Genomic DNA, 209,257 nt, shown 5'->3' with positions numbered 1-209,257 from the left:
GAACAAGATGTTCCTCTGGAACCAACTGTTCGAGGGTAATCATCTCCATTTGATCACGATTCATTTGATTATTTTTAGACAGCATTTCAATCACCTCACTAGTTACTTCTTTCATTATACAAAAAAAACTGCCAACATCCTCCTCAAAATCGAGGAGTTTGTCGACAGTCTGAAAGCCTGCTCTGCAGGCTTTTTCCAAATATTTATGAATTAGAACTTTTTTCTTCATGTTTTGAACTTTTCATCTTATTCACCACAAAAGTAGCACCAAACATCACCACTAAAATGATGAAGAAAATAGTAGAAGGTATCTCAATGTGCACAACAGTCAAAGCCATTTTAATAGCAATAATGGCAATTAAAAGGTAAGCTGTTGTCTCAAGTTCAGGGACTTTTTCAATCAGCATCAGGAATACTCCTGCTACACCCCTCATCATCAGAACGCCAAGCATTCCTCCGATCAGCAGAACCCAAACTTCTTCACTAACTCCGAATGCTGCAAGTACACTGTCTACTGAAAAAGCAATATCCATCAACTCAACAGTTACAACGGTTGCCCAGAATTGACCGAGCATTTTGACGAGCAATCCCTTTTTTGTCATCTTGGCTGCTTCTTCTGGATCATCTTCCCCATTATCATTTCGTTTATCAATGAAATATTTAATGGAAAGCCAAGCAAGATAAGCTGCACCAAGAATTTTCACCCAAGAAAGCTGGATCAAATAAACTCCAATTCCGATTGCTACGAAACGGAATAAATAAGCGCCAATCAGCCCGTAAAAAAGCGCTTTTTTTCTTTTTTCAGGCGGAAGCGGTTTTACCATTACCGCAAGAACCAGGGCGTTATCCGCCGAAAGCAATCCTTCTAAAACGATCAGTGTCCCAATCAGCCCCCAGCTTACTGGGTCAGTTAATACTTTTCCCCACATTTCCCAGTCGAAAAACTGAGAATATGTGTGAAGTATTCCTTCAAAAAAGCCCAAAATATCATCCTCCTAAAACAACACTAAGTTCTATTATACTAGTTTGGCAGTTTCATGTTAAGTATTTGCAAGAGAAAATGGTATTTTCCTAGCAAACTTAAAAGCAGTCATTTTCTTTGTTCCAATTATTGTGCAGGATATTGGAGGAGCAGGCCGTCCCTCTACCCATATTCGCATTCTTCTTAATGCATGGCTCTTTTCTTAAACATTGTTGCTCATGACCTTATATTTATTCCTCGAAACCATTGGTATTGAAAAAACTTTAAGAAAAGATGCCCCGATGCTAGTCTAAATGCGTGATAAGAGCATGTACGAAAAACAACAATCTCTGCGAAAACAGCCTAATGCATAAATAATGATTTGTAAAAGCTATGAACATGGGATGAAATGAAGCATAAGCCTCATAAATAGGGACTAAAAAGCCAAAGCGGTGAAGTTAACCACACTAAAAATGCTTGAAGACCTCTGAAAAAGTCTTCAAGCATCTTGGTTTTTACAGCATCAATTTACATACTCTTTTTGAGTCATCCATCCAGGCGGGGTATTTTTATTCCAGTAGATGCTTCCTAGATCATGATGTTTCATATAAGAATCTTTATAGGTATGGTAGTGAAAATTAAACCAGTATCCCTCTTTTGGAGGCTGATCAATTCTGACATGAAAACGAATAAGATCTTCTCCTGTAACACTGCTGTAGATATGAAAGATTTTTTCGCTCTTTCCTTTGCCGGGTTTTTTAGAAACAGTAAAACTAGTACCATCTGTGGTCTGAAGGGTTTCAGCAATCGCTTCTTCCATTTTCGGAAGAATGAATGTTCTGAATTCACCCTCTATAACCGGCCCAATTTTGCTGCCGAATTTTATAAACGCCTGCTCATCAGCTTCTCTGTAGATCTGGTTAATATCTGGCGACTGCTGTTTCTCTTTTGGTGTATATTGTCCATCTCCAAGGAATCCAGCTGATGCCTGATCACTGTGATTTTCCTCCGCAAGGAGTACCTGTGGTGGAGCAATCATGCCAAATGTGACTATGGAAAAGAGGATGACAAGGGTTTTTTTCAGCCATTTATTCAATCGCAACACCCCAATGCCCTGCTTTTCATCTATTCTATCACAATGGCTGACAGGCTTGTGTGAACATTTTGTAATAATTGCCCAGCCTCTTTCAAAAAAAACCAATAATACATCGATCCCCCTTTCCTAATTTCTGTTAAGCGGTTACAATAAAACTATAATTGATTGAAAATTCCATTAAAAAGGAGCGCCCGCATGTACCATACTTTGCTTGCTGCTGCCAGCGTTATTACTTTGGCCTATTTTATTTATATGGAAATAACAGATTGACAAAAAAAGCGCAAGGCCGTAGCCTTAGGCGACAAGCATAAGTGAAGCTTGGCTTGAAGGTTGTTCTTTTACCTTCGGGACATTGCTTGTGAACTTGAGCCGATGGCGCCCCTGAGTTAGATTCTGTGCGCGAACTAAGTGAAGAAATGATAGTAATTCTGATATCAAATAGTAAAAAGGAAGACTGCTGTCTTCCTTTTTACTATTTGAACTTCTATTTTCTTTTTTGCTTATTTAGTGAGGAATCTCTTTTCATTCCTTTTTCAGAAGAAGATGTACCTTGTCCTTCTACGTTCGGAGAACCTAATTCTGATTTTGACGGATCACTTTTTCCTTTGGCCAATTTATCCACCTCCAGAAATAGTTTTTGCCCCCTCACTCATTTCTATTACGCCATAGTGGAATTTTGAAGATTTTCTTTTAATCTGCCGAAATCCTAATTCTTCAAACCGGCTGCTTTTCCAGTGATCTTTCAACACCACTTTTTCTTTTGCGGCCCTTTTCGCTTCATGAATAGCTTCCTTTGTAAGGGGAGAATATAGCGCCAGGGATTTTAGAGGAGAAAAATTGGATGCCTCTTCTATTTCTTCTTCAAACATTGGGTCAAAAAAGATCACATCAAATTCATTTGTGCGGCAGTTCTTTAAATAATCAAGATGGTCTGTATGAATGACTTTGATTCTTTTCATTGACTCATCAAGCTGTTTCAGGCCAGATTGGTAAGAAGCCAATCCAGTTTTAACTAAATAGGAGATCATAGCATCTCCTTCAAGGCCAATTACTTTTCCCTTATTTCCTACAATATAACTAGCTACAATGCTGTCTGATCCGAGTCCCATCGTGCAGTCGAGCACTGTTTTTCCTTCCATAAGACCAAGCGCCTCAGCAAAAGGATCCTTTTCATTTCTTAATAGGCGCTTCACTCTGAACATAGCACTGTTAGGATGAAAGAATAAAGGTTCCTCCTTATGAGGAAAGTGGCATTCCATTCTGTTTCTTCCTAGAACTACTATCTGCTCGCCGAATTTGAGCTTCATTACTGAAAGAGGCTGTTTTCTTCTTTCAACGAATGTCCCCCCAATCTCTTCCGCTATTCTTCTGGCTGATATGACTGTTGTGCTGTCGGTTCTTCCGCCTGTAGTAACAATCATGGCTTTCCTCCAATTTTCTATTCATGCTGTATAAATAAAAAGAAAGGATGCCCATAAGGACATCCTAGCAATGATTCTCAAAAGCATGAAGAAGATTCTCCATAATTTGTTCCATCATATATCCTTCTATCTCATGACGCGGAACAAAGTGGACAACCTTCTGACCCTTCAGGATAGCCATAGAAGGCGAGGAAGGTTCATATCCTTTAAAATACTCCCTCATTTTGGCTGTTGCTTCTTTATCTTGCCCCGCAAAAACAGTAACAAGGTTATCCGGTTTTTTTTCTGCATGAAGCACAGCTTGGGTTGCCGCCGGTCTCGCAAGACCTGCTGCACATCCGCAAACAGAATTCACAACAACAAATGTCGTTCCTTCTGTCTTTTCCATAAATTCTTCTACTGCTTCAGGTGTTGTTAATTCTTTAAAATCAGCATTTGTTAATTCAGCACGCATTGGTTTAACAATCTGTCTCATATATTCTTCATATGCCATCGACATAGTAATTCCCTCCTGTAAATCCCTTGTGTATAGAAAGAATACTACAGTTCCTGCTTAGTGGCAAATCATTTACCGCACGCTTGACGGTTCACTCTCCCGGCTGAAATCATCTGTTACCGCACCTTTTGATGCACATGAAACAGTACGGGCATATTTGCCAAGTACCCCTCTTGAAACCAATTTAGGAGCGGACCAGCTTTTTTTCCTCTCTTCAAGGACATGATCAGGCACATGCATATTCAGTGACCTGTTTTCGCTGTCTACTGTAACAAGGTCTCCCGTTTCAAGCAGAGCAATCGGTCCCCCAACCTGGGCTTCAGGTGCGATATGCCCTACAACAAGACCATGTGTTCCGCCGGAAAAACGTCCGTCTGTTAAGAGGGCCACTGTCTCTCCCAGCCCCTTTCCTACAAGAATGGCTGAAAGGGAAAGCATTTCCGGCATTCCCGGTCCTCCTTTTGGACCTTCGTATCTTATAACAATAACATCTCCGTCCGTCACTTTGCCGTTTAGAACGGCTTCTGTCGCTTCCGGTTCACTATCAAATACTTTTGCGGGACCAGTAAGGCTAGTTACTTTTAACCCGGATACTTTAGCAACCGCTCCGTCTGGTGCAAGGTTCCCTTTTAGTATAACAAGCGGCCCATCCTCTCTTAACGGCTTCTCAATCGGCATGATGACCTTTTGTCCTTCTTTTAATCCTTCTGCATTTCTTAAATTTTCTTCTAGTGTTTTACCCGTCACTGTTAAACAATCACCATGCAGATAACCATGCTCAAGAAGCAGTTTCATTACGCCCGGAATTCCTCCAGCTTCATGAAGATCCTGCATAACATACTTGCCGCTTGGTTTCAAATCGGCAATGTGAGGAACTCTTTTTTGAATAGCTTCAAAATCGGAAAGGGAAAGATCCACATCAATCGAATGGGCAATTGCCATAAGATGCAGAATAGCATTTGTAGAACCGCCAAGAGCCATTACAACAGTGATTGCATTTTCAAATGCTTTTTTCGTCATTATGTCTTTCGGATAAATCTCCTGTTCCAGCAAATGATAAACGGCCTCTCCTGCCTTGTAGCAATCCTCCATTTTAAAAGAAGACTCTGCAGGGTTTGACGAGCTTCCAGGGAGGCTCATCCCCATCGCTTCAATGGCAGATGCCATTGTGTTGGCAGTATACATCCCGCCGCATGAGCCTGCTCCCGGACAGGCATGACATTCAATTTGATGGAGCTCATCCCGCCCGATTGCTTCCTTATTGAATTTACCTACTCCTTCAAACGCTGAAACAATATCAATATCCTTACCGTCAAGCTTACCCGGTTTAATCGTTCCTCCGTATACAAAAAGGGAAGGAACCTCTGACCGTGCAATGGCAATCATGCAGCCCGGCATGTTTTTGTCGCAGCCGCCAATAGCAACATATCCATCTAAATTTTCTGCTCCGACAACCGTTTCAATTGAATCGGCGATGACCTCGCGGCTCGGCAGGGAATAGCGCATTCCTGGTGTCCCCATGGAAATGCCATCTGAAACAGTGATCGTATTAAAAATTAAACCTGCACCTCCTGCATTCAGTACACCGCTTTTTGCTTTTCTTGCCAGTTCATCAATATGTATATTGCATGGGGTTACTTCGCTCCAAGTACTTGCTACACCGATCATCGGCTTTTTAAAATCTTCATCTTCAAAGCCAATAGCTCTCAACATGGCTCTGTTCGGTACTCTTGTTGCTCCTTCACTGATTGCTTTACTGCGAATTCTTAGGTCCTTAACCAACATGATCCCTCCAAAAAGTATATTGTCTACTACTATAGAACTTTCAGCATCATTTTTCAATAATATTCTAAACATTTTGATTTTAAAATACAAAGAACTTACACTAAAATTTGCTTGAATCCTAAAGAAAGATGCCTATAGCTATTGAAAGTTTACTTGATCATTGCAGGGATAGCGTCAGCAGCGTATACAAAAAGGGACACTTATATAAAGTGTCCCTCAAGTTCAGCTGTGCAGCCCAGCATTTTAGCGGTAATTGTTCATGATTGGGTGACTGCCAGCCAAAATATCAGCGGTAATCATTCATTTATCAGCGGACGATACTAGATCAACAGCCATTTTTTTCTGCGGATGAGGCACTATATCGGCGGTAAAGCCAATTTTATCAGCGCCCATCGCTCTTTTATCGGCGGCAACAATGATTCTTTTTTTATCGTTATTTATCTCTTTGTCTGCTTTCTGTCATCTGCTTCCAGACAGAGCCCTTGGCTTCTTCTCCGATTTCAATTCTTTCGATGGCCATTTTAATTTGCAGGCTAACCTCAAATTCCGGATCATTTTCTGCTTCTTTTAAAGCAGGCAGATCTGTTTCGTCTCCCGCTTCATAAAGGAACATTGCCGCTCTCCATCTGACGAGCTTACTAGAATCCGCAAGCGCTGCCCTCATAGCAGGAGCAGCCTCTTTAAATCCAAGATCTGATAAGCAATCCCCTGCGGTTCTTCTGACGGTTACAGACTTGTCTGTCAGCGCACGATATAAATATGGCAAAACAATCGGATCTTCAATCATACCAAGATAAACAGCAGCAAGCCTTCTAATACTTGCTTTTTCATCACCCAGTGCTTTTTCTAGCACTGGAAGGTCTTCTCTCTCAGGTATTAACTGATCCATGTGGGCGTACCGCCTTCTCCAATCAGGATCTTCCAGCATTTCTTCTGTCACTTTATACGATTTGCGCGGAAGTGCTTTAGTGCTGCTTTCTTCTGCTGAAAGGCTTTCCATTATCCGATGAACCCTCTCAGGCGAATAAGCTGCAGAAATTTCTTCAGCAACTTCCTTTCCAACCTCATCAAATTCTCCGTATCTTACACCCTGTTCTTTCCACTCTCTGTTTAAAACCACATTCTCCGCATTTTTTTGCATTTCAAAAATGGCATTTTGAAAGCGATCTGGAAGCGGATACCTTTTTTCTACCGTCCCATCTGTCAATTTTATCTGCATGGGAATCCCATTGAAAAATTGCACGAATACGCGGATTTCTCCAAATGCTTCATCAGGAATAGATCTTTCACCTGATAGATCATCGCCTGTCTCTCCAAAACAGCTTCTCACCTGAGGGAGAATGTCTTTCCAATCAAACTTGGCATTTCTTTCAATGGCAAGAAAATCGGCTACATGATAGACTCCCTTAATTCCCTCAACTTTCAGGACTGCTTTTATTATTTCAGGAGCATGCTCCCTATCGTCTTTTTTGTAATTGTTGCTTTTTCCTGCAGGCATTGCTTCATTCAGCAGGATTTTCATCGTATTCGGGCTTGGTGTAGGCTCAATAGATACAATTTTCAACTTCGTCCACCTCCATGTACTTCTCCATTTATAGTAGCATAGGGAATACACAGCTTTCCATTAAAGGACTGACTTCGCCTAACAAAGCGGCTTTTCCCATTCTTTATAAAACTGATTTAAAAAGAATTCCATAAATTCATGCCGTTCTTTGGCCAGTTCCTTTCCAGTATTCGTATTCATCAAACTGGAAAGCTTTAAAAGCTTTTCGTAAAAATGATTAATAGCAGTGGAGGGGTTTTGACGATATTCCTGATCAGTCAAAGTCTCTCTCGGATTTTTTTTTGGAAGGTGAAGCAAATGGCCCTTTGAGCCTGCATATAAAAAAGCTCTTGCAATGCCAATTGCCCCTATTGCGTCTAGCCTGTCTGCATCCTGGACTGCCTTCCCCTCAATTGTAGAAGGGATTGTTTTGCCATTTCCTTTGAAGGAAATGGTTTCAATAATATGTATTGCTTGATCCGTTTCATGCCTTGTAAATCCAATCGAGGACAGCCAGCTGGTTATTTCAGACTGGCCCATTATATTCATTTTCTCGTCAGACAAATCATGCAGCAAAGAAGCGAGCTCAATGATTTCAATATGTCCCCCTTCTTTTACACCAATATAAACGGCCAAATTCCGAACCCGTTCAATATGAAGCCAATCATGTCCGCTGCCTTCTTCCTCAAGAAGAAGCTTTACTCTTTTTTCCACTGTATTCAGCTTGTCTCTCATCCTTTTCTTCCCTCCCATTTTTCACGCAGAAAAAGAAGCCTTCTAAATGGGCTTCTTTCCGTCTGATTCAAATTGTATTGATCAAAATGGATTAAACCGACTTTTCTAATAACAGCTGTTCAATTTTCGGTTCAATGTCAAGCGGATTTGTGTTTGGAGAATAACGGTCAATGACTTCTCCATCTTTGCTGATCAGAAACTTGGTAAAGTTCCACTTAATACCTTTAAGGCCAAGCATTCCAGGTATTTGTTCTATTAAGTATGCATAAAGAGGATGGGCATTTTCCCCATTTACATCAATCTTTGAAAACATTGGAAAGGTTACTCCATAGTTTCGTTCGCAAAAGCCTTGGATCTCTTCATTTTTTCCTGGATCCTGGTTCATAAATTGATTGCATGGAAAACCGAGAATTTCAAAATCCTCGCTTTCATGCTTATTATAAAGTTCCTGCAGCTGTTTGAACTGAGGAGTAAAACCGCACTTGCTTGCTGTATTGACAATCAAAAGAACTTTTCCTTTATAATCTGCTAGTGATTTGTTGGTACCGTCAATCAAATTTGCTTCGAGATCATATATTCCCATTAGAAAGCCTCCCTGTCTTTTATGGCCATATTTTAGATGGCAGGCAAGATCCTGATGGTTTCAAGCGCATAAGAAACCATGCTTTCAAGATCCAATGCATTGTCTTCGTTAATCATCCTGTCAAATTCCAGATATACTAAATATTGAACAACTGTTATACCCGAATGGGATGTTGTGCGCCTTGTTTCATGGGAGATCAGTACTTCCTCTCCCCAAATGCGCTTAATGCTGCTTTCCGTCCATTCTTTGCAGCCTGATAGATCCTTAGGCCAGGCAAAAATCATTTTTATATCACAGCCGGCTTCTTTAAAATCTTGTTTCCATTCACTGTACATTTGTTTATGAGACATGAATAATTGAAATTCGACAGAGGCAATCGCAGTTCCTTTTTTTTCAGCGAATTTGATTCGGTACATTCTAGACATATCTGATAGGTTTACGATATCTGTACGATCAAGGATGATAATTTCCTGGTCAAGGTCCCTGTCATATATTTCTCCTTCAAGCACAACTTTTAAATTATCGAAAATGGTTGGATCAAACATCAGTTAAAACAGCCCTTCTGCCTTTCCGGCATTATTCACATTCATCTTCAAGGCGGAAGGTTTTTTCGGAAGGCCTGGCATCGTTAATATGTCCCCTGTAAGCGCAACAATAAAACCTGCGCCAACAGATGGCCTGAATTCTCTGATTGTTATATAAAAATCTCTCGGACGCCCGAGTTTCCCAGCATCATCCGACAGGGAATACTGCGTTTTCGCCATGCAGACCGGGAAGCTTTCCCACCCGTTTTGTTTCATTTCTATAAGCTGTTTTTCAGCTTTTGGAGAATAGATGACCCCCGCTGCACCGTAAACCTTTTCAGCTATTGTACTAATCTTCTCTTTTATAGTATGGGATGCTTCATACAGCGGCTTAAACCGATTTTCTTCAGCATCAATAGTTTTTAACACAGTTTCAGCTAACTCCTGTCCCCCAGCACCGCCTTTTCCCCAAACTTCTGTCAAAGCTGCGGGGTATTGATTGTCCCGGCACCATTTCATAACGGTCTCAAGCTCATTTTCGGTATCTCCACTAAACCTGTTAACCGCTACCACAAAAGGAAGACCAAAAGCTTTAATTGTCTCAATATGCTTTTCCAGATTTTCAGACCCTTTTAATACTGCATCAGAATTTTCTTCACTCAAATATGCTTTTGAAACACCGCCATGCATCTTCAGTGCTCTTACTGTTGCTACTATAACAACAGCCGAAGGCTTAAATCCGCCTGCCTGCGCTTTAATGTTCAGGAATTTTTCCGCCCCAAGGTCTGCACCGAATCCAGCCTCAGTAACAGCAAAGTCACCAAGCTTTGCAGCCATTTTAGTTGCAAGAAGACTGTTGCATCCATGGGCAATATTGGCAAATGGCCCTCCATGAATGATAGCAGGTGTTTGTTCGATTGTCTGGACAAGATTTGGTTTCAAAGCATCCTTCAGCAGAAGAGCAAGCGCACCCTCGTACCCTAGATCCTTGACTGTTACAGGCTTTTTAGAGGTGTCATATGCTACCACAATCTTTGAGAGCTTATTCTTCAGATCCTGAAGGCTTTCTGAAAGGCATAAGATCGCCATCACCTCAGAGGCTACAGTTATGTCAAAACCATCCTCCCTCGGTATGCCATTTGCTGGTCCCCCAAGGCCGATAACAATCTTCCGCAAAGCGCGGTCGTTCAAATCCATTACCCTTTTCCAGACAATTCTGCGCTGATCAATATTCCGTTCATTACCTTGATGGATATGATTATCAATAAATGCGGAAAGTGCATTATTTGCGGTTGTAATCGCGTGAAGATCCCCTGTAAAATGAAGATTAATCTCTTCCATAGGCAAGACTTGGGAGTAGCCTCCACCTGCCGCTCCCCCTTTCATTCCCATTACGGGCCCTAGAGAAGGCTCCCTCATGGCAATGATCGCCTTTTTCCCTATTTTATTAAGGGCTTGCCCGAGACCGACAGTCACCGTTGACTTCCCTTCCCCTGCAGGTGTAGGATTAATCGATGTTACTAAAAGAATTTTACCGTCTTTTTTCGTTTGAAGCCGATCAAGCAGATCAAATGACAACTTGGCTTTGTATTTTCCATAAAGCTCAAGTTCATCTTCTTTTATATCAAGCTTTTCTGCAATTTTCTGAATTGGCTCAATTTCAGTTTGCATGGCTATTTCTATATCTGATAATTGTTCGTGCTTGTTTGTCATTTTTTCAGCTCCTAATTCAAATTACATGTCATATGTAAACTATGTATCACTATCTAAGTTAAGTAATCAAGGATTCATTTTATCATAAGGCTCTTTTCTTATACTTTGTTGCTCAGGACCCTATATTTAGTCCTCGAAACCATTTGGATGGCAAAAACTTTAAGAAAAAATGCCCCAATGCTAGTCTAAATGCGTGATAAAAGCATGTACGAAAAACAACAATCTCTGCGAAAACAGCCTATCATAAAGAGAAAACAGCTTATAACTTTCTAACTTCTGCTATAGTGGTAGTGGTTTACATTTAAAAGAACGGAGTGGTTAATTCATGCCAATTAATATTCCTTCAAATTTGCCTGCCAAGGCCATTCTTGAAGAAGAAAATATATTTGTAATGGATGAAGCACGGGCTGTGAGCCAGGACATACGGCCTCTTGATATTTTGATTTTTAATCTGATGCCAAAAAAAGAGAAAACTGAAACCCAGCTGCTCAGACTTCTTGGCAATACCCCTCTTCAAGTAAATATTACTTTGCTGAAAACAGAGTCGCACATATCCAAAAATACTGAACCGGAACATTTAAATGAATTTTATACAACATTTGATGAAATTAAGCAAAGAAAATTCGACGGAATGATTATAACTGGTGCACCGGTAGAACAGCTTCCTTTTACAGAAGTAACCTATTGGGAGGAACTAACGTCTATATTGAAGTGGACAAAAGAGTATGTAACGTCAACCCTGCATATTTGCTGGGGTGCTCAAGCAGCACTTTATTATCATTATGGCGTTAATAAGGTTCCCCTTTCTCAAAAATGCTTTGGTATTTTTAAGCACACTCTGAATCAGACATCTGAAAAGCTAGTAAGGGGTTTTGACGATGAATTCTATGTGCCCCATTCCAGGCATACAGATATAAAAAAGGAAGAGTTGTCCAAAGTTCCTGATATAAAGATCCTGTCTGAGTCTGAAGAAGCAGGAGTTTGTCTTTTAATGGCTCAAAACGGAAAGCAGATTTTTCTAACAGGACATCCTGAATATACTCCTTCAACTCTTTTGGATGAGTATCACAGAGACAGAGAAAGAGGTTTGGACATTGGCCTTCCTGTCAATTATAAATACAGCGATGAAATGGTTTTAAAACCAGCCGCTCAATGGCGGTCTCATGCTAATCTGCTGTTTTCAAACTGGCTTAATTATTACGTTTACCAAGAAACCCCTTTTTTATGGAAATAATTTTACAGCTAAAAAACACGTTATTTTGAAAAACTTCTTACATCCATGTGATAGTTTTGTTAAAATGTTTAATGAATTGCAGTTTACAAATCTTTAAAATTTGATTTTTAGTTTTCTAATAAAATCAGCAGCGGGCTTTTTAAAGGGGTACAGCCGGCAATTGAGCTCTTATCATTGCTGTATTTTTCAGCCCCTTTGCTTCTGATTAAATTGAGGTGAAAACGTTGAATTCCAATCCGAAAGTACTAATTTTAACCGCAAGCTACGGTAATGGACATGTCCAGGTTGCCAATACCATGTATGAACAATGTAAGAAGTCAGGAATCGATAATGTTGTTATATGCGATCTTTATTCCGAATCACATCCTGTTTTTTCGGAAATTACGCAATATCTCTATATAAAAAGTTTTTCCATAGGCAAGCAATTTTACCGATTGTTTTATTATGGCGTAGATAAAATGTACAATAAAAGAATGATGAATCTTTACTATAAAATCGGCCATAAAAAATTGCATGAAATCATCCTGGCAGAAAAGCCCGATATTATCATCAATACATTTCCTATGATTGTCGTTCCGGAGTATAGAAGAAAAACCGGTACCGTCATTCCGACATTCAATGTACTGACTGACTTTTGTCTCCATAAAATCTGGGTACATGAAAACATTGATAAGTACTATGTTGCAACCAATCATGTAAAAGAAAAGATTATTCAGCTTGGAATCCACCCTTCTTCTATTAAAGTTACCGGAATTCCAATCAGGCCTCAATTTGAAAAAGAAGCCGACAAAGATGAATTATATAAAAAATACGAACTTGATCCATCTAAAAAGACACTGCTGATTATGGCCGGGGCACACGGTGTGCTAAAGAACGTGAAAGAGTTATGCCAATCCTTTCTTTCCAATAAAAATCTGCAGATTATTGTTGTATGCGGAAAGAACCAGTCATTGAAGGAAACCCTTGCACCGCTTGCGAACGCTTATCCTGACCAATTGAAAGCACTGGGATATGTAGAAAAAGTTGACGAACTCTTCCGCATTACTTCTTGTATGATCACAAAGCCTGGTGGCATAACACTAAGCGAAGCTTCTGCTATCGGTGTGCCGGTTATCCTTTATAAACCTGTCCCTGGACAAGAAAAAGAAAATGCCATTTTCTTTGAAGAAACTGGGGCTGCAGTAGTTGTAAACAAATATGAAGATATTTATGATACCGTTCAAGAGGTTTTCAGCAATGATGAACTGCTTGGCAGCATGAAAGATAACATCCATAAACTGCATTTATCTGACTCGTCTTCAACGATTCTTGAAGACATTCTGAAAGAAGCAGCAGGCATGTACAGCAGGAAAGAAATGAAGGGCTCTGTCAACTATTATTAATGAAATAAATGATCTGAATATAATAGATAAAAAAGAGAGAAACAACAGTTCCTGGATGGAAGGGAATCACCATTATCTGGGGGTAAATTCATGGATACAAGCACACACATCGCTTTTGGGATAGGATTTGCAGGACTCGCCCATTTGGATCCGGCTGTTGCATCTAATCCAGCATTATCAGGAGCTATCTTAGCTGGCACAGTGCTCGGCTCGAATGCTCCTGACTTTGATTATGCTGTAAAGATTTTTAAAGGGAAAGCCATGTATATTGAACACCATCGGGGGATTTCCCATTCTATTCCAGCCCTTTTTATCTGGGCTCTCCTGCTTACTTTTGTGATTCAGCTTTTTTTCGTGCCGCTGCCGCTTCTTCATCTATTCGGATGGACATTGTTTGCAGTAGCATTTCATGTATTAATTGACATTTTTAACGTATTTGGCACCCAGGGCGGCAGACCTTTAACAAAAAAATGGCTAGCTTTAAATGCAGTGCCTCTCTTTGATCCTTTTATTATGATCCTTCATTTTGCAGGCTTCATTTTGTGGGTAGCAGCAGGAAATCCCGGTCTTATTTTTTCCTTCATTTATCTTATACTTGTCGTTCATGTAGCTGAGAGGTTTATCCGTTCACTAAGAATGAAAAAAAGGATTGGAAAAGAATTTGCAAATCAGCATGTGAACGTAATCATGATTCCAACGATGAGGCGAAGTCATTGGAAAACGGTAGCTGAGACAGAGGACGCTTTCCATTCCGGTGAATTGGTAAAAGGAAGAGTTAATTGGATTCATACGATCAAAAAAGAAAAGTATGATGATCAGTTAATACAAATCGCCAGTACAGCCAAAAATGCCCGCCATTTTTTGAAGAGTACGGATACAGTTTATTGTACTGTTTCTGATCTTGGAGAAGAATATGAAATCAAATGGATTGATTACAGGTTTAGAACAGGCCGCCATTATCCTTTCATGGCCATTGTCATTATGAGCAAAGATAAAACAATTTTATCTTCATGTACTGGCTGGATCTATCAAAAAAAAGATGCAGAAGAAAGAATGGAATATCATCATTCTTATGCCCATGGCAAAAACCATCTAGCTTAAGAAAAGATGTCAGACAGCTTTGCTGTTTGGCATCTTTTTTTTGCAAATACAGCCTTTTTATTGTTCTTTTTTCAGCATAAACAGCCACATGAAAGACAGAGCCTGCTTTAATTCAATTGAGAGGTTTTCGAGCATGATTCCCCCTACTCCTCTTTTGTATACGCCTTCTTGTCCTGCAACAGTAAAACCAGTATGTAAGGCCAGTTTTTCAAATTCCCAGGGCATCATTGTGTGACATACGGCAGGCTTATTATATAATCTTTCAAAGCTCTTTTCCCTGGGGTGGGCAGTAGGCCCCAAAATTGCAATGCATAAATATCCATTTGGTTTTAGTACTCTTTTTAGTTCGAGAAGTGCCTTTAATGGATTGGATACCCACTCAATGCAATTGATGACAAGCATCGCTTGAGCAAAATGGTCTTCAAAAGGGAGCTCCAATATATCTCCCTGGATGAAAGAGAGCTGATTCTCTATTTCATGCTTTCTAGCCATCTTGATCATTTCAGCAGAAAAGTCGATTCCGGTAACTTTGTATCCCTTTTTATGCAGCTTATAAGAGCCGTATCCATCACCGCAGCCAATATCAAGAATCTGCCCTTCTTTAGGAACAAATTTCTCAAAAAAAGGAGCAATCCCTTTCCTGCTGCCCTTATCCCACATATCTCGGCTGTTTTCGCTCCAATAGGCTGCTCTCTGATTCCATTCTTTTTCTGCCTCTTCAGCCCATTTATGTTCTTTTTCCACTTTACTCCCCCCCTTTTTCAGTAATATGATATCCGTAAAAACCTTAGCAAAATCGACTTATAAATCAAATCACCTTTTATCCTATCCATGACCAATTTATCATAAAATGAAAGGCCTTACAATTATATATTTTGTTTAATCAGAAATTTCCGTATTACCTTGCTTCATCAACTTGACGATCAATTATTTATTGTTGTATATTGAAAGCATCATTTAAGTGAATAATATAATTATTCTCTTTAGATGATTAAAAACTTTTTATAGCACCGCTTGTGCTACATGAAACAGGAGGATTATGTACTATGCAAAACGGTAAAGTAAAATGGTTTAATAATGAAAAAGGCTTTGGCTTCATCGAAGTTGAAGGCGGAGATGACGTATTCGTACATTTCACAGCTATTCAAGGCGATGGCTTTAAAAGTCTAGAAGAAGGCCAGGAAGTTTCCTTTGAAATCGTTGAAGGCAACCGCGGTCCTCAAGCTGCGAATGTTGTGAAATTATAATCCATTAAATTTATACTTTCACATATCCAAAAGGAGGCTGACATACGATCAGCCTCCTTTTTCGTTTTTAAGGATCTTTTCTTAAGGATGTTTTCGCAGAAATTGTTGCTTCCCGTACATGCTCTTATCACGTATTCAGATTAGCTTCGGGGCATCTTTTCTTAAAATTCGCATTTGTATTCTTGCTCTATATTCACTAAAATGCATGAAAAAACAACAAAGTTTATGAAAAGAGCCTTCAGAAAACAACCTTTTTAAAGAACACTGAAAGATTAAATTAAATAAGCTTTACTCTGGATGAGATATATTTTCGACAAACTTTATTTTCCAGTGACCATTAAGTATTCAAGCGCCTTAATATTTTGCTTAATTTTATTCTCAATTCTTTTTACCTCAAGATGATTGAACACGTTTGAATTATCAGCTATGTATACAAGCTTATCAATATCATGATATATTTCTGTAAATGCATCCCGGATGCTCTCTTCTAAGTGTTTATTCTTCATCCTGCACGTTCCCCTTTCTCTTTATGTTTCCCAATATTAGGACATAAAGTTTCACCAATCTCCTCTTTTTTTACATTATTTAAATCTTTATACCCAAATACCACTAATACAAAAATAACATTTTTTTCCGTTTTTTTCATCTTATAATTTGCAAATGTATAATTTCTTTTTATTTTCCAATTCTAAGGAGGGAGGTGTGTTAGAAAATGAACGATCAGAATAAAGCAGAAATTCATACTGGTTACAACGATCTAAAGCAGTTAGAGGTATCCGTGGAAGCGGCCCAAAAAATGACAGGCTCAGCTACAATGAGTCTTGATCCGGAATTATTGAATCATGCTCAGGAAGCTATTAACGATGCTAAAAATCATTTTGAAGGAGCTGGAATCAGTGGTATAGATCAGGATTTTCTTGCTAAGCAGCAGCTATTGCTTGAACAATGCCAGCATCAGCTAAATGAGGCAAAAAAATAATCCGCTGAGTATTTCAGCGGATTTTTTTTGCCTTTTCTTGAAACCGTTATAAGGAAGTCAGTTAAAAGGAACTATTCCAGCGAAAAACAGGTTAGAAAAACGATGGTGCTCTTCTGCCTTATTTTTCTTATGATAACTTTTTTCCCATTTGTTTCAATTTTTGTCCTACGGTACATTGATTTATACAAAAGTTATGGGCATATGCTTTGCCATTTTCTTTTCGAAAATGCTGTTTTAATAAACAATCTACGCAATAAGTATCAAGTATTGTTCCAATTTCATCCAAAACTTGTTTTCTTTCCATTATGTCAACTCCATTATCCTTTCAATTTCAATTGGCTTTTAACCGGAATATGGTTCATAGCCTGGCTGGCAAGCTGGTCTGCCTCTTCATTATCTTTCCTTGATAAAGGAAAAAAGGAAGCCTGAATATGTAAATCAGCCAGTTTGTTCTCAATCCTGTCCAGCCACTTAACAAATGATTCCTCATAGCAAGGCCACTCCCCTGCAAGCTGTTTTAAAACAACTTGGGAATCACCTCTGAATTCAACCTGCTGCCCCTTCACTCCAAGTTTTTCAAGCTCCTGCAAGAGGAACCAGAAGGCTGCATATTCAGCCTCATTATTGGAAGTCATTTCATCAAGTTCCTGGTTTGCTCTGATACGGTATTTCTGATTATTTTGGGTATAATAAATTGCCGCACCTGCTCCGGCTCTTAACGTTTCAAGGTCAAAACTGCCGTCAAAAAAAGCCGTCACATCATGGGGCTCTTCAGCAATTTCCTCAGTTAATCGAATAAATTCTTTTTTTGTCCAGGACAGCTCCTGCTCATCTACGAACACAATGTCTTTTGTTCTGCCTGTCTTTTCGAGATCAGCAGCAAGCAATATGGCTTGGTCTGCGTGGAGATATTCGGATGTAAATACAGTCCTGATTCCTTTAGAACTCTGATATGACCAGACAAGCATAACTTTCATTGTTTTCACTCCCGGTAAGTAGTCACTCTATATCAAGTAATGATATGATCAGATAGGTGAGAATAAAACTTCCTCTTCCTCATCGGTTCAGGGAAGCTGCATTCCTAAATTTTATCATTTTTCTGCTTTTTTAGAAACAAATACGAGTCTTCCCTTAGTTTACTTCATACAACATAATTAGAATTCCTATTTTATTTTGCCATTTGCTTAGAATTTTATTTCTTTTATAGAGATGCTCTGTTAAACTTGGCTGTTGATTGCAGCAAGCAGGCACTCAAGCTTTACCGGGCTTACCTTAGAGCCTCCTCGCTTTGCTCCTGCGGGGTCTCCCTTGACACGCTTTTCTAAGCAGGAGTCTCAGCAACCGCTCCAATCAACAAGGTGTAAAAATCAACTTTAAGCTAAGCTTTAACTGAGCCTATAGAGAAAATAAGAAAGACTTTATGAGAATGGCTGTTTTCGCAAAGTGAAATCAACTATATTGATGAAAAACACCAAAATTAGGATAATGAAATACAGGCAGAAAGGTTTGAAGATTGATGATAGAAGTATATATTGATGGTGCCAGTGCAGGCGATCCGGGACCATCAGGTGCAGGAATTTTTATAAGAGGCCATGGTCAAGGTGAGCACTACTCCTTTCCCCTCGGTCACATGTCTAACCATGAAGCAGAATATTGTGCCCTTCTAAAGGCACTTGAAATTTGTTTGTCAAAAAAGTATAAGACCGTTTCTTTCCGAACAGATTCACAGCTGATTGAAAGAGCTGTTGAGAAAAGATTCGCCAAAAATGATACATACAGTCCTTTTCTGGAAAAAGCATTAGAACATATAGATCAGTTTGATTTGTTTTTTATAAAATGGATTCCAAGTAAGCAGAATAATGTTGCAGATGAACTTGCAAAAAAGGGAATTCAATTAAACAGGAAGTGAACTTTGATAAATGAAGAAACGAGCTTTAATGGCAGATGCAGGTTTGCTGCTTGTAGCATTTATATGGGGAACAACATTCGTTATTGTACAAAAGGCAATTGATTTTGTTCCTCCTAATTTTTTTAATGGCTGCAGATTTTTATTGGCTTCACTCATACTCCTTATCTGGTGGTATGCTCAAATTAGTAAGAAATCTGGAATAATTTCTCTTAAAATAATTGGTGCAGGAGCCTTGCTTGGATTGTTTCTTTTTCTTGGCTATTCATTACAAACAGTTGGATTGTTATATACCACTACATCCAAGGCAGGCTTCATAACTGGGCTCAGTGTGATGATCGTACCTTTGTTTTCAGTTATGTTATTAAAAATCAAGTTAAAATGGAAAGCTGCAGCTGGTGCCATTATGGGTACGATCGGTTTATATCTACTTACAAATGGCGGTGTTGGAAGTTTTAATCACGGAGACCTGCTCATCCTATTTTGTGCGATTGCATTTGCATTGCACATTATAATTACAGGTATGTTCACAGAGAAATTTGATGCACTTTCGCTGACCATTGTTCAGCTTTTAACGGTTTCCTTTTTAAGCTTTACAGCCTCCTTGTTTTTTGAGAAATCGCCTGTAATAAAACAGCCGATTTTTGCGTTTTTCTCTTTTGAAGTCATAAGTGCGCTTATCATCACTTCATTATTTGCAACAGCCTTTGCTTTTTGGGCGCAAACGGCTTTTCAGAAATATACGTCTGCAGCAAGAGTTGCTCTCATATTTGCAATGGAGCCGGTTTTTGCAGCTCTAGCCGCTATTATTCTCATAGGTGAGAGACTTACATCAGAAGGATTAATCGGCTGCCTTTTGATCTTTTTGGCGATGATCATAGCGGAGCTTCCTGACAAAGCCTTTCACTTGCTGCAAAAAAAAGAAAGCACTAAAATGGCTGACAAATAACGATGAGAGAGCTTGTGACTCAATTTCAGGCTCTCTTTTCGTTCTATGATTTTTTTAAGGCTCTTTTCTTAAACATTGTTGCTTTTTCATCTATATTGGATAATCGCGGACCAATATAAAGCTCCGAATTTTAAGAAAGATGCCACGAAGTAAGTCTCAATGCGTGTTCTAAGATAGTACGAAAAGCAAACTCTATTCAAAAACAGCCTTTTTTAAAAATGTACTGTTTTAAAAAACTTCAGAATAAAATGCGGTATTTGAAAACGGACTTTAAATTAGCTGAAGCGTTTTAGCTGTTTGCATGGCTTCTTTCCGGTTTTGCACATTTTCCTTTACCAGCCGTTCCAGCAAAGAAATATAAAAGGATCCGTCGAATGCTTTTTGCGCCTTTAAGGTTATTTCAATTGCTGAAATAGCAAGCTCATCATCTGCACCGGAAAATTGTTTCCCAAATTCGATAAAACCTTCAGCTTCTTCTCCAAGCCTGAACCCCTTTAAAGATAATTGCGATAAATAATCTGAAATGGTTTGATTCACGAATTCATCCCGTCCCTATACCCATATTAAACAATATCCAAACTTGATTTTAATTGTTCTTTCGACAAATTTCCAGAAAATTTTCGGTTTTGACCGATAAAAAAGAGAGGCTTAAATCGCCTCTCCTATAGATGCCTTTTTCAGCAATCCTTCCATTCCCCTAATTTCAATGCTTTTTATCCATGCCAGAGCTTTGATTGGATCAATTTCAAGAAACGCTTCTTCTAGTAGGCATTCGAGCGGCACTTCGCAATGAATTTCAGCCAATTCACGGGAAAGCTTCAGCATTTCCAGGTCAGTCTCAATTTTAATTCTTTGAGAAGGTTTCAGCTTGTCCAGATTTTCTAGAATTCCCGCTACTGAATGGAACTCGGTAATGAGTTTATAGGCTGTTTTTTCGCCAATACCTTTTACACCAGGGTAATTATCGCTTGAATCCCCCATTAGCCCTTTTACATCAATTAAAGCTAGCGGAGAAATTCCTTTTTCCTCGTGAAAAGATTCTTCTGTATAAATTTTATATTGACCGATTCCTTTTTGCAGAAGGGCTACATCCACATTTTTGTGCAGAAGCTGCAGGAGATCTCTGTCTCCTGAAAGAATGGTAATATCAATTTCTTCCTGGAATTTTTTGGATATCGTACCAATGCAGTCATCTGCTTCATACCCTTCAAGTCCAATATTCGGAATATTCAAGGAAGCCGCTGATTCCTTGGCAAGATCGAATTGAGGCATCAATTCAACAGGCGCTTCATTGCGATTTGCTTTATAATCACTGAATACTTCTGATCGAAATGTTTTGCTGCCCATATCCCAGCAGCAAATAACATGGCTTGGTTTAAAAAAATCGATGGCTGTCAATGTATGTTTAAGAAAGCCATTTATGGCATTAGTAGGCAATCCTTTACTATTCATCATAAAGTTCCCATGAACAGAGGTTGCAAAAAAGGCTCTGAATAAAAGCGCCATTCCATCTATTAAAAGAAGATGCTGATCCTTTTTCATCACTTTCTCTCCTTTTTAAACATATCTCCTATCATACCATATTTATTGAATCTTTGCTTCCATATAGCAAAAGCATCGCTCAGGGAACGAAAAAGCCCCTTTTGCCAAAAAGGCAAAAGAGGCTGGAGATTGTTCCGTTATTTATCGGCTTTTTCTTCTTTTTTGCTGCTCGCAAGCTTTGCGGCCTCTGCTTGTGAGTAGGATGCAAACTCTGTATTGTAGCCATTTTTCTGTTTTTGGTTATTATTTCTCTGAGCATTTGCATTTCCTGGCTTCGTTTTTCCCATTGCTGTTCCTCCTCTAAACGATATTGGGGTACCCCCATAGTTTAGCCTGTACAAGGAACAAACATGATTGGCTATTATTTGAAGGCTCTTCTGTTTGCATATTCCTTAACCATTTCATCCGTTACATGCTTGCGTAAGGGCACAATCCCCTTTTTTGCCAGTTGATTGATTTCTTCTGTCACTTGGTTGATCCGGTTTACAGTAAAAGGCTTGCCTTCCTGACAAAGCCCCAGTGCTTCCTCAATGTATTGTTCTCTTTTTGCATCAAGAGCTGCAAACGTTTGGATGATGCGGTTCTGTTTTTTTGAATGCTCGCTAATTGCCTTATGTACTTCAGCCACTAATTTATTCCCCGTTTCTTCATCAGTTTTATGACATTCTCTTTAGGTGTAAAGCAGTCGAAAGAATACTCAGGCCGTGTTTCAAAACCAAGCCGGCTGCACATGTATTTCATACCTCCAGCCGGATTCTTATACGCCCGAAAATGGATGCAGGCGGCACAGCATTTAAAAGGTGATTCCTTGTTCATACTATAAGCTTCCTTGTTAAATGCTCTAATTTTCCTTCAGCCTCAATCATTTTGCTGAGCTCTGTGCCACTAGTGTAAATTGAATAAACAGCTTCAAAAAACTCATGAATTTCTTTTTCAATTGTCTGTGTTTGAAGAAGAAATTCAGCTTCAAACAGCTTAGCATAATACTCAGTAAAATGCTGCCCCTCTGAATCAAGACCAACCGCTAAATAGCCATCCAGCTTTTTCAAAAGCGCTTCGCTCATTATCGCTTTTTCATTTTTTTCAAAAAAGGATCTGGCATTTTTAAATAAATTCAATTCTTTTTGAAAAGCATCTGGCTGAACTCCTTCTAGAACTGGATGAATTGGCGGTGTTGCCATATCACTGAGATTTATTGACGAAAAAGCAAAAGAAGGATGAATTTCATACAGCGCTTCAATTAATGCGTTTCGTTCGTTTTCCATGACGGTGTTTGCCTTTTTTTCAATTCTTAAGCTTACTGCCTGAAGCTCTTGAATCAATCGGAATTCAAGTGATCGAATGAGTTCTTCTAAACAGGCAATCAGAATAGCACGGGAATTGCCTTTATTGTAAAAAGCCCCTGGATGGAAAGCTTCCTTGAAAAAATCAGAAAACTGAAATTCCACCCGCTGCTTCACGAAATAAAGCTGTTCCGTAATTTCCTGCTGAACGTTTTGGAAAGCTTGTTGAGGCACTCTGTTTTTAATCTCAATGATTGCTTTCTCTTCTGATATCTTTAATTTGGACAATTGCTCTGCTTTACTTTCTTCGTCTTGATTCATTTCATTTATAAAATTTGTCAGCTGTTTTTGAATGCTTTTCATTTCTTCAATTGAAGACCGAATGGTTGTCTGAAGCAGATCATGATCTATAAAGCGGTCTAAATCCTGTTTCAGTTTTCCAAAATCCATCGGAACAGGAGGAGCTGTACCTGTCATTTCACTTAATGAAGACACACCATACAGTCTTGGAAAACGGATTTGATGCTCAAGCAGCTGGCCTTCAATATATTTTTTAACAAGGGTTAATTCTTCTTCATTTTTAGCAAGATCAGCAGCATTTACAATGAAAAACATTTTGTCGAGAGAGAAAGCATCTTTAACCCTTCCGAGCTGCTTTAAAAACTCACGGTCCCCTTTTGAAAACGGATGATTATAATACGTAACAAAAAGAATAGCATCTGCCTCTTTTATAAATTTAAAGGCGACTTCTGTGTGTCTTTTATGAAGGGAATCTGCCCCAGGCGTATCAACAAGAGTGATGCCTTTTCTAGTGAGCGGGCAGTCATAATAAATCAGCACTTCTTCAACAAGACAAGCCTCTTCTTCAACAGCAACATAGGTTTTAAAATGTTCTGTATCCGATATTATAGTTTTTCCAATTGATTCAAGTTTAATTGGATTTCTCAGTACTCTTGTGTAAAGTGCAAGCTGGACTCTGATATGCTCTTCAAGCTGAGATTTGGCAAGCAGTGCTTCTGCTTTTATAAGGGCTTCTTCTAATGTGCTTCCTGAAGTATTCAAAGGAGCCATAATGCTATTTAAATCAGCCAGTAAACCTGTCTTGTTCTTCATAATAACTTCCACAAATCCGTGACTCTTTTCTTCTGTTACAGGCTTAATTTTATTAATGGCAGCTGTTGTTGGAGTCGGAGAAGAAGGAAGAAGTCTTTCCCCAAGCAGGGCATTGGCAAATGATGATTTTCCTGCACTGAATGCTCCAAATAATGCAATCGTGAATTCCCTGTTTTTTAGTCTGTTCGCTTTCTCATTAGCAGAATCAATAAAATGCCTGAACCCTTTTATTTCAGAAAGGGCCTCAGCTGTTTCAAAAAGAATCGCTGACACAGCCTCAGGACCTATTTCCTTTAGTTCAGCATCCTTTGCCGGGATGACTTCAGTAACGATTTCTTTTTCTCCCTTGACTGACTCTTTATTATCCAGTATTGAAGGATCATCTATTTTCTTTTTTTCAAGCAGACCTGACTTTAGAAGCCACTCATCAAACCCAGCTTCTGATTTTATTTCTTTATTGAGCAGTTCTTTTAAATCATCACTTTGATGCTTTACCCAGGAAATGGATGTCATTTTTCGTTCTGTTTGTTCGATTGTGCTATTTAATTCAGAAACCGATTGCTTCAATCCTTTCATTTTGGCTTCTCTTTTTTTTCTTTCATCTTCAGCAAGATCTTCTGCCATATTCAAAGCTTTATTTTGGGCATTTCGTTTAATCAGCTCTCCAAGCTCCCTTGAATAATTCATCACATATTCAGCATTGTAGGGTGCTCCTGATTTTATCGTTTCCGAGATGGCCTGCTCTGCGCTTGGACTGCTATACCCTTGTATTTCCTCAATCTTTCCTGGATGAACACTATGAAGAAGTTCTGCTGTCTTTTTAAACAAATCAATGAAATGCCAGTCTATTTGAGAGGTTATTCTTTCTGTCAATGATACAAGAAAGTCCGAATGTCTTTTTTGCCGTTCAGATGCTGTTTTTGCCTTAGAAAAAAGGAGTCCTGTTTTAAATCCATGCTGTACAGATTCCAGATAAGCTGAAGCTTTCTCCCTTATTTCAAAAGGCATAATATTGGCATTTTTCACAACGTCTCTAATTGAATCTCTTGCTGACTGGATCACGGCCTCCAGTTCATTTGACGTGTGATCATATTCTTTCATAAGGCTATTTCTTTTTTCAGCAAGGTTTTGAAGTACTGCTTTCATTTCTTCTTCTTCAGTTAACCAAACATCCTTTTCCTGCTCCAGACGGGAAATATGTTCTTCAATTAATGGAGCAAGCTGTTTTTTGAGTTTTTCCTGAGCTGGTACTCCATCATCTTCCATAGCTTTTTGAACCAAATATTTGACCTTAGGCAGTTGATTATAAATCATGGTTTCATTTAAAAGAGAAGTATAGTAGATCCTGTTTTCAGGAAGGCTTATTTCTGAAAAGGAAGCATTGATCCTTTTTTTAAATTCATCAAATGGAAGTTCTTCCTCTTTATGTTTATCAATCTGATTAACTAAAAGGTACACATCCATTTGCCTGTCAATTAATTTTTTAATAAAGGAAAGCGTAATTTCAGACTGTACATGATTGTAGTCCGTTACGTAAAAAATTAAATCAGCCGTATGTAAAGCCGATTCTGTTGATTCGAAATGAGCTTCATCAGTTGAATCAATACCTGGTGTGTCCATAACAATCACATGTTCAGGAAGCTGATACTGATCATCCCAAATATACACTTTTTCGATTGCTTCCCCCTGCCGGCAATAGTGCTGAACTTTATCCGATGAGTAATCGGTATCTTTGATTTCAAATATACTGCCATCCCGTAATGTGAGTTCTACTCGTTTCTTCCCTTTTTGCAAAAGGACGAGATTCGCACTTGTTGGAATAGGACTTGTCGGGAGTATGTTTTCACCCATTAGGACGTTAATCATGGAAGATTTCCCTGCCGAAAAGTGCCCTGTAAAGGCAATCTGCTTTTCTTCCTTGTATGTCTTTCTGATTAAGTCCCCTACTTTTACTGCAGTTTCATGATCATATTGATCGATGGCTTCATAAACAGCCATAAGTTTAGCTGAAATGGATTCCTTATTATTTATTGCTTGCATGCTGTATCCCCTTTGTTCTCTGCCTTACCTGTTATTTTACTCAAAATCTCCGCATTTTCCTATACTAAGAATATTTTCAAGAATAATTTTGTCCGTATCCATAAAAAACAAAAAACCGCCTCAAAAAATTGGGCGATTGATCTGTCAGCGTTTTAATTTGATGTTAAGCCGTTTTATTGGAATCCACTCTCTTTAGAATATAACCTGCAAGGATCCCATAAGTAATAACCGTTCCTGAAATCAGTAAAATACTCATCTGAAAACACCTTTCTGTGTGAGAGTGATTATCATTCCTAATATCCTCATCTTATCATCAATGATAATCATTTTCAATGATCATTCTGTCTTTTAGGCAGAAAACGTTCTGTAATAGCGTATTTTTCTTTATCCATGCTATTTTCTAATAAAGCTGCTTCTTCTTCAGGAATTCGGATGCCCATTAAGCAGGCATTTAGAATGGAGAATAAAATGGCAGTGAAGTAAGCCTGAAATAAAAGGGGCAATAACACGAATTCCATAGCAACAACAAGGTAATTCGGATGCCTGATGTATTTGTAAGGCCCCTTTGTAACAACTTTAAGATTTGGCAGCATTAAAATTTTTGTGTTCCAGCAGGTACCAAGTGAAGCAAGTGCCCAGTACCTCAACAGCTGAGCCATTAATATAAAGGGCAGGATCAAATACCAAACAGGTGAGAGATCCCTTTCTAAAAACAGGACTTCAGCTAAAAAAGAAAAGAAAAACAGGACATGCATACCAACAATGAATGGATAATGAACCTTTCCATACTCCTTTGCTCCCTGTTTCTTCATAATCTTTTCGTTATTTTTTGCTACTGCTGCTTCTGAGACTCTTTGCACGATCAATAGGGTGATGAAGATCCAAAATATCATGCAGGCTCCTCCCATTCTACAAGAAGCATTTCAGAACAGAATCCAGGTCCAAGAGCCCCAATCAGCCCTTTTTCTCCGCACTTCTGAGATTGCTTGTGCAGAAATTCCCTAATCACATAAAGGACAGTTACGGATGACATATTACCGTGATTGATCAGCACTTCCTTAGACGGCAACAGTGCTTTGGCTCCTAGTCCAAGGCTTTCTTCATAAGCATCAAGGATTTTTTTGCCGCCTGGGTGAGCCATAAAATGCGTAATCTCATTTAAAGATACATTATGCTCATTTAAAAATAACATTACATTTGGCTTCAGCCAGTCACTAATGATGCCAGGAATATCACGCGAAAAGATCACGTACAGCCCATTATCACGAATATCCCAGCCCATTACATCTTCCGATTGCTTCATAAATGAAGAGCGTGATGCTTCAATTTTAGGCAATGCTTTTAAACGCGTGGGAATAGATACTAAAGCCTCTTCTCCAGCAATGAGAGCACATGCTATTCCATCAGCAAATAACGAAGTGCCGATTAAATTGCTTTTTGAAACATCATCTTTTTGAAATGTGAGGCTGCAGAGTTCTACAGCAAGTACCAGCACTTTTGCCGTTTTGTATGCGCTGCAGTATTCAAATGCTCTGGAAAGACCTGCTGCGCCGCCTGCGCATCCAAGTCCCCAAATCGGTATTCGCTTTGTACTCTCTTTAAATGGAAGAATATTCATAATGCGCGCATCAATACTTGGAGTTGCTATTCCTGTACTCGAAATAAAAAAAATGGCATCAATAACTTCCACAGGCACTGCCTCGCTCAGAAACTCTTCATCAGAGAGACAATTTACCACGGCTTCGGCACCTTGTCTCACAGCATGGTAAATAAATTGTTCGTTTTTTTCTTGAAAAGTATGTGTTTCTTTATACCAGTCAAGTGACTCTGCAAATTGCCGTTTTTTTATTCCGCCATTTTTAAAAGATTTTAAAAGTCTGTTAATATCTTTAAATGAATCCTGAAACATTTCCTTCGCAAACTCCACCGTTTTTTCCTGATCCATTTCATTTTTAGGCAAGGATGTTCCTACTGACACAATATAAGCCATTTTCCTCACACCTTTTCCTAAGGACAATTTAAGGATACTATTTCCATTGAAAGAAGATTTATTCAATCTTAATGATTCGCTTTATAAGATTGCTCGCCCCTAATAATAGTGTCCCATTTGAATTAACTCAGTTAAAAAAATAACCCATATGAATTTCGTCCTCATATTGGCCGTTCAAAAGCGCTTGCTCTTTTTGAATGCCTTCTACTGTAAAACCTTTTTTTTCATAAAGCTTTATGGCAATTTCATTTGATGAAAAGACAGTCAGGCACAGTTTATGAAGCTTATGAAGCCTGCACCAGTCAAGTGTGTAAGATAAAATTTCTTTTCCTAACCCTTGTCCTTGTGCAGTACTTGACAGCCACGTTCTAAAAAGGCCTGTATGCTTCTTCATTTCCAGTTCTCCCCTCAGCACTCTTGCGATCCCAACAGCCTTTCCTTCTAATTCAACTGCCATATACATATTATCCTTTTCTTTCATTTCTCTGATGAAATGAATTTCCTCATCTAAAGTCTTCGGACGTTCCTTTTGTATGTACACACCAGATTCAATAACGCTTTTTACTGCAGCAAGTATGTCTTTAGCGTCTGATTCTTTAACAGGACGAAGAGTCGCAGAACGTCCATCTTTGGTCTTACAAATTTTTGTTGGCTGTTCCATAAGATATATAATCATCTCCTTATGGTTAGTATGTCAATTTAAAGGCAGAACATGACGAAGACAAGGAGCTTCATGCAGTGAAAATTTTACAAAAACTCATTAAAAAATAGAGAGCATATGTGTTATGATACAAATGAAAAATAGTCTGGAGGAACCATTTTATGAAGTCTGCTTATACCCTTGAAATTTTAATAAACAGTACTTTAGAATCAATAAAACACATTATTCCCTATTCATTCTCAGCAAAGCCCCTTCTTTCCAGTCCATCTTTGATCGCTCAACAAGTCCATATAGATATTTTAGGCGATTTTAAAGGGACACTGATTATTAATGAAAATGGAGAGGTATTCAGCAAGCTCGGTGAAAGCATGTTCGGTATGCTTCTTGAAGGTGAAATGCTGCAGTCTTTCATGGGGGAGTTTGGAAACATGGTAGCTGGACAGCTTGCCACAATCGTTTCGCAAAAAGGGTTAAACATGGATATCACGCCTCCATTGGTAGCTCAAATGGATGGATACCCCAATAAAACGCATTATTGCACAGTACCTGTCGAACTGGAAAACGGTGGAGAACTTCATTTTTCTTTTTTTCTTAATGAATTGGCTGAAGCCAACTGATTTGATCAGGTATCCATTTTACATCTATTAAAATCCATAAAAAAAAGCCTCAAAATGAGGCTCTAGGATAATCAGGAAATCTGTTCTTTATATGATGCTTGCTGCATCTTCAGCATTTTATTATTTGAACATAAAGACAGTGATTCAGCACTGTCTTCCTAGTTTTATAGATTGTATAATTTTCGATATTTTCCGTCAAGTTCATTAATCAAGTACCCTGCATTCAGTTCTTCTCCTGTCACATCCTGAAGAATTTCAAGTGGTTTTTTCATTTTTCCATATTGATGGATATTTTTAGTCAGCCAGCTGATGATCACATCAAATTTTCCTTCTTCGATCATTTGATCAAAGTCAGGAATCTCTTTCAGCATGGCTTGTTTAAATTGGGCAGCATACATGTAGCCAAGTGCGTATGAAGGGAAATAGCCAAAACTTCCCCCAGCCCAGTGAACATCCTGAAGAATGCCTTTTGCATCATCCGGAGGCGTAATCCCCAAATACTCTTCATATTTCTTATTCCATAGATTAGGCAATTCTTCTACTGTTACCTCATCATTGAACAGTGCTTTTTCAATCTCATATCGGATCATTATGTGAAGCGGATAGGTTAATTCATCAGCTTCAATGCGAATCAGGGATGGCTTTGACTCATTGATGGCAAAATAAAATTCCTCTAGAGAAACATGATCGAATTGGCCATCTGAATAAGATTTAAATGGTTCATAGTAACGTTTCCAGAAGCTTGAGCTGCGTGCAACAAAGTTTTCGAAAAACAGGGATTGTGATTCATGAATACCATACGAAGTTCCGTCACACAAAAGAGTCCCTTCTAATTCACTGGATATGTTTTGCTCATACAATGCATGCCCGCATTCATGAATGGTGCCGAAGATGGCCATGCGAAAATCCTTCTCATCATATCTGGTTGTAATCCGGACATCATTCCGATTAATGGCGATCGCAAAAGGATGAACGGTTTCGTTGAGACGTCCTGCAGCAAAGTCATATCCGATTTCTTTTAGAAAGAACGTGTTCAGCTCCTGCTGATTTTTGACAGGAAACGTTTCATATAAAAAATCGGTTTTAGGCATTTTGCCTGAGTCTGTGATTTCCTTCACGAGAGGAACAATATATTCTTTCAGCTGTCCGAACACTCTGTCCAGGATGTCTACCGTCATGCCTGGTTCATAATCGTTAAGCAGGGTATTATATTTATTGTCTTCATAGCCCCAGTACTCTACGAATTCCTTTGTAAAAGCAACAAGCTGCTTTAAATAGGGGCTAAATAGGCTGAAATCCGACTTTTCTCTCGCTTCTTCCCATACAGTTTCCGCTTTCGTTTGTAACATAACAAATTCTTTGTACTCATTTTCAGGAATCTTTTTGTATTTATCGTATTCTCTTCTTGCTTCCTGAACAGCTTTTATCGTTTTCTCACTTTTACCCTCTTCCTTCTCCAGTTCAATCAGCAATTCATTCATTAAAGAAGACGTTTTCATTTTAAATACTTCAGTTGAGAGGGTTCCGATCGCTTTCGAACGCTGATCAACTCCTTTTTTCGGAGCTCCGGTCCTCAAGTCCCAGTACATAACGTTTATCGCTTCATTATAACTGCTAATTTCCTGCAAAAGAACATAAAATTGTTCTTCAGCTGACGTTTTAATCATCTTTCATTCCCCCGTTTTAAATATTATGTAAAAATTTTCTTAATCTTTAGATTAAGTGATAGTGATTCAACCTGTCAACAACAATTAAAAACCTGCCCCTTTTTAAAAAGGACAGGTTTTTATCGCGTAACATGATTAAGAGTAAGATGGCTGTACCGGAAGAACTTTATAAATATGGTCCATTACTTCCCCTTTTTCATCAGGCTGAACAAAGAGATTAATCTCTCCCTTGTCTTCATTGTTCCGGATCAGCCTGCCTATTCCCTGGCGCAGTCTTAAAATCATATAAGGCAGCTCAACCTCATAAAAGAAATCAGCTGCGCTTGCCCGTTTTGCTTCAAAAACAGGATCGTTTGGAGGAAATGGCAAACTCCAAATAATCACATTAGATAAGGAAGCTCCTGGAATATCCAGCCCTTCCCACAGATGGACAGCACATAAGATAGAGGCTTCTTCATTTTGAAAATGAGAGACCATTTCACTAATTTCCTGATCTCCTTCAAAATAAACTGGATAGTCAATTGGTTCTTGGCTCAATTTGTCTTTAAATGCATTCAGTTCTTCAAATCCAGGAAATAATAGGAGCGTTTTCCCTTCATGTCTTTGAATAGAACGGATCGCACTCTCCCATTTTTCCTGAAAGCCTTGATGTTCGCCGACTATAATTTTCATTTGTTCATCATATTCAAATGGCGATGCAACGGACAGAGAGTCATAATTTGAGATTCCAAGCGTTTTTGCCAAATAATCAAATGAACCGGAGCTAGAAAGCGTTGCAGATGAAAAAATAATAGGAATTTTCTTGGAAAATACTTTTTCTCTTAATACCTCTTCCACTTTTCTTGGCATGATGACAAGAGAGTAATCTTCATCTTGAATTTCCATCCATGAGACCGCATTGTTTTCCGCATAAAATAAACCTAAGGAATATTCCATTTGATCAAGGTATTCCTCAACGATCGCTGTTTCATACGAATCGATCGTGTGCAGTTCACTTTCGAATACAAGCGCCTCAGAAATAGCGGCAAGTCTTTTCTTCAGCTCTGCTGCAGCCTGGACGATTTTTTTGCTGGAACTGATTTTTTTTCTGTGAGAGCCTTCAATCTCAACTAAAGAGTCTTCCAGCAGCTCGAAGAAAAACTGATTCGTATCAATTGTGTCTTCTACTAAAACGGCAAATTCTTCACGAATTTCGTTTTGTAATAGTTTTTCAAGCATGATTTCAAGTGTGCCTCTTTTTACCCTGTACGTTAAAGCTTTTTGAGCAGCAAACTCAAGAAGATGACCTTCGTCAAATACAATACAGCTATGCTCAGGCAATAGAGGAAGCTGTCCTTCTCTTTTTCTGGATTCAGAAGTCCACACATGCTCCATATAAAAGTCGTGGGAACAAATGATCAAATCAGCTGCTTTCCGATAATGGTCACGGGAAAGTGTTAGTCCGCAGCGGTTTCTAAGCTCACAGGACAGACAATCCTGAAAGGGGTCCCAAGCTACCTGCTTCCACTCCTGGTCGGTTAAAGACGGGTATTGCTTACGATCACCATAAGGGATGAATTTTTGCATGCCTGTATGATCATGAATAAAATCAGGCAGTTCATCATGCAGGTCATGAAATACATCCACATCTGTTTTCTCTACCAGAGTATTTAATTTTTTCAAACATAAATACTGTTCCTGCGATTTGCTTAATCTTACATCGACATTTATATCAAGGTGTTTTGCAATTTTTGCAATATCCCCTTCTTTTTTAACAAGCTGTTCTATCAGTGTTTCATCAGCACAGGCAATAATAGCCGGTTTTCCGACATATCTGGCATAACTGATTGCGTAGAGCAAATAAACGAGTGTTTTACCTGTTCCAACTCCAGCTTCTGCGAACATTGTGCTTTTATCTTTAAATGCTCTTTCAAGCTGAAAGGCCATAAAGATTTGTTCATCTCTTAAATCGAATCCCTTTTCTGGAAGAAGATCATAAAAAACATCTCCGATCCAGTTATTCAGTCCTTCATAAAAGGTTTCATCTTTTGATACGGCAAAAGGTAAGCGAGATGCCATTTTTACTGATTCCCCCATATAAGTGCATTTCAGATTTTATATCATACCATTCACAAGGCTAATTTTCAATTGTAAGTATTTATTAGGGTGTATTGAAGTGATGCCCTTACAGAGGCCCTTACAGAGAAAAAAGCCCTTGATAAGGGCTCTTTTTCACCGGTCATATAAGGTTTGAATCAGCATTTTGTGATCAACCGAAGAAGCATGTGCCAGAGCTTTAAGAAAATTATCATGGGCATCTCCCAGGGAATGGATCCCGCGGCAAGCTTCTTCTTCCCTTGATAGCGACTCGTAAGAACTCACAAGTGCCTTTGAAATAAGATGAAAGTCATGATCTTTCAGCATAAACAACCACCTTCTTTACGGACTATAAGTAAGAATGATTTAGTTTATGCCAATAGCCGGCTAATTATTCAGCTGTTTTTAGGGGGTCTCTTTCCCCAGTACTGATAATAATCTGTTTTAAGGAAACCATTAAATAATTTTCGTTTTTTTGTTGCCTGTTTTCCATACAATTTTTCAAAATCAGGGTGAGAGGTTAAAATGTACACAGACCATGTATCTAATCCGGCAAACGCCTGTCCCATTTCCCGGTACATCTGTTCAACCTCTTTTTTCTCTCCCAGTCTTTCTCCGTAAGGCGGGTTACCAACGATCACACCATATTGAGATTTTGCCGTAAAATCTCTAACCTGCATTTGTTTGTAGCTGATAATATCGCCAAGGCCTGCTTCTTCAGCATTATTACTCGCGATTTCTACCATTCTGTGATCAATATCAAATCCTTTTATATCAAGCGGCTGATCGTACTTTGCGAGGTCTTCTGCTTCCATTCTTGCTTCATTCCAAAGTGATTTCCCGATCCATTCCCAATCTTCAGAAACAAACTGGCGGTTAAAACCAGGAGCAATATTCTGACCTAGCAGAGCCGCTTCCATTGGAATGGTACCTGATCCACAAAAAGGATCTACAAAAGGTTTATCAGGGGTCCAGTTGGTCAATTTCACAAGTGCAGCGGCAAGGGTTTCTTTCAGGGGAGCCTCACCCTGGGCAACACGGAATCCCCGTTTATGCAGGCCGGCACCGCTCGCATCAATGGTTAATGTACACACATCTTTTAGCAATGCGACTTCAATTTTATAAACCGGACCTTCTTCTGTGTACCAATCCGTCTGTTTTTTATAATGCTTTTTTAACTTTTCCACCACTGCTTTTTTTACGATACTTTGACAGTCTGGAACTGAAAATAATTTGGACTTAACCGATTTTCCTGTTACAGGAAATTCCGCAAGCTCAGGAATATAATCTCCCCAGTTCAATGCTTTTGTTTTTTCAAATAATTCATCAAAGGTTTCCGCTTTAAATTCTCCAACTTTAATCTTAATCCTGTCAGCCGTTCTCAGCCATAGATTGGATCTGCAGATTGCTTTTAGATCTCCTGAATAGGTTACCTTCCCATTATCGACTTCTGCTTCATATCCAAGATCCCGGACTTCCTTGGCTACAAGCGCTTCGAGCCCCATGGCAGACGTTGCGATCAGCGTGATTTGTTGCTCCATCTTATGTAAAACCTTCTTTCTTCCTTCTTATATGTCAAATTAAATTTAGTAGTTGTAACAATAAAGACAGCCATTAAGTATTCTAAACAAAAAGCTCCCCTTATACAAGGAGAGCTTAGCTGAATGACAAGTAAAATACTGATATTAATAACGTTCTGTAAGCCATGTTTTGTTCCTTTGTACTGCAATCGGCCTGCGCCTCGTACTCAGGTGGTAATTATCTATCTACAAAGACAAAGGTCTTTGTCCTTCTTCTTGTTCATTTCCTCAAAGAAGGTGCCCCTACCAATATTTGGGTTTCTCGCTCGAGGGGTTTACCGCGTTCCACTCCTGCCATTTCTGGAAGGACTACGTCACTGTGGCACTTTCAGAGTAATAAAGCCATATCCGAAGACTTAGGCTCTTTCCCCGCCGTCAGCCTTATAAAGACTGCCCTGGCTTATTGATTGGCCAGGCACGAACACTACGGACATCTCAGTCCGTGCGAGCATGGACTTTCCTCTACAGCTCTAAAAGCTGCAGCAATTACCCGAACGTTATTAATTTAAACAGCATGACTGATTATACCTGATTATAGTTTAGATGTCAAGAATAGCACGCATGTTTATGTAATCAGTCGTACAGCTTGCTTCCGAATACGTGTTTTTCTAAATTCGATAGGCGTTTTAGAATATCGAAGTTCGTTGTATTCGTTTGAGCAGGCTGCTTTTTGTAAGCCTCTTCAAGCTGTTTTTTTAATCGCAGGTTTTCCTGCTGTATTTCTTCAATCTCCTGGTGGAACGTTTCATAATCTTTAATAATTAAATCAAGATATTTGTCCACATCTTCTTGTTTGTACCCTCTTACAGAAGTTTTAAATTCCTTTTCAAGAATTTCCTTAGCCGATAATTTAATTTTGTCTGAAAGCATATCTTTCACCTCAATCACGAAATGATCATTCTTTATTTTTTCAAAAATTCTTCAAAAAGTCAATTTTAGTTCCAGGAAAACCGGATATTTTTTAATTATATCCCTTCACCGAACTCTCCCTCTTCCTCTTGAAGTTCTTCCACGATAACTTGAAGATCCGAAAAGCTAATTTGCATAATGTGATATCCAGCTTCTTCTTTCCTGCTTTTTGCAGTTTCAAGCAAAAATTTTGGAGAACCTGGGTTTTCCTCATCATATACTAACAGAAGTCCATCTGTCTTTTGAACAAGAAATTGATTTTTCATTCGGAATTGCCATGGTTTTTCATATTCTCTTTTTGATATAGCATCTACAAAATCAGCTTGAGCCAGAATACCTTCATAGATTTCTTTATTTGCTTCATTCCAATTGCTTTCCTGATTTAAAAATGGCGTCAATACAGCAAGCTTCAATTCAGGATACTCCTCCTGAAGGCTGAAAACTTCTTCGGCTGCCCATAGCTCTACTCCTAACTGTCCGCTGATCACAACCCATTCGAGTCCTTCTTCAAGCATCTGCTGAAGTCTTTTTCTTAAAGCCTTTTTTATGTAATGAACGGCAGGATGATTTGTTTTGAATATTCCCAGTTCACTTGATTTATAACCCGATACCAGCAATGTTTTCATTCCAAATCTCCTTTAATGCTAACAGGAGCTGAAAAAATTCAGCTCCATGCCTTTTTCTTAGCCGTAAAACGGACCAGGTCCTGGACAGTTAAAGTGCTGGTGGGAAACTTGATTGCAGCAGGATTGTGATTGCGGATGATAGTGCAGATGCTTAACCATTTCATGATTAATATTTGATACATGCTGTGGATGGATGTGAGGGACAACTGTTGTAGAAAAAGTGTTATTAACAGCATTTTGTGTCGGGTGAACGACTGAAGGCATCATCTGCTGAGGTCCCATTGGTCCCATCATTGCTGGGCTCACCATTTGTGGATCCATCATTTGAGGTCCCATTTGGCCCATAGGTCCCATTTGGCCCATTTGGCCCATTTGGCCCATTTGAGATCCTGGTCCCATCATTGCCGGGCTCACCTGCGGAGCCATTTGGTTTGATTTGTTTCGCATTCTTCAGAACTCCTTTCCTTTTTCAGCTGACTTACAATTACAGCCTATGAAAGAAGCAGTGAAGTTGTACTAATGTAAAAACCTATTTTTAAAGAAAAGCGTAAAAGCTTTCTTTAAAATTTGTAAATACAAAAACAATAAGGACGACAACGACGAAAAACAAGTAAAAAATCCCTTTGTACATTAATCATTCTCCTAGCTGAAAAAGTCATTACAGTCCTTTATTTTACATGCTTCAGCAGGATTCTACAATGTATGTTTTCTTTTTTAAAAAATTTTCTTCAAAAAGTCAAAAAGTTGGCGAAAATGATCAGGTTCTGCGCTTCCCCGGGGAATAATCAGTCAAGGCGGGAATATTTCCTTTCCAGTCTCGTTCTTCTTTTCCTGAGCTCTATGAGCCATTTTTCTTTTTTTTCTTCCGTTAAAATCACTGATTCTTTCACCATCAAAATGGCACTCGCAGTATATTCGAGTGCATTTGAAATATTTCTCTTTGTATGTTCCTCAAATTTTGCCATTTCCACAGCTGCTTCGAGCCCCGCTTTTCCGTTGCCTTTTTTCACGATCTCTTTCCAAAGCTCCACAGCTTTTGAAATCTCTTTTTCCTTTTTCCATTTTTGGGCCATGGCTAACTTTGCATCAAATTGTTTGAAAGAAGATTTTTCCGAAACAGCCTGAAAGGTCTGAAATGCGGTCTCATCTTCCCCCGCAGCCTGAAACCATTTGGCCAGTTCAAATTGAATTTTTTCATCTTCTTCTGCTGCTGCATTTAAAAGCTTTAAGGAAAGTTCCTGATATAAAGTGATCAAAGTGAGAACATCCAGCTCATTATGCTTCATCACCCCAAAGATCAATTCAGGATCCTGTTTTTCAACAAAATGAAAGTAAATCATCGGGGCAAGATATCCAGGAATATCATCTGTTCTCTTGATATTAAGAATTTCTTCCTCAACTAAAGAAAGCTTAAGTGAAGGAAGATGACTTTTCCAGATTCTCTTGGCGGCATGAAGCAGATCAAAGTGGCCGAATTGCGGCAGTTCCGGTACAAGATCCCTGATTAGCGTATGTCTTGTTTTAACCTGCGGCCAATCGAAGGCCTTGCCGTTGTAAGTAACAAGAGTCTTAATATTTACCTCGCTTAAAAAGCTTTGATAAAGGGCAACTTCATTTCCCGGTTTTGGAAGAAGATGCTGCTTTACTGTTACTTTGTCTTCCATCACTCTTGCATGTCCGAGCAGAAAAATAGTGTTGCCTGCCCCTCCGCCAAGACCAGTTGTTTCGGTGTCGAAGAAAAAAAGATTCTTTGGAAGATGTCCTTTTGAAGACAGAGGGTGATCCAATGGGCTCTCATTCCACTTTTTTACCACAGAAGGAAAGTCACCAAATCTTGCAGTTCCATGTATAGTATCCAGCGGATAATGGACCTCCCTGACAAAGCAATATTCATCATCATATCTAAAAATGGACATTCCGAATTCTTCCCATTTATCTGAACCGGCAGGCTGCTCTACCTTTTTAGGAGGATCTGTCTGTGTTTCCTCTTTAACGATATGTGACTTCAGCCGGTTTAATTTATTTTTCAAGGACATTTAATCATCACTCAATTCATCCAGCAATTTCAATGTATCTTTTTTCCTGCTGTCAAGACCGCCCTCAGAGCCTACACATGATGGACAGCCTGAATGGCAGGGGCAGCCAAGAATAAGAGAAATACACTCCTTAACAATATCGCCTATCGTATCATAAACCTTCCGTGAAAGCCCGACGCCTCCGGGATACCGGTCATATAAAAAAATGGTCGGCAGATCGTTATGAGAGGCTTTTACTTGCGGAACAACATGAAGATCTGAAGGATCGCACATGACACTAAGAGGAGAAATATGCCTTAATACATTGGCTGTACCGACCAGGGCATCCTCAAGCCTTTCTTCGCTCCAATTATCTGTAAGAGCAGGACTTAAACTGATCCATGTGGCATTCGTATGCAATATTTCCTCGGGAAGATGAATCGGACCGAAGCCAATATTTTCATGCGTGTCAAATTTGATTTTCTTAAAAAAAGTTGCCATTGCCTGTACAGCAACATCCCCATAGCCCATAGAATAAGATGCGACCTCTTTTTTCAAGTCTTCCTCTAGCACTTTAAGATGAACAGCAAGATTTGCATCCGTAAAATAGTCTACTTCCACTTCTCTTACAAAGGCCTTCTTTTCCTCCCAATCCAGCTCCTCTACTTGAAACTGAACTCCTTGATGCAAATAGATAGCTTCATCATGAAGCAGGGTCATGGCGCTGAAACGGTCCATTTCTCCGATTACTTTATAATTACCGGAATAGGTCATGTCAATGATAATGACATTTTCCTGGGAAGCTGAACGTAAACTAACCTCATGAGCCGGGAATGAATCATTCATCCAGTGATAAGCTCCTCGATTCTGGTAAAGGACATGCTCTTCTGCTAAAAATTCTAAAATATCCTCAAGCTCTACCCCGTCAAATGTTTCTCCCTCTTTGAACGGAAGCTCGAATGCTGCACATTTCAAATGATCTACAAGCACAATAAGGTTGTCAGGATTAATGACAGCCGTTTCCGGATTTTGTTCAAAAAAATAATCCGGATGCTGGATAATATACTGGTCAAGCGGAGTTGAACTGGCAACCATGATGATGAGCGCTTCACCATGCCTTCTCCCTGCTCTTCCTGCCTGCTGCCATGCACTTGCGATCGTTCCTGGATACCCTGTCATTATACAAACCTGCAGCTGGCCAATGTCAACCCCAAGTTCAAGTGCATTCGTACTGACTACACCGAGTATATCACCGCTTCTCAGCCCTTTTTCAATCTCCCTGCGCTGTTTAGGAAGATATCCTCCCCTGTACCCCCTGATTGATTTGGGTCCAAGCTTTCTTTTAATCAGCTCCTGCAAATAGGTTAAGATAATTTCAACTCTCACTCTGCTGCGAGCAAAAACAATAGTCTGGATCTTGTTTTTCAAAAATTCACCAGCCAGATTTCTTACTTCTAATGTGGCGCTTCTTCTAATATTTAAGGGTTTGTTGACAACTGGTGGGTTGTAAAAAACAAAATGCTTCTTCCCTGACGGGGCCCCATTGTCATCTATCAGCTTCATAGAGGTACCCGTTAATTTTTCTCCAAGTTCCAAAGGGTTAGCTATTGTTGCGGAAGTACAGATAAATTGAGGGCTAGTCCCGTAAAAAGCACATATTCTTTTCAGTCTTCTTAGCACGTTTGCAACATGGCTTCCAAAGATGCCCCTATAAGTATGCAGTTCATCGATAATTATATATTTTAGATTTTCAAAAAGGGAAACCCACTTCGTATGGTGCGGAAGGATTGCCGAATGCAGCATATCAGGATTTGTCAGCACAATATGTCCTGCTTTCCGAATAACCTGCCTTACATTCGGAGCCGTATCTCCGTCATATGTGTATGAGTTAATGGATGCTCCTATTTCCTCTATTAGTTCAGTTAGCTCGCTTTTTTGATCCTGGGCAAGCGCTTTGGTAGGGAAAATATAGAGTGCTCTGCTTTTATCACTTTCCAGAATGCTTTGCAGAACCGGCAAATTATAGCAAAGTGTTTTTCCTGATGCTGTCGGAGTTACCGCAACAAAGCTTTCTTTGTTCACAGCCGACGCCAGGGCACTATTTTGATGAATATATAGCTCGTTAACCCCTCTATTGGACAGCGCTGTTCTTAATCGTTCATCTATCCAATCGGGAAAAGGAACTGTTTTAGCCTCTTTAGGCTCGATCGTTTTCCAGTGAACAATCTGGTCTCTGTAGGCGCTATCCTGCCTAATATGTTCAATTAATTCAGTCATAGATCTTTTTTTCAAGTCGTTTCACCTCTTATTGCTCTATTGTACCGAATAAATGTTCGTTTTGGAAGATAAAAGGTTTGAAATAGATTAAAAAAAAGCGGCTGAAGGCCCGCTTTTTAATAATCATTTCTTATTTCGCTATAACGTGAAAGATCGGGGAATATCCGTGTTTTACCTCACCTGCAGGTTCCTTCGAAACACTTTCAAGAATGTCTCCATTTGTGATCACAATCGGAGAAATGATGCTTGCCGCTTTTTTCTTAATCAATGCAAGATCACAAGTTAACAGCCTGTCTCCTGGCTTTACTTTATCTCCTTCTTTCACATGAGCTTCAAAACCTTCTCCGTTCATACCAACAGTCTCAAGTCCGATATGAATCAAAATTTCCATGCCTGTTTTTGAACGAATGCCAATAGCATGCTTCGTATGGAACAGCTGGATAATTTCGCCTTCCACAGGGGAAACGACAAGACCATCGGAAGGTTCGAGCGCCATTCCATCTCCCATCATTTTTTGGGAAAAAACCGGATCAGGCACTTCTTCGAGGCTAACCAATTTTCCTGTCAATGGGGAAAAAACCGTTTCCTCCATAACTTTTTCCTCTTTTTTGCCAAAAAGTTTTTTAAACATGAAATAACCCCTTTCGAGTCATCCTATATTCCTGTTACCCCTGAACTCTCAGTTCAAACGCATTCAGAAGCCGCAGCAAATAAATAATTAAAAATATGTATTCTTATATAAGATTATCATCTATTCTTCTTTTGGTATATATTCCATTTTCATAAGCATAAATAGGCGAATTGCATATTATGTAACGATGATTAGTAAAGGGGTGTGTTTACATGACAAACAATAAAAAGCCAAATTACAGTCTCTCCGATTTTATTAAAGATGAGACACCATTTCTGAACTTTGCTGACCAATTTTTCCGTTCAGAACCGCTAAAGCATTTTTTGAATGAGTTTAACTCCTTGATTCAGCAAAGCTGTACCTTTCCTCTATTGGATATAGAAACCGCAGTAAACGATCATCATGTTGTTGTTGAAGCAAAGATGGCTGGGCTGAAACAAGAATGTTTTGAAGCTGAAGTATTTGACCGCTGTCTTACTTTAACAGTAACTCATAAAGAAGAAAGCAAAACCATAATCGAGGATTCTTCTTACTATCAGCAAACGGCAAGCTTAAGCAATTTTTCCAGATCTATCCTCCTCCCTTACCCTGTGGAAGAAGATGACATGCAGATGATATTTAAAAAGGACGCTGTTGTTATCCTGCTTCCAAAAAAAGAGCTTATCTGAATTACAGACATAAAAAAAGCATGATAGTTTTCATGCTTTTTTTTTGAAATGATCTGGTTCAAGGACAACTTAAACTTTAAATATAGAAGATACACCTTTAACTAATGAACTCATCTGGTTAACGGCACTCATCATCTGGCCTGCGGTATCAACCATTTTGTTAAAATCCATTTGACCGTCGGCTTTTTTGAATTGAGAGACAACAGATTGCAATCCAGCAGAGTTTTGCTGTTTCGTATATGGAACTTGCTTCGGATATGGATTGGGGTAAGGATTATAAGGGTTTTGGCCAAGCGCCGGCTGCTGATATGCTCCTTGCTGCTGTCCCCCCTGCCCTTGGACCGGATAGGGATTGGCATAATGCTGATTGACTTCATGAAACGTATTTTGATACGTATTCCCATAAGAATTCTGATAAATACTTTGAGCTGGTGTTTTATTTTCATAAACATTTTGATACGTGTTCTGATAAACGTTTTGGTACGTATCGGTTAATGTACCTGTAAAATTGGGCTGCATTGCCGCATGCTGCAGAGACTTAAGATATGGCAAATCGGGCTGGTAGGGCTGATAACCAAATGGCAGCTGGGTGTGTCCGAACGGATGAGCCATCGAGTATCCTGGGTAAGCCTCATGCGGATAACCGAAACGCATATCAGGCTCCCTCGCCTCTCTCTGTTTTCGCAGCAGCTTTCTTTTTTTTCGAAGCGGCAGCTCCTCTTCTGTCTGATTTGTCGAACCAAACATGCTCTTCCTCCTTTTTGCAAACGCTGGGCTAATACATAGGCTATGCTTTTTGCAGTACGGCAGTGAAGAAAAAAATGTCAGGTTGTGTCGGAAGTCTAAATTTTTTTACAAATAGCATTTTCAGGAAGTCATGTTACCATAAGATTAACTCATTATAAGGGGATGAAGTAATGAATTTACAGCTTTTACAGGAAAAATTTTTCCATGTTAAACAATACCGTCCTTCAGATTTGAATGAGCTTTTGGATTTTTCAAAAACACTATATATTAACGGAGACCTGTCCATAACTGAATACAGATCAACAGTAAAGCATCTGGAATCACAAGGAGCTCATACACCTGATCAGCAGCATTAAGCAAAGACGATACGTCTTTGCTTTTCTTTTTGAATGAAACTTCTACTCTTTTCACATATTAATGATAGCTATGATTAGGAGGAGGAAATTTGATGGGAAGAGGAAAGCACTTTAATCACAAAAAAGAATCTCATGTGCCTACCCCTAAAGAATACGGCGGAGAGGTCAGCCCGAAACAAACGCAGAAAGCTGGATACGATATTGAACCTGTTGCAAGTGAAGGAGATCTTCCTGTTTCCATTAAACAGGAAGATCAGCTTGATTAAAAAGAGGAAGGCTCACATAATGAGCCTTCCTCATTTCAGCTAAATTGCTGATCTTTTATGATTAAATCCAAAATATAATCAACAGATTCCCTCATATTTTTGTGCCTCTTTTGTTTTGTATCTTTATAAAAAGATTGCAGAACAATCTGTTCGAAATTTTCAACAGTTGAATCAAGCTGGATTTTATGAAGATTTTTGGGTTTCTCTGCATTAATCCATTTTTCAGCTTCCAAGCTCCAAGCATTTGCCAGATCTGAGGCTTCTTCAAAAGCCGGCTTCACTTCTTCAAAAAATGAAGGTGCTGTTTCTCCTATTAAAACAGTTTGTAATCTTTCCTGACTTTTTTTATTTATTTTTTTCATTTGCAGACATAAATTTAAAAGATTTTCCTCCATATTGTCATTCACCTCTAGAAGATATCATACCAAATGGGGCAATACATAAGCTATTAGCAGTTCAGCTGACAGAAAAAGACTCCCTTTCCATATATCCAATTCTATAATTCGGGAGTTGCGGCAATTCCAAAACTGCTTCTAATGCATCCTGAATTTGAGTAATATGGGCATTAATTCGAATATTCTCGCTTTCAGCTGCATGAGACACCTTTTCGATTAACTTTTCTTCCAGCTTTTCCAGCTCTTCGTTAATTTCATTCAGTAATTCCTCAATGACATGCGGCTCCACAAGATATTTCAAATCTTTCTCCCCCTCCGGATGAATTGCTAAAAGAATTCGCTTAAAATAGGAAGTTCCCTTTATATAAGACAAAACTAGTTTTTATTCGCTAAACAAACCTTATTATCAAAAGAATATTCGATTTTCTGACAAGCTTTGCACCGGCAAATGGAATGAATTTTCCCTAAGTGCAAACAATATTTGTGCAGGAGGTGTTTTGCAATGAAAAAACAAGAGAAGAAAAATAATCTCAAACAGGAAAAAGGGCAGCGCCCTGCTGGCGTCGGCGATAAAAAAACCGAAGGACCAGACCGCCCTTCGACATGAAGCAATAGCAAGGACAGAGTCCTTGCTATTTTTTTATGCCTTTTTAAATTCTTTCAATAGAGATATTAATTTAAGCTGATTTTGTTTATGCTTGTACCAGCTGCTGACTTCAAACGGTTCATGTATATGAACTCGCTTAAAAAAATGATTCAGCCTCTGCCCATGAAACCAATCTGTTTGACCGTAGTCTATATAATGGGTAATAATCGGATATACTGCTCTTAAAAATGGTTTGTCCCTTACTCTCCTTTTTTGAAAAAACTGTTCATAATCATGACGGGAACCAGTGTGGAATGTTCTATTAGAAAATGCTTCAAATAAATGGTGGTATTCTGGATGAAACAATAAACCTGCCAGTTTTTTTCCGAGTTTGATTCTTTCTGTAAGTCTTGTAAAGTCATAGGCCGAGAAACCAAACAATCGACCGTCCAGAGTCGGAAAGACTACTGTGGAAAAATGCATCATATCTTGCATTCTAAAGATCATTGTACTGAAAACAGATCGCTTGAATTTGCTGTTTTTAATAACAGGTTTTTGAATAACATGCTGTTCATTAATGATGAGGGAAGTCATAAGTCTTTCCTGGTCACCGCTAATCCAGAATTTTTGCCATTCTTCAATCATAAAATCAGAAACGGAAAAGCATTTCAGCAAATGAAAAAGCGATTTTTTCTTTACTTTTGATGTTTCGTAGATAGCAAGCTGAGGCCATGCATCTGAAAAAATAAGCCAATTGGATGCTTCATAGGTCATAAAAAGCTTTTTCCTGGTTTTTTCCTTTATGAGTAAGCTAAAAGGAGGGACGGAAAGATCAACCATGCACCAGCCTGCATTCCTTGAGACCATCCCTGCCAAAAATGCCCACTTTATCTCGCTGTTTCGTTTGTAGTATGATTCATAATAATGCGTTCGTGAAATATTATCCATGTTCCCTTTTTCAGTTATTTTTTTAACCATTATTATGACTTGTTTCTCTTCATCCGTTATGGGAAAGGATATGGATTGTGACAAAATGGGATGCACCTCTTTTTTTTTTCGGAGTTAGAAATGGATAAAACAGGGTATAGAAAAATCATTACTTTTTTATCATTACATTGTCCTTTTTTCTGATATGATATGTATAGTCTTTGTACCAGGAGGGAAGGAATGATTTTTCGTTATCCTAACGGGAAAACCTATACACCCAAGCTCGATAAACCAATTAAAAACCAGGCAAATCAATCTTACAGCAACAGGGGGATGACCCTTGAAGATGATTTAAATGAAACGAATCAATTCTACTTGGAAAATGGAATTGCCGTCATTCATAAGAAGCCTACTCCAGTTCAAATAGTCAATGTGGACTACCCCAAAAGAAGTGCAGCCGTAATCAGGGAAGCGTATTTCAAACAATCTTCTACAACGGATTACAATGGCGTTTATAAAGGAAAGTACATTGATTTTGAAGCAAAGGAAACGAAAAGCAAAACCTCATTTCCGCTGCAGAACTTTCATGAACATCAAATTAAACATATGCAAAGTGTAATTTCCCAGCAAGGTATTTGTTTTGTTATTATCTCTGCTTTCGGAACTACATATTTTCTGGAAGCCCGGAAGCTGTTTGATTTTTGGGAAAGAAAAGAAAATGGGGGCCGTAAATCGATAACCCATGAAGAACTAGAGGAATCGTCTTTTAAGATCCCGCTTGGCTATCAGCCTAGGATTGATTATATTAAGATAGTAGAAACACTATTTTTCCAATGAAAGAAGGCCATATTCCATGACCTTCTCTCATGTTTTTTAATGAAAGGTTGAGATGAAATGTCTGAACAATATCGAAGTCGCGAAGAGCGCAAAAGAGCATCAAAGCCAAACACAAAGCAAGCTTCTAAAAAACCAAAAAGCGGTACCCCACTATGGAAGAAAATTATTTTAACTATACTTGCCATTGGTGTTTTCTTCTTGCTTGCAGGAGGTATTGCTTTCGGAGTAATGGTTGCCGGAACCCCGCCTCTGGACAAGAAAAAGTTAACTTCTGATTATTCATCAGCAGTATATGATAAAGACAACAAGAAAATTTTTGATATTGGCGCAGGTGGAGAGAAAAGGGAATATGTGCCTTATGATAACATCCCAAAAGTAGTGGAAAATGCTTTTCTAGCGACCGAGGATGCAAGGTTCTATCAGCATAACGGTGTCGATTTCATCCGCCTTGGCGGGGCTGCTCTTGCAAACTTTAAACAGGGATTTGGAGCAGAAGGCGGCAGTACCATTACGCAGCAGGTTGTTAAAAACTACCTTCTTACTCATGAAAAAACGCTAAAAAGAAAAGTGCAGGAATTATGGCTGTCCTTCCAGCTTGAACGCCAATATTCCAAACAGGAAATTCTTGAGCTTTATTTGAACAAAATCTATTTTACCGGAAACAATTATGGCATCGGAAAAGCAGCGGAATATTTCTACGGCAAAGAAGTGAAGCAATTGACGCTTCCTGAAGCTGCAATGCTTGCCGGAATGCCTAAAGCACCGAATACGTATAATCCCCGTACAAACCCTGATAAAGCGAAACAACGCAGGGATACGGTTTTAGGATTAATGGCCAAACATGGTTTTATTACACAGGCCCAGGCTGATGAGGCCATAAAGACAAAAATCGATGCAGGACTCGTAACACCAAAAGCTGATAAAAACCCTTACTTCTCTTTTGCCGATCAGATTGTTGAAGAGGTAAAAACGAAAACGGGTCTGGACCCTGCAAAAGCGGGACTAAAAATATACACAACCATTGATCCAAAAGCTCAGAAAAAAGTAAATGACGTGTTAAATGGAAATGAAATTGATTACCCATCAAGCAAATTCTTCCAAGCCGGTATAACGGTTACTGACACTCAAACTGGCGAAATTCGCGCTATTGGACCTGGTATAAACAGAAAAGCAAGCAACTTCAACTATGCTCTGCAATCCAAAAGACAGCCAGGTTCAACCGTCAAACCGATACTTGATTACGGTCCAGCTGTTGAAAATCTGAAATGGTCTACTTACCATCAAATTATTGATGAACCATACAAGTATTCAAGCGGACAGGAATTTGGAAACTACGACAAATCTTATAAAGGCAAAATATCTATAAGAGAAGCGCTTGCAGATTCCCGTAACGTTCCTGCTGTTAAAACGCTGCAGGAAGTCGGACTTGATAAAGCTAAAACATTTGCAAATGGGCTGGGTATGGGGCTTGACAATGTATATGAATCATCTGCACTTGGAACATTTGAATCCTCCCCTCTTAAAATGGCGGGAGCTTACAGTGCATTTGGAAACAACGGTATTTATATTGAACCGCACACCGTCAAGGAAATTGAGTATCAGGACGGTACAAAAGAAAATCTTAAACCAGAACCAAAAGTAGCAATGAGTGATTATACAGCATTTATGATTACTGACATGTTGAAATCAGTTGTAAAATACGGGACTGGTAAGACTGCAGCAGTTCCTGGTGTGAATATTGCCGGTAAAACAGGTACAACGAACTTCACCCAGCAGGAAAAGGATAAATACAACATACCTGCAGGATCATCCAGAGATGCATGGTTTGTCGGCTATTCGCCCAAATATACTACTGCAATCTGGACTGGATATGATGGGGATAAAACCCATCCGTATTTGACAAAATCGGAGCAAAAGATTGCTCGTAAAATGTTTAAAAGCATTATGACAGATTTATCAAACGGTGACAGTACTGACTTTAAGAAGCCGAAAAGTGTAGTAGGTGTTGGTGTTGAAAAAGGAAGTGACCCTCCTGTCAAGGCGAGTCAGTATACACCAAAAGATCAAATAGATTATGAATACTTTGTAAGAGGTACTGAACCAACTGGGGTTTCTCATGGCTATCAGCCTCCTCCTCAGCCGACACCATCACAATCGGCTGTCGAAAAACCGAGCGGCCTTCAGGTCAATTACGATCAGGCACAAAATGCCATTTCACTCGGTTGGAGTTATAATGATGCAGCTAAATCAGGTGTAACATTTGAAGTTAGCCAATCAGTTGATAATGGGCCATATCAGACAATAAGCAATTCCAAAGATACATCACTTATCATTCCAAACCCAACGCCTGGAAGCACTTATAAATTCCAGGTCACAGCGGTAAGTGATACCGATAGTTCGAATCGAAGCGGCCCTGCTACTGCTTATGTAACGATCCCTGGCGGTTCTGACAGTCAACAGCCAGGCACTCCAGGTCAAGGCGGCACCGGCGGTCAAGGCGGAACTGGCGGTCAAGGCGGAACTGGCGGTCAGGGCGGTACTGGCGGTCAAGGCAATACTGGCGGTCAAGGCGGCACTGGTGGTCAGGGCGATACTGGCGGTCAAGGCGGCACTGGTGGTCAAGGCGATACTGGCGGTCAAGGCGGTACTGGCGGTCAGGGCGGTACTGGGGGTGGCCAGGGTGGTGGTGATCAAGGCGGTACTGGCGGTCAGGGTGGCACTGGCGGCGGGACTGGTGGCACCGGCGGCGATACTGGTGGCACCGGAGGTACTGGTGGCACCGGAGGTACTGGTGGCACTGGCGGCGGGACTGGTGGCACCGGAGGTACTGGCGGTTCTGGCAATACTGGCGGCCAAACACCTCAAAACAATAATAAGATTAAAACCCAGCACTAAACTGGACAATAAAGCCTCCTATCAAAAAAGAACCCCTGAACATTCAGGGGTTCTTTTTATTGATTTTTTTTAATGCTTCTTTTTTTATAAAATGTTTGGCGAGCTCCTGAAATAATTGCTGAAGCTGAATAAACGAATGAAATTGAGTTGGATTTTCAATTATAAATCTCAGCCTCTCTTTTACATTCACAGGTTTTACTTTTTTTTGCTCGAGCCATGTTAAATGACTTTCTAATGTTTCAACAGGCTGGTCATTTGCCCAGCAAATAAAAATAATAAAGAAGGAAATAGAGGAAGTCATTAATTCTTCATTCCCCTTCCCCCTCCTTTCTTTGAAGCAAGCTGTGAGTACCTGTTCTTCTTTTTTCCATTCTTCAAGTAAGATAGGCACAAAGATCCCGCTATTTTGCCAGGGTTTTGCTGCATCATAACCATTATATAAAAGAATATCATAAATAAATGGCTCTCTTACAATCGAATCTTTAAAAGTCAAACTTAAATCGGCCTTTACGGATAGCTGATTCACTTTAAAAAAAGGAGGATACCGGAAACATTCAGGCAGGTTAATAACTGAACTACTGTTAGCTTTCACTGCTGACGGTTCCTTTTTTCATTCTCTTTTTACCCTCTCTGCATAAGTGAAGCAATGGACAGATCCTGCATTTTGGCGATTGGGCTTTACAGTGATATCTGCCAAAGAAAATAAGCCTGTGGTGAGTATTAGACCATTCTTCCTTCGATACTTTTCTCATAAGTGTTTTTTCTACATCTAAAACGGAATCCTTCCATTTGCATATCCCCAGTCGCTTTGAAACCCTCTCAACATGGGTATCAACTGCAATAGCAGGAAAATCAAAAGCAACGGAAACAACTACATTTGCTGTTTTTCTGCCCACTCCAGGAAGTTTAATAAGCTCGTCTCTGTCTCTTGGAACCTCGCCACCGTATTCCTGTAATAGAAGCTCACAGAGATTCCTAATATTTTTGGCTTTATTTCGGTACAGACCAATCGACCTTATATCATTTTGAAGTTCTTCAAGTGAAACAGACAAAAAATCTTCTGGTTTTTTATACTTCTCAAAAAGCCCTTTTGTCACTTTATTGACAAGCGCATCTGTACATTGAGCAGAGAGAGCCACTGCAATGACAAGTTCAAAAGGGTTGGAGTGAACCAGTTCACAATGGGCTTCTGGAAACATTTGCTTCATTGTATTAAAACATTCATTGATTTGAGAATTTGTCAGCATGTTTTCACCTTACTTTTCTATATGTGCCGCTGTTGGAATAAACGCTGCATTATTAAAATGCTGGAAATTTTTTTGTTATGGTTCCATTCGGATTTACTTGCCGTTTAACCTTTTCTGTTACTTTTCAAGCCAATTATAAAACGGAATCTTTCGTTGATAACCTTCTCCAGTATTCTGTTCATCATGTTTAGGGCGGATTTGATTCTGGCGGAATCTTTTGGAATAATTCATCGCTTGCTCCATTGTTTTAATGCCATTTTTCTTCCATTCAAACAGAATGCGGTCAATATATCTAAAATTGAGTTTCCCAGAGATAACGGCTTCTCTTAAAGCAGCTTTTATAATGAGAGGATCATGGTGATCCTGGTCCATCCAGATAACAAGCGTTTCACTTTCAAATGGTGAAAGCGGCCTTCCAAATTCCTTTTCAAAAACAGGATAAAGATTTTCCTCCTGTTTTTCCGTATTTGTTGAAGCAGGAGCTGAAAGAAAAGTATAAAGCTTTTCCCATAAAGGGCTAAGAGAATATTGTTCATATAGAATATCCTGCTGATCAAACTCCTGTATCTCAAGAATGCCTCTCTGAATGAGTCTTCTAAGCAACATGTTGCAATCTGATACGGATACAGTCATTCTTTCAGATAATTCATCAGGAGTTGGAAAATGAATGCCCTGCTGAATAAAATATTGTACTTGCAAAATCAAAACAAGCTCTTCTTCTTTTAAACCTAAATCCTTATAATGAATCAAAAGCTTCCCTGATACAGCCAAGCTGCCTTGCATTTGCATTTCGACAAACTGTTTTTTGCTCATTGCACACACCTCTTTTCATAGTATATCATGTTGTCCTTAGGACGAGGAATGAGTGATTGAAATCGGCCTGACTGTCCAAGAAGATCTCAAAATCCTTTGAAGGCTCTTTCTAAACCCTTTTCTGCTTCTTTATCCATATAAGTGAATTCAGAGCTTTGAAATGTAATTTCAAGAAAAAATTTCTATAAGCTTATCTGCAGTTATATGAAGCGACTGCGAGCAGGGACAATCTTTGCAAAAAGCCCGGAAAAAAATAAAAAAGGCTGCGACTTTTCGAGTCGCACCCTTTTCCGCATATTATGGATAAAGTCTGTTTAATAGACGAGGGAACGGGATTGTTTCGCGAACATGTTCCACTCCGCTGATCCAAGCCACTGTTCTTTCAAGACCAAGCCCGAAACCTGAATGCGGTACAGAACCGTATTTACGCAAATCAAGATACCATTTATAGGCTTCAAGATCAAGCTCATGCTCTTCAAGACGCTGTTTTAAGAATTCATAGTCGTGAGCTCTTTGAGAGCCTCCGATGATTTCTCCGTACCCTTCCGGTGCAATTAAATCTGCACATAGAACCACATCATCCCTGTCAGGAGCCGGCTGCATATAAAACGGCTTAAGGGAAGTCGGATAATGAGTAATAAATACTGGCTTGTCAAAGCTTTCTGCTATGGCCGTTTCATGAGGGGCACCAAAGTCGTCTCCCCACTCAATATCATTGAAGCCTTTTTCATGAAGAAGTTTAATGGCATCGTCATATGATATTCTTGGGAAAGGAGCCGTAATTTTCTCAAGGACAGATGTATCCCTGCCAAGAGTGTGAAGTTCCAATTTGCAGTTTTCAAGGACACTTTGAACAATATAGGATACATATTGTTCCTGAACAACCAGATTGTCTTCAAATTCATAAAAAGCCATTTCCGGTTCAATCATCCAGAATTCGATTAAGTGACGGCGGGTTTTAGATTTTTCAGCTCTGAATGTAGGACCGAATGAAAAAACTTTGCCAAGAGCAATAGCTGCAGCTTCCATATAAAGCTGTCCGCTTTGAGAAAGGTAAGCATCTTCATCAAAATATTTAGTATGAAAAAGCTCAGTCGTTCCTTCAGGAGCGCTTCCCGTCAAAATTGGAGGATCTACTTTAACAAAGCCTTCTTTGTTAAAAAACTCATACGTTGCACGGATGATTTCATTTCTTATTTTCATGACAGCATGCTGGCGTTTTGAACGAAGCCATAAGTGCCTGTGATCCATAAGAAACTCCGTGCCATGTTCTTTAGGTGTTATCGGATAATCAACAGCCTCATGGATAATCTCGATACCGGTAACACTCATTTCATACCCAAACGGAGATCTTTCATCTTCCTTGATCACTCCTGTTACATAAAGAGATGTTTCTTGAGTAGCTGATTTTGCCGTTTGGAAAGTTGCTTCATCCACTTCTGCCTTCACAACTACTCCTTGAATAAAACCAGTTCCGTCCCTCAGCTGCATAAATGCAATTTTTCCGCTTGAGCGCTTGTTTGAAATCCATGCGCCAATTGTTACTTCTTGTCCAATATAACTGCTAACATCAGAAATCGTTGTTTTCACTAGATAATTCCCTCCACAAACCCAAAAGGCTTGAATATGTATATTCCTTATTATAACGTTTGTATCAAAATGGTCAATTTAAAGAGAAAAGCGCAAGCGCCTTGTTCAGCCCCGACAAGCGCTGGAGGAAAATCACGAAAAGTCCGGTTTTGACTTTTTGGGATTTTTCGAAGCGACTCGAGGGGCTAGGCGCTGGAGCTGGAGCTGGACAATGAAAAGCGCAAGCGCCTTGTTCAGCCTAAGGCAAGCGCTGGAGGAAAATCACGAAAAGTCCGGTTTTGACTTTTTGGGATTTTCCGAAGCGACTCGAGGGGCTAGGCGCTGGAGCTGGACAATGAAAAGCGCAAGCGCCTTGTTCAGCCTAAGGCAGCTCCTTACAGGAAATCCCACAAAGTAACTAAAGAATCGGGCTAGGCTGCTTCCGCTTGAATCTTTTCTTATTTCCAAAAAAGGATCTTCAGCCTGATACTGTATCAAGCTGAAATATCCTTCATTAGCCGTTCAGCTGTACTCTGTTTTCAGCCATAAACCGTCTGATTCTTTCAAGTGCTTTTTCAAGCAATTCCATAGATGTTGCATAAGACAGCCTTACATTGTCAGGAGATCCGAAGCCGGATCCAGGCACAAGCGCCACTTTTTCTTTTTCAAGAAGGGCCTCAACAAAGCCATCCACTGTATCATACCCGGTCATTTCTGCCGCTTTTCTGGCATTAGGGAATAGATAGAAAGCACCTTGAGGCTTAATGCAGCTGAATCCAGGAATTTCATTCAGCATTTCGTACATTTTGTTTAATCTGTCTTCAAATGCTTTTTTCATTTCTTTTACTGCATCCTGAGGGCCATTATAAGCAGCAATAGCACCATACTGCGAGATAGAAGTCGGGTTTGAGGTGCTGTGGCTTGCAAGATTCGTCATTGCTTTAATAATGTCTTTATTTCCGGCTGCATATCCAATTCTCCAGCCAGTCATGGAATGTGATTTGGAAACACCGTTAATAATAATCGTCTGCTCTTTCAAATCGGAAGAAAGCTCAGCTATTGAAACATGTTTATATTCTCCATATACAAGCTTTTCATAAATTTCATCTGAAACAATCACTAATCCATGATTAAGGCAAACTTCCCCAATAGCCTTCAGTTCTACAGCAGAATAGATCATACCTGTTGGATTGCTTGGTGAATTGATGATTAGAGCTTTCGTTTTATCTGTGATGCTTGCCTCAAGCTGTTCTGGCGTTATTTTAAACTGATTTTCTTCTTTACCTTCTGCATAAACCGGAATACCGCCAGCAAGCTTCACTTGCTCAGGATAGCTCACCCAGTACGGGGTAGGAATAATGACTTCATCTCCGTCATTTAAAATGACCTGAAACAGGGTATAAAGAGCATGTTTAGCACCAGAGCAAACAATAATCTCCCCAGCCTCATAAGAAAGATTCTGATCCTGCTTGAATTTAGCACCAATCGAATCCTTTAGCTCTTTCAGCCCGCCGGACGGAGTGTATTTTGTATTTCCTTCATTCATTGCTTGAACGGCTGCATCAATAATGTGCTGCGGCGTATTAAAGTCAGGTTCGCCTGCTCCAAGGCCAATCACATCGTGTCCCGCCAGTTTTAATTCCTTAGCTTTCGCTGTAATGGCAAGTGTTGTTGAAGGTGTCAGTGAAGCCGCTCTTTTTGCTAGTTCCATATCTAAATCCCCCTATTTAATCGCAATTTGTTTAATAATATTTCCTTTAACGAAATCTACATATTCATATGTATAACGGTCGTATTGGTCAATATATTTGATCTCCCAGCAAGGAATATTCTCAGCTACACCTAATTGGGCAGAAATCAATTTTCTTGGTTTGCTCTGTTTTTCACTAACAGCTATAGCTTTATCTTTTGAAATTCCTTCTGTTTGTTTGCGGATGATCAGTTTTTCTTTTTTATCCGAATGCACCCAGACCAAAATAGGCTCATTTTTGGAATTAACACCTGATACTACTTGATATTGGGTTAAACCATTAAAGGTTTCAGCGAATTTAACTGTGCTCATACCGCCTTTTTCCTTAGCCACCGATATAGCTTCTGCCTGGCCGTGACTTTTTTCGCCCATCGCAGTCTGGTAAATATTCGTTATATACAATGTGCACAAACCGAGAATAATAACAATAATAAGTGTAATAGCATTTTTCTTTCCCATATTCACCACTACGTCCGGTAAATGGTAAAGATCGCTTTTTGTTTATCCTCATCATCAAGCGCAAGGCCAAACATCAGATTTTCCCGTTTAAGCGTCCGATTTAAACTATCGACGATTTTATACAGGTCATCTGAATGTTCAACTTTAACGGTTGAAATGATTTCAATTTTACTTTCCATACAGATTCCTCCTGTTCCAAACAAATATTGTAACTCATACGCTGAAGTGCTCTGGGGACAATACTATTATAACAGCAAGTCCTTGCTGTCTTATGTACCCATTATAACAGCTAAAAAGATATGCAGTGAAAATAAATTACTCTTAACCCGCGCCATTTGCCTGTGTGTACGCACAGGCTATTTTTTTGCATTTTACTCTGCATTTTCTTCATGATCGTGCTCAGTGCGAAAAAAAAAGTTTTGGGTAAGCTCGGCGATTTTAAGCAAAGGCTTTTCCATAACGGGTACCTCAGGAATGGATTCAATAAAATACTTGCCATATTTAGCAGCTGTCAGCCTTCTGTCCAGCACATAGACTATGCCCCTGTCTTCTGTGGACCTGATGAGCCTGCCGAACCCCTGTCTGAAGCGAATGACGGCCTCAGGCAGTGAATAGTGGTAAAAGGCGTTTTTCCCTTCACTCGCCAGTTTTTCGCATTTAGCCGATACAATCGGGTCATCTGGGGGTGAAAATGGAAGTCTTACGATCATCAGGCTTGTTAATTCACTGCCTGGAAAATCCACACCCTCCCAAAAGCTGCTAGTACCAAGAAGAATGGCTTTTTCAAACTGTCTGAATGATTTAGCCAGTTTATTCCTGCTCCCGCTTCCAGTCCCCTGCCCCATAATGGCATAGTCATTCAACTCAGCATTTTCCTTCAGCATCTGATATGTTTTTCTCAGCATATCAAATGAAGTAAACAGAACAAGCATTTTCCCGCTTGTTTTTTGTACAAGGAGTGAAATGGCTTTTGCAGCAGCTGCAGCGTATTCATCAGGGGTTACCTCCTGAATGGCCGGAAAATCGCTTGGAACAAGAAGCTGAGCCTGTTCCTTATATAAAAAAGGCGACCTGATAGCTAGTGTTTCAGGATAAAAATCCTTTAATCCCAGCTGATCGATGATAAATTGAAAAGACCCTTCAACTGACATCGTAGCAGATGTCAGAACAACACTGTTCTTTTCAGAGAAAAATCGATCTGCCAGCAATTCATTAACCGAAATCGGCTGTGCATATACAGACACAGCATTTTTTGCCCCTCTTGCTTCTATTTCAATCCATTTCACTTCCTCAATGTTATCAAAGAAAAACAAATTGCTGATGTTTTCATAACATTCTTTAAAAAAATCATGCTTCTCAAAATATTCCTTCAGCAGGAGATCCCTTTCAATAACGCTCTCACCCATCAGCTCTTTTTGTTTTTGCATTATCTGGATAAAATCAAATAAGTAAAACTTGATTCTGTCTGCTAATTCCAAGATGCTGTTCCAATGAGGGTTATTTTCCGTTCCATATCTGTATACCACTTTATTAAACCCGCGGGTTTTGGCTCTTTTTTGTACATAACTGTGAAGTCCTTGAAAGAACTCATTGCATTCCTCTGAAAAGTCTTTCAGCATTACATCCAGCTCAAGCATTAACTCGTATCCTTCAGGATGATTTTTTTCCATCCAGTTTGAGCAGGCGGATAGCAAATTATCTGAGTAGAGATGCCCAAGTCTGTCCAATGTACCATGAAGGGCAAGATAATCCAGTTTTTTGCCCATCTGCTCACTGGCAATCCGCTCAAAATGATGGGCTTCATCAATAATTACCTCATGATACTCGGGAAGAATATTCATCTTTGAAGCACAGTCTGCAAGCAATAAAGAGTGATTCGTTATCACAATTTCTGCTTTTTCGGCTTTTTGCCTGGCCCTTTGATAAAAACACCTCGTTTGCCAAGGGTTATTTTCAGAAGATGGTTGAGAGCATTGAATTCTTCGCCATAATACTGCCCCGCCGGATGGGAGATTAATCTGATCTCTGTCACCCGTCTCCGTTTCTGTCAGCCAAATTAAAATTTGTGACTTAGCTAGAATACTGTCATAATTATCATCTTCTTCAGCTAGCGTATGTTCAAACTTTTGCAGGCTAATGTAATGGCTTTGACCTTTCAGAAGAGCTGCATCAAAATAAGGATACTTGCTTTGAAGGGCAGGAATATCTTTTTGGAGCAGCTGCTGCTGCAAAGTAACGGTATGTGTACTCACCAAAATCCTCTTCTTTTCCCTTAACGCGTATAAAACAGAAGGCAAAAGGTAACCAAGCGTTTTCCCAGTTCCGGTTCCTGCTTCTAAAAGAAGATGCTGATGAGAGTTTAATGCATGGTAAATGGCTCTCATCATTTTTTCTTGATCCTTTCTGGCTGTATACCCTTCAGGCAATTCAAGATGTTCAGGCTTGCTTGAAAGCATCAATGAAGAAACTGATTCACTTGTTGAAGCTGAAAGAGGTGCCTGCTTTTTGATGGCAAGGTTTCTGAATAAATCAAGATCATCACGAGAATGATCAGTAAGTTTTAACTGTTTCAGCGAAATTAAATCGCTGATTAGTTCTTCAGCATCACTGATAAATGATTTTGAAAGTCGAAGAAGACTTTTTAGTGTGATAACAGGCAGAGATACAGCAACTTCGAAAATTTTCTGCAGCAAAGTTGCTGTAACTTGAGCATCGCTGTCTGCCCTGTGCGGATGGTCGTGCCTAATATCAAGCTCTTTGCAAAGCTCGCTTAACTTATAGCTGTCTGCTTGCGGAAAAGCAATTCTGGCTAATTCAACCGTGTCAAGGATTCCGCCGGAAAATTTGCTGCACCCGCTTTTGGCTAATTCTGCCTGAACAAACGAGAGATCAAAATAAACATTATGTGCAACAAAATAGGAATCCTTTAAAAGAGAAGATATTGCAGGAGCTATTTCTTCAAAAAGCGGCGCATCTTGTACCATTTCATCAGAAATACCGGTTAATTGCTCAATAAATAAAGGAATAGGCTGCAGAGGATTCACAAAGCTCATGAAGCGATCAACAATTTTTCCTCCTTCAAGGACAACTGCTGCAAATTGTATAATCCGGTCTCCCTTTTTAGGTGAATTCCCCGTTGTTTCCACATCCAGTACCACAAAACGTTTTTGTTTCATATGTACAACACCTCTGTTTCATGCAGCACATTTTTTCTATACAGGTTAAAAATGGACAGCTGCACTACTTAGATTCTTACGTCCCAGCTTCTATTATGTATGATTCTCTTCCCATATGCGAGTGATGTTGAAAGGTTAAAACAAAAGGCCTGGCTTTCGGGCATATAAACGCCTTAAGGCCAGACCGTTTGAAAATTTTTTCGAGTTAATAGTGCCTTATAAAATGGTTGAGGCCGGTTCATGGGCAATCATTTGAACAATTTCATTCTGTTCATTCAAAATTGCCACTTTAGGTGAATGATCTTTCACTTTTTCTTCCGCTACCATCACATAGGAAACGATTATAACAACATCCCCTTCTTCCACGAGTCTGGCCGCAGCACCGTTTAAACAAACCACACCTGTTCCTCTGGGTCCTGGGATAATATATGTTTCAAGGCGGGCACCGTTGTTATTATTAACGATCTGAACCTTTTCATTTGCCGCCATTCCGACAGCATCAATTAAATCTTCGTCTATAGTAATGCTTCCCACATAATTTAAATTGGCTTCTGTCACTCTAGCCCTGTGAAGCTTCGCATTCATCATCGTACGAAACATATGAGCTTCTCTCCTTAAATGAAATATCCAAATTTTTATAATTCCAAAGTAATATTATCTATAAGCCTTGCTTTTGTAAATTTGACTGCGGCTGCAATAATGATTTCGCCGCTCCAATTTTTTGGTTCTGTCAGCTCAGGATACTGATAGATTTCCAAATAATCTATTTCTGCATTAGTTCCTGCAGTTATTGTTTCCTCAACGGTCTTTTTAATCGTATGCAGATCCCGTTCGCCCTGTTCGATTAGTGCTTTCCCTTTTAGGAGAGCCTTATGCAAAACAGGAGCCTCCTGCCTCTCTCTTTCTGATAAATAGACGTTTCGCGAGCTTTTTGCCAGGCCATCGTTTTCTCTGACCGTTTGAACTGGGACAATTTCAATAGGAAACTGGAAATCATCGACAAGTCCCCTAACGACTGCTACCTGCTGTGCATCCTTCATCCCGAAATAGACCTTTTCCGGCTGCACTAGGTTAAAAAGTTTCGTTAGTACCGTTGCCACACCATCAAAGTGGCCAGGACGGGATTTCCCGCACAGTACGTCAACCCTTTTTGTAACCTTTATTGTGACAGAAGGTTCACCCTGGTACATTTCTGACACATCCGGGGCAAACACAAAATCAGCACCTTCCTGTTCGGCAAGCAGAAGATCTTTTTCCATATTTCTTGGATAAGCTTCAAAATCTTCGTTGGGTCCAAATTGAAGAGGATTGACAAATATGCTCATAACGACAATTTCATTATCTTTACGAGCATGCTTTAAAAGCTCTAAGTGGCCATTATGCAAAAAACCCATTGTCGGAACTAAGCCAATCGTCTTCCCTTCTTTTTTAACCTGAGAAATGATTTGGCGCAATTCCGTGATTTTTTCGATCTTCTTCATTTTACTGTTCCCCCATAAAGACCTGATAGCTCTTCTTCTTTCATGCTAAAGCTATGTTTCTCTGCAGGAAACTGCCTTCCTCTGACGTCTTCTGCATAGGCAGATAAAGCAGCCTCAGCCTGTTCACCGATTGAACCGTATTTCTCCACGAACTTAGGAACTCTGTCCACTCCGTAACCGACTAAATCGTGATAAACAAGGACCTGTCCATCTGTCTTGGGACCAGCCCCGATCCCTATAGTGGGTATTGAAAGCTTATTCGTTATTTGTTCAGCAAGCTGCTTTGGGACGCATTCCAAAACAAGAGCAATCGCTCCTGCTTCTTCACAAGCAAGCGCATCTTCCAGAAGTTTCTTTGCTGTTTTTGCATCTTTTCCCTGCACCTTATATCCCCCTAAGACCCCAACTGATTGAGGCGTCAGGCCTAAATGAGCAATAACAGGAATGCCTGCATTTGTTAATGCATCTATTTTTTCAGCAACGTTTCCAGCACCTTCAAGCTTTAAGGCATCCGCCCTTCCTTCTTGTACAAGGCGTGCAGCGTTTGATAAAGTTAAATCTTTAGAATAATGGTAAGTCATAAACGGCATATCAGCTACCACAAACGTATCAGCAGCTCCCCGTTTCACAGCTTTTGTATGATGAATCATATCTTCCATCGTTACCAGAACAGTTGAATCATAGCCAAGAACAACCATTCCAAGTGAATCACCGACTAAAATCATATCGACTCCAGCTTTTTCAGCTATTTTAGCAGATGGAAAGTCATAAGCAGTGACCATTACAATAGGCTCCCGGTCTTCCTTCATTTTTGTAAAATGCTGCCGTGTTTTCATTGTTTTCCTCCTCATTTTATAAAAGAGGCGATGAGAATCCCAAAGAATAGAAAAACCCTTCTTCAGGTTAGGGAAGAAGGGGGATTTGTTTATTATCCTGTTACGGTTCATCATCCCTCTGTCCCAGTCCTTTTTGGATCAAGGCAGAATATCGAGTTGCGCGGCTCAATGCTTTTGTAAACGGTGCAGTTCTATTCAAGATACTGCCCAAATGTTTGAAGCTCTGTTTTCACTGTGTATTATACACCACCAAAGAAGAGGTAGCCAGAGTTTTATTTGTTCTCAGGGGGATCAGCTGTTTATTTCAATATCAGCAGAATATATTTTTTCAATTTTGCCTTGTTCCGTCTGTAAAAGCAGAACGCCTTCATCGTCAATCCCGATCGCTTTTCCTTTTAAGGAGCCCTGCAGTGTACGGGCTGTTATATCTTTATTTAAGCTGATCGCATAGGATTCCCATAATAATTTAATCGGCTTGAAGCCATGGTTAATGTATTGGCCGTAAAGGTTTTCCATTTTCAAAAGAATAGCCTGGATGAGCTTGGCTCTGTCAAATTCTTTTCCGCTTTCAAGGAATAGAGAAGTCGCTATCGAATGCAGTTCCTCCGGGAAGTCAGTGAGTTTGTGGTTTATGTTTAGACCTGTTCCGATTATAACGGAATGTACCCTGTCTGCTTCAGCCTGAAGTTCTGTCAAAATGCCGACCACTTTTTTTCCATTTAACAGAATATCATTCGGCCATTTAATATCAGGTGAAAGATCCGTTACTTCCTCTATCGCCTGCACGATCGCTACTGCTGCCAGCAAAGTCAGCTGGGGAGTTTTATTGAGCGGTATCTCAGGTTTTAGGATCGTACTCATCCAGATTCCTTTTGCTTTTGGAGAAAACCATACTCTTGACAGCCTTCCCCGTCCTTCTGTCTGCTGATCGGCCACAACAATCGTCCCCTCTTCTGCACCGCTTGAAGCAAGTGTATGGGCAATTTTTTGTGTTGAGCCAACAACTTCTTCATAATGAATGTTTCTTCCGAGCTTGTTTGTTTTCAAGCCAAGCTGTATTTCATTGCTTGAAATTTTATCGGGTACTTTAATTATTTTATACCCTAATTTTCTGACAGCCTCGAGTTCATAGCCTTCACTTCGAAGATCTTCAATATGCTTCCATACCGCAGTTCTTGAGCATCCTAAAATATCACTCATTTTTTGGCCTGATACATAGTCACCTTCAGCTTCAGAAAATGCCTGGAGCAATTCTAGTCTAACTTTGGATTGATGCAAGTGAGAAACCACTCCTTCAATTCTATTTTCGTATTGGAAATCTCTTGTTCAAGAACCTTTTCTTCCGCACTCATAAGTATTTCTGACATCCACTTGCCCGGCTTTTTTTGAGACCATTCAATCAGATCGTGTCCTGTTATAGCAAGTTCTTCTCTATTATGTATAGCAAGATCAGCATATTGCTTCTCTAGATCTGAAAGCGGAACTGTGCCTGCTTTTCCATTAATGACCTGATTCACTTTTTCAGCCGTTTTTGCAGATTCAAGCCCAGCATGATATAAAAGAGAGTTTGTCCATATCCTGAGTTTTCTCCTCAATTTTAAAACGGAAAAGGTATGAAGCAGATGCTTGATCCGTTTAACAGGCATTTTCCAATTTCTTAAAAACTCTGATTCATTTTCTGGTGAGAGAAAATATAACAAAAGTGTCCAAATTTCATCGCTGCTTGTCAAAAGGTGTTTATCCTGTATGGTGAATTTTTTCAGAGCCTCCCGTTTACCATGTAAAGATGGAAGAAATTCTTCCATGCCTGTTTCTAGCAATAAGCTGAACGCCTTGTCTCTGTCTTCTCCGGCAAGCAGTTTATCAAACTCATTCAGTTTCCTCTCCACTGAAATGTTTTGGAGAAGCTGCCGCTTTTTCATAACCCCTTTTTTTGTATCTTCAGAAAGGGTAAAACCAAGCTGGCTTACAAACCGGCAGGCTCTCATCATTCTGAGCGCATCTTCTGAGAACCGTTCTTCAGGCCTGCCAACCGTTCGAATGATGCGATCATTTAAATCTTTTCTGCTATTAAAATAATCAATGATACGTCCGTCTTCCTCCATAGCCATCGCATTGATCGTAAAATCACGCCGTTTTAGATCCTCGCTGATGCTCTCAATGAAAGTAACCGTTTCCGGTCTTCTGAAATCTTTATAGCCTTGTTCTGAACGAAATGTCGTCACTTCGTATGGAACGCCGTTAAATAAAACGATGACTGTACCATGGGCTGATCCGACATCAACTGTTTTTGGGAATAATCTTTGAACTTCTCCAGGTTTAGCAGATGTGGCTATATCAATGTCTCCAATTTGACGTTTCAGCAGATGGTCTCTGACAGACCCTCCAACAAAGAAAGCTTGAAAACCTTCTTGCTTCAGCCTTTTTAATATAGGGAGAGCGATTTGAAAGACAGGTTCCACAGCTTACATCTCCTGTTCAAGAATTTCTTCATAGATTTTCTCATACTGCGCAACAATTTTATCTGAATGGAAGATTTCTCTCGTTCTTGCTAAACCAGAATCCACAAATCTTTGATGCAATTCACTGTCGGAAAGCAAACGTAGCGACTTTTCTGCCACTGCCTCAATATCGCCCACTTCACATAAATAGCCAGTTTCGCCGTCTAAAATCACTTCAGGAATGCCCCCAATACGTGTTCCGATTGATGGAACACCGCATGCGATCGCTTCCAGTAAAACCAGGCCAAAGCTTTCTTTTTCAGATAAAAGAAGCTGCAGATCACTGATCGAATAGAGTTCTTCCATATTTTCCTGTTTTCCAAGGAAAAGGACATTTTCCCTGATACCGAGCTCGTCCGCCAGCCCGCATACTTTTGTCATTTGAGGTCCGTCTCCAACAAGAAGAAGCTTGGCAGGCATTTTCTGCAATATTTTATGAAATGCCTTTAGTACATCAGGCACTCTCTTCACTTTACGGAAATTGGACACGTGAATAAGAACTTTTTCTTGATCCTCTATCCCGTATGCCTTTTTAAGGTGCTGGACTTCTTTTTTATGATAAATGGTTTCATCTATAAAATTATAGACTGTTTCAATCTTTTTATCTGGTTTTAAAAGATCATACGTCTGCTGGACAAGAGAATGCGAAACAGCTGTTACTTTGTCTGAAGATTCTATCCCAAATTTAATCAAGTCAGTTAGAGAAGGATCATTAGCCAGAACCGTAATATCCGTGCCATGAAGAGTTGTCACTACTTTTAAGTGGTCTCCAACCATTTGTTTGGCAATATGAGCGCAGATAGCATGCGGAATAGCATAATGGACATGGAGCAAATCAAGGCTTTCCCTTTTGGCGATTTCAGCCATCTTGCTTGCTAAAGCAAGGTCATACGGCGGGTATTTAAAAACCGAGTATTGATTCACTTCAACCTCATGAAAATAAATATTCCCGTATACTTTATTTAATCTGAAAGGGAGACTTGAGGTAATAAAATGGATCTCATGGCCTTTTTCAGCGAGCAATTTGCCAAGCTCTGTTGCAACGATACCTGATCCCCCTACGGATGGATAACACGTTATTCCGATTTTAAGTTTCTTCATTTTATCACCCTGGAAAAAGATTGATGTAGCTTTTCTTTCCACTCCTCATGAAATTGGCTCTGTATATTATGTATATCAATTTAGCTTGAAACTACGATTTTTTATTTACAATGGTTCTCCATTTAAGGTCTCCGCGTTCCAGCCCCTTGATGATAACTTCTGCTGTTCCCATATTTGTTGCAAGCGGCACAGCATATACATCGCACAAGCGCATCAGAGCAGAAACATCAGGCTCATGAGGCTGCGCTGTCAGCGGATCCCTGAAAAAAATAACAACATCCATTTTATTTTGGGCAATCAAAGCACCAATTTGCTGATCTCCGCCAAGCGGTCCTGACTGAAAACGATTGATTGATAAACCTGTGGCTTCCTGTATTCGAAGTCCTGTTGTGCCAGTGGCGTACAGCTCATTTTCCTCAAGAATTTTTTTATACGCGATGGAAAACTGTACCATATCATTCTTTTTCTTATCATGAGCAATCAGCGCGATTTTCATTATATGCCTCCTATTCGATAATATTTTCCAAACCGTATACGAGAACATCGATCTTCATAACTGTTTCAACACAGAGTTTGACACCTGACATAAAGGAAGCTCTATTATAAGAATCATGGCGGATTTTCAATGTCTGTCCATCCCCTCCGAAAAGAACCTCTTGATGGGCAACTAATCCTGGCAAACGAACACTATGCACTCTGATACCGTGATAATCTGCACCTCTTGCACCAGAAATCAGCTCTTTTTCTTCGGAGTGTCCCTGTCTTTTTTCTTCTCTCACTTCATGAATCATTTCAGCTGTCTTTAAACCAGTTCCAGAAGGAGCATCAAGTTTTTGATCATGATGCTGTTCGATAATTTCAACATCAGGGAAATATTTTGCAGCCATTTGGGAAAATTTCATCATTAATACTGCTCCAACAGCAAAGTTTGGTGCTATTATCGCGCCAATCCCCTGTTTTTCTGTAAGATTTGTCAGTTCCTCCAGATCCTGTTCTGAGAATCCTGTTGTGCCCACTACTGGACGCACACCATACTCAAGGGCTTTAATCGTATGTTCTTTTCCGATATCTGGGGTTGTCAGATCAATCAGTACATCTGGCTTTGTTTCCTGAAAACATTCAATAAGCTCTGTAAAAATCTTTGCTTTACTTGTGAAACCAGGCAAATCATTTAATAGCTGTCCGCCATTTATTCTGTCTACCACTCCTACTAGGGTAAAATGGTCTGTTTCATCAACCATTTTTACTGCCTCGCTGCCCATTCTGCCTCTTGGGCCTGCTATGACTACTTTAATGTTTTCCAAAGAAAACCCTCCTATTACTCTTCTTTTTTTGTCCACCGGTCTTTATCTCTTGTTTGGAATTTATTCATCACACCATTATGAGCACTCTCTAAATCGATATTAAGAGAATTTGCGAGACAGATGAGAACAAACAGCAAATCTCCTGCTTCCTCTTCAATTGCTTTTTCACCTTCTGACTTCTTTTTTGGTTTTTCTCCATATAGATGGTTTATTTCCCTTGCCAATTCTCCCAGTTCCTCTGTCAGCCTGGCAGTCATAGCTAAAGGACTGAAATAGCCTTCTTTAAACTGGTCTATGTATTGATCAACTTCCTCTTGAAGCTGTTTCATGGTCTTTCCTGAAGTATCAGACATTTTTTCATCACCTCTGCTCGTTCGTTTTCAGCTGCTTTTTCCTATTAGTAAAGTCCAAGTTTAGAAATCAGAAAAATAGAAGTATAAACAGCAAGTTTTTACCCGATTTTATGAAAAGAGCTCTTCATTCCAATGTTAGCTAATTGACTGTCATTTGACAATGTTTTAGCCGCATACTTCGTGATTTGCCACTTTACATTTCTTCATCTATAATATTATCGCCATGATACATACATAAAGGAGCTGATATGAGTGAATTTCTTCGGATTAAAACTGCGCAACATACTTTTCATTTTACTCGGATCAGCCATCTTTGCATTCGGGCTTGTACATTTTAATATGCAAAATCATCTGGCTGAAGGCGGCTTTACCGGTATTACTCTTTTATTATTTTTCAAATTTCATATTGACCCATCCATTTCGAATCTCATTCTGAACATCCCAGTATTTTTTATTGGATGGCGATTGCTTGGCCGTACCTCATTTCTCTATACCATTATTGGCACTGTGAGTCTTTCTGTATTCTTATCAATTTTTCAGGCTCATCAAATTCAAATGCCGCTTGAACATGACCTTTTTCTCGCTGCTCTTTTCGCTGGTGTGTTTATCGGTGTTGGCCTTGGCATTATTTTCAGATATGGGGGTACAACAGGCGGTGTTGATGTTATCGCAAGGCTTGTTTTCAAATATGGCAACTGGAGCATGGGCAGAACAATGTTTGTCTTCGATGCTTGTGTTATAACCCTTTCTCTAATCGTCTACCTATCCTACAAAGAAGCGATGTACACGCTTGTGGCAGTATTTGTCGCTGCACGGGTAATTGATTTTATCCAAGAAGGAGCGTACGCTGCAAAAGGTGCTACAATCATGTCTGTTCATAATAATGAGATTTCAAACAAAATCATGACAGAAATGGATAGGGGTGTAACCATATTAAAAGGACAGGGATCTTTTTCCAGAAAAGATATTGATGTCTTATATTGCGTAGTGGCTAAAAATGAACTCGTAAGGCTAAAACAAGTCATTACCTCAGTTGATCCCCATGCTTTTGTGGCTGTCAGCGATGTTCATGATGTTATCGGAGAAGGATTCACACATGATGCTGAAAAAAATCCAATTGAAAGATAGGATATTAATAAAGAGCCCGTGCTTTCGGGCTCTTTCTCAAATCTCTTCCTCTTTATTTATGGCTGTTTTCGCAAAGATTGTTGCTAATCGTATGGTCTTAAAACACATATAAAGATTAGCTTCGTGGCATCTTTTCTTAAAATACACAGGTGTATTCATGCTATAAATTCACTTAATTGCATGAAAAAACAACAAAGTTTAAGAAAAGAGTCTTATTTATTTGTATCCCGTTCGTTTTTTTGCTCCCGTTCTCCTTTGAATTTTCTCCATCCCGTATAAGAAAGTGATAAAAGAATAACACTTCCTGTTGAAATTATTACCCAAATTAGTGAAGGGTCTGCCTCATCATCTTTCACTCTCTCAAACAGCGCTTTTAAATCATTTTCCATTACAACAAGCCTTTTATTTCTCGTTTCTTCTGAATAGCTCTCAAATTGTGCGTTCTTGATAATTGAAATGTCTTTGTCGACATTTTTAACCTTTTGGGGGTCCAGATCGATCGTTATAGATGGATAAATGATGTCATATAAGGATAAAAATTTATTCCAGTCTTCTATAAAAGCCTTATGGCTTCCTTTTTCCAATTCTGCTTTTACTCCGGAAAAAGTGGTCATAATCGGACTTTCCATTGAACCCCAAAGCGGCTCGTTTTCTGAAAAAAGGGCGTCTGTCAGCAGTCTAAACTGAGTGACTGCTTTGATTTTTTCTTCGGGTGTGCTTTTGTTTTCCAGTTTTTCGACAGCTTTTTCATGAACAGCGGCAATGATCCGCAGCTGCTGATAGCTGATTTTTGCTGTATCCATATTAAGCTTCTTAAACTGTTTTCCGAAATAAGTAATTAACTGTAATGCTTCTTCAAAATGTTGTTCTTTAGCTAAATGAAATGCTTCATGAGAAATTTCATTTAAAGAGGTCCAATCCACCTTGCTTTCAGCCTCTGCCTTCATTCCTCCAGAAAGCATGATGACGATCAAAAAAACAGCCATCCATATTTTCATCCTTGTCCCTCCTGATTCTACTAATAAAACGTATGTTGAGATGGACAAGGATAGACCAAAAAAACAGTCCGGATTACCGGACTGTTTTTCGCAAAGGCTGTTTTCGCATAGAGTGTTGCTATTCGTACGATTTTAGAACACGCATAAAGACTAACTTCGCGGCATCTTTTCTTAAAATTTCCAGCTGTATATTGGTCCGCGATCATCTAATATACATGAGGAAGCAACAATGTTTAAGAAAAGAGCATTCACAAAAGCTCCATTTTCTGAGTTCGCGGCCTAATAACGAGCACATAGGCCAAAAATAGAGACAGGATGCTTAGCCAAAACGTAAAATAGCCAATTTGAGGCATGTAACTCATCAAAGAATAATATTTTGGCATCATTCCAAATACATAGTCGATAACATCATTATGTAAAGTCCATATTCCTGTAATAACAAGATGTCTCATTTTAAATTTGAAATAAGGAGAATATAAAATCCCTTGCAAAGCCATTCCAAAATGAGAACAAATCAGCATATAGCCTTCCCATGGAAGTTGGCCGTCAACCAATAGAACAAGCAGATTCATGACAACTGCCCAGATTCCATATTTAAATAGAGTAACAATGGCCAATGCCTCAAACAACGGGGTATTTTTACGGAAAAGAAAAAATGCCAGAACGATAGTAAAAAATAAACTTGCAGTTGGACTGTCTGGTACGAAAATCAGAAAAATAGAAGGTGTCTCTGCCAGCTGAGGCATGTACCAGTAATAGCCGTAGATCGTGCCAAGAAAATTAATCAAAAACAGAGCAGCGAGTACAGGTTTCTGCCCAAAACCATACAATAATGTCCTCATGACTTTAACCAACCCATTTCTTAAGATGAAAAAGGCTGACGATTCGCCAGCCTCACTTGGAACTAACTTTAGATACAAATTCGGATAACGTTTTTAATTCTTTATCAGTGCCCTTGAAAATTCCTGCAGGCATTTTTTGATACCCTTGCTTGGCAATTTTAGCTATTTCTTCAGGCTTTTTGCCATTGTCAACAAGGGAAGGCGCTGCAGCAGTACCCTGCATATTATCCCCATGGCAGGAAACACAAGTCTGGGCTTTAAAAATTTTATAGCCTTCTGCATTCGTATCGATTTTCACTTCCGCTCTAATTTTACCTTGTTCAGCTGCTTTTTTCCAGTCATGTGTAGAAACTGACTCCCAAGTTAAATAGAACATGGCACAAAAGGCAAGAAGCATCATTCCTACCGTAACAGGTCTTTTATAAGGCCTTCTTTCAGGCCCTCTGTCAAGAAACGGTGCAAGCATCAGGGCACCAACAGCGAGACCTGGTATAACAATAGCACCGAGTACAGTATATGGACCAGAAGCAAACGAGTATTTCAAAAGCTGATATAAAAATAGAAAATACCAGTCCGGCAATGGAATGTATCCGGTATCTGTCGGATCAGCTATTCTCTCAAGCGGAGATGCTTCTGAAATGGTCAGGCACAGATAGCCGACTAAAAAAACTGCTCCAACAAGCCATTCCTTTAAAAGAAAATTGGGCCAGAATGCTTCCGTTTTACCTGGGTATTCCGAATAATCTTTCGGAATATTCGGTTTTCTTATGGCCGGTACGCGTGAATCACCTACGAATTTCATCCCTTTTCCGCGGTGCATCGATTTCCCCTCCCTTATTAAACTGGCTGATCTATTAGATTGATGGGTGATCTTACAATGGACCTGATATTCCCTGTTTTCGAATCATCAGGAAATGCGCGCCCATCAGTCCGAATAATGCAGCAGGAAGGAAGAACACGTGAATAGCGAAGAAGCGGGTCAGCGTTTGGGCACCGACAATTTCATGATGGCCTGCAAGAAGTGTTTTCACCTGGGTCCCAATGAGCGGTGTAGCCTCTGCAATCTGTAGACCTACCTTTGTAGCAAAGAGCGCTTTCATATCCCATGGAAGCAGGTATCCTGTAAAGCCAAGCCCAAGCATAATGAAAAAGATCAGAACACCAACAATCCAGTTAAGCTCGCGCGGTTTTTTGTAGGCTCCCTGGAAAAACACCCTTAGGGTATGCAAAAACATCATTACGATAACAAGACTTGCTCCCCAGTGATGCATGCCACGAACGATTTGTCCGTATGCCACTTCGTTTTGGAGATAATAGACGGATTCCCAGGCATTTTTAATATCTGGAACATAATACATCGTTAGAAACATACCGGAGAGTACTTGAATGACTGTAACAAAGAATGTCAGTCCCCCAAAGCAATAAACAAATGCTGAAAAGTGATGAGCGGGATTTACATGTTCAGGAACTTCGTGGTCGGCTATATCACGCCATAAAGGCGTTACATCAAGCCGTTCGTCAACCCAGTCGTAAATTTTTGACAGCATGATTTAGGCTCCCCCTTTTGGTTTTGCTCCGCCCAGGTAAAGATAGCCGTTTTTCACCTGATGTTCATAGCGGTCAAGCGGCGCCTGCGGAGGGGTTCCGGGAACGTTTGTCCCGTCTTTTTCATACCTGCCTCCATGGCAAGGACAATAAAACCTGTTTGGCATGCTGGGGTCGCCTTTCCAGTTTACCGTGCATCCGAGATGCTTGCAGACGGGAGACAGCGCAATAATTTCGCCTTTTTTGTCCTTGTAAACCCAGGCGGATTTGGATACATCTGATTTGTACCAGGCATCCGTTTGTTTAATTTTGTAGTCAAATCGCTTTGGCTCTTCTGTTATTTCATCAACCTTTACAACTTGGACAAAACCCTGTGCTGCAGCTGGTTCCAGCACTGGATCCAGGGCAAAACGAATCAATGGCATGGATATTCCGGCAGCCATAAAACCGCCTACACCAGTAAGTGTGTAATTCAAAAATTGACGTCTTGAAACGTCAGGCTTTCTCTCGCTCATCTAATCCCCCCTAAGGTCCATTGCAGTTAATGGCAGAAAATACTAAAAAATCTATAAACTAGGACATTTTAATGATATATCAATCTATTAGCAAGGTCAATATCATCCTTTTTTAGAAAATACCATTAAATGCAAAGGCTTACATCATCCCCTCCACAACTGTAACAAAATGTTCATAATTTGGCCTGTTTGATCAGTGACGAGCTTTTGCAAATAGGATTCATCCATCTCTTCAAAAGGGATGTATGGTGTCCAAATAAGCCGGCTTTTAAAATCAAATTCTCCTTCTTTCCAACATTCGTCGTATGTAATATAAAAAATATACTTAAATCTAGCGGAAAGCTCACTTTCCCACATCGTAAGCCGTGCTGCTATATTTTCTTCTGCAGCAACATAAGTAAAAGGAGGAAGAAGCAAAACCCGGCCTGCCAAATTCCTTTCCAATTCACTGCAAATAATGGATGAAAATTCAGCTTTTGCTGCTGCTCTCTTCATTGACCCATCAAATGAAAGAGGTCTAAGGGGGACAAGCACTGTATCAAAATAACTTTCTTCCTGTAAATAAAGCTTCATATCTTTTGACGTCCAATTCATTTCCGCTGGCACCCGCTTTACAGAATATTTAAAATCTTCTATTCTTCTATTTTACCTCATCTCCTTTGAAATGTTTATCTTTTCCATCTCCTGTTTTCAGTAACTTTCTTTTATCAAAATGGTACTTTTTTCACAAATCTAATCAGGATTTATTCCACTAAAAAAGAAAGAGCTCATATCAGCTCTTTCTCATCATTTAAAATTATTATTTTAATCTAAACCAAATTTTTTAATTTGGCAGTCAGTTCTTGGAAGGCTGATTCATCATGTCTGTCCAATGCTGCATCAATGGCATTAAGGAGTTTTTCTTTTTGAAACGTTCTGATCGAGGTTTCAAGAACTTTCTCCGCTACAACGCGATCCTTGTCATTCATTGTATAATGCTTTGGCATGAATGGATTAGGCTCTAAAACAACGGCAAATTGCGGTGATTGATAACTAGAACGGAAATTCAGCTGAATAAACAGCTCTTCTTCACGGTTCAGCCGGATATCATGAAAAGATTTTTCCGCGTCTGTCGTCATAACGTTTTCTTTATAGAACCGGAAAGGAACTTCTTCAACACAATGGGTTGACATGATGATGCCTCTTGGACAATATTGGGCTTGCTCTACAAAATGCACTTTTTCCATCAGTGCGTCATGGCTCATCAGATAGTTTAGAATCCAAACACACTCTCTTCGCTTCAGCTGATAATGATTCAAAAACCACCTGATAAAATCCTTCTTCTCGTTGACAGATACAGGGGCCGTCATCATACATCCCTCCTCTGCATGACCGCGAAATCTTATTATGAGATTTCAACAAGTTAAAAACGAATTCCTGCTAATTAACTAATAAAATCATCTTCCAATTGCATCAAAATCGTTTGGATTTCGACATTTGCAGGGTCTAATTCAAGGGCTTTTTCAAATAATTTTTTAGCTCCCTTACGATCTCCCTCTTCGATAAGAAAATAACCATATTCTATCAGAAAATCCTGTTCATCGTTAAAAAATCTATATGCTTTCTTATAATTGTCTGATGCCTCTGAAAATTCTTCTATTTTGTTATAGGCTTTTCCAAGCTGCCAGAAGTATTGGGGATCCTCTTCTCCCAGTCTCATCACTTCACCGATCAATTCGATCACTTCTTCAAACCTCTCCTGCTGCATCAGAATGCTGGATAAGGTTAATACAGCTTCAGCATGACCTGGATCTATGGCTATGCCTGTCCTGAGAAAATTTTCGGCTTCTTCAGGAGAATGGTTTTTCAGTGCAATTTTTCCTCCGTAAATAAACAATTCCTTATTCAGCTCATCTACTTTTACGCCTTCTTTTACTGTTTCAAGACTTTCTTCAAGCATTCCATCCTGCTCATAGGCTTTAGCAAGAATTAAATAAAGAGAAGAAAAGTCTGGATCGAGTTCTTTCAGTTTAGTAAGCTGTTTAATGGCTGTTTCAGGAATACCTGCTTGAAGGGCTGTTACCCCATAGCTGAACAGGGAGTGCAAATCAAGCTGATCTTCCTGCACTTTTTCGTAGTAAGGAAGAGCGTCTTCAAATCGGCCCGCACTGCTTAGGGCTTCTGCAAGTCTTTCTTCAATATTGACACCTGCTACTTGCTTTCCTGACCTGAGCGCTTCCTCATAATATCTGATCGCTTTTAAATCATTGCCATTTTGAAAATAAAACTCTCCAAGTGCAAAATCAATTAATGACTCATCAGGAAGAAGCCTTTTTGCTTCTTTCAGTTTCTGTTCACTCACTTCATGAAGGCCCTGCATCTGATAAAGATCAGCCTGAAGAAGAAGAGACTGCGGATAGGCGTCATCGTCTGTTTTGATTTTTTCCAGAATTCCAACAGCTTCATCCTCACGTTCAAGATCAATATATACATCCGCAAGCAAAAGGGAAATATCGGCTTCCTCAGGATAAAGCAAGTTTAAATCGGTCAATATGGACAAAGAAAGCTCCGGGTTTCCCCATTCATAATACTTCTCCGCCAAAAGAAATTTATCTTCATCATGGAGCTGGCCTTCTATTTCGGAAAGAATATTCAAGCCTTCTTCCACTTGTCCTGTTTCAACTAATTCTATAGCTTCTTGTATTGTTTTAAGCTTCATATTGATTCCTTTCTATCATGCTTTATCCAAATCTTTTGATCATTGGTATAAAGCATTCTTCCCCGTACCCCGGTGGAAAAGTGATCTGGCTGCCGGCTTTTAATACTCGGTTTTTATGAACCGTTACTGCCGGAATAGTAATATCATAATCCAGAACAGGTTCAGTTTCAACCAAACCGCACCTTTCGCCCGATTCATACAAATTGTAGTCAACTGCACCTCCCGTCCGTATTTCTCCTTTGTCTGGATAGATGCCAAGCAACATTAGCATTTCCTTTGACAGCCTTTTATGTTCTAAAGGAGTAAAGGGTAGAGATGATATTCCATGATCCAACGAAATGATCTTCCATAAGCTCTTTGTCTTCCCGCTTCTCAGTCTGCTTCTTTTGCTTCCCTTTAAGCGCGGTATGAGAATGGAGGGAAAAGCAGACATGGCATCTTTTATCCAGCCCCACGGAACCGTATGCAATTCTTTTTCCTCAGTGATGTCCAAAAATATGATGGAGATTTTCAGTTTTTTGCATTTTCTCAATAAGGAAGGGCTGAGCCTTTTTACAGGAATTTCAGCAGCGAGGTAATAATCAATCGGAGAATTGATAAACAGCTGCCTCTGAGCAGCTGCTTTCTTCTCAAGCTCCCCTTCGAACTGTACTTTGGCTGCAGTAATCAAAGCGGTGCACCCGGAGTTAAGAATATTTTGGATAAAGTATTCCTTGAATTCAATGAAAGAAAACGAATCATTCAGCGTATAATCGAACATCACATGTCCCGGGGTCATCATATAAGTGCTTGCATTAAACCGGATAAATTGGTACTCATCAAGCGTTTTTTTCATTAGACAGATCCGACTGCTGTCAACAAGCAGGGAGGCAGAGTCTATTTTTCCGTTATGAAGAACATTTGCATTATCTATTATATATGGCATCCGTTCCCCCACCTTAAATTGTTCTTAAGACAGGCTATGAAGGAAGCTGAATACTTATGACAGCATGCAAAATTAAAGCGGAAATCCTATAAAGGGACTTCCGCTTTAATTTAATAGCTTACTCGCTTTAAATCGTTAAAGAAATCAGGGTACGATACTTGTACGGCTTTTTCTTCAATTAACTTTATTTCCTGCTCTGCTATACAGGAAGCGATGGAAAGCATCATTCCAATACGGTGATCGCCGTGGCTTGATACCTCCTCGCCACCCCTCAAGCTTGCTTTTCCGCGAATGATCATCCCATCCTCAGTTGGTTCAATTTCTGCTCCCAGCTTGTTGAGTTCGTTCACTACTGTGTCAATACGGTTCGTTTCTTTCACTTTCAATTCTTCCGCATCTTTAATAACAGTTGTTCCTTCAGCTTGAGTTGCCAAGAGGGCAATAATCGGTATTTCATCGATCAGCCTTGGAATAAGATCTCCCGAGATGGTTATCCCCTTGAGACTGGAAGTTCTGATCGTGATATCTGCCATAGGCTCAAATTCCATGGATGCCTCATCATATTTTATTTCCATATCAGCACCCATTTCTTTTAGAACGTCAATCATCCCAGTCCGGGTAGGATTCATCCCTACTCTCTTTAAAACCAGTTGACTTTCCGGAACTATAGCTCCTGCTGCCAGGAAAAAAGCAGCTGAAGAGATATCTCCGGGAACTTCAATGTCTGTAGCCTTTAGAACTTGGCCGCCTTTTATAGATACAGACAGCCCGCTCTCTTCTACATCTGCTCCGAAAACTTTCAGCATTCTTTCTGTATGATCCCTGGATTTATAGGGCTCCACAACAGTGGTTGTTTCTCCTATCGCGTTAAGCCCTGCCAGTAAAATGGCAGATTTCACCTGAGCACTTGCTACAGGTGAGGAATATTGGATTCCAGAAAGGCTTCCCCCTCTAATGGAAAGAGGTGTGTAATTTCCGCTTCCTCTGCCATCAATACTAGCTCCCATCAGACGAAGTGGCTCAGTTACCCTTGCCATAGGCCTTTTCGCGATTGATTCATCTCCGGCTAGGCAAAAATGGTAAGGCAATCCGGCAAGAATGCCCATGATGAGTCTCGTTGTTGTACCAGAGTTTCCAGTATCAAGCAGTTCAGAAGGCTCCTTGATTCCTGAAAGACCTTTTCCTTTAATTTTAACGGCGGAATCTGTTATTTCTATGTCTACGCCCATTTTCCTGAAACAGGAGACAGTACTCAGGCAATCTGCTCCCATTAAAAAATGGGTAATCGTTGTTTCTCCTTCTGCAATGGCTCCGAACATGACAGCACGATGTGAAATAGACTTGTCTCCCGGAACCGCTATTTCACCTTCCAGACGGTTTACTTTTTTCAGTATCATTTGCTTCACTCCACTTTAACTGATGGGGTTTTTTATTGTGTTTTTGTAACTTGATCATTGAATGGATGACTTGTATAAGCCTCATCCGAAGAATGTTTCGTAATCCGTATACTTTTCCAGACAAATTTTAGCCTTTTCCCGATCTTTTTCTGTCTGAAAGCTGATTCTTAAGACTCCATAAATTTCTTCTCTCGTTTCAATAATACGAATGTTTGTTATACTGATTTTTTCTTTGGCAAGATAGCCGGTAACTTCCGAAATGACACCAGGATAGTCAGGCACGTCGGCATATAAGTCATGAAAAGAAGGAATAGCCCCTTCCTTCTTCGCAGGCAGACCGTCGCGAAAAGCCTTCGCTTTTTCAAAATACGTGTAAATTTCATCTTCATTTTCATCTTCAACATATGATTTAATGCGGTTCATTTCAGCCATCCAGTCCTCAAACAGTTTCATCATGTACTCTCTGTTTTGAAGAAGAATATCTCTCCACATTGCAGGATTGCTTGACGCAATTCTTGTAATATCCCTGAACCCGCCTGCAGCCAAGGGTTTAATCAAAGGAAAATCATTTTCATAGTACTCCGCCTGATGGACAAGACTCGCTGCAACGATATGAGGGAAGTGACTAATCACTCCAGTCACTCTGTCATGTTCTTCCGGCTGCATTTCCACAAATTGCGCTTTCGTGCCTTCAAGAAGTTTTTTTAAAAGTTCAATGTTTTCCTGGTTTTCCCCAGATTCAGGCGTCAGTATGTAGAATGCATTTTCAAAGAGATGAGCTTTTGCAGCAGTGACACCTGATTTATGGCTTCCCGCCATAGGATGCCCGCCGATAAAAGTAGTTTCTTTCGGAAGGGTTTTTCGCGCATACTCCGTTATTTTCCGTTTTGTGCTGCCGGCATCTGTAATGATCACCTTTTCCAAAAGTGGAGCAGCCGCTAAACGATCGATAATCTTCAATGATTGCTCAACTGGAGCAGAAAGAAAGATAAAATCAGCGTCTTTGGCACCTTCCTCAATACTCGATGCGGTCTTATCCACTACCCCCAGCCTTTTGGCTGTTTCTGCCTGTTCAGGGAGAATGTCATAACCGATAATTAGGCAATCCTTATGTATTTTCTTAATAGCCAGTGCTATGGATCCGCCTATCAGTCCAAGTCCGGCAATAAAAATTCTCTTATGCATTTTCGTCACCTTGCTTATCCACTAGAAGTATGTAGCAGCCGCTCACAAAAGAGGCCTTTAATCTAAAGTTTACGGAATGAAAAGAAAGAGGTGAAATTTTTTCACCTCGAAAATTTATACTATTTGCCTGAAAGTAGATGTTTTCGCAAAGATTATTACTATAATTATCAGATGTACATTTTCTCTAAATTTATCTACTTGGATATATAAACAACAAAGTTTAAGAAAAGAGCCTTAATAGCTCAATAATCTCGTTATTTTGCTCTTCGCTGCCGATTGTTATGCGCAGAGATGTCGGAAAACCGAGGGCTGCTCCGGAACGGACGATGTACCCTTGTTCAAGAAGCTTTTGAAACATCTCATTGGCATCTCTTTTAAAATCGATCAAGATAAAATTACCTTCGGAAGGAAAATAGGAAATATTCATTTCTTCACAGAAACGATAGTATTGTTCACGGCCTTTTTTGTTTCTTTCCCTGCAATCAGTAATAAATGCCTGATCTTTCAGTGCTGCTAAAGCTGCTGCCTGTGCCAGCCTGCTCGTGTTAAACGGTTCTCTTGCAGGCTCCATGCCCTGAATCAGTTCCTCGCTTGCGATACCGTAGCCAATTCGAAGAGCAGCCAGTCCATAAGCTTTAGAAAATGTTCTAAGTATGATTAAATTCTGATACTGATCAAGCAAAGGAACGGTGTCAGGATAATCTTCAGCTGTTACATATTCTCTGTATGCTTCATCAGAAACCACAAGAACGTGTTTTGGTACTCTTTCCATAAACGATAAAAATGATTGCTCATTTATATATTTGCCAGTTGGATTATCTGGACTGCATAGCCAGACTACCTTTGTATTTTTGTCAATGTTTGCAATCATTTCGTCAAGGTTGTGCTCCCCGTTTACAACAGGCACTTCCCTGATTTCCGCTCCTTCAATAACTGCATTGTGGCGGTACTGGGGAAAAGTCGGTAATGCAATAACCGTATTTGACTCTTTATCAAGAAGGGACCTGCAAATGATTTGGACTATCTCGTCAGATCCGTTGCCAAAAATAAGCTGCTTTTCTTTAACACCAAGAAATTTGGAGAGCTCTTCTCTTAAAGCAGCACTGTAGCCATCTGGATAAAGGACCAGCTGCTTAATCTCTTCTTCAAGAGCAGGAGCCACTTTTTCAGAACAGCCATATGGATTTTCGTTTGATGCGAGTTTTACTACCCTGTCCAGGCCGTATTCCTTTTTAACTTCTTCGATTGGTTTGCCAGGCTGATATGGCTTCAGACTGCGCAGCTGTGTTTTGATTTCCATTTGTACAACCCCTCTCAAAATTAAGCGGACGTGACAAATGTTTGGGCATACTCCTTCAATTCGTCTACTGCCTCCTTGCGGGACCGCTCATCTAAAAGCCTTTCCTGAAGGGACTCGATTTTCTTGATTAGAGCGCTGCCTACAATGACACCATCACATACCTTATTCATTTTTTCTGCCTGTTCACCTGAAGAGATGCCAAATCCGACCGCAACAGGGATTGAGGCAATCGACTTGACTTCTTTAATAAAAGAAAATACGTTTTCGTTAAATTCCTTGCGCTCACCTGTTACTCCCAGGGATGACACGCAATAAAGAAAGCCATCTGCTTTACCGGCAATTCTTTCTAAACGGCCTGAAGAAGTTGGTGCAGCCATTGAAATAAAATAAATATTTTCTTCTTTGCACCGTTTTCGCATTTCATCGCTCTCTTCAAATGGCATATCAGGAATGAGCAGGCCATCCACTTCATTTTTGCGCATTAAAGCGAAGAAGCGTTCTTCTCCTAATTGTAACACAGGATTATAATACGTAAAGAGGATTATTGGAATGTTTACACCCCTTTCTCTCATTACTGGCACGAGCTCCATTGCTTTTACGATGTTCATGCCCTGTTTGAGAGCCCGCTTGGAGGCTCTTTGAATAACAGGTCCGTCTGCAAGCGGATCAGAATAAGGGATTCCAAGCTCTATCGCAGTTGCACCAGCTTCCTGTAAAGCAAGTGACAGGTCGATTGTGATTTCCGGCGATGGATCTCCTGCTGTTATAAATGGAATAAACATTTTTTTTCCGAGATTCGTCTGTTCTTGAAATACGTTCGTCATTCTCCCTGTCCTCCCTTACTATTCTCCATTAAGGTATGAACATCCTTGTCTCCTCTACCAGATAAGCAAACAAGAATGATGTCATCCTCATTCATTTCCTTAGCTGCATCAAAAGCTTTGGCAAGGGCATGGGCTGATTCAATGGCAGCAAGTATGCCTTCTTCTCTGGCTAAAAGCCCTAAGGCTTCAAGAGTCTCATCGTCTGTAGCATGCAAATAGGTAACACGCTTTGAATGGGCAAGGTAGGCATGCTCCGGCCCTACACCTGGATAATCAAGACCCGCTGAAATCGAATACGGCTCAATGATTTGCCCAAATTCATCCTGAATTAAATACGTCAGTGAACCATGAATCACACCGTTTGTGCCTTTCGTAATTGTCGCAGCATGCTGATCAGTATCAACGCCTTTTCCTGCCGCTTCAACTCCAATCAGTTCAACCTCATCATTAATAAAGCCATGAAACATCCCGATCGCATTGCTTCCTCCGCCAACGCAGGCAAATACTTTGTCCGGAAGTCTTCCAGCCATCTCAAGCATTTGTTTTTTTGATTCAATGCCAATGATTTTTTGAAATTCCCTAACCATTAAAGGATAAGGGTGAGGACCTACGACAGAACCTATCATATAGAAATGGTCTTCACAATGCTGCACCCAATAGCGGATTGCCTCATTTGTGGCATCTTTAAGCGTTCCATTTCCGCTTGAAACCGGAATGACCTCTGCTCCGAGGAGTTTCATTCTGAAAACATTCAGCTGCTGTCTTCTCACATCTTCTTCGCCCATGAAAACCTTACACTCCATGCCAAACTTGGCAGCAACTGTAGCAGAAGCTACACCATGCTGTCCTGCACCGGTTTCAGCGATAATTTTTGTTTTTCCCATTCTTTTTGCAAGCAATGCCTGTCCGATCGCATTATTGATTTTATGGGCGCCAGTATGGTTTAAATCTTCTCTTTTCAAATAGATTTTAGCTCCGCCCAGTTTTTTGGATATATTTTCAGCGTAAGTCATAGCAGTGGGTCTGCCTGTATATTCTTTGAAAAGCTGATGGTATTCTTCTAAAAACGATTCGTCGTTCATGCATTCTTCAAATGCTTTTTCTAGTTCTTCTAAAGGCTGCATAAGTGTTTCAGGAACAAATTTGCCCCCAAATTTTCCGAATCTCCCTTTTTTATCAGGCAGTAGTGTCATGATTCATCACCTTTTCTTCGAATAGTTTTATTTTGTCTTTCGATTTTCTTCCCTTATCTTCAATGCCGCTTGCTAAGTCTAATCCTTCAGGTCCCCTTTTCATCAATTCAGAAACGTTTTCAGGTGAAAGTCCTCCTGCAATGAAACACTTTTTATTGTTTTTTCCTGCATGATCTGTAACCTCTCTGACAATGCTCCAGTCAAAAGTTTTGCCAGTTCCCCCGTATGCTTCCTTTGTCTTCGAGTCAACAACAAAGCCATCTGCAGCACATTGAAACCGATCCATTTCTTTTAACACGTCTTCATGTGAGGAAATGGCTTTCCAAACTTCAAGGCCTGTTTCTTCTTTCAGTTTGACAAGAAAAGCAGGCTCCTCATCTCCATGACATTGAATGACACTGATCGGGAGCTTGGAAATGACCTCCTTTACCTCTGATAAAGCAGGATTAACAAAAACAGCTGCAAGCTTTTTTCTGCCTAATTCAATGTTTTCCAGCCACTTTTGAACATTTTCGGGTTCAACCCTTCGTTTGCTGTCGGCAAATATTAGTCCCAGGTAATCTGCGTTTGATGATACAGAAGCTTCTAAATCCTCCTGCGAGCTGTTGCCGCAATATTTAATAAGCGGCTTTTTCATTTTCATTTTCTCCAAACAAGCTTTCAATAGCCTTCGACTGATCATCTTTGCGCATCAGCGACTCCCCTACAAGTACGGCATTTGCCCCGTAACGTTCCACTTTTTTAATATCTTCAAACGTATAAATTCCGCTTTCGCTTACCACTACAGAATCCTTAGGCATTATTGCCGCTGAATGGGAAAGCTGTTCAATGTTTGTTTCAAATGTCGCTAAATTCCTGTTGTTCACTCCGATAACCGGTGGAGTGAAAACATTCAGAATGCCTTCAAGCACCTCTCTTGAATGAACCTCCACAAGCGCATCCATTCCTGATTCTTTTGCTTCCAGAAAAAGTTCATACAGTTTTTGTGCTTCCATTGCCTCCCCAATCAACAGAATGGCATCAGCACCGATCAGCTTGGATTCTTTCACCTGTACACTTGAGATGATAAAATCCTTCCTCATAACAGGGATATTGACCGCTCCTTTGACTTCAGTCAAAAACTCTCTTTTTCCTTGAAAAAAACGTTCATCAGTCAAAACGGAAATACAGTCAGCTCCCCCTTTTTCATATTGCCGTGCTATATCAGCCGGATGAAAATTCTCTTTGATCAGCCCTTTTGAAGGAGAAGCTTTTTTCACTTCTGCGATGAGTCCAAGCCGGCGGGTCGGCTTTTTTAGAGCTTCTTCAAACGAACGTGAAGCAAAATTTGCATTTTCCGGCATGACAAGCGTTTTTAATTCCTCTTTTTTATGATTCAGTATAGTTTCAAGCATATTTCTCCTCCTTTTTTTTCATCATTTTATTTAGGTGATATAAAGCTGTTCCGTCCTCTAAAGCTCTAAGACTATCAGCAACCCCCAATTCGATGCTTTCGGCTTGGCCAGCTGTATATAGACCCGCTCCTGCATTCAGTGCAATAATATTTCTTGCACTTTCATTCCCATTCCCTGAAAAAGCATTCAAAATAACATTTGCGCTTTCAGCAGGGTTTGAAACCTGAATGTCTTTTAATAAGCCGCGCTCAAGGCCAAATTGCTCAGGTGAAATGCTATAACGGCGAATGCTGCCATTTTTCACTTCCACTGCATCAGTAATTTCGGAGATGCTGCATTCATCAAGTCCATCTCTTCCAGTAAGAAGGAGAGCTTGTTCCGTTCCGAGCTCAAGAAGAGCCTCTGCCATTAGCGCTGCATAGTGGTTTGAGAATACGCCAATCATCTGCCTTTTTGCCCCTGCAGGATTTGCAAGAGGGCCAAGGAGATTAAAAATGGTTCTGAAACCAATATCTTTTCTCGGTTCAACAGCATGCTTCATCGACGCATGATAGATGGGTGCAAATAAAAAGCTCATATTGTATCGGTCCAGTGCCTCAATTGCTTCTTCAGGTGTTTTCTGAGGTGTAATTCCGAGATGCTCAAGAACATCCGCACTTCCGCTTTTTGAAGAAAAAGATCTGTTGCCGTGCTTTGCGACTTTAACTCCCAAAGATGCCATCACGATCGATGAAGCTGTTGATATGTTAAACGTGGATGCTCCATCGCCTCCAGTGCCACATGTATCCATTACTTCTTCCTTATGCTGAATGGAAAGCATTCTTCTTCTCATTGCTTTAGTAAATCCCACAATTTCTTCCACTGTTTCGCCTCTTAGGCGCATAATGGACAGCAGGCTTGCAATCTGGCTCGGGCTTGCTTCTCCACTCATCATTCTGTTCATAATATCCATTGATTCTTGTTCGTTAAATACGGCACCTTCAACGGCCTGCTTGAGTATGGATTTCACGAATCTCACCCTCTCCAAAATGTTTTTCTGCCAGTTCAATTGCTTTAAGCAATGCACTTGCTTTATTCTCTGTTTCTTCATATTCAAGTTCAGGCACGGAATCTGCTACAATTCCCGCTCCCGCCTGAACATGGGCATATCCATCGTTAACTACGGCGGTCCTGATCGTAATGCAGGAATCAATATTTCCATCAAATCCGATATATGCCACACACCCTGCATAGTGGTCCCTTGCACTATCTTCAAGCTCTTGAAGTATCTCCATAGCTCTAATCTTCGGGGCCCCTGAAACAGTACCAGCAGGAAATGCAGCCATCAAAGCTTTAGTTGGATGCACATCTTTTTTTAACTTTCCGGTTACTTTTGATAGAAGATGGATGACATGAGAAAAGTAAACAGGCTCCATAAATTCTTCTGTTTTCACAGAATGATATTCTGCTACTTTTCCAATATCATTCCTGGCCAAGTCAACCAGCATTAAATGTTCGGCTTTTTCCTTTTCATCCTGCAGAAGATCCCGAGATAGCCGAGTGTCTTCTTCAGGGCTGTCTCCTCTTCTTCTTGTTCCCGCAATAGGATGAATTTCAAGATGGCCTTCTTTTACATGAATTAAACGTTCAGGAGAGCTGCCAACCAATTCGGTTTCTCCAAGCTTTAAGTAAAATAAGTAAGGCGACGGATTAACGTTTCTTAAAATACGGTACAAATCAAAACCATCTACACTGACCGGGATCGAGAATCTTTGTGACAGGACAGCTTGAAAGATGTCGCCAGCATGAATGTATTCCTGAATTTTTTCTACCTTTTCAGTAAACTCTTCTTTTGTATAGTTGGACTTGACATTGGAAAAATCTACTTTCCCTTTATCAAGAGGCGGAAGAAACAAACTATCAAGTTCTCTCCCTTTTTTCAGCTCCTGCAAATATTGATCCAGTTTTTTTTCTGCAGCAGCATATTTCTGCCGAAGCTCAATTTCTGAATGGTCTTCTTTTAAATGGACGTAATGAATGAAAAACAATTCTTTTTCCAAATGATCATAGCTGGCGATCGTTTCGCATATCACAAGCTGGCATTTTGAAGCTCCTTCAGCCTCCTTGCTATCCAGCTGAATCTGTTCAAAAGCTGAAACGGCTTCATAACCTATATAGCCAACTGCACCGCCTGTAAACGGAATAGGGATCTCAGGAACGGAGACATTTAAATACTCCTCAATATCCTGAAAAATTTCAGGAAAAGTCTCTGACTGACAGATTGGCTCATTTTCTTTGTTATATAAGATAAATTGATCCTCATTCTCATTGATTGTGTATAAAGGATTCAGTCCAATGAATGAGTATCTGGACCAATTTGAGTTTCTGTCATTGCTTTCAAGCAAATAGACAGCATCTTTGCGCAATGATTGGAAAAGCTGGATTGGTGTAAAGGTGTCTACTTTGTATCTTTTAATGATCGGGATCATTTTGTTCGTTTTGGATTGGTTTAAAAAAGATGTAAAAGATGTGGATTTCAAAATGCTCACTCCTCGGTTTTAATGAGGAGAATGAGGAAAAAGAGGTATAGGAAATACGCTATGGATATCAAACGGCTAAAGGGCTTTAACCGTTCAATAAAAAAACCCAAAAACGTGAGCGTTCATGACGCTTTCTGTTTTTGGGTAGTTTAAATCCGCGCAATACAAGAAAGTATCCGCACCTCAAGCTCTGCTCATTCTCTGCTACCCTAAACTCTCTGCTATTCTCAACTAAACTATACTTTCTTGATCTTGTGTTTTATGGTAGTATACAATACGTTTTGTTGTCAACCTGTATGATTAATATTATTGTTTATTCATTGTTTTTTAGCTGCTAGATCCGGCCTGAGGCAGACAGCTTTATTTTGATAGATATGCTTAATTTCATCCTGTTTCAGCTCCGTTTCTGCCGTCAGCATAATTCTGATGCATTTCGGCAGGCTCCCATGTACATCTATTTCCTGCATGCACATGACAGGAACCATATCCCACCCTTTTAGCTTCCTTAATGCTTTAGCAGGAAAAGCCGCTTTTAGATCCGTTGTCATGGAAATAAAAACATTTACAACCATTTCAGGCTGCAGATTGTTTATATCTGCTATTTCTCTTATAAGCGCTTCAGCTGCACTCACAATTTCCTGTTCGCTATCGTTCTCAACTGTTGTGGCTCCCCGTATGCCTCTGTTCATCGGTGTACCTCCGCTCTCCATTCATTTAACAGCTCTAATAGCTGCTGTCTGGAAAAAGCATGCTTCTCTGCGCGGCCAAACTCTTTGAGCAGGATCATGTAGATGACGCCTGATTCAGCTTTTTTATCCTTTTCCATAGCGCTGATAAACTTTTCGCTGCTGATATCATCTGGGAGCGATACAGGAAAACCAAGCTCTTTAAACCATGAAACATTTTCCTGCAGCTTAAGATCAGCATGATTTGTTTTTTCACTTAGCCACAATGCAAAAATCATGCCAGCTGCTACAGCATCACCGTGAGAAATTCTTCCATACCCTAAGAGTTTCTCAAGAGCATGCCCTAGTGTATGGCCAAAATTCAAATAGCTTCTTACACCTTGCTCCCGTTCATCCTCAGAAACGATTGAGGCTTTGATTGAAATACCCATGCTGATTAATTCAACCAGAAGATTCTGCGATAAAAATTGAATATCCCTTACCTTTGAATGAAGCATTTCGTACATGTCCTTATCCTTTATAAAGGCATGTTTTATGACCTCTGCCAGTCCTGATCTTAATTCATCAAGTGGAAGAGTACGAAGAAACGCCGTATCATAAATAACCGCTAAAGGCTGGTAAAAGGCTCCGATCATGTTTTTGCCTTCAGGATGATTAATTCCTGTCTTTCCCCCAACTGCGCTGTCATGGGCAAGCAGGGTCGTAGGAATTTGAACGAATGGGATGCCCCTCATATAGGTTGCTGCAAAAAATCCGGCCAAATCCCCTATTACTCCTCCACCGAAAGCCAAAACAACCGATTTTCTGTCCAGCCCTTCACGAAGGGCGAAGGTTTGGATATCATAAAAAACTTCAAATGACTTTGCTGCTTCACCGCTTTTGGTGACATATTTGCACCAGCCAGCTATTTTTCCGGCAGCTGACTCTATTTGATTTCCATAGAATTGATTCACATTTTCATCAGTCACAATTAATAGTTTGGAAGGACTCATTCCGGAAGCTTCAAGAACCTCCTGAAGCTTTCCAAAGACCCCATCGCCAATCAGGACTGGATAGGAGGAACTTCCAGCATTTACTTGAATGTTTTTCATCAAAATCCCCTCGCGTAGTCTCTCATTTTCCGGATATTTTCCTGAATCAGATCCATACGGTCAACTCCAAATTGTTCGACAAGAGCTTTTGCCGTTTCCCATGCGACAACTGCTTCCGCAACAACACTTGCAGCAGGAACTGCACAGCTGTCAGAACGCTCAATACTCGCAGAAAACGTCTCTTTTGTTTCAATGTCAACACTTTGAAGCGGTTTGTATAAAGTCGGAATCGGCTTCATTACCCCCCTTATAATTAAAGGCATTCCTGTCGTCATTCCGCCTTCAAAGCCGCCAAGACGATTTGTCTTCCTGTAGTAGCCGAGCTCTTCACTCCAGGCAATTTCATCATGTACCTCACTGCCCGGTTTTTCTGCCGCCTCAAATCCAATGCCGAATTCTACTCCTTTAAAGGCATTAATGCTAACGATGGCAGCAGCAATTTTGGCGTCAAGCTTTCTATCGTAATGAACATAGCTTCCTACACCTGGCGGCATCCCTTCAACGATGACCTCTACAATTCCGCCAATCGAATCTCCGTTTTCCTTCGCTTCGTCGATGGCTTTCATCATCTTTAGAGAAGCCTCTTCATCTGCACAGCGTACTGGAGAATTCTCTGTTAGCTGATTCAGCTCTTCAATAGTTTCAAAGGAAGGATTAGCTTTTACACCGCCAATTTCCCGCACATGAGCCGTTACTTTTATGCCGCATTCTGAAAGTATTTTTCTTGCAACAGCACCTACTGCAACCCGCACAGTTGTTTCCCTTGCTGAAGATCTCTCCAGAACATTTCGCATATCTCTGTGGCCGTATTTAATAGCACCATTTAAATCAGCGTGGCCTGGTCTCGGTCTTGAGATTTGCCGTTTCATTTCTTTTTCTTCTTCTTCACTGATTGGGGCTGCCCCCATAATTTTTGTCCAATGAGTCCAGTCTTTATTTTCCACAACAAGAGCTAGAGGTGAGCCAAGCGTAACTCCATGGCGTATTCCGCTGAGAAGCTGAACCTGGTCCTTCTCAATCTGCATGCGCCTTCCTCTTCCATAACCCTTTTGTCTTCTTGCCAAATCTTCATTAATATCTTGATCCAATAATTTAAGGCCTGAAGGAACACCCTCTACAATGGCTGTAAGCTGGGGTCCATGCGATTCACCAGCAGTCAAATATCTCATCATCTTTTCTCCCTTCAACGCATTAACGCTTTTATGTATAAATAAACTTTTATGTAATACTATATCATACTAAGCGTGTAAAATGTAGGTGAATTGTTTAACTTTAACGGTTTCGCGTAAAAAGGCTGTGTGATTAGTTCGGATCGTTCTTTATCTTTTTTCATAAAAGAATGTATCAACTGAGTGAAGACCATATTTTTCAGGATGAAATATCTGTTCGGTGCTTCCCACAAATAAAATACCGCCTTTTTTTAAGGAATCGCTAAACTTTTTATAAAGCAATTCTTTTGCCTGTTCAGTAAAATAGATAAGGACGTTACGGCAAACAATCAGATCAAAATCCTTTTCAAATTCGGCTGATAATAAATTTTGCTGTTTGAAAACTGCCATATTTTTTATCTCCGGCTTAATGTGATAAAGATCATTTTTCCTTATAAAATAATTGGCTTTCATTTCTGCGGACACTTCCTGCAGCGATCTTTCCGGGTAAATGCCTATTTTCGCTCTAGCTATTGCATTCTTGTCTATATCGGTTGCCAGTAATTGAATCGATGCTGCTTTGAAGTAACTCAGCATCATCATTGCAAGCGTATATGGCTCCTCTCCTGTTGAACAGGCCGCACTCCAAAGCTTTATTTTTTTATCCTTAATTAAATCAGGCAAAATCATCCGTTCAAGAATTTCCCATCTTTTTCTGTTGCGGTAAAACTCTGATACATTAATAGTCATCCGATCAAGAAATTCTGCCAGAAGTTCTTCATTTTCCATCAGAGCTTTGTAAAACTCCTGAAAAGAGCTGAACCCCCTTTTTTGAAAAAGGGAAGTCAGTCTCCTTCTCATTTGAGCCTCTTTGTATAGCGCGAGGTCAATACCTGTTTTTTCATTCATCTTTTTTATAAAAAGTAAATAATCATCCATAACCATTTCTCCCAAATACGATAAACTTTAACAATTTAAGTATATCTTATGGAAATACCCGTGTCTTTAAGGAGCCATAGATTAATTTCTTTTCTTAAACTTTGTTGCTCATGACCCTATATTACGATCTCGAAACCAATTGGCAGGGCAAAAACTTTAAGAAAAGATGCCCCGATGCTAGTCTAAATGCGTGATAAAAGCATTTACGAACAACAACAATCTCTTTGGAGACAGCCTTGCGAAAACAGCAAAATAAAAAACCAGCCAAAGGCTGGTTTTACTCAATATACCCACTTGCTAATATTTTGCTCGTACTCATTTAATTCTTCTTGTTTGAAAAACAGGCCAATCTCACGTTCTGCGCTTTCAGAAGAATCGGAGCCATGAATAATATTTTTACCTACAATTATGCCAAAATCCCCTCTGATTGTTCCAGGCAGCGCTTCCTTCGGATTTGTTTTACCCATCATTTGGCGTGTTACTTCAATGACATTTTCCCCTTGCCAAACCATTGCGAAAACTGGTCCCGAAGTAATGAAATTAACAAGTTCTCCAAAGAAAGGTCTTTCCTTATGCTCGCCGTAATGCTCTTCAGCAAGTTCTCTGGAAATAGTCATCAGCTTAGCTCCAGATAACTGAAAGCCCTTTCTTTCAATCCTGCCCAAAATTTCCCCGATTAATTGACGCTGTACGCCATCAGGTTTCACCATAAGAAATGTCTTTTCCATATGTGTTTCCCACCCCATCAATATGTATAGGATTTCATAATCCCGTAGAAAATCGTACCATTAAACAACCGTTTCTGCAATGATGAGGTGGTACTGTTTTTTTAAAGGCCCTTTTCTTAAACTTTGTTGCTTTTCCATCTATACAAGAGAATTCCGGACTAATTACGAAGCCAATCTTCATATCAATAGCAACAATCTCTCTGAAAAAAGCCTTTTTAAAATTTTCGTTTTCCGATATACTTTGCAATCGAACCCAAGCTGGATCTTGCCTGCCCCCGCGGTAGTTCCCGTAAAATAGCCAGTGCTTTTTCAAGGTAACGGTTACTTATTTCAAATGCCTGATCAACAGCTCCGGAATTTTTAATTCCCTCTATGAGCGGCTTGATCGCATCCGCATTCGACTGGCTGCCAATTTTATAAACTTGTTCTTTTAGATCGGTATCATTCATGGCAAATAACACAGGAAGGGTAACATTTCCCTGAAGAAGATCGCTCCCTACCGGTTTTCCCAATTCTTCTTCTGAGGAAGTGAAATCAAGAATATCATCAATGATCTGGTAAGACATGCCAACAAAATAGCCAAACCAATACAGTTTTCGGTGGAGTTTTTCATCGGCACCGGAAGCAATGGCGCCAAGCTGGCAGCTTACCGCAATCAGTATTGCCGTTTTGCGCTTAATTCTTTTTAGGTATGTTCTTAAATTTTGATCAAAGCGATATTTATCTTTAATTTGTTCGATTTCGCCGAGGCAAACTTCTACTATTGTACTGGACAAGATTTTGTGAGCAAGACTATTGTCTATGTTGGTCATGTATTCGAGCGATCTTGCAAATAGGTAATCTCCCGTGTACATGGCAATCTTGTTATCCCATTTTGCTTTAATAGTAGGTTTTCCCCGCCTTAATTCAGCATCATCAATAACATCGTCATGGACTAATGATGCCATATGTATTAATTCCAATGAAACCGCAACGTATTTAATTTTGTGGATATTATAATCCCCAAACATGCCTGAAAGAAGAACAAATACCGGACGAATTCTTTTCCCTCCAGCCTGAAGCAAGTGGAGACCCGCTTGGCTGATCAGGTCGTATTCAGAATGCACGATATCTTCGAGGTCCTTTTCAATTAAGTCGAGGTCAGCATTCAAAAAAGAATACAAACTTTTAAATTTCATTCAATTCACCAACACTCTTCATTTCATTGTACTGGCTTATAGCCCAGATGCATTGCGGCAACCCCGCCTGTAAAGGGCTTTACTTCCACCTCAGCAAGTCCCGCTTCTTCAAACATTCGTGCAAGCTTTTTGCTGTCCGGAAAATCACGCGCTGATTCCTGAAGCCAGGAATATTCATTAAAGCTTTTAGCGAAAATTTTTCCAAATAAAGGCATAATATATCTGAAATAAAGCAAATAGGCCTGCCTGAAGCCAGGCATAGTTGGCTGGGAGGTTTCGAGGCAAACCACTTTTCCTCCTGGTTTCACAACTCTAGTCATTTCTTTTAAAACAGTCATATAATCCGGAACATTTCTCAGGCCAAAACCAATGGTGACAAAATCAAAGGTGTTATCTTCAAAAGGCAATTTCATTGCATTCCCTTGAATTAGTTCAATGTGGCTAAACTTGCTCTCAGCCACTTTTTTCTTTGCCACTGAGAGCATATTGCTGCTGAAATCGAGACCGATCACTCTGCCATTATCACCAGCCGCCTCGGCAAGTGCAAGCGTCCAGTCCCCAGTTCCGCAGCAAACATCAAGAGCTTTATCGCCTTTTTGTACCTTCATTCTTTTCATGGTTTCTTTTCTCCAGGCAATATGGCGCTTGAAACTGATGACAGAATTCATTTGGTCATATTGTCCGGAAATTTTTTCAAATACACCGTGCACTTTTTCTTCTTTGGATTGCTGCATATTATAAACCCTCTTCCGCTAACTTATGGTACGCAGGGTCCTCATTAAAGCGCAATGACTCGAGCCTTGTAATAAAAGCAGCTTTAAGGGAAGGAGAACATTTTAATCCTTTATCCATAAGGGAGACTGATTCTTCGAAATAACGGTTGCAGAATTCCTTCAGATAACTGCCCGTCACCTCTAGAGCATTAAAATTACGCTTTTTTCTATCTATTTTTCTCATTACAGTCGGCAGACCCATCTCATATCTTTTTTTCTCAACAGACATCCGTTTGTAAGAAAGGAATTTTTCAGAAAATACTTTCCACATATCCACTTTAAAATGCTCTGCAACTCTTTTAAAAAGAGCTGTTTCAACAGTTGTCATACTGCCGATCATATCTTCAATTCCATCCATTGAATTATCATATAACCGGATTTTGTGCTCGTTAATCTCTCTGATTGCCGTTGCCAGAGTGCGAATCATGCTGATGTCTTTCATATCAGAAAGCAAGGAATAATAAAGTCCGCTGAAATAATCTCCAGCCAGTACAGTCAGCTGCCTTTGTACAAATTCCTGCTGTTCAAGATTTGCAAGAGTTGTCACATCGTCATGGGTATCAAGGGCAATTTGAACAAGCATTGCTGTGAGCACATAATTGCATTTCTGCTCCTCCTCCAGAGGAACTTGATCCATTATGGCATAAAAAAGCAAAAGCTTGTCCTCATCGATAACAGGTGAAGGCAAAAATTTCACAAGGTATGGATGAGCCAGCTTAACTTGCAATTTTTGTTTCAGTTTTTCCAATGGTCCATAGATGTCTTGCAATGAAATCACCCTTGTTCCCAGATAGGATCCGATATTGTCGAAGCTTTTAAACAATTGACTTGCAGAAAAAAGCCTGAAATGATAAGCAAACTCTATTATATCACATATCAACTGTCATTTTATCATGACAGCTAAGAAGCAGGAAGTTTATCCCGCCTATTTTCTTGACTCGCTTTCGATTTCCCCAAAACTGGTTTGAATCTGGGATTTGCCGCGCACTTTAATAGCCGATGTATGCTCGGTAAACTGGGCGATCATAACTTCCCCTTTATCCAGCTTCTCCGAATGGTGAAACCTTGTATCAGATCCTCTGGTAAGGCCGATGACATGCACACCGTCTTCCTCTGCTTTTATAACAACAAAATCGCTGGATTCCTTTTTCATTTCAACACCTGCTTCTAGAATAAATTTACTTGCGAATTAAAGACATAACTTCCGCTCTTGCTGCTGCATCATCTGTGAAGACACCGCGAACAGCAGAAGTAACAGTTTTAGATCCGGGCTTCTTCACACCTCTCATTGTCATGCACATATGTTCCGCCTCGACAACGACCATGACTCCATGAGGATCCAGTGATTCAAGAAGGCTGTTTGCAACAGTAGAGGTGATCCGTTCTTGAAGCTGAGGTCTTTTAGCAACTGCTTCAAGTGCTCTGGCAATTTTGCTGAGCCCTGTTACTTTCCCGCCCCGGGGTATATAGGCAACATGCGCTTGTCCGAAGAAAGGGACAAGATGATGCTCGCACATAGAATAGAAAGGAATATCTTTTACTAGAACAAGTTCTTCATGGTCTTCACCGAATACTGTTTTAAAGTGTTCTGCAGGATTTTCACCGATTCCGGAGAATACCTCCTGATACATTTTAGCTACCCTTTTTGGAGTGTCTGCTAACCCCTCCCTGGACGGGTCTTCTCCGATTGCCTCCAGGATATTTCTAACTGCTTCCTCTATTTGCTGTATGTTAACCTCTTTCATTCCTTAAGCCTCCCGTTACAGTTACATTTGATACAGATTCTAGCACAATTTGGAGGGCAAAAGCAAAAGCTCTGTATGCTCCAATATTATTATTAAGAAAAGCGACAAGCGCCTTGAACAGCCTAAGGCAAGCGACTTGCAGAAAATCCCATAAAGTCCGATTTTCACTTTTTGGGATTTCTGAAGTGACCCAGGGCGGGCTAGGCTCTGGAGCTGGACAAATCAACTTTTACAGCCTGAGCTTATATATGTACAAAAGAAAAGCCCCTCAAAAAGGGGCTTTCTGTGAAGAAATGTGTATGTAAGTTTCTTGCATCATACACTGAAAGAAGTGCTCTTTCGATTTAATTACTTTCCAGCTACAGCGTCTTTAAGAGCTTTACCTGGTTTGAATGCAGGCACCTTGCTTGCAGGGATTTCGATTTCATCACCAGTTTGAGGATTACGTCCTTTACGAGCCGCACGTTCGCGAACTTCGAAGTTACCGAAACCGATCAATTGGATTTTATCGCCGCTTTTCAAAGCGTCTAAAATTGTATCGAAAACTGCATCTACAGCTTTAGTAGCGTCTTTTTTGGAAAGTTCTCCAGTTTCAGCTACAGCATTGATTAGTTCTGTTTTATTCATGCCTTTCACCTCCTCCCAAGGAGTATGAGATAACAGGGATTCTGTTACTTCCATTTCTTCACAGAAACCGCTTGTTCTATACCTCTAAGCAAGCGTTTTACTGTTTTCACGCTAATATTAACGGATATGAAGCGATAATTCAATCATTTTCCGTGTTATTTAGCGTTTTTTTAGGAATATTTGACCAGATGAGAGAAATTTTGCTCTCATTCTGTTAGTAGATTATCATATCAGATTTGTCATAGCAACTAAAAATAACTTGAAAACCTTTAATTCTCGGGCTTTTACAGTCTTTTTGATACTTTATCACAAGAAAATGAGAGAATCAAATAAAACCTCACCAACGCTTATTTATCCATGTGTTTATATGCTTCGAAGCTTGTCATTTTTTTAGGGCATAAGACAGGGAACACAACGGCGGTTTTGCAAAAAACAGCTTCATTCTATCTGATTGTTCTATGAATCATGCAGCATAATATATCGCTAAAAAAGCTAATATCGAAGATTGCTGCTTTCCTTAAGGATTCGGGCACAAAGGAAGAAAGCTTGTCCAACATTATTTTAAGAGCCCGTTAGAAATTGATGCTGGATTCCTTCTCTAACATGGCTTTTTTTAAAGCTGTTTTCGCATAGATTGCTGCTATTCGTACGATCTTAGAACACGAATATAGACTAACTTCGTAGTATCTTTTCTTAAAATTCGCAGCTGTATATAGGTCCGCGATCACTAATATAGATGAGGAAGCAACAAGGTTTAAGAAAAGAGCCTTTTTGAAAAATCGTTTCAAGATATAATCATTTCTTTTTTACAAGCTTACTAGACGAATCTTTTAGTTTACGATCTGGCCGGCTGCTCTTTTTGTAACCCTTATCCAAGCCGGAAAGGACTTATTCATCTTTTTTAACCGGTTTCAGCTCATATTAACGAGAATAAGCCAAGTTCTAATACAAACCTTGCTGTCTCTATCTTATTTCTCTTTTTTAAAGGTTTGAAATGGAATTTTCAAGATGATTTTTTTCTTCTCAAGGGTTACAGTCCGATCCTTAGTTTTCACGGGCGAAATAAGGCATCTTACTGGCGGAACTCTGTTTTCACGAGCCTAACTCGCCTTCCTACAAGCCAAACTCGCAATTTAACGAGCCAGCCCTTTAAAAGAAATCTAGAATGAGAAGCAACAAAGTTTAAGAAAAAAGCCTTTAAAAAACAAAAAAAATGCAGGGATATTCCCCCTGCACAGACTACCTATAGAATAATAGCGATCAAACCGCCAGAACCTTCGTTTATAATACGCTCCAGCGTTTCTTTCAGTTTATAGCGGGCATTTTCGGGCATAAGGGAAAGCTTTGCCTGAATTCCTTCCCTGACTATTGAGCTTAAGCTTCTTCCAAAAATATCGGAATTCCAGATGGAAAGCGGATCATCTTCAAAGTCCTGCATCAGATACCTCACAAGCTCTTCACTCTGCTTTTCCGTTCCAATGATTGGAGAGAATTCTGATTCCACATCAACCTTTATCATATGAATAGACGGCGCTACCGCTTTTAAGCGCACACCGAACCGTGATCCATGCCTTGTGATTTCCGGCTCATCAAGACTCATATCTGACAGTGCAGGGGCTGCTATCCCATAACCCGTTTGCTTCACCATGCGCAGCGCATCTGAAACTTGATCATATTCAGCCTTCGCATAAGCAAAATCCTGCATTAGCTGCAGCAGGTGATCCTTGCCCCTGATCTCCACTCCTACTACTTCTTTCAGTATTTCATCGTACAGGTTATCCGGTGCATAAAGATCAATTTCTGCAATCCCCTGCCCCATTTCAATACCAGCAAGACTTGCCCTCTCAATAAAGTCAAACTCACTGAAGGATACTACGACCCTGTCTACGTCTCTCAAGCGCTTTATATCCTTTACCGTATCTTTAACTGCCTCCTGGTAGCTCTCCCTCAGCCAATGGCTTTCTCTAAGTACCATAACCCAGCTTGGGAGGTTAACATTTACCTCAAGCACAGGAAATTCAAAAAGAGATTCTCTCAATACGTTCATAACATCTGATTCTCTCATGCTCTCTACACTCATTGCCAAAACAGGTATGTCGTATTTCTCTGTTAATTGCTGTCTTAATACTTCTGTATCAGGATGGTACGGCTGTACAGTGTTAATGACCATGATGAAGGGTTTGCCAACTTCTTTCAATTCCTCAATAACGCGTTCCTCTGCTTCAATATAGTCATAACGGGGTATTTCACCAATGGAACCGTCCGTTGTTACCACTACTCCAATTGTAGAATGCTCCTGGATCACTTTTCTTGTGCCGATTTCTGCTGCTTCATGGAAAGGAATCGGCTCTTCATACCATGGAGTATTGATCATTCTCGGTCCATTTTCATCTTCGTATCCTTTTGCACCAGGAACTGTATAACCGACGCAGTCAACAAGGCGGATATTGACATCAAGCCCTTCCCCGACATGCACACTGACTGCCTGGTTTGGCACAAATTTCGGTTCTGTTGTCATAATGGTTTTGCCTGCAGCACTTTGCGGAAGCTCGTCTTGCGCCCTTGCTTTTTCAGCTTCATTATTGATATTCGGAAGCACTACCAGTTCCATGAACTTTTTGATAAAAGTAGATTTGCCTGTTCTTACAGCTCCAACTACTCCGAGATATATATCGCCTCCTGTCCGTTCAGCGATGTCTTTAAAAATATCTACCTTTTCCAAGTGATCCCCTCCCGATCAAATGTTTCTTGGGAAATTCCGTTTTTCTTCATATAGGACACTATATGTGTATGATGTTGTCCTATTTATTTATGACTCATATTGAAAAATTTTCTATTTTTTCATTTCATGTAAAATAAAAAACCCTTCTTTCTGAATGTATTTCAGAATAGAAGGGTTCATGACTTATTGAACCATAAAAACAGGTTCATTTTTTGCATTAACTGTGTACGGCAAAGAAAACGCAGGAACGAAGGGAGAATCTTCTGTGAGCAGATCCCTGATGTCTGTTCCTTTTTTAGGGTGTTTACCGCTCTTTTTCAACTCTCTGGCCAAATCCATTCGATAGTCGGCATAAAGCTCTCCTTTGTTATCAATCACTAAGGGCAAATACGCTCCTGAAAAGGGACTTACCACCTGGGGAGGGTCATTATAGCCAAGCTGCTTATAATCCAGGCTGTAAACCTTATCAGCAAGCACTTTGCTGTATGGAGGATAGCCATTTGACTCTATGTATGCTGTGAGTCTGATCTTAAGATCCCTTATTTTTTCAGAGGTTCGAAGATCAATCAATTTTACTTTAGGGTTTTTCTCTGCATCAATCAGAACGTATAGATAAATTCCTCCGCTTTCAAAAGCGGTTCCGGGAGGTTCCGGCATATACTTCGGCATAAGCTGATTAAAATCAATGGGGTATTTTTGATAAATGGGTGTTTTCATATCTCTTGTCTTTATAGGAAGAAGGCCGCCTGAATCTTTTCGGTACTGATCAACTGCTTTTTGAACTCCTTCAAGCTGGCTGTCATAAGGAATTTGATTTTGAGCCAGTTGGCTTTGAGGATACATGCAGCCGGATACCCCTGACAAAATCATGAGCAGCAAAATGATTTTCAGAAAGTTTTTCATGTTTCTCCTCCTCTGCTGTTTACTCATTGACCGGCCCGCTAAAAACAACGAAGAGAATAATCAGGCCAGCAAAAATCAAAAACAAATAGGCTGCAGAAGAGAATAAAACCTTCAAAACCCTGTTTTTTAGCTTATAGCGGCTAAAATAAACAGCAAAGACTGCCACAAACATAAATACCATTGAAGAAAGCGCGATCCACATTTTCAATAATGCAGGTGACACATCCATTCCTCCCTGATCCAAAAATATTCTGTTTTGTCAACGTTTTCAAAAAAAGCATTCCTTAAAAAAGGCTTGTCCTTAAAAAAAAGCATTCTATTAATCTGAAATTCTTGTAATATTATGGCAGCTTCTGATGTAAAAAACTGAAGTAAAGAGGGGGCGGCTTTACTTCAGCTATAGAACCCGCGACTAATTTTACCCTTATCGAACAGTACACCTCTCTATTGTACGATGCATATTATGCGACTTAATTAGTTTTTGCATCCTCTAATGCCTAGTTTACAGCATGTTTCAGAATTGCAGGAGAACTTTTAGCCGCTTTTTAAACACTTTGAAGTTTCATTCGCAAACTCAAGATATCATATGCCCCGCCGGAAGAGTTGGTCACTTGTCTATTCGCTTCGGTCACCAACAATATTTACAAGGTCTTCCATTTCATTCGTTTTTACTCTGCTCATCAATGAATCCACTGCCTCTTTCGGACTTTTACCATTAAATAAAACGTCGTAAAGAGCGACAGTAATCGGCATTTTAACATTATATTTCTGAGAGAGCTGGTAAGCTGCTTTAGTGGTCCGGACCCCTTCCACGACCATGCCCATTTTTTCCAAAACCTCTTCAAGCTGATCCCCTTTACCTAGCATATTCCCCGCACGCCAGTTACGGGAATGCACACTTGTACATGTCACAATTAAATCACCTATTCCAGCAAGGCCTGAAAAAGTAAGAGGGTTTGCCCCCATACCGCTACCGACACGGGCAATTTCCGCAAGTCCTCTTGTGATAAGAGCCGCTTTTGCATTGTCCCCGTAGCCCAGTCCATCAGTGATTCCAGCTGCGAGTGCTATAATGTTTTTCAATGCACCGCCAATTTCAACACCTACGATGTCAGGATTTGTGTACACCCTAAAATGCTGGTTCATGAAAAGATCCTGCACATACTCAGCTGCTTCCATGCTCTTTGAAGCAGAAGTAACCGTTGTCGGCTGACGCAGGCTTACTTCTTCTGCATGACTGGGACCTGAAAGCACAACCACATCTTTTAGGAGGTCAACAGGAACTTCCTCTTCAATGATTTCAGATATTCTTTTTAAGGAATCGGGCTCAATTCCTTTGCTGACATGAACAATGGTAAGAGGATTCTTTTTTAGTTTGGCCGTTTCTCCAAGCACTTCTCTTACAGCCTTAGCAGGAACGGCAAGGATAACGGTGCTGACTCCTTCAAGTGCCTCTAAAAGAGAGGAATAGCCTGTAATACCAGCGGGCAATTGAATATCAGGCAAATATTTATGATTGCGCCTTGTTTGGTTCAATTCATTAATGAGCTCTTTCCGATGGCCCCAAAGTCTGACCTCGTGCTTATTATCTGCAAGAACAATCGATAGGGCAGTGCCCCAGCTGCCTGCTCCAAGAACAGCTATTCTTTCCATGCTTCTCCCCCCTTTTAAGCTGCATGGCAGCATATAGTTATTTTCTCGCTCTTGGAATCAGTCTAATCGGCGTCCCTTCAAAACCGAAGGCATCCCTGATCCGGTTTTCTAAGAAACGTTCATATGAGAAGTGCATCAGTTCCGGTTCATTGACAAATACAACAAATGTAGGCGGTTTTACAGCAACTTGAGCTGCATAATATATCCTTAATCTTTTCCCTTTATCAGAAGGAGCAGGGTTCATCGCTACAGCATCAGATATCACATCGTTCAATACCGTTGTCGGCACTCTCATGGAATGATTTTCACTTGCTGTTAATATTTCAGGCATTAGTGTGTGAATTCTTTTCTTCGTTAAAGCAGATAAGAAGACAATTGGTGCATAGTCAAGGAAAAGGAAATGTTCCCTAATGTTTTGTTCGAAGGATTTCATTGTCTTTTCATCTTTTTCAACAACGTCCCATTTGTTTACCACAATAACAACCGCTTTTCCTGCTTCATGGGCATAGCCTGCAATTTTTTTATCCTGCTCGATGATGCCTTCTTCACCGTTCAGCACTACTAAAACAACATCTGAGCGTTCAATTGCTTTTAAGGCTCTTAACACGCTATATTTTTCAGTTGATTCATATACTTTTCCTTTTTTCCTCATGCCGGCTGTATCAATAATGACGTATTCACGACCATTATATTTATATAGCGTATCTATAGCATCTCTCGTTGTCCCGGCAATATCACTAACAATAACCCTGTCTTCTCCTAATATGGCATTAACCATTGAGGATTTGCCTACATTAGGACGTCCTATAAGGGAAAATTTGATGATATCATCGTCGTATTCTTTTCCTCCTGATGATGGAAAATGCTTTGCCGCTTCATCAAGCAGATCACCAATACCAAGACCATGGGAACCCGAAATAGGAAAAGGCTCTCCAAACCCTAAAGAATAAAAGTCAAAAATATCTGTTCGCATTTCCGGATTATCAATTTTATTGACTGCCAAAACAACCGGCTTATTAGAACGATAGAGAATTTTGGCAACTTCCTCGTCAGCAGAAGTGACCCCTTCTCTTCCGTTTGTCAGAAAAATAATAACATCTGCTTCATCGATTGCTATTTCAGCCTGCTGGCGAATTTGCGTTAGAAAAGGGGCATCTCCAATTTCAATTCCGCCTGTATCAATAATATTGAATTCATAATTTAGCCATTCTCCTGAGCTGTATATACGGTCCCTTGTGATGCCTGGTATATCTTCTACGATTGACACTCGTTCTCCGACAATCCTGTTGAAAATAGTTGATTTACCTACATTCGGGCGTCCGACGATGGCGATAATCGGTTTTGCCATTAGTCCAACATCCTTTCTATTCTTCTGATGTACATATATGTACTGTCATTTTTATTTTAATTATAGCGTTTTTTGGGGCACAAGCTGAATAAGTGATTCCTGCAAAATGATGATTATCTCATTTTCGCAAAGTTTTTGCTATCGTATGAGTATTGAACACGCATAAGAACTAGCTTTGGGGCATCTTTTCTTAAAATTTTCAAATGTAATCATGCTTTTTATCCACTTAAATGAATATATTAACAACCAAGTTTAAGAAAAGAGCCTCATGAAAGAAACCCTTCCTCATGGATGCAGAAGGGTTTAGCTTTTCTATTCTACCAGTTTTTATACATGTGGACAACTTAATTCCAAACAGTTTTCATACAATCTCCCTGTAAGGGCTGCCTCCAATAGTATCATTCTGCGTATACCATTAGCCTTGCCTCTCATTTTGTTTTTTATAAACATACTGACCGGCATTATGGCTGAAATACTCTACTGCCGACCATATTCCAATAACGCCTCCGCCTGCTGCAAGAAGATCTAAATATCCATGACCGCCAATTGTCAGTCCATCATAAAAGTGGCGGAGCACAGCCCAGTACAAAAATTCCCCCTGTGAAAGCGCTACTATAAAAAGGGACAGCCGATTGAGAAAGTCTTTGCCAAAATAAAGAGACAAACCGCCAAAAAGGATAAGCAAGATATAAAACCGGTCAATAATAAACCACACAGGATCAAATAATTGAAAAAGCATAATGGCGGTATAGCCTGCCATCATGGCAAAAGCAAGAAGCAAGAATGAAAAAGAAGTAAAATAGCGTTTTACTGCAATCAAACCAAAAGAAAGGCCCCATATTTCCAAATAGGCCATCCCCACTGAAAAAGAAGATGTATGAATAAACATCTGGCTGCTTGCCAGATTAATTAGAATAAAGAAAACAGCAATCGTCCGCTCTGCACTCTTTTTCCAAAGAAATGCGGCTGCAATAAAAGCGCCCCACATAATCCAATAATAAAATATTCCTTCCATTTCCTTTCCCTCCTTCAATCCCATTATCGTCTGAATTTCTGAAATTTAATCGGGCATGATAAGGAAAACTTATTTAACTCTTTTAAACAGAAGGCTCTGTTAAACTTGGCTGCTGATTGCAGCTAGCAGGCACTCAAGCTTTAGCGGGCTTACCTTAGAGCCTCCTCGTCGCTTTGCTCTTGCGGGGTCTCCCTTGACACAGCAGGAGTCTCAGCACCCGCTCCAATCAACAAGGTGTAAAAATCAACCTTGAGCTTTAACTGAGCCAAACAGAAAGGAGGAAAATCGTTTATGGGAAAAGACCGCCAGGAAAAAAAGCTGCGCGAAAAGAAACAGGTTGAGTCTGACAGAGATCAATCTATAACTAATAAAGGGGCTACTGCACTGGAAGGTGCAGAGGAAGCCAGAGAACGCAATAAGTAATTCAGGAATGCTGCCCTTTTCTACACGCAATAAAAAAGCATCGGCTGAAAAAGCCGATGCTTTATTCGTTCTTATTAAAAAAGGCTGTTTTCGCAGAGATTGTTGTTTTTCGTACATGCTTTTATCACGCATTTAGACTAGCATCGGGGCATCTTTTCTTAAAGTTTTTTTCATAATATAGGGTCATGAGCAACAAAGTTTAAGAAAGGCTGTTTTCGCAAAGATTGTTGCTATTCGTATAGTCTTAGAACACGCATAAAGATTAGCTTCGTGGCATCTTTTCTTAAAATTCGCTAGTGTATCCTTGCTCTATAATCACTTAAATGGATGAAAAAACAACAAAGTTTAAGAAAAGAGCCTTAAGAAAAGAGCCTTAAAATATGATCACATTAAGGATCTCCTGATTATTTTCCTGCGGCTGTATGTGTGAGAATCAATCCCTCTTGCCGACAGCCAGTGGTATGTCTCCCCTGATATGACAAGTGGTGTTTGCTGCAGTTCCTCGATGGTTTTAGCTCCTAAAGCAGCCATGATTATTTTTAGCTCATTTTTAAGAATGGATAATTCTTCTGTTAACCTGGTTATCCCTTCATTCATCAGGATTCCAAGCATAAATCCAGCCATCCCTGCCGCCGAAGCACCAAGGGCGATGGCTTTTGCAGCGTCAAGAGATGTTTGAATTCCGCCAGAGCCAATAATGGAAATCGTTTTTGTTCCATAAACCGCTTCACCTATGGAAGCCGCTGTTTTGATTCCCCAATTATTAAAGGCCGTTAAACTCCGTTCCCTCCGCATATTTTCAATCCTTGAGAAATTAGTTCCTCCATATCCGCCCACATCAATCGCTGCTGCACCAGTCTTCTCAAGCAGCATAGCCGTATCAGAACTCATTCCAAAGCCAACTTCTTTTACAATAACAGGAACATTGACTTTTTGAACAATGGTCTCAATCCGTTCTAGCGCGCCTTTAAAGCTTCTATCCCCTTCAGGCATCACCAATTCCTGTACTGCATTTAAATGAATCTGCAGGGCATCAGCTTCCAGCATTTCGACAGCTGCCAGAGCCTGGTCAGCTTTTGCTTCACTTCCTAAATTGGCAATGACGATTCCTTTCGGATTGACTTTCCTCACAATCTCGTAAGAAGACCTTTCAGAAGGATCTTTTATAGCGGCCATTTGCGAGCCGACAGCCATGCAGACTCCGCTTTCCGCTGCTGCTCTTGCCAGTCCTTCGTTAATAATTCGGGTTTCTTCACCGCCGCCGCCTGTCATCGCATTAATAAAAATAGGCGAACTTAAGAAAAGTTCGCCTATTTTTGTATCAAGTTTTATTTGTTCTACGGATAGATCAGGCAGGCTGTTGTGAACAAACGTAATATCGCCAAAACCATTTTCGCGGCTTTGGCCGGTCTCAATTGCATGTTCAATATGATCCATTTTACGTTTTGCTCTGCTCACCAACATCACCAGACTATTTTAATTTTTTTAATTGATCGCCAATCAAATCACCAAGCTGGAAGCCTGAAGACTCTTCTTTCGGCTGATAGTTTTTGTATTCATTCTCAGCAGCTTTCGGTGTTTCCTGAAGCTCGCGGATGCTGAGTGAAATTCTTTGTTCTGCTTCATTTACATCCAATACTTTTACTTTAACCGTTTGGCCCTCTTCCAATTCTTCATGAGGGGTACCAATGTGCTTGTTTGAAATTTGGGAGATATGCACCAGACCTTCCACACCTGGAAGGATTTCTACGAAAGCACCAAAGCTTACAAGACGTTTAACGGACCCTTCCATCACATCTCCTGATTTTACTTTGTCAGAAATGCTTGCCCAAGGCCCAGGCAATGTTTCTTTAATAGATAAGGAAATTCGTTCATTATCACGATCTACGGAAAGAACCTTTACTTGCACTTTTTGGCCTTCTTGGACGACATCAGAAGGTTTATCGACATGAGTATGGGAAAGCTGGGAAATATGGACAAGCCCGTCAATTCCCCCGATATCGACAAATGCCCCAAAGTCAGTTAAACGCTGCACAGTTCCTTCTAGAACTTCACCAGCTTGAATGGAATCAAGAAGTTCTTGTTTTTTGTCTGTTTGTTCTTTTTCAACCACGGCACGGTGGGATAAAATGACCCGATTTTTCTCTCTATCCAATTCAACGACCATTAAGGAAAGAGTCTTTCCTTTATAATCAGAAAAATCTTCTACAAAATGAGTTTCTACTAAAGATGCAGGAATAAATCCGCGGACACCAAGATCAACAACCAATCCGCCTTTTACAACATCTTTAACTTCTGATTCAAATACTTCCTTGGATTCGAATTTCCCCTCTAATTCATCCCATGCTTTATCAGCATCAACAGCGCGTTTTGAGAGAATAAGAGCTTCTTCCTCCACTTTTTGAACCTTCAGTTCAAGCTCATCATTTTCTTTGACTGAATCAGAAGCCTTTTCAATGTGCAGGCTTGAAAGCTCACTGATAGGGATAATGCCGGTATGCTTGCAATTATCTATTTCGACAATTACTTGCTTTTCTTCTACTTTGGTTACAATGCCTTTTACGACGTCCCCTACCTCTGGTGTCATTACTTCAACATCATTCATTTCTTCTGCCATTCCATTTACCTCCTTGGTCAAAACAAACACGACTTTGTAATATGTAATCCATTTAATGAAGAAATGCTAAACACTCTCTTTTTACTAACTTCTAATAAATGCTACTTTTTGTCAAGTGTTAAGTCGTCCAGACGGATTTTTTCATATCAAGGCAGTAAGAGGGTCCTTTTCCCTGCACTCTCTCCATCTATAAGTCTAATTACCCTGCATGAGAGCCTTTAATAATTACAAGATTCTCATTTTTGTTATAGGGTTATATGCACCAGCTTTCTGTTATATAGAGGGGCTCTAAACAATTTTAACTTGTAATGGAGGCATTAGGCATTTTTCGAGCTCTTTTAGAATGCAGATGTTTTGTCAACCCTTTACATTGAGACTTTCGACCCCTTTGAAAGAATTCTTGCCTTTCAATATTTTATAGAAAAGGCAAAAAACGAACGAAGGGCTTAAGTTTTTCCCTATTTTAGGGTTATATCCAAAAATCTCTATTCAGTTTGTTTTTCATGAATGAGCTCTTTAATTTTTTCTGCAACTTCCTCAATCGTTAAAGAAGTTGTGTTGATTTCGACTGCATCCTCGGCTTTCCTTAATGGAGAAACTTCTCTTTCTGAATCAAGCTTATCTCTTCGGGCAATTTCCTCCATAAGCTGCTCAATATTTGACTCATATCCTTTTGACAAGTTTTCCTCGTGACGTCTTTTGCTCCGTTCTTCAACAGAAGCCAAAAGAAAAATTTTAATGTCAGCGTCAGGCAGGACATGTGTCCCGATATCCCTTCCATCCATTACGACTCCTCCATCAGCAGCCATTTCCCTTTGGCGTTTCACCATTTCCTGCCTAATTAATGAATGCATCGAAACGATTGATACCTGATTGGAAACAGCGCTTGTCCGGATCGCCTCTGTTACATTCTCTTCATTTATATACACGCTTTGGACAGCTCCAGGTACAAGCTTAATATTTAAACGGGATAGCAGCTGGACAAGCTTTTCTTCACTCTCAAGATCTATTCCTTCATGTATCGCTTTATATGTAAGAGATCTGTACATCGCACCAGTATCAATGTAGATATATGACATATCTTCTGCAATAATTTTTGCTACCGTACTTTTGCCTGCCGCTGCAGGGCCATCGATTGCAATAGATAATTTTTTCTTCAAACGTATCTCTCCTTTTCCAAGCACTCCCGCACAAATAAAGAGACGAAGGTTTTCTGCCACTCGTTTCAGGAGAGCGGAGCAAACCTGAAAACGAATCTGCTTGTGAACCTGCGTCTTCAAATAGACTTTTTAAAAGGCTGTTTTCCGTAAAAGCCCTTATACCGCATTCAGCCTAGCTTCGGGGCATCTTTTCATAAAGAATTTTGCCTTATCGATGGTTTGTTAAACAATAGGGTCATGAGCAATAAAGTTTAAGAAAAGAGCCTTAAAAAATTCTACCAAATACTGCAGCTTTTTGCTGCACTCATTTATTTTTAAACTTATCGTTCTGTCAGTCAAGAGTTCTTAGAAAGTTAAATGCATTATTTTTAAATGGCATTTTATTGTTTAAACGTCTCAAGCCATTCTGATATAGTCAGCTTATTTACACCTTCGTAACGGATGACTTTTGATATATAGGGCTGGACAGAGGCAGTCTGAATCAGTATTTGAGAAATAAGAAGAATGGCAAGCTGAAAGAAAACCACTTTTATTAATATGTTTTCCAGTCGTTTCAATATAATCAACTCCGCATACTTGCTTTTTATTAGAATAAGTATGCGGTGTTTCCCAGCTTTTTATTCGGAGTAGATTCCTTTTTTTCTCATAAGTATTTGCTGATCAAAGCAGAATCTCATAATTGTCTGGCGGTTTAGCTCTGAAATCTCCACAAATTCAAGGATTGCTTTCTTTTTCAGGTTGCTTTCTTCTAAAATCCGAATCGTCCTAGCCTGAATTTTAATGTATTTTGAAGGAACATTTTGAAAGGGCAATGCAAGCCAAACCATTAATTCATGATTTTGATCCATACCTGTATTTTCTGGAATCAGAATGGCAGTTCCTCCAGCGCTGATATCGATCGTAAGCGCAGTAAATGGTTCGAATTCATTATTGAGAGGATGTATTGCAGCATTAACCCCAGTCTCAATGCGAATATATTCTCTTCTCTGAATTTTTTCAACTTTATCTTTAGATGGGTTTGTAAGAAGCATCATTGGTATCTTTTCCTTGCGCTTCCCCCTTACCTGAGTTGTAAAATGATAAGCATTCTGGTCTTTGCCCACAAAGGTTGCCGCAAGCTTCGTTTCATTGATCATAAATGCCGTCTTGCCGTTTTTTGCATTAATAGGATAATCAATATAGATGTATTCCTCATCCATTTCAACCACTTTGCATTTATAGCTTTCCAGCGTTTCTTCCCTGGATTCCAAAATTAGAACATCCCCGATGTTAAGCATTAAATCACTCTTTCCTATTATTAAGCCATTTCCATTTTTAAATAATGCTGTTTTCGCAAAGATTGTTGCTATTCGTATAGTCTTAGAACACGCATAGTGATTCGCTTCGTGGCATCTTTTCTTAAAATTCGCAAGTGTATCCTTGCTCTATAATCACTTAAATGGATGAAAAAACAACAGTGTTTAAGAAAAGAGCCTTAAAAAAAATCAGCAATAGTTTTTGTATAGGTCTTTTTATCCATTTGTCATACATAGATAAGAAAAAGGTTCTTAATACCCATTAAAACAATTACTCCCTTTATTATTTAAACATGGAATATAAAAAAGGAAAAGTATATACTTTTCCTTTTCAAAAAACGATTTAAATCTCCTGATAAATCGGTTCCGCATTTTTTAATTTCTCTATTTTTTCTTCTATACCATTTTTCGCGTTGATAAACATCCTGAATGTATCGTCATCAATTGTGCCAAAAAACTCATAGCAAAGCACTTCGTTGCCGAGGTCATTGGTTATAATCGCAAGTCTGCTTTCCTGAATTTCAACCTTAGGGTTAACCTTTTTCCGGGCTTGTTCCATTGTGATTGCCGGTTTTGGAATATTTCTCAGCTTATGAGAGGTTAAAAAATCTTTTGCTGAGAAACCGATAATTTGGCCATCATCGAGCGCTACTTTAACCCTGAGTGTATCAGGGTATATTCGTACATTTCTTTCAGTCGGCACATAGGAAAAGACACCAATGTTATCATATTGCGCGCTCTCGTCCAAAACCATATCGCTAAAGCTGTTTTTCTTTAGAAACTTAATCGCATTATTGGAGGCATCATTCAAACTGATGTGAGCATCTTTTACCTTTCTGTTTTGGATCAGCCAAATTGGATAACCCCCTTTTTGGGTGATGTCCATATATGTGTCTGTTTTATGTTTTTTGTCATACATGGAAACACTGTAAAATTGATTGACAGATCCCTTACCGCTTTTCTGAACCTTAATATTGGTCACGTCAACTTGAGCAAATTTCTTCGCCTGCTGCTTCGCTTGCTCTTTTGTGATCTGTTCTCCATTTAGCTGCTTAAAATTTTTGTTCTTGCTTTTCATTGATGTAAAACTTGGACCAAAGTCTGTTTCAGAATAGGAATTCACATTATTCTCAACAGCTTTAAATCCATCAATGATCGTGTTGTCATCCTGTTTTTTGCCAGAGGCAAGTGCCATTTCCACATCCATCCAGCGCAGATTTTTTGTAATGACTTTGTGCTGAACATCTCTCAGCTCACCTTGAATGTCGTCTGATTTTGCATATAGATTTTGAAGGTTGCTGTATTCTTCTTTAGACAAAGGTTTTTTAGACAAATCCCTTACAGCTGTCCGGTAGCTGAAATCTCCAATATTGGCTAGAAACTCTTCTGTTTTATTAAAAGGCAGCAATGTAAGCGGAAGCTGGCCTACATCATTATGTGCTTCTGATGTAATTCTCCATACCTCTGCAAGCGCAGGTGACAGCGATTCCCTTGAATTCATCGCAAGCGTAGAACCGATTTTGTCATGAAGATGATTCATCTGGAATGTCAAATTGTGAAATGCCCTTTGATAATTATTTTCTGCATGAATCAGGACTGCATTTTTCTCCTGATGCTCCTTGTATCCCCAATAGGAAGTTCCAATGACGGCAACTGCCAATATACCAATCAAGATTCCTCGAAACATGTTTGATCACCCCTTTTATTCGCAAAATATGTGTTTGCCAATTTGTTTAATTTGCGGTCTTCCCCAGATCCAGCCGCTAGTGGCAGTATCCGGGTTAAAATAGTACAAAGCATTTTCAGTAGGATCCCATCCATTTATGGCATCAATGACAGCCTTTTTCGCCTGCTGATTTGGTGTCAGCCAAATTTGGCCGTCCGCTACAGCAGTAAAAGCTCCAGGTTCAAAAATGACGCCTGAAACGGTGTCAGGAAATTTAGGACTTGCAATACGGTTGAGTATGACTGAGGCAACTGCTACCTGCCCTATATAAGGCTCGCCTCGGGATTCGCCATAAACAGCATTTGCCATAAGTTTAATATCATTTTGGGAAAACCCTGCAGGCATATTGACGGATGTATTCCCTTGTGCCTTTTTCTTCTTCGATTGTTTAGCTTGAGATTTAGTGTTTTGCGGTGCAGATTTTGAAGGGCCTGGTTTAGCTGAATACTCTTTTTTAAGCCTCTGCCCATAAGCCTGTGCTCTCATTTTTGATCTGAATTGCTTGGAAGGGCTCATTTGGTCCTTTAAAGGGACTCCGCCATAGTGAGTAAAATCCCTTCCTTTTAAAATCTGTGTATAAACAAATTTATCGTAGAATTTGGAGTGATCAACCAGTTTTCTTTTGGTTTCATATCCTACAAGTCCATCACGTTCTTTAAGTTTGAATTGATTCTGAAATTTTCTGACTGCCCAGTAAGTACTCCATCCATATACACCGTCGATTTTCCCGTTATAATACCCGATATATTGAAGCCTTGCCTGAAGCTCAATTACATCATCTCCCGTTGTTCCTCTTTGCATAATTTGCGGGGTAAAGGCGCTGGCTTTTCCATCTGGAAAAGTAAGTAATAGCATTGAGAAAGTGAGGGCGATAATCCAGAGCACTTTCCTGGCACTTCGCAAAGTTTCCATCTTGCTGCCTCCTACATTGGATGAATTTTGTTAAAAGTATTTTTTGTAGAGAATGGTATTTTATTCATCAGGAACAAATCTTAGTAGTTGAGGAACGGATTTATTTTGCAAGGAACTTCATAAAAAAACAAAAGCTTTTGTTATTTTTTCCTAACTGGCTAAACGCTCTTTATAAGCACTGAAATGAAAAAAACTGTCCTTTTAAAGGACAGCCTGAATTTATACCTGATTTGCCATTCTCGCTTTTTTCACTTTTTGCATGGCGAACCACCAAAGAAAAATCATAAAGGGCAGCATCACATACTGCCAATTAACATAAGCGCTTAAAATGTAATCATAGGAGCCATGCAGAAAAAACGGGACTAGAAAAGAGAGGCTCAAATAGCGGTATTTTAAATTTGAGAAAGAAAACTTCCCTTTGCCTATATAATACCCCATAATGACCCCAAAAAGTGCATGACTGGATACGGGAAGCAAGGCTCTCCCAAAAGCATATCCCAAGCCATTCGAAAAAAGGTAGAAAATGTTTTCAAGAGTGGCAAATCCCAGCGAAACAGAGGCCCCATATACAATTCCATCATAATGCTCATCAAAATGAGTGTGCTGATAAATGGTGATCATTAAAATGAACCATTTCACAAATTCCTCCAAAAATCCATTTGCCAAAAAGTTATTCATGACAGAACTTGTTAAAATCTTTTCACTATTAAGCACATATTGTATGAACATGATGGGAAAAACGATAAGCATGCCGAATATAAATGACCTGATCACCATATATAACGGCTCTCGATCGAGCTGGTCTTTCAGATAAAAATAGCATAATAACGCAAGACCAGGAGCTATTCCTGCTGTAATAACCGCAAACATATGCTCATTAGCCTCTCTTCTTCCTTCAATCGTATTTGTATGACAGCTATAAAAACTTCGGGCTTGCCGGAAAGGAATTTATTTCAAGAATTCTCTTTTAATATCCTTAGCATCAGCTGCAAGCATCACACCAAGTTTAATTCTTGCCTTTTTACTGTCATAATCACTGCCGAGAATGACTCCTTTTTCAGCAAGATCATAGGCACTGCCTTTATAATCATACGTAGGATATACAGCCCCTTCTTCAGAAGCAGTCGTGATCACAATTTTCATATTATCAGCCAGAGATTTTTCAATTTCATCCATCATTTCGGGAGCAACCTGCCCTCTCCCTACGCCTTCAAGAACGAGACCTTCTGCTTTGCTCTCCCTGGAGGCTTTAATAAATTTACCGTTTGCTCCGATATAGCATTTGACTATATCCACTTCAGGTATAGCTCTCTTTAAGACAAAATGGTTTCTCTTAATTGGCTTTTGGAAAATATGCACTTGATCGTTATCAATAATTCCCAGGTAGCCAAATCCAAATACATTAAATCCCTGTATGTTAGAGGCATGCTCTTTTTTCACATATTTGGCCGGAAATATACGCTCATTAAAAACGACTACTGTACCCGCACCTTTCAGATCTTCAGAACAGGCGGAATAGATGGCATGTCTGATATTAATAAAAGAATCACTGCCGAGTTCATTTGGCGAACGCTGGGAACCTGTTATCACAACTGGCCTTTCATCTGATATGGTTAAATCAAGAAAGTAAGCTGTCTCTTCCAGCGTATCAGTTCCATGTGTCACTACAACACCTGTGATAGAAGGATCTTTAAAATATTCTTCTATCTTTTCCTTTGCAGCCACTAAGTCCTCAAAGGTTATATGTATACTTGCTTTTTGAAAAATAGAATCGACAATAATATCAATTTCCTCTGGCAGATTGCACATAGATGCAAGTTCTTCACCCGTAATCGCACCAGATGCAAGCTTGCCTGAACTTGTATTCGGTTTACTCGCAATTGTTCCGCCTGTAGTCAGCAACACGACTTTTTCCAAAATTGCACCCGCTTTCTATTCATCAGTTTCCTTCATATCATAACAAATATCCAGAGATGAAATAATATTATTTTACCTATTACATGGTAAAAAAATAGATCCTCTCCAAAAGGGTGTTGGAGAGGATCATGACGTTCAGAAATCAGCCTCTTTTTTCCTGAATATTCCTCGCGATGAGTTCTCCATGGAAACGGCCGTTTTCAATAAAGATTTCATTTGCATTATTTCCGGCTGCAATGACACCTGCAATATAGAGCCCTTCCATGTTTGTTTCCATCGTATCTGGATTGAAAACAGGCCTTCCTGAAAGCTCATCAATTTGAATGCCCATCTTCCGAAGAAACTGCTGATCTGGATGGTAGCCCGTCATGGCAAATACAAAATCATTTTCAATGTTTTTTTCATCGCCATCCTGACTGATATAGGTGACAGATTTTTCGGAAATACTCGTTACTGTTGCTCCGAACTCCATTTTAATCGTCCCGTTTCTGACCAGTGCATCAAACTCCGGCAGAATCCATGGCTTTACACTCGGTGAATAAACCCTGCCTCTGTAAATAACCGTGACATGGGCACCTGACTTAACGAGTTCAAGGGCCGCATCGACGCTTGAGTTCTTCCCGCCGATGACAAGCACTTTCTGATCAAAATAAGGATGACCTTCCTTAAAATAGTGAAAAACCTTAGGAAGCTCTTCGCCTGGTATGCACATGTAGTTTGGCTGTTCATAATAACCAGTAGCGATCACTACAGAAGAAGCCAAATATTCCTCTTTAGAAGTAACCACTTTATACTGCCCTGATTCTGCCTCTTTTGAAACTTCCTTAACCAATTCAAAAGGATTGACTCTGACTTTTTTCCTGCTTACAACTTCCCTATAGTAAGCAAGTGCCTGATTTCTAACAGGTTTCCGATTTTCCGTTATAAAAGCTACTCCTCCAATCTCAAGCTTTTCACTTGAGCTGAAAAATGTCTGGTGAGTAGGATATTGATAAATGGCGTTCACTATATTCCCCTTCTCGATCACCAGAGGATTTATACCAATTTCCTGCAGAGAAATAGCTGCTGCTAACCCGCAGGGACCACCGCCAATAATAATAACTTCTTCCTTTTTCATATGTTCACTCCGTTCTTGAACAGTACCATGCAGTTCAAATAAAAATCTCCTATCTAATGATAGGAGATTTTTATACCTCTTGCAAATATCAGAATTAGATCCAGCCTCTGAACCTTGAAGCCTCAGCCATTTTGCGGACCCCAACCATATAAGCTGACAATCTCATGTCAACTCTGCGATTTTGAGCTGTTTCATAAATATTGTTAAATGATTTGACCATCACTTTTTCTAGTTTTTCTTCCACTTCTTCTTCTGTCCAGTAGTAGCCCTGGTTGTTTTGCACCCATTCAAAATAGGATACAGTTACTCCTCCTGCACTTGCCAGCACATCAGGAACAAGCAGGATGCCTCTGTCAGTCAGAATTTGAGTTGCTTCAATTGTTGTCGGTCCATTAGCTGCTTCTACTACGATTTGTGCGCGGATATTGTGGGCATTTTCTTCTGTAATTTGATTTTCGATTGCGGCAGGAACCAAAATATCACATTCCAGCTCTAAAAGTTCTTTATTCGTTATTGTGTCGTTAAATAATTTCGTTACTGTCCCAAAGCTGTCACGGCGATCCAGAAGATAATCGATATCAAGACCTTCCGGATCGTATAATCCGCCATAAGCATCTGATATACCGACTACCTTAGCGCCTGCCTCATGCATAAATTTAGATAGAAAACTTCCTGCATTCCCGAAGCCTTGAACAACAACTCTTGCTCCTTTTAAGGAAATGCCTTTCTTTTTGGCTGCTTCGTGGATACAAATGGTTACCCCTTTGGCTGTGGCAGATTCTCTTCCATGAGAACCTCCAAGCACTAATGGCTTTCCTGTAATAAAACCAGGAGAATTAAATTCATCAATACGGGAATATTCATCCATCATCCAAGCCATGATTTGAGAGTTTGTAAATACATCTGGTGCAGGGATATCTTTTGTTGGGCCAACAATTTGACTGATTGCCCTTACATAGCCTCTGCTTAAGCGTTCTAATTCACGAAAAGACATATCTCTTGGATCACAAACGATGCCGCCTTTTCCTCCTCCATATGGAAGATCAACAATTCCGCATTTAAGACTCATCCAAATCGAAAGCGCTTTAACTTCTTTTTCTGTAACATTGGGGTGGAATCGTATTCCGCCTTTGGTCGGTCCAACAGCATCGTTATGCTGTGCACGGTAGCCAGTGAAAATTTTCACCGAACCATCATCCATACGGACAGGAATTTTCACGGTCATTAAGCGTAAAGGTTCTTTAAGTAATTCATACACTTCTTCAGGATATCCCAATTTTTCGAGGGCTTTATGTATCACCGTTTGCGTCGATTTCAGCACATCGTGCTTTTCGATATTATTTTCGGTGTTTTTTTCGGCTACCATAAGTAAACCTCCTAGTATCAGTCAAAGTTAGAGTCATGCCCACCATTCATGACATAGTATACACCTTCCAATGTTTTCTGCAAAGATAAAAAGCGAGTGTTTTAATTGAATTTTTAGGCCATTTCTATAAGCGATTGCACCCGCTGTTTTGTTTCTGCAGATTTTACTGATTATACAGGGTCTTACAGCATATATTTATAGAAAAATTCGAATTTTCCCTATTTTTCATTCTCTATTAACAGCGCCTTTTCAATAACCTCAGAGATCATGGTTAACTCTGTGCAAAAAAGAAAACGCCCCAAGAAAAAAGACGTTTAAGTTAAAAAATATTTTTTTATGCTCGCAATGGCATTTTCTTTAAAAATTTCTTTGCCATATTCCTGCAGCCTGTGAATCGTATAGGTTGTAGAGCTTCCATATTCCGCAAGTATAGCGATCAGCGTTTCAACAGACACTGGCTGGTGTTCATCCATCAGAAGATAGTAACGGTTTTCATAGGAATAGACCGTTCCTCCTCTAATACCTTGCTGATAAAGAGATCCTGAGAGCTGAATCAAGTCCTCAAAGCTTTGCACTTCATATATAATATCTATGCTTTCATCAAGCTTCACTTGCATTTCAATGTAATCATCGGAGTAATCATCATCTTCATCTTCCTGATCTCCGCTGTTTTTCGTAACAATGACCACCATGCCCTGAGCTTGGAGAGAATAGACTTCAACCGCTATTGGGCCATACGCCTCGAAGCCGAGCTCTTGACTGGCTTCATTCATCATATCTTTGAAAAGCTGATGTACTTTAAAGGAGTCCTTCCAAAGATCTTCTTTGGTTAATCCCCTGTCCATTAGATCATCAATTGTCAAGAAAATCTTGATTTTATTATAGTTCAAACGCTCCAGACGCATTCCGTTCCCTCCTGCCGTAAAAACAACTTACCTGTTTTTATAGTATGTTAATCAAGCAAGATGGTTCGCTTAATTTGTTAACAGTTTACAACGACAGTGGAAATTAGACAAGTTAAATACTAAAGGACTGTGAAAGTTTATTTTTCAGCCAATTTTCCCACTCTTTTTTAGAATTTCCTAGCAAGTAAGGCTGATAATCATCTAAGCCTGCAAATGCACTGGAATAAAAGGCATTTCCTCCCAGTCCGATCGAAAGCTGGCCATCTAAGCTATTGATATGATCCACTAGCTGCAATGTTTTCTCCACATTTTCTATAAGCGTGCAGGACAAAAAGAGAAATTTCGGTTTTACTTCATCTAAAACAATTTCCATGTCTCCCTCTGCAACACTTGTCCCAAGGTAAATGACTTCAAATCCGCGCCTTCTTAAAAAAAGCGTGAAAATCATAAGCCCCAGTTCGTGCCATTCGCCAGGGCCGCAAACAGCTACCACTTTTGGCAAAAGACCATTCACAGGGAGCGTATGAAGAATCATTCCAATTCTTGACCTTAAAAATGAAGAGGCAAAATGTTCGTGAGCAGAGGTGATTTTACCTATTTCCCATAAGTCACCCGTTTTCACAAGAACAGTTCCTAAAATATCAATGATCACTTTATCAATTGAAAATAGGCTGAAGGCTCTGTTCATTAATTCATGAGCAAGGTTTTCATCAAATGACAACAAAGCCTTAAGCAGTTCATCTGTCAGCTCAGCTGCTCTGTCTGCTGCCGGTTCCTGCGCAAGGTTTGGTTCTTCAGGAGACATGCCTGTGTTTTCAAGCAGATTGACTGCCTGGCTTATTGAGAAGCCCCTGTTCACTTTGTTCATAAGCCATTTTAAAATTTTTATATGCTCTTCTGTATACAGGCGGTGCCCGGATTCATTCCTTACAGGAGCAATCATATTATAGCGTCTTTCCCATGCACGCAATGTTCCAGGCTGTATTCCGAGCATTTTAGACACTGCTTTTATATTGTATTTACCATCATGATTACTCATCATATTTCCTCCATAAAACCCTTTCTAAAGCAAAAAAGCTGAAAACCCCAGGGCATTCCAAAGTTCACTTGTTCATTTACCAATTTTAGCAGCTTTATCTGCTAAAATTATATAGGAATGAACATCGCGTGTAAACTTTGTATAACAGTTGGATAACCCCGATTCTTTATCAGCTTTTCTTTATTGTAATAAAATGGGCTTCAGCTGGAGCTCCCAGCCGGAGAGGAAGTTTGGAGGTTCCATATCCATTACTAATAAGAATTGTCGTTTCTTTTCTTTTAAAAACTTTCCCTTTCTCATATAATCCGAACTTGCCAAAACGTATTTGACCGCCGTGTGTATGTCCTGACAAGCAAAAAAAGATGTTATGTTCAGGGCGCAGCTTCTCAATTATATTAGGGTTGTGGCAAAGCAGGATTTTGAAGGCTTTATCATTCGCAGACTTAAGTCCAAGTTCCAGGTCATCCTGATTAAATTTCATTTCTCCCAGTCCAATAACCTGAATTTCCGGCTTCCCCGCAATAATTGCAGAGTTATGAAGAAGATGGATCTTCTCTTCTTTAAATATAGTCATAAGCTGATCCTGTTCCAGCTCAAAATCATTATTTCCCATTACAGCCGCCACTGGCCCATATGCTGACAGCTTCTTAACATTCTCTCTGATTCTTTTTAGCGGAACTCCCTTTTCTGCTAGATCTCCCCCTATAAGAACGATGTCTGCTTGCGAAGGAAATTGCTTAAGAAGTTTCTCGGAGATAATCCTTCTATGAATATCAGAGATAAACAATATAGTCAATTGTCCGCTTTTAAGAGGAAACTCTGGAAAGAAAAGATGATTTTCAGTCAAGGTATTCCTAAAAGCGTTTATAAGCATCCATCCGCCCAACAGCAAGGCCAGGGCAAAAGCAATTATTGCGTAAACCATTTATTTCCTCCATCAGTTAAAGTGTAAGGCACTTTTCTGTGCTTTTTTCATCGCGGGAATCAGCTGCGAATGTTAAGAAAAGATGCCACGAAGCTTATCTTTAAGCGTATTCGAAACACATACGAATAGCAACAATCTTTACGAAATCAGTAAAGTGTAAAACAGTTATTTGCTTTCATAAAATAAATTAATGCCAAATTCCTTTTTCATCACCTGAAAAACCATTTCTCTTTTCTTCCAATGAAATGGCTTCGGCCATAATTCAGGGCTTTTGCGAATGACCTCGCACCTTAATGCGTGAAATTCTGTTTCCGCTTTTTCTTCCTTCTTTTTAAAATAGAGAGAAGTGGCATATCCTCCTGCAATACTCATAATAAAAAATAAATGAAAGGAGCTTTCCAAAAAAGCGCTGAAAACGGTTGAAAATTCATCATGTCCCTGCCTTAGTATGGCAAAATAAAAATATCCCATAAAAAGAAGCACACAGAAAAATGTGAACAGCTGGAAATGCAAGCATTTCTTTTTGTACCGATCAAATTTTCTTTTCTTATCCACTAATCCCTGCAGCATTTTTTTTGTTGGCTCATCCGTACTTTGGTCAAACAGTTGAAATTCCTTTTCCATCTTATCACCATCATATTCAAGTTAGATAGTACAAGATATGAGGGCTGTATAACGATTATGTAGAAAAGACACATCGCCTAACTAAAAAAACGTTCCAAAAGGAACGCTCAATGTTAAAGGGGTATTTCAAGAACCTGTCCTGCATATACCTCATTATCCTGCAGTTTGTTCCATTTGCGGATTTTTTCTTCACCGCTTCGGCTCTTATAATACTTCATGGATATACGATAAAGTGTTTCTTGCGGCAGCACGGTGTGCTGTACAACTTTAACATTTTTATTTGGTTCTTTATCTGCCGTTTCACTAGTTCCCGCTTTTTCACTTTTATCCTTCGCAGTTTTCTTTTCATCTTTTAATTCGGATTGTGCTGTTTTTGGTTCAGTTTTAGCCTGCTCTTCTTTCTTTACATTAGCAGGCTTGTCCTCTTGAACCTTTTTTGTATCCTTTTTATTTTCTTCATTTACTGCTGCCGCAGATTTAGTTGATTCCTGTTTGGTTTCCTTTTGTTTTGGAGTTATTTCGTTTGCTGCAGCCTGATCAGAAGCGGAATGACTGTTTGTGTTGTCAGAGGGTTCGGGATTATCTGATGAGTCTTCATTTATGTATTCATATCCGCCGTTATTGGTGTTTACAGTCGTATGCTTCTGAGTGTAAATGGTTACTGTAAAGATCAGGATAATGAGCATGATAAAACATAAGGCCAAAAAATTAATTAACGGATATCTTAGTTTCTTTTTTTCTTTAGACGGCTTTTTTTTATGAACTTCGCTTCTTGAAGGATATTTTCCTGAACGGCTTTTTTCAGATGTTTCAGCCCTTCTCCTTAATCCTTCAGCTTGATCTTGATGATTATGATGATTCATCATTTGAAATTGATCCACCTCTCTTCAAGTACTCTATTCGAATTTGCACGGCAAAAACGAAATCGATGATAAAATGAGCAGTTATTGTCGTTAACAAATTGCCTGTCATTTCGTACATAATTCCAAGCAGAAAACTAACAAGGACAACAACTGTAAATAAAAGCATGCTGTTTAAATACCTGAAGTGCAGCAATGAAAAAATAGCACTTGCAACCCATATGCCAAAAGCATTTTGCAGGATTCCCCTAAAAAGCCACTCTTCCGTAAACGAAATCAGCAGGGCCAAAAATAGAATGTGAGGCAATTTGCAGGTGCGAAACAGTTTTTCATTAATTCCCCCATCATCATACCATGATTTCGGCAAAAATTTCATTATGAGGAAATCTATGAGAATGACAGCGCATGCAGTTAATACCCCAATTAAATAAATCTTAGGTTCATAAACATTCAGTTTTGAAAAAGTTGCAAATGGGCTGCCTAATAACAGCGTACTTAATACTATCGAAATAAAAATTAGAATGAACTGGGTCAAATAAAGCTGCCGTACCATTTGTCTGTCTGACAAAGAGCGAATCATTTCTTTTTGCTTATTAATCACTCTTTTTCCCTCACCAAGAACATATCTTTTAGTTCCTCCCGCCAATCAGGAAGTTCAGCATTCTGATTTTTACAGGGGTGCCCGTTTTTAAAGGGAGCTAACGTCAGCCCGCACTGGTCGCAGCAAATGGCAGGTTTTTCTTTTTCTTCCCTTACTTCACCAAAATACGCTAAAATTCCTTCTCTTCTGCATGAATTTATGGAAATCCATTTCATAAAATTATTCAGTTTGCTTAATTTTGCTTTTTGCCTTTCCTGCATTTTTCCCCATATTTCTTTAATAGCCTGATTAGGGGCAATCTGGTTCATACCAGCTAAATGATGTTCAATCAGGCGGATTTGCGTTTCCTGAAGCACTACAGAAGCTTTAGAAAAGGAGAACTCTTCATTAGCGGTCATTTCTATATAATTTTTCAATTGCTCATACTCAGGAAACTCATTTCGAATGAGATGAAGAGGAACTTCATAATCATTATCGTTAAATAGACTTATGGCAACTGCAGGAGCACCGTCTCTTCCAGCCCTCCCTATTTCCTGTACATAGGCTTCCATTCCTGATGGCATATGAAAATGGATCACATAACGGATATTTGATTTGTTTACACCCATACCAAATGCATTCGTGCTGCAAACAAGATCAAGCTGACCATTTAGGAATTGATGCTGGATCAGAATTCTTTGTTCCGGCTCCATGCCGCCATGATAATAGGCGGCACTTCTCACCCCATTTTCTTTTAAGTATGCAGTCAGGCGCTCTGTCCATTGTCTTCCACCGCAATAAATAATCCCAGGTCCTTTTAATTCTTTTACAAGCTCACTTGTCCTTTCAAGCTTTTCTGTCAGTCCGGACATTCTTTCAACACAAATGGCAATGTTGGGCCTGTCAACTGATTGGATATGCAGCTCAGGCTGATCCATCAGGAGTGATGACCGTATGTCTGAAAGAACTTCCTTTGTTGCTGTAGCTGTCAGAGCAAGACATGGGGCATGGTTCAGCTCTTTTCTCAATCGTCCCAGCATGGAATAGTCCGGTCTGAAATCATGTCCCCATTGTGATATGCAATGGGCTTCATCAACAACAAATAACGAAATTCGGATGTTTTTTAGCGCAGCCAATAAAGATGGGGATTTCAATGTTTCAGGAGACAAAAAAATAAAGCGGAAAGCATTGAGGTTTTTCATTGCTTTTTCTCTGTCGTGCATATCAAGAAAACTGTTGATCGCGATCACTCTTTTTTCACCATTCATCTTTAACTGCTGACTTTGATCATCCATCAGAGAAAGAAGCGGCGATACAATGATCACAGGACCACTGAGCATATATCCAGGAAGCTGGTAGCAAATGGATTTGCCGCCTCCTGTAGGAAGCATAGCCAAGACATCTTTTCCGCACATAATATCATGGATGATTTCCATTTGGCCTGGCCGAAATTCTTCATAGCCGAAGTTCTTCTTCAAGACTGCCTCATATTGATTTTTCATCGTTTTTCCTCCTCATTTCCGCATAAGCAAGCCTTATTTGAAAATAAGAAAATTGATGGTTCAAGCTTTCTTTTACTTTTTTTAGTTGTTTCGTTTGCAATAAAAGTATTTTGTTTATCATTTCATTCATTTCTTCTGCTGTTACAAATTCCGATAAATCAAAATCAGTATCATTCAGGGCTATTTCCACAACATGGTCCTCAATTGTGCTTTCTTTCAGCTTTCTTGCTGCTGCAATTTGCCCGATGGTTTTACCATTTGCAATCATTTCATATGTTTTCAATGCAGATGCTGTAAACGTTTTTCTTTCAGATGACGGCTGATAGAGATGTGAAAGAATGGAATAGCTGCCGTTTTCTATTTTTACCAGGAGGGAGTGAAGTACGTTTTTAAACAGCAGCTCTAGAAAAGCTGCATCTGTTTGAAAGTATTCTGAGAGCTGCCTAGTTGTCAAACCTATCCTGTTTTTTGAGCTGAGCCTATAAGTAAACACAGCCGCCTCTTTTTCCGAAACGCCTGAGAGGTGCGAATAAAGCTCATCATAAAGAGAAGCAGCCAGCTCTTTGCGTGAAATTTTTTGGGTGAGCAAAAAATGCTTCACCCATTGCAGGTCCTTTTCATTATTAGTAATAGGCAGGAAGCGGCTGTTTTCCCCCACGAGATTGGATACAGTCTGAACAAACAGGGATAGCCGGCTCCAAAATTGCCTCCCTTGAGCTGAATATTTCCATCCGTTTAAAGAGGCTGGAATGGAATGCTCATTCCATTCCTTTGAAAGATAGTCTCTTCCGCTGTTTGTTATCGAATCTGAATCAGCTATAAAGCCAGCCTTCAGAAGTTTCTCTCTGGAATCCTCCACTGTTTTTTTAGATATCCCCGGAAAAATGGCAAATAACGGTCCGAGTCCGAAAAGCTTTAGGTCCTGTATAGTCTGAGAAGACCTTTTCCCTTTAAACAAATGGTATACAGCTGATATGGACCGTTCTCCTTGAAACTTATGTACACAATATAATATCAGTAAATCTAAATAAGTCATCAACATTTCCCCGTAAGATTCAGACATATTTATTGGTATAGAAATATTTTATCAAAGATTAAAGCTCTTTTTGCAAATAATTTTTCAGTGAAGAAGAAGGTGTAAAGTTTTGTTTGGAGGGCAGTTTATTTGGAGAGAACCCTTCTTCTGCTCGTGAATCCATCCTTCATGTTTTTATTGAAAAGTTAATCTAACACCATTACAATGTATATATGTTTTAAGTTTTAACATCCCGTGAAGCAACCCGGGTGAAATTATAACAAGAACGATCAGGAGGTAATGTACATGGCTAAGTATACAATTGTTGATAAAGATACTTGTATCGCTTGCGGAGCATGCGGAGCGGCGGCACCGGACATTTATGATTATGATGATGAAGGAATTGCATTTGTCACACTTGATGACAACCAAGGTATTGTAGAAGTGCCTGAAATTCTTGAAGAAGATATGATGGATGCTTTTGAAGGCTGTCCTACAGATTCTATCAAAGTTGCTGATGAAGCATTTGATGGAGACGCAACTAAATTTGAATAAGGCTTTTAAAAACCCCGGTGCTGCGAGCAGTACCGGGGTTTTTTGAGGATTTATTATTCAGGCTGCGTTCCGCACTTCTGTTTGACGGGAGAGCCATGTTTTTAATTTGGCATAAAGCAGGAGAAAAACTGTAGTGATTAGAACTCCTTTAACCATGTTGAATGGCAGGATAAAAGCAACAATCGTTTGAATCATCTGCTGAGATGTAGTTGCTGGCGCATGGAAAAATAGCGTATATGCAGGAATAAAAACAAAATAATTAAGTATTCCCATTAGTACTGTCATACATAGTGTTCCTATTACAAGTCCTGAAGCAACTCCTTTGGTTGAAGTTGTTTTTTTATAGATCCAAGAAACAGGCAAGATGAACAATAGCCCAGAAATGAAATTTGCGCATTCTCCAACAGGAACTCCTGTACCGCTCCCCTGAATCATATAATGGAGAAGATTTTTGATACCTTCTACTACAATTCCTGCAACAGGACCAAACACGATCGCTGCTATAATTGCAGGGATATCACTGAAATCAATCTTTAATAACAAAGGTCCCGGATATGGAATTTCCAGCATCATCAGCAAATAGGCAATGCTGCTTAAAACACCTACAACTACCTGCTTTCTGGTTTTACTTACTCTCACAAAAATCTCTCCTTTTCATGATCTATCCCGAAAAGAAAGAAAAGGTCACCGGCCTGCAAACAAAAACCCCCTGCTCAGGAAGAACAAGGGGAGAAATTTGCAGGTCAAATAAACGAATAAATGAATTGCTTTATTCGCAAACCTCCATCTTCTCCCATCCAGACTGTACTGTCGGCTCCGGAATCACACCGGATCCTGCCCATATTGCGGCTCGCGGGCTTAAAATGCATTTGCATTTATCACCGCCGGTCGGGAATTGCACCCTGCCCCGAAGATCGATCAATATTTTATTTTCAGACTCATTATAAGGTAAACCATTATATTTGTATAGATAAAAGTCTTGGAAATTTATCGGAATACTTTAGATAAATTGTTTTCTTATTATGGCATTTTTTTTAATCAAAATAGATCATTCCAGTAAACGCTTTCACACTTTACTGCATTGACATAATCTCAGGAATATGATAAATTATCAAAAAATTTTAAATTTGCAGTTAGGGGATGTTTGAGTGTTTCGCATACTTGTTTCAGATCCAATAAGCAAAGAAGGATTAGAGCCTTTGTTGCAGAGTGACAGCATAGAAATTGTCCAAAAAAATGTGGCAGAAGCAGAAGAGGAACTAGGTTTGTTTGATGCTCTGCTTGTCAGAAGCGCTACGAAAGTTACCCAATCTCTGATGGAGAAAATGCCAAACCTCAAAATTATTGGAAGAGCTGGTGTTGGTGTTGATAATATTGATATTGACCAGGCTACAAGAAATGGAATTATTGTTATTAATGCACCCGATGGCAATACGATTTCAACAGCTGAACATACTTTTGCGATGATTACCTCTTTAATGAGGCATATTCCTCAAGCTAATGCTTCTGTGAAATCGAAAGAATGGAAACGGTCTGCCTTCCTTGGAAGCGAACTTTACGGAAAGGTTCTCGGAATAGCGGGTTTAGGCCGGATTGGCAGTGAAATTGCCAAGCGTGCAAGAGCTTTTGGAATGAAGGTTGTTGTCTTTGATCCGTTTTTAACTAACGAAAGAGCATCTAAAATCGGAGTTGAGAGCTACTCTCTCGATCAATTGCTGCAGGAAGCAGATATTATTACAGTACATACTCCATTAACAAAAGAAACAAAAGGACTTTTAAATCATGAAACCATTGCCAAAACAAAAAAAGGCGTTTATTTGGTTAACTGCGCTAGAGGTGGAATCATTGATGAAGATGCACTCATTACTTACCTTGAAAGCGGGCATGTAAAAGGAGCCGCCTTAGATGTATTTGTAACAGAACCGCCAACTGATTCAAGGCTTCTTCAGTTCAATCAAGTTATTACAACTCCTCACCTTGGTGCATCCACTAAAGAGGCTCAGCTGAACGTCGCTTCTCAAGTTGCAGAAGAGATCTTAACATTTGTTAATGGCGGTCAGGTAACATCTTCTGTTAACTTGCCTTCTTTATCAGAAGATGTCTACAAAGAAATTAAACCGTTTGATACATTAGCCAAAAAAATGGGGTCCATTTTATCCCAATGCATGAGAGAGCCAGTGCAGAACATCACCGTTCAATATGAAGGAACAGTCGCAGATCTTGAAACTTCCTTTATTACAAAAAGCCTGATTGCTGCATTTCTTAAAGGCCGGGTCGATGTGACTGTTAATCCGGTCAATGCCGGTATGATTGCACGAGAGAGGGGAATCAGTTTATCAGAAGGAACTACTGCCAACAATTCCGGATATGCCAACTGTTTGACAGTCCAAGTTAAAGGCGATCGCACTACTTTTGAAATTAAAGGGACTTATATTCCTGAGTACGGTGTACGAATTATCGCTTTAAACGGGTTTTCCATTGATTTTTATCCTGAAGGCCACTTGCTGTATGTTCAGCATACAGACGTTCCAGGGGTTATAGGAAACGTTGGAAGGATACTTGGAGACCATTCAGTCAACATTGCCACCATGCAGGTAGGAAGGAAAAAACGGGGCGGTGAAGCGATCATGATGCTTAGCTTTGATAAACCCCTTGAAAATTCCCTATTAGAGGCTTTTAATCAAATTACGGAAATTGTTTCTATTCTTCCTCTGGAAATGGAAAATTAATGCCTTGAATTCATAAAAATGCCTGTTCCATAATGGAACAGGCATTTTTGTATTCATTTTATCCAATAGGAACTTCTTTTCTTTCGCCTCTTGAGAAGGTCATGATCGTTTCATACCCTGTTTTCTTTGCCAGTTCAACTGCCTGATCAAAATCTGCTCCTACATCTTTTGGCTGATGGGCATCAGATGAAAGCACAATAGGGACTCCTTCTTTACGGCACATAGCAAGAAGCGTCTCATCGGGATACAGCTTTCCAATCGGCTTTCGGATTCCGGCTGTGCTGATTTCAACGCATGTTTTTGAATTTCCCAGTGCTTTCGCTGCGCGCTCATATTGTTCTAAAAGAAACTCTTCATCCTCTGGTATATACTTAAATATTTTCACCAAATCCAAATGTCCGACAATATCGAATAAATTAGATTCTGCTAGCGTGACAATTTGATCAAAGTATTTCCTGTAGGTGTCATAGAGATCTCTTTTGTCCCACTCCCCTATGTATTCAGCCAAATCGATTCCAAAGTCCCCTACCCAGTGAACAGAACCGATGGTGTAGTCAAATGAATATTGATCAATAAATTTTTTCATCTCCTGATGCTTTCCGGGAGTATAATCCATTTCGATTGACATTTTAACATCGATACCGGCATTCCACGCTTCTTTAAAAAGAGCTGTGTAATCCTTCATATCAAAAAATCTTCTTTCATCAACCCATGGATTGCTTAAAATATCTTTTGTCTGATAAAAATGATAGGCATGTTCCGAAATTCCAAAATGCTGAATACCTTTTGCTTCCGCTTCAACGGTGAATTTTTTTAAATAGTTTAATGTTAATGTGCCGCGCTCCAAATGATTATGATAGTCTGTTAGCATTTCGTCACCCCTGTTCTCTTTTTTCTACCATACCATTACTATGAGGTGATTTGAAGGAGGTTTTTTTATGTAAGCATTTACATTAAAAGAAATTTTCAAATAAATCTCAATTAATAGAATAATATTATTTCAATAAAATAGTTTGTATATTTATTCTCCTTGATGTATTATTAAGCATATTGAAAAATACTCTATTAAAATGGATCGGCAGGTTAAATTAAATGAACACAATTGAAAAAAAAAAGCTTGGTGTTTTAGGATTATCTCTAATTAGCATTAATGCTATTTTAGGATTAAAAAATATACCATTTGCTGCAACGATTGGGCCTTCAGCTATTACTTTCTGGATTGCAGCAGCACTGCTGTATTTTATCCCTATCAGTCTGATCGTGGCAGAACTTTCGACATCGTTCCCAGAGCAGGGTGGAATAAGTGCTTGGGTGGAACGGGCCTTCGGAAAGAAAGCCAGTTTTTTATGCGGATGGTTTTTCTGGGTGGCGAACTTTACCTACTATCCTTCTCTCTTAATCGGCATTACGGTAAATGTTTCCTATGCCATTAATTTACCGCAAATTATTCATAATTCTTGGTATACGACTATTGTTTCCATTGTTATCTTTTGGAGCATCACTTTGATTACTCTCAGAGGGACTCAAATGAGCGGTAAAATGGCAGCAATCGGGGCCCCAATCGGGGTTATTGTACCAGCAATTCTCATTTTCGGCTTTGGGCTGGCAAGCATTTTAAGCGGACATCCTTCTGCAACACCTTTTACAGCTGAAACGATTGCCCCAAAAAATCTTTCTCTTGATACGGTTATGTTTCTTTCAACCTTAATGTTTGCTTTTTCTGGAATTGAAATGCTCGGCACTATTGCGAGAGATGTTAAAAATCCTCAAAAATCGTTTCCAAAAGCCATTCTGATCTCTTCTATTATCATAGGAGTTATTTATATCCTTGGTACTCTGGCATTTCAATTTGTTATCAAAATTACACCTGATGATACAGCAACAGCTCTTTATCAGTTTGCTGATCAAATAACGAAGCAATTCCATTTGCCATTCAACCTTTCACAGGTGCTCGGGATCTGTTTTGTCATTGCTATACTGGGTTCCTTAACATTTTTGATTCTGAATCCAAGTGTTATGATGGCTGAGAGCGGCAAAGGCATACTCCCTGCAAATTTGACAAAGTCCAGCAAAAACAATATTCCGGCAAACTTGATTTTATGGCAGGCTGTTGGAGTTACGGTCATCCTCGTTTCATCAGGTTTTATTCCAAGTGTTTCAGGCGCCTTGAATATGCTCATTTTAATGGCTACACTGGCCTTTTTCATTCCATATGTGTTTTTAATTCTTGCTTATATTAAACTTAGAATATCGGATAAAACAACCTTTAGGCCGTTTCGTGTTAAAAATAACTTTCTCGCTTACACGATATCAGCTGCAGGGCTCATTTCTGTTATTGGAACGATTCTTTTAACTCTTGTGCCATCACCTGGTACAACCTTTTCTGAATACGCTCCGATGGTTGCAGGACCTGTTATTTTTACATTGCTTGGTCTTTGGTTTTACCGATCAGGTACAAAAACAAAAAAGGCAGATCTTAAAAAAGCGAGCTAATCAATTTGCTGGATTAACTTTAAAAAACGGTGAATTTCCCCTTGGGACTTTCACCGTTTTTTGTGTGTTAATCGACTTGATTATTTATTCACCATACCTGCAAATATATGCATGGGTATACATTTCCTTTGATTATCCGTTTTTCCAGTGGATTGGATTTGGGGAATAAGGTACCGCTACCGGCTTCGTAACATCCATTCGGCCAATCCTGGCTGCTTGAAGATTTTTAAATCTTACTGTTTCAAATCCAAATTCTTTGGCTGTAAGAAGCAGTCCTTCAAGCATAACTACATATTGTTCAGACTTCTCCATTTGAGAATGTTTTGAAAAATAAATGATCAGTTCATGGCCTGCTGATTTTAATTCTTTAATTGGCAGTTCCTTGAGCAAAAGGGATTTTTGAGAATTGTTTTCCTTCGTTTTCATTGCTTCTACTGCCTGATTGATTGTTGCATACGTTTCCCGTGAAGGAGTTAACAGCTTTTGATGCTGCGTTTCTGTTTGAAACAAATAATAAGCCTTTTTCATTTCTTTTTTTAATTCAAGAGAATTCAGCTTTCCATAAGGACCAAAATCAATTCCTTCTTTTCCATTCGTCATTAAATCAATTTTTTTATAGCCGGACCATCGAAACGTTTCTTCCAGTATATCTTTTAAAAAACTGTCTGCCTCACTCGAAATTTTCCTTCCATCTGTCACATTTACGTGAACCGTGTTTAGTGGCTGATCCTGAAATTCCAGCCCTTTTATTTCTGGGGGGGCAAATCCCATTGCTTCGATATTTACATGATCAAGCAGCTGATTAATTTGGGATGGTTTGGAGTCATTTACGCTTCCTTCAAATGTAACTGGAATAATATTTTCAATGTTTTGGTCTCTTAAGGCTATTACTACTGCACGATTCTTCTGGCTTTCTGGAACAACAAACGTTTTTGCAACTGCTGTCTGTTTAGGTGCTGTTTCCTTATTTTCTGCGATAGCAGGCGCCCTATTTTCAGAATCTGATTGCGGGGCTTTTGAAGAATCAGAAACCGGGGTTTTTGAAGAATCGGAAACCGGTGTTTCCGGGAGAGATTTTTTACTATTTACGCTCTCTTTTTTTGCTGCTGAGTTCTCAGATACCTCAATTTTCTCTGGACCTTTGCTTGAGGATGAGGACTTTTCGTTACTGCTTTGACTTCCAGTCAGCTGGGAGATCCAAGAAGGGGAGACAATGAACAAGATCAAAAGTACAGCAGCACTTGCAATGAGCGGCCCAATCCAAACTTTTCTGGATTTTTGCTGCATCCTCATTTCTACATTTTGACGAATTTCGCTTTTCGGTCGCTTATCCGTTATGCCTGGCAATTCACCAAGCAATTTTTCAATTCCTTCCTCATTCCACTCTGATTTTTTCATCCTTGCTCCCCTCCTTTTCTTTTAGGCTTACCATCAGCTGTTTTAATACTTTGATTCCCCTGTGCTGGGTTGTTTTCACTTTACTTTCCGTCCAACCTAGAGCCTCAGCTGTTTCAGTTATGGACAGCCCTTGAATGTACCTTAAAATGATAACTGATTGCTGATCAACTGTGCACTGATCAAGCGAGCGGTAGATCCATTGCACTTCTTCATTCTGAAGGGCAATTTCTTCAGGAAGAGGCGCTAAATCCTGCACCTGCTGTGTATCCCAATCAAATTTCTCGAGAATTCTCTGGCGGACAGTTTTCTGTTTCCGAAACCAGTCAATCGCAACATGTCTTGCAATAGAGAAAAGCCAGGTTTTTTCGCTGCTTCTCCCTTCAAAACGATCGAAGGATTTTAATACTCTTATGTAAACCTCTTGAACAAGGTCTTCCGCCTGTTCTCGATTTTTCACCATATAGAAGAGAAATTGAAAAATATCCTGATGGTATTTTTCATAGATTTTCTGAAAGGTGTCTTCCATGAAAACCCTCCGTTCATTTACTATGTCGTAAGCTGACAATAAAAAGTTACATCCCAACTATATTATGCAACAGCAAAAAAAGGAAGGTTATTCCTTCCTTTTATATGAAAAAACCATTATTCACTTTTCTTCCCTCTGAACACGATGGCACTTCTCTCATATTCTACATCTTTATATCCCGCCCGACAGTTCACTACTCTTGCAGCGGCAAATAAATAATCGGATAACCGGTTAATATATTGCATAACTGCATCACTGACTGGTTCCAATTTATGAAGTGTAACAATTCTTCTCTCGGCTCTTCTGGCAACTGTTCTGGCTAAATGAAGGCTTGCGGAGGCTTCAGAGCCTCCAGGTAAAATGAAGCGTTCAAGCGGAGGAGCTTCTTGAGTATAGGCATCGATTCTTGATTCCAGATCAGAAGCCATCTCAGGTGTTGTTTTATCTACACGTTTTTCTTTGCTTAATACAGAGGCAAGGTCCCCTCCGCAGTCAAACAATTCATGCTGGATTTTCTCAAGTTCTGCGTAAATATCGCTGTATTTTTCCTCTTTTAGCATTGTCATGGATTGTCCTACGATGGCATTCAGTTCATCAACGGTTCCGTAAGCTTCCACCCTTGCATCGTCCTTGTCAACTCTTCCGCCGATAATGCTCGTTTGTCCCTTATCCCCTGTACGTGTATATAAGTTCACAGCTCATTCCCCATTTCTCCATCCTATTATCCGTTTTCTGTTTTTTTCTGCAAGGCTCTCTTAAACTTGACTGTTGAAAATTCCGCTTCAGGTACTATCTTAAGCGGGAGGCCTTAAGAGCCTCCTCGGCGCTATGTGCCTGCTGGGCCTCCCTTAACTCGCTTTTTTCGCCGAAGTCTAAAGCACCCGCTCCAATCAACATGGTGCCAAAAAATAAAGATTTAGCTTTAACTGACCTATCTGTTAAAAAGAAATGGTAAATCATTCTATTTTATTCCGGGCAAGAAGAAGCTGAACGTGGTGCCCTCATTAATACGGCTGCGGACAGCAATTGTTCCCTGATGGGCTTCTACAATGTTTTTGGCAATAGCAAGCCCGAGTCCAGTTCCGGAACGGCCTCTCGTTCTCGCTTTATCCGCTTTGTAAAACCGTTCAAATATAAATGGCAGATCTTCCTCGTCTATTCCTGAGCCAGAATCACTCACATCAAATTTCAATCCATCTTCAGTACTATCCACTCGAATAAGGACTTGGCCGCCTTGCTGAGTATGGCGTATGGCGTTATCCACCAGATTGGTCAGAACCTGCTCAATTTTATCAGGATCCATTTCAAAGCTTTCTTCATTAATAGCCGTTTCTGCTTTCAGTTTGATGGATTTATCTTTGGCAGGCCCTTGAAATTTACGGCTGATTTTTTCAATAAAGTCATAAACATGAACATCTTCGTAGTTTAGCGTTATATGACCTGCTTCCATTCTGGCAAGATCAAGAAGATCATTTACGAGCCTTCCCATTCGGAGAGACTCATCATGAATGATCTGGGCAATCTCTTTTTGGTCTTCTTCACTGCCCGCTATATCATCTACGATCGCTTCACTGTAGCCTTGAAGCATGGCAATAGGGGTTCTTAGCTCATGGCTGACATTTGCAATAAAATCTTCTCGAAGCTTATCAAGCTTCCGTTCCTCAGTCATATCCCTTAAAACAGCAACGGCTCCCCTTACATAATCCTGGTCATACAAAGGCGTCATTAAGAGCACCCATGATCTTCCTTGCAGGGTAATTTCAACTATCTGTTCTTTTTCGGTTTGTACAACTCTTTGAAAAAGCTCCTTTGCTTCAGGGGGCATATCATCGCCGTTTTGTATTTTCATATTCTGTTCATAATACCAAGCCTGCAGAAAGCGCTCTGCCGGAGGATTTGTGACCAATATGGTACCATCAATATTCAGCGTTATAACCCCATCAGCCATACTGCTTAAAATACTGGATAAGTGCTCTTTTTCCTGGCTTAATGCATTTATATGAAACTTAAGCTGCTTACCCATTTGATTAAAAGCAATGGCAAGCTCTCCAATTTCATCATTAGTCATAATCGGCACCTTTGTATCAAATTTGCCTCTTGCCAGTTCAAAGGCTGCCTCTCTCATTTTCCGAAGGGGATTCGTTATCCTTGTAGAAAGAAAAAAGGCAAACACAGTGGTCAGGATAATCCCAAGAAGCGCAGCCAGAAGCGTATATTTCGTCGTGCTTTTCGTAGCTTCCTGGACAGCATTTAAGGATCTGGTGACATATACAGCACCTGGCTCACTGCCTGAAGCCTTATATGGCACCCCTGTTATAAGAACTTGTTCAATACCTTTGCTGTTTTTAGTGCTGATCCGCTTAATGATTTTTTGATTCGTTTTGATGACGCCTTCCAGTTCTTTGTCCTTCTGAATATCTGAAAAAGAAACATGCGGCTGCTCATTCGATTTTGCAGGAGAAGACCAAACACGGTTTTGGCTGTCCTGAATGATAATACTTGTGGAATCATCTGCAAGCTCTGATGAAATAGATCTTGCAAGATTTGCATCACGATGATGAGAAAGAATGAGCGCCACTTTCCCTCCAAGCTGATCAAGCTCTTTTTCTGCAAGACTCACATGATAATTTTCAATAAATTCAAACCATAGTACAGTCAGAATTAACAGCACAACAGAGACAAGAAGCAAAATGGTGGCCCAAAGCTTACCAACAACACTTCGCCATGGTCTCATTCATTTCCAACCTCAAACTTATAGCCGACTCCCCATACCGTTACAATCATTTTGGCTGCTTCTGCAGATACTTTATTGAGTTTTTCCCTAAGGCGCTTTACATGAGTATCAACTGTTCTCAAGTCGCCAAAAAACTCATATTGCCAAACCTCTTTTAACAGCTTTTCGCGGTCATAAACCTTATCAGGTGTTTTGGCGAGGAAATACAAAAGCTCATACTCTTTTGGAGTGAGGCTGACTTCCATGTTGTCCGCAGTTACTCTGTGAGCATCATGATCGATAGAAATATGAGGAAATACAATCACATTTTTAGCTGTTGTATCAGTTTTCAAAAAGGAAGTCTGTGATGATCTTCTCAAAAGGGCTTTCACTCTTAAAATGACTTCTCTTGGGCTGAAAGGTTTCACAATGTAATCGTCTGTGCCAACTTCAAAACCTTGGACACGGTTTGTTTCCTCTCCCTTTGCGGTCAGCATGATAACAGGAGTGGCTTTTTTCTCACGCAGCTGTCTGCACACTTCCACTCCGTCGATTCCGGGCATCATTAAATCGAGAAGAATGAGGGAATAGTCATTCGCAAGAGCTTTTTCCAATGCTTCGTTTCCGTCTTCAGCTTCTTCTATTAAGAATCCTTCACGTTCCAGGTACATTTTGAGCAGCCGGCGGATTCTGGCTTCATCATCTACAACAAGCACTTTTAAATTTTGGTAATCTTCCATACAAAGACCTCCTAGAACACATCATGATATTTCCTTCTGTCACTGAAAAGAGAAAACCTTCACAGCAAAAAGTGAAGGCTTGAAACCATTTTAAAAACTTTCTCAAATCTTTTTGCTTCTCAAAAACAGAATAAAAGATCTGAATCTCCAAGTTTTAAAACTGCTGTTATTAAGCGTAAGAATGCAAGCCTGCAATGACCAGATTTACAAATATAAGATTGAACATGATGATCGCAAATCCAATAACAGCTAGCCACGCCGATTTCTCTCCATGCCATCCTCTTGAAAGTCGCAAATGAAGATACGCTGCATAGAATAGCCAGGTAACAAGCGCCCAGACTTCCTTCGGATCCCAGCCCCAAAATCTTGTCCATGCTGCCTGAGCCCAGATCATGGCAAAAATGAGGGCACCAAGAGTAAAGACTGGAAAACCGATCGTAACAGAGCGGTAGCCGATCTCATCGGTAAGATCCAGATTTAGTTTATTTGTAAGAGGCTGAAGCATTTTGGATATGCTTTTCCTCATTATTAATCTTGCCAATCCATACAAAATCAAACCAGTAAAGAAAGACCATAGCACTGTATTTAATTTTCTGCCGGAAAAAACGGCCGGCACATCAAACAGCGGATTCATTTTACCGGGGGTAAGCAATTCTCCCTTATTTGGACCAATCAGAGCTGGCATCTGATAAACCATCTCAGCCTCTGCTCCTTTTTTATCAATCCATTTAAAAGATTCTTCATATCCTGCTAACCTGAAAATACTTGTAATAATAATAAATCCTATGGTAGCAACCATGAAAAACATAACAAATTCAAGCCAAAACGTCTTTTTTGAAGGCTTGGAATGGTCTGTATTTTTCAGCAGATACAACACTCCAGCAATAAAGCTAATGGCAAGAATGGCCTGGCCCAGAGCGGCGGTTGTCACATGTATGTACAGCCACTGGCTCTTAAGGGCAGGAATAAGCGGGGATATATCTGTTGGAAACATACTTGCATAAGCAATCAGCAAAAGAGCTACCGGCAGAGTGAATAGCCCAAGAATAGCTGTTTTATAGAGAAAGTATAGAATGATAAAGGCAAGAACCAGCATCATGCCAAAGAAGGTAGTAAATTCAAATAAATTGCTGACAGGGGCATGCCCAGAAGCAATCCATCTTGTCACAAAATAGGCTATCTGTGCGAGAAATCCTGTTATAGTAACAATGATGGCAGCCATTGACCATTTTCGGAATGTCTTTTCCTTACTGTCTCTCCGGCTGTCTCTAATGGAACCGCCAAACAAAAATGTTGCTGCAAGATAAAGGATAAACGCTGCATATAAAAAATTACTGCTGATCTCAGCCATCAGGCTTCCTCCCCGGATCTATTTTGCTATCTCTCTCTGATCTTTAGGCTCCTGAATTGTTGTACCTTCTGTTATTCTGTTAATCTCTGTTTTCAGGCCGTACCAGTTTTTATTCGTATGTGCTGCAAGCCAGATTGAACCGCCTTTTCGTTTAATCCAGATACGGCGGTGGTTCCAGTACATCCCTTGTGTAACACCAATCATAAAAATAGCTCCGCCAAGTGCGAGAATCCATAAGGTTAAATCCTTTTTAACAGTAAGGCCTGTAACGTTTTTTGTTTCTACACCTGCAAACTTCATTTTGTATTTCGTGGCTCCAAGCGGCTCCATTGTCTGCTGAATGCCAACAAAACTCGTCTCTCCTTTCGGACGGTCAGGCGCAAACATTTTAAATACAAAAACCGGATTATTCGGAAGTCTGGATTTTGAAGCAGGCTGTCCATCGCTGTCAAAATAAAAATCAGGAAGGTAATCGGCAATCTCAACCCTATACCCGTTGCCAAGATCGTATTTTTTAGCCGGATCATTTAAGTCAACTGTCATTAATCCAAATTTCTTACCCGATTTTTTGTCAGTAAGGTTAAATTTCATTTTATTCAGTTCGTTCATTCTGAAATCAACCTGATACAGCGAATAGTTATTGAATTCAAGCGGCTGGTTAACCCTGATTGCTTTGTCTTCTACTTTTGTCAATTCAGGTTCAGCACCGGGAATAATCTTGCCTTTTCGTTCATAAAGCGTCACATCTGCCTCATAATTTTTGGCGACAGTTCCATCACCTTCTCTTGCAAGGGCTGCAGCAAACACTTGATCTTCTTTATCTTTCTCGTAAACTTCTACTTTAAATTGATTGTTTTTTAAATAGTACTTTCCATTTGTTCCAGGGATTACGGAGGTTTCTCCTTCTCTCAGCCAGAGCATTTTGTCTATGTACATACCCGGAACGACTCTTAGCATCGAACCAATCAGAAAAATAATCAGGCCAATGTGATTTACATAAGGGCCCCATCTTGAGAATCTTCCTTTTTCAGCCAGAATATTTCCGTTCTCTTCCCTTAGTTTATATCTTCTTTTTTTCAGGCCCTCTTTTATGGAAATCAGTGTTTCTTTATCAGCAGCCTCGGAAACTCCGAAAAGGCGCTGCCTTGACATAAAAGCATCGTTTTTGGTGACGCCCTGTTTTTTTAATGCTCTGTATAAAGGAATGACCCTGTCCAAACTGCATATGACAAGAGAAATTCCGATTGAAGCAAGCAGGATACAGTACCACCATGAACCAAATAAATTATTAAAACCAAGATCGTAATAAATTTGGCCAAAAACCCAATATTGATCCCTGTAGAACTGCTCAGGATCCACATTCGGAGGAATATACATTTGCTGCGGAAAAATGGTGCCTATCGCAGATGCTGCCAGAGTAATCAGAATAAGCCATATACCAACTTTTACAGAAGAAAAAAAGTTCCAAATTTTATCGATAACGGACTTATTGTACGTTATTGACCTTCTTGCACTTCCATCATATCTCATATCCAATAAATCTTGGGATTCAGCAACAGACTCAGTACCAATCGGCTTTCCGCAGGATTCACAAAGAACCGTGCCAGGCGGGTTTATATGACCGCATTCACATTTAACTTCTTCCATGGTGATAAACTCCCTATTCAAGGTTTGATTTGTTCCATGAATTTTTCAACCATTCCCTCAGTCAATTGACCGGAATAGACTTTTACGACTTTTCCTGCTTTATCAATTAAAAAACTGGTCGGGAGCGGATTTACCCCATAAGCATCCAGGACCTGACGATCTTTATCAATCATTACAGGAAAGGTCAGATGATATTGATCAACAAAATTTTGGACGGTAATTTTTGATTCTGATATGTTAACTGCCAGGACTGTAACTCCTTTTGAGGAGAAATGCTGGTATTGGCGGTCAATAAACGGCATTTCTCTTTTGCATGGCTCACACCAAGTTCCCCAGAAATTCAAAATAACCCCTTTACCCCTGTAATCCGAGAGCTGATGCTTTTTTCCATTCAGGTCTGTCAGCACAAAATCAGGAGCTTTGCTTCCTGCACTGACAAGCTCCTTGCTTGCAACAAAATTAGTATACAGCGTATAAACAAGCGCAATTCCTAAAACCAGCAAAATCAGGCTTCTTATAAGCAATCTTCTCTTTTTCATTGCCAAACTCTCCCACCCTATTGCATTCAAAAATATTATATCATTATGTTAGACTAAAATTTGTAAGAGTTTTTGAAGTTTATGTGAATTGTCAGAAAGTTCACTTACCGTGTTCTGCAAGCGCTCTCAGCTGTTTCACTTCATGCGGTGTCAGTTCTCGTGCATCCCCTGTATTCAGCCCATGCAAATCCAAAAATGCAAAACGTTCTCTTTTCAGCTTCAGAACTTCATGTCCAATAGCCTCAAACATCCTGCGGACTTGCCGGTTTCTGCCCTCATGAATCCCGATTTCAATGATGCTTGTCCCTTTTTTTCTATCTACTGATGTCATTTTCACTCTTGCAGGCGCTGTTTTGCCATCCTCAAGCTGAACGCCTCTTTCAAGTTTCTTAAGCGCTTCTCTAATAGGAATGCCTTTTATTTTAGCAACATATGTTTTTTCTATTTCGTATTTTGGATGTGTTAAAATATTGGCGAATTCCCCATCATTCGTAATAAGGAGCAAACCGGTTGTCTCGTAATCAAGCCTTCCAACCGGATAAATTCTTTCTTCACTATGCGGGAAAAAGTCAGTAACCGTTTTTCTCCCTTTATCATCCGTTACGGCTGAAATAACACCTCTTGGTTTATAAAATAAATAGTAGACCGGTGCTTCTTTTTCAATTTGAACTCCTTCAACCTCTACACGGTCATTATCGGTTATCTTTGTTCCAAGCTCTTTCACTACTTCGCCATTCACTTTCACTTTTCCTTCAAGAATCAGCTGCTCCGCTTTTCTTCTTGAAGCTATGCCTGCATGTGCAATTACTTTCTGTAAACGTTCCATTGATATTCACCTCTTGTAACATCTTACTTGTTTCAGATTTAATAAACAAGCACTCATTGAAAGAAGCGCTGCGAAAAAGAGACCAGCAGAAGAATTGCTTGCTGTTGAAAGGTTTTTATTCAGCTGAACAAACAAAAAAACGCTCCAAAAAAGCGTTTTTAGCGTCAATATTACAGTACTTGAATACTCAAAATAATAACGAAACTACCACGATTGAAGCAATAATGCCAATTAAATCAGCAAGGAGGCCTACTTTAAGAGCATCACCCATTTTTTTCACCCCTACAGCCCCAAAATAGACGGTCAGAATGTACAGCGTTGTGTCTGTACTGCCCTGCATAACGGAAGCAAGTCTTCCAATAAAAGAGTCAGGACCATGCGTTGCAATTAAATCGGTTGTCATACCCAGGGCAGCTGTACCGGAGATCGGCCTTATAAATGCCAGCGGCACAATTTCTGCTGGTATTCCAGCCATATTAAGAACAGGCTTCAGCAGATCCATGACAAATTCCAGAGCTCCAGAAGCGCGAAAAACAGTTATTGCAACAAGCATTCCGACTAGGAAGGGAATAATCGAAAAGGAAATCTCAATTCCTTCTTTCCCCCCCTCTACAAATGCTTCATAAGTTTGGACTTTTTTTATTGTTCCATAGATCAAAATAAAAACAATCATAAGGGGGATCATCCATACTGATATCAGGCTTATAATAGCCAACCTTTATCCCCCTTTCTTTGTCCTTCTATAATAATAATATCGATCAATAAAGAGAGCTCCAATGGCTGAAATGATGGTAGCAATGAGCGTCGGCGCTACAATTTCTGTGGGAGAAGATGAGTGATAGGCCATTCTGACAGCTATGACGGTTGTTGGAATAAGAGTAATGCTTGAAGTGTTGACTGTAAGAAACGTGATCATAGATCTGCTCGCAGAATTTTTTCCGCCATTAAGCTTTTTCAATTCTTCCATTGCTTTAATTCCCAGTGGTGTCGCTGCATTCCCCAGGCCAAACATATTGGCGATAGTGTTTGACATTATATAACCCATTGCAGGATGCTCAGGCGGAACCTCGGGAAATAATTTGCTTGCTAATGGTTTGCAAAGCCTGCTCAATTTTTCAAGGAGTCCTGCTTTCTCCGCGATTTTCATCAGCCCAAGCCAGAAAACCAGAACGCTGATTAAACCGAATGAAAGAGTAACGGCATCCTTTCCGCCTTTAAAAATAGCAGCATTCACCTGATCGATTGTGCCGTTGAATAAGGCGAACACGATGCCTATTACAGTGAGAGCGACCCATATGAGGTTAACCATATGAGGCTCCGTTCATCACAAAAAACAGCTCTTTCAGTGTTTGCCAGAAGGATGCGGCAGGTCGCGGGATGCTGCCATTGTCAAAATAAATCGGTACTTTTTGAATGATTTCTTCCCCAAGTGTAACCTTATAATAACCAACAACAGATGGCACCTGCTCTTTTTTCTTCCATTTCCTTTCAGGCTTGATGAGCTGGATCGTTACTCTTACCTGCTCTTTTTCTTCTGTTGTCAGCGGGTAAATGATATCACGATTAATAAACACTTTGTTTTTATAAAACAAATCGCCGACTTCTGAAAGCGTTCCTTTATCTTTCAGTTTATAAAGATCATATTTATCAAAAGCCGTTTCATACATTCCGATATGATCGTTCCAGTCATCAGGGGCATTGATTGTCACTGCGATAAAATCTCTGCCTTCCTTGGAGGCTGTAGTGACAAGCGTCCTTTTAGCCAGTTTTGTATAACCTGTTTTTCCTCCAGTACAGTACTCATAAAGGGTCGTTAACAGCTTGTTTTTGTTCTTCCATATCCTGTCCCACTTTTCATCAGGATTCGGGGCCCGATATACTTTTGTTCCTGACACATTCTTAAATGTTGGATCCTGCATGGCATATCTCATTAGGAGTGCCATATCGTAGGCAGTTGAATAATGGTTATCTGAATCATCAAGACCGTGCGGGTTCGCAAAAGCAGTGTCCTGCATTCCAATCTGTTCAGCTTTTTCGTTCATTAAGTGAACGAAACCTTCCTTGCTTCCTCCTACATAATCAGCGATAGCCATCGCTGCATCATTTCCGGAACGAAGCATCAGTCCATAAACAAGATCTTTCAGTTTTATTTTTTCACCAGGTTTTAAATAAACGGACGAACCTTCTGTACCTACAGCTCTCGGACTAACAGTAACCATATCATTAAGCTTTCCTGATTCAACTGCTAGGACTGCTGTCATAATTTTAGTTATGCTTGCTATTCTTCTTTTCGTATGTTCATCTTTAGCATATAAAATGCGCCCCGTTTTCTGATCCATCAATATCGCGCTTTGTGCACTTACCCCTTGTGCAGTCTTTGACTGAAAGGGCAAAGCAGAAAGCATAGTCAAAATGGCTGTAATTATTAAGGCACCTTTTCTCCAAAAAATCATCTTTCTACACGCCCCTTACTCTTTTGTACAAGTTATGCATGAAGGGCTCGCCGTATGATTGAAATCAGGAAGAAACTTGCCTTACCTGCATTTTGATAAATATGATTTTAATCCATATGAAAAGGCGGCCTATTAAGGCCGCCCCAGTTGTCATTTCAGCTTATTTGGATTGCATCATTTTTGTTCTATAGTCAGTTTCATAATATTCCAGTTCTTCTCGCATTGTTTGGAAATCACTTTCAAGAAAAGTTATCAGCTTTTTAATAGACACAGGCACTTCTGTCCGGAATTTAATGGCATTTTTTCCCGTATAAGCCGAGCGGCTGTCTTCATACCACACATCCTGTTTCGGCTGAAAAAATTCCTCAATGCATTGGTGATAAATGCGGTAAAGCACTTTTTCTGCGGCACCTTTTCGGAAAGGCTCATTATGTATAATAACCTGGCAAGCCTCTAATCCTTCATCGCAATAAACGGTAAGTCTGCGGAAGTTCCCCAGCAGTTCTTTGTAAAATACATCTTCACCAGCCTGTTCCTCCTGCAGAGAAGATATCGTAGTAGAATCCAAAAACTCTGTAAGCTGGTTAACTGCTTTTTTAAGAAATTCTGCCACCTGTTCCGTTTGTGCTTTTACCATACTATTGCCCATTAGCCTATAATCCCTCCGTATTCTTCTGCACTGTTTGAGGTCATTTTCAATAGCACAGTGCTCATTTAACTGGTGTGAATTTAATACCCGTTCTCATCAGTATGAATCAGAATTTTTATAGTTAACCTTTCTGGTAATCAAGATATGAGACACTTTTTCAATAAATGCCTTCTATTCTGATTCTGCCCGGGCTATTCCACTCATTTTATCATAAAATTTTGAAATTTAGCAGATTTATTTGAGTTCATTGAGTGTTTCATTAAATTTTTCAAAAAATAAATCTGCTTCTTCCTGTTCAAACTCATCATCCGCATTCATTGGAAGCGGGGGAAGTTCATCAATGGCATTCAGCCCAAAGTACTCTAAAAATTCCCTGGTCGTTCCGTACAGAATTGCTCTTCCGGAACCTTCCGCTCTTCCTACCTCTTTAATGATGGCTTTTGATACTAAAGTCTGCAAAGGCCGTTCTGTTTTAACACCTCTTATTTCTTCAATTTCTATACGTGTGATGGGCTGTTTGTATGCAATGATAGCCAAAGTTTCAAGTGCCGCTTGCGATAAGGAAGACGGGCCAGGATTTTCGACCAATTTTTTCAAATAAGGAGCGAACTCCTTTTTGGTCGTCAGCTGATACACTCCCGCTACTTCCATCAATAAAATACCGCGCTGATCGGATTCATAACTTTCTTTCAAGCCCTCTAATACTTCTGAAACAGCAAGTTCATCTGTTTCAAGCACTTCTGTCAGCTGTTTGATCGACAGCCCCTCGTCTCCTGCTGCAAACAGAAGGGCTTCTGTTATCGCCTTCCATTTAATAATTTCATCTGTCATGCTGTGGTTCACTCCCTGTGACGAAGAGGTCTGAAAAGTTATTCTCCTGCTCAATTTGAATCAGGTTTTTTTTCATTAGCTCTAAAACAGCTAAAAAAGTTACAACCAAATAATCCTTTGAAGCGTAAGGAAATAAATCGTAAAAATTTCGTTTTCCTGGAAATTCCTTCAGTTCCTTCACAATTTCATCCATTCGTTTTTCAATCGGTATTTCTTGTCTTGTAATCCTTGTTGTTAATGGTTTTTGCAGTTTTTTTCGCCTCAAAAGCTTCTGGAATGCCCCGAGCATATCATAAACAGAAACATTCAGCGGCAATTTATCAGGCTGAATATCTGATGAAAATTCACTTAAGTCGCTCGGCGGTTTCGTATAAACAAGCGATCTGTCTTCTTCTCTTGCCTTAAGGTCATCTGCTGCTTCTTTATATTTACGGTATTCAATTAACCTTTGCATCAATTCATCTCTTGGATCTTCTTCAGGCTCCGTCATATAATCATCTTCAAAAAGCTCTTCTTCCTGCTTTGGCAAAAGCATCTTGCTTTTGATGGAAAGAAGTGTTGCAGCCATCACAAGATATTCAGATGCCACATCAAGCTCGAGCTCCTTCATAGCATGTATATAGTACATATATTGCTCTGTAATTTGCGCCACCGGAATGTCGTAAATATCAATTTCCAGACGGTTGATCAAATGAAGCAAAAGGTCTAGCGGACCTTCAAACGCATTAATTTTCACATGATATTCCAAATTTATCCCACCAACATATCCTAATTAACCAGCTATCCATTAGTATAGAACATAACGAACGCCAGTCCAATATTAAATTAAAGCTGAAGTGTGAAATGCCGTTCAGCCAAGATCATGATAATTTTTTAAAAACCAGGGCAATCGCCCAGACATATAAGTCAAACACACATATGATACCTATGTAAAAGCCAGACATGAAGGAGGAAATAACATGGGTGATGGTGGATTCGCTTACGGCGGAGGTTTTGCACTGATCGTCGTATTGTTTATCTTGTTGATTATCGTAGGTGCAGCTTGGTTGTGCTAATAATGAAATGAAAGGGAAGTGCTCATTTAAGAGCACTTCTTTTAGATTTTTACTGACCTTTTATTTAGGGCATTTAATGGAAAAAAACTTATGGTACACTAAATGAAAGGCTGTTTCAGCATACGCTGCCTATTTTTGAATGCAAATTTTACGGAAAAAAGAGCATAAATGAAGACTGCTTTCGCAAAAATTGCTATTCGTATGTGTTTTAGACCACGCATAAAGATTGGCTTCGTGGCATCTTTTCTTAAAGTTCTTGCCTAATCGATGGTTTGTTGAACTAAAAATAGGGTGATGAGCAACAAAGTTTAAGAAAAGAGCCTTAATGAAAAAGAAAAATACTGAGGTGCTTAGCATGTATCCTAAAGCTTACATAGACTATCTTGTTCATTTTCACAGTGACCGCGATTATTTTGAATGTCATGAAATTTTAGAGGACTATTGGAAAAAGGATCCCCCTGATTGCAGGAATATCCTTTGGGTTGGCTTCATCCAGCTGGCTGTTGCTCTGTATCATCAGCGGAGAAATAACTTTGAGGGCTCCACAAGATTGATCAGGAATGCATATCGAATATTAACGAATAAAAAGCAAGCTCTCATCCAACTTGGGCTTGATGAAAAACAGTTTATTCTTCTTTTAAAAACCCGCATGGAGCAAATCGGGAACAAGGAACCTTATAGGAGCATAAACCTTCCTATTAAAGATCCTGAGCTTCTCTCCCTCTGTCAGCTAGAAAGTAAAAAATCAGGTTTTGCATGGGGCAACGATAGTGATATCAGCAATAACCACTTGATTCACCGCCATACTCTGAGAGACCGGGAAGAAGTGATAGCTGAACGCAGCAGACAAAAGGAACTCAGGAAAAGAAAAAGAGAGAGTTAATGGAAGAAGCAGAGGCTTTAAAAGCCTCTGCTTCTTTTATTGGTACAGGAATTTACACTCATTACTTTTTAAAAGTAAGAGGATATGGCCTTTTATCAAATGCTTTTTTGCTTACTCCTTCAATTCCGGATCGGAGGATTGGCATTTTTCAAAGAAGCCCTCTGTATGTTCATCTGGAACAAATTGGCGATTTTTGTGCATATCCTGCAATGCTTTAACCATTTTCTTGCCAACACCTTGCTGACGATGAGAAGGGTTAACGCTTATATGCTGGACTACAATGATATCTTCATTTTTCTGAAGGATACCGATCGCACCGATAATGTCCTCTTCTTCTTTCCAAAGGAAAAGCTGCCGGTCTTTTTCTGTTTCATAGCTTTTTATCGTTTGCTGCAAATGTTTCAGATCTTTTTCATTCGGCATAAAAGAAAGAAGTCCCATTGCAATTTTTTCAAAGCTTTTCTTGTAGCGAATCAGCATAAATACCCCTCATTAACAAAATAGCTTCCCAATAATGAAAGCAAGAATAACAAGCCGGTAGATCAAAATATCATCATATAATGTCTATCTTGTATTCTTCTGAAATTACTTTCCGAAGAATACACTCCTCAGCATATTATATACAGAAATTCCGGCAATTTAAACACTTTTCCATAAAAATTAACCGAGGGACTTCATCAGGTTTGCCATTTCAATCGCTGAAACTGCTGCTTCCCAGCCTTTATTGCCGGCTTTTGTTCCAGCTCTTTCGACTGCCTGTTCAATCGTATCAGTTGTTAATATACCAAAAATAACAGGTATTCCGCTCGTCATTGAAGCAGATGAAACGCCTTTTGCAGCTTCATTGCACACATAATCGTAATGGCTTGTGGAGCCTCTAATGACCGTACCAAGAGTAATGACAGCATCATATTTCCCTGAGTCTGCCATTTTCTTTGCAATAAGGGGGATTTCAAATGCTCCCGGCACCCATGCCACTTCAACATTTCCTTCATCAAGGCCATGTCTTTTCAGAGCATCCTCTGCGCCTCCAAGAAGTCTGCTTGTAATAAAATCATTAAATCTTGCTACTACGATTCCTACTTTTAAATCAGATGCGATTAAATTGCCTTCATACGTTTTTACCATTACTTCCACCATCCTCAATTTTATAAATTTTAAGAAGCAGCTTACTTATATGTGCAATAGGTGTCCCATTTTTTCATGCTTTGTTTTTAAATAACGCTCATTTTCACTGACTGCCGGTATTTGGAGCGGGACCCTTTCAGATACTTTTAACCCATAGCCTTCAAGACCAGTAATTTTTCTTGGATTGTTCGTTAATAGCCTTAAATCTTTAAGTCCTAAATCCTTCAAAATTTGCGCGCCAATCCCATAATCTCTTAAATCTGCTTTGAATCCCAATTTTTCATTTGCTTCAACTGTATCGAGCCCCTCTTCCTGAAGCTTATAAGCCCTCATTTTATTAAAGAGCCCTATGCCTCTGCCTTCCTGGCGCATGTATAAGAGGACTCCGCTGCCTTCCTTTTCAATTCTTTTTAAGGCTGCATGGAGCTGAGGGCCGCAATCGCATCGCTTGGATCCAAAAACATCCCCTGTAATGCATTCTGAATGCACTCTGACAAGCACTGGCTTCTCTGAATCTATTTCTCCTTTTACGAGGGCAATATGTTCTTTTCCATCAAGCACATTAGAATAGCCAACCATTTTAAAATTCCCGTAATCAGTCGGCAAATTGATCTCTGCCTCCCGCTTAATCAGCTGATCTGTCTGATTTCTGTATCTGATTAGATCTTTGATGGTGATCAATTTCAAATCCATTCGTTCCGCTAACTTTTCAAGATCAGGGACACGGGCCATTGTGCCGTCATCCTTCATAATTTCGCATATGACACCAACCGGCTCAGCACCTGCCAAGCGAGCCAGATCTACAGCAGCTTCTGTATGCCCCGCACGTCTGAGCACTCCCCCGTCCTTTGCTATAAGAGGAAAGATATGTCCAGGCCGATTAAAATCAGAACCTTTTGCTTCATCGGCAAGCAATGCCAGTATCGTTTGAGATCTTTCAAATGCACTGATTCCTGTACTGGTTGTTTTATGGTCAATACTGACGGTAAAGGCAGTGCCGTTCATATCTGTATTTTTTTTGACCATAGGCTGAAGATCCAAATAGCGTGCTTTTTCCTCTGTCAACGGAACACAAATTAATCCTTTACCTTGTGAAGCCATGAAGTTGATAACATCAGGTGTTGCTGCTTCACCCAGCGCAACGAAATCCCCTTCATTTTCTCTGTCCTCATCGTCTACCACAATAACAACTTTTCCTTTTTTTAAATCCGCCAGTGCTTCTTCAATTGAATGGAACATTCATACAACCTCCTATCTATATAAAACCGTTTTCTCGGAAAAAGTCAGCAGTCAGCTTTCCCTTCTTCTTGTCTTGTGAAACGTTTGCGAACTTATGAAGGTATTTTCCTATAAGATCGCATTCTATATTCACCAGATCGCCTTCCTTCTTCATTCCAATTATTGTTTGTGACAGCGTGTGCGGAATAAGCGAAATGGTCACACAGCCATCTTTAAGACCGAAAATGGTCAGGCTTACACCGTCTACAGCAATGGAACCTTTCATAACAAGCGTCTCAGTGACGGAGGGGCTTGTTTCAATTTCATAATAAACGGCATTCTCTTCGGCTTTTTTTCTGACGATTTTTCCGGTTCCATCAACGTGGCCGCTGACGAAATGGCCGCCAAAACGGCCATTTGCCGCCATCGCCCTTTCCAAATTGACTGAAGAACCTTTATTCAGCTGGTGCAGATTTGTGGCCTTCATCGTTTCAGGCATTACATCTACTGTAAAGCTCCGGTTCGTAAAATCTGTAACCGTTAAGCAGACCCCGTTTATGGAAATACTGTCACCTAGACTGACGTCATCCAGAATGGAGCTTGCTGAGATAGAGAGAATCATGGAGCGCGATCCTTGCCTGATGCTTTCCACTCTTCCGATTTCTTCTACAATTCCTGTAAACATGATGGATCCTCCTGCTTAGGTTCTGCGATGATTTTTATATCCTTTTCTATCAAAGAAACTTCTTTAAAAATAAGTTCTTTGGCATCTGCCATTATTTGAATCCCTTCTCCGCCGACAATAGATAGGGTCTCAATTCCCCCTATAAGCTTTGGCGCCAAATAGAGAATCATTTGATTAAATGCACTTTCTTTCACAAAGCTTCCCATTACCGTGCTTCCGCCTTCTACAAACAGCGAAGTGATTCCTTTTTCTCCAAGTAGGGCGAGCAGCCCCTTCACTGTTATTTTTTCCGAATCAAGCTTAAGAACGGTTATCCCCTTTTTTTCAAGTGCAGAAACTTTGTTCTGATCAGCATTTATTCCTGTCACAACCCATGTTTCAGCAATGCCGTCCTCCACAACTTTTGCCTTCAGAGGGATTCGGCATTCGGTATCAAGAATAATCCGGACAGGCTGCCGTTTGGCATTTGGCAATCGGCAGGTCAAACTGGGATCGTCCTTCAATACCGTTTCTATTCCTGCAAGTATGCCATCGTGTGATTCCCTGTAACGATGGACATCCTCTCTTGCACCTGATCCGGTTATCCACTTGCTTTCTCCAGTCGCTGCAGCTGTCTTGCCATCCAAACTGGCTGCTGATTTGAGCGTTACATAAGGGGTTTTTGTTTGTACATAATTTAAAAAGAATTTATTCATTTCAAGGGCTTCTTTTTCAAGAATCCCTATATCTACCTTTATGCCTGCTTTTCTTAATTTTTCAATTCCTTTTCCCGCGACGAGAGGATTTGGATCCTTTACAGCTATAATCACCCTGCTGACTTTCTTTTCAATCAGCAAATCTGCACAGGGAGGGGTTTTTCCATAATGGCTGCAAGGCTCAAGCGTCACATACACTTCGGCACCTTCTGCTTGATCACCAGCCATAGTAAGAGCATGTACTTCAGCATGGGGTCCCCCTGCTTTTAAATGCGCGCCCAGTCCTATGATTTTGCCATTTTTCACAACAACTGCTCCAACCATCGGGTTTGGACTGGTTTGGGCTCTTCCCTGTGCTGCCATTTCAAGTGCAGTTCTCATATACTCTTCATCTTTCAACTATAATCGCCTCCTTTTATCCCTAAATAAATTTCAGGGTACAAAAATAGCCCCAGGAATTCTGTCCTGGAGCTTAAGAGCGATCACATTTGCATGACAAACTAGAGCATAATTTTTCATATTTTTCGAAAAACCATACTCGTCAAGAAAATTGTGATCCTTCTCCCATCCAGACTATACTGTCGGCTCCAGAATTTCACTGGATCCACCGTTAGACGAATCTAACGGGTCACGGACTTGGGAACGAAACTGTTCCATCACCGCCGGTTGGGAATCTCACCCTGCCCCGAAGGATTACAATACTATTTAATTAAAATAAATCTTATTAATTATTTTAGCGAAGATAGCAAGGCAGTGCAACAAATAACATTTGAAGAATAAAACACCCCGTAATTAGTAATGGAGTTTCAACTGGCATAACCTGTTTTCTCACTATACCAATTTTTGCTCGTTAGAACCCGATTCGCCAGTAAAACATGCTATTTTGGACACTAAGGGGTTTCATCAGTAATTCCAGGCCTTACGAGTACTATAAATCTTACCTTTCACCCTTTAAAATAGCGTTTTCAAATTCTGGCTGCAATTAGCCAACATGACCTTTCCAAAAAAGACACCATCTGCATTCAAATCTCCTCAAATTAATGAACAATTAGGATTAAATCACGTCCACTAGTGCAGATTCTTTCACTTGGTACTCTTTTTCGTCCTAAATATTGCAGCCATCACAGAGAGGACTGCACAGAACCAGATTTTATCATTTCCAAAACGGCAAAAAAAGGGCTAAAATAGCCCTCCCAATTACTTGCCTATAAATTCCTGAGTCCAATAATGACCATCCTTAACATAGCCTACGCCAATCTGAGTATAGTTCTTATTCAAGATATTTGCTTTATGACCTGTGCTATTCATCCAGGCTGCCATGACTTGCTCGGCAGATGTTTGCCCTTCGGCAATGTTTTCCCCAGCCGTGTTGTACGTTATTCCGAAATCTCTCATCATATCAAAAGGACTGCCGTATGTAGGGCTCTGATGATCAAAGTAATGCTGATCATGCATATCCTGAGATTTGTATTTTGCTACTCTTGATAATTCCCAATCTGCAGTAAGAGCTTTTAATCCGGCCTTCGCTCTTTCTTTATTCACTAAATTGACTACTTGAGTCTCTGCTGATGCCTCAGGATTCGAAGGAATCGTTATTTTTTGCCCTGTAGTTATTTTATCGGGATTTTTTATTTGGGGATTTGCCTTTATTAACTCAGACACGCCAGTCTTTGTTTTCGCAGCAATCTTCCAAAGGGTATCCCCTTTTACTACTGTGTATGTATTTGATGCAAAAGCTGCAGCAGGCAAAAGCAAGGATAATGCCAAAACGGATGAAATCACTTTCTTGAACAGGTTAATTCCTCCCTAATATGTATTCAATTTTATGCAATCCGGGGGATTACTCTATTATTTTAATAACATTCTCAGACCGCCATCAATAACAAAAATGTGGTAAAAAAGCCAAAAAAAAAAGAGAGGCTCTTCGTCCTCTCTAATTTCTTTCTTTATGCTTCAAATACTTCCACTTTTTCCATTTTATCGCCGTTTTTCATTGCTTTTGCTGCTGCAACATTTGAAGTCACTTTACCAAAAACTGTGTGCACTCCATTAAGATGCGGCTGTGGCTCATGCACGATAAAGAACTGGCTTCCGCCTGTATTTTTGCCTGCATGTGCCATTGATAGGCTTCCCTCTTCATGTTTATGAGGATTCCCTTCTGTTTCGCAGTCGATCGTGTATCCAGGACCGCCAGCTCCTGTTCCTGTAGGATCTCCTCCTTGGGATACGAAGCCCGGGATAACGCGGTGGAATGTTACTCCATTGTAAAACCCTTCGTTAGCAAGCTTTTCAAAGTTAGCTACTGTGTTTGGCGCTTCTTCCGGGAAAAGATCAAATTCAATTTTTTCTCCGTTTACCATTAATATGTATCCTTTTTTTGCCATTATAATCTCTCCTTTAGAGTTAATCAGCCATATTATAGCACATAAGGCCGCCATACATAAAAATAAGCAAACGAACTCACCAGCAACTTTCTGTAAGGCTGTTTTCGCAGAGCTTGTTGTTTTTCGTACATGCTTTTATCACGCATTTAGACTAGCATCGGGGCATCTTTTCTTAAAGTTTTTGCCATCCCAATGGTTTCGAGTACTAAATATAAGGGCATGAGCAACAAAGTTTAAGAAAAGAGCCTTCTGCAAAAAAATGAAACCTCCAATCCGTTTTATACGTCAAATAATCTGAAACGGCTTCCGTTCTTGTTTCTGAAAGCCATTAGCCAGTTCAGCCACAGTCTTTCTTCCTGTGCTAAAATGTTTTTGGCAATCAATTCTTTTCGCCTGATACAGTTTGCCATTCTTTTAGAATGGCTGTTTTCGCAAAGATTGTTGCTATTCGTATGGTTTTCGATAACGCATCTAACTGGGAGGTATAATCAAGAAACAGAGATGGAAAAGCAAAAACAAAGTTTAAGAAAAAGCCTTAAAAAAATCTATTACCTTTTCCTAAAAAAGGACTATAATAGGTTTGTCCGTCTAAGAAGTTTTTTTGTACCTATTTAAGGAGGGTATTTCGTTGAAAAAAGCGATAGTTATTTTTCTCGCAGCTATGTTTCTTGCTGTTCCTAAAGTAAGTTTTGCCGATAGCGCTGTGGGAGATGTCATTGTGACATTGGGAGAAAATCTTACTGAAACACAAAAACAGGACCTGCTGAAAGAAATGAATGCTCCATCGGATGCTCAGATTATTTCAGTATCTAATCAGGAAGAACACAAATATTTGGGTAAATATATTCCGTCCTCCCAAATCGGAAGCAAGGCTCTTTCTTCTTCTTCCATTAAAATTGAAAACAAAGGCTCAGGCCTTGAAGTAAAAACAAATAATATCAATTGGGTTACGGACGAAATGTATTTGAACGCCCTGATGACTGCCGGAGTGAAAGATGCAACGGTTTATGTTACAGCTCCAAAGCAGGTTTCCGGCACAGCAGCATTGACTGGCCTTATGAAAGCTTATGAAGTCAGTTCTGATAAAGCCATTCCGGAAGATGTCAAACAGGTGGCGAACCAGGAGCTTGTTACGACTGCAAAACTTGGTGAAGAACACGGAAAAGAAAATGCTTCTGCATTGCTTGCTAAAATTAAAGAAGAAGTCGCCAAAAATGGTCTTCCAAAAAATGATGATGAACTGCGGCAAATGATTGAAAAAGCTGCCAAGGATCTAGGAATCACATTGAGTGAAGCAGATATCAATAACTTGATTGCCCTGTTTCACAAAATGGAGAATGCTAATATAGACTGGAATCAGGTTGGACAGCAGCTTGATCAAGCAAAGGATAAGATTACAAAATTTATCAATTCCGATCAAGGACAAAGCTTCCTTCAAAAAGCACAGGACTTTTTTGCCGCTTTATGGAATGCGATTGTTTCCCTTTTCTCCGGAAAATAGCATGATAAAAAAGAGCTGACGCAAATTTGCTTCAGCTCTTTTTTTATATACCTTATTTTTGTGAAACTTTGATTTTCAGCGGAAGATCATTTGAAACAAGATCCTCAAACGTTTCTCTTTTAATCACAAGCTGTTCTTCCCCTTCTTCAACAAAGAGAACGGCAGGTCTTGGGATGCGGTTATAATTATTGGACATGGAATATCCGTATGCTCCAGTACAGAAAACAGCGAGGGTGTCACCGGCTTTCGCTTCAGGAAGCAGAACATCCCACAGCAGCATATCACCGCTTTCACAGCATTTTCCTGCTATAGAAAAGGTGGAGTCGGCTTCATCATTCATGCGGTTCGCTAATACTGCTTCATACTTTGCCTGGTAAAGGGCAGGACGAATATTATCACTCATTCCTCCATCTACGGCAAGGTACTGGCGAATACTCGGGACCTCTTTTTGCGAACCTGCCGTATAAAGCGTTGTTCCCGCATCACCAACAAGGGACCTGCCTGGTTCAATCCAAATTTCTGGAAGATCAATGTTCAAATTCTTTGCTTGAAGTTTAATTGTTTCAATCATTTTCTCCACATAATGAGAAGGCGGAAGGGGCTTGTCCTGGGCTGTGTAACGAATACCAAATCCTCCGCCTAAATTAACAACGGAAGGAATATAGTGAAACTGTTCCTTCCACTCCCCAATCTTTTGAAAAATTTTCTCTGCTGCAAGCACGAACCCTGTGGTGTCAAATATTTGAGAGCCTATATGGCAATGAATGCCAAGATGATCAAATATACCAGCAGCCTGAACTTCTTTAATAGCTTTTTCTATTTGACCGTTCTGCAAATCAAATCCAAATTTTGAATCTTCCTGTCCCGTTGTAATGTAATCATGTGTATGTGCCTCGACCCCTGGAGTCACTCGCAATAAGACAGGAACTTTTGTTTTCAAGCGGGAAGCAACTTCTTTTAAAAGGCTGATTTCATGAAAATTATCTATAACAATGCAGCCGATTTTGTATTCCAGTGCCATCTCAAGCTCCTCAGCACTTTTGTTATTTCCGTGAAAATGGATTTTGGAAACAGGAAAGCCTGCTTTAATGGCAGTATATAACTCTCCGCCTGATACCACATCCAGAGAAAGCCCTTCTTCTTCTGCAAGCTGAAACATCGCAATAGAGGAAAAGGCTTTGCTTGCGTATGCCACCTGTGCTTTTACTCCTGCTTTTTTAAACGCCTCAGTAAATCCCTTGGCCCGTTCCCTGATCAGCGCCACATCATAAATATATAAAGGGGTTCCATATTTTTTCGCGAGTACAGTAGTATCTGCTCCGCCGATTTCAAGATGTCCCAAATTGTTAATTTTGCCAGTTCCATGCAAAAACAATGTATATCCCCCTCTTTCCTGCTGCCTGCTGCAGCTGCATAAGCCATGCTGAATCCTTTAGTACAGCAAAATGTTAAACATACATTATCATAAATTATGGAACCTTTCAATCAGCAATTCACCGAGAAGGCTGTTTTCTTACCTTTTGCGGATGGACAATGCTTGGCCTGATTTTTGCCCCTGGAACATTGGCACGCACTAATACATTCCACATGGCTTTCGGATTAAAGGGCATAAACGGCCATAGATAAGGAGTATTTAATGAACGAAGGTTTGCCATTGAGAGAATGACAACCGTGAATCCGATCACGAAACCCTCCAGTTTAAAGATTGCTACAAGACCGACAAGCAGCAGCCTCATCATTTTATTAGCTACACTCAGCTCATAACTTGGAGTGGTAAAAGAACCGATTGAAGCCAGCGAAACATACAGAATGACCTCAGGAACAAAAAGCCCGACATCGATCGCAATCTGTCCGATCAGGACAGCTGCAATCAGACCCATCGCGGTTGAAAGGGCGGTTGGGGTGTGAATGGCAGCCATTCTTAAAAATTCCACACCAAAATCGGCAAGCAAAATCTGTATGACAATCGGAATATTCGTTTGATCATTTGGTCCGATAAAGACCATGTTCTTAGGAAGCAATGATGGCTCAAGTACAAACAGCAGCCAAAGCGGCAGAAGAAAAATAGAAGACAGGATACCTAAAAAACGGACCCATCTGACAAATGTGCCGATCGCCGGTGCCTGTCTGTATTCTTCGGCATGCTGCACATGATGAAACAGCGTCGTCGGCGTCAGCATGACACTCGGAGACGTATCAACAATGATAATGACGTGGCCTTCTAAAAGATGTGTGGCGGCTACATCCGGCCTTTCCGTATAGCGAACGAGAGGAAACGGGTTATATCCCTGCTTTACAATAAATTCTTCTACTGTCTTATCAGCCATCGTAATGCCATCGATTTTAATGGATTGAAGTTCTTTTTTCACAATACTGACTAAGTCTTCATTTGCCACATCTTTTATATAAGCAACACAGACGTCCGTTTTTGAACGATCTCCGATTTTCATAATCTCATACCGAAGCCGCTCATCTCTGATCCGCCTTCTGATCAGCGCAGTATTTACAATAATATTCTCGACAAAACCGTCCCTTGCCCCTCTGACGACTTTTTCCGTATCAGGCTCTTCTGGGTTTCTTCCCGGATAGCTTCTGACATCAATGATGAGAGCATAATTGGCTCCTTCAAGAAAAATAGCAATCAGGCCTGATAGAACTTCCGTTACTGCCTCTTGTAAAATTTGGACATGTTTTACCTGCTGATTCACAAGCCTGTTTTCAACAATTTCTTTGAATTTTTCCGTCTCAAATTCAAAATCATTGATTTCCATCAGTTCCGTCAAAAGATGGATAATAAACTTTGTATCAGCAAGCCCGTTTACAAAATAAAGGTGCACTTCTTTTCCAAGAACCGTAAATTTACGTACACCAAGATCAAAACTGGTTCCCATTCCGACCGCTTCTTTAAAATATTTTTCGTTAGAGATCAGCTTGGTCGAAATCGGCTGTTGCTGCGGCTTTTCCTGAGTCATAGAACCCGCTCCTTTCCAGTATGATGCTGACTGCCTTCATGGTAATTGGCGCCCCTTTTAGCACATGATCTTTTCTTGCCATCTTACCAATATCCCCGATCCCAATCACAAGAGGAATAGGCAAACGATCCAAACTGTAAACTGTGTCACCATTAATTCTTCCAATTTCCATTTCTTTAACACCGCTTTTATCCACACCGTATTCCGTTATCTCCCCGTAGCGGTCTATGCAAAAATCTACCCTTGTCCATTCGTTCTGCTTTGTTTTGGAAGCTACCGCGATGGCACCTAAAACCACAATCTGAGGATGCTGTGCAACGTATTTCATTGCAATTTCCCCGCTGCCCTCGCCTATCATTCCACAATCATCAAACATGACAAATACCGGATCATAAGGTGTTTGAAGAATTCTCTCAACTATTTCTCTTCCAGTTAACAATGTCGGATTTCCCATGGAGCTTGAAATAAATCGGCCTCCCACTTTTTTTGCAACATAGTCAATCGTCTTTGCTGCATAAATATCTCCGTCTGTAACTAAAATGACTCGCCGAGTTTCTTTCATAAGCTATTATCCTTTCGGCTTGAAAATCAAAGCCACTAAAAAAGCAAAGAGAATCGCAGAAGAAATACCTGCTGAGGTTAAATTAAATATTCCCATGGCTATTCCAATGAAGCCATGTTCATCTGCCTGCTCCATAGCTCCATGCAAAAGTGAATGTCCAAAACTTGTAATCGGTACCGTTGCCCCTGCACCGGCAAACTCAATAAATTTATCATAGATCCCAAAGCCGTCTAAGATTGCGCCAATGACTACAAAAGAACTCATCACATGGGCAGGAGTTAATTTCATAACATCCATTAGCAGCTGTCCGATAACGCAAATTACTCCTCCTGCGATAAAAGCGATTAAAAATTGCATTATCCCATCACACTCCCGCTTGCTTTTTCGAATACAACACCATGGGCAATAGTGGGAATGGACTCTTTTTGCTGAACCATTGTTGGACTTAACAATGCTCCTGTTGCCACCACAAGCACCCTTTTTAAATTGCCTGCTTTTATTTCATTGAAGATATGACTGTAAGTCACAACTGCAGAGCACCCGCAGCCGCTGCCGCCTGCAAAAACTTCTTTTTGATCAGGGTGGTAAATCAAGAGTCCGCAGTCATTATGGTTCTTATACAAATCAATACCTTCTTCTTTCAGTAAATCTTTCAAAATTGGGCTCCCTACCCCTGCCAAATCACCCGTTAAAATTAAATCGTAGTCTTCCGCCGTCCTGTTCAAATCATTCAGATGGGTTTGGATTGTGTCGGCTGCAGCCGGTGCCATTGCTGACCCCATATCAAAGGGATCCTTTAATCCAAGATCCTGCACTCTCCCGATTGTTGCGGAGGTAATGCGGATATCACTCGGTACAGTGCTGATCAGCATTGCCCCAGCACCAGTAACCGTTGACTGGGCTGTATCAGGCTTTTGCCCGCCGTACTCGGTCGGATACCGGAATTGTCTCTCCACCGTTGCATTATGGCTGCTTGCGGCAGCGATCACTTTGTTGGCGTACCCTCCATCCACCAGAACGGAACCGATTGCTGCTGACTCCATTGATGTTGAACAAGCTCCAAACACACAAAGAAATGGAATTTGATATTTTCTTGCCGCATAGTTGGCTGTAACGTTTTGGTTCAGCAAGTCTCCCGCAAGAAAAAAGTCAATTTCATCTTTTGTTACGTTTCCGTTTTTCAAGCAATGGTCTACTGCCTGTTCCATCAGTCTTCTTTCTGCAAGCTCCCAGTTTTCTTCTCCGCAATGAAGTTCACTATGCGAGGCATCAAATAACTTTCCAAGCGGGCCCTCCGCTTCTTTCGGTCCAACAGCTGTTCCAGTCGAGCTCACATATAAGGGGTTTTTAAATGCCCATGTTTGTTTTCCTGTTAATCTCATAGCCCGTCACCATCCATCCCTCTTAAATTTCTTGCCGCTGCTCTGATAAATCCAATAAGAAGCAAAGAACCTCATTTTATTAAGAGGCCAAATAAATACCTTATGATTCCAACTATATAGGCTGCAACTGTTCCAAATACGATAACGCTTCCGGCAAGTTTGAACATGTTGGAAGCAACTCCCAGAACGAAGCCTTCACTTTTATGCTCAAGCGCTGCACTTGTCATGGAATTGGCAAAGCCTGTAACTGGAACAGCAGAACCTGCACCTGCAAATTGGCCGATTTTGTCATAAACTCCAAATCCGGTCAAGAGTGCGGAAATCAAAATTAATGTCGCAACTGTCGGATTCCCGGCTGATTTTTCATCAAAGTTAAACCAGGTCATATACATGAGCATTAGAAGCTCGCCTAGTGTACAAATCAGGCCGCCGATAATAAACGCCTTTAAGCAATTAAGGAAATAATTAGGCTTTGGCTGATATTCCTTAATTTTTTCTTTGTAATTGTCCTTCAATTTCGTTGCCATTTACAAAACCTCCTATTAATGATGAACAAAATAGATCCAATGAAATAAAGAACCAAAAACCTTTCCTAAAACAATCGCCATTAAAATGATTGTCAATTTATCGTCAATGCCAATCCTTTTTGCCAGGATCGGAAGTACATTGAGCACTTCTGTTAATGCGGCAGCCAGGAGACCGATAAAGAGCCCGTCAAATAACCCTATAGGCACCGCTGCAAAGGAAGGGAGATATAAAAGGGGATTTCTCAGACTAAGCCAGCCTCCGATAATTGCACCAGCGGCCACTCCCCACTCATATAAGCGGATAAAACCGGCTGTTTTCGTAAGCTGTGTCAGTCTCGGTATAATTCCAAGCACTGATAAAAACGCAACAAAGCCTGAACCTACCGCCAAGCCGCCAGCTAAACCGATAAAGAGAATAAGCAAAAGGCTAATCATCATCAATTTTCTTCAGGCTTTCTTTGTTTTCATTCATAGAGACATATTGATCGAGATCAAGCTGATATTTAAACATTTCTACTTCCAGCGGGCTTGGTTCTTCATTTATCCTCTTTTTAAATAGGTGATTAAAAAAAAGAATCATTCCAAGGCCCAGGCCCAATGAATATGGAATTTGCAGCAGTAAGGGGCTATCAACAGTTTTACCGGTCAGGATCCGGTACAATCTTTGATGAACGGCCTGCATGCTGACATCCTCATGAAAATTCATAATAGCCATTGCTGCTCCGATAAAAAGAAGAAGCCATACAAGGACGAAAAGAACAGGCTTAAAAGGTTTTTTATCATATAGAATTTCTACTATTGTCTGTGAAGCGCCAATTGGCTGAACATCAAGATTCGGTATCATTTTCCGAAGCAGATCAATCACTCTCATCACATCAATTACAACCATATTTTTATCCGCTTTGGATATTCTATGTATGATGAGTGCCCGGACTGTTTCTATCAATTCTTTATCTCCTGAAAGCTGTGCAATCGTCCCGATTGTCAATTCATCATCTGGGCGGACCTGGATTCGATGCCGAAGTCTTATGTATAGTGTCTGATCCATTACACTTCACTTCCTCACCATCGATTTTTGGGCGTATATGTAGTATGCATTACTGCTCTTTTTCTCATTCCATCTGCCGAAAGACCGCATCTTCCTTTTTTTGGCAATGGAATGCACAGGTTTGGCAAACAAAAAAACGAACCGTTACCGGTTCGTTTTTTCACTAGCTATTTTAGTCCATTAGCTCTTTCATCTGATTCAGAATCTTTTTCTCAAGCCGGGATACCTGCACTTGTGAGATCCCAAGCCTTTCAGCAACCTCTGATTGCGTCTGATCTTTATAATATCTCAAATAAACAATCAGCTTTTCCCGTTCATCAAGCCCACTGATAGCTTCTTTTAAAGCAATTTTATCAAACCATTTATGCTCTGTCTGATCTGCAATTTGATCAAGCAGCGTTATCGGATCGCCGTCATTTTCATAGACCGTTTCATGTATGGAGGAAGGTGCTCTTACTGCTTCTTGTGCTAAAACTACTTCTTCAGGCGAAATTTCGAGAAAGTCAGCAATTTCTGTGACCGTAGGAACCTTACCGAGATTTTTCGATAACTCCTCTTTTGCCCGGCGGATTTTATTGCCCAATTCTTTTAATGACCGGCTCACCTTTACTGTTCCATCATCTCTTATAAACCGCTGAATTTCTCCGATAATCATCGGTACGGCATAGGTTGAAAACCGGACATCATATGATAAATCAAACTTATCTACTGATTTCAGCAAGCCGATGCAGCCAATTTGGAAAAGATCATCAGGTTCATATCCTCTGTTTAAAAAACGCTGAACAACAGACCATACAAGACGCATGTTTTTTTGAATCAGCATGTCCCTTGCCTCTTGTTCTCCTCCTTGGCTTCGCCTGATTAAATCTTTTACCTCATGATCCTTTAACTGAGCAGCCGTTTTATCGTTTTTTACCTCCACGTCCATAACAAGTCTCCCTTAATTGCATAAAGCTTTACTTTTTGATAGATGCTTTAGCAGTTTGACAGTAGTCCCAAATGACGGAGATGATTCCACACTAATATCGTCCATGAAATTTTCCATGATTGTGAATCCCATCCCTGAGCGTTCGAGTTCCGGTTTTGTGGTAAACAGAGGCTGCCTGGCCTCCTCTACATCAGCGATGCCTGCACCTTCATCACGAATGGTTATGTGTACAGTGTCTTCTTCCAATGCCGCAGCTATATAAACAATTCCATCAGGATTATTATTGTAGCCGTGGATTATGGCATTTGTGACTGCTTCAGAAATCACTGTTTTGATTTCCGTTAATTCATCCATTGTCGGATCAAGCTGGGCGATAAATGCAGCGACTGTTACCCTGGCAAAGGACTCATTTTGGCTAAGGGCGGAAAACTGCAGCTCCATTGTATTTCTCATGATGCCACCCCCAGCTTTAGAAGAGCCTCTTTTTCGCTTTCTTCCAATCGGATAATTTTAAACAATCCGGACATATCGAATAATCGCTTGATGCTTGGAGAAATGGAGCAAACGACCATTTCTCCGCCAAGCTGCTTTACTTGTTTATAGCGGCCAAGAATAACACCTAGACCTGAGCTGTCCATAAATGAAAGATCTCCGAGATTCAAAATGATGCTTTTAAGATTATTCTTTTGAAGATGTTCTTTCACTTTATCGCGAAGCTCTTCCGCTGTATGATGATCCAATTCACCAGAAAGTCGGATGCAAAGTACTGACTCCTTAACAGTGAAGTTCACAGTAAGACTCATTTGTTGAATTCCTCCTTGATCTATGGATAAGGAGGTTTTCGATAATCTTTTTTAAATATCCTGCCCGCTGACAAAACTAGTGGTTATTCGCCAAGGTTAGCCAGCCTTAGTAAAATCGCCGAGGGCTCTTTTGAACAACATCCACCAGCTTGCTCCAGGAATATCTTTTTCAGCAACTAAAGGGCTTTTCACAAGAACCTTATGGTCCTTTTTCAAAAGAAGCGTCCCCATCACGTCTCCTTTTTTCAAAGGAGCTTGGACCCCTTGTTTAAGGATGATTTCTTTGCTCACTTTTTTGAGATCCTCTCCTTTTTTCGTTAAAAGAGAAATCGGTTCAGATGTGACGAGATGAGCTGATTTTTCCATCCCTTTATTGATTTTAACTGCTGAGATGATTTGGTTTCTTTTATACACCGGATGGGTTTGATATTGGCTGAACGCATAATCAAGCATTTTTGTGATCTGGTTATTCCGGTCCTTCGGTGTTGCAGCTCCAAATACTACTGCGATGACCCTCATATTTCCTTTTTTGGCTGTTGCCGTTAAACAATACTTTGCTTCATTTGTAAAACCTGTTTTTACACCGTCAACCCCTGGATAAAATTTCACAAGTCTGTTTGTATTCACAAGCCAGAATTTTTTATCTGTATTTTGTCTTAAGTAATCTTCATATTTGCCGGTAAAATTCGTGATCTTTTCATATTTGAGGAGTTCTTTTGCCATAATAGCCATATCATGAGACGTACTATAATGACCTGGAACTGGAAGGCCTGTTGGATTTTTGAAATGAGTATGCTTTAGCCCAAGCTGTGCGGCCTTTTGATTCATTTTGTTCACAAAAGCGTCTGCAGAACCTGCAAGGTGTTCAGCCATCGCAACTGATGCGTCATTGCCTGATGCTATGGAAATCCCTTTCAGCATTTCTTCCGTTGTCATCTCTTCACCCGGTTCAAGAAAAATCTGTGAACCTCCCATGGAAGCTGCGTTCTCGCTTGTTCTGATTTTATCCGTCATTTTTAAATTGCCTTTATCAATCGCTTCCATAATTAAAAGCATTGTCATAATTTTTGTCATGCTCGCAGGAGGAAGCTCTTGGTTACTGTTTTTTTCATAAAGCACATTTCCTGTATCGCGTTCAATCAATATCGCAGATCTCGCTTGATCAGCAAGTTTTAGATGACTGTCCGCTTTTTCTGCTGCAAACGCTCCCTGAGTCAAGCCTGTTAATAAACTAAATAACACCAGAGTGGAAAAAACTTTTTTCATTTCCATACCCTCCCAATCTTAATACTTTCCATTTTTTCCTATATTTTGGTTTCTATACGCTAAAGAACATAAAAAACGCAGAAGCTATAAGCTTCTGCGTTTAAGGGTTTCTTTCTTATTTACTGATCGTTGCGTGAATCAATTTTGGAGCTTTAACTTCCTCAAATGAAAGTTTGATGCTTTCATAAAGTTTTTCCTTCACGCTCTCGATATTTTCCTGATTGCTGTAAATTGTTACAAGAGAATCGCCTTTTTCTACCTTGTCGCCAATCTTTTTGTTCAGCATCAGTCCGACAGCAAGATCTATGACAGATTCTTTCGTTTCACGGCCGGCACCAAGCCACATAGCTGCTGTTCCGACTGCGTCAGCTACGATTTCTGACACATAACCTTCTTCTTTTGCTTCCAGTTCGATTTTAAACTTAGCCTGCGGAAGTTTTTCAGGATGATCGACAACTGATCCATCTCCGCCTTGTGCAGATAAGAAGACTTTAAACGCATCAAGTGCCTTTCCGCTTTCAATCGCTTCCTGCAGCATTTCCCTGGCTTTTTCCAGAGAAGATGCTTTTTCAGCAAGGTAAACCATATAGCTTCCAAGCTCTAGACAAAGATCAAGCAGATCCTCTGGACCTTCTCCCCTTAACGTATCGATTGCTTCTTTTACTTCAAGTGCATTTCCGATTGCATATCCAAGAGGCTGGCTCATATCCGAGATAACAGCCATTGTTTTTCGGCCGACAGCATTTCCGATTGATACCATCGCTCCTGCAAGTTCTTTTGCATCATCAAGATCCTTCATAAAGGCCCCTGCACCTGTTTTAACATCAAGAACAATGGCATCAGCACCAGCAGCGATCTTTTTGCTCATAATGGAGCTTGCAATCAAAGGAATGCTGTTTACAGTAGCTGTCACATCTCTTAAGGAATAAAGCTTTTTGTCTGCTGGAGTTAAGTTGCCGCTCTGACCGATTACAGCAATTTTATTTTCATTTACTAAGCGGATAAATTCGTCATTTTCGATTTCGACGTGGAAGCCTTCAACTGCCTCCAGTTTGTCGATCGTTCCGCCAGTATGACCAAGGCCCCTGCCGGACATTTTCGCAACAGGCACGCCCACAGATGCTACTAGCGGTCCCAAAACTAGCGTTGTTGTATCACCGACACCGCCTGTAGAATGCTTGTCAACCTTAATGCCTTCAATGCCGCTTAAATCAATAGTATCCCCTGATTCGACCATAGCCATTGTTAAATCTGCACGCTCGCGGTCGGTCATGTCTTTAAAGAATACCGCCATTGTAAAGGCACTCACCTGATAATCAGGTATTTCATCATTTGTATAACCATTTATGATATATTGGATTTCTTCTTTGCTTAATTCCAGACCATCGCGTTTTTTTTGAATTAAATCAACCATTCTCATTATGCTCACACCCTATTGTTTAGTAGTAGAATGTATTTCAACCACGAGCTCTTTTACATATTGTAAAAAGCTGTTTTTTACTTTTTCAGTAGTTTCGATGACTTCATCATGGGAAAGAGGCTGATCCAGTATGCCTGCTGCCATATTAGAAATACAGGAGATCCCAAGAACTTCAAGGTTAGCATGCTTTGCTACAATCACTTCGGGTACAGTGGACATCCCTACTGCATCTCCTCCCATTACTCTCAGCATGCGGATTTCAGCAGGAGTTTCATAAGACGGGCCTGTATTGGCCACATAAACTCCTTCTTTTACGGAAAGACCGATTCTGCCTGCGGTATTTTTAGCTAAAAGTCTCAGCCTTTTGCTGTAGGCTTCCGATAGATCAGGAAAACGCACACCAAGGTTATCATCGTTCAGCCCAATCAAGGGATTCGTTCCTGTATTGTTAATATGATCTGAAATAAGCATCAAGTCTCCCGGTTCGAAGGACTCGTTAATTCCGCCTGCTGCATTTGTAACAATCAGCGTTTCGATGCCAAGTTCCTTCATCACCCTGACAGGGAATGTAACTTTGTCCATTGTATAGCCCTCATAGAAATGGAATCGGCCCTGCATTGCTGCAACCATAACTCCGTTTAATTTCCCAAGAACAAGCTGTCCTGCATGGCCCTCTACAGTCGATTCCGGAAATCCAGGTATATCAGAATAAGAAATTTTAACAGCATTCTGGATATCGTCAGCCAATACCCCAAGACCTGAACCCAATATCAATCCGATTTTTGGTGTTTCAAAGCACTTTTCACTAATAAAATTAGCCGCTCTCATATTTTGTTCATGATTCATTTCAATTCCCTCCAGACTAATTAACGAAGCTCAGTTAAAAAGCTCTTTCCGTATTTCGGGCTCTTCACTTGAAAGTTCTCTGCGACGGCAGCTCCAATGTCTGCAAATGTTTCTCTAATTTCAAGCGGCTTGCCTGCTGTAAACTGCGGGCTGTATACCAAAAGCGGCACGTATTCTCTTGTATGATCAGTTCCATGATGGACAGGATCATTTCCATGATCGGCTGTTATGATCAGAAGATCTTCTTTCTCGAGCCTGTTCAGCACTTCAGTCAGTCTTTCATCATATTCTTCCAAGGCTTTTCCATAACCAATCGGATCTCTTCTATGTCCAAAAAGGGCATCAAAATCAACCAGATTTAAAAAACTGATTCCGGTAAAATCCTGATCCATTGTCTGAAGAAGTTTATCCATACCATCCATATTGGACTTGGTGCGCAAAGATTCTGTTATGCCCTCTCCATCATAAATATCAGAAATTTTCCCGATAGCGATAACGTCTTTTCCTGCATCTTTCAGTTCACTCATAACGGTTCTTTCAAAAGGTTTCAGAGCATAATCATGCCTGTTGGATGTCCTTTTGAATTCGCCCGGTTTCCCGATAAATGGTCTTGCAATGACACGTCCTACTTTAAAACGGTCTTCCATTGTCAGTTCGCGTGCTATTTCACAAATTTTATATTGCTCTTCAATCGGGATAATCTCTTCATGTGCAGCAATTTGAAGAACAGAGTCAGCAGAAGTATAAACAATGAGCGAGCCGTCCTTCATGTGCTCTTCACCAAGTTCGTCAATAATTTCGGTGCCAGAAGCAGGCTTGTTTCCAATCACTTTGCGGCCTGTTTTTTCCTCAAGCTTTTGAATCAGCTCTTTCGGAAATCCTTCCGGAAAAACCTGAAAAGGTTTTTGAATATTCAGACCCATAATTTCCCAATGACCAGTCATAGTGTCTTTCCCATTAGAAGCTTCTTTCATTTTTGCGAAAAAAGCGAGAGGCTTATCCTGGACGGGAACCCCTTTAATTTCTCGGATATTGCTTAAACCGAGCTTCGCCATGTTCGGCATGTTGAGGCCATTCATTTTTTCTGCAATATGGCCGAATGTATCAGCGCCTGTATCATTGAATTTTTCTGCGTCAGGCGCTTCTCCTATTCCTACAGAGTCCATCACAATGATAAATACTCTTTTATATGTATAATCGGGCATGCTTACTCCTCCTAATGAGCGTTTAAGATGGTGTATGATTTCCATACTCCTTTTAAATTTCCTGTAACTGCTATTGATAATCTTAATACAAAGGAATACAGAGCTTGAACACCATACTGCTTTAGTAGGTGTTTTTTCTTCTGAAAATATGTATAAGTCAGAAGTCTGACAACCTAATTATAAACCGGTTACATCCTTCATGACAATAACGGTGTGCAAACAATTAAATAGAAGGAATTTTCTCTTTTTTTGCGGTGATGGAAAAACAAAATACTGTTTTCGCAGAGATTGCTGCTATTCGTAAAAGCTGTTATCACGCATTCAGTCTAACTTCGGGGCATCTTTTCTTAAAGTTCTTGCCTGATAGATGGTTTGTTGGACTAAATATAGAGGGTCAAGAGCAACAAAGTTTAAGAAAAGAGCCAATAAAAAACAGCTGCTTTTACTGACAGCTGCTTTTAGGCTCTAGGATGGAATTGCTTATAAACGTCCTTCAATCTTGTTTTGGTAACATGCGTATAAATTTGAGTAGTGGAAATGTCAGCATGGCCGAGCATTTCCTGTACAGCCCTTAAATCTGCGCCATTTTCCAGCAAATGTGTCGCAAAAGAGTGTCGCAGTGTATGCGGGGTAAGCGGCTTTGTAATGCCTGCATCAAGTGCAATTTTTTTAAGGTTCTTCCAGAACCCCTGCCTTGTGATTCTTTTACCATGATGGTTCAAAAAGAGAGCTTCTGTAGCTGTTTTTCCTCTGACCATCTTGCTGCGTGCTTTTTCTATATACTCTGTCATGCTATCCTGTGCAGCCCTGCCAATCGGAACAATTCTTTCTTTATTTCCTTTGCCGAAGCAGCGGATAAAGCCCATTGATAAATGCACATCTTCTAAATTCAGATTGATCATCTCGCTTACCCTGATTCCTGTAGCATATAAAAGCTCAAGCATCGCTTTATCCCTGTATCCAAATGAAGAAGTTAAAAGAGGTGTATCCAAAAGCTTCTCCACTTCTTCAAGTGAAAGAACCTTAGGCAATGTCCGCTCAATCTGAGGGGATTCAATATGTACAGAAGGATCCTGCTCAACAGTCTTTTCTCTAAGAAGAAACTGATGAAAAGACCTGATAGATGCGATATGGCGAGCAATCGTTTTACTGGATTTTCCCTGATCCTTCAGTACTTTTAAGAACTGTATGATGGATAATCGGGTCACATCATTAAAGGAAGAAAGGTTCTGTTCATCTGAAAGGAAACGCGCATAACTGCATAAATCCCGTTCATAGGCCACAACTGTATTGTTGGATAGTCCTCTTTCAACCACTAAATAGTGTATAAAATCCTTGATTTGATCCTTCACATTCCTCTACTCCCCGTTTAAAAAAAAGAATAGCAGCCTATTCTGCCAGCTGTCTGTTTTTTCTTGAACCATACTGGTTACCTTCAATGCGGCTCCTTCCGGTTCATCATACTTATGGTAATCCTGATACTCCAGATTAACCCAAATAATAGCATAATAGAATAGAATCGTAAATCCTGTAAAGACGACAAATACCTTTAGTAAGTCAAAGCATGCAAGCAGAAATCGCTTCATTCATCTTCTTCCCTTCAGCCCGTTCTTTAAAGCCTCTTTTTAAACCTGCTTGTTATCGTTTCATATCAGCAGTTAAATAAAGCTTTTTCCTATTAAAAGATATGCCAAAAAGGACAATCTTTATACATAAAAATGAAAAGGCCAAAAGGAAAGAAGAAAATAGTCTTGAAATCTAAAGCATATGTACAAGCTGCAAAGAGTATCTCCTTTTAAATTATCATTTCCTAAAGTAAAAAACCTTTTCTCCTAAAAGAAAAGGTTATTGGCGGTCCTCTTTTGCCTGGCATTTTGCACAAATGCCGTGAAAGGTCAGCCTGTGATCCTTGATTTTAAAATTCCAGTCTCTTTCTACGACATGTTCAACATCTTCCAGAAGATCTTCTTCAATTTCTGCAACCGCTCCGCATTCAATACAAACGAGATGGTGGTGAAAGTGAGCTGCCCCTTCTTTTCGCAAATCGTATCTTGAGACACCGTCTCCAAAATTTATTTTATCTACTACTTTTAGTTCAGTCAGCAATTCAAGCGTCCGATAAACCGTTGCCAATCCTATTTCAGGAGACTTTTCCTTTACGAGGAGGTAGACATCTTCGGCGCTTAAATGGTCTTCTTCATTCTCCAGAAGTACTCGGACTGTTGCTTCGCGCTGTGGCGTAAGTTTGTAGCTTGATGAGTGCAACTGTTTTTTTATACGCTCTATGCGGTTTTCCATCATATGTTCCCTCCCTCGCAACTTACCTCATTATATTATATCAAATGAGGGAGGAGAGTCCAACTGAAATTATTATAAATTAATAAATAAATAGATTATTATTTAATAATAATTATTTTTTTATCACAACATCCATAACGCTTTTCATTAGACCCGGTGAAGCATATGCCTCCAGTGAAGATGCTGCAAGAATCATAATCCCTATGATCCCTAAAACAATGGCATAACGGGAAAAAAATTGAAAAGGATTTTCTTTCATGTTTTTCTTTTTCATAAAAAGCTGTTTGAAAATTTTAAGGGAAATGGCGATACCCGCCGTACTCATAATAAGGAAAGCCGGGATCATCAGCAAATTTTGCGGAAAAACCGATACAAAAGACATCAAAAAACCTTTCCAGCCCATCTGGTTAACAAGAAAGCCGACTGAAAATCCAACCACTATGCCTTTAAGAAAAAGCATAATCAGAATGACAGGGAGCCCGATAATCGAAAGGCCAAGAATCCACATCAGCCCTAAATATTTTATATTGTGCAGAAAGCTTTGCTGAAACATTTCATTTGAAGTGGCCACCTTGCCTTCAGAAACCTGTCCAAAAAAACGGTTTAAATAAAAATACAAATCTTCTTTTTGGCTGAATGTCATACTATTGACAATAACGGCCCCGAAAATAACTCCCATAAGAAATAACACGAAAACAAACAAATAAATAGAAGAATGCTCTCTAATGTGTTTCGTGATTGCCATTTTAAGCGGATGATTTTGCATGTCCTTTCCCCCTACCTGACTCTTACTAGATTATATGAACCGGAGAGGAAACTATTCCCTTTTTCGCTGCTAGATTTCATAGTGTTTAATAGATTTGCATGGAGGCCGAAATAAGAAGAAGCGGCTCACTGGCGGGCCGCTTCTTCTTTAGCATATTAGTTCTTTTGGTAATCTACTGATGCATCATCCGATACGTAATAGCCGCCGCCTACTTGAAGCTTATTATCGCTGTAGCTGTACACACGGTACATGCTGCCTTTTTTTAGTGTTTTAACAGCTTCGCCATTTTTGTAAAGCAATGTATCTTTTTTCATGATAACCATACCTTCATGGTATAGAGCATTTTTGTCTTCTTTTACATAGTAGCCGCCGCCTACTTGGTACATGCCGTTTTCCATACCGAATACTTTAACGGCTTCGCCGGCTTTAAGCTGTCTGAAAACCTTGCCGTCTTTGTCATAAAGGGCCATAGGTTTTTTAACCAGGATTCTTCCTTTATAAGTTTCGGCCTTTGCTTCGTCAGCTTTCACATAATAATCGCCGCCAACATTGATCCAATCGCCGATCATGCCGTATACTCTGAAAGCGCCATGATTAATAGTTCCAGCTTTTTCAAGAGAACCGTCTGCACCCATTTTGTATAGCGGTGTTTCATGTTTTATAAGAAGTCTTGAATTTGGATGTTTCATCACAACCTTGTCGCCGACTTTACCCATCGGAAGGTCGCCAATATAGCCGATTCCGCCTGTTTTATCAATGCCGATGCCTTTTTCCATTTCTGCTTTAAGATCGTCAATGTTAACAGCTGTGATTTTCTTCGTATCAAGCTCGTCCCCAGGATGCTGGAAGTTGCTCATTACATAATTGTTATCCATTAAGCCTTCCACTACTTTTAAACCTGTCGCTTCCGCACCTGCAGGAACAGAGAGGACGCGGGAAAGTTCTTTTGTAGTAAGGTCATACGCCCAAACAAAGTTGTTTGTATGCAAACCGCTGTCTTCACCGATAAACAGTGTGTTCATATCGTCAGAGAAGCTCAAGTTATCAGGGCTTGCTACTTTATCTGGATTAGCTGTATTTCCATAAGCATCAGGTGCTGCCATGTCTTCTCCTACAAGCAATCCTTTAATAGATGAAGCAACATTATCTGAACCAATTGCATTTCCATCCCTATCTTCTTGATGTCCTTTTAAATCCATTTCAAACGTAACACCTGATTTGCGTTTAGGAAGCTGGATGTCGTCAGTTGGCTCTTTGCCAGTTGCATCTTTTTCCATTGAACCGGAAAGGTCTGAAATGGCTACATATACTTTATTTTCTTTTGTATTGTAGGCTAAACCTTCCATTTTGTTCCATTCAGAAGTAGCACCTATCATTGCTGCATATCTGCGCGGCTCAAGCATTTTAGCTGCCTCTTCCATGCCTGGCTTAATTTTAAGGTATTCTATAGCGCTATTGGAATATGTTCTTACAGCAGTGAATCCTTCTTTTGCAGTATCGGATGTTTCAAAAATATCGCTGAATTTTGTTCCTTTGTCAATCATTGCTCTTACTTCATCATCCGTAGAATGGCCGATCTTCATCCATTGAAGGTCACCTGAACCGCCATTATCTGTGCCAGTTTGCTTGAATTTTGCAGCATAAAGTGTACCAGCAGAGAAATCCTTCTCTTTGTCTGCCACATACATAAACATCATTGTATTTTTACCGTCATCACCGAAGTATGCTGTGCGGTTATCCGGCATTACTTTCATTAGTTCATGAGAGAAACGGCCTGTACTATAATGCTTGACAACTTTTGCAGTACCGTCTTTATTTACTGTAATTTCTGGAATCCAGCCGTAATTATAAGGGTTTGCTTTTGACTCGTCACCAAAATAGAGTTTTGCGAAAGTTCTTACTTGAGAATATGTTTGTGATTTAGTATCTTCAAAAGATCTTGCATCCGGCTCATATTCTTCTGATCCAAGGTGAGTTCCCCATGGAGAAAGAGAACCATTACATGGAATCCATAAGCCGTTTACGGAAGAAAAATCAATTTTAGAAACTTTATCAGGTACTAATTTGCCTGTTTTTTTGTCTTGGATAAGTTTTGTAAGTGACATAGAGGCTGGCACAAGACCGTAAGCAGATTTTCCTGCAGCATCGATAGACTGATACTCATAGTGTGTCACCATGTAAATGTCATTGCCGACTCTCATTACACTGTTGGAGTCCGGTGCATCTGATACGAACGGAACCGGTTTGCCATCAACACTGTTGTCCATAATTGGTTCACCGTTAACGTCAATCGGTGTTCCTGCAGGAATCATTTGTCCTTTGTTCGTTGCGATTTTATCTTCTGATTTAAATAAACGGTTGTAGGAAAGCGGGAAGTCCTTTTTCAGGCCATTGCTGTAAGTTACTTCAATAGAAGCACGGGTATATGTATCGACCATTTCCTGGATTGTTTTCGGGGCTTCCATACCTTTGAATTTCATAGATTCAATAGATACTTCTTTGGTAGCTGCATGTGCGGGTGCCATGCAAGGTACCATAAGTCCTACTGCCAGAGCCACTGCGATTCTCTTTTTCATACTGATCCTCCTGTTTTTAAAAAAGTAGATTCTACTCTATCTATTAAAAACTTGTATTGTAAATTTAGTATTAATTTTGTTGATAAATTATGTTAAGTTCACTGATAACATGACAAAAAGCGCACCCTATGGATGCGCCTTCTGTTCTACCTTTCCATATGTACCGCCGCCTCCAGCCTTTAAAGCGAGCGTTCCATTTCTTGCTGCTATGATAAAATCAGCAGTTTTTTGGGAAATAATTCCTATTAATTCATCATATTCCGTTTCATGAAGGACTTTCATCTCTGTTCCAAAAGCCTCTTTCAAACGCTGAAGTGTTTTAGGACCAATTCCTGGAATAAACTGCAGAGGAATTTGGTGAATATACGGAGGTCTTTCAGGAGCTATCCTTTTTCTGCTGTCCGTCAATTCAGCAATTCGTTTACTTACACCCTTTATTACCCTGCTTTTTCCGCAATGCGGGCAAGGTTCTTCCGGATCTGGACGCGGTATACCGCAGCTTTCACATGTTGTCAGGTAGTATTTTCCAAGAAAAGGATTCAGTCCATAATTAGCCGTGATTTCCCTGCCCTCTTTTTTTTTGAGCACTTTCACAAATTCCTGAAATGATGGATGTTCCATTTTCATTTTTTGGTATTCCCTTGCGATTTTCGGAAGTGAATGAGCATCTGAATTAGAAACATAGGGATACCGGTGCAATTCCGAAATGCCATCAGCCATTTCTGTATTTGAGCTTAGTCCAAGTTCAACCGCATCTATTTGATCAGGATTGAAAATTTCAGCCAGCGATTTCCTGACGCCACTGCCATACATGCTTCTGTGAGGAGTAAAAATATGCGCCGGAATGAATAAGCCGCATTCTTTTTTCACTGCTTCCTGCAAGGCTTTGCCATGAACGTAGACCCTTTGGGAGCTAAGGGTTATGTTTTTCATGCAGTTTTTAAGCCATTCCGTAAACCTTTCCATGTTTTGAATGTATGGAAAGTATGCCAATATATGTACCGGCCCCTGGCAGTAAGGATCGTAAATTTCCAATTCTGTTCCCAGCAATAATGTGGTGTTCCTGTAACGGATTCCCCCATCCGTTAGTTCTGATGCTTCCCCATGTTGAATCATTCTTTTCAATTCGCTTTGCACTTCAGGAACATGAGAATCGATGATACCGACTATGTCGATTCCTTTATGGTCACTTGCCTCAATAAGTATATTCTCAAGTGTCAAGTTTTTCGAAGCTGTAATTTTAACGGCTTTCCCTGTTTCTGTTGCACCTATATGAACGTGCAAATCTGCGTAGTATTCATTCATTTTTGTTCCAAGGCTTGCTTTAGCTGCAGATACTGCACAGCATAGGCTGTTTTCGCATCATAAATCCGGTTCACACGGATGAGCTGAAGCGCCTCATCTAATGTCACCTCCATCAAATCTACGAACTCATCTTCATCAAGTTCAGCTTTTGTTTCCATCGTTTTCAGGTCTTCTGCTATGTATAAATGAACGAGTTCATCAGCAAACCCCGGTGAAGTATAAAAGGAAATAAGGTGTTGTAAAGATCCGCAGGTATAGCCTGTTTCTTCCTCTAATTCCCGTTTGGCCGCACATTCCGGTTTTTCCCCTTTTTCCAGTTTTCCTGCCGGAATTTCCACCATCATTCTTTCCATTGGCTTGCGGAATTGTTCCACCATAACAATTTTTTTATCCTCCCTTAAGGCAATCACTGCTACTGCACCGGGATGCTTGACAATTTCTCTCGTACTTGTTTTGCCGTTCGGAAGCTCAACTTCCTGCAAATAGACATCAATCACTTTTCCAGCGAACAATTGTTTTGAAGAAAGTTCTTTTTCTTTTAAGTGTTCCATCTTAACCAGCTCCTATGTTCTATGTATATCCTGTCCTTCATACATTTTATCATACTCAATCCTGCAGCAAGGAGCTGACTGCCTCATTGAAAATCTACCGAATGGATAAGCGGATTATTCTTGTAGGGAAAGCGTGGGAAATAAGGGAAAAGCTCAAAGAATACGCCAGACAATACGCTACCCTTCAAAAGTGGCTGAATAACCGGCAGCCATGACGTTTGCTTTTTCACCGTCCTTGTACTACTGTCAAAGTAGGTATGAGGATTGGAGGACTAACGGTGAAAAAGAGAAAATTAGGGCATTCGGATTTATATGTCAGTGAAATCGGACTTGGCTGCATGTCTCTTGGAACTGAGGAAGCACATGCCAGATCCATTATTGATGAAGCGATTGACCGCGGCATTAATTATTTTGATACTGCAGACCTTTACGATTTAGGACTGAATGAAGAATTTGTAGGGAAAGCCATAAAAGGGCGCAGAGAACAGATGATTCTTGCAACAAAAGCGGGTAATCACTGGGAAAAAGGGAAAGATGGATGGTTCTGGGACCCTTCAAAAGCTTATATTAAATCAGCTGTTAAAGAGAGCCTTCGCCGCCTTTCCACTGATTATATAGATTTATATCAGCTTCATGGCGGCACAATAGAGGATCCTATTGATGAAACAATCGAAGCGTTCGAGGAATTAAAGTCAGAAGGTGTCATTCGATACTATGGGATATCATCGATTCGTCCAAATGTCATTCTTCAATACTTGCAAAAGTCTTCGATTGTCTCCATCATGATGCAATACAGTCTTTTAGACCGAAGACCCGAGGAATGGTTTCCTATTATCAAGGACAAGGATGTCAGCGTCATTGCCAGAGGTCCAATGGCTAAAGGCGTTCTAACAGAACGCCCTTTATCAGACTTAAGCCGCTCCATTAAGGATAATGGTTATCTTTCTTATTCCTTCGATGAATTGAAGACGGTCAGGGGAGAGATTAAAAAAGCTGCCCCCCGCCATAGCATGACAGAGGCTGCCGTACAATACTGCCTTCACGATATATCGGTCGGTTCCATTATTCCTGGAGCAAGCAAAAGAGAGCAGTTGATAGAAAATTGCCATGCCGCTCTGGCCGATCCGCTTCACCCCGATGAATATGAGGCTTTGCAGAAAGCAACAAAAGCAGAAATCTATGAGGATCACCGTAAATAAAAATAGCGTAACGGCTCAACAAAAGGCTGCCAGCGAACTTGGCAGCCTCTTTTCATAAGGCTTTTTTCCTAAACATTGTTGCTTTTTCATCTGTATTAGATAATCGCGGACCAATATAAAGCTGCGAATTTTAAGAAAAGATGCCACGAAGTAAGTCTCTATGCGTGTTCTAAGATAGTACGAATAGCAACAATCTATGCAAAAACAGCCTTTCATATAAAAAATCATCTAGAATTTATTCCAATTCATGTCACTTTCGTTTAAAAGTTCCTCAAAGCTTTTATTTTTTTCCTTTTCTTTTAGTTCCTTGATCTTTCTTTGCCTCGCTTCTTCTTCCTTTTCCGCTTCCTCTGTCTTTAAATCCGTTTTCATATTTTGCAGTTTCTTTAAAAGATCCTGATTTAAATAATCCTTTAATACGGCCTCTTGCTCTTGTTTTTTTCCTTTCACTTACAGACCCTCCATTTCAGTAACATTATACTAAATTCAAGCTAAAAACGGGAAGCGCTCTGCTCCCCGTTTTACTGAAATAGATTTCTTTTACTGGCTCCTAAAATGCATCAAGCTTAATATCGTCTTCAATGATCAGTTCAGGCTCTGTGGATTGTTTGATCTCCTCCACCGTGTAGCCTTTTGCAGCCTCAATCAATTTCAGCCCAAGCTCTGTTACGTCTATCACAGCCCTGTCAGTAATAATCCGGTTCACAACAGACTTTCCTGTTAATGGAAGAGAGCATTCCTTCAAAATTTTCGGTTCTCCGCTGCGGTTCACATGATCCATAATGACAATGATTCTTTTAGCGCCATGCACCAAATCCATCGCTCCGCCCATTCCTTTAATCATTTTTCCGGGAATCATCCAATTCGCAAGGTCTCCTGCTTCAGAAACCTCCATTCCTCCCAAAATAGCAAGATCCACATGGCCTCCGCGAATGATGGCAAAGGACTCAGCACTATTAAAATAAGCTGCTCCTTTGATGGCTGTAACCGTTTCTTTGCCAGCATTGATTAAATCAGGATCTGCTTCATTTTCCTCAGGATAAGGTCCTATTCCAAGCAAGCCGTTTTCTGACTGCAGCACAACCTCTTTGTTTTCCTGAATGTAATTGGCTACAAGTGTCGGCATGCCAATACCAAGGTTGACGTAAAACCCGTTCTCAATCTCACGCTCTGCCCGTATTGCAATCCGCTCTCTTACCTTTGCTTTATCCTCAATTACTGCCATTTCATATCACCCCGTTTTTTGAACGGTAAGCCGCTCAATTCTTTTTTCCTGTGCTCCCACAATCAGCTTCTGTACATAGATTCCAGGCGTATGTATGGTATTCGGATCAATTTCTCCTGCTTCGGCCAATTCTTCTACTTCCGCAATCGTCACCTTGCCTGCCGCAGCAATCATAGGGCTGAAGTTTTGGGCCGTATTGTTGTAAATGATGTTCCCCATCTTGTCTGCCCGGTACCCTCTGATCAGGCTGTAGTCAGCAGTGAGCGCCTCTTCCAGCACATATTCCTTCCCGTTAAAGGATCTTGTTTCTTTTCCTTCTGCAATTTGAGTTCCATAGCCGGCAGGAGTAAAAAAGGCTGGTATGCCTGCCCCGCCCGCTCTTATTTTTTCAGCAAGCGTACCTTGGGGAACGAGTTCTACCTCAAGCTCTCCAGACAGAACCTGACGCTCAAATTCTTTGTTTTCCCCAACATAAGAACTGATCATTTTCTTAATCTGCTTGTTTTTCAAAAGCAGTCCAAGTCCCCAGTCGTCTACACCGCAGTTGTTGGAAATGATGGTTAAGTCCTTTGTTCCAGATTCAGCAAGAGCTAATATCAGGTTTTCCGGTATACCGCATAAACCAAATCCGCCAACCATGAGAGTAGAACCATCCGATATATCCTTTACCGCTTCTTGAAATGAAGATAATATCTGTTTCATCCTCTTCCCCCTTGGGTTAAAATTCAATGAGCCTCTTGCAGCCGATACTCATGCTCATTTCGAAAATTGAAGTATTCATAATAGTGTTGCGTTCTTTCTTATTTTCCTACTAAAATAATAGTATGTAAACCCTTACAAAACATTCAGGGAGATGTAAGCCATGAAATTACCCAATAAAGCAACAATCATTGAAGTTGGCCCCAGGGACGGACTGCAAAATGAAAAAACAATGCTGGATACTGCTATTAAAATAGACTTTATCCGGCAGCTGAAAACAGCAGGTTTTCAGGAAATGGAGCTCACTTCCTTTGTTTCTCCTAAATGGGTGCCGCAAATGGCAGATGCAAAAGAAGTGATCGCTGCTTGTAAGGATAACCTCCGCAACCTGGTATTAGCTCCAAATGAAAAGGGCCTCGACCGGGCATTCGATGCAGGCAGTGAAGATATCGCTTTTTTCGTCGGTGTGAGCGACACCTTTAATAAGAAAAATATAAACCGTTCGACACGGGAAAGCCTTGAGCAGCTCCTTCCGCTAATAGAAAAGACAAAAGACAGGGACTCGTTTATCAGAGCCTGTTTTTCCACTTCTTTTTACTGCCCTTATGAGGGGAAAATTTCAGAAGATGATGTTCTCTCCCTTTGCAGTGAATTTGTGAAGGCTGGTGCGGATGATCTAAGCGTGGCGGATACGATTGGAATGGCATCACCCTCAGAAGTTTACTCCCTTTTCAGCCGGTTAAAGGATGCTTTTCCTGATGTTTTGCTTACGGCTCATTTTCATGATACCCGCGGTATGGGTCTCGCTAATGTCGTGGCTGCCCTTCAGGCTGGAGTTGACCGTTTTGACAGTTCTGCAGGCGGTCTTGGCGGATGTCCTTTTGCTCCAGGGGCGAGCGGGAACATTGCTACAGAAGATACTGTTTTTATGCTTCATCAAATGGGCATCGAAACAGGCATCGATATTGAAAATCTGCTTGATGCCTTAGATATTATCGAGCCTCATCTTCATAAAAAGATTTTAAGCAAGCAGTATGTCCTGCATAAAGCAGCCATTAAAAACAGTTAGGATTTCAGTGCAGGCTCCCCGCTTGCTCTTTTTTTTGTCCGCCGTGGTAATATACAGAAAAGGGAAATTGCAGAAAGGAGCTATATATGAAGAAGCTGCTTGTCACTTTAGGGATTGTTTTGTCATACATATTGCTCGTCGGTTTTTTCTTCACAAATAAGATGATGTTTATTAAAAAGAAAACGGAGAAAGAGATTCTTGATCAGGAAACGTTCGATGGCCACTACAATCATGAGGAATACGAAGCATTGGAGAAAAAGAATGTTATTATTCCCTCTCCCCACGGTTATGACATCAAGGGAAGTCTGATCGCTCCCTACGATAATGGACGCTATATGATCTTTTGTCACGGCGTGACGGTTAGCCGCTTCAATTCAATTAAATATATGAATTTATTTTTAAAACGCGGCTGGAATGTACTGATTTATGACCATCGCAGGCATGGGGAATCCGGCGGAAAAACAACAAGTTTTGGCCATTATGAGAAATTCGATTTGCAGGCCGTTGTCAATTGGGTAAGGGCTGAATACGGAAATGATATAAAACTTGGGATTCACGGCGAATCAATGGGGGCTGTGACGACCCTTCTTTATGCAGGGATGATTGAAGATGGCGCGGACTTTTATATTGCAGACTGCCCGTTTGATGATTTTGAAAAACAGCTTGTATACCGCCTCAAGGTTGAATTCCGCTTACCCGGATCTCTCGTTATGCCGATTGCCAAGACTTTTCTTAAGCTTCGGGACCGCTATTCCATCAACGATGTATCACCTATTGCAGTAGTTGACCGGATTGAACATCCTGTCTTATTCATTCACAGTGAAAAGGATGATTATATTCCGTACGAGTCTTCGAGGCTCCTGTATGAGAAAAAAATGGGAGCCAAAAAAATTTTTATTGCAGAAAAGGGCACTCATGCCATGTCATATACTGAGAACCGGGAAGAATATCAAAAAATTATTAATGAATTCCTGGAAGAAATAGGTATTTAGATTATAGCATCAAAAAGTTGAATTCTAAATTCAAATGGTGTAGTATATTACTACTGGCTGCGTTGTACGTACTCATAATAAAGTTTTAACCTTTAAGCTGTAACAGGGAGTTTTAATTGAAGCGAAAATGACAAGCCTCTGTCTATACGACAAGGAGGACATACATTTACCGTTTCTGCGAACACCCACTTTGAGAAGTGGTGGTTTAAAACTTTCTTATATTTAACTACGGCAAATGCGGCTATCAAAATCATTATTTGAACCCGGTTTCCTTTTAGGAACCGGGTTTTTGCTTTCTCTGTAAGGATCAATAAGCACCGCGAATGTGATGCTCCACCTTTTCCTTTAAAAATTGTTTCAATTCCTGCTGTTTGAAAAAGTCTTGATTTTCAGAGCTTCCAGGTTGCTTTCTAGTTGCTTGCGATTTTTAAAATGTTGCCTCTTCTCGATCCATTATCCACCTGAGAGACGCGCTTGCCATTACGGTCTTTCGTGTTCTAACCCATACGAGCAACAAGCTTTGCGAAAGCAGCCTTTTATTTGAGCAAAAAAACGGGCAGAATGATCCCGTCATTCTGCCCGTTTTCTATTTCTAGCCCAATACATCTGTAATGTCAGACATATTTTCTCTGATCCAGACAATCGCTTCGTCAATTGTACTGAATTCCTGGGCTTCAAAGCTCATTTCATCCTGCAGCAGCCAGACATCCTTCTTTTCATCATGAATTCCGCCGATAGACCAGTGCATCAGGCTGAATGGATGATTATTGTTCAGAAACGACACCCACGTCCTGTTTAATGCTGCGTCTTTTAATGACTGAAAATGGTCGCTCACTTTCTCCACCTCATTTCACTAAAAGGCTCATGCGGGGATTTAGCATTTGAGAAGGACTTTTCAGTTTAAAAGTGCTGGCAGTTTCACTGAAATCGACCGTCAGATTTTCATCCAAATAAACGATTGCTGATTTATCCATATAAACCTGCAGATCATTCGTGCTGACTTTCAGATCTGTATCATCTATGTCATCTGTGAGCCATAGAACCGCTACTCCGTCTACAACGCAGCCGCAGCCCTCTGTATCGTATACCAGTTTCATTTTCCTGTCTGATTTTCCGTCTCGTTTGCCATTTATTTGCTTTATGGCCGCTTCTGTAAAGGTAATATTCATAAAATCTCCTTCTTTCCATGTATGCGTGTATATATTTTAACATATCCCTCTTTTTAGCTAGGATTATCCTGTTTGTACACATGAGCATGGAAAGAACGCTTAAAATGGTCCTTTTGGCAAGTTTTCATAAATAGCCAAAAATGCGTTTGCAATTCACCTTGGATCAGATTACCATTATTGTATTCATAGAATTCAAGGAGGAGCTCTTCATGTCGAAGGTACAGATTAAAGTAATGGATAATGGTCCCCTGCGTGTTACAGGAGATGTTGAAGTCATCGATGCTGAAGGAAATGTATTTCAAACAAAACAGGCATTTTCTCTGTGCCGCTGCGGGCATTCTGCAAATATGCCTTTTTGCGATGCTACGCATAAGGGAAAATTCAATTCCTGTGTACGGGCAGAAAAAACATTAAACAACTGAATAAACGGAGGAGTTTAATATGAAAGTACGCGCTTTTACACCTGTATTCGCTGATACGGCAAGCAGGCTTGTGAATACGGCCAACCAATTTGAAGAACGGATTCTGATTAAAAAAGATCACTGGGTCATTGATGCTAAAAGTCTTCTTGGTATCCTTGCTCTTTCACTGCAGCCCGGCGATGAAGTAGAAATCATTGACGAAAATAACAATGACAGAAGCGGCCCGTTTGTTGAGGCCGGCCTTTTCGAAAAATTTTAATCAAAAGCGGGCATTTCTGAGGGTTTGCGTTGTTGTGATTCTGGCTTATATAATGCGACAATGGAAAACAAGCCGCTCCCTGATTTAACACTTTAAGGAGCCGTGGTGCGATTTGCGGGCGCACACGGCTTTCTGTGCATGCATCAGAAGTTTACTCCTCTATTTTAATAATGCTTCCAAGCTTAATATTTTGCCTCTTTCCTGTCTGGTCAATAATGCGGATGGCCTGTTCCAGATTGTCTGTATAATGAATCCTGCCGGTATACTTGCAAATGCTCCCGTTTTCATAAACAGTGAATTGCATTTCCCTGTTCTCTTCCATTGCGATGCAGATCGTTTCGTTCAGCTGCTCAAGCTCCTGTTCATCGAGCTCAGGCTTTGTCTTTAAATATTCTTCCTTTGCCCAGTCCCGCAGCAGCTTGACGTGCTCCGGCAGCATCATGGAAGTCCATTTGATGTTTCCGCGGTCTCGAATCATGCTCTTTTCCTCCTTCCTCTCCTAAAGACTGGCTACGCTTTATGGCCGCCGAGAAGCGCCGCACGCTGCCTTGCCGTTCCAGCATTTGTATAGGATACCGCTCTTAGCAGAGCACTTGAACCGTATTTGCCGCGGATCGCATCCATTGCATAACCAAGAGACCGGTCTTTTTCACGGTTCGGCTGAAACAGATCGAGCTGCATTTCGCAGTCGTCTTTAATATTGGAAAGTGAAATGGAAATCGTCCGTACAGTTTTGTTTTCATAAAATTCTTCAAACAGCTCGAGGCAGGTGCAGTAAAGATCCATTGTTACGTTTGTCGGCTGTGCTATCGTTCTGGAGCGCGAAAACCCTCCTCCCATCTCATCCCGGCTGTACCCGATTCCAAGGCTGATCGTCCGGCCAGCTTTTTGGTGATAGCGCGCCCTCCTTGCCACCTCTTCGCACATTTCCAAAATCACGTGCCTGACTTCTTTCGGATCAGGATAGTCGCGGAGCAGGATCTGGCTTTTGCCGAAACTGATTTGCCCCTGCATAATGGGCGCACCGATTTCTGATAAATCAACTCCCCATGCATGGTAATAAAGCTGATTTCCCATTACACCAAACTTCTTTTCGAGCAGCTCCAGCGGATAGCCCGCAAGCTGGCCTACACTAAAAATGCCCATTTTGTTCAAGGTTTTCTCAAGCCGGCGGCCAATGCCCCACATCGTGCTGAGGGGTTTTAAGGACCACAGCTTCTTTTCTACATCGTGATAGGTCCATTCAGCCACTCCTGTTTTTTTGGCATCAATATCAAGACAGATTTTTGACAGCAGCAAATTAGGCCCTATCCCGACAGCGCTTGGCAGCTGAAATTCCCTTTCCATATCCCCTTTGATTCTCCAGGCGATCTCTCTCGCATCTCCCCAAAGATGTTCCACTCCATCTACCTGAATAAAGCTTTCATCTACACTGTAAGTATGAATAGCTTCCTTCGGTACATAGCGGTGAAACAAGCGGGTCAGCTCTGTTGAAACCCTGACAAACAAAGCCATTCTTGGATCGACAATTTGAATGCGGGGATCCTTCGGAATTTCAAACTTTCTCGAACCCGTTTTAATTCCGAATTCTTTCTTCAGCTGCGGTGAAGCAGCAAGCACTATGCTTCCTTCGCGGTCTGTGTTTCCTACTACAGCAAGATAGCAATGAAGCGGATCGAGCCCGAGGAAAACAGCCGCACAGCTCGCGTAGAAGCTTTTCATATCAATACACAAAATTTTCTTTTTGGGAAGCTGATTATAATCAACCATCTCGCATACCCCTCACAAGAATATATGTTCGTAGTTCTATTATACCGATAATGATAAGGGAATATACGTTCTGTTTCAATGGTAATTTTCCCCTCGCCTCCTCCAAAATAGCTTGGCGAAGCTTTAAAAAGCCCCTATAATATGGGAAGAAAGCAGGTGTTTCTGGATGGAAAAAATATTTTTTAGGAAGATGCTTGAAAAAGCCTTTCCCCAATATGGAAGAGATATAGAAGCAAGTCCTTTATCAGAAGAAGAACTCAAGGAGCTTGGGACCAAGCTGAAAGAAGAAAAAGAAGAGAATCCTCAGGCAGATCTGCATGAGTTGATCGAAGATGTAGTATACGCCTACATAACAAATCAGGATTGAATCCATTAAAATCAGCACAAGGAAAATAAAAAATGGCGCCTGCACAAAAAAAGCAGGCTGCCGCAAGCAGGCGGTTCGATAAAAACCAATGCTATTTTTTCATTAATGCTCTGCCAGCGGCTTTTTCGACCAGCCCTGGCATTATCCGGTAAAGAGTGCTTCCTGCATTCATCCAGCGGGGAAGGCTGATCTCCCGCTTGGCCTTGAGCATATGCCGGACAATAATCGATGCAACCTTGTCAGCATCAAGCATCCAGCGCTCCACATTTTTAGCATACTCCCCGCTTTTATCTGCCGTCTCAAAAAAATCCGTTTTAATTGGCCCAGGGTTTACAGCTGTCACATAAATTCCGGTTCGGTGCAGCTCCATCCGAAGGCTGTCGGTAAAACCAAGAACAGCATGCTTTGTAGAAGAGTAAAGGCTGGATTTGGGAGTGGCCATCTTCCCTGCAATGGAAGCTATATTAATAATATGGCCAGCCTTTTGTTTTTTCATAGCCGGCAGAACCATTTTCGTACAGGCAATAAGTCCAAACACATTTACTTCAAACATATTTTTCATTTCTTCAAGCGAAGCATCTTCCACTAAGTTAAAGATCCCGAATCCGGCATTATTCACCAGCACATCAATCCGCTTGCAGCTTTTAAGAATGCTTGAAAAAACAGCAGCAATTTCATCTGTTTTTTGAACATCAATCCTGAAGTAAGGGACAGAAATCCCAAAAGTACGATGCAAACTTCTTGAAATTTCAGCGAGCTGTTCTTCCCTTCTCGCAAGCAGGACTGGAATGGCTCCCTGTGAAGCTGCGTGAAAGGCAATCTTTTCTCCAAGTCCGCTTGAGGCGCCTGTAATAACGACGACCCTGCCTTTTAACCGGTTTGGCATCGTAACCCCTCCTTTATCAGACTATTGCGCTGAACACTTTTGCATCTTCACTGATGTTATAGTCTATTTTGCCGCTGTCCTCCAGAAAATCGAGCTGAGCCACTGTTTCAGACATCGTCAGCATAAGCTGTTTCCGGTAAATAGATGAAAAGAGCTGCTGACAAACCTCAAAAGCCGTCATCGGGCGGGCCGCAAGCATTTTATAGACCCCTTCTGCCCTCTCCTCCTGATTTTTCATTCGGTATTTCATTAATGCATGGGCATCCTCAATCAGATCTCCATGGCCCGAAAACACGGCAGTAATCGGGAATTTCAGAAGCTTTTTGAAGGTGTCATTAAACTGGAGCTGAGGTTTTGGCCTTACCGTTCCTTCCATCGGCATTTCAATAAGCGGATTGGCTGATATCTTTGCGAGAAGGACATCACCGCCAAGCAGCTGACCGTCTTTTTCATTGTAAAGGGCAAGATGGGACTGGGCATGACCAGGTGTCTCAAGAATCTTAAATTCCTTCATCCCCGGCACTTCGTCTCCTTCTCTGACAGCATGAGTCAGGTTTCGGGAACAGGAATAAAGCAGGGTTTTATCCAGCTCAGAAAGAGACGGTGTATAAGAGCTATGTATGCCTAGTTCCAAAAAGAGCCCCCTTAAAAAAGCCGTGTTCTTTTCTTTAAATGCTTGATCATTTGATATCCAGGGCTGATTGTAAGGATGACCCGTAATTTGAATGTCATCAAAATAATCAAGGAGCCCGACGTGATCCGGGTGATGGTGTGTCAGAAAAACCTGTTCAATATCCTCCACTCTATACCCATACCTATTCAGCTGTCTTTTAAGAGATTGAAAGGCTTCTTCCGTTTTCGGCCCTGCGTCAATCAGTGTCAGGGCATCCCCTTTGTAAAGATATACATTCACATCGCCTACCGGAAAAGGAGTCGGCAGGGAAATAGAAAGGATGGAAGCTCCGCTGGTCGTTAAATTCATTTTTTCATCGCCTCATTTTGTTATGTTTCTATAGAAAGTATTTTACGTAAACTATTAAAGATTAATTATCTGATAACTATTTTATCTTTTCAGGTTTATTTTGTCATTATATTCAAATAATTCGTATGAAAATCTATAAAAGTAATGGTTGACATAAGCTTGTCTCCCTGTGCATAATGATGTACAAATCAATGCATTAAAGCATGAAACGGAAAAAAGCTTAGACCGGGAATAGTAAATCAATAATGGCTAAAGAGAGCAGAACCCGACGGCTGAAAGGTTTTGCAGCCCTCTTTTTGATTGAACCTAACCTGCGAGCTGTCTGGAAAACCTGAACGTTATCCCTCGTTACGGGAGTAAAGCCGGATGTTTATAAAACATCAATAAGGGTGGTACCGCGGAGCCTCTTCGTCCTTCTACTGGATGGAGAGGTTTTTTGTTTTTTAACTCACTCTTTGCGAAAACGACTTTTTTTAAGCTCTTTTCTTAAACCTTGCAGCTTTCTCGCCATTCCAGTTAGGCGGAAATTTTAAGAAAAGATGCCCGAAGCCTAATTTCATTCGTTTTCTAAACTCATACGAATAGCAATAATCATTGCGAAAACAGCCTTTTGAAAAAGCTTTTTGAAAAAAGCCATTAAAAATAAGGGGGATACTAAAGTGAAAAAAATTGCCTTTCTTGGCGCAGGATCCATGGCAGAAGCAATGATCTCCGGTCTCGTGAATGGAAATTTAGTTCCTAAAAAGGACATTATTGTTTCCAACCGAACGAATCAGGAACGCCTCCTTTTTCTTAACGAAGAGTATGGGGTAGAAATAACAGACAGTAAAGAACAGCTCATCTCTGATGCTGACGTTATTATCCTCGCAACAAAACCAAAGGATGCCGAGGCTGCTATCTGCTCTGTGAAGCATTTGATCAGAAAAAACCAGCTGGTCATTTCGGTGCTTGCCGGCATACCAATCAGCACCCTGCACCGGTTATTTGAAAAAGAGATTTCTGTTGTAAGGGCTATGCCAAATACGTCTGCCGCTATCCGCATGTCAGCGACCGCTCTTTCAGCTAGCAGGAAAGTGACGATGCTGCAGCTGAAATTTGCTAAACATCTTTTTGAAACGATTGGAATGGTAACAGTTGTAAAGGAGCAGGATCTTGATGCGGTGACCGGACTTTCCGGCAGCGGACCAGCCTATATTTATTATTTTATTGAATCCATGGAAAAAGCCGCAGCGGAATTGGGGCTTGATCAGCATATAGCTAAAGACTTAATTCTTCAGACGCTTGCAGGGGCTTCTGAAATGCTCTTGCAATCTGAAAAGAATCCATCTGTATTGCGAAAGGAAGTAACAAGCCCTGGAGGCACAACAGAAGCAGGAATAGAAATGCTCCAAGGATACAGATTTGATGAAGCAGTGATTGAGTGCATTAAAAGGGCTGCTGAACGGTCCCATGAATTAAGCATCCTTCAAGAAAAAGTGGAAAGAAAAAGAGCCTAGCGAAATCAGGCAGGCTCTTTAAAAATGGATTGGATGGTAAAGGCCAGAAGGTCAGGCAGCTTTTCAAATGTGTATGGGAGATGAACTCTTTCTGTCCACTGATGGGCATCTCTTCCCACTGGTCCAACATTGATAACGGGCATATTTAAGTTCTTGATTGCTTTTATAGGCAGCGTATACTGTTTGCCGTATAAAGGCATGCTGTCCATTAAATCACTCATTGACTCCTCCCCTTCCTTTAACTGAAAAAAACTCAGATCAGAAAGGCCGGGAAAGTAATTGATGCTTTCTAGAGATATGTTATAAGTCATTTTTGCATATTCTTTTAAGTCAGAGGCCGTTTTTTCGATTCGCTCATCCCCTGCAGATGAAACAGCTGGATAATATGGCGGTGCATAAAACAAAACAATCATAGGCGACTGTTCTTTGCATAACCCTGAAAGCTCGGCGGCAATCTGGATAGAAAGGCTTCTATCATCAAGGCCGCCCATACTTGCTGTTAGGTTCACAATCCTTCTTTCAACTTCCTGCCGGCCTGCTTTTTCAATGGCAAGCTCAAAGAGTTCCTTATAAGAAAGCACTGTTACCTTTAGAGGATCCGGCTGATAAGACACAAGGTCTGAAAAAGCTTTTGCTTTTTGCAAGTATTTCTTTTCAATTCCTTCTGCCGCTGCCAAAGCTGTTTTTTTCAGCATCGTATGAACCTCTGATAAAGGTCTTCTCATTATAAGAAGATTGTATAAAGAGACGGATAAGTGTGGAATCTGAACAGAATACTCATCTTTTAAATCCTTTTGAAGAAGACAGGTTGGAGGAGGTGTTACCTCATCACCAGCCTTCTCACAGTATTCCTCATTCAGTTCAAGCAAACGGCTGATTTCAGCGGACATAGCCGTTGCATTTAACCCTGAAAAAGGTTCACCAACATGAGTTTCTTTTCCGTAACAAAAAAAGCCGGCCAATATTTTACCGATCGAGCCTGTATAAATATAATAGTTTTGATCATTAGGATACCGAGTAAACATGGGTTCCGAGTTAACACATGTCTCATACTCCAAACCATGTGTTTTTTTCAGCTGATTTAATATTTCACAAGCTGCAAGCATCCCTGAAGAATTAGCCTCTTCATCTGGAACTGTCAAAAGCAAAAGGTTTCCGTCAAATTCACCTGCCATGGCTCTTTCCAGCATAGCGATTTGAACCGTCAGACCCGCTTTCATGTCCATCGTTCCTCTTCCAAAAAGCCAGTCGCCTGTTTCAAGCTCTGTTTTCACAGGATCTGAAAGCAATTCTTTTCTCATGGTGAACATATTTGTCAGCTCACGCGGACGGAAAGCAAGGTGCTTTAGATCGCCATAATCCTGCACATCCACCACATCAAAATGACTGAGAAGAACAATGGTTTTCGAAGCACCCGGCTTCTTCACAAGCGCTGTTAAAAATCTTCGCCCATCCTTGATGGGATGCAAAGTCAAATGTTCCGGTTCTTGCTGGTAATAATCCAGGTCTTTCAGCAAATAATAAACATATTCAGGGAAGGTGGCTTCACCTTCGGAGCCTGTGATGCTATCGTATTCAACAAGTTTTGTTAAGAGTTCGGTCAATTTTTCCTTTGTTTTCCATTGAAATGCCATCGTGCATCTCCCTCCTAATCCCAGTTTCCCTTATTGTAAAACAATTCAGTAAACTTTCAAGAGAGCAAATTGTGTGACGGGATAAAAACCAGTTGCTATAATTTTGTCTGTACTAAAAACTCGGGAGGCGAAAATCTTGAATGCAAAATTGTTTGAACCATATACGATTAAAAATGTAACGATAAAAAACCGGATTGTCATGTCTCCAATGTGCATGTATTCCTGTTATGAGGAAGACGGAAAATTAACAGATTTTCACCGTACGCATTATATCAGCCGTGCAGTCGGCCAAGCAGGACTTATTATGCTTGAAGCTTCAGCTGTTACGCCACAGGGAAGAATTTCCCCTCAGGATCTTGGAATCTGGAGCGATGATCATATAGAAGGCTTGAAATCATTGGTTTCTGAATTAAAATCTTACGGAGCAAAGACAGCCATCCAAATCGCGCATGCAGGAAGAAAAGCTGTGCTTGATGGCGAAATTGTCGCTCCTTCGGCCATTGCTTTTAATGAAAAATCAAAAACTCCGAAAGAATTAACTATTAATGAAATAAAAGAGACAGTCAAAGCATTTCAGGATGCTGCCCGCCGTGCCAAAGAAGCCGGGTTTGACATTATCGAGCTTCACGGAGCACATGGCTATTTAATCCATCAATTTCTGTCTCCGCTGTCAAATCACAGAACTGATGAATATGGAAGATCTAAAGAAAATCGCTACCGTCTGCTGAAAGAAGTGATTGAGGCGGTTAATGAAATTTGGGACGGTCCTCTTTTTGTCAGGGTTTCAGCAAATGATTATCATCCTGAAGGACTTATTCCTGAAGATTATGTTGAATTTGCGAAATGGATGAAAGACCAGGGAGTTGACTTGATTGATGTGAGCTCAGGAGCAGTTGTTCCTGCACGAATCAATGTATATCCTGGCTATCAAGTCCCATTTGCAGATTTGATCCGCAATAAAGCAGGCATCGCTACAGGAGCAGTCGGAATGATTACCCACGGTCTGCAAGCTGAAGAAATTCTGCAAAGCGGACGTGCAGATCTTATTTTTGCCGCTAGAGAATTCCTTAGAGATCCATACTGGCCAAGAACTGCAGCCGTGCAGCTCGGGACAGAAATTGAATCTCCTGTGCAATATGAAAGAGGATGGAAGTAAGTAGAGAAATACCAGCAGCATAAGCTGCTGGTATTTTTTAATGGGTCTTCGGCACTTCAAACTGCTTTAAATCTTCAGCCATAAAACTGTTTTTGAAAATGGCTCTCGCCTCTGACAGCAAAAGCTCTGTATCGGCCGGCTGATACCTTGAACTTATATGAGTCAGGATCAGCATTTTGGCATTTGCTTTGAGGGCTGCGCGGGCAGCCTCAGATGCAGTTGAATGAAAATACTCGTACGCCAGATTCTCGTCTGTCATGCCGAATGTAGCTTCATGGATGAGCAGGTCGGCATTATCTGCTAATCGGGCAATTCCGGGACAAAGTCTCGTATCCCCTGTAACAGCAACCACTCTCCCTTTTTTAGAAGGACCGATGTAATCTTTTCCGTCTACAACCCGGCCATCTTCAAGCATCACTGTTTCCCCGAGTTTTAGCTTTTTATATTGAGGTCCCGGCCCTATTCCCTGCTGTCTCAGCTTATCGACAAGAAGAGGCCCTGGAAGATCCTTTTCTGTAATCCGATAGCCGTAATTCGGCAGTCCATGTTCAAGAAGAAATGCTTCCACAGTAAACTGGCTGTCCTCTAAAATCGTCCCTTCCCTCACCTCAACAATCTCAAGCTCGTAACGCAAATAAGTCTGACTGGCAGAGAGTGAAACAAGAACGAATTCTTTAAGCCCCTTCGGCCCATATAGAGTCAGTTTTTCTTCTCCTCCCTGAAAAGAACGGCTGCCAAGTAAACCAGGAAGTCCATATATATGATCACCATGCATATGGGTTATAAATATTTTTTCAATTTTACGGAGTTTTAAAGAAGTATGGAGAATCTGATGCTGCGTTGCTTCCCCGCAGTCAAATAGCCATGCCGTTCCTCTTTCCTCATATAGGGTAAGCGCCACGGAAGACACATTCCTCATTTTTGCCGGAACTCCGGCTCCCGTCCCAAGAAATAAAACATTCACAATCTTTCACTCCTATTCTTCTAGTGCAAGCATACAGGATGGCATCTGGAAAAGGAAGCTTCCATGCAAAGTTTAGGCAAAAAAGAGCTACATAAACCAAATAGCTGGATCATATATTTGAAAAAGCGGGACAAGGAATCTCCAACCGTTGAATTGAACATTTACCTGGGAGTGATGGCTATTAACGTTACAAAAAGAGCTTCCTTACTAATAAATCTTTGTTTTCTTTGTCTGCTGTTTTTCTCACTTCTCGGATGGGCGGTGAGAACAAAAATGCCTTGGGTTATGCATTTTGACAGGCTGATAAACAACTTCATATACAGCGGGATTTCAAACACTCTTACTCCACTCGCCAAGTTATTGACCCACCTTGCAGACTACCGCTTTTTATTCCTGCTTGCCATCTTTTTTTGCATCCTTTTCTTTTTTTTAAAAAAAGGAATAGCCGGGCTGATTTTTCTGGTATTTTATTCAGGAACACGCGAACTTCGCACATTTACAAAGGATTTAATAGGGCGAACAAGGCCTAGTGAAGGAAATGGATATTCCTTCCCCAGCGGACATATGATGTATGCCACTTTTTTTTACGGTTTTCTCTTTTACATGTTTTTGAGATCGATGAGCCAAGAAACCCGAAAAAAATGGAAAGGCCCGCTCTTGGGCGTTTATTTTATCCTCTTAGCCGGAATCGGATGGAGCCGGATCTATCTGAATGATCATTTTGCAACAGATAATTTAGGAGGAGCAGCTCTGGGGTTTGCCTGTCTCCTTTTTTCTATCTTGCTTCTGGAATTGATAGAAAAAAGAAAAAAGCGTTAAGTACAAAGGCATTTCCCAATTGGGAAACGCCTGTGTTGTTTATTCCTGTTTTTTTAACACTTCCTGCAGGGAAACTTTACCGAGTTTTCTTTTAGAAAGAGACATGGATATCCAGTAAGTTACAAGAATGATGAGCAGGCTTGCAGCAATCATGAACGGATTGACTGATACGGGAAGAGTCAGCCCGGCTGATTCAGCAACAGAAGAGATGATCACATGCAGACTAAAGAAAAACAACCGGTAAATATACATTCAGCATCATTTTGGATATTTTGCGGTCATCATAACCGATCACTTTTAATAATGAAATACTCGTCATACTTTCTTCGATCATCAAGCCTGTAATCAGTCTGATCATGATAAAACCAATGGCGAAGGAAAAAAGACTGATTAGCACGATGGAATACTTCAGAGGGCCAAGGGCTTCTTCAAAAGCTTTTTTAGCCGCATTCTTATCTTCAGCAGATAAAATGCCCTGCTCCTTTGCAGAAGGTTTTTCATTCGTCCACTTGCCGAGATAGGCGGAATCAGGCAACCCCAAATACTTATTCACCTTTTGTTTATCCCAATAAAGAGCACTTCCGATATCAATGTCTGCAATCCCAGCTATCGGCAGGGTTATTTCTTTTTCTGACCAGCTGTTCGTAATGGTCACTTTGTCCCCCATTTTCACTTTAAGAGAGGCTGCAGCTGCTTTCGTTAGAATGGCTCCATTCTGTACTTTTTTATTTAATGCCATTCCTGACTCATCTCTTAGAACCACCATATTATTGTCAGGCACTACTCCATAAAGGGGAACCTCTTTGTTTGCCTCTTTGTTTGTCTCTTTGTTTGCCTTTTTCCCTTCTGATTTAGAAACAGCGGCATTCACCAATGTAAAAGGACTATCACTTGAAGAAGCTTGCTTCACCACGGGAGCCCTGTAATAAACAGCATAGTGATACCGATAGGTTTCTACATAGGTTTTCTTTATCATTGAATCTACAGAGTTCATTGTCAAAAAACCAAACATGACCAGAGCAGAACACAAAGCAATCCCAAAGAAAAGAACAGCTGCTTTCGAAGGGTTGCTCAAAAGCATTTTCAGTCTGAAGCGGGTTATAAAGCTGCCTTTTATGAAGGTTTTTCTTTTTCGTCCGCTTATTGCCTCCTCCAGCTGATAACAGGGTAAGAACAGGCTGCGTGACCGTTTGTCTTATAGCCAAATATCCCGCAATGGAAAGCAAGAGCAGCTGAAGCAAAAATGCGATCAATATTCCTGTAAGGTCAAGACTCATGGGTGACAAGAGCGGCACATTGAAGTAAGACGTATAGTAGGCAGTCATTGGAACAGAAAGCAATAAACCAAACCCTGCGCCAAGGATAGAACCTGAGAGAGATACAAACAACGGGTAAATCATGTAGGCTTTACTGATTTCAGATGGAAAATAGCCCATTGCAAGCAACGTGCCGATCTGTTTTTGCTGATGCTTTAATTTCCGGTTAATAATCAGCATCGTCATCAGCATTACAATTGCTGCAATAAGAAGAGGAAATGTTGTGACGATTGATTCCGAAGACTTTATTTTTGCTTCCACAAAAGAAATTCTCGGATTGTCTTTCCGGTCCATCCATTTCAATATTGGTGCTTCTTTTAAAACAGCTTTTTTCAGCTCCTCTTTATTAAATGGGCTCTTTCTTATTTCTCCCATATAATAAAAACCCGGCTTAGACTGCAGAGATTGGATAGCTGAATCACTTGCAGCCGCTGCTCCGAAAGTCTTGGGATCGCTCGAAAGATCCGCCTCATTTTTTACAGGATAGATATAGTCAGGAAGATAGGCAATTCCCGTGATTTGAAAGACTTTTCCCGAAAGCCTAATCTGATCCCCCGTTTTGTAATGATTGGCTGCTGCAAACCCTTTGAATAATGCCAATTCATCCTTTTTTTCAGGAAGTTTTCCTGTCTCCAGATACGGGATGTTTATGGAATAATTAATCGAAAGAAGACGCAGTGTCCCGCCTTTACCCCAGTCCGCATCAACGAATGTCCTTTCAGATAATGTCACTTGATACTGCTGTGACAGCTTTTTCAGCGTTTCGCTTTTTAATGGAGCTGAGGTATAAAATTGAAAGTCTTCCTGATGGTTTTTCTTTATAAAATCCTGGTTGCTTTTAGCTACGCTCCCGATGGCAGTTTGAAGCATAAGAAAAAGCATGACAGCCAAAGCCATTAGAATAATAGATCCTGAGAGCTGAAAGATGTTTTGCTTTAATGACTTCAAAACACTTTTCCAAACAATCATACCCATTCCACCTGCTCAGCTGTAATAGGAGCAGAATTGAGTTTAATTTCTGCGATTTTGCCGCTTTTCATCTTCACTATTTTATGTCCCATTTCTGCTATTCCCTGGTTATGGGTAATGATTAAAATCGTTGTTTTGTAGTTCCTGTTAATTTCCTGCAGAAGAGAAAGAATTTTTTTGCCTGTATGCTCATCAAGCGCCCCAGTCGGTTCATCACACAGCAGAAGTTTAGGGTTTTTGCTGATGGCTCTTGCAATGGCAACTCTTTGCTGCTCACCTCCGCTTAACTGATGTGGAAGCTTTGTTCTTTTATCTGTCATTTCGACTCCTTCAAGAATTTCTCTTATTGGCAGAGGATTGATGCTGATCTCGCTTCCCACTTCAATATTTTCTTCAACCGTTAATCCAGGTATTAAATTATAGGATTGAAATACAAATCCGGTCATTTTTCTTCTGAATTCCACCAGCTGTTTTCCTCTAATGCCGTGCAGTTTGCTTCCTTCCACCTCAACTTCTCCGGAATCAGCTGTATCAATCCCGCCGATAATGTTCATAAGAGTCGATTTACCAGAACCAGAAGGGCCAAGAATCACAACAATTTCCCCGTCATTAACTTCAAGATCAGCGTCCTTTAAGGCATGCACAGCTACTTCTCCGCTTTGATAACTTTTATTCACTTTTCTTAGGCTGATGCTCATCCTAATGCCCCCATCATTTTAACTTAATTATGAAATGAAATTGGATATTTGTTTCATAATTATCTTACTGCTGGAATGATGTATTGGCAATTTATTTTTGAAATATTTTTTTATTTTTTTTCATTTCTTTCAGAATTTCTGATGTTTGGAAAAATGATAGAATTACTTTATTAGTCATAAAAAGAAAATATAGAAAATCTTTACAAAAACAGAAACGAACTTTCAGCTTGTTTTTGTTCATTTTGTTTATACTAAAGGAAGGTTTAGTATCAAATGTTTGATTTAAGCAGTATTTACCTTTAAAATTTAGAACTTGAACAGGATGTTGTTTGTTTAAGGCTGTTTTAGCAGAGATTGTTGTTTTTCGTACATGCTTTTATCACACATTTAGACTAGCATCGGGACATCTTTTCTTAAAGTTTTTGCCCTGCCAATGGTTTCGAGACCTAAGTATAGGGTCATGAGCAACAAAGTTTAAGAAAAGAACCTTCTTTAAAGAAAATGCTTGAGCTTGCTATACGTTTTTTTCCAAAGTTTGAAAAAAATCAGGTCAATAAAGTGAGGTAGAGCCATTGAATAGTGAACAGCAACCCAAAGCAGTGATTGTAATATTCGGTGCAACAGGCGATTTAGCTAAGAGAAAACTTTTTCCTTCTATCTACCGGCTTTTCAAAAGCAGCAGATTAAGCAAAGAGTTTGCCGTTGTTGGAGTAGGCAGGAGACCATGGACAAATGAGGAGTTCCGCAGCAATGTGACAGCTTCTATTGAAAAAGGAGTCGAAGAGCATCAAGGCCTGGAAGATTTCACATCACATTTTTACTATCAGCCATTTGATATTGAAAAACCTTCCTCTTATGGACAGTTAAATGAAGTTCTAAAAGGTCTTGAAGAATCCTACAGCATACCAGGCAATCGAATGTTTTATCTTGCAATGGCTCCCGAGTTCTTCGCTACTATTGCGATTAATCTGAAAAACGAAGGACTGACTACAACTGAAGGCTGGAGCCGCCTGGTCATTGAAAAACCATTTGGTCATGATTTTCCGAGTGCGAAAAAGCTGAATGAGGAAATCAGAGAAGCTTTTTCCGAAGATCAGATTTACCGGATTGACCATTACCTTGGAAAAGAGATGGTTCAAAATATTGAAGTCATCCGCTTTGCCAATGCCATTTTCGAACCGTTATGGAATAACCGTTATATTTCCAATATCCAGATTACATCAAGCGAAGTGCTTGGAGTAGAAGACAGAGGCCGTTATTACGAAACATCCGGCGCTTTGAGGGATATGGTTCAAAATCACATTCTCCAAATGGTTGCGCTGCTTGCAATGGAACCTCCTGTCAGACTTTCGGATGAAGAAATGAGAAGTGAAAAAGTAAAAGTATTTAAAGCGCTTCGACCTATAAAAGCAGATGAAGTTTCGAAGTATTTTGTCAGAGGGCAATATGGCAGCGGGGAAATTAATAATGAGAATCTTCCCGGTTACAGAGAGGAAAACAATGTGGATCCTGAGTCCAATACTGAAACCTTTGTTGCAGGAAAACTCCTGATTGACAACTTCCGATGGGCTGGTGTGCCGATATACATACGGACAGGAAAGCGCATGAAGGCAAAAACAACAAAGATTGTTGTTCAATTTAAAGACATTCCAATGAATCTTTATTACAACAATCGTGAAAATGTTGAGCCGAACCTGCTAGTGATCCACATTCAGCCTGATGAAGGCATTACGCTGCAGCTAAATGCCAGAAAATCTGGCGATGGCTCATATGGAGAGCCTATTAAGCTTGACTATTGCAACAATTGCGGTGACAAAAACAACACACCTGAAGCTTATGAAAGACTGATCGATGATTGCCTGAATGGCGATGCAACGAACTTTACCCATTGGGACGAGGTTTCCCTGACTTGGACATTTGTAGATGAAATTTCGAAAGCATGGGAAATGAAGCCAGCTTCCTTCCCGAACTACAAATCCGGTTCTATGGGACCTGAAAATTCCGAGAAGCTGCTTTCTGATGACGGCTTCAATTGGTGGCCTGTAACAGACACCTTTGAGTAAAGCCACGAAAAAAAGCTGCCGCAAACAGCTTGCTCAAAACAGACAAAGAATTAAAGGGGAAATGAACTTATGAAAATGTATGATGTATCTGCACCTATCTTTGAAGGAATGGCCGTATATAAAAACAAGCCTGAAAAACAGCCTGAACTGAGTACTGTAACAAACGGTTATGTAACAGAATCACGTATCGGAATGGATTTGCACACTGGGACTCACGTTGACTCCCCTCTTCACATGATCGTTGAAGGGGATACAATGGAATCCATTTCACTTGATGATCTTGTCGGAAAAGCGAAAGTATTCGATCTAACAAAGGTGAAAGATAAAATTCAAAAAGCTGATATCGAGCATTTTGATATCCAAAAAGGAGATTTTGTTTTATTCAAAACAACAAACTCCCTTGAAGAAGAATTTAATTTTGAATTTATCTTTTTAGCAGAAGATGCCGCTATTTATTTAAGTGAAATTGGCATCAGAGGGGTAGGTATTGACGGGCTCGGTATTGAGCGAAGCCAGGAAGGCCATCCAACTCATAAAACGCTTTTCAAACACGAAATCATCATCATTGAAGGACTTCGCCTGAAAGAAGCTTCCGAGGGAGAATATTTTATGGTTGCTGCTCCGTTAAAAATATTAGGCAAAGATGCATCTCCTGCACGTGTTCTTTTATTTGAAGGATTATCTGCTAACTAATTACCTGCTTTGCAGGGAAGACAATCTTGAATAGAACTGTTACAAAAAAATCCTAAAGCTGGCTGAAATAGCTTTAGGATTTTTTTGGATTTATTTGTTTCTTGTGCCTCAGGAAATCAGCCTTTCGTATATCCCAGGGCTACCCCGCCAGCAATAATCAGTATGGAGCTGATCAGAATAAATGCTGCCTGTTTCCTCGTTGACCTTTCCCTGAGCAAGTATAGTCCGCCGGCTGTAGATAAGGCGGTTCCAAGCTGAGCAAATGAAAAGCTCGGTCCAGTGCCAAGCAGAGGAAGAGACAAAATCAGGAAGATATTACCTGCGGATAAAGCTAAGCCAGTCACAATATTTCTAAAAGCAAATTTGGTAAAGGGCTTTCCTTTAAGAGAAAGGAGAGCAGTCCCTGCAGTAAGCCCTAAGCCTTGAGGAAACATTGCAGACCATTGGTCCAGGTCAAAAAAACGGTTCAATGCAAGAAAACCTATAAATCCTAATGCAGAATAGATAAGAGTGAATGTGAATTTAACTGAATGGTCTTTTTTATGTACAGCACGTATCCATAAAGAAATGAGAAGAATGCCGCAGGAGATTAATATGATGGCCATACCGCCTAAAGCAAGACTAAATGGCGAACTCCACTCTTTAAAAAGCAGAACGCTGAAAAAGGTGATGCCGATTAGCTGAAGGCCAGACGTGACCGGAACCGTTTTAGAAACACCCAGCTTCTTAGCTGCTAAAAGCTGATGATACATGCCGACTGCAAGCAATAAACCGGAGACAAATCCAAAAACCCATGTCACATTATTCATTATTGGAACAGCAAACAAATAAGAACCAGCAGAAACGATAAGAAAGCCAATTGATATGCCAAGCATTTGGCTATTAACATTTCCTCCTATTTTCATACTGATTAAAAGAACACTCCCTAGTGCAGCAGCACCAGCCAAAGCCAGAATTATTCCAACCATATTCACCCACTCCATCTATCTGTAAGACTCTTCTTTTTTATTCTCTTTCATACCAGCATCGACTGCCGCATTTCTATTTTCTATTATTGATTCCTTTATTGGCGAGGTTTCAAACCTTATCTTTTGACACAACAGCCTAAGGGAATCTACTTACAGAAAAGCCCATAAAGTACAGTTTTGATTTTGTGTGATTTTCTGAAGTTACTTAAGATCGGGTTAGACTGCTTGCGCTGGACAAATCAACTTATACAACCTTCAAAATACCCCCGCACCAAATCGTACGGGGGAGGTTTCTGCTTATTTGGACATCCAATCAGTGTGGAATATGCCTTCTTTATCAATCCTTTGATAAGTGTGGGCTCCAAAATAGTCTCTCTGTGCCTGTATCAGGTTCGCAGGAAGAGTTTCCGTTCTATAGCTGTCATAATAAGCAAGCGCTGCGGAAAGGGATGGCACCGGGACTCCCCGTTCGATTCCGACTGCAAGCACCCGTCTTAAAGATGATTGGTAAGATTCTGCTATTTCTTTAAAATACGGATCGAGCAATAAGTTTGTAAGTCCTGCTTCGCGGTCATAGGCTTCTTTAATTTTTTGCAGAAAGGCTGCTCTAATTATACAGCCTCCTCTGAAAATCATGGCAATATTTCCGTACTGAAGATCCCATTCGTATTCTTCAGAAGCTGCTTTCATTTGAGCAAAGCCTTGAGCATAGGAGCAAATCTTGCTTAAGTATAATGCCTTCCTTATATCCTCTATCAATTCATCCCGGTTCCCATCGAAAGGTTTTGCTTCAGGACCTGAAAGAATTTTGCTTGCCTTGGTGCGTTCTTCTTTCATAGAAGAAATAAAACGGGAGAATACGGACTCTGTGATGATCGGAAGAGGTACTCCTAGATCGAGCGCATTTCCGCTTGTCCATTTCCCGGTCCCTTTTTGGCCAGCAGTATCAAGAATCATATCAACTAGCGGTTTCCCTGTTTCATCATCTTTTTTCGTAAAAATATCTGCTGTAATCTCAATTAAGTAACTGTCAAGCTCACCCTTATTCCATTCTGAAAACACGTTATGAAGTTCCTCAGCAGAAAGTCCAAGAACATTTTTCAAAAGAAAATAAGCTTCTGAAATCAGCTGCATATCTCCATACTCAATTCCGTTATGAACCATTTTCACATAATGTCCTGCACCGTCAGGTCCGATATAAGTTGTACAAGGCTCTCCGTTAACTTTGGCAGAGATGGCCTCCAAGATCGGCTTTACAAGCTCATGAGCCTCTTTTTGACCGCCAGGCATAATAGAAGGCCCTTTTAATGCACCTTCTTCCCCACCGGATACCCCTGTCCCAATAAAATGAACTCCGCTTTCTGCGAGCTCTTTATTTCGCCTTTGTGTATCTTTAAAGTAGGTGTTACCACCATCAATTAAAATATCTCCCTTATCTAGATGCGGGAGAAGTGATTCAATCGTTTTATCTGTCGCATCTCCTGCTTTTACCATCAAAAGTATTTTACGGGGTGTTTCAAGAGATTGAACAAATTCTTCTATACTGTAAGTGGGGGCAACATTTTTTCCTTTGGACTCTTCCATAAAATTCACTGTTTTTTCTGAAGAACGGTTGTAAACAGATACAGAGTACCCTCTGCTTTCAATATTCAAAGCTAAGTTTTTTCCCATAACTGCCAATCCGATAACGCCGATCTGCTGTTTTGACATTTCAAAACATCCCTTCTCGTCAGTCTCTTCTATTCGCTTTGAAAATACCATACATAAGGCTCTGCATTCAAGGGAAAACGTCTTTTAATCTCTCAAAAAGTCTTTGTTGAAGCTTGTCCCTTTTGAATTCTCATCTCGGGACACTCCTTTTAATCCTTGTCTGATGGCTTCCTTTCCGTATTTTTCATTGATTTTGTCCAACACATTCAGGAGCGGTTCCTTCTTCGCATCCTCTTCAAAGGAAAATAAATCGAGCTGCTTATAAGCACCGTTTTTTTCTACCAGATCAGAGCCTGTAATGCCAAGCAGCCTAACAGGTTCTTCCGTCCAGTTTTGATAAAAGAGCCATTTGGCATGCTCAAAAATATCATCTGCATTTATGATCGGATTCGGAAGCTTTTTTCCTCTTGAAAAGGTGTCCATGTTGCTGTATCTGATCATCACTGTCAGCTTTGCAGCAAGAACTCCCTTCCGCTTCATTCTTCCGCAAACCGATTCCGCTAATTCTCTCAATACTTTATCCAATTCTTTCGGGTCATCTGTATTTCTCGGCATTGTCATGGAATTCCCGACACTTTTAAAATCATGGATAGATTCAGGGTCTACAGGCCTGTCGTCGATCCCGTTTGCCCTTTTTTTCAGCCTCTCTCCATTGATGCCAAGCAGCTGCTTTAGTTCCCCTGTTTCCCTTAAAGCAAGATCGCGGATCGTTTGAATTCCGAGAGCTTTTAATTTTTCCGCTGTCTTTTCTCCTACTCCATGCATTTCATCAACCGGCAGAATCCAAAGCTTCTCACTCAGCTCTCTTTTCCTGAGAACGGTTATTCCAAGAGGTTTTTTCATGTTAGAGGCCATTTTCGCAAGAAACTTGTTCGGAGCAATCCCGATGCTTGATGGAAGAAGCAGTTCGTTCATCAGCCTGTCTTGAAGTCTTTGAGCGATTTCAATCGGATTTTCCCCATTCGTTTCATTAGTTAAATCCATATATCCTTCATCAATGGAAACCGGCTCTACAAGAGGCGTCACTTCCCTTAAAATATCGAACATGGCTTTGGAGGATTTGCGGTAGCGGTCGAAATTCGGTTTTTTAATAATAAGCTGCGGACATAGCTTCTTCGCTTGCCAAAGGGGCATGGTTGTCTTTACTCCAAAAGCTCTCGCTTCATATGAGCACGTCACAATGATGCCTTTCCTTTCTTCCGGATTTCCGGCGATTGCGATAGGCTTTCCTTTAAGCTTCGGGTCAAATGCCATTTCCACCGATGCATAGAAGCTGTTCATATCGATATGAAAGAGTATTCTGCCATGTGATTTCGTTTCATCCTTCGTCATTCATACACCTCTAAAGGATTCATACTTATTCTCTCTATCATATCATTTTTCGGATGTCAGCAATCAATTTGTGCTTGCGGTTTAAATAAAAGAAAAGACTCCGTTTCCGGAGTCTTCTCCATCAGCCTTTCGCTGCTTCTTCTATAACTGCTACTACCATTTCAGCTGTTTTAACCAGTTCTTCAACTGGTATTTTTTCATTTGTTGTATGGATTTCTTCGTATCCTACGGCAAGGTTGACTGTTGGTACGCCATTTCCTGCGATTACGTTCGCATCACTTCCTCCGCCGCTCGTTAAAAGTCTGCTTTCGCGGCCGATTTTTGCTGCTGCGCGTTTTGCTATTTCTACCACATGGTCGCCTTCGCCAAATTTGAAGCCTGGATACATAACTTGAACTTCTACTTCCGCTCTTGCACCCATCTCTTCTGCTGCCGATTCAAACGCATCCTTCATTTTCGCTGCCTGAACCTCCATTTTATGAGGATCCAGAGAACGGGCTTCAGCTAAAATATCCACTCTGTCTGAAACGATATTCGTTTGTGTGCCGCCTTCAAAGCGTCCGATGTTAGCTGTTGTTTCATCATCGATTCTCCCAAGAGGCATGCGGGCAACTGCTTTCGCAGCAACGGTAATAGCTGAAATCCCTTTTTCAGGTGCTACACCTGCGTGGGCCGTTTTGCCATGAATAATGGCTTTAATTTTTGCTTGTGTAGGTGCGGCTACTATGATGTCTCCGACTTTGCCGTCACTATCAAGCGCATAACCGTATTTAGCAGTCATCAGCGATGGATCCAGAGCTTTAGCGCCAAGGAGTCCTGACTCTTCTCCAACTGTAATCACAAATTCGATTTTTCCGTGGGAAATTTTTTCTTCTTTTAAAACACGAATGGCTTCGAGCATCGCAGCAAGACCTGCTTTATCATCAGATCCAAGTATCGTTGTTCCATCTGAAACGATGTAACCGTCTTTAATGGAAGGCTTGATTCCTTTTCCAGGCACAACTGTATCCATATGTGATGTAAAATAAATGGCATCTGCCCCCTCCTTTGTTGCTTCAAGGGTACACACTAGATTGCCTGCTCCATGGCCTGTCACACCTGTTGTGTCATCCTCTGTAACAGTAAGACCCAGGGCAGAAAATTTTTCTTTTAAGACTTTAGAAATTTCCTGTTCATGGCCAGTTTCGGAATCTACTTGAACAAGTTCCATAAATTCTTCTGTAATACGATCTTTATTGATCATTTGATATGCCTCCCATTTGTTTGCACAATATTTGTTTTAGGCTCTTTTCTGAAACTTTGTTGCTCCTCACTCTAATTTGCTTTTACACGGCCCTTGATTTGGCAGGCACTTTAAGAAAAGATGCCGAGACGCTTGTTTTCATTCATCTAAAAAATCAGTACGAATAACAACAATCCTTGCGAAAACAGCCTTTTTTACAGCGGTATATTGCCGTGCTTTTTAGAAGGGCGCTGCTCCTTTTTGCCTGCAAGCATTTCTAAGGATTGAATAAGCTTAATCCTTGTTTCACGGGGGTCAATCACATCATCAACCATCCCTTGACTAGCTGCTACATAAGGATTCGCAAACTTTTCCCGGTATTCTTCTATTTTGGCTGCTCTAGTTACTTCCGGATTTTCACTACCATTTATTTCTCTGGCAAAAATAATGTTGGCAGCTCCCTGCGGTCCCATAACAGCTATTTCCGCATTCGGCCATGCATAAACGAGATCCGCCCCGATTGATTTGCTGTTCAGCGCAACATAAGCTCCGCCATAGGCTTTTCTAAGAATCACCGTAATTTTTGGAACCGTTGCTTCTGAATACGCATACAGAATTTTAGCTCCATGACGGATGATCCCTCCATGCTCTTGCTTAACACCAGGGAAAAATCCGGAAACATCCTCAAATGTAATGAGCGGGATATGAAAGGAATCACAGAATCGGATAAATCGAGCTGCCTTATCCGAGGAATCGATATCAAGTCCGCCAGCCATATATTTTGGCTGGTTGCTGACAATACCGACTGGCTTTCCCTTTATTCTCGCAAAGCCTACAACAATATTCTTGGCAAAAGCCTGCTGAACCTCAAAAAAAGAATTCTCATCGGCAATTTGTTCAATCACTGTTCTGACATCATAGGGCCTGCTGGAATCAAAAGGGATCAGATCCGTTAAATCCGGCCTGTAATCCTCTTCTTCGTGTGTTACCGCTACTGGCGGTTTTTCTTCATTATTCTGCGGCAAATAACTCAAAAGTGTTCTGACCATACTCAGAATTTCCTCTTCGGTCTCAGCTGAAAAGTGAGCATTGCCGCTTATACTATTATGTACTCTTGCTCCGCCTAAATCTTCGGAAGTGATTTTTTCGCCTGTTACTGTCTCAATGACTTTTGGACCTGTAATAAACATCTGGCTTGTTTTTTCAACCATAAAGACAAAGTCTGTGATCGCCGGAGAATAAACAGCTCCGCCAGCACATGGACCCATGATGACGGATATTTGAGGAATCACACCTGAATAGATGGAATTCCTGTAAAAGATGTGCCCGTAACCATCTAATGATACCACACCTTCTTGGATCCTCGCACCTCCGGAGTCATTCAGCCCTATAAACGGCGTTCCGTTTTTTGCTGCTAAATCCATTACCGCTGCAATCTTTTTCGCGTGCATTTCTCCAAGCGCTCCGCCAAACACTGTAAAGTCCTGAGAAAACAAGTAAATCGGCTTTCCGTTTACCTTTCCATAGCCTGTAACAACGCCGTCTCCAGGTCCTTTTTTTCCCTGCAGCCCAAAGTCATTGCAGCGATGCTCCAAAAAGGGATTCAGCTCGACAAAAGAGCCAGAATCGACGAGAAGATCAATTCTTTCTCTTGCAGTAAGCTTTCCTTTCTCATGCTGAACGTTTATTCTCTCATCCCCGCCGCCAAGCTCTACTTCTCTTCTTTTATCATATAGTTCGTTTATTTTCTCATAAATATCAAAACTCATGATGCTCTCCCCCTTTTTGTTTTTCGCATAGCTCTGTTAAGACTCCATGACTTGATTTTGGGTGTAAAAAAGCAATCATGGCGCCTCCCGCTCCAACTCTAGGTTTTTTGTCAATTAGCTCAATTCCCTGCTCCGTTAACTCTTTTATGCTTTCTTCAATATTTGCAACTGAGTAGGCAACATGATGTATTCCTTCTCCGCGTTTTTCAATAAACTTCGAAATAGGGCTGTCTTCATTCTGTGCTTCTAAAAGCTCAATTTTTGTTTCTCCGGATACGATAAAAGCTACTTTTACTTGCTGTGAGTCAACTGTTTCTGTGCCAAGCACCTTCATTCCAAGCGTCTCCTTATAAAATGGAAGCGCCTTCTCTATTGAACGGACAGCTACTCCAATATGATCTACTTTGTTAATCATGACCCATCTCCCCCAGTTGTAAACGAATTCATTTCCTACTTCTACTTTAATTAGTCATAATCCTTTTTTTAAGTGCATGATCCGACAGAGAAACCACCTTGTACAGCCTTTAAATCTCCGTTAAAATAGAATTACCTGTTTAATGGGAGTGAAAAAAATGTCTCGCAAAACACAAAAAATTTTCGTTTATCTTATGCTGATTATTATGATTGGGACAACCGTACTTGCGGGGATTTCAACGTGGTTTTAAAGAATGACGTTACAAAAGAGCGATCCGGTTTATACAGCCGGATCGCTCTTTTGTTTGCCGATATTTTTTTATGTTCTTCCCTATTAGGTGAAAATGCCAGGGTTTGTCCAACGAGCTTTCTATTTGCTCCCCTTACAAAGCTCCTTTTTCCTTCGCAAGCGTTTCAAAAGACTTCTTTGACTTGATAATGAATACTTTTGTCCCGATAGATACCTTCTCATAAAACTCTTCAACCTCTGCATTATGCATTCTAACGCATCCGAGTGTTACATAATGTCCAATAGAGTTCTCGTTATTAGTTCCATGAATACCGTAAATTCTTCCGTCGGTTTCCTTTGCGTCAAAGCCGATCCACCTTGGGCCGAGAGGGTTATGAGGGTCCCCTCCTGGAATATTCTTCTTTCGGTAAAAGGGTTTTTGCGCTTTTACAGTAACAGTAAATTCACCCTCTGGGGTTAAATCCGGTTCTTTTCCAGTCGAAATCCGGTAAAGCTTCTGAATGGACCCGTTATTTATGTAGGCCAGCTGATTTTTCTCTTTATTGATAATAATATAAGGATCTCCGGGAAGCGGGCTGGTTCCTAAAGGCCATATAGGAGATGCTGCAAAAATAAATGCAGCTAATAGCCATTTCAAAGCAATCACCTCTTTTTTGTCTCAGGCTCTTTTCTTAAACTTTGCTGCTTTTTCATCGAATAAATGAATTCCAAACTGGAATACAACTGCGAAGTTAAAGAAAATATGCCACGAAGCCGGTCTAGCAACAAATTGTGCGAAAATAGCCTTTTATTATTTTGACCAAAAAAGAGGTGCTTATTCTTTCTGCTTTAACCCTTTAAATGTGCTTTTTATCACAAGGTATTGCTCCATTTCCTTTACAAAGTGAAACAGTTCTGCACGCGCTTCAAATTCCTCTCTTGTTTCCGGCAGAGGCATCTCTTCGAACTCTCTTTTCATATCATGAAGCTTTCTTAAAAAGCCATGCGCTGTGTTGCCAGGATGAATATGAGTTCTTAGATCCTTTAAAAAATCAGCAATTATTTCACCTTGTTCAACCGTAATAGAAATAGACGTTAAGATCGGCAAAACTCTCTCCAGTATTTCAAACTGTTTTTCTCTCATTTTAAAGTAGTGATAGTAAAGATTTTCATGACGGTTAAAACGGTTTTCGACATCTTGAGAGGAAAGTTTTTTCGCTTCATTTAAGAGGATCGAAGCTTCTGTTATCTCTTTGCCGCCCCAATTGCTATCGCCAACAATAAGGTAGGATTCCATTTCCTGTATGATTTTAGCGAAACGGTCTTCTATTTGAATTTGATATTCCTTCAGCTTTTTATCAACGCTTGGCATATAGAGATTCATGATAAGCGCTACTCCTATGCCTGTTACTATTAAAGCAACTTCATTTAGAACAAGTGCCAGGGTAATATTCTGCGAAGCATAAAGGTGAAGAATAATAACAGAACTTGTTACGACTCCTTCACTGATCCGTGCAAGCACTGTGGTCGGTATAAAGAAAAGAAGCATAACTCCAATGGTCCATGGATGATATCCAAAGAGCTCAAAAAAGACAAATGAAAACAGTATTGCAATAGAACAGGCCAAAAATCTGGCCCATGATGCTTGAAGAGATCTTTTCTTCGTTACTTGTATGCAAAGGATAGTAATGATTCCTGCAGAAGGGAAATTATGCAGATGAAATAGCTGGGCAAGACTGATAGCAAGCCCTGTCCCAAGAGCTGTCTTGATGGTTCTATATCCAATTCTGAATTTTGCCATATGTTTTAGCTCCTGTTTTTTTCACTTGAAAAAAGGTGATCATCGATAGTGATCACCTTTTTCTCTGAATCTATTTTATAACATTTTCTCTAAAAAGTCTTGTGCCCGCTTGTGTTTAGGTGCAGAGAAAAATTCATCCGGAGGTGCATCCTCTACAATCATTCCTTCGTCAATGAAGAGTACCCGGTCAGCCACTCCTTTTGCAAACCCCATTTCATGGGTAACAATCGCCATGGTCATTCCGGTATGAGCAAGACTTTTCATTACATCCAGCACTTCCTTCACCATTTCAGGATCCAACGCAGATGTCGGTTCATCAAAAAGCATAACTTCAGGATCCATTGCAAGCGCCCGGGCAATGGCCACACGCTGCTTTTGGCCGCCTGAAAGCCTGTTTGGATACTCATCCCTTTTCTCAAGAAGGCCGACTTTTTTCAGCAGCTCTTCTCCTTTGGCTTCTGCTTCTTTTTTGCTTAACCCTTTCACACTCATTGGAGCATAAGTGAGATTTTCAAGAACCGTTTTATGAGGGAACAGGTGAAAATGCTGGAAAACCATCCCTAGATTCTGCCTGACTTTTAAAATATTCGTCTTAGGATTTGTAATCTCTTCATCTTTCACCCAAACCATGCCGCTCGTTGGAATTTCAAGGAGATTTAAACAGCGAAGAAAGGTCGATTTTCCTGAGCCTGAAGGGCCGATGACAACCACCACTTCACCCTTCTTAATCGTTGTATTGATGTTCTTCAGCACTTCATGCTTTCCGAAGGATTTGTGAAGATTTTCAGTCTTAATCACTTTTCCTCAGCCTCCTCTCAACAAACTTTCCTAGCATTGTTAAAAGCATAACTAAAATATAATAAACGAGAGCAGCAAAAATGAGCGGTTCAAAATACTTATACGTTTCTGCCCCAACCTGATAGGCACGTCTCATGACATCTTCCAGCCCGATTACGGTAACAATTGCTGATTCCTTCGTTAATGTGATGAGTTCATTCATTAATGATGGGAGAAAATTTTTCAAAGCCTGCGGAAGGATTATATCCTTCATCATTTTGCTGTATGGAATTCCAAGAGCAGTAGCTGCTTCCCTCTGCCCTTTGTCTACCGACATGATTCCCCCTCTTATGACCTCTGACATATAGGCACCGCTGTTGAGAGAAAATGCAACGACAGCCGCCCAGTACTGGTCAATTTGAAAGCCTAGAATTTGCGGCAGTCCAAAGTAGATGACTAATAGCTGCAGCACAAGAGGGGTACCTCTGAATACTGAGGTATACGCATCTGCAAGCCAAATCAGCGGCTTGATGGTCGTAATTTTGAAAAGGGCAAGAATCGTAGCAATAATTAAGGAAAAAAGAGTTGATAGCAAAACAACCTTTAGCGTAAATTGAAGCCCGCCCAATATATAAGGTATGGAAGGAGCTATAGCGGAAAAGTCCAGATTCATTGTTTAATAACACCCCTTTCACTTTGCAGCGGTTTGCAAAATGAGCAAATGATCGGCTAAAGAAAAACGTTCAACCTTCAATCGTTGAACGTTTTCCTTGAGCCTGTGAAATTATTTGCTCCCGCCGAACCATTTTAAAATCAATTTTTTCAATTCCCCGCTGTCTTTCATTTCTTTCAGGGCTTTATTAAATTCCTTTGTATAAGGGCTCCCTTTTTGGAATGCGATCGCTGATCCAGCTTCATTTTTTGTATCATCATTTATGACAAAGCCTTCAATATTTTTATCTGATTCAAAATATCCTTTTGCAACTGTATCTTCAATAATCGCTGCATCAAAACGGCCTGCCTTGATTTCCTGAACTAGATCAGGGATGCGGTTGCGGTTTTCAGTAGTGAATTTTACTTTTTTAAGCAGCTCTTTCGCTTTCCCCTCTTGAATGGAACCTAGCTGAACGCCAACCGTTTTCCCTTTCAAATCTTGTATGGATTTAATATTTGAGCCCTTTTTTGTCACAATCATATGCTGAGCTGTATAGTAAACATCCGTAAAATCAACACTTTTCATTCTGTCCTCAGTTGGTGTCATACCGGCAAGAACAAGATCAATCTTCTTTGACTGAAGGGCTGGAACGAGACTATTAAAATCTAAATCTTGAATCTCAACCTTATAGCCTAATTTTTCTGACAGGGCATGTACCAAATCCACGTCAAAGCCTATAATATCGCTGCCTTTTGCAGTGTCTTTGTACTCAAACGGCTTGTAATCTGCAGAAGTAGCCATTTTCAGCACCTTTTTGTCTCCTGAACCTGATGTTGTTGATGTTCCGCAAGCAGAAAGCATCATCACAAATACCATAGCTACTATTAGTGCAAAACCTTTTTTCATTATCCTTTCCTCCTATAATTTTCTAAAAGTTATAAAAATTCTTAAATTTCTTTTATTATCGCCCAGAAATACTGTATTATCAAGAATTTTTTAAACTTATATTTATACGATAATATGAATTTTAACACATTTTTATATTTATACAATAAGAATTATCAAAATAAATCATGAAAAAACTTCGATAAAAACGCTTTGTGAAGGGGATTAACTTGATGTTACAATTAATAGCAAAGGGATTTTTTTCAATAAAAGATTAATTTTCACTTACTTATATTCATGTTTTATTCATTATTTTTCTGTTATGGAATGAAATTTCCCCTAACCTTTTCCACAGACAAATACCTGTTTTATTTGCTGCTTTATAAAAAGTTTGATCAACTAATACTCATTACTTAGATAAATGAATAAAAAGAAGAGCGTGATTTGAAAATGATTGATCAAAACACGCTCTTACTCTATTCAACTAAAGCTGTAAAAAACGCATGACATTTTTTGTGTCATGCGTTTTTTGATGAGTATATAGTACTTCCGCCAAAATTATTCAATTCAATCATTTTCTCAAGCAAAAAGTAATTTACCGGGTCATTCCGATTGCTGCTATTCACAGCTGCATGCAAAATGATAAGGTTCAACGTTTATCCAGCAATACGGATGCTAATGGTAAATTATTTGCGAAGCAAGACTATCGTTTAACATCTTACATATTTGCGTTTAAACCCAAGTCTCCCTTTATCTACTTCCTTTTGAATCCTTTCGGAAGCGAGCAGGAAACTGCTTTTCTTCTTATCCTTATTGACTTTTACTGGGCCAACTGCCTTTGCAGTCTCGACGGCCTTATCATGGAGCGGCAGATATGAAGTGCCCACGGTGTATATAAAATTATTCATCGCATATTTAGTTCGTTCTGGAGAGTCGTGAATCGTATTTTCGATCATTTCAAGCATATTGGCAATCTTACTTTCGGAAAATTCTTCGTCCGGGCGATTACCCAAAAGCCAGCAGTAGCAGCTCCATCCCGCTGACATTCTTAGCTCTTCACAGCTTGCAATCCATTTATCAGCAACATCTTGTGCTATATCTGTTTCAGCTAAAGTTACTGCAACCACATAATCGGACAGCATATAAAAATATGCCCCATCCATCCAACGCTCAAAGTCGGCCTCAGTCATTGCTTTAGGGTCTGCAATGATGCCTGCAAAGTACATTGCGTCGTAGTTCCCTGTCTCGTAAAGCTGCTCAGCCAGTGTTTGATCTTTTTTTATGATCTTGGCCATTGGCTTCATTGCTCCTGTAGCCACACCAAAAAGCGGCTCGCGTGCACCATTTGATTCATAAATTTTCTTGGTTCGTTCCTTTGAGAGAGATTCAAGCTCCTCCATAACCATTTGTACATTCATCGTTTTACACTTCCTTCTTTTTGGAGAATTCACTCATTCCAGATGTTAGACCATCAAATCCATCCCTATTAGCTTATAACAATTTACATCTGTCAGTAAAATCACTGTCTCAAATTGTGTGGACTGCTGAGTGTAGACAAAAAAAATAAGCCATGATGTAGTGGTGTTTTACCCAAATATCAAAATGCTATCACAGATGGTGCTTTAACTCGTGCACCATAGTCAAGTACATTCATTCACAATCTTAATTTTATTTTACTTTTCCTCATAACTAGAGTTTCCTGTCTACCAAAATCCCAAACTATAGACGGTATTGCGAGAAAGAGCACAATTCATGCTGCAGAATTGCGCCCGATTGCGGAACAAAAAATAACCCTGCCAAGACTTCAACAGCATATTATCAATCTTTATTTTAAATAATCATTATTTGAATTTCAAAGTGACCAATCCGCAAAATATGGATTTATCTTTTATACATATGAACCGACATCCGTTTCTAATCAACCATTACATTTCCTTTATCAATCGTTGGTAACTGATGTTCTATAGAATTGTTCAGCTATACCATCGCTGTTTTATCAGGAAAAACCATTTCTTCGCAAAAATAGGGCGATTGTTAAGTGTAGCTAAAAGGGACGGGCTTTATAACTATGTAATGGACTTTTTTAATAATCCATTAACTAGTGAACTGAGAACTGCCTATAACTATATAAAGCATACATTAAAGGACTCAGATTAAATGAAAGTACAGTGCCTGTTGGTTTAAATGGTTCTACTTAAAAATGATAAATAGAACATCAATTGATTTAAATGAATGGAAGGAAAAACTAGTTAAATTTGATTTTTCCTTTGTCAAATATTTCGATGCTAAATATAAAGAAACCTCATTAAGTTTTGTTTCAATAATTAATTCTGCTTTTAATTTGAATGAATGGGAAAAAATAGAACTAACTAACTAAATCAAATTATTTTTATTGATGAGGTAGGTGAATGCCCTGACCCCACTCTGTATTTACTAAACAGAGTAAGGTAGGAACGTTTCCCAACCCCACTCTGTATCCCATTAAGGTATCTTGATTTTACCAATTTGTGCAGTTATTGCTGTACTTTTACCCGTTAACCCTCGCGTCCATCATCGGACATAGACCGCATGTTGACTGAATCAACTACTTTTTGTAGATCAGGACGAAGATGGAATGCGATATCACTCAGCTCACCCTTCAGGTTATGCTTACCCGCATAGTTGTTAATGACGTCAACAAGGTCAAGACCTGTTGTATCCTTTAACGTATTCTGTAACTGTGTGAACATACCTGTTACTGAACCTGCTAGATTCTGCACTCCCCCACCATTACCTGTGTCAATGATTTTGATGCTGTCCACATTGCCGAGTGGTTTTGCTAACTGCTCCGCTAATGCCGGCAAACTAGCCAAGATCATTTCAAGTCGTGCTGCTTCACCATACTGTTCAAACGCTTTCGCTTTTTCCGTTTGCGCTTTGGCTTCTGAAATACCCTTTTGCTCGATAACGCTCGCTTCTGCTTTACCACGCAGTTCAACCGCTTCTGAGTCCGCTTTCCCTGCTAGACGTACTTTTTCAGCATCCGCTTTTGCTTGCGCTTCAATTTCATATTGTTTTGCTTCTGCTTCCAACTGGCGTTTTTTCTTGTCCGCTTCTGCCTTTTTCTCGACTTCGTAGGCTTCTGCATCTGCTTTGAGGTTAATATTGGCATGGTATTCACGCTGTCTGCGTTCATTTTCTTTTTCTTGCAGTTCGATATCCTTCGTCTTTTCAACGATTTTTACGTTCATTTCCTGCTCTTTTACTTCTTTTTCACGAATGGCTTTTTGCAGGCTGTAAGCCATGTCTGCATCTGCTTTTGCTTTGTCTCTTTCAATTTGGAACTGTGACATTTTAAGTGCGTTATCTTTTTCCGCTTCAGATGTTTGGGACGCTCTTTCCAATTCTGCCCGCTTTGCTTCTTGCTCGTTTTCAGAACGCTTGATACGGCTCAGTTTGTTTGCTTCAGATTCCGCAATTTCCGCTTCTTTTTTCACGTCTGCAATTTGCTTGCGAGATTGTGCTTCAAGGTATTTGTCTACATCCACATAGTCCTTGACGTTGAATGAACGAATTTCAAACCCCAATTTATGAAGATCTGGCTCTGCTACCACTTTTACCTCACGTGAAAAAGCTTCTCGGTCGCTATACGCCTGATCTACTGTCATTTTTCCAAGGATCGCTCGCAGATGTCCTTCCAAGATGGACGTGATTTCCGCACTGATTTCTTCATGCGTTTTACCCATGTAGTTTTCCGATGCTGTCGCAATCATTTCAAGGTCGCTACCGATTTTAACCACTGCATTTGATACCGCCCCTAGACGTACCTTTTGCTGTGTGTAGACCGCTTCTGCTTTGATATGCAGATTGTATGTGGTGAGTGTCATCTTTTTCGCTTGTTGGATGAAAGGTAAAACCAGTGTACCCCCACCACTGACAATCTTGATTTTTCGTCCTTTTCCTATTTCTTGAATATTATCTCCACTACCTAACATACTTCCTGTGACAATAAGCGCCTCATCCGAACCAATTGTTTTATACCTTTTGACAAGAAATGTGATTAATCCTAGTAACAATACCCCTACTGCTGCTATGATATAAATTGTTTGTATCATTTAAAAATCCTCCTGTTTAGTTAGTTCGTTATCAAACATTGGTTTGTACTTCTTTACATAGAAAACATTGTCTTTTACATCGATGACCAGTACTGTTTCCCCTTGGACGATCTCTTCGTTATCCAAACTTCTCGCTGTTCGAGGAACTACCCCTAGTGGGGTCTTTACTGTTACCTCCCCGACCGTATCTTTTGCAATCGTTAACGTTACTCTTCCGATTGTCCCCTCCAAATCTTTGATATGGAAACTAGTGGTGCTCTCCAATCTCGATAATGGTAGGAATACAAAGATGTTTAAAACGGCCGTGACCCCTAACGCAACAAGAACCCCGATTGTGATCATTATGAAGGTTGGTAGGTTCGTGTTTATCGATAGGACATACCCGATCAGAGATGTTAACCCGATTAAACAGAAGGTCGATGTCATGTTGAATAATCCGCTACTGATGTGAAAAAGAATGTCTAATACATTGCCTAATAGAATGTTGGCGAATAATACGACAAGTGTGCCAATAAAAATAGATAAAAACAGTGTTGACAGCCCCATATTTCACTCCTCTTATTTATGCCGTTAACCCTAAACTAATAAGCAACCCCTTAACTACGAAATTAAAGCTCCGCTTCGTGTTTTCTTTGCTACCAACCCCGCTACGACTATATACTGTCGTCATATGAATCTTTTATCTTCCGATACCTTGATATTCTTTGCCCTTCCCACTCCAAAACCCCCTTTTTTGTCGTATCCTAGATTCTACTTAATGAATAGCCTAAAACGTGTTCTGCTAACCCGCTACGATTCTGTCTTGAAAATGATCTAATCCCCACTTAAAACCATTTACTGTGCAACAAGATGGAAATATGTCGTACACTATTACATCTAGTAATAATATCCACAAATAACACCGTCGCTTCTTAATTTTTAGAATATCTTAGTTACATTATAATATATTAGGAGTGGTAGATATTACTTAAAATTGGAAATTTGTTCATTAACAAAATATAAAAGACTGACTATAAAGTCAGTCTCAGTTTGTAGACAAAAGGCATTCGGATGTCTCTATCCGTATGCCTTTTTGTTCATTTTTAAGTAATTTAATGCTTTACAGACCTCTTCCTTGGATACTTTTATGCCATTTTTCCAGATTCCCAA

The 209,257-nt window shown here is 40.2% G+C and carries 221 protein-coding genes, 1 other RNA gene, 2 riboswitches and 1 other annotated feature; of the genes, 34 read left to right on the top strand and 188 right to left on the bottom strand.

Features of this window, described 5'->3' with window-relative positions; translation table 11 throughout:
* The 12 genes from ACOT8F_RS13310 to ACOT8F_RS13255 form a co-directional block, all read right to left on the bottom strand.
* Window positions 1-229 (bottom strand): hypothetical protein (locus ACOT8F_RS13310; RefSeq protein ID WP_421652405.1); only part of this gene is annotated, 229 nt, incomplete at its 3' end.
* On the bottom strand, window positions 204-983 hold the full coding sequence (locus ACOT8F_RS13305) for a TerC family protein (RefSeq protein ID WP_421652404.1): 780 nt from the start codon (window positions 981-983) through the stop codon (window positions 204-206). The genes ACOT8F_RS13310 and ACOT8F_RS13305, both read right to left, overlap by 26 nt.
* A 501-nt stretch (window positions 984-1,484) precedes the next feature.
* Window positions 1,485-2,057, bottom strand: a complete 573-nt coding sequence (locus tag ACOT8F_RS13300; RefSeq protein ID WP_421652426.1) for a YpjP family protein — start codon at window positions 2,055-2,057, stop codon at window positions 1,485-1,487.
* A 484-nt stretch (window positions 2,058-2,541) separates the two neighbouring features.
* Window positions 2,542-2,670, bottom strand: a complete 129-nt coding sequence (locus ACOT8F_RS13295; protein WP_421652403.1) for a YuzL family protein — start codon at window positions 2,668-2,670, stop codon at window positions 2,542-2,544.
* A 1-nt stretch (window position 2,671) separates the two neighbouring features.
* The gene (locus ACOT8F_RS13290; RefSeq protein WP_421652402.1) at window positions 2,672-3,478 is read right to left on the bottom strand and encodes a class I SAM-dependent methyltransferase; all 807 of its coding nucleotides are present in this window, start codon (window positions 3,476-3,478) and stop codon (window positions 2,672-2,674) included.
* Window positions 3,479-3,542: 64 nt separating this feature from the next.
* Entirely contained in the window at window positions 3,543-3,977 is a 435-nt protein-coding gene (locus tag ACOT8F_RS13285) for a BrxA/BrxB family bacilliredoxin (protein ID WP_421652401.1), read from the bottom strand.
* A gap of 69 nt (window positions 3,978-4,046) precedes the next feature.
* Complete coding sequence (ilvD, locus tag ACOT8F_RS13280; protein WP_421652425.1) at window positions 4,047-5,756, bottom strand: dihydroxy-acid dehydratase; 1,710 nt, start codon at window positions 5,754-5,756, stop codon at window positions 4,047-4,049.
* A gap of 436 nt (window positions 5,757-6,192) precedes the next feature.
* On the bottom strand, window positions 6,193-7,323 hold the full coding sequence (locus ACOT8F_RS13275; protein ID WP_421652400.1) for a conserved virulence factor C family protein: 1,131 nt from the start codon (window positions 7,321-7,323) through the stop codon (window positions 6,193-6,195).
* Window positions 7,324-7,401: 78 nt separating this feature from the next.
* Window positions 7,402-8,037: an HD domain-containing protein gene (locus tag ACOT8F_RS13270; protein ID WP_421652399.1), complete on the bottom strand. Its 636-nt coding sequence runs from the start codon at window positions 8,035-8,037 to the stop codon at window positions 7,402-7,404.
* Window positions 8,038-8,128: 91 nt separating this feature from the next.
* Window positions 8,129-8,620: a glutathione peroxidase gene (locus ACOT8F_RS13265; protein ID WP_421652398.1), complete on the bottom strand. Its 492-nt coding sequence runs from the start codon at window positions 8,618-8,620 to the stop codon at window positions 8,129-8,131.
* 32 nt (window positions 8,621-8,652) lie between these two features.
* Entirely contained in the window at window positions 8,653-9,165 is a 513-nt protein-coding gene (locus ACOT8F_RS13260; RefSeq protein WP_421652397.1) for a hypothetical protein, read from the bottom strand.
* Window positions 9,166-9,168: 3 nt separating this feature from the next.
* Complete coding sequence (locus ACOT8F_RS13255; protein WP_421652396.1) at window positions 9,169-10,857, bottom strand: formate--tetrahydrofolate ligase; 1,689 nt, start codon at window positions 10,855-10,857, stop codon at window positions 9,169-9,171.
* A gap of 325 nt (window positions 10,858-11,182) precedes the next feature.
* Here ACOT8F_RS13255 and metA point away from each other — a divergent pair, with 325 nt between their 5' ends.
* The 3 genes from metA to ACOT8F_RS13240 all read left to right on the top strand — a co-directional run bounded on the left by metA (window position 11,183) and on the right by ACOT8F_RS13240 (window position 14,574).
* The gene (metA, locus tag ACOT8F_RS13250; RefSeq protein WP_421652395.1) at window positions 11,183-12,091 is read left to right on the top strand and encodes a homoserine O-acetyltransferase MetA; all 909 of its coding nucleotides are present in this window, start codon (window positions 11,183-11,185) and stop codon (window positions 12,089-12,091) included.
* A gap of 224 nt (window positions 12,092-12,315) precedes the next feature.
* The gene (locus ACOT8F_RS13245; protein WP_421652394.1) at window positions 12,316-13,473 is read left to right on the top strand and encodes a diglucosyl diacylglycerol synthase; all 1,158 of its coding nucleotides are present in this window, start codon (window positions 12,316-12,318) and stop codon (window positions 13,471-13,473) included.
* Window positions 13,474-13,563: 90 nt separating this feature from the next.
* Window positions 13,564-14,574, top strand: a complete 1,011-nt coding sequence (locus ACOT8F_RS13240) for a metal-dependent hydrolase (protein ID WP_421652393.1) — start codon at window positions 13,564-13,566, stop codon at window positions 14,572-14,574.
* A gap of 57 nt (window positions 14,575-14,631) precedes the next feature.
* On the opposite strand, the gene ACOT8F_RS13235 is transcribed toward ACOT8F_RS13240, so the two are convergent.
* A complete protein-coding gene (locus tag ACOT8F_RS13235) occupies window positions 14,632-15,318 on the bottom strand; it encodes a class I SAM-dependent methyltransferase (RefSeq protein WP_421652392.1) in 687 nt (228 codons plus the stop codon).
* Between the two features lie 302 nt (window positions 15,319-15,620).
* On the opposite strand from ACOT8F_RS13235, the gene cspD reads away from it, so the two are divergent.
* Window positions 15,621-15,821, top strand: coding sequence for a cold-shock protein CspD (gene cspD, locus ACOT8F_RS13230; RefSeq protein WP_009791749.1), 201 nt, complete (start codon window positions 15,621-15,623; stop codon window positions 15,819-15,821).
* Window positions 15,822-16,141: 320 nt separating this feature from the next.
* Here cspD and ACOT8F_RS13225 read toward each other — a convergent pair whose 3' ends face one another.
* Window positions 16,142-16,327 carry a hypothetical protein gene (locus ACOT8F_RS13225; RefSeq protein WP_421652391.1) on the bottom strand — a complete coding sequence of 62 codons (186 nt, stop codon included), beginning with the start codon at window positions 16,325-16,327 and terminating at the stop codon, window positions 16,142-16,144.
* Window positions 16,324-16,467: a hypothetical protein gene (locus ACOT8F_RS13220; RefSeq protein WP_421652390.1), complete on the bottom strand. Its 144-nt coding sequence runs from the start codon at window positions 16,465-16,467 to the stop codon at window positions 16,324-16,326. Before ACOT8F_RS13220 ends, ACOT8F_RS13225 begins: the two co-directional genes overlap by 4 nt.
* 66 nt (window positions 16,468-16,533) lie before the next feature.
* Between ACOT8F_RS13220 and ACOT8F_RS13215 the strand changes: the two genes are divergently transcribed.
* On the top strand, window positions 16,534-16,800 hold the full coding sequence (locus ACOT8F_RS13215; RefSeq protein WP_421652389.1) for a DUF2564 family protein: 267 nt from the start codon (window positions 16,534-16,536) through the stop codon (window positions 16,798-16,800).
* A 127-nt stretch (window positions 16,801-16,927) separates the two neighbouring features.
* Here ACOT8F_RS13215 and ACOT8F_RS13210 read toward each other — a convergent pair whose 3' ends face one another.
* Window positions 16,928-17,104 (bottom strand): zinc-finger domain-containing protein, encoded by a 177-nt coding sequence (locus ACOT8F_RS13210; RefSeq protein WP_421652388.1) that lies wholly within the window; start codon window positions 17,102-17,104, stop codon window positions 16,928-16,930.
* A gap of 13 nt (window positions 17,105-17,117) precedes the next feature.
* Entirely contained in the window at window positions 17,118-17,777 is a 660-nt protein-coding gene (locus ACOT8F_RS13205; RefSeq protein ID WP_421652387.1) for a reverse transcriptase-like protein, read from the bottom strand.
* Window positions 17,778-18,316: 539 nt separating this feature from the next.
* Between ACOT8F_RS13205 and ACOT8F_RS13200 the strand changes: the two genes are divergently transcribed.
* Together ACOT8F_RS13200 and ACOT8F_RS13195 are read left to right on the top strand one after the other, a co-directional pair.
* Complete coding sequence (locus ACOT8F_RS13200) at window positions 18,317-18,709, top strand: reverse transcriptase-like protein (RefSeq protein WP_421652386.1); 393 nt, start codon at window positions 18,317-18,319, stop codon at window positions 18,707-18,709.
* 10 nt (window positions 18,710-18,719) lie between these two features.
* On the top strand, window positions 18,720-19,655 hold the full coding sequence (locus ACOT8F_RS13195) for a DMT family transporter (protein WP_421652385.1): 936 nt from the start codon (window positions 18,720-18,722) through the stop codon (window positions 19,653-19,655).
* A 270-nt stretch (window positions 19,656-19,925) separates the two neighbouring features.
* Here the strand turns inward: ACOT8F_RS13195 and ACOT8F_RS13190 are convergent, their stop codons facing one another.
* From ACOT8F_RS13190 to ACOT8F_RS13150, 9 genes are all read right to left on the bottom strand, one after another.
* Window positions 19,926-20,192 (bottom strand): DUF6123 family protein, encoded by a 267-nt coding sequence (locus ACOT8F_RS13190; RefSeq protein ID WP_421652384.1) that lies wholly within the window; start codon window positions 20,190-20,192, stop codon window positions 19,926-19,928.
* A gap of 111 nt (window positions 20,193-20,303) precedes the next feature.
* Window positions 20,304-21,197 carry a 5'-3' exonuclease gene (locus ACOT8F_RS13185; RefSeq protein ID WP_421652383.1) on the bottom strand — a complete coding sequence of 298 codons (894 nt, stop codon included), beginning with the start codon at window positions 21,195-21,197 and terminating at the stop codon, window positions 20,304-20,306.
* Between the two features lie 137 nt (window positions 21,198-21,334).
* Entirely contained in the window at window positions 21,335-21,484 is a 150-nt protein-coding gene (locus ACOT8F_RS13180) for a hypothetical protein (protein ID WP_421652382.1), read from the bottom strand.
* A 74-nt stretch (window positions 21,485-21,558) separates the two neighbouring features.
* Window positions 21,559-21,825 (bottom strand): YpbS family protein, encoded by a 267-nt coding sequence (locus ACOT8F_RS13175; protein ID WP_421652381.1) that lies wholly within the window; start codon window positions 21,823-21,825, stop codon window positions 21,559-21,561.
* Window positions 21,825-22,013: a hypothetical protein gene (locus ACOT8F_RS13170; protein ID WP_421652380.1), complete on the bottom strand. Its 189-nt coding sequence runs from the start codon at window positions 22,011-22,013 to the stop codon at window positions 21,825-21,827. Before ACOT8F_RS13170 ends, ACOT8F_RS13175 begins: the two co-directional genes overlap by 1 nt.
* A complete protein-coding gene (locus ACOT8F_RS13165; protein WP_421652379.1) occupies window positions 22,010-25,633 on the bottom strand; it encodes a dynamin family protein in 3,624 nt (1,207 codons plus the stop codon). Before ACOT8F_RS13165 ends, ACOT8F_RS13170 begins: the two co-directional genes overlap by 4 nt.
* Window positions 25,634-25,962: 329 nt before the next feature.
* The gene (locus ACOT8F_RS13160) at window positions 25,963-26,523 is read right to left on the bottom strand and encodes an isoprenylcysteine carboxyl methyltransferase family protein (protein WP_421652423.1); all 561 of its coding nucleotides are present in this window, start codon (window positions 26,521-26,523) and stop codon (window positions 25,963-25,965) included.
* Window positions 26,523-27,623, bottom strand: a complete 1,101-nt coding sequence (locus ACOT8F_RS13155) for a type III polyketide synthase (protein WP_421652378.1) — start codon at window positions 27,621-27,623, stop codon at window positions 26,523-26,525. The genes ACOT8F_RS13160 and ACOT8F_RS13155 overlap by 1 nt, the downstream gene beginning before the upstream one ends.
* Window positions 27,624-27,750: 127 nt before the next feature.
* A complete protein-coding gene (locus ACOT8F_RS13150) occupies window positions 27,751-28,284 on the bottom strand; it encodes a GNAT family N-acetyltransferase (RefSeq protein WP_421652377.1) in 534 nt (177 codons plus the stop codon).
* Window positions 28,285-28,445: 161 nt separating this feature from the next.
* Here ACOT8F_RS13150 and ACOT8F_RS13145 point away from each other — a divergent pair, with 161 nt between their 5' ends.
* Entirely contained in the window at window positions 28,446-28,901 is a 456-nt protein-coding gene (locus ACOT8F_RS13145) for a chemotaxis protein CheX (RefSeq protein WP_421652376.1), read from the top strand.
* A 164-nt stretch (window positions 28,902-29,065) separates the two neighbouring features.
* Here the strand turns inward: ACOT8F_RS13145 and ACOT8F_RS13140 are convergent, their stop codons facing one another.
* From ACOT8F_RS13140 to ACOT8F_RS13085, 12 genes are all read right to left on the bottom strand, one after another.
* A complete protein-coding gene (locus ACOT8F_RS13140) occupies window positions 29,066-30,568 on the bottom strand; it encodes a carboxypeptidase M32 (RefSeq protein ID WP_421652375.1) in 1,503 nt (500 codons plus the stop codon).
* 135 nt (window positions 30,569-30,703) lie between these two features.
* On the bottom strand, window positions 30,704-32,626 hold the full coding sequence (locus ACOT8F_RS13135) for an ATP-dependent DNA helicase (protein ID WP_421652374.1): 1,923 nt from the start codon (window positions 32,624-32,626) through the stop codon (window positions 30,704-30,706).
* A 153-nt stretch (window positions 32,627-32,779) separates the two neighbouring features.
* Window positions 32,780-32,971 carry a hypothetical protein gene (locus ACOT8F_RS13130; protein WP_421652373.1) on the bottom strand — a complete coding sequence of 64 codons (192 nt, stop codon included), beginning with the start codon at window positions 32,969-32,971 and terminating at the stop codon, window positions 32,780-32,782.
* A 68-nt stretch (window positions 32,972-33,039) separates the two neighbouring features.
* A complete protein-coding gene (locus tag ACOT8F_RS13125) occupies window positions 33,040-34,185 on the bottom strand; it encodes a THUMP domain-containing class I SAM-dependent RNA methyltransferase (protein WP_421652372.1) in 1,146 nt (381 codons plus the stop codon).
* 153 nt (window positions 34,186-34,338) lie between these two features.
* Window positions 34,339-34,722, bottom strand: an RNA gene (gene rnpB, locus ACOT8F_RS13120) — RNase P RNA component class B.
* Between the two features lie 75 nt (window positions 34,723-34,797).
* Entirely contained in the window at window positions 34,798-35,094 is a 297-nt protein-coding gene (gpsB, locus tag ACOT8F_RS13115; protein ID WP_421652422.1) for a cell division regulator GpsB, read from the bottom strand.
* Between the two features lie 95 nt (window positions 35,095-35,189).
* Window positions 35,190-35,759 carry an SLOG family protein gene (locus ACOT8F_RS13110; protein WP_421652370.1) on the bottom strand — a complete coding sequence of 190 codons (570 nt, stop codon included), beginning with the start codon at window positions 35,757-35,759 and terminating at the stop codon, window positions 35,190-35,192.
* Window positions 35,760-35,816: 57 nt separating this feature from the next.
* A complete protein-coding gene (locus ACOT8F_RS13105) occupies window positions 35,817-36,206 on the bottom strand; it encodes a CotD family spore coat protein (protein ID WP_421652369.1) in 390 nt (129 codons plus the stop codon).
* Between the two features lie 88 nt (window positions 36,207-36,294).
* Entirely contained in the window at window positions 36,295-36,390 is a 96-nt protein-coding gene (locus ACOT8F_RS13100) for a hypothetical protein (RefSeq protein WP_421652368.1), read from the bottom strand.
* A gap of 154 nt (window positions 36,391-36,544) precedes the next feature.
* Entirely contained in the window at window positions 36,545-37,795 is a 1,251-nt protein-coding gene (locus ACOT8F_RS13095) for a ribonuclease H-like domain-containing protein (protein WP_421652367.1), read from the bottom strand.
* Window positions 37,796-40,051, bottom strand: coding sequence for a DEAD/DEAH box helicase (locus ACOT8F_RS13090; protein WP_421652421.1), 2,256 nt, complete (start codon window positions 40,049-40,051; stop codon window positions 37,796-37,798).
* 130 nt (window positions 40,052-40,181) lie between these two features.
* The gene (locus ACOT8F_RS13085; RefSeq protein WP_421652365.1) at window positions 40,182-40,682 is read right to left on the bottom strand and encodes a PTS sugar transporter subunit IIA; all 501 of its coding nucleotides are present in this window, start codon (window positions 40,680-40,682) and stop codon (window positions 40,182-40,184) included.
* A 212-nt stretch (window positions 40,683-40,894) separates the two neighbouring features.
* Here ACOT8F_RS13085 and ACOT8F_RS13080 point away from each other — a divergent pair, with 212 nt between their 5' ends.
* Window positions 40,895-41,350 (top strand): Hsp20/alpha crystallin family protein, encoded by a 456-nt coding sequence (locus ACOT8F_RS13080; RefSeq protein ID WP_421652364.1) that lies wholly within the window; start codon window positions 40,895-40,897, stop codon window positions 41,348-41,350.
* A gap of 69 nt (window positions 41,351-41,419) precedes the next feature.
* Here the strand turns inward: ACOT8F_RS13080 and ACOT8F_RS13075 are convergent, their stop codons facing one another.
* Window positions 41,420-42,097 (bottom strand): YppG family protein, encoded by a 678-nt coding sequence (locus tag ACOT8F_RS13075; protein WP_421652363.1) that lies wholly within the window; start codon window positions 42,095-42,097, stop codon window positions 41,420-41,422.
* 170 nt (window positions 42,098-42,267) lie between these two features.
* On the opposite strand from ACOT8F_RS13075, the gene yppF reads away from it, so the two are divergent.
* Both yppF and ACOT8F_RS13065 read left to right on the top strand, forming a co-directional pair.
* Window positions 42,268-42,453 carry a YppF family protein gene (gene yppF, locus ACOT8F_RS13070; protein ID WP_421652362.1) on the top strand — a complete coding sequence of 62 codons (186 nt, stop codon included), beginning with the start codon at window positions 42,268-42,270 and terminating at the stop codon, window positions 42,451-42,453.
* Between the two features lie 92 nt (window positions 42,454-42,545).
* Entirely contained in the window at window positions 42,546-42,719 is a 174-nt protein-coding gene (locus tag ACOT8F_RS13065; RefSeq protein ID WP_421652361.1) for a hypothetical protein, read from the top strand.
* 35 nt (window positions 42,720-42,754) lie between these two features.
* Here ACOT8F_RS13065 and ACOT8F_RS13060 read toward each other — a convergent pair whose 3' ends face one another.
* From ACOT8F_RS13060 to ACOT8F_RS13050, 3 genes are all read right to left on the bottom strand, one after another.
* The gene (locus ACOT8F_RS13060; RefSeq protein WP_421652359.1) at window positions 42,755-43,114 is read right to left on the bottom strand and encodes a DUF1798 family protein; all 360 of its coding nucleotides are present in this window, start codon (window positions 43,112-43,114) and stop codon (window positions 42,755-42,757) included.
* 61 nt (window positions 43,115-43,175) lie between these two features.
* Window positions 43,176-43,415, bottom strand: a complete 240-nt coding sequence (locus ACOT8F_RS13055; protein WP_421652357.1) for a hypothetical protein — start codon at window positions 43,413-43,415, stop codon at window positions 43,176-43,178.
* Window positions 43,416-43,754: 339 nt separating this feature from the next.
* Window positions 43,755-44,732: a DUF2515 family protein gene (locus tag ACOT8F_RS13050; protein ID WP_421652356.1), complete on the bottom strand. Its 978-nt coding sequence runs from the start codon at window positions 44,730-44,732 to the stop codon at window positions 43,755-43,757.
* A 138-nt stretch (window positions 44,733-44,870) separates the two neighbouring features.
* Between ACOT8F_RS13050 and recU the strand changes: the two genes are divergently transcribed.
* Together recU and ACOT8F_RS13040 are read left to right on the top strand one after the other, a co-directional pair.
* On the top strand, window positions 44,871-45,464 hold the full coding sequence (recU, locus tag ACOT8F_RS13045) for a Holliday junction resolvase RecU (RefSeq protein WP_421652420.1): 594 nt from the start codon (window positions 44,871-44,873) through the stop codon (window positions 45,462-45,464).
* Between the two features lie 57 nt (window positions 45,465-45,521).
* Window positions 45,522-48,359 carry a PBP1A family penicillin-binding protein gene (locus ACOT8F_RS13040; protein WP_421652355.1) on the top strand — a complete coding sequence of 946 codons (2,838 nt, stop codon included), beginning with the start codon at window positions 45,522-45,524 and terminating at the stop codon, window positions 48,357-48,359.
* 43 nt (window positions 48,360-48,402) lie between these two features.
* Here the strand turns inward: ACOT8F_RS13040 and ACOT8F_RS13035 are convergent, their stop codons facing one another.
* From ACOT8F_RS13035 to ACOT8F_RS12955, 17 genes are all read right to left on the bottom strand, one after another.
* The gene (locus ACOT8F_RS13035; RefSeq protein ID WP_421652354.1) at window positions 48,403-48,951 is read right to left on the bottom strand and encodes a YpoC family protein; all 549 of its coding nucleotides are present in this window, start codon (window positions 48,949-48,951) and stop codon (window positions 48,403-48,405) included.
* Window positions 48,941-49,606, bottom strand: a complete 666-nt coding sequence (gene nth / locus ACOT8F_RS13030; RefSeq protein WP_421652353.1) for an endonuclease III — start codon at window positions 49,604-49,606, stop codon at window positions 48,941-48,943. The genes ACOT8F_RS13035 and nth overlap by 11 nt, the downstream gene beginning before the upstream one ends.
* Window positions 49,607-49,723: 117 nt before the next feature.
* A complete protein-coding gene (locus tag ACOT8F_RS13025) occupies window positions 49,724-50,419 on the bottom strand; it encodes a DnaD domain-containing protein (protein ID WP_421652352.1) in 696 nt (231 codons plus the stop codon).
* A 297-nt stretch (window positions 50,420-50,716) separates the two neighbouring features.
* A complete protein-coding gene (gene asnS / locus ACOT8F_RS13020; RefSeq protein ID WP_421652351.1) occupies window positions 50,717-52,009 on the bottom strand; it encodes an asparagine--tRNA ligase in 1,293 nt (430 codons plus the stop codon).
* A gap of 493 nt (window positions 52,010-52,502) precedes the next feature.
* Complete coding sequence (locus tag ACOT8F_RS13015) at window positions 52,503-53,699, bottom strand: pyridoxal phosphate-dependent aminotransferase (RefSeq protein WP_421652350.1); 1,197 nt, start codon at window positions 53,697-53,699, stop codon at window positions 52,503-52,505.
* A 12-nt stretch (window positions 53,700-53,711) separates the two neighbouring features.
* A complete protein-coding gene (locus ACOT8F_RS13010) occupies window positions 53,712-54,197 on the bottom strand; it encodes a cell wall elongation regulator TseB-like domain-containing protein (protein WP_421652349.1) in 486 nt (161 codons plus the stop codon).
* An 8-nt stretch (window positions 54,198-54,205) separates the two neighbouring features.
* A complete protein-coding gene (locus ACOT8F_RS13005; protein WP_421652347.1) occupies window positions 54,206-54,376 on the bottom strand; it encodes a YpmA family protein in 171 nt (56 codons plus the stop codon).
* Window positions 54,377-54,568: 192 nt separating this feature from the next.
* On the bottom strand, window positions 54,569-57,373 hold the full coding sequence (gene dinG, locus ACOT8F_RS13000; protein ID WP_421652346.1) for an ATP-dependent DNA helicase DinG: 2,805 nt from the start codon (window positions 57,371-57,373) through the stop codon (window positions 54,569-54,571).
* Window positions 57,374-57,589: 216 nt separating this feature from the next.
* Window positions 57,590-57,973 (bottom strand): aspartate 1-decarboxylase, encoded by a 384-nt coding sequence (gene panD, locus ACOT8F_RS12995; protein WP_421652345.1) that lies wholly within the window; start codon window positions 57,971-57,973, stop codon window positions 57,590-57,592.
* Between the two features lie 35 nt (window positions 57,974-58,008).
* A complete protein-coding gene (gene panC, locus ACOT8F_RS12990; RefSeq protein WP_421652344.1) occupies window positions 58,009-58,854 on the bottom strand; it encodes a pantoate--beta-alanine ligase in 846 nt (281 codons plus the stop codon).
* A complete protein-coding gene (gene panB, locus ACOT8F_RS12985) occupies window positions 58,851-59,690 on the bottom strand; it encodes a 3-methyl-2-oxobutanoate hydroxymethyltransferase (RefSeq protein ID WP_421652343.1) in 840 nt (279 codons plus the stop codon). Before panB ends, panC begins: the two co-directional genes overlap by 4 nt.
* 291 nt (window positions 59,691-59,981) lie before the next feature.
* Window positions 59,982-60,968, bottom strand: coding sequence for a biotin--[acetyl-CoA-carboxylase] ligase (locus tag ACOT8F_RS12980; RefSeq protein ID WP_421652342.1), 987 nt, complete (start codon window positions 60,966-60,968; stop codon window positions 59,982-59,984).
* Window positions 60,944-62,152: a CCA tRNA nucleotidyltransferase gene (locus ACOT8F_RS12975; protein ID WP_421652341.1), complete on the bottom strand. Its 1,209-nt coding sequence runs from the start codon at window positions 62,150-62,152 to the stop codon at window positions 60,944-60,946. Before ACOT8F_RS12975 ends, ACOT8F_RS12980 begins: the two co-directional genes overlap by 25 nt.
* A gap of 3 nt (window positions 62,153-62,155) precedes the next feature.
* Window positions 62,156-63,292, bottom strand: a complete 1,137-nt coding sequence (gene bshA / locus ACOT8F_RS12970) for an N-acetyl-alpha-D-glucosaminyl L-malate synthase BshA (RefSeq protein WP_421652340.1) — start codon at window positions 63,290-63,292, stop codon at window positions 62,156-62,158.
* 91 nt (window positions 63,293-63,383) lie between these two features.
* On the bottom strand, window positions 63,384-63,788 hold the full coding sequence (mgsA, locus tag ACOT8F_RS12965) for a methylglyoxal synthase (RefSeq protein WP_421652338.1): 405 nt from the start codon (window positions 63,786-63,788) through the stop codon (window positions 63,384-63,386).
* A gap of 10 nt (window positions 63,789-63,798) precedes the next feature.
* Window positions 63,799-64,554 carry a 4-hydroxy-tetrahydrodipicolinate reductase gene (dapB, locus tag ACOT8F_RS12960; protein WP_421652419.1) on the bottom strand — a complete coding sequence of 252 codons (756 nt, stop codon included), beginning with the start codon at window positions 64,552-64,554 and terminating at the stop codon, window positions 63,799-63,801.
* 56 nt (window positions 64,555-64,610) lie between these two features.
* Entirely contained in the window at window positions 64,611-64,949 is a 339-nt protein-coding gene (locus ACOT8F_RS12955; RefSeq protein WP_421652337.1) for a nucleotide pyrophosphohydrolase, read from the bottom strand.
* 252 nt (window positions 64,950-65,201) lie between these two features.
* Between ACOT8F_RS12955 and ACOT8F_RS12950 the strand changes: the two genes are divergently transcribed.
* Window positions 65,202-66,077: a YitT family protein gene (locus ACOT8F_RS12950; protein WP_421652336.1), complete on the top strand. Its 876-nt coding sequence runs from the start codon at window positions 65,202-65,204 to the stop codon at window positions 66,075-66,077.
* A 212-nt stretch (window positions 66,078-66,289) separates the two neighbouring features.
* Here ACOT8F_RS12950 and ypjB read toward each other — a convergent pair whose 3' ends face one another.
* From ypjB to ACOT8F_RS12775, 35 genes are all read right to left on the bottom strand, one after another.
* A complete protein-coding gene (ypjB, locus tag ACOT8F_RS12945) occupies window positions 66,290-67,075 on the bottom strand; it encodes a sporulation protein YpjB (protein WP_421652335.1) in 786 nt (261 codons plus the stop codon).
* 248 nt (window positions 67,076-67,323) lie between these two features.
* Window positions 67,324-67,917, bottom strand: coding sequence for a lipoprotein heptaprenylglyceryl N-acetyltransferase LhaT (lhaT, locus tag ACOT8F_RS12940; protein WP_421652333.1), 594 nt, complete (start codon window positions 67,915-67,917; stop codon window positions 67,324-67,326).
* Between the two features lie 52 nt (window positions 67,918-67,969).
* The gene (locus ACOT8F_RS12935) at window positions 67,970-68,737 is read right to left on the bottom strand and encodes a menaquinol-cytochrome c reductase cytochrome b/c subunit (RefSeq protein WP_421652332.1); all 768 of its coding nucleotides are present in this window, start codon (window positions 68,735-68,737) and stop codon (window positions 67,970-67,972) included.
* Between the two features lie 52 nt (window positions 68,738-68,789).
* Complete coding sequence (qcrB, locus tag ACOT8F_RS12930) at window positions 68,790-69,464, bottom strand: menaquinol-cytochrome c reductase cytochrome b subunit (RefSeq protein ID WP_421652331.1); 675 nt, start codon at window positions 69,462-69,464, stop codon at window positions 68,790-68,792.
* A 3-nt stretch (window positions 69,465-69,467) separates the two neighbouring features.
* Entirely contained in the window at window positions 69,468-69,977 is a 510-nt protein-coding gene (locus tag ACOT8F_RS12925) for a QcrA and Rieske domain-containing protein (protein WP_421652330.1), read from the bottom strand.
* Between the two features lie 144 nt (window positions 69,978-70,121).
* A complete protein-coding gene (locus ACOT8F_RS12920; protein WP_421652329.1) occupies window positions 70,122-70,571 on the bottom strand; it encodes a DUF2487 family protein in 450 nt (149 codons plus the stop codon).
* A gap of 215 nt (window positions 70,572-70,786) precedes the next feature.
* Window positions 70,787-71,326 carry a ReoY family proteolytic degradation factor gene (locus ACOT8F_RS12915; protein ID WP_421652418.1) on the bottom strand — a complete coding sequence of 180 codons (540 nt, stop codon included), beginning with the start codon at window positions 71,324-71,326 and terminating at the stop codon, window positions 70,787-70,789.
* A 74-nt stretch (window positions 71,327-71,400) separates the two neighbouring features.
* Complete coding sequence (locus ACOT8F_RS12910) at window positions 71,401-72,675, bottom strand: tetratricopeptide repeat protein (protein WP_421652328.1); 1,275 nt, start codon at window positions 72,673-72,675, stop codon at window positions 71,401-71,403.
* 22 nt (window positions 72,676-72,697) lie between these two features.
* Window positions 72,698-73,600 carry a hypothetical protein gene (locus ACOT8F_RS12905; protein ID WP_421652327.1) on the bottom strand — a complete coding sequence of 301 codons (903 nt, stop codon included), beginning with the start codon at window positions 73,598-73,600 and terminating at the stop codon, window positions 72,698-72,700.
* Window positions 73,601-73,710: 110 nt separating this feature from the next.
* A complete protein-coding gene (gene aroA / locus ACOT8F_RS12900) occupies window positions 73,711-74,997 on the bottom strand; it encodes a 3-phosphoshikimate 1-carboxyvinyltransferase (protein WP_421652325.1) in 1,287 nt (428 codons plus the stop codon).
* Window positions 74,998-75,078: 81 nt separating this feature from the next.
* The gene (locus tag ACOT8F_RS12895; protein WP_421652324.1) at window positions 75,079-76,182 is read right to left on the bottom strand and encodes a prephenate dehydrogenase; all 1,104 of its coding nucleotides are present in this window, start codon (window positions 76,180-76,182) and stop codon (window positions 75,079-75,081) included.
* Between the two features lie 220 nt (window positions 76,183-76,402).
* Window positions 76,403-77,482 (bottom strand): histidinol-phosphate transaminase, encoded by a 1,080-nt coding sequence (gene hisC, locus ACOT8F_RS12890; RefSeq protein WP_421652322.1) that lies wholly within the window; start codon window positions 77,480-77,482, stop codon window positions 76,403-76,405.
* 20 nt (window positions 77,483-77,502) lie between these two features.
* The gene (gene trpA / locus ACOT8F_RS12885; RefSeq protein WP_421652321.1) at window positions 77,503-78,306 is read right to left on the bottom strand and encodes a tryptophan synthase subunit alpha; all 804 of its coding nucleotides are present in this window, start codon (window positions 78,304-78,306) and stop codon (window positions 77,503-77,505) included.
* The gene (gene trpB / locus ACOT8F_RS12880) at window positions 78,303-79,499 is read right to left on the bottom strand and encodes a tryptophan synthase subunit beta (protein ID WP_421652320.1); all 1,197 of its coding nucleotides are present in this window, start codon (window positions 79,497-79,499) and stop codon (window positions 78,303-78,305) included. The genes trpA and trpB overlap by 4 nt, the downstream gene beginning before the upstream one ends.
* Entirely contained in the window at window positions 79,483-80,136 is a 654-nt protein-coding gene (locus ACOT8F_RS12875; protein ID WP_421652319.1) for a phosphoribosylanthranilate isomerase, read from the bottom strand. The genes trpB and ACOT8F_RS12875 overlap by 17 nt, the downstream gene beginning before the upstream one ends.
* A complete protein-coding gene (gene trpC / locus ACOT8F_RS12870; RefSeq protein WP_421652318.1) occupies window positions 80,117-80,893 on the bottom strand; it encodes an indole-3-glycerol phosphate synthase TrpC in 777 nt (258 codons plus the stop codon). The genes ACOT8F_RS12875 and trpC overlap by 20 nt, the downstream gene beginning before the upstream one ends.
* Window positions 80,886-81,845 carry an anthranilate phosphoribosyltransferase gene (gene trpD, locus ACOT8F_RS12865; RefSeq protein ID WP_421652417.1) on the bottom strand — a complete coding sequence of 320 codons (960 nt, stop codon included), beginning with the start codon at window positions 81,843-81,845 and terminating at the stop codon, window positions 80,886-80,888. Before trpD ends, trpC begins: the two co-directional genes overlap by 8 nt.
* Window positions 81,846-81,873: 28 nt before the next feature.
* On the bottom strand, window positions 81,874-83,361 hold the full coding sequence (gene trpE, locus ACOT8F_RS12860) for an anthranilate synthase component I (RefSeq protein WP_421652415.1): 1,488 nt from the start codon (window positions 83,359-83,361) through the stop codon (window positions 81,874-81,876).
* 368 nt (window positions 83,362-83,729) lie between these two features.
* Window positions 83,730-84,101 (bottom strand): chorismate mutase, encoded by a 372-nt coding sequence (gene aroH, locus ACOT8F_RS12855; protein ID WP_421652317.1) that lies wholly within the window; start codon window positions 84,099-84,101, stop codon window positions 83,730-83,732.
* The gene (gene aroB / locus ACOT8F_RS12850) at window positions 84,098-85,189 is read right to left on the bottom strand and encodes a 3-dehydroquinate synthase (RefSeq protein ID WP_421652316.1); all 1,092 of its coding nucleotides are present in this window, start codon (window positions 85,187-85,189) and stop codon (window positions 84,098-84,100) included. Before aroB ends, aroH begins: the two co-directional genes overlap by 4 nt.
* Window positions 85,189-86,358: a chorismate synthase gene (gene aroC / locus ACOT8F_RS12845; RefSeq protein ID WP_421652414.1), complete on the bottom strand. Its 1,170-nt coding sequence runs from the start codon at window positions 86,356-86,358 to the stop codon at window positions 85,189-85,191. The genes aroB and aroC overlap by 1 nt, the downstream gene beginning before the upstream one ends.
* 150 nt (window positions 86,359-86,508) lie before the next feature.
* On the bottom strand, window positions 86,509-87,276 hold the full coding sequence (locus ACOT8F_RS12840; protein WP_421652315.1) for a CheR family methyltransferase: 768 nt from the start codon (window positions 87,274-87,276) through the stop codon (window positions 86,509-86,511).
* 281 nt (window positions 87,277-87,557) lie between these two features.
* Window positions 87,558-88,004: a nucleoside-diphosphate kinase gene (gene ndk, locus ACOT8F_RS12835; protein WP_421652314.1), complete on the bottom strand. Its 447-nt coding sequence runs from the start codon at window positions 88,002-88,004 to the stop codon at window positions 87,558-87,560.
* A gap of 215 nt (window positions 88,005-88,219) precedes the next feature.
* On the bottom strand, window positions 88,220-89,182 hold the full coding sequence (gene hepT, locus ACOT8F_RS12830; protein ID WP_421652313.1) for a heptaprenyl diphosphate synthase component II: 963 nt from the start codon (window positions 89,180-89,182) through the stop codon (window positions 88,220-88,222).
* Between the two features lie 23 nt (window positions 89,183-89,205).
* Window positions 89,206-89,916 (bottom strand): demethylmenaquinone methyltransferase, encoded by a 711-nt coding sequence (locus ACOT8F_RS12825; protein ID WP_421652311.1) that lies wholly within the window; start codon window positions 89,914-89,916, stop codon window positions 89,206-89,208.
* Between the two features lies 1 nt (window position 89,917).
* Window positions 89,918-90,724 (bottom strand): heptaprenyl diphosphate synthase component 1, encoded by an 807-nt coding sequence (locus ACOT8F_RS12820; protein WP_421652310.1) that lies wholly within the window; start codon window positions 90,722-90,724, stop codon window positions 89,918-89,920.
* A 156-nt stretch (window positions 90,725-90,880) separates the two neighbouring features.
* Window positions 90,881-91,108 (bottom strand): trp RNA-binding attenuation protein MtrB, encoded by a 228-nt coding sequence (gene mtrB / locus ACOT8F_RS12815; RefSeq protein WP_421652309.1) that lies wholly within the window; start codon window positions 91,106-91,108, stop codon window positions 90,881-90,883.
* 25 nt (window positions 91,109-91,133) lie between these two features.
* Window positions 91,134-91,700 (bottom strand): GTP cyclohydrolase I FolE, encoded by a 567-nt coding sequence (folE, locus tag ACOT8F_RS12810; RefSeq protein ID WP_421652308.1) that lies wholly within the window; start codon window positions 91,698-91,700, stop codon window positions 91,134-91,136.
* A 348-nt stretch (window positions 91,701-92,048) separates the two neighbouring features.
* Window positions 92,049-92,327, bottom strand: coding sequence for an HU family DNA-binding protein (locus tag ACOT8F_RS12805; protein WP_421652307.1), 279 nt, complete (start codon window positions 92,325-92,327; stop codon window positions 92,049-92,051).
* Between the two features lie 1,243 nt (window positions 92,328-93,570).
* Entirely contained in the window at window positions 93,571-95,049 is a 1,479-nt protein-coding gene (gene spoIVA, locus ACOT8F_RS12800) for a stage IV sporulation protein A (RefSeq protein WP_421652306.1), read from the bottom strand.
* A gap of 183 nt (window positions 95,050-95,232) precedes the next feature.
* Window positions 95,233-95,952, bottom strand: a complete 720-nt coding sequence (locus ACOT8F_RS12795) for a hypothetical protein (RefSeq protein ID WP_421652305.1) — start codon at window positions 95,950-95,952, stop codon at window positions 95,233-95,235.
* A 19-nt stretch (window positions 95,953-95,971) separates the two neighbouring features.
* The gene (locus ACOT8F_RS12790) at window positions 95,972-96,175 is read right to left on the bottom strand and encodes a DUF2768 domain-containing protein (RefSeq protein ID WP_421652304.1); all 204 of its coding nucleotides are present in this window, start codon (window positions 96,173-96,175) and stop codon (window positions 95,972-95,974) included.
* 392 nt (window positions 96,176-96,567) lie between these two features.
* Complete coding sequence (locus ACOT8F_RS12785) at window positions 96,568-97,605, bottom strand: NAD(P)H-dependent glycerol-3-phosphate dehydrogenase (RefSeq protein WP_421652303.1); 1,038 nt, start codon at window positions 97,603-97,605, stop codon at window positions 96,568-96,570.
* A 37-nt stretch (window positions 97,606-97,642) separates the two neighbouring features.
* Window positions 97,643-98,953, bottom strand: coding sequence for a ribosome biogenesis GTPase Der (der, locus tag ACOT8F_RS12780; RefSeq protein ID WP_421652302.1), 1,311 nt, complete (start codon window positions 98,951-98,953; stop codon window positions 97,643-97,645).
* Window positions 98,954-99,368: 415 nt separating this feature from the next.
* Window positions 99,369-99,968: a YphA family membrane protein gene (locus ACOT8F_RS12775; RefSeq protein WP_421652301.1), complete on the bottom strand. Its 600-nt coding sequence runs from the start codon at window positions 99,966-99,968 to the stop codon at window positions 99,369-99,371.
* Window positions 99,969-100,259: 291 nt separating this feature from the next.
* On the opposite strand from ACOT8F_RS12775, the gene ACOT8F_RS12770 reads away from it, so the two are divergent.
* The gene (locus tag ACOT8F_RS12770; protein WP_421652300.1) at window positions 100,260-100,391 is read left to right on the top strand and encodes a YpzI family protein; all 132 of its coding nucleotides are present in this window, start codon (window positions 100,260-100,262) and stop codon (window positions 100,389-100,391) included.
* Window positions 100,392-100,775: 384 nt separating this feature from the next.
* Here the strand turns inward: ACOT8F_RS12770 and fni are convergent, their stop codons facing one another.
* The 19 genes from fni to ACOT8F_RS12675 all read right to left on the bottom strand — a co-directional run bounded on the left by fni (window position 100,776) and on the right by ACOT8F_RS12675 (window position 119,972).
* On the bottom strand, window positions 100,776-101,855 hold the full coding sequence (gene fni / locus ACOT8F_RS12765) for a type 2 isopentenyl-diphosphate Delta-isomerase (protein WP_421652299.1): 1,080 nt from the start codon (window positions 101,853-101,855) through the stop codon (window positions 100,776-100,778).
* Window positions 101,856-101,862: 7 nt separating this feature from the next.
* A complete protein-coding gene (gene rpsA, locus ACOT8F_RS12760) occupies window positions 101,863-103,008 on the bottom strand; it encodes a 30S ribosomal protein S1 (RefSeq protein WP_421652298.1) in 1,146 nt (381 codons plus the stop codon).
* A gap of 485 nt (window positions 103,009-103,493) precedes the next feature.
* Window positions 103,494-104,168 carry a (d)CMP kinase gene (gene cmk, locus ACOT8F_RS12755; RefSeq protein ID WP_421652297.1) on the bottom strand — a complete coding sequence of 225 codons (675 nt, stop codon included), beginning with the start codon at window positions 104,166-104,168 and terminating at the stop codon, window positions 103,494-103,496.
* Window positions 104,169-104,548: 380 nt separating this feature from the next.
* Window positions 104,549-104,725 carry a DUF5359 family protein gene (locus tag ACOT8F_RS12750; protein WP_421652296.1) on the bottom strand — a complete coding sequence of 59 codons (177 nt, stop codon included), beginning with the start codon at window positions 104,723-104,725 and terminating at the stop codon, window positions 104,549-104,551.
* Window positions 104,726-104,785: 60 nt separating this feature from the next.
* Entirely contained in the window at window positions 104,786-105,445 is a 660-nt protein-coding gene (locus ACOT8F_RS12745; RefSeq protein WP_421652295.1) for a flagellar brake protein, read from the bottom strand.
* A 361-nt stretch (window positions 105,446-105,806) separates the two neighbouring features.
* Window positions 105,807-107,150, bottom strand: a complete 1,344-nt coding sequence (ypeB, locus tag ACOT8F_RS12740; protein ID WP_421652294.1) for a germination protein YpeB — start codon at window positions 107,148-107,150, stop codon at window positions 105,807-105,809.
* 15 nt (window positions 107,151-107,165) lie between these two features.
* Window positions 107,166-108,092 (bottom strand): spore cortex-lytic enzyme, encoded by a 927-nt coding sequence (gene sleB / locus ACOT8F_RS12735; RefSeq protein ID WP_421652413.1) that lies wholly within the window; start codon window positions 108,090-108,092, stop codon window positions 107,166-107,168.
* 228 nt (window positions 108,093-108,320) lie between these two features.
* A complete protein-coding gene (prsW, locus tag ACOT8F_RS12730; protein ID WP_421652293.1) occupies window positions 108,321-108,971 on the bottom strand; it encodes a glutamic-type intramembrane protease PrsW in 651 nt (216 codons plus the stop codon).
* Window positions 108,972-109,049: 78 nt separating this feature from the next.
* Window positions 109,050-110,018, bottom strand: coding sequence for an asparaginase (locus tag ACOT8F_RS12725; RefSeq protein WP_421652292.1), 969 nt, complete (start codon window positions 110,016-110,018; stop codon window positions 109,050-109,052).
* Between the two features lie 142 nt (window positions 110,019-110,160).
* A complete protein-coding gene (locus ACOT8F_RS12720) occupies window positions 110,161-111,135 on the bottom strand; it encodes a YpdA family putative bacillithiol disulfide reductase (protein ID WP_421652291.1) in 975 nt (324 codons plus the stop codon).
* 94 nt (window positions 111,136-111,229) lie between these two features.
* Window positions 111,230-112,501, bottom strand: coding sequence for a Glu/Leu/Phe/Val family dehydrogenase (locus ACOT8F_RS12715; RefSeq protein ID WP_421652290.1), 1,272 nt, complete (start codon window positions 112,499-112,501; stop codon window positions 111,230-111,232).
* A gap of 314 nt (window positions 112,502-112,815) precedes the next feature.
* Window positions 112,816-113,406: a genetic competence negative regulator gene (locus ACOT8F_RS12710; RefSeq protein WP_421652289.1), complete on the bottom strand. Its 591-nt coding sequence runs from the start codon at window positions 113,404-113,406 to the stop codon at window positions 112,816-112,818.
* Window positions 113,407-113,518: 112 nt separating this feature from the next.
* On the bottom strand, window positions 113,519-114,445 hold the full coding sequence (locus ACOT8F_RS12705) for a MerR family transcriptional regulator (protein ID WP_421652412.1): 927 nt from the start codon (window positions 114,443-114,445) through the stop codon (window positions 113,519-113,521).
* A gap of 169 nt (window positions 114,446-114,614) precedes the next feature.
* Window positions 114,615-115,370, bottom strand: a complete 756-nt coding sequence (locus tag ACOT8F_RS12700) for a metallophosphoesterase (RefSeq protein WP_421652288.1) — start codon at window positions 115,368-115,370, stop codon at window positions 114,615-114,617.
* A 165-nt stretch (window positions 115,371-115,535) separates the two neighbouring features.
* Window positions 115,536-115,994: a DUF2663 family protein gene (locus tag ACOT8F_RS12695; RefSeq protein ID WP_421652287.1), complete on the bottom strand. Its 459-nt coding sequence runs from the start codon at window positions 115,992-115,994 to the stop codon at window positions 115,536-115,538.
* 113 nt (window positions 115,995-116,107) lie between these two features.
* Window positions 116,108-116,860, bottom strand: a complete 753-nt coding sequence (locus tag ACOT8F_RS12690) for a LysM peptidoglycan-binding domain-containing protein (RefSeq protein WP_421652286.1) — start codon at window positions 116,858-116,860, stop codon at window positions 116,108-116,110.
* Window positions 116,844-117,455 carry a CPBP family intramembrane glutamic endopeptidase gene (locus ACOT8F_RS12685; protein ID WP_421652285.1) on the bottom strand — a complete coding sequence of 204 codons (612 nt, stop codon included), beginning with the start codon at window positions 117,453-117,455 and terminating at the stop codon, window positions 116,844-116,846. The genes ACOT8F_RS12690 and ACOT8F_RS12685 overlap by 17 nt, the downstream gene beginning before the upstream one ends.
* Entirely contained in the window at window positions 117,452-118,936 is a 1,485-nt protein-coding gene (locus tag ACOT8F_RS12680) for a RecQ family ATP-dependent DNA helicase (protein WP_421652284.1), read from the bottom strand. The genes ACOT8F_RS12685 and ACOT8F_RS12680 overlap by 4 nt, the downstream gene beginning before the upstream one ends.
* Window positions 118,920-119,972 (bottom strand): YpbB family protein, encoded by a 1,053-nt coding sequence (locus tag ACOT8F_RS12675; RefSeq protein WP_421652283.1) that lies wholly within the window; start codon window positions 119,970-119,972, stop codon window positions 118,920-118,922. Before ACOT8F_RS12675 ends, ACOT8F_RS12680 begins: the two co-directional genes overlap by 17 nt.
* 285 nt (window positions 119,973-120,257) lie before the next feature.
* Between ACOT8F_RS12675 and ACOT8F_RS12670 the strand changes: the two genes are divergently transcribed.
* On the top strand, window positions 120,258-120,506 hold the full coding sequence (locus ACOT8F_RS12670; RefSeq protein ID WP_421652282.1) for a ferredoxin: 249 nt from the start codon (window positions 120,258-120,260) through the stop codon (window positions 120,504-120,506).
* A 57-nt stretch (window positions 120,507-120,563) separates the two neighbouring features.
* Here ACOT8F_RS12670 and ACOT8F_RS12665 read toward each other — a convergent pair whose 3' ends face one another.
* Window positions 120,564-121,145: an ECF transporter S component gene (locus tag ACOT8F_RS12665; protein ID WP_421652281.1), complete on the bottom strand. Its 582-nt coding sequence runs from the start codon at window positions 121,143-121,145 to the stop codon at window positions 120,564-120,566.
* A gap of 142 nt (window positions 121,146-121,287) precedes the next feature.
* A riboswitch (FMN riboswitch) is annotated at window positions 121,288-121,425 on the bottom strand.
* A 229-nt stretch (window positions 121,426-121,654) separates the two neighbouring features.
* Between ACOT8F_RS12665 and serA the strand changes: the two genes are divergently transcribed.
* On the top strand, window positions 121,655-123,235 hold the full coding sequence (serA, locus tag ACOT8F_RS12660) for a phosphoglycerate dehydrogenase (RefSeq protein WP_421652280.1): 1,581 nt from the start codon (window positions 121,655-121,657) through the stop codon (window positions 123,233-123,235).
* A gap of 58 nt (window positions 123,236-123,293) precedes the next feature.
* On the opposite strand, the gene ACOT8F_RS12655 is transcribed toward serA, so the two are convergent.
* The gene (locus ACOT8F_RS12655) at window positions 123,294-124,106 is read right to left on the bottom strand and encodes a histidinol-phosphatase (RefSeq protein ID WP_421652279.1); all 813 of its coding nucleotides are present in this window, start codon (window positions 124,104-124,106) and stop codon (window positions 123,294-123,296) included.
* Window positions 124,107-124,327: 221 nt separating this feature from the next.
* On the opposite strand from ACOT8F_RS12655, the gene ACOT8F_RS12650 reads away from it, so the two are divergent.
* On the top strand, window positions 124,328-125,728 hold the full coding sequence (locus tag ACOT8F_RS12650; RefSeq protein WP_421652278.1) for an APC family permease: 1,401 nt from the start codon (window positions 124,328-124,330) through the stop codon (window positions 125,726-125,728).
* A gap of 132 nt (window positions 125,729-125,860) precedes the next feature.
* On the opposite strand, the gene ACOT8F_RS12645 is transcribed toward ACOT8F_RS12650, so the two are convergent.
* The 15 genes from ACOT8F_RS12645 to ACOT8F_RS12575 all read right to left on the bottom strand — a co-directional run bounded on the left by ACOT8F_RS12645 (window position 125,861) and on the right by ACOT8F_RS12575 (window position 140,149).
* On the bottom strand, window positions 125,861-127,126 hold the full coding sequence (locus ACOT8F_RS12645) for a hypothetical protein (RefSeq protein ID WP_421652277.1): 1,266 nt from the start codon (window positions 127,124-127,126) through the stop codon (window positions 125,861-125,863).
* Window positions 127,104-127,652 (bottom strand): RNA polymerase sigma factor SigX, encoded by a 549-nt coding sequence (gene sigX / locus ACOT8F_RS12640; protein WP_421652276.1) that lies wholly within the window; start codon window positions 127,650-127,652, stop codon window positions 127,104-127,106. The genes ACOT8F_RS12645 and sigX overlap by 23 nt, the downstream gene beginning before the upstream one ends.
* 116 nt (window positions 127,653-127,768) lie before the next feature.
* The gene (locus tag ACOT8F_RS12635) at window positions 127,769-128,347 is read right to left on the bottom strand and encodes a cob(I)yrinic acid a,c-diamide adenosyltransferase (RefSeq protein ID WP_421652275.1); all 579 of its coding nucleotides are present in this window, start codon (window positions 128,345-128,347) and stop codon (window positions 127,769-127,771) included.
* A 266-nt stretch (window positions 128,348-128,613) separates the two neighbouring features.
* Entirely contained in the window at window positions 128,614-130,386 is a 1,773-nt protein-coding gene (locus tag ACOT8F_RS12630) for an ATP-binding protein (protein ID WP_421652274.1), read from the bottom strand.
* On the bottom strand, window positions 130,383-131,105 hold the full coding sequence (locus ACOT8F_RS12625) for a response regulator transcription factor (protein ID WP_421652273.1): 723 nt from the start codon (window positions 131,103-131,105) through the stop codon (window positions 130,383-130,385). Before ACOT8F_RS12625 ends, ACOT8F_RS12630 begins: the two co-directional genes overlap by 4 nt.
* A 169-nt stretch (window positions 131,106-131,274) precedes the next feature.
* Window positions 131,275-132,456, bottom strand: a complete 1,182-nt coding sequence (gene ccsB / locus ACOT8F_RS12620; protein ID WP_421652272.1) for a c-type cytochrome biogenesis protein CcsB — start codon at window positions 132,454-132,456, stop codon at window positions 131,275-131,277.
* Window positions 132,457-132,474: 18 nt separating this feature from the next.
* Window positions 132,475-134,103, bottom strand: coding sequence for a cytochrome c biogenesis protein ResB (resB, locus tag ACOT8F_RS12615; RefSeq protein WP_421652271.1), 1,629 nt, complete (start codon window positions 134,101-134,103; stop codon window positions 132,475-132,477).
* Window positions 134,104-134,120: 17 nt separating this feature from the next.
* Window positions 134,121-134,642: a thiol-disulfide oxidoreductase ResA gene (gene resA, locus ACOT8F_RS12610; RefSeq protein WP_421652270.1), complete on the bottom strand. Its 522-nt coding sequence runs from the start codon at window positions 134,640-134,642 to the stop codon at window positions 134,121-134,123.
* 100 nt (window positions 134,643-134,742) lie between these two features.
* Window positions 134,743-135,468 (bottom strand): 23S rRNA pseudouridine(2605) synthase RluB, encoded by a 726-nt coding sequence (gene rluB, locus ACOT8F_RS12605; RefSeq protein WP_421652269.1) that lies wholly within the window; start codon window positions 135,466-135,468, stop codon window positions 134,743-134,745.
* A 187-nt stretch (window positions 135,469-135,655) separates the two neighbouring features.
* Window positions 135,656-136,153 carry a spore maturation protein gene (locus ACOT8F_RS12600; protein WP_421652411.1) on the bottom strand — a complete coding sequence of 166 codons (498 nt, stop codon included), beginning with the start codon at window positions 136,151-136,153 and terminating at the stop codon, window positions 135,656-135,658.
* A 33-nt stretch (window positions 136,154-136,186) separates the two neighbouring features.
* Entirely contained in the window at window positions 136,187-136,777 is a 591-nt protein-coding gene (locus tag ACOT8F_RS12595) for a nucleoside recognition domain-containing protein (protein ID WP_421652268.1), read from the bottom strand.
* Window positions 136,770-137,921 (bottom strand): D-alanyl-D-alanine carboxypeptidase family protein, encoded by a 1,152-nt coding sequence (locus ACOT8F_RS12590; protein WP_421652267.1) that lies wholly within the window; start codon window positions 137,919-137,921, stop codon window positions 136,770-136,772. The genes ACOT8F_RS12595 and ACOT8F_RS12590 overlap by 8 nt, the downstream gene beginning before the upstream one ends.
* 160 nt (window positions 137,922-138,081) lie before the next feature.
* Window positions 138,082-138,570: a YpuI family protein gene (locus ACOT8F_RS12585; RefSeq protein WP_421652266.1), complete on the bottom strand. Its 489-nt coding sequence runs from the start codon at window positions 138,568-138,570 to the stop codon at window positions 138,082-138,084.
* 234 nt (window positions 138,571-138,804) lie between these two features.
* The gene (gene scpB, locus ACOT8F_RS12580; RefSeq protein ID WP_421652265.1) at window positions 138,805-139,401 is read right to left on the bottom strand and encodes an SMC-Scp complex subunit ScpB; all 597 of its coding nucleotides are present in this window, start codon (window positions 139,399-139,401) and stop codon (window positions 138,805-138,807) included.
* A complete protein-coding gene (locus ACOT8F_RS12575) occupies window positions 139,391-140,149 on the bottom strand; it encodes a segregation/condensation protein A (protein ID WP_421652264.1) in 759 nt (252 codons plus the stop codon). The genes scpB and ACOT8F_RS12575 overlap by 11 nt, the downstream gene beginning before the upstream one ends.
* Window positions 140,150-140,360: 211 nt before the next feature.
* Between ACOT8F_RS12575 and ACOT8F_RS12570 the strand changes: the two genes are divergently transcribed.
* Window positions 140,361-140,456, top strand: coding sequence for a YjcZ family sporulation protein (locus ACOT8F_RS12570; RefSeq protein WP_231788608.1), 96 nt, complete (start codon window positions 140,361-140,363; stop codon window positions 140,454-140,456).
* Between the two features lie 355 nt (window positions 140,457-140,811).
* Window positions 140,812-141,339, top strand: a complete 528-nt coding sequence (locus ACOT8F_RS12565; RefSeq protein WP_421652410.1) for a DUF309 domain-containing protein — start codon at window positions 140,812-140,814, stop codon at window positions 141,337-141,339.
* Between the two features lie 111 nt (window positions 141,340-141,450).
* Here the strand turns inward: ACOT8F_RS12565 and ACOT8F_RS12560 are convergent, their stop codons facing one another.
* The 7 genes from ACOT8F_RS12560 to ACOT8F_RS12530 form a co-directional block, all read right to left on the bottom strand.
* Entirely contained in the window at window positions 141,451-141,819 is a 369-nt protein-coding gene (locus tag ACOT8F_RS12560) for a GNAT family N-acetyltransferase (RefSeq protein WP_421652263.1), read from the bottom strand.
* Window positions 141,820-141,999: 180 nt separating this feature from the next.
* Window positions 142,000-142,467 (bottom strand): 6,7-dimethyl-8-ribityllumazine synthase, encoded by a 468-nt coding sequence (gene ribH, locus ACOT8F_RS12555; protein ID WP_421652261.1) that lies wholly within the window; start codon window positions 142,465-142,467, stop codon window positions 142,000-142,002.
* A gap of 45 nt (window positions 142,468-142,512) precedes the next feature.
* The gene (locus ACOT8F_RS12550; RefSeq protein ID WP_421652260.1) at window positions 142,513-143,706 is read right to left on the bottom strand and encodes a bifunctional 3,4-dihydroxy-2-butanone-4-phosphate synthase/GTP cyclohydrolase II; all 1,194 of its coding nucleotides are present in this window, start codon (window positions 143,704-143,706) and stop codon (window positions 142,513-142,515) included.
* 16 nt (window positions 143,707-143,722) lie between these two features.
* On the bottom strand, window positions 143,723-144,370 hold the full coding sequence (gene ribE, locus ACOT8F_RS12545; protein WP_421652259.1) for a riboflavin synthase: 648 nt from the start codon (window positions 144,368-144,370) through the stop codon (window positions 143,723-143,725).
* Window positions 144,352-145,464 carry a bifunctional diaminohydroxyphosphoribosylaminopyrimidine deaminase/5-amino-6-(5-phosphoribosylamino)uracil reductase RibD gene (ribD, locus tag ACOT8F_RS12540; RefSeq protein ID WP_421652258.1) on the bottom strand — a complete coding sequence of 371 codons (1,113 nt, stop codon included), beginning with the start codon at window positions 145,462-145,464 and terminating at the stop codon, window positions 144,352-144,354. Before ribD ends, ribE begins: the two co-directional genes overlap by 19 nt.
* A 153-nt stretch (window positions 145,465-145,617) precedes the next feature.
* Window positions 145,618-145,762: riboswitch (FMN riboswitch) on the bottom strand.
* Between the two features lie 500 nt (window positions 145,763-146,262).
* Entirely contained in the window at window positions 146,263-146,832 is a 570-nt protein-coding gene (safA, locus tag ACOT8F_RS12535) for a SafA/ExsA family spore coat assembly protein (protein WP_421652257.1), read from the bottom strand.
* A 179-nt stretch (window positions 146,833-147,011) separates the two neighbouring features.
* A complete protein-coding gene (locus ACOT8F_RS12530) occupies window positions 147,012-147,449 on the bottom strand; it encodes a peptidylprolyl isomerase (protein WP_421652256.1) in 438 nt (145 codons plus the stop codon).
* Between the two features lie 628 nt (window positions 147,450-148,077).
* Here ACOT8F_RS12530 and ACOT8F_RS12525 point away from each other — a divergent pair.
* Entirely contained in the window at window positions 148,078-148,950 is an 873-nt protein-coding gene (locus ACOT8F_RS12525; RefSeq protein WP_421652255.1) for a DUF1002 domain-containing protein, read from the top strand.
* A gap of 52 nt (window positions 148,951-149,002) precedes the next feature.
* Here the strand turns inward: ACOT8F_RS12525 and lysA are convergent, their stop codons facing one another.
* The 22 genes from lysA to ACOT8F_RS12415 form a co-directional block, all read right to left on the bottom strand.
* Window positions 149,003-150,325 carry a diaminopimelate decarboxylase gene (gene lysA, locus ACOT8F_RS12520; RefSeq protein WP_421652254.1) on the bottom strand — a complete coding sequence of 441 codons (1,323 nt, stop codon included), beginning with the start codon at window positions 150,323-150,325 and terminating at the stop codon, window positions 149,003-149,005.
* Between the two features lie 118 nt (window positions 150,326-150,443).
* The gene (locus ACOT8F_RS12515) at window positions 150,444-151,922 is read right to left on the bottom strand and encodes a spore germination protein (protein ID WP_421652253.1); all 1,479 of its coding nucleotides are present in this window, start codon (window positions 151,920-151,922) and stop codon (window positions 150,444-150,446) included.
* Window positions 151,870-152,484 (bottom strand): stage V sporulation protein SpoVABEA, encoded by a 615-nt coding sequence (gene spoVAEA, locus ACOT8F_RS12510; RefSeq protein ID WP_421652252.1) that lies wholly within the window; start codon window positions 152,482-152,484, stop codon window positions 151,870-151,872. Before spoVAEA ends, ACOT8F_RS12515 begins: the two co-directional genes overlap by 53 nt.
* A 6-nt stretch (window positions 152,485-152,490) precedes the next feature.
* Window positions 152,491-152,841: a stage V sporulation protein AE gene (gene spoVAE / locus ACOT8F_RS12505; protein WP_421652251.1), complete on the bottom strand. Its 351-nt coding sequence runs from the start codon at window positions 152,839-152,841 to the stop codon at window positions 152,491-152,493.
* Complete coding sequence (gene spoVAD, locus ACOT8F_RS12500; RefSeq protein WP_421652250.1) at window positions 152,841-153,866, bottom strand: stage V sporulation protein AD; 1,026 nt, start codon at window positions 153,864-153,866, stop codon at window positions 152,841-152,843. The genes spoVAE and spoVAD overlap by 1 nt, the downstream gene beginning before the upstream one ends.
* Before the next feature lie 71 nt (window positions 153,867-153,937).
* Window positions 153,938-154,393, bottom strand: coding sequence for a stage V sporulation protein AC (spoVAC, locus tag ACOT8F_RS12495; RefSeq protein ID WP_421652249.1), 456 nt, complete (start codon window positions 154,391-154,393; stop codon window positions 153,938-153,940).
* 15 nt (window positions 154,394-154,408) lie between these two features.
* Window positions 154,409-154,828, bottom strand: a complete 420-nt coding sequence (locus tag ACOT8F_RS12490) for a stage V sporulation protein AB (protein WP_421652409.1) — start codon at window positions 154,826-154,828, stop codon at window positions 154,409-154,411.
* Window positions 154,821-155,441, bottom strand: coding sequence for a stage V sporulation protein AA (locus tag ACOT8F_RS12485; protein ID WP_421652248.1), 621 nt, complete (start codon window positions 155,439-155,441; stop codon window positions 154,821-154,823). The genes ACOT8F_RS12490 and ACOT8F_RS12485 overlap by 8 nt, the downstream gene beginning before the upstream one ends.
* A 172-nt stretch (window positions 155,442-155,613) precedes the next feature.
* A complete protein-coding gene (gene sigF, locus ACOT8F_RS12480) occupies window positions 155,614-156,369 on the bottom strand; it encodes an RNA polymerase sporulation sigma factor SigF (RefSeq protein WP_421652247.1) in 756 nt (251 codons plus the stop codon).
* Between the two features lie 12 nt (window positions 156,370-156,381).
* Window positions 156,382-156,822 carry an anti-sigma F factor gene (spoIIAB, locus tag ACOT8F_RS12475; protein ID WP_421652246.1) on the bottom strand — a complete coding sequence of 147 codons (441 nt, stop codon included), beginning with the start codon at window positions 156,820-156,822 and terminating at the stop codon, window positions 156,382-156,384.
* The gene (gene spoIIAA, locus ACOT8F_RS12470; protein WP_421652245.1) at window positions 156,819-157,172 is read right to left on the bottom strand and encodes an anti-sigma F factor antagonist; all 354 of its coding nucleotides are present in this window, start codon (window positions 157,170-157,172) and stop codon (window positions 156,819-156,821) included. The genes spoIIAB and spoIIAA overlap by 4 nt, the downstream gene beginning before the upstream one ends.
* A 96-nt stretch (window positions 157,173-157,268) precedes the next feature.
* Window positions 157,269-158,438, bottom strand: coding sequence for a D-alanyl-D-alanine carboxypeptidase family protein (locus ACOT8F_RS12465; RefSeq protein ID WP_421652244.1), 1,170 nt, complete (start codon window positions 158,436-158,438; stop codon window positions 157,269-157,271).
* Between the two features lie 115 nt (window positions 158,439-158,553).
* Window positions 158,554-159,858: a pyrimidine-nucleoside phosphorylase gene (locus ACOT8F_RS12460; protein WP_421652243.1), complete on the bottom strand. Its 1,305-nt coding sequence runs from the start codon at window positions 159,856-159,858 to the stop codon at window positions 158,554-158,556.
* Between the two features lie 12 nt (window positions 159,859-159,870).
* Entirely contained in the window at window positions 159,871-160,704 is an 834-nt protein-coding gene (locus ACOT8F_RS12455; RefSeq protein WP_421652242.1) for a purine-nucleoside phosphorylase, read from the bottom strand.
* A gap of 20 nt (window positions 160,705-160,724) precedes the next feature.
* A complete protein-coding gene (gene deoB / locus ACOT8F_RS12450; RefSeq protein ID WP_421652241.1) occupies window positions 160,725-161,909 on the bottom strand; it encodes a phosphopentomutase in 1,185 nt (394 codons plus the stop codon).
* A gap of 458 nt (window positions 161,910-162,367) precedes the next feature.
* On the bottom strand, window positions 162,368-163,261 hold the full coding sequence (gene xerD, locus ACOT8F_RS12445; protein WP_421652240.1) for a site-specific tyrosine recombinase XerD: 894 nt from the start codon (window positions 163,259-163,261) through the stop codon (window positions 162,368-162,370).
* Between the two features lie 6 nt (window positions 163,262-163,267).
* Window positions 163,268-163,495, bottom strand: a complete 228-nt coding sequence (locus ACOT8F_RS12440) for a YqzK family protein (protein ID WP_421652239.1) — start codon at window positions 163,493-163,495, stop codon at window positions 163,268-163,270.
* 259 nt (window positions 163,496-163,754) lie between these two features.
* Window positions 163,755-164,207, bottom strand: a complete 453-nt coding sequence (gene fur, locus ACOT8F_RS12435) for a ferric iron uptake transcriptional regulator (RefSeq protein ID WP_421652408.1) — start codon at window positions 164,205-164,207, stop codon at window positions 163,755-163,757.
* Window positions 164,208-164,319: 112 nt separating this feature from the next.
* Window positions 164,320-164,973: a stage II sporulation protein M gene (gene spoIIM / locus ACOT8F_RS12430; RefSeq protein WP_421652238.1), complete on the bottom strand. Its 654-nt coding sequence runs from the start codon at window positions 164,971-164,973 to the stop codon at window positions 164,320-164,322.
* Between the two features lie 155 nt (window positions 164,974-165,128).
* Window positions 165,129-167,549: a PhoX family protein gene (locus ACOT8F_RS12425; protein ID WP_421652237.1), complete on the bottom strand. Its 2,421-nt coding sequence runs from the start codon at window positions 167,547-167,549 to the stop codon at window positions 165,129-165,131.
* Between the two features lie 126 nt (window positions 167,550-167,675).
* Window positions 167,676-168,854 (bottom strand): endonuclease Q family protein, encoded by a 1,179-nt coding sequence (locus ACOT8F_RS12420; protein WP_421652236.1) that lies wholly within the window; start codon window positions 168,852-168,854, stop codon window positions 167,676-167,678.
* Window positions 168,851-169,405: an NUDIX hydrolase gene (locus ACOT8F_RS12415; RefSeq protein WP_421652235.1), complete on the bottom strand. Its 555-nt coding sequence runs from the start codon at window positions 169,403-169,405 to the stop codon at window positions 168,851-168,853. The genes ACOT8F_RS12420 and ACOT8F_RS12415 overlap by 4 nt, the downstream gene beginning before the upstream one ends.
* A gap of 86 nt (window positions 169,406-169,491) precedes the next feature.
* Here ACOT8F_RS12415 and mciZ point away from each other — a divergent pair, with 86 nt between their 5' ends.
* On the top strand, window positions 169,492-169,620 hold the full coding sequence (gene mciZ / locus ACOT8F_RS12410; protein ID WP_421652234.1) for a Z-ring formation inhibitor MciZ: 129 nt from the start codon (window positions 169,492-169,494) through the stop codon (window positions 169,618-169,620).
* A gap of 63 nt (window positions 169,621-169,683) precedes the next feature.
* On the top strand, window positions 169,684-170,604 hold the full coding sequence (locus tag ACOT8F_RS12405) for an aldo/keto reductase (protein ID WP_421652233.1): 921 nt from the start codon (window positions 169,684-169,686) through the stop codon (window positions 170,602-170,604).
* Window positions 170,605-170,832: 228 nt separating this feature from the next.
* On the opposite strand, the gene ACOT8F_RS12400 is transcribed toward ACOT8F_RS12405, so the two are convergent.
* The 3 genes from ACOT8F_RS12400 to ACOT8F_RS12390 all read right to left on the bottom strand — a co-directional run bounded on the left by ACOT8F_RS12400 (window position 170,833) and on the right by ACOT8F_RS12390 (window position 172,531).
* On the bottom strand, window positions 170,833-171,054 hold the full coding sequence (locus ACOT8F_RS12400) for a YqkE family protein (protein ID WP_421652232.1): 222 nt from the start codon (window positions 171,052-171,054) through the stop codon (window positions 170,833-170,835).
* A gap of 100 nt (window positions 171,055-171,154) precedes the next feature.
* The gene (locus ACOT8F_RS12395; protein WP_421652231.1) at window positions 171,155-171,829 is read right to left on the bottom strand and encodes a CoA transferase subunit B; all 675 of its coding nucleotides are present in this window, start codon (window positions 171,827-171,829) and stop codon (window positions 171,155-171,157) included.
* 6 nt (window positions 171,830-171,835) lie between these two features.
* Window positions 171,836-172,531, bottom strand: a complete 696-nt coding sequence (locus ACOT8F_RS12390; RefSeq protein ID WP_421652230.1) for a CoA transferase subunit A — start codon at window positions 172,529-172,531, stop codon at window positions 171,836-171,838.
* Window positions 172,532-172,691: 160 nt separating this feature from the next.
* Here ACOT8F_RS12390 and ACOT8F_RS12385 point away from each other — a divergent pair, with 160 nt between their 5' ends.
* Both ACOT8F_RS12385 and ACOT8F_RS12380 read left to right on the top strand, forming a co-directional pair.
* Window positions 172,692-173,597 carry a hydroxymethylglutaryl-CoA lyase gene (locus tag ACOT8F_RS12385; RefSeq protein WP_421652229.1) on the top strand — a complete coding sequence of 302 codons (906 nt, stop codon included), beginning with the start codon at window positions 172,692-172,694 and terminating at the stop codon, window positions 173,595-173,597.
* Window positions 173,598-173,683: 86 nt separating this feature from the next.
* Complete coding sequence (locus ACOT8F_RS12380; protein WP_421652228.1) at window positions 173,684-174,589, top strand: alpha/beta hydrolase; 906 nt, start codon at window positions 173,684-173,686, stop codon at window positions 174,587-174,589.
* Window positions 174,590-175,181: 592 nt separating this feature from the next.
* Here ACOT8F_RS12380 and ACOT8F_RS12375 read toward each other — a convergent pair.
* Together ACOT8F_RS12375 and ACOT8F_RS12370 are read right to left on the bottom strand one after the other, a co-directional pair.
* Window positions 175,182-175,424, bottom strand: a complete 243-nt coding sequence (locus ACOT8F_RS12375) for a DUF2552 family protein (RefSeq protein WP_421652227.1) — start codon at window positions 175,422-175,424, stop codon at window positions 175,182-175,184.
* Window positions 175,425-175,434: 10 nt separating this feature from the next.
* Window positions 175,435-175,758, bottom strand: coding sequence for an iron-sulfur cluster biosynthesis family protein (locus ACOT8F_RS12370; RefSeq protein WP_421652226.1), 324 nt, complete (start codon window positions 175,756-175,758; stop codon window positions 175,435-175,437).
* Window positions 175,759-175,967: 209 nt separating this feature from the next.
* On the opposite strand from ACOT8F_RS12370, the gene ACOT8F_RS12365 reads away from it, so the two are divergent.
* The gene (locus ACOT8F_RS12365) at window positions 175,968-176,180 is read left to right on the top strand and encodes a CDGSH iron-sulfur domain-containing protein (RefSeq protein WP_421652225.1); all 213 of its coding nucleotides are present in this window, start codon (window positions 175,968-175,970) and stop codon (window positions 176,178-176,180) included.
* 19 nt (window positions 176,181-176,199) lie between these two features.
* A complete protein-coding gene (locus ACOT8F_RS12360) occupies window positions 176,200-176,439 on the top strand; it encodes an HPr family phosphocarrier protein (RefSeq protein WP_421652224.1) in 240 nt (79 codons plus the stop codon).
* A gap of 151 nt (window positions 176,440-176,590) precedes the next feature.
* Here ACOT8F_RS12360 and ACOT8F_RS12355 read toward each other — a convergent pair whose 3' ends face one another.
* Window positions 176,591-176,917, bottom strand: coding sequence for a YolD-like family protein (locus ACOT8F_RS12355; RefSeq protein ID WP_421652223.1), 327 nt, complete (start codon window positions 176,915-176,917; stop codon window positions 176,591-176,593).
* Between the two features lie 32 nt (window positions 176,918-176,949).
* The gene (locus ACOT8F_RS12350; protein WP_421652222.1) at window positions 176,950-178,209 is read right to left on the bottom strand and encodes a Y-family DNA polymerase; all 1,260 of its coding nucleotides are present in this window, start codon (window positions 178,207-178,209) and stop codon (window positions 176,950-176,952) included.
* Between the two features lie 166 nt (window positions 178,210-178,375).
* On the opposite strand from ACOT8F_RS12350, the gene ACOT8F_RS12345 reads away from it, so the two are divergent.
* Window positions 178,376-178,576: a YqzH family protein gene (locus tag ACOT8F_RS12345; protein ID WP_421652221.1), complete on the top strand. Its 201-nt coding sequence runs from the start codon at window positions 178,376-178,378 to the stop codon at window positions 178,574-178,576.
* Window positions 178,577-178,667: 91 nt separating this feature from the next.
* Here the strand turns inward: ACOT8F_RS12345 and ACOT8F_RS12340 are convergent, their stop codons facing one another.
* Window positions 178,668-179,462 (bottom strand): SDR family NAD(P)-dependent oxidoreductase, encoded by a 795-nt coding sequence (locus ACOT8F_RS12340; RefSeq protein ID WP_421652220.1) that lies wholly within the window; start codon window positions 179,460-179,462, stop codon window positions 178,668-178,670.
* 16 nt (window positions 179,463-179,478) lie between these two features.
* Window positions 179,479-180,444, bottom strand: coding sequence for an MBL fold metallo-hydrolase (locus ACOT8F_RS12335; RefSeq protein WP_421652219.1), 966 nt, complete (start codon window positions 180,442-180,444; stop codon window positions 179,479-179,481).
* 212 nt (window positions 180,445-180,656) lie between these two features.
* Window positions 180,657-180,863: a binding site (T-box leader), on the top strand.
* A gap of 216 nt (window positions 180,864-181,079) precedes the next feature.
* Between ACOT8F_RS12335 and proC the strand changes: the two genes are divergently transcribed.
* Entirely contained in the window at window positions 181,080-181,940 is an 861-nt protein-coding gene (gene proC / locus ACOT8F_RS12330; RefSeq protein WP_421652407.1) for a pyrroline-5-carboxylate reductase, read from the top strand.
* Between the two features lie 5 nt (window positions 181,941-181,945).
* On the opposite strand, the gene ACOT8F_RS12325 is transcribed toward proC, so the two are convergent.
* Complete coding sequence (locus tag ACOT8F_RS12325; RefSeq protein ID WP_421652218.1) at window positions 181,946-183,574, bottom strand: M20/M25/M40 family metallo-hydrolase; 1,629 nt, start codon at window positions 183,572-183,574, stop codon at window positions 181,946-181,948.
* A 136-nt stretch (window positions 183,575-183,710) separates the two neighbouring features.
* Here ACOT8F_RS12325 and namA point away from each other — a divergent pair, with 136 nt between their 5' ends.
* The gene (gene namA / locus ACOT8F_RS12320) at window positions 183,711-184,730 is read left to right on the top strand and encodes an NADPH dehydrogenase NamA (RefSeq protein WP_421652217.1); all 1,020 of its coding nucleotides are present in this window, start codon (window positions 183,711-183,713) and stop codon (window positions 184,728-184,730) included.
* A 37-nt stretch (window positions 184,731-184,767) separates the two neighbouring features.
* Here the strand turns inward: namA and rnz are convergent, their stop codons facing one another.
* Entirely contained in the window at window positions 184,768-185,694 is a 927-nt protein-coding gene (rnz, locus tag ACOT8F_RS12315) for a ribonuclease Z (protein WP_421652216.1), read from the bottom strand.
* Window positions 185,695-185,757: 63 nt separating this feature from the next.
* Between rnz and ACOT8F_RS12310 the strand changes: the two genes are divergently transcribed.
* Window positions 185,758-186,513 (top strand): phosphatase PAP2 family protein, encoded by a 756-nt coding sequence (locus tag ACOT8F_RS12310; RefSeq protein ID WP_421652215.1) that lies wholly within the window; start codon window positions 185,758-185,760, stop codon window positions 186,511-186,513.
* A 39-nt stretch (window positions 186,514-186,552) separates the two neighbouring features.
* Here the strand turns inward: ACOT8F_RS12310 and ACOT8F_RS12305 are convergent, their stop codons facing one another.
* From ACOT8F_RS12305 to ACOT8F_RS12290, 4 genes are read right to left on the bottom strand one after another with little or no spacing between them, the layout of a single operon-like run.
* A complete protein-coding gene (locus tag ACOT8F_RS12305) occupies window positions 186,553-186,765 on the bottom strand; it encodes a hypothetical protein (RefSeq protein ID WP_421652214.1) in 213 nt (70 codons plus the stop codon).
* Window positions 186,737-187,423, bottom strand: a complete 687-nt coding sequence (locus ACOT8F_RS12300) for an FtsX-like permease family protein (protein ID WP_421652213.1) — start codon at window positions 187,421-187,423, stop codon at window positions 186,737-186,739. Before ACOT8F_RS12300 ends, ACOT8F_RS12305 begins: the two co-directional genes overlap by 29 nt.
* Complete coding sequence (locus ACOT8F_RS12295) at window positions 187,401-188,798, bottom strand: ABC transporter permease (protein WP_421652212.1); 1,398 nt, start codon at window positions 188,796-188,798, stop codon at window positions 187,401-187,403. Before ACOT8F_RS12295 ends, ACOT8F_RS12300 begins: the two co-directional genes overlap by 23 nt.
* Window positions 188,795-189,502 carry an ABC transporter ATP-binding protein gene (locus ACOT8F_RS12290; protein WP_421652406.1) on the bottom strand — a complete coding sequence of 236 codons (708 nt, stop codon included), beginning with the start codon at window positions 189,500-189,502 and terminating at the stop codon, window positions 188,795-188,797. The genes ACOT8F_RS12295 and ACOT8F_RS12290 overlap by 4 nt, the downstream gene beginning before the upstream one ends.
* A 566-nt stretch (window positions 189,503-190,068) precedes the next feature.
* Between ACOT8F_RS12290 and zwf the strand changes: the two genes are divergently transcribed.
* Both zwf and ACOT8F_RS12280 read left to right on the top strand, forming a co-directional pair.
* Window positions 190,069-191,559, top strand: coding sequence for a glucose-6-phosphate dehydrogenase (zwf, locus tag ACOT8F_RS12285; protein ID WP_421652211.1), 1,491 nt, complete (start codon window positions 190,069-190,071; stop codon window positions 191,557-191,559).
* A gap of 69 nt (window positions 191,560-191,628) precedes the next feature.
* A complete protein-coding gene (locus ACOT8F_RS12280; protein WP_421652210.1) occupies window positions 191,629-192,252 on the top strand; it encodes a cyclase family protein in 624 nt (207 codons plus the stop codon).
* A gap of 116 nt (window positions 192,253-192,368) precedes the next feature.
* Here ACOT8F_RS12280 and ACOT8F_RS12275 read toward each other — a convergent pair whose 3' ends face one another.
* The 6 genes from ACOT8F_RS12275 to mce form a co-directional block, all read right to left on the bottom strand.
* Window positions 192,369-193,220 carry a GRP family sugar transporter gene (locus ACOT8F_RS12275; RefSeq protein ID WP_421652209.1) on the bottom strand — a complete coding sequence of 284 codons (852 nt, stop codon included), beginning with the start codon at window positions 193,218-193,220 and terminating at the stop codon, window positions 192,369-192,371.
* 297 nt (window positions 193,221-193,517) lie between these two features.
* Window positions 193,518-194,930 (bottom strand): NADP-dependent phosphogluconate dehydrogenase, encoded by a 1,413-nt coding sequence (gene gndA / locus ACOT8F_RS12270; protein WP_421652208.1) that lies wholly within the window; start codon window positions 194,928-194,930, stop codon window positions 193,518-193,520.
* 84 nt (window positions 194,931-195,014) lie between these two features.
* Window positions 195,015-196,262 (bottom strand): DNA polymerase IV, encoded by a 1,248-nt coding sequence (locus tag ACOT8F_RS12265; protein WP_421652207.1) that lies wholly within the window; start codon window positions 196,260-196,262, stop codon window positions 195,015-195,017.
* A 121-nt stretch (window positions 196,263-196,383) separates the two neighbouring features.
* Window positions 196,384-197,505, bottom strand: a complete 1,122-nt coding sequence (locus ACOT8F_RS12260; protein ID WP_421652206.1) for a M20/M25/M40 family metallo-hydrolase — start codon at window positions 197,503-197,505, stop codon at window positions 196,384-196,386.
* A 194-nt stretch (window positions 197,506-197,699) separates the two neighbouring features.
* Window positions 197,700-199,253, bottom strand: coding sequence for an acyl-CoA carboxylase subunit beta (locus ACOT8F_RS12255; RefSeq protein ID WP_421652205.1), 1,554 nt, complete (start codon window positions 199,251-199,253; stop codon window positions 197,700-197,702).
* Window positions 199,243-199,668: a methylmalonyl-CoA epimerase gene (gene mce / locus ACOT8F_RS12250; RefSeq protein WP_421652204.1), complete on the bottom strand. Its 426-nt coding sequence runs from the start codon at window positions 199,666-199,668 to the stop codon at window positions 199,243-199,245. The genes ACOT8F_RS12255 and mce overlap by 11 nt, the downstream gene beginning before the upstream one ends.
* Before the next feature lie 157 nt (window positions 199,669-199,825).
* Between mce and prli42 the strand changes: the two genes are divergently transcribed.
* Window positions 199,826-199,918, top strand: a complete 93-nt coding sequence (gene prli42, locus ACOT8F_RS12245; RefSeq protein WP_421652203.1) for a stressosome-associated protein Prli42 — start codon at window positions 199,826-199,828, stop codon at window positions 199,916-199,918.
* Window positions 199,919-200,050: 132 nt separating this feature from the next.
* Here prli42 and ACOT8F_RS12240 read toward each other — a convergent pair whose 3' ends face one another.
* From ACOT8F_RS12240 to ACOT8F_RS12205, 8 genes are all read right to left on the bottom strand, one after another.
* Window positions 200,051-200,554 carry a L,D-transpeptidase gene (locus tag ACOT8F_RS12240; RefSeq protein WP_421652202.1) on the bottom strand — a complete coding sequence of 168 codons (504 nt, stop codon included), beginning with the start codon at window positions 200,552-200,554 and terminating at the stop codon, window positions 200,051-200,053.
* A 177-nt stretch (window positions 200,555-200,731) separates the two neighbouring features.
* A complete protein-coding gene (locus ACOT8F_RS12235; protein WP_421652201.1) occupies window positions 200,732-201,697 on the bottom strand; it encodes an aromatic acid exporter family protein in 966 nt (321 codons plus the stop codon).
* Window positions 201,698-201,772: 75 nt separating this feature from the next.
* Window positions 201,773-202,495 (bottom strand): amino acid ABC transporter ATP-binding protein, encoded by a 723-nt coding sequence (locus ACOT8F_RS12230; protein WP_421652200.1) that lies wholly within the window; start codon window positions 202,493-202,495, stop codon window positions 201,773-201,775.
* Window positions 202,488-203,147: an amino acid ABC transporter permease gene (locus ACOT8F_RS12225; RefSeq protein WP_421652198.1), complete on the bottom strand. Its 660-nt coding sequence runs from the start codon at window positions 203,145-203,147 to the stop codon at window positions 202,488-202,490. Before ACOT8F_RS12225 ends, ACOT8F_RS12230 begins: the two co-directional genes overlap by 8 nt.
* A gap of 111 nt (window positions 203,148-203,258) precedes the next feature.
* Window positions 203,259-204,035, bottom strand: coding sequence for a transporter substrate-binding domain-containing protein (locus tag ACOT8F_RS12220; protein WP_421652197.1), 777 nt, complete (start codon window positions 204,033-204,035; stop codon window positions 203,259-203,261).
* A 689-nt stretch (window positions 204,036-204,724) separates the two neighbouring features.
* Window positions 204,725-205,432 (bottom strand): DNA alkylation repair protein, encoded by a 708-nt coding sequence (locus tag ACOT8F_RS12215; protein WP_421652196.1) that lies wholly within the window; start codon window positions 205,430-205,432, stop codon window positions 204,725-204,727.
* Window positions 205,433-206,548: 1,116 nt separating this feature from the next.
* Window positions 206,549-208,108 (bottom strand): flotillin family protein, encoded by a 1,560-nt coding sequence (locus ACOT8F_RS12210; RefSeq protein WP_421652195.1) that lies wholly within the window; start codon window positions 208,106-208,108, stop codon window positions 206,549-206,551.
* Complete coding sequence (locus ACOT8F_RS12205; RefSeq protein WP_421652194.1) at window positions 208,109-208,654, bottom strand: NfeD family membrane protein; 546 nt, start codon at window positions 208,652-208,654, stop codon at window positions 208,109-208,111.
* Between the last annotated feature and the right edge of the window lie 603 nt (window positions 208,655-209,257).

Origin of the sequence: Chryseobacillus diguaensis (assembly GCF_049220665.1) — a bacterium.
Lineage (GTDB): Bacteria > Bacillota > Bacilli > Bacillales > Bacillaceae > Metabacillus_B.
Note: the sequence above shows the minus strand (reverse complement) of the source record. Positions and strands in the feature narration are given on the sequence as shown.

Bases quoted from the DNA above. Each gene is read 5' to 3' on its own strand.
- ACOT8F_RS12715 (WP_421652290.1), bottom strand. From the start codon at position 112,501: ATGGTAGCCGAAAAAAACACCGAAAATAATATCGAAAAGCACGATGTG.
- spoIIAB (WP_421652246.1), bottom strand. From the start codon at position 156,822: ATGAGAAATACAATGGAGCTGCAGTTTTCCGCCCTTAGCCAAAATGAG.
- ACOT8F_RS13095 (WP_421652367.1), bottom strand. From the start codon at position 37,795: ATGTCCTTGAAAAATAAATTAAACCGGCTGAAGTCACATATCGTTAAA.
- ACOT8F_RS12655 (WP_421652279.1), bottom strand. From the start codon at position 124,106: ATGCTAACAGACTATCATAATCATTTGGAGCGCGGCACATTAACATTA.
- ACOT8F_RS12925 (WP_421652330.1), bottom strand. From the start codon at position 69,977: ATGAGCGAGAGAAAGCCTGACGTTTCAAGACGTCAATTTTTGAATTAC.
- ACOT8F_RS12905 (WP_421652327.1), bottom strand. From the start codon at position 73,600: ATGCCATATATAATAGATAATGCAAATGTTCTTCATAACGGAAAAATA.
- ACOT8F_RS13065 (WP_421652361.1), top strand. From the start codon at position 42,546: ATGGGAAGAGGAAAGCACTTTAATCACAAAAAAGAATCTCATGTGCCT.
- rluB (WP_421652269.1), bottom strand. From the start codon at position 135,468: ATGGAACGTTTACAGAAAGTAATTGCACATGCAGGCATAGCTTCAAGA.
- rpsA (WP_421652298.1), bottom strand. From the start codon at position 103,008: ATGGCAGAAGAAATGAATGATGTTGAAGTAATGACACCAGAGGTAGGG.
- ACOT8F_RS12600 (WP_421652411.1), bottom strand. From the start codon at position 136,153: ATGATCCCCCTTATGATTGTTTTTATTTTGATCTATGGAACAATAAAA.
- ACOT8F_RS13060 (WP_421652359.1), bottom strand. From the start codon at position 43,114: ATGGAGGAAAATCTTTTAAATTTATGTCTGCAAATGAAAAAAATAAAT.
- ACOT8F_RS12335 (WP_421652219.1), bottom strand. From the start codon at position 180,444: ATGAATTTAACGACCAGCGGAGCTTCCATCCTTTCTATTTCCCTGCCG.
- ACOT8F_RS12920 (WP_421652329.1), bottom strand. From the start codon at position 70,571: ATGAATTGGACGTCAAAAGATATGAAGCTTTATTTACAGGAAGAAAGT.
- ACOT8F_RS12235 (WP_421652201.1), bottom strand. From the start codon at position 201,697: ATGGCAAAATTCAGAATTGGATATAGAACCATCAAGACAGCTCTTGGG.
- ACOT8F_RS12490 (WP_421652409.1), bottom strand. From the start codon at position 154,828: ATGATTAGCCTTTTGCTTATTCTCTTTATCGGTTTAGCTGGCGGCTTG.
- ACOT8F_RS12720 (WP_421652291.1), bottom strand. From the start codon at position 111,135: ATGAAAAAGGAAGAAGTTATTATTATTGGCGGTGGTCCCTGCGGGTTA.
- trpE (WP_421652415.1), bottom strand. From the start codon at position 83,361: ATGATCCCGATCATTAAAAGATACAAAGTAGACACCTTTACACCAATC.
- ACOT8F_RS12775 (WP_421652301.1), bottom strand. From the start codon at position 99,968: ATGGAAGGAATATTTTATTATTGGATTATGTGGGGCGCTTTTATTGCA.
- ACOT8F_RS13150 (WP_421652377.1), bottom strand. From the start codon at position 28,284: ATGGAACAGCCAACAAAAATTTGTAAGACCAAAGATGGACGTTCTGCG.
- fni (WP_421652299.1), bottom strand. From the start codon at position 101,855: ATGTTGGTGAGCAGAGCAAAACGTAAAATGGATCATATTGAACATGCA.
- ACOT8F_RS13210 (WP_421652388.1), bottom strand. From the start codon at position 17,104: ATGGAAAGAAAACAAGTTTTGGATGAAATTGGAACAATACTTGATACT.
- nth (WP_421652353.1), bottom strand. From the start codon at position 49,606: ATGCTGACAAATTCTCAAATCAATGAATGTTTTAATACAATGAAGCAA.
- aroA (WP_421652325.1), bottom strand. From the start codon at position 74,997: ATGATACTGAAAAAAGTAAACCGTCTGGAAGGTGAAATAGCGGTTCCG.
- yppF (WP_421652362.1), top strand. From the start codon at position 42,268: ATGAATTTACAGCTTTTACAGGAAAAATTTTTCCATGTTAAACAATAC.
- ACOT8F_RS13075 (WP_421652363.1), bottom strand. From the start codon at position 42,097: ATGTTTGGTTCGACAAATCAGACAGAAGAGGAGCTGCCGCTTCGAAAA.
- ACOT8F_RS13140 (WP_421652375.1), bottom strand. From the start codon at position 30,568: ATGATTAAAACGTCAGCTGAAGAACAATTTTATGTTCTTTTGCAGGAA.
- ACOT8F_RS12295 (WP_421652212.1), bottom strand. From the start codon at position 188,798: ATGATTGTTTGGAAAAGTGTTTTGAAGTCATTAAAGCAAAACATCTTT.
- sigX (WP_421652276.1), bottom strand. From the start codon at position 127,652: ATGGAAGACACCTTTCAGAAAATCTATGAAAAATACCATCAGGATATT.
- ACOT8F_RS12355 (WP_421652223.1), bottom strand. From the start codon at position 176,917: ATGATTCGAGACCGCGGAAACATCAAATGGACTTCCATGATGCTGCCG.
- folE (WP_421652308.1), bottom strand. From the start codon at position 91,700: ATGAAAGAGGTTAACATACAGCAAATAGAGGAAGCAGTTAGAAATATC.
- ACOT8F_RS12365 (WP_421652225.1), top strand. From the start codon at position 175,968: ATGTCGAAGGTACAGATTAAAGTAATGGATAATGGTCCCCTGCGTGTT.
- ACOT8F_RS12360 (WP_421652224.1), top strand. From the start codon at position 176,200: ATGAAAGTACGCGCTTTTACACCTGTATTCGCTGATACGGCAAGCAGG.
- ACOT8F_RS13290 (WP_421652402.1), bottom strand. From the start codon at position 3,478: ATGATTGTTACTACAGGCGGAAGAACCGACAGCACAACAGTCATATCA.
- ACOT8F_RS13215 (WP_421652389.1), top strand. From the start codon at position 16,534: ATGAACGATCAGAATAAAGCAGAAATTCATACTGGTTACAACGATCTA.
- ACOT8F_RS12345 (WP_421652221.1), top strand. From the start codon at position 178,376: ATGGAAAAAATATTTTTTAGGAAGATGCTTGAAAAAGCCTTTCCCCAA.
- ACOT8F_RS12310 (WP_421652215.1), top strand. From the start codon at position 185,758: ATGCAAAGTTTAGGCAAAAAAGAGCTACATAAACCAAATAGCTGGATC.
- ACOT8F_RS12785 (WP_421652303.1), bottom strand. From the start codon at position 97,605: ATGGAAAGAATAGCTGTTCTTGGAGCAGGCAGCTGGGGCACTGCCCTA.
- ACOT8F_RS13180 (WP_421652382.1), bottom strand. From the start codon at position 21,484: ATGGGAAAAACGAAGCCAGGAAATGCAAATGCTCAGAGAAATAATAAC.
- trpC (WP_421652318.1), bottom strand. From the start codon at position 80,893: ATGCTTGAAACTATACTGAATCATAAAAAAGAGGAATTAAAAACGCTT.
- trpD (WP_421652417.1), bottom strand. From the start codon at position 81,845: ATGGATATTATGAACAGAATGATGAGTGGAGAAGCAAGCCCGAGCCAG.
- ccsB (WP_421652272.1), bottom strand. From the start codon at position 132,456: ATGGCTGAGATCAGCAGTAATTTTTTATATGCAGCGTTTATCCTTTAT.
- ACOT8F_RS12210 (WP_421652195.1), bottom strand. From the start codon at position 208,108: ATGATACAAACAATTTATATCATAGCAGCAGTAGGGGTATTGTTACTA.
- mce (WP_421652204.1), bottom strand. From the start codon at position 199,668: ATGATTAACAAAGTAGATCATATTGGAGTAGCTGTCCGTTCAATAGAG.
- ACOT8F_RS13255 (WP_421652396.1), bottom strand. From the start codon at position 10,857: ATGACAAACAAGCACGAACAATTATCAGATATAGAAATAGCCATGCAA.
- ACOT8F_RS12710 (WP_421652289.1), bottom strand. From the start codon at position 113,406: ATGCGTCTGGAGCGTTTGAACTATAATAAAATCAAGATTTTCTTGACA.
- scpB (WP_421652265.1), bottom strand. From the start codon at position 139,401: ATGACAGATGAAATTATTAAATGGAAGGCGATAACAGAAGCCCTTCTG.
- sigF (WP_421652247.1), bottom strand. From the start codon at position 156,369: ATGGACGTGGAGGTAAAAAACGATAAAACGGCTGCTCAGTTAAAGGAT.
- aroB (WP_421652316.1), bottom strand. From the start codon at position 85,189: ATGAAAAACATTCAAGTAAATGCTGGAAGTTCCTCCTATCCAGTCCTG.
- ACOT8F_RS12425 (WP_421652237.1), bottom strand. From the start codon at position 167,549: ATGAAAAAGAGAATCGCAGTGGCTCTGGCAGTAGGACTTATGGTACCT.
- metA (WP_421652395.1), top strand. From the start codon at position 11,183: ATGCCAATTAATATTCCTTCAAATTTGCCTGCCAAGGCCATTCTTGAA.
- ACOT8F_RS13100 (WP_421652368.1), bottom strand. From the start codon at position 36,390: ATGTACAAAGGGATTTTTTACTTGTTTTTCGTCGTTGTCGTCCTTATT.
- ACOT8F_RS13270 (WP_421652399.1), bottom strand. From the start codon at position 8,037: ATGAGAGACAAGCTGAATACAGTGGAAAAAAGAGTAAAGCTTCTTCTT.
- ACOT8F_RS12700 (WP_421652288.1), bottom strand. From the start codon at position 115,370: ATGGTTTACGCAATAATTGCTTTTGCCCTGGCCTTGCTGTTGGGCGGA.
- ACOT8F_RS12370 (WP_421652226.1), bottom strand. From the start codon at position 175,758: ATGAATATTACCTTTACAGAAGCGGCCATAAAGCAAATAAATGGCAAA.
- ACOT8F_RS12550 (WP_421652260.1), bottom strand. From the start codon at position 143,706: ATGTTCCATTCAATTGAAGAAGCACTGGCGGATTTAAAAAAAGGAAAA.
- ACOT8F_RS12455 (WP_421652242.1), bottom strand. From the start codon at position 160,704: ATGAATCATGAACAAAATATGAGAGCGGCTAATTTTATTAGTGAAAAG.
- ACOT8F_RS12205 (WP_421652194.1), bottom strand. From the start codon at position 208,654: ATGGGGCTGTCAACACTGTTTTTATCTATTTTTATTGGCACACTTGTC.
- ACOT8F_RS12220 (WP_421652197.1), bottom strand. From the start codon at position 204,035: ATGAAAAAAGGTTTTGCACTAATAGTAGCTATGGTATTTGTGATGATG.
- ACOT8F_RS13205 (WP_421652387.1), bottom strand. From the start codon at position 17,777: ATGAAAGTTATGCTTGTCTGGTCATATCAGAGTTCTAAAGGAATCAGG.
- ACOT8F_RS12875 (WP_421652319.1), bottom strand. From the start codon at position 80,136: ATGAAAAAGCCGCTTATTAAATATTGCGGCAACAGCTCGCAGGAGGAT.
- ACOT8F_RS12485 (WP_421652248.1), bottom strand. From the start codon at position 155,441: ATGGATCAGACACTATACATAAGACTTCGGCATCGAATCCAGGTCCGC.
- spoVAD (WP_421652250.1), bottom strand. From the start codon at position 153,866: ATGAGATTAACAGGAAAACAAACATGGGCATTTAAAAACCCCTTATAT.
- ACOT8F_RS12595 (WP_421652268.1), bottom strand. From the start codon at position 136,777: ATGGTTAACCTCATATGGGTCGCTCTCACTGTAATAGGCATCGTGTTC.
- ACOT8F_RS13085 (WP_421652365.1), bottom strand. From the start codon at position 40,682: ATGTTTAAAAAACTTTTTGGCAAAAAAGAGGAAAAAGTTATGGAGGAA.
- ACOT8F_RS12350 (WP_421652222.1), bottom strand. From the start codon at position 178,209: ATGGTTGATTATAATCAGCTTCCCAAAAAGAAAATTTTGTGTATTGAT.
- ACOT8F_RS12910 (WP_421652328.1), bottom strand. From the start codon at position 72,675: ATGAAGCTTAAAACAATACAAGAAGCTATAGAATTAGTTGAAACAGGA.
- ACOT8F_RS12225 (WP_421652198.1), bottom strand. From the start codon at position 203,147: ATGAATCTGGACTTTTCCGCTATAGCTCCTTCCATACCTTATATATTG.
- ACOT8F_RS13185 (WP_421652383.1), bottom strand. From the start codon at position 21,197: ATGAAAAAGGATCAGCATCTTCTTTTAATAGATGGAATGGCGCTTTTA.
- ribH (WP_421652261.1), bottom strand. From the start codon at position 142,467: ATGGTAAAAACGTATGAAGGCAATTTAATCGCATCTGATTTAAAAGTA.
- prsW (WP_421652293.1), bottom strand. From the start codon at position 108,971: ATGTTTGCGGTTATTACAGCAGGAATAGCTCCTGGTCTTGCGTTATTA.
- aroH (WP_421652317.1), bottom strand. From the start codon at position 84,101: ATGAACAGAGGCATACGGGGAGCCACAACAGTTGAGAACGATAGCGAA.
- ndk (WP_421652314.1), bottom strand. From the start codon at position 88,004: ATGGAAAAGACATTTCTTATGGTGAAACCTGATGGCGTACAGCGTCAA.
- ACOT8F_RS12530 (WP_421652256.1), bottom strand. From the start codon at position 147,449: ATGGCAAAAAAAGGATACATATTAATGGTAAACGGAGAAAAAATTGAA.
- ACOT8F_RS12840 (WP_421652315.1), bottom strand. From the start codon at position 87,276: ATGGATGATTATTTACTTTTTATAAAAAAGATGAATGAAAAAACAGGT.
- ACOT8F_RS12650 (WP_421652278.1), top strand. From the start codon at position 124,328: ATGAACACAATTGAAAAAAAAAAGCTTGGTGTTTTAGGATTATCTCTA.
- spoIIAA (WP_421652245.1), bottom strand. From the start codon at position 157,172: ATGAGTCTTACTGTGAACTTCACTGTTAAGGAGTCAGTACTTTGCATC.
- spoVAC (WP_421652249.1), bottom strand. From the start codon at position 154,393: ATGGCAACGAAATTGAAGGACAATTACAAAGAAAAAATTAAGGAATAT.
- ACOT8F_RS13285 (WP_421652401.1), bottom strand. From the start codon at position 3,977: ATGTCGATGGCATATGAAGAATATATGAGACAGATTGTTAAACCAATG.
- fur (WP_421652408.1), bottom strand. From the start codon at position 164,207: ATGGAAAACCGCATAGAGCGTATAAAAAAACAGTTGCACTCATCAAGC.
- ACOT8F_RS12420 (WP_421652236.1), bottom strand. From the start codon at position 168,854: ATGAATGAATACTACGCAGATTTGCACGTTCATATAGGTGCAACAGAA.
- ACOT8F_RS12465 (WP_421652244.1), bottom strand. From the start codon at position 158,438: ATGAAAAAAGTTTTTTCCACTCTGGTGTTATTTAGTTTATTAACAGGC.
- ACOT8F_RS12745 (WP_421652295.1), bottom strand. From the start codon at position 105,445: ATGCTTAACATCGGGGATGTTCTAATTTTGGAATCCAGGGAAGAAACG.
- ACOT8F_RS12915 (WP_421652418.1), bottom strand. From the start codon at position 71,326: ATGACGGCCCCTGTATCTGTCAACGAGAAGAAGGATTTTATCAGGTGG.
- ACOT8F_RS13130 (WP_421652373.1), bottom strand. From the start codon at position 32,971: ATGCTGAAAGATCATGACTTTCATCTTATTTCAAAGGCACTTGTGAGT.
- panC (WP_421652344.1), bottom strand. From the start codon at position 58,854: ATGAAGAAGATCGAAAAAATCACGGAATTGCGCCAAATCATTTCTCAG.
- ACOT8F_RS12305 (WP_421652214.1), bottom strand. From the start codon at position 186,765: ATGTATATTTACCGGTTGTTTTTCTTTAGTCTGCATGTGATCATCTCT.
- ACOT8F_RS12645 (WP_421652277.1), bottom strand. From the start codon at position 127,126: ATGAAAAAATCAGAGTGGAATGAGGAAGGAATTGAAAAATTGCTTGGT.
- qcrB (WP_421652331.1), bottom strand. From the start codon at position 69,464: ATGCTGTCAAAAATTTACGACTGGGTTGACGAACGGCTTGATGTAACG.
- ACOT8F_RS12570 (WP_231788608.1), top strand. From the start codon at position 140,361: ATGGGTGATGGTGGATTCGCTTACGGCGGAGGTTTTGCACTGATCGTC.
- ACOT8F_RS12260 (WP_421652206.1), bottom strand. From the start codon at position 197,505: ATGATCAATAAAGATCGTATTACAGAAGAATTTATGGAACTTGTTCAA.
- ACOT8F_RS13005 (WP_421652347.1), bottom strand. From the start codon at position 54,376: ATGGAAAGTAAAATTGAAATCATTTCAACCGTTAAAGTTGAACATTCA.
- ACOT8F_RS12415 (WP_421652235.1), bottom strand. From the start codon at position 169,405: ATGGAACACTTAAAAGAAAAAGAACTTTCTTCAAAACAATTGTTCGCT.
- ACOT8F_RS12275 (WP_421652209.1), bottom strand. From the start codon at position 193,220: ATGGTTGGAATAATTCTGGCTTTGGCTGGTGCTGCTGCACTAGGGAGT.
- ACOT8F_RS12795 (WP_421652305.1), bottom strand. From the start codon at position 95,952: ATGAAAAACTTTCTGAAAATCATTTTGCTGCTCATGATTTTGTCAGGG.
- ACOT8F_RS13220 (WP_421652390.1), bottom strand. From the start codon at position 16,467: ATGAAAAAAACGGAAAAAAATGTTATTTTTGTATTAGTGGTATTTGGG.
- ACOT8F_RS12385 (WP_421652229.1), top strand. From the start codon at position 172,692: ATGAAATTACCCAATAAAGCAACAATCATTGAAGTTGGCCCCAGGGAC.
- der (WP_421652302.1), bottom strand. From the start codon at position 98,953: ATGGCAAAACCGATTATCGCCATCGTCGGACGCCCGAATGTAGGTAAA.
- bshA (WP_421652340.1), bottom strand. From the start codon at position 63,292: ATGAAGAAACTTAAAATCGGAATAACGTGTTATCCATCCGTAGGGGGA.
- panD (WP_421652345.1), bottom strand. From the start codon at position 57,973: ATGTTTCGTACGATGATGAATGCGAAGCTTCACAGGGCTAGAGTGACA.
- ACOT8F_RS13040 (WP_421652355.1), top strand. From the start codon at position 45,522: ATGTCTGAACAATATCGAAGTCGCGAAGAGCGCAAAAGAGCATCAAAG.
- ACOT8F_RS12675 (WP_421652283.1), bottom strand. From the start codon at position 119,972: ATGACTTATTTAGATTTACTGATATTATATTGTGTACATAAGTTTCAA.
- ACOT8F_RS12440 (WP_421652239.1), bottom strand. From the start codon at position 163,495: ATGAAGCGATTTCTGCTTGCATGCTTTGACTTACTAAAGGTATTTGTC.
- ACOT8F_RS12215 (WP_421652196.1), bottom strand. From the start codon at position 205,432: ATGAATGTACAAATGGTTATGGAGGAGCTTGAATCTCTCTCAAAGGAA.
- ACOT8F_RS13015 (WP_421652350.1), bottom strand. From the start codon at position 53,699: ATGGAACTAGCAAAAAGAGCGGCTTCACTGACACCTTCAACAACACTT.
- ACOT8F_RS12935 (WP_421652332.1), bottom strand. From the start codon at position 68,737: ATGCACCGCGGAAAAGGGATGAAATTCGTAGGTGATTCACGCGTACCG.
- ACOT8F_RS12690 (WP_421652286.1), bottom strand. From the start codon at position 116,860: ATGATGAATCATCATAATCATCAAGATCAAGCTGAAGGATTAAGGAGA.
- prli42 (WP_421652203.1), top strand. From the start codon at position 199,826: ATGTCTCGCAAAACACAAAAAATTTTCGTTTATCTTATGCTGATTATT.
- mgsA (WP_421652338.1), bottom strand. From the start codon at position 63,788: ATGAAAATCGCGCTGATTGCTCATGATAAGAAAAAGAATGATATGGTA.
- ribE (WP_421652259.1), bottom strand. From the start codon at position 144,370: ATGTTTACAGGAATTGTAGAAGAAATCGGAAGAGTGGAAAGCATCAGG.
- ACOT8F_RS12625 (WP_421652273.1), bottom strand. From the start codon at position 131,105: ATGGAAGATTACCAAAATTTAAAAGTGCTTGTTGTAGATGATGAAGCC.
- resA (WP_421652270.1), bottom strand. From the start codon at position 134,642: ATGAAAAAGAGAAGATTGCTTATAAGAAGCCTGATTTTGCTGGTTTTA.
- ACOT8F_RS12565 (WP_421652410.1), top strand. From the start codon at position 140,812: ATGTATCCTAAAGCTTACATAGACTATCTTGTTCATTTTCACAGTGAC.
- ACOT8F_RS12585 (WP_421652266.1), bottom strand. From the start codon at position 138,570: ATGGGCAATAGTATGGTAAAAGCACAAACGGAACAGGTGGCAGAATTT.
- ACOT8F_RS13105 (WP_421652369.1), bottom strand. From the start codon at position 36,206: ATGCGAAACAAATCAAACCAAATGGCTCCGCAGGTGAGCCCGGCAATG.
- spoVAE (WP_421652251.1), bottom strand. From the start codon at position 152,841: ATGCAATTTTTAATCGCTTTTATCGCAGGAGGAGTAATTTGCGTTATC.
- ACOT8F_RS12460 (WP_421652243.1), bottom strand. From the start codon at position 159,858: ATGAGAATGGTTGATTTAATTCAAAAAAAACGCGATGGTCTGGAATTA.
- ACOT8F_RS12590 (WP_421652267.1), bottom strand. From the start codon at position 137,921: ATGATTTTTTGGAGAAAAGGTGCCTTAATAATTACAGCCATTTTGACT.
- aroC (WP_421652414.1), bottom strand. From the start codon at position 86,358: ATGAGATATTTGACTGCTGGTGAATCGCATGGACCCCAGCTTACAGCC.
- ACOT8F_RS12325 (WP_421652218.1), bottom strand. From the start codon at position 183,574: ATGGCATTTCAATGGAAAACAAAGGAAAAATTGACCGAACTCTTAACA.
- ACOT8F_RS12895 (WP_421652324.1), bottom strand. From the start codon at position 76,182: ATGCATAAGAGAATTTTTATTGCCGGACTTGGACTGATAGGCGGATCC.
- gndA (WP_421652208.1), bottom strand. From the start codon at position 194,930: ATGTCAAAACAGCAGATCGGCGTTATCGGATTGGCAGTTATGGGAAAA.
- ACOT8F_RS12825 (WP_421652311.1), bottom strand. From the start codon at position 89,916: ATGCAGCAATCCAAAGAAGAAAAAGTGCACGGTGTATTTGAAAAAATT.
- ACOT8F_RS13010 (WP_421652349.1), bottom strand. From the start codon at position 54,197: ATGGGAAAGAAAAATGCTATTACACTTATTATTGTTATTATTCTCGGT.
- ACOT8F_RS12805 (WP_421652307.1), bottom strand. From the start codon at position 92,327: ATGAATAAAACAGAACTAATCAATGCTGTAGCTGAAACTGGAGAACTT.
- ACOT8F_RS12265 (WP_421652207.1), bottom strand. From the start codon at position 196,262: ATGACGAAGGATGAAACGAAATCACATGGCAGAATACTCTTTCATATC.
- ACOT8F_RS13265 (WP_421652398.1), bottom strand. From the start codon at position 8,620: ATGGGAATATATGATCTCGAAGCAAATTTGATTGACGGTACCAACAAA.
- ACOT8F_RS13155 (WP_421652378.1), bottom strand. From the start codon at position 27,623: ATGGCTTATATTGTGTCAGTAGGAACATCCTTGCCTAAAAATGAAATG.
- lhaT (WP_421652333.1), bottom strand. From the start codon at position 67,917: ATGAGGACATTATTGTATGGTTTTGGGCAGAAACCTGTACTCGCTGCT.
- hepT (WP_421652313.1), bottom strand. From the start codon at position 89,182: ATGAAATTTAAAAGTTTGTATTCTTTTTTGAATGCTGACCTCGACTTA.
- ACOT8F_RS13170 (WP_421652380.1), bottom strand. From the start codon at position 22,013: ATGAACAAGGAATCACCTTTTAAATGCTGTGCCGCCTGCATCCATTTT.
- ACOT8F_RS13195 (WP_421652385.1), top strand. From the start codon at position 18,720: ATGAAGAAACGAGCTTTAATGGCAGATGCAGGTTTGCTGCTTGTAGCA.
- ACOT8F_RS12255 (WP_421652205.1), bottom strand. From the start codon at position 199,253: ATGAGTTTTGATATTTATGAGAAAATAAACGAACTATATGATAAAAGA.
- ACOT8F_RS12280 (WP_421652210.1), top strand. From the start codon at position 191,629: ATGAAAATGTATGATGTATCTGCACCTATCTTTGAAGGAATGGCCGTA.
- ACOT8F_RS13090 (WP_421652421.1), bottom strand. From the start codon at position 40,051: ATGACTGAATTAATTGAACATATTAGGCAGGATAGCGCCTACAGAGAC.
- ACOT8F_RS12380 (WP_421652228.1), top strand. From the start codon at position 173,684: ATGAAGAAGCTGCTTGTCACTTTAGGGATTGTTTTGTCATACATATTG.
- ACOT8F_RS13225 (WP_421652391.1), bottom strand. From the start codon at position 16,327: ATGAAGAATAAACACTTAGAAGAGAGCATCCGGGATGCATTTACAGAA.
- gpsB (WP_421652422.1), bottom strand. From the start codon at position 35,094: ATGCTTTCAGACAAAATTAAATTATCGGCTAAGGAAATTCTTGAAAAG.
- resB (WP_421652271.1), bottom strand. From the start codon at position 134,103: ATGGAAGAAGTTAAATGTGAATGCGGTCATATAAACCCGCCTGGCACG.
- ACOT8F_RS12395 (WP_421652231.1), bottom strand. From the start codon at position 171,829: ATGGCAGTAATTGAGGATAAAGCAAAGGTAAGAGAGCGGATTGCAATA.
- ACOT8F_RS12670 (WP_421652282.1), top strand. From the start codon at position 120,258: ATGGCTAAGTATACAATTGTTGATAAAGATACTTGTATCGCTTGCGGA.
- ACOT8F_RS12560 (WP_421652263.1), bottom strand. From the start codon at position 141,819: ATGCTGATTCGCTACAAGAAAAGCTTTGAAAAAATTGCAATGGGACTT.
- ACOT8F_RS12340 (WP_421652220.1), bottom strand. From the start codon at position 179,462: ATGCCAAACCGGTTAAAAGGCAGGGTCGTCGTTATTACAGGCGCCTCA.
- ACOT8F_RS12515 (WP_421652253.1), bottom strand. From the start codon at position 151,922: ATGACTCAGGAAAAGCCGCAGCAACAGCCGATTTCGACCAAGCTGATC.
- hisC (WP_421652322.1), bottom strand. From the start codon at position 77,482: ATGGAAATCAAAACACAGCTGCGCAGTCTGAAGCCATATCAGCCTGGC.
- dinG (WP_421652346.1), bottom strand. From the start codon at position 57,373: ATGAAACAAAAACGTTTTGTGGTACTGGATGTGGAAACAACGGGGAAT.
- dapB (WP_421652419.1), bottom strand. From the start codon at position 64,554: ATGGGCAGCGAGGCAGTAAAAATGGTTGATGAAACAGACCATTTTACC.
- ypjB (WP_421652335.1), bottom strand. From the start codon at position 67,075: ATGAAAATATGGATGGCTGTTTTTTTGATCGTCATCATGCTTTCTGGA.
- spoIIM (WP_421652238.1), bottom strand. From the start codon at position 164,973: ATGCAAAATCATCCGCTTAAAATGGCAATCACGAAACACATTAGAGAG.
- ACOT8F_RS13240 (WP_421652393.1), top strand. From the start codon at position 13,564: ATGGATACAAGCACACACATCGCTTTTGGGATAGGATTTGCAGGACTC.
- ACOT8F_RS12695 (WP_421652287.1), bottom strand. From the start codon at position 115,994: ATGGAAAAGGAATTTCAACTGTTTGACCAAAGTACGGATGAGCCAACA.
- ACOT8F_RS13025 (WP_421652352.1), bottom strand. From the start codon at position 50,419: ATGAGCAAAAAACAGTTTGTCGAAATGCAAATGCAAGGCAGCTTGGCT.
- ACOT8F_RS13200 (WP_421652386.1), top strand. From the start codon at position 18,317: ATGATAGAAGTATATATTGATGGTGCCAGTGCAGGCGATCCGGGACCA.
- panB (WP_421652343.1), bottom strand. From the start codon at position 59,690: ATGAAAACACGGCAGCATTTTACAAAAATGAAGGAAGACCGGGAGCCT.
- ACOT8F_RS12770 (WP_421652300.1), top strand. From the start codon at position 100,260: ATGGGAAAAGACCGCCAGGAAAAAAAGCTGCGCGAAAAGAAACAGGTT.
- trpB (WP_421652320.1), bottom strand. From the start codon at position 79,499: ATGACACTACTGCCTGATAAAAAAGGGAGATTCGGAAAATTTGGGGGC.
- ACOT8F_RS13260 (WP_421652397.1), bottom strand. From the start codon at position 9,165: ATGTTTGATCCAACCATTTTCGATAATTTAAAAGTTGTGCTTGAAGGA.
- ACOT8F_RS12390 (WP_421652230.1), bottom strand. From the start codon at position 172,531: ATGAAACAGATATTATCTTCATTTCAAGAAGCGGTAAAGGATATATCG.
- ACOT8F_RS13165 (WP_421652379.1), bottom strand. From the start codon at position 25,633: ATGCAAGCAATAAATAATAAGGAATCCATTTCAGCTAAACTTATGGCT.
- ACOT8F_RS12630 (WP_421652274.1), bottom strand. From the start codon at position 130,386: ATGAGACCATGGCGAAGTGTTGTTGGTAAGCTTTGGGCCACCATTTTG.
- trpA (WP_421652321.1), bottom strand. From the start codon at position 78,306: ATGACGAACGTATTTCAAGAACAGACGAATCTCGGAAAAAAAATGTTT.
- ACOT8F_RS13145 (WP_421652376.1), top strand. From the start codon at position 28,446: ATGAAGTCTGCTTATACCCTTGAAATTTTAATAAACAGTACTTTAGAA.
- spoVAEA (WP_421652252.1), bottom strand. From the start codon at position 152,484: ATGAAAGAAACTCGGCGAGTCATTTTAGTTACAGACGGAGATATTTAT.
- ACOT8F_RS13125 (WP_421652372.1), bottom strand. From the start codon at position 34,185: ATGGAGCAACAAATCACGCTGATCGCAACGTCTGCCATGGGGCTCGAA.
- ACOT8F_RS12705 (WP_421652412.1), bottom strand. From the start codon at position 114,445: ATGAGTAATCATGATGGTAAATACAATATAAAAGCAGTGTCTAAAATG.
- ACOT8F_RS12955 (WP_421652337.1), bottom strand. From the start codon at position 64,949: ATGTCTGATACTTCAGGAAAGACCATGAAACAGCTTCAAGAGGAAGTT.
- ACOT8F_RS13135 (WP_421652374.1), bottom strand. From the start codon at position 32,626: ATGGCATCTCGCTTACCTTTTGCCGTATCAAAAGATGAAACCTTTTAT.
- ypeB (WP_421652294.1), bottom strand. From the start codon at position 107,150: ATGTTTCGAGGAATCTTGATTGGTATATTGGCAGTTGCCGTCATTGGA.
- deoB (WP_421652241.1), bottom strand. From the start codon at position 161,909: ATGCCCGATTATACATATAAAAGAGTATTTATCATTGTGATGGACTCT.
- ACOT8F_RS12680 (WP_421652284.1), bottom strand. From the start codon at position 118,936: ATGAAAAATCAATATGAGGCAGTCTTGAAGAAGAACTTCGGCTATGAA.
- cspD (WP_009791749.1), top strand. From the start codon at position 15,621: ATGCAAAACGGTAAAGTAAAATGGTTTAATAATGAAAAAGGCTTTGGC.
- ACOT8F_RS13110 (WP_421652370.1), bottom strand. From the start codon at position 35,759: ATGAAAACATTGCTGGTATCGGGTTATAAATCAAGTGAACTGGGAATA.
- ACOT8F_RS13080 (WP_421652364.1), top strand. From the start codon at position 40,895: ATGACAAACAATAAAAAGCCAAATTACAGTCTCTCCGATTTTATTAAA.
- mtrB (WP_421652309.1), bottom strand. From the start codon at position 91,108: ATGAAAAAGGAATCCAGCGATTTTGTTGTTATAAAAGCAGAGGAAGAC.